We start from the raw sequence: 230686 nt of genomic DNA, 5'->3' as shown, positions 1-230686 counted from the left end.
TATTCGTACCATTTACAATTCCATAAAAAGAAATGGATGCCTGCATACCTTTTTTATACCATTCTTCTGCATCACCTGTTACCCATCCGCGGTTGATGGCCTCTGCTATATTAAAACACATTTCGGCATAGCCAACAATAATAAAATCTTCACCTGTATTTGTTCTGTAATACCGATAACGGTTAATATGGCTTATTTTATAACTAAATGCTTTGCTTTCCATAATATCCTGCGACTCACCTGTTCCTGACGCTACGTAAGCTCTGAAATCCGTTGGCGCCCAACCATTATCGTTTACCAGTTTCCAGGCTGGTTCACAGGTTACCAGTATTCTTGGATCTTTTATATCCGCTGCATTTTTTACGTAGGTCTCAGCCATGTTATAACGCAGGGCATCGAAACCAAAACTTACCGGGTTAGTGGGATAATTGTTTACATTAGCAATGTACCTGTACGCAAGATTATCAACAGCTCCTTCAAACTTTGGAAAGCCGGCCACATTACTCATTATTTCCGCGAACTGTTGTTTAATTTTCAAATCTGCATCGGCTTCCTTTTTGCTAAGGGCTATTAAAATTCTAAGCTTGTAGGCATTGACCAGTTTTCTCCACTTAGAATAATCTCCATTATAGAAGATATCTCCTTTTAACCGTTCAGTTCCTGCCTGCAGCAATCCAAACTCCTTGTTTGCCTCATCCAGCCATTTTAATATTTGTAAAAAGATCTCTTTTTGTGAATCGTATTTCGGTTGCAAATTTCCTTCAGATGCTTTTACAGCTTCGCTCATGGGTACATCCCCCATCATGGAAGTAAGATTATAATAGTAATATGCTTTTAAAAATTTGGCAACAGTATGATAGGGAGTAGAAGTATTCCCGGCAACCTTTTCAGCCTCCTTTTCCATTTGAGCAATATTTTTGAATACATTCACATATACATCAAATGGTCCATTGTACCAGTTATACTGATTATCGCCATAGTACTCAAAGTTGCGGCAGTAAAACTGGTTATATCTTGCTACGGTACCCCAGGGTTCTATTCCCCCAAGACCTTTTGAAATTCCATTTATCAGTACATTAAAAGCTAAATCAGGCGGAACTGAAGTAGGAGTGTTAGGGTTGACCTGGAGTTCTTCAAATCTTTTTTTACAAGATGTTGTCGTTACTAAAGCAACAAGAGACAGTATATAAATTATTTTTTTCATTGCATTAATTCTTTAGTTGTTAGAAAGTAAGATTTACGTTAAATCCAAAACGTCTTGTAGTAGGCGTTTGCAAATCCGATCCCCCTGACTGTGTAAATTGGTCGGGGTCAACATCCTTGTATCTTTCCGGAAAAAAGAGCAATAAGTTGCGGCCTACCAAAGAAATTTCGGCTTTCTTAATAAACGATCCTCCTAACAAAGATCCAGGCAATTGATAGGTCAATGTTACTTCCCGCAGTTTTGCAAATGTTTTGCTGATATTATTAAGTTCCGTGATATTGGCATACCTGCCGGAATAACTTTGAACAGTAGTCACTTTACTGTTTGGTACGATGGTAAGATCCTTCATGTTTGTTATTTCACCTGTAACAGGATCTAACTGAATAGCCGGTCCCTGTAATGTAATTCCGGGAGCAACAAAAGAACCCCCTTTTACATCGTCGGGACGGTATTGCCCCCATAAGCCGGTAGCTGTTTCCAAATGACGCCCTCCCTGCATGGTTTTTTGACGCACATAGTCATGAAAGATACCGCCTGAAATACCGTCAAACTGGAAAGTGAACCTGAAACCTTTATAGGCCAGTGTATTGGTAACGCCCCATGACCAATTTGGATCAGCATGTCCAAAGATTCTTTTTGCTCCACCCTGGCCGGCATCTCTGAAACGCATCAGTACCCCATCGGTGCCATGTACTAGTTGCCCATCAGGTGTTTTAACAAACCCTTCGCCATACAGAAGGTCAACACGGGAGCCATCTTTGCTCCACGCATCTGGCGACGGATGCTTAATCCATACTCTTTTAAAAGTAGACCAGTTTACACCTACATTCCAGGAAAACTCTTTTCCGGAAACAGGTGATCCGGATAAAGCAATTTCCAATCCGGTATTCTTATAGCTTCCGTAATTGGTTCTTATATTATCAAACCCCGATGCCTGTGAAATAATATCTGTCCTGCTGCTCAGTAATTCTGATTTTGATCTGAACGCCGTTACATCCAGGTTCAACCTGTTCTTTAAAAACCGAATATCAAGACCAGCTTCAACTGTCTTTTTATTATCAGCTGTAAGATCAGGGTCTAATAGCCCATTGCTATAAACAGCACCTAATACATTGTTATAAGTTCCGCTGTTTGAAATTGTATACCCCAAAGAAGTAAGATCATAAATACCCATATTAATGGGTGTATAAAACTGCTGACCATAACCCTGACCAGTGCCTATACCGATAGCCGGCTGCCCGATGGTGGCATAAATTCCTGCATTACGACCTTCCGCATACGATCCGCGTAATTTAAGAAAGGAAATAACAGCAGGCAATTTCACATAATCGGAAACTGCAGTAGCTATACCAAATGATGGGTAGAAATAAGAATTGTTATTAATCGGCAACGTACTCGCCTTTTCAAGACGCCCTGTGGCATTTAAGGATAAATATTTGCTGATACCAAAGTCGAACGAATAATAAGCGCTTAAAAAAAGATTTTCCAACGAGACAGAAGCCTGCTTAGCCGGTCGCAATGAATTGGCCAAAGTATATAGGCCCGGAACATTTAAATAGTCTGTACTTGCAAAACTGCCATTATAACGTGCTGTTCTTATATTACCTCCTACAAACCCATCCACACTCAGGAGGTTATTAAAGAAACGGGAGTTATATCTTACCTGCACTTCGTTATTTGCTTCAAAAAAAGATCTTCTGTCTTCGCGATAGTCACCTAATCTTTCATCCCTTCCGTATGCACCAGCGGATACCGGCATTTTTTCCTGGCGGAAAATATCATAGGTTGAAACGCCCGGCCGGTACATAAATTCAAACCCTTTTGCAAATTTCCAATTGAGCGAAACATAACCATAGAGGTCATTTTTATAGTGTGGGCGAAGCCATTCTTTCACCATAAACCAGGGATTATTGTATCGCTGATATTCCGCATAAATCTGCTGGATACCGGCTTTTCCGGGTTGCCAGTAATTCTTCATATCCTCCATGCTCCAATCAGCACCGGCCCAAATGACAACGTTGTAGATCATACTGTTTGGGCCATAGTTTACATCAGGAAAATTGGGTGAATATTGCCTGCTGTAGTTAATATCAGCGGTCAGTTTTATTTTATCACTAAAGTCGTAGCCGGCACTTAGGTTGAAATTGGTGGTGTTCATATCCATATTCGGAACAATTGCCCGTTGGTAGGTATGACCAATACCAAACCGCACATCGTATTTGTCACCACTGGCCGCAATAGATACATGGTTTGAAGAAAGAAGTCCGGTTTGAAGAAATTTTTTCAGGTTATCTTTTCCACGGGCAACCCAGGGAGTTGGTTTTATATTTCCTGTAAATGTCTCACCGTCGCCAAAAGTGGTAGTATAGGTAGCCCCAGGGGTGACTTCTCCATCATATTGCGGCAATAACTGACCGTCAAATCGTGGACCCCATACATCATAATCATTATCGTTTACTCCACCGCCAACTCCATCTTTAAAAGCGTACTTACCTTTCGAACCCGGGCCATACAGATCCTGGTAAATGGGAAATGCCAAAAACCCTTTATCGAACATGGTGCTGGAATTAAATTCAATAGCAAAGCCCCTTTTATCTTTTGATCCTTTTTTTGTGTTAAGCACTATCGCACCGTTGCGGGCCAGACTTCCATACAAAGCCGAAGCTGCTTGTCCTTTTAAGAATGTATAACTCTCAATATCGTCAGGGCTGATATTCCAGGTATCCGTAGTGATTGGAACACCATCGACAACAAAAAGAATATTTCCTTCGCCGCGAAAATTAATCGAAGGCTGACGCAACAGTTCGTTATTGATATTAACGTTCAATCCTGCCACTTTACCCTTCAGGCTATTAATGGGGTTAGGCTCACGGGCCTTAATTAAGTCAGCTGTTTTTACGTCCTGTACAGCATAGGTGATCCTCTTTACTTCTTTTTTTACCCCTAATGCCGTTACGATTACTTCATCCAGATTATGTGCTTCGGCAGTGAGAGCCACAGATCCTGACTCAGTTGCTTTTACCTCACGGATGCCATAGCCCACGTTGCTGATGATGAGCAAATCTTTTTCACCGGCCGGGATGCTAAACTCGCCGTTGTTATCTGTAACGGTTGTGGCATTACTGCCCTTTACCACTACAGTAGCCCCCGGCAATGGTTGTTTATTATCTGAAGCAATTACTTTTCCACTAACGGTCCGCTGGGCCATCGATAACAATGACATCGTGAGCAGGAAAAGAAGGAAATGAATTTTTTTACAGCGGGTCACTAAACGTAGCAGCATAAGGAGAGGTTGATTAGTTTCAGTTTATTGATGCCCGGCGAAATTCAAATTGTAATGTGAACGCAGTCTTATGCAGAGATGAATGAATGATTAAGTAAATGTGAAGGAATAATAAAGACTGCTCCATTACTACTGAATCATAAAATGTTGCGGGAGCATTATTTTAACGTGATTTTTGGATTTTCCTTCATCCGGGGTGGATGATTCGCAGAGAAAAAGCATCAATGGAAAAGTCACAAGGCGTCCGCCGCAGCGGACACTTGGTGCTTTATCTATGAGTGTTACCCATGATTTATTCCTACCGGAACAATTTAGAAAACTGATTATCTGTGAAAAAGACCCAAAACTCATTTATTTTAAACCGGCAAGCCCTTTTTAAGGGTTATTATCAAGTTTTTTTAAGAAAACACTTAAACAGAATTATAGATTCAACTACAAAGAAGGTTGTTGGTAAGAGCTAGCTTCGCTTTCCTATCTACTTATTTTATAAAGGAAGTCCGACCTATGAATCTGCATGCTGTTGTTCAAGAGTTAACAAAGAATATTCTTTGGCAAAAAGAATATCGCGGAAAAAATGTACAAATTTTTAATGAGGTGAATAGCGGACTTCCGATCGTTGCCGAACAGGAAATACTTTCTCAAACACTGAATAGTCTTTTGACATTAGCTTCCAATCATTCCGGGCAATATTATATCAGCGTCAGCGCCAAACTATTCAACAAACTTGTGCTGGTGCAGTTAAGGACAAATATCGATATTGACAACTTCCCGGCTGAGGAGCCCTTCCGGACCATCAATGATATGGCTGGTACGATTGGCGGATGCCTTTATATCAGCAGTGACAGGAAGAATGAAAAAACAATTACGTATACCTATATCAACCGGCCGGGCAAGAAGGGCAAGTCAATTACCAGCAGGAAATTTTATTCTTAAACAGACCTGCCGATAATGTGGTTGTATAAGATCATGAATATTCCCGTATTCATTCACCGGCTTTTGGCAGTGCCAACAAGCAGCCATCCATTTCCTGCTGTGTTTTCAAACTGCTTTGGGCGTTATCTTTTGGGTTTCCTTACTTTTCGAAATTCATTTCCGAATTTTTCATAAAGCGAAGACGGTTTGAGTGGGCTTTGACTGGCCTTTGAGTGGGCTTTGAGTGGGATACGGGATACAAGATGTCCAGTCCTAAAAATGGCTTTAAACAACTTCATTAATTTTTTAGTGACCTGCAAATCCGGCATATATGGCCCGATTGATTTAAAGCAGCATTATTGTTATTCTTTGGCATAAATGGCCAAAGCGGCCGGTTGATTTCTGTTCCCTTTTTCCTGTTTGTATTCTTGTTGTGCAATTGCAAACATCATGATGCGGCTTAAACAGGATGTGCCGAAAACATGCTGATCTTTTTACTTCAATTTTTTTATCATGGCACAACAAAAGGGAATTATCCCATTAAGAGGAACGATTGGCAATATCACCTTTTATAAATCGGGTGATGGATACCTGGCTAGAGAAAAAGGAGGTATCGATGCCAAACGGATCGCTACCGACCCGGCTTTTCAACGGACCCGTGAAAACGGCGCTGAATTTGGCAGGGCTGGTGTAGCGGGAAAAGTGTTACGAACCGCTTTACGCTCTTTATTGCAAAACACAGCAGACAGCAGGATGATCGCCCGACTCACCCGGGAAATGATGAAGGTGATACAGGCTGATGCAGTAAATGTAAGAGGTATGCGTAATGTGATCGATGGTGAAGCTGAACTATTGGAAGGATTTGAGTTTAATGCCAACGGCAAATTGGGTACTACTTTGTTTGCACCGTTTACTGCCGAGATCAACCGGGTGACGGGAGCATTGACAGTTGACATCCCATCTTTTATCCCGGCCAATATGATTGCCGCACCCGGTGGCGCCACACATTTTAAAATTGTATCTGCGGGAGCCAGTATCAATTTTGAAAATGAAACCTACGAGGTAGTCACCAATGCCACCGCGGAACTTCCGTGGAACGCGGCTGCGACAGCAGTAATCAATCTGAATAATGCTTTAACCGCTAACAGCACTCACCCGCTTTTCCTGGCGTTGGGTATCGAGTTTTACCAGCTGGTCAATACAGGGTTGTATCCATTGAAAAATGGCGCATTCAATGCGCTGTCGCTGGTGAAGGTAAACGGAGTGTAAAGGGCCTCCCCTAAATCCCTCTCCAAAGGAGAGGGACTTTTAGAGAGACTATCTTTTCACGATTAAAATTGAAACCGGGTGATTTGTGATCCGTGTCTAAGGAAATTCTCCTGGTTGGAGACTAATGTCATCATTGACAAAAATATAAGCCCTTATGATTACCGATACCATTCAAAAGATCGTTGGACCCGGTTTCATTTTATTATTGTTTTGTTCAGACTCCTGTTGAATCCCATTTATTTTTTAACCATTTCAATCAAACTAATATGAACAAGGTTGCGAAAAGAATGAATAAACCCACGCCAAGGTTTTTCAGAAAGCTCAGAAATATTGGCCTTGGTATGGCGGCTATCAGCACGGGTGTGCTTGCTGCCCCTGTAGCCTTGCCTGCTGTAGTCAGCCAGGTTGCCGGTTATCTTGCTGTAGCGGCGATGGTAGCCAGTACGGTAAGCCAAACCGCCATTAAAAATGAGCGGTACTGATGAATGAGCATTCCTATACCAGGACAGGAACTGTTGGAGGAACTATTACTATTCTACTGGCGAATATCAATAGCGGTGATGTGATTAAAACAGCGGTGCTGGCAGGTATTGGTGCTGTTGTAAGTTTTGTACTCTCGCTTTTGCTGAAGGAACTGGTAAAATGGTGGAGGCGACCGTAACATGGTTTCTTAAAGGTAAGACCCCGTCGAAAGGCGGGGTTCTGTTTTTTATTTTGATATACAGAGCCTTTTAAGCACCTCACTCATGCTTTTTTTCTAAAAATAGCAGGATTTGATGGCTTTTTCAAAGCCACTGCTTAGTCGCAGACTAAGCACAGCATCCTATAATTTATTATTCTTTACTGTTTTGAAGACATGGAAGACTACGGACAGCGGGGAAATTATTTTAGCAGTTTCCGGCCATGAGTAAATAATTCCCCGTTTTGACGGAAGGTTCAATAAAAAATGAGCAATAGAATAAATGGCTGAAAATTTGTTGAATAATCGCCAGTTCAAGAATTATTTGATTCAAACCGAACCGGGCTGATTTCTATCGGCCCTTTTTTCTCTTTATTCCCCAATTGATCGGAAGATTCAAATCAACATCAAAACTCCAAACACATTATGCAGTGCATGGAGTTTCGAGTGTTGTTACCGTGAACATTATTTGCTGGCTGAGCCGTTTTTTGCTGCTTCGATAATGACGTCAGCGACCTTTTGGGGTTGTGAAATATATACGGCATGACTGGCCTTTATCTCGGTAAATTTTGTATTTGATCGTTTGTACATATTACGCTGAATAGCCGGCACGATGCTTTTATCATCTGTTGCTACAATGCCATAAGCCGGTTTGTTTCTCCATGCGGCATTTGTTACCGGGGTAATAAATCCTTTGGCATAAAAGGCTCCCTGGGAGGCATACATAAATTCGGCTTCCTGTTTGCTGAGGTCTGCACAAAAACCTGCATGGTACTTATCCTTGTCGTAGTAAACAATTCCCTTGTCATCCGGAGGCAGTACGCCATTTGCCGGAGCGGGTGGAGCGGTTTGAAACCATTGTAAAGCTGATTCACCGTTATCGGGCTGGAAGGCTGCGATATACACCAAACCTGCAACTTTTGCATGGTTTCCGGCTTCGGTAATAACTGCCCCACCCCATGAATGACCCGCGAGAATGGCTGGCCCGTCCTGTTTGTCCAGCGCCAATTTTGTAGCCGCCACATCATCCTCCAGTGATGTCAATGGATTTTGTACGATTGTAACATTGTAGCCTTTTTTTGTAAGCACGCCGTAAAGTGCTTTGTAACCGGAACCATCGGCGAAGGCCCCGTGTACCAACACAACGTTTTTGACTGTTTGTGCATTTGTGTGAGTTATCATTCCCACTGTTGCTGATAAAGCCATTGCAGTTGCCAATAAACCGCTTTTTAAAGTTTTGTTTTCCATCTTATTTGTTGTTGAAGTTTTTGTTTGAATCAACGACACAAAGATGCTCTTGAAAGCAGGGGCCATTGATGAGCATAATTCCCGTTTAGTTGTAATTATTTCCCTTATTCAGGAACGATTGCGGTATTGCGGAAATCCACTGGTGATAAGCGGGTATGTTTTTTAAAGAAGTTGGAGAAATGCGAGACTTCTTCAAAACCTAATTCAAAAGTTATTTGCTTTACTGTTTTGCCAGTATATGACAATAGCCTTTTCGCCTCGATCAATATTCGTTCCTGGATGACCTGTGAAGGAGTTTTGTGATTATATATAGCAAAAAAATTGGACAGGGTCTTTGGCGATTTGCATAGTTGATTTGCGTAAAAACTTACTGAGTGCTCCGAGCGATAATTGGCTTCCACCAATAAATTAAATTTCCTGATAACGTGCAATTTTTCTTCTTTCAATTTCTTTGCCGGTACATATTCAGATTTTGCCAGCCTTGTTATATAAATGATCAGCCGTTTTAATAAAACGAGCAACATTTCATTTTGAATATTGTCCGTGGTTTTTAATTCTTCAATAAAAATATCCAACAATAAATTCAATCGCTGACGTGCCTGTTCATTGAGCTGTATAAACAAGTGATCGGTACTGCCAAAAAGAAAGCCCACGCAACTTACCTCGCTGTCATGATCAATAATACAATAGAATTCACGGTTAAACTGCCAGGCAATAATATCGGCCGGCCTTTCGAAAAAGAAGGATTGATCGAACAAGAGGGTGAGCAGGGTATTGGAAGGAAAATCATATTCAGTACCATCGATGGTGACTGTTTGCGCCTGGCCTGGATTCCATGCTATGGTAAAATATTTATTGGAACGATCGCGGCTAAAATACAGCCGGTCAAATCCTTCTTCCTCCTTAAAAAGCAATAAATCGCCGCCTGTTTTTTCGTCACGGAGTTTTAGTTTCATTTACCAATATTATTCTGCAATTTACATTTTGGGAAAATAGCAAAAGCCATTAAGCTACTGGCGGGCACTCTGTTCCAAAAGCGTTGTAGGTGCGTAGCCAAAATGTTTTTTAAAAGCATAGGAAAAATGTGAGAGGTTTTCGAAGCCTACTTCATAACAGACATCAATTGGCTTTTTGTGTTTCTCCACAAACTGATAGTGCGCCAATTCTAGCCGCTTTTGGGTGAGCCATCTCTGTGGAGTAGTATTGAATAACTTTTTAAAGTCACGTTTGAAGGTGGTAATGCTTCTTCCGGTTAGGTAGCCAAACTTTTCCATGGGCATATTGAACATGAAGTTCTTTTCCATGTAACCAGCAAGGTCAATTTTGCCAGGCTCTTCGAAGTTTGCCAGCTCATTGTCAATATCTGCATCAATGGCCCGCAGAATGCTGATCGCTTCCGTAATTTTCAGGGAAGCGATATTTTCCGGAAGGTCCTTGATATCAAAATAAGGAATCAATGAAGCCAGGCAACTTTCCAGCAAAGGGTGATTGTTGAAGCAATGTATTTTTTGCGATAACGCTACTTTAGGTTTTAGGTTGAGATCCGCATAAAAACCTCTTAGCCTCGACGTTGACAAGTGCATCACTACTGTTTTATGTGGCAGACCATCTTTGGGATAATTGATAATCGTAGCCAACTGGTTCCTGGGAATCAGGAAAATATCGCCCGCCTTAAACATGTACGTGCCTTCAGCCTGTACAATCTTTGTTTCACCGGAGATAAACCATATCAGCATGTGATGGTCGAACATTATATCCGATTTAAAAAACTTGTCCTCATAGCAGGACAGTTTGATGTCAGGCGTTATATATTTTGCTGTATAATCCACGGTTGATAAAGTTATGAAATGAGCCATTTTTTTCAGATAGAATGACCACCGTCGATCCTGAATTCTGAACCGGTAATAAAAGAAGCCGCCTGGCTGCAGAGATAAGTGATGAGTTTAGCGACTTCCTCGGGGTTACCAAATCTCGACAAAGGAATGCCACTTAAGATATAATCTTGTACTTCCTGCTCAGCCAGACCTGACTTAGCCATAATCTCTGTTGCTACCGGGCCGGGGCTCACTGCGTTTACCCTGATCTTGCGGGGAGCCAGTTCCAAAGCCGCCACTTTCACAATTGCATTGATAGCAGCTTTGCTGGCCGAGTAAACTGATATACTGGGGGCAGGTACGGAGGCTGATGTCGACGACAGTAATACGACCGATGCATTGTCATTTAAAAGCGGAATGAATTTGCCAAGCGTAAAAAAAGCGCCTTTAACATTTACATTCATGATATCATCAAACATCTGTTCCTGCATCAATTCTATCGGTGCAAACTGCGAGATGCCTGCATTGATGAGCAGGATATCAATTTTACCAAATTGCCGGCTCAGGGATGAAACAAGCTTATCAATATCGCTGAGGTTGGCTTGATCGGCTACCATTCCCACTACGTTAATTTCAGAAGTGGCTTTTTCCACTGCTTCTTTTCTTCTTCCGGTAATTACAACCTCAGCTCCCTTTTCCTTCAACTCCTTTGCTGCAGCATAACCGATGCCACTGTTGCCACCGGTAATAACGGCCACCTTTCCTGTTAAACTTACCATGTTAATTGCTTTTAGTTGATTAGTTAATGTTGAAGGTTATTCTAGTCATTTGTTCGCTTAAGATCCATAACCGTTTTGCCTGGATTTCATCTAATGAATAAGGATGCACACCACGGTTGGATGATGGGTCATCATACCGGTGTTCGATATGTCCCCTATCCAGTTCAGCGATATCAGCATCCTCACAATACACACCACTGATTTTATCAAGCATTGGACTGGTTGCACACCATACGGTAGTAGCGGCGCCCTGCGGCACTGTTTTTAAGTTGGCTACCAACTCCGGCAGGATATTGCCTTCCGCATCACACATACCCATTTGCTTAAACAATTCAACGGAGGCTTCGCGTCCTAATTCAGTTCCACCAATGGAGCCGGGGTGTACTGCATAAGCCTTTACGTTGAATGCTCTGGCCCGGTTGGCTAATTCCACGGAGAAGAGATTACTTGCTGTTTTGGACTGACCATAGCCTTGCAGCGTATGATATTCCCTCTGAAGGAAGTTTGGATCTTCGAAATTGAAGGGCGCCATCTGGTGTCCGAAGGAAGAAACGTTTACCACTCTTGCGCCATTGGCTTTTTTCAAAGCTGGCCAGAGCCTTGCCGTCAGATGAAACTGGCCCAGGTAATTAGTAGCTAACTGGGATTCGATACCACGGCTGTCCCTGCGTAAGGGCACCCACATGATGCCTGCATTGTTGATCAATAAATGAAGCGGCCGTCCTGTGGCTAAAAACTTGTATGCAAAACCATCGATGGAGACAGGATCAATCAAGTCCATTTTTTCCACCTCAACATTTGGAATACCCTGCAGGTTTTTCTTTGCCTTCTCCGTGTCTCTTGCGGGCACAATCACCGTTGCGCCTGCGGCAGCGAGTACTTTTGTTGTTTCCAGGCCGATGCCTGCATTGCCACCGGTTACGATGGTAATTTTTCCGGTAAGATCAATGCCTTTGATTACCTCGCTGGCTGTTGATGCTGCGTTGAATCCAGAGCCCAATGGTTTTTGCCATGCACCCTGGTAATTGTTTTGTTCCATATAGAATTTGTTTTTGTTGGAACAAAACTAGATTGCGAACGGAGGGGCGGCTTTGTTTAAAAGACCTTATTTGCTTTGTTTAAAAGATCAGCGAGTTTGATAGTATTTTGTCGCAATTGCATTGCTTTTGCAGCTACCAGGAGAAGAACGAACGGCTCCCAATTTCAAGGCCAGAGAGAATCCGCATTAATCCTGTAAAAAATCTTTTACCAGTTCTTCATGAATGCCGGTGAACAGGCAAAACTCTTTGATGGTGATAAACTCGTGGGAACGCTTGCCTAAAGCTTCTCTTATTTTTTGCAGCAATTTCCGGGCGGTTCGACCACGACGGCCAGTGATGTTCTCGACATCTTTCGGGTAGATGACTACACGGGTGGGCAATGTTTTCATGGCTGTGATTTTTGATGCTACTAATCAGCCTTAGCGGGATTGCCTAATCCGAATTAAAAGAAATCCAAGAATTATTTAGTTGCCTTTGTTGTAAGCAATAAATCAAGTGAGATGAGCCACGACGTGCGGGTGAGGATCATTGCTGCTATTAAAGAGTGCATCAATTTTTTCGTTGGTAAACGGGAAGGTCAATGATGGGTGTAAAAGAATGGCGTTGTTCATAAAGGTATGTTTGGTTAGGATACTCTGCACTAATGTGCAACACTTCGCTTATCTATGAATCCACTTCCTAAGAATCGAACACCCTGCCTGTGAGCCTGAAGCAAGATCAAGTTTACAATAATGCCCGAAAAAGAGTAAGTGATGAGGGAAGTTTTATGTGAACGCAGTAATAGCCGATGTGAAAATAAGGTAAGCCCAGCCTGTTTTGTATAACCGGTTTTTAATTTTAACCCGGCAAACCGACAGCGATGAAACCTTATTTCTATGGCAACGCCTTTGCGTTTTCATTTCCCCGCACCGTTATGTGGCAATGTGATAACGACAGCTCAATTCCCAGCCGGCTATCAGCATATCATTCCCTTTGCCCAGCCAGCCTTTACAACATGTGACCTGGGAGAGTTTTTTATACAATCTATCCATGGGGATGATTACCTGATTGAACTGCGTTCCTTTAACGTAGTGCAAAACGGGTATATAGAATTGATTACCGAAGAACCCAGCGTAAGCCTTGCGATGTTTCTAAAAGGGTATGCCAGACTGCAGTTAGCGGGTAATGTTGAAGTAAACCTGGCCGCAAGAAGTTATACGATGCTTTATCTTCCCAGGGGACAACAAAAGATTGAGCTTATAAAAGGTCATTATGTTTGGTTTTGCGTAGTACCGCCCTGCTACTATTTAATTAATATGGCTGCCGGGCATTCGGCTTTCCAGGAACTGAAAAAATATTTAAAGGAGCAGCGACCCCATGGCCTGGCGCTTTCATCACTATCATTACCCTATAGCATTTTAAAGATCATTAAAAAACTGGGAAAAACATTTAAAAGAGGAGCATCACTTGATTTTGAACTAAGGCGATGTATACTTGAAGCCCTCCATCTCTATCATGATCAATATCTATTGAAAAAGCAGCGGACTATTAATTATGTGACAACACATGATAAGGCCATTGCTGCAAGGGAATATATCTTACAAAACCTGGGGGATGTAAACCTGGGTGGTCTAAATGAAATGGCGAGCCGGTTTTATACTAGTACAAAGCCATTGAATAAGGCTTTTCAATCGCTGACCGGAAAAACAGTGTCGCAGTTTATTGCTGATGAACGAATGATTAAAGCCCATGCTTTACTGATGAAAAATGAAATGCCTGTTTATGAAATTGCAGAGGCTGTTGGTTATTCGGATACTTCGAATTTTATCAGAAGATTTAAAAAGACTTATGGCTATTCACCCCGCCATCTAAAAAATAAAGAGAATAAAAAGTAGCGGTTATCTTTTCACTGCTATCTGTATTAACCATCTACTAATGTCCTGAAATGACCATTTCTACAAGAGTGGTGTAAAGGAACTTTATTTCAGCATTTACAATAAGTAGTGCAGGAATGGAATGATGAAGAAAAGAACCTTTGCCATTGATATTATCAGCGCAGCATTACTGCTTTTGTTTCTTTATACTGCTATCAGCAAGCTGGCTGACCAGGCCAACTTCAAGGATGTACTATCACACTCACCATTGATAAAATTTTTTGCAGGTGTAACTGCATGGGGACTGCCAGCTATTGAAATACTTGTTGCTTTACTGTTATTTCTGCCAGCAACCCGCAAGAAGGGATTGTATGCTGCGCTGGTGCTACTGGTGCTGCTGACACTCTATTTAATCTGCATGATCATTTTTGCGCCATCGCTGCCCTGCAATTGCGGTGGTGTTATTCAACGGCTCTCGTGGACCCAACATATCTTCTTCAATCTATTTTTTATTTTGCTGTCAGTTGCCGGAATTAACTTATCACGGAGAAGATTTAAACCCGAGAGCAGTGCTCCCACATAGTTCCCTTGCGGGAACTTATCAACTATTAATCTTTTCATTCATTTTTTTACGGAGAACAACATTCAATATGTCAGCATATTGATTAATCACTACACCTTATTTTTTTATTCAAAATTCAATTTTATGCGACGTTATATTTTCGGGCTTATCGCTGCCGTGATCGCAGCCGGTGCATCTGCTTTTACCACTCCCAAAAAACCAGTGGACATGTACGTGTTTCAATTCAATGGCAGTGTGAGTGGTGGCTATTCGGTAGCCAATGTAGAAAATGAAGCCAATACGCATTGGCAATACCAGGGAAAAAACCTTAGCCTTTGTGGTGGTCAGGATGAAAAGGCCTGCCGGATAGCCGTTATCGATAGTTATGTAGATAATCCAGCGAGCCCGACGCAGCTGAACAATTTTACGATTGGCGCTACACTGAGCGGATCAACAGCGCATGTCAGTTCAATTACTGATTCGGGCAACAATCAGTACTCCAACCAGCGAGATTAGGAATTGAGAAATAGAGAAGAGGCTGTCTTATTATCACCCTTTCGCAATGTCACCCTTCGGTAAACTCACCCTTCGGCAAGCTCAGGGTGACATTGCCTCGTCAAGCTCATGCTTCGAGCCTTCGTCGGGCTCAGGGTTTGGGCACAGGGTGAAGACAGCCTCTATTTATGCATTAGTTCTGTGGTATCCCGGTCAACTGAATGATGTCGGCCGGAAGCGGTAATGCATAATAGCTGGCGTTTGGCGCCAGTGAATAAACCTGCCCGTTTATTATTCTCTTCAATGTAATATTTGCTGCTTCTTTATTGAGCCGTTTAATGTCCATCCAACGAAGGCCACGACCATGCAATTCTTTTCTGCGTTCTGACAATATAATAGCCAATGCTTCCGGGACACTTGCGGCGGTATACGGCGTATATGGTTCGGTATTTTTCCATCTTGTTTTTAGTAAGGTATTCAGGTCGTTCATTGCTTCATTTATGCTTCCAACACGGGCATGTGCTTCAGCCCTGATTAACCAGACTTCGTCGGTTGCTATACCTGTAAAATAAAAGTATTCATCACCAGTGTAGTTGCCTTTGAATTGCCGGAAGCCACTATTGGGTTTGTAATAGGCTGTTTTTCTCAAATCATGTTCCGGATAACTGTTGTAAAGTGTGGTATCCACTTTTGCATAATAGGGATCATTGATAAAAAAGGTGGCATTCATCTCCGTATAAAAGATCGTTTCCTTATTGAAGCGCTTAAATGGAACAGAGGAGGACAAATCCGGATCAACATCCGTATCGGCATTGAAGTCCATCAGTGTATTTTTTATTTGCAAACAACGATCAGCATAGAGCAAGGCGCTATCGTAAATCCGCATGGACAAATATGCCCGGGACAGTAAGCCGTAGGCGGATGCTTTTGAAGGACGAAATGGATGCGATGGATGATCGGGTAAATGAAGGGCCGCTTGTTTTGCATCGTTGGAGATTCTTTCATAACAATCTTTTACGGATGAGCGGACAGAAGGTATATTGAAGTCAGCATTGAGGCGCAGTACAATACCTAAGTCAGTATTGGCCGTAGTTTCATCAAAGGCTTTGGCGTAGACCCACATGAGCTGCAAAAAATAATAGCTGCGGAAAAATAATGCCGAGCCTTTTATAGTGTTCCATTGATCGGCATTGGATGCAGTCAAAGGGATGTTATCAATCGTTTCGAGACAAAAGTTTGAATTGTAGACCGGTTCGTAAGCAATGGACCAATCGTTTTGAAAATTGTAATCGTTCCGTGACCAGGTATAGATCTGTTGTTTTTCCTGATCAAAATTATTATAGGTTTCATCCAGCAGGAAATAATCGTCCGAAGAAGCCTCACCAAAAGTTGGCGTACGTTTAAGGTTCATACGGAAAGAAAAATCCAACAGGGCCTGTAAATCGGATAATGTAGAAGGCACAGCCAGTTTGCTATCGGGTTTCTCATCTAAGTATTTTTTGCAGGATGTTGTATAAGTAAATACAAACAATATGAGAAAAACGAAACAGGATTTATAGTTGAGCATAGAAAAAATTTTAAGGTTTAGAATTCGGCTTTCAGACCAAAAGCAATTGTTTTTGGCAGCGATACAGTGCCGGGAAAATCGGGATCGATACGATCCTTATTGGCCCGCCAGATAATACCCAGATTGGCCATGTTGACATAGAGGCGGGTGTTTTGCAAAGGCCATTTTTTGGATTTGCCAATAGCGTAACTGAGATCGATGTATTGCAAACGGGCATGATCCCCTTTAATGATATTGATGTCGGCAATAGAGTAAAAGGCATCACGATTACCATTGACAGGATACATGAACGAAGGAACATGGGTGGTTAATTCATCACCGGGTTTTTGCCAGCGATCTGCATACTCTTTGTGACCTGTGCCACTACTTACAAGAGTGCTGTATGACAAAGCCGGTTTGGCAAGCCAATAACCAAACTTGTAACTGATATTGACAGCGAGTTCCAACTGCCGCCAGGAAAAAGTATTGATGAGTGAACCAAAGTAAACCGGGATTGAAGAGCCTTTGTACACGATACCGCTGTTTTGCATGCCTTTCTCCGCAGCTTCAGAAAAGATGGCGTTATAATCTGTGCTGAGCTGGCCGTTTAAAAAACCCTGCGGGTTACCGGCGATATCGAGGCCACCCCAGCGATAAGCGGCGATAGCATAGAGTGGCTTGCCAATAACAGGATTGATATTGCGACCCGTGCTTAAGAGTGTGGTCAAGGATGTGGCAGCGTTATCAAAATACTTTGTGGTTTTGCTGTTGTTATAATTCAATAACAAGGTGGAAGACCATTTAAAGCCTTTATTGAGGTTAATAGCATTCAACAATAAATCGAAACCGGTGCTTCGCATAGATGCGACATTCCGTACAACGGTGTTTTGCTGACCCCAGGCGGTATAATCATAAGGCGCTTTGCCATAGAGATCGGTGGCTTTTTTGATATAGAAATCCAATGAGCCGCTGAGTGTTTTGTTGATGGTATAAAACTCTACCCCAGTGTTCCACTGACCCACCTGCTCCCATCGCAAATGCGGGTTGTTGAGCGTATTGATAGATGCTATAGGCAGGCCGGTGATGAAATCACTACCATAAGAAGCTAATGGCAGGGCCGTGCGGCTGAGATCGAGATTGCCGCTATAGCCGTAAGTGGTGCGTAGCTTGAGAAAAGGCAGCCATTCTAATTTATAGAAAGATTCTTTTGACAGTATCCAGCCCAGGTCTGCTGACCAAAGCGGTTTCCATTTATCGTTTGTTTTAACGCCGAGAATGTTGGAACCGTCTTTTCTTGCGCTGGCGGAAAAGCTGTAGCGATCTTTCCAGGTATAGAAGATGCTGGTGTATACAGACACAAATCTATTGTTGGTATTGGTCATGGTTGAAGCGCCTGCAATGGATTGAAAAGAACCGGTGATGAAGGTTGGATAGCGATTGACAACATCTACGTTGGCAAACGTCAAGGGATCGGCACGATAGCCATAGAATACCGTGCCGTAACTATCGCCGGCAATCTCCCTTGCTTCGGCCCCGGCTATAGCGTTGATGGAATGAGCCGACCAGGCTTTATTGAAATTAAGCTGAGCCCGGATATTCTGGCTTTTGCGATTGGCGGTTGACCTTCGCAGGATATCACCCAGGGGAACGATATACTTTAGTTTGGAGGTACTACGATCAAGCTGGGTAAACAAGTTGATGGTATTGCGGGTGTCGAAGCTCCCAACATCTGCCATGTGCTCAGCATAGCTGGTTTGCTTTTGATACTGGTATTGCAAAGAAAGCGATAACGGATGCGATAGTTTATAATTGATGGCGATAGTAGCCATTAGCTCATCCAGGCGAGTGGTGGACTTATTGTGTTTATAATCATCCAGGGGATAATAATTCCAATCGAGCAACAACCCGGCACCTGCCGTATCAGTATAGGTGGAGCGATATTGTTGGGCCACCGGCAAGGCTGTACCATCCGCTGAAGTATATTGCAGGTATGGAACATAGCGGCCATTGACCCGGCTTACGGTGCTGTAGGAATATTTACCGGATGCGGATTTAGCGGACGTATAATACACGCCCAAATCGAGCTGCAGGTTTTTAACCGGCCGGTAACTGTTGCTGAAACGTGCATTTATTTTTTCGTAACTGCTGTGCAGGTTGTCCATGCTGCGGTCGTAGGAGCCGGCAATAATCCAGGCGAGATTGTCGGAGCCGCCGCGAAGATTGAGGGCATGCTGGCGGATAAGCCCCGTTTCATAAAAATGTTTTTCATATTGCCGGCGGCCATTCTGAGCTTTTAGCGCATTTATTTGCGACGCTGAGTCGGCAGCAGCAATAAGGCCATTTCGCCGTTGCAGAAAAATTTCTACGGCAGGTGTTAAGGCCTGGTATTTTCGATTGATGACGGAATTGAAATACCCTTTGTTAAACAAAAACTCCTCAACGCCGATGTAATCGGTTATATTCATTTCGGGAAGTGCAGCGAGGTCAGGCTTAGCCGTTATGATCAAATCTGAACTCAGCTCTATTTTCATTTTCTGCGTAAAGCGGCTTCTTTTAGTGGTAATAATGATCACACCATTACCGGCCCTGGCACCCCAGATAGCAGAGGCGGCTGCATCTTTTAATACGGTGATGGATTCAATATCGTTGGGATTGATGTTGCTGATGTCGCCTTCGTAAATGAAATTGTCCAGGACAATTAAAGGATCAAGAGGGCCACTGATGGTAGCGAGGCCCCGCACAGTAAGGTTGGTTTTATTAGCAGCGTTGCCATTGCCGTAGCCGGGATTGAAGGCGAGACCGCTGGTGATATTCTCCAATCGTTTTAAAATATTGATGCCATGTTGCTGATTTATCGCTTTGTTGTCAAGCACGGTGACGGCACCATTGGACTCGGTGTTTTTCATTTGCTGGTAGCCGGTGCTGATCACCACTTCGGATAGCTGGCGGATGTTTGGATTCAATGAAACAGCACCTACTGAACCCGGTTTTGTAACAGGAAGCCGGAATACATGATAGCCTATATGAGAGAAAAGCAGGGTGTCGGGAAAATGGTTTAGCGGGATGATGAATTCACCTTTTGCATCCGAAGTGACTGTACTTTGCGAATGGCCTGACTGAATGGTGATGGCTGGTAAGCTGGTACCGGATTCAGCGGACAGCAAACGGCCGGTAACAGTTGCCGTTTTGGTTTGCGCCTGCAGCGCCATTGCAAGCAGCAGGCCTGTACTAATAAAAATTGATTTTGTCATTGCAGTTGTTTTTGTGATGAGGATTGATTGAAGAGAGGGAACTATTGTGTTCCCATTCGTTTGTCGGTTTTCAGGGGCAGGTGTGGCATGACACCGGATACAAGCATGCTGATATTGGCGGTGGTGAACGCCTCACCATCTGTAATGGCTACTATGCGACCGCCAGGAGCGATCCAGACATAGTGTGGCAAAAAGATGTGGGGAAAGTATTTGGCGGCGATGGTGTCTTCCACCACATAAGCGGAACGAAAAGCGGGATGCTTTTTATTCCACCTGTTGAAGAAAGTGGTGATCTTTTCTTTGGTATCACCAGTGCCGGTGAGATTGTTGACGAGAATGATCTTTAGTTTGCCTGGAAAGGCCCGCTGGAGCGAATCGATGGTATTTAGTTTAGCGATGCATGATCCGCACCAGGTGGCCCAGAAGCCGAGAATGACAAACCTGTCATTGAAATGGGATAATTGAATTTTAGAAACGGGGTTGTTGTGTGCATTGGTGAAAAGCAGGTTGGGAACCGTGTCACCGACGGAGAGGGAACGGATGGGTAGTGATTGCTGAGCAAAGATATGGAGGGCAGGCCAAAGGATGGCCAGTAAGCAAGATTTGAGTTTCATTGCTTGTGATTTAAGGCCCCTACCCGTTCCCCACCTCATCCGTCCGCCAGTTGGCGGACACCTTCTCCTGAAGGAGAAGGGAAACGGAAGTGGAATTTGTTGGGAGGGCTTGAGAAGGCCGTTTATTAATGATTGTTGATGCTGCTAACCGAAGTCCGTTGATGAAAAAGAAATGCTACTAACAGAGGACTTAACTCCTAACGAAACATGAGACTCTTCGACCCTTCGTCAGGCTCAGGGCTCAGAGTAAGAGCCTAACCTGCCTATACCGGGTTCTTTGGTTTTACCGCAAAGCGGGTAAGCAATAAGTGTAGTTCATTGTGGATGTAGCGAACTTTCATGCCTTATGGATTTAAGTGGCGCTTTGAAAGTCGTGTAAGGGAGCCAATACTTTTTAAAAAAAAGCGTGGAACTCTTCTTACCGCTACTGAGGCCGTCGGAGGCCAACACGCAGATAAGAGAGCCCACGCCATAGCGTGGGCATTCAACTTATCATCCTGCGTGTTTTGAAATTTCCGACGTTTCAGTAGCAAGACTCAAAGCGAAATGCTTCAAATAATTTTATGAAGTAATCGCAAACTTATTAATACGCTACGAATATAATAAAAAAAAGAACGTGTAGAATAACTGTACCACACCTATTCGATAACTTTCGATGACCTTTTCCGATTGATAAAAGTTTTTCAATGGGAAAGGGACCTAGTCAAGAATTTCTAAAGAAGTTTGGAGAAAATTTAAAAAAAATTAGAGAGGGCGTTGGTATTTCGCAACGTGAATTAGCATCCCTATGTGTAGTAGACCACAGCCATATTTCTAAAATCGAAAGAGGAGAAAAGAATATTACAATTCTGACAGTGTTTGAGCTAGCAAATGCCCTTGGAGTAAAAGCGAAGAAGTTGCTGGATTTTGAAGTTGAGTAAGCAATGTTGGTTTTAGTTGGAATTAAAAATAATAGGTATTAGATTAGCATCTTCATAGGATAAGGTTTAATGGTTAATGGTATTTGATTAGGGCCCCTGGCATATACTTGCTGGGGTTCTTTGTTTGAAGTGCCTTTTAAAAACAACGACGATTAAACTGGACGATGTCAACAAATATGTAGGAGGTAGTGTAAAAGTTTGTGGTAAGGTGTATGGTATCCGCTACTTGAAACAGGAAAAGAATAGCCAACATTTATTATTATTGGTGCTTCTTATCCTAATCAACTATTGACGATAAGGAGCAGGTGGTGGTGAATATGGTATTACAAATAAGGACTCGATAAAATTCGAGTCATAAAGAATTAAATAAGAGAATTTCTTCAGATAATAGTAGTCAAATATGATACTTCCATCGATTCCTGACAGCGTGGCAAAATTTTTCACATATTCTGGAATAATCTTGATTGGATTTGGATATTATGAAAGTATGAACGCTCGCAAGGCGTATACTTCACATGAAGATCGATTAAATGCAGCTATCGATTCACTTAAAATTCAACAGATAATTCGTGAACAGCGAAAGGACGAATTAAAAAAACTGTCTTCTGACTTGGCAAAAATTAATGACGTAAAAGACCCAATTACTGATCATGATTCAATAGTCTATTTTCAAAAGACTTTATCAGGAGCTTCAAAAGAAAAACTAGTAACTGATTCTATAGCACCTAAATGGCAGGACTTTAAAAAGGTTGGATTTGAAATTAAGCTATTAAGTACTAGGCTCGACATTTTAAAGGAAGTCCTTGAAATAGAAGATGATCGTGATACTCAAAGCCAATGGTTTTTCGGTTGCATAGCATTTTTGGGATTAATGATGACGGCTATAGGAATAGCCGGAATGCAAACAAGACAATCGCTAGAGGAAAAGCATATGCTCATTGACATTCGTGATAAAGGAGGCCAATTCAATCATTGTCAAAGCTGTGGCCGAAAATTTAATTCTATGGTAAAACCGGATAAAAATGTACCCGAAACCGTTAATCTCGCGTTTTGTAGTGATTGTTTCAAATCCGGTTCTTTCGTAGAACTAGACATAACTCAAGAGGAATATTTAGCCCGCTGGATTAATGATAATCCTAGCACGTCGAATTCCAAAATAAAGGAATTACGCAAGCATCTATCAAAGCTGGAACGTTGGAATGCGAATAGGTTTGACTAATTTTTTGTATATACAAAACGAATTAGAGCAATGACAGATGTGCTGCCTCGATAAAATGATTTTTAAATCTATAGGTATGGGTATTTATAGTGATTATTTAAACAGCAAAATGAGTTTTGAGGAACTCACTAAAAAACGCAAAGAGCAATTGGCTGCAATTGCCAAAATCAGGGATGATAGAGATATTATTGTGTATGCCAGTGATATTAATAACAAAGCAAATGCCCCGGTAGGTATTGACTTTTCAGATATTCTCCCGTTTCAAGATCAACTATCAAATCTAAAGGGGAAGTCTATCGATGTTATTTTAGAAACACCTGGTGGAATAGCGGAAGCAGTGGAAGATATGGTACGCCTACTTCGTTCACGTTATGATCACATTGGTATCATTATTCCAGGTACTGCCAAAAGTGCTGGTACGATTTTCACAATGGCTGGTGATGAAATTTTGATGGGACCTGCTTCTTCATTAGGTCCCATAGATGCTCAGATTATAATGTCTAATAAAAGATTTTCCGCAGATGCATTCTTGGAAGGATTGGAAAAAATTAAGGAAGATGTTCTAAAAACCGGAAAATTAAATCCTGCCTATATTCCTATTTTACAGAATATTTCACCGGGTGAAATTCAGCATTGTGAGAATGCTCAAAGTTTTTCTAAAACCTTAGTTACTCAATGGCTTTCAAATTATAAGTTTAAGTATTGGGAAACTCATTCATCTACCAGTCAGCCTGTAACTCTACAAGAAAAAGAGACTCGTGCAAAAGAAATTGCAGATAAATTATGCAAGCATTCGGATTGGCTAACGCATGGTAGATCAATTCCAATAACTGAACTAGAAAAAATGGGGCTTAAAATTACAAATTACTCAATAAACCCTCAATTGAATGAAGCAATAACAAGATATTATACTTTGTTAAAAATGTCACTGGAAACATCCAACATTTATAAAATATTTGAGACAACAACGACACAGGTATTAAGATTTGCTGTACCTAATGCACCTTCCCCCTCCGCCAATAATAATCAGCATGCCAATAATGCCATTGTTAATATAGAGTGCCCGTCATGCAAACAGAAATATGAAATGCAATTGCGACTTACTTCTTCAACCCCAGTTGAACCTAGTAAAATTCAATATCCGAAAAATGACAAATTTATTTGCCCAAATTGTAAAATGAATATTAATTTAGCACCATTAAGACTTCAAATTGAATCTCAAACAGGCAAAAAAGTCATCTCTTAATATGGAATCAATAAACCAATTACAAGACGTTGGCCGTTTTGATGTCATATTCGAAAAGTTAGAGGAGGCCAAAAAAGAACAAAATTTAAGTTTTCCAATTGAACTTGATTCAATTTTGGAGATAAACAAAACAATCCTTCTATTTAAAGAATACCAAGAAAGCTTTACAGAATCTTCATATTCTATTTTCACAAGAAGCTAAAGCTTTGTATCTTTTTTTCTTATTAAGTGCTGCCTTTTGTCAAGGGCAAAGAGACATTCTTTTATCTACATTTTTTTCTGCTTGTTAGTTTTTGTAGACTTGTATGTTTTTTCAGTTCTTCATAAAACTGTTTAATTCTATCGGAATTCCCTAACCAATGATCTAATATTTCCTCCTCCCGGCTCTGATGAAGTATCACGCCTGTGAACGATAAGACACCGAACTTATTGAAAGATTCAACACTAAAGTGGAGGAATGTTTCAATTAAAGATAAAACTATTAAAAAACTGCCAAGAAGAAACAAAGTGGTGAACCTTAAATTCGGAAATTGGCTAAAATGTATTTTGCAACTATTTCAACTACAATAAAATTTATTTGTCACAAAAATTAATTGTGTTTTTACCTCCTACCAAACCTTCTAAAGGCCTGAATCGTTTGGTAGAAGCCATAGGCGACAAAGACACGCCCCAAGAAATCCCAAATGTATGACCATGAGTTTAAGGTTAACGATATTTGCTTTGCGAATAAAGTTTCCAATTCAAAAAATCGTATCGGATTCATAAACTTTAGAAAGCTTGGTATAAGTGTAGTATCAATGTTGGGGATATAAAAATGATATTCATCAGTGGAAATCAGCAAAGCACAATAAAATAAAATACCAACAGAGAATGAAAACAATACTCCCTGTATCCAACTTCTACCAAAATTGTTTGAAACCAAGTTTAGCCAAAGATTAATTTTATTAAAGATCTGGGAGAAGTGCCAGTCAGTTTCGTAATAGTGAGCTTCGATTTCGCGTGCACTATATTCTAACGCCCTAATGGTGTCTCCCTGTTTCTGATAAGCGGTAGCCAGCTGCCCAAAGGCCAGTTGAGCTTGTGAATGGTTAACATTATTACCAACTTTTACTTGCTTGGGAAAGTTTGTTTCCGAAAGAAATATCTCTGTAAGTTTACTATTTTCAAAACGCATCACAGCTTTAGAAAAATCACAATAAATGAAGTCTGTTTTTCCCAAATTTGATGATATAATAGAAACGACGCCGTCGCTGGCCATTTTCATTTCGCTTATAGTTAGAACTCCTTCGTTATAAACGTTTCGAAACATAAGCGATTTCGTCTTTACTCCTTTAATATTAACAAAAGAGTCCTTAATATTGGTGTCACTTAATTCCAAAACGGCAATCTCACAATCAAATATCTGAGCGACTCGAAAACTAGAAAGAGGCAGATGAAAAGCATTAAACTTATTACTGCCATCGATTTTTAATTTCGGTGAATCTCCTTTTATGTTCATCAATGATAAATTATCAACATTTGATTCTTCAAATTTTAAAAGGCCGTTAACGACTACTCCTGACATAATCAGTTTGTTCGCCGTTATCTTATTTAAGCTAATCCAATTGGTTACACTAGATCGACCAACATCGATTTTCTCAAATACAACATTTTCAATTATTAGTCTTTGGCATGAAAGTTTATCTAGGTAAAGAAGTTGAGCCTCCTTATTTTGGCCAAGATTTACATTTTGAATTCTAACTTGAACTGCATTACCCGAAAGCTCTATTTTATTACGAACTGAAATGTCATCTAATGTGAAGTCATTTTTTCGATCAATCTCCATCAAATAGCTTCCATTAAATGAACAATCTTTAAAAGATGTATTTTCTACTATTGACTTCACATCCTTGTTGAAAATGCAATTTGCAAAAGAAACAAAACCGGCCATATCTCGCCCGAGTACCGTTACATCAGCCTTAAAAAGGCAAAATTCGAATCTCAAAGAGGATTGTCTGCGATCAGACATAACATTGCCTCCGATCTGTATGGTAAAATTAAAAATTACATTTTTCAATGGTTTTAATGTTTCGCCATTAGCTCGCCTTTGAAGTAATAACTCAAAGTCATCTTTTAACAACTCTATATTTTGGCTATTCATTTTATATTCTCTCTACTTTGAGTTATAAAAATCCTAGTAGCACCTAGAACCTGCAAGTTAAAATATCGCATTACTGACGTTTAAAAATATTCTAAAATTTATGAAAGTAGAAATTCTCTCCTCTAAGACTATGGATTGGGATATGAAGCGCCGTTTCGGGAACGAAGTTTCTTTCGTCCGTTTCGGGCAATGTTTCTGTACTAAGGTATGTGCAAAACAGGTGACATTGAGTTTGCGTAACAGATGTTGGAATAAGATAGTAAAAGACTTCCATTTTCAGAACGCTACCTACATCATTCTTAATTCAATAAAACACCTTCCTGCCTAGGGAGTAATGATCCTCCTGTAATTACACTTATTATTAATGTTAACTAAAAAGGTTCCCTTGTTTAATTTTCACTGGCAAATTTTGAAACTCGAAACTTGTGCAATCTACCATCCTTTATCCCCTGGCTTCTCTTCTATAACAGCATGGCATCGGTGATTTGATTGGAGCGTGGCATATATGCGAAAGGGCTCTTTATTTGAAATTGATGGTCACTTTTATTTAATCCTAAAAGAATGTTTCGCCTGGCACGGCACCACTGTATTAACTTTTGCAGATATTCAGGATTCTACTTATAGTAAACCGTCTATGTTAAGTTGCGACAAGTACGGACTTAATTGGTCTGTGCTTGAGAAGGTTCTTATCCGTTCCGGTACACTATCATCAAGGCGACGAATCATTTCGACATAGAAGGAGTCAATTTGAATCAGGCTGATCTTATAGCCGTCTATTTCTCTATCGCCGATCTTGGTGCCGGTCCAGATAACATCTATCTGTGACATTTCATCTAAAGCGTTAAATTCATACAATATCATTAAGTGAGATTTTACAGCATAAGTAATAACTTTTGCGTATAAAAACAATCCGCTACTTGAATTAATCTCAAACTGAATTACTATGACTTCTACTGAACTTCTGACACGGGTCCTGCTTGCATCTTTTGTTTCTTTTAGTTTGGGGTTTTTATTTGCCAGGAATGGAATCAAGAATGGATATTACCTTGTGAAAAGAATCAGAAATAATAAAGAGGCGGATATGCAATTAAGCAAAAGGCTAAAAAAGATAGAAAGCGAGATTTTCGAATTTGAAAAATAATTATTCATACAGACAACAATGTATTCTTACATTTTCTAAGTTGTCTGGCCAATACCACAACTTTTTTCCCGCTGAAGTCTACCAACATGTTTCCATTCTTTCCACGGATGCACTTGCCATGTGACCGGCGAACGGCATTGCATTCACAACCCTTGAACGAATTGTCTGTTTGTCTATCGCCTTTATAAATGTATTCTCCCAAGTTGTACTCCTTACATGTTAACCATGAATCCATCGTTCAGATAAATAAATATATCTACAACGTTTGTATTCCGACTAAATGCCATTAGAATAACCCCACTTGCTTAATGTCCACTGGCAAATTTTGAAACTCGAAGCGCTGTACTATCTGCTAAGTTTTATCACCCTGGCTTCTTTTCAATAACAGCATAGCATCGGCGATAAACTGGCCGGTAAAGTGTTTGTTGGAATATTCCAGCCAGCCTTTTTCATATTGCCATAGTGTATCCCCGATAATTGAATAGCAATTTATCGTTTCTATGAAAGTATATTTACTAAGTATTAATACGAATTAAAATAGTGATTAACCATTATTTGTCGAAAAAAATGCTTTTTTTTCTGATAATTGCTATTTAATATCATTTAGTTTTATATAACGTTGACCCAATTCCAGGTCTTCCTGCATCGCCATCTTTCTTTTTAGCACTACCTCCACCTCCAATATCCCTTGTAAAAATAAATTATCCGATACAGATGAAACTGAAACGTATAGTTATACCTATTATCCTGTCCGTCATTTCCTTTAAGTCTTACCAGCAGGGGTTTACTTTATTAAAAGATATCAACCCAGGAACGGCCAGCAGCAATGTTTGCTATCTAACTTCCGTAAATAATACCCTTTTTTTTGCAGCTAATGACGGTGGCTGCGGCATGGAGCTCTGGAAAAGTAATGGCACGTCTACTGGCACACTCCTGGTAAAAGATATTCACGTTGGCCCAGCAAGTAGTAGTATAGGATACCTTACTAAAGTAGCCGCATCCGTTTTTTTTGTGGCTAACAACGGAAGTAATGGTACTGAACTCTGGAAAAGTGATGGTAGTGCTGACGGTACTATGATGATTAAGGATATCAGACCAGGTCCGCTTGGAAGTAATCCCTCTGCATTGGCAGCAATGGATGACATTTTATATTTTGCCGCTGATGATGGAGTAAGTGGTGTAGAGTTGTGGCGAAGTGACGGAACGGTGGAAGGGACATTTATAGTAAAGGATATCAATCCATATTCTGGCAGCAGTTATCCTCAATCCTTAGCTGATTTTAATGGGGTTTTATTGTTCGCTGCCGACGACGGGAAAAAAGGGATGGAGCTATGGAAAAGCGATGGAACCGCGGGCGGTACAGAATTAGTAAAAGATATTTGGATCGGTATAAACTCGGGTTATCCTTTTGAAATTACCAATGTAAACGGAATTTCATTTTTTTCGGCAAACAGCGGAACAGCCGGAACAGAACTTTGGAAGAGTGACGGCACTGAGGCCGGTACCGTAATGGTGAAGGATATTTGGAAAGGGTCAGCCCATAGTTATCCATTTGCGTTTAAAAATGTAAACGGGGTATTGTTTTTTTCTGCGAACAACGGGGAAACGGGTACGGAACTTTGGAAAACCGATGGGAGCAGTAAAGGCACTTTATTAGTAAAAGACGTGTGGCCCGGTGCGGAAGACGGAACCACAGGCAATTTTTCCAAATTATTAAATAAACTATTTTTTACGGGGAACGATGGACTCAATGGTTTTAAAACCTGGGAGAGCGATGGCTCTGAATCAGGAACTCATATCTCAAAGAGGGTTGGTAACCCAGGGAACGGAGTTATGCAGGAGTCTGCCGAGACTGCTAACCACATATACGCAGGTATCCGTGAGCCGGAACTTGGCCGTGAGCTTTGGTCAATCGAATATAATTCAGTGCTTCCATTAGAACTTATTGACTTTAAAGTGACGCTTGTATCAAACAATGCAGTGCTAGACTGGGAAACAGGGAATGAAAACAGCACATCACAATTCACAATCGAGCGAAGTTTTAATGGGACTGATTTCCGGCAGGCTGGTGTGCTTGCAACAGCAAACAGCCCTGGTACCCACAAGTATAATTATACAGATGTTAACATAACCGGATTGCCGGCCACAGAAGTTTATTACCGGTTGAAATATATCGGTCAAGCCGGAAGTGACCTTTATTCAAAAATTGTTTCGGTTGCGTTACCAGCCAAAAACAACAGTATTCAGCTTTATCCTAATCCTGCCAGAGGACTTTTAAACCTTGCGATAGCATCGCAACGCAAAGAAATCAGGCATTGGAAAATCATTGATGTTTCCGGGCGGGTCGTTATTCAAGATTCGAGACAGTTAACAACGGGATATAATTTGTTATCACTTAATATAGACAACCTGCTTCCTGGTGTATACTATATTAAATTCAATCCTAATCCGCTTTCGGAAACAATTTGCTTTCTAAAACAATAATTAATCTGAAACGAAATTTGAAAAACCGACATCCGGCTGTCTCCATTTTTGGAGACGGCCTTTTTTTAAATGTTTTGAAAATGATCCAATTTAGACTTTCAAATTTCTGATCCGGGCAATAAGACAGCTAATAATTAACCGCCATCCATTTTATTAAAATACAAATATCCTCGTGCCAACTATTTTACAACCTCAGCGTTTTTATGATAGGTCTACCCCGCCACGCTCATGATCATGCTGGTCATTAAAACCGGGTACAACTGTTTTCCCTTTTAAGTCAATTCTTTTTGTTTTTGAAGTTGTTAATTTTTCAATCGCGGCATTGTTTCCTGTTGCTAAAATTTTATTGCCTTTAATTGCAATTGCCTGAACATACAATTTGCTGGTGTCGGAAGTAAATATTTTTCCATTGATTAAAATGATGTCGGCGGATTGAGCAGATACATTTACTTCAGAGCAGGCAAGCACGAACCGCGGCATAGAAAGATTGCCATTACTATTCAACCCGCTTTTTCTCTTCTTCTGCACCCGTCGTAATGTTTCTGCTCTGTTTCAGCTTTGTGTTACCAAAATTTCGTGAGTAGGTAATCTTGAAAGTCCTTTGTGCGAATTTGAAACGAATGTCGCCCACAACGTTATGCTCCGGGATGTCTGCATAACTTCTGAATTCAAAAATATTAAATACATCATCCACCGAAAAATTGATGGCATCTTTTTCGGACATTTTTTTTCTCAGCCCAAAATCAAGCTTACCCATTGCCCTGTTCACTGCGATACCACGCAAAGACCGTGACAGATAAAACCCGGATAGCTCAATTGAAAAATCTTTCGGCAGGTTAAACCGCTGGCTCATATAAATATTAATGTTTTTATTTTCCAGCCGTACCGGCTCGTTTTTATAAATGGCATTCACCTGTTCCCACAGGCCGGTTATATTATAAAACATGCTCCACCATTTTGAAACAGTTACCGGAATAGAAACGACAGCAGACACCAGCTTTTTATTCTTAAGATTTTCAGCGGTGACGATTGTCTTGTTGGTTACCGAATCAACTGTTGGCTGGAATTCTGCTATGGCATGGTCTTCTTTGGCAAACGCTACCGAAAAGAAATATTTTTTAAAGGAATAACCCAAACTCACCTTATTGGAAATGGCAGGCTGCAAAGCAGGATTGCCGGTCAACACCGAATTTGAACTGGTAAAATAAGTAAAGGGGGCCAGTTGATTGATTTTAGGCCTGTCAATTCTGGCGTTGTAGGAAACTGAGAAGGTATTATTATCATTCACCTTATGCGAAAGAAAAAAACTGGGGAACAGGTTTCCATAATGCCGGTCAACAATATTTTTTGTATCCTGCGTACCGAGATTCGAATTGGTGTACTCATAACGAAGGCCTGTTTTGATACTGATTTTTTCGCTTGCAGTCATATTAAATGAAATGTAGGCAGCGGAATAATTTTCTTTGAGTGTATATACCGCAGAGTAGGAAGGATCTCTCTCCCAGTTATTTTGTACCAGTCTTTCATAACTGATGTCATTGGTAAAAGAAGCGATGGTTCCCTTGATGCCGGCATCCATGCTTATTTTTTTGGAAAGTTTCCTGGAATAATCTGCACCCGCTACCCAAAAATCTATGGGAGTCTTTTTTTTGCTTCTTGCTGTGGAATCATGAATAAAAGCCTCAGCCTTGTCAAAAAATTGGGTATAATAGTTGACAGGCTGGTCATTAATGTAGTGAATATAATCTGCATTCACCTTTAAATCCTGGCCATCCTTAAATGTGTGTTGCAGGTTAAGATTTGCACCATAATTCAACAAGTTATTAATCTCACTGTTGGAACTGGTCCGCAGTGTATCAGGCTGACCGTTTAAATAAGTCGGGTTGTTTCGGCGCTCTCCCTGCCGGAACAACCTGCCGCCACTTGTAATTAAAAGCCCCAATAAGGTGCGGCTGCTTGCCTGGTAATCCAACCCCAACCGGGCATTATAATTCCAGGTGGTATCAACTCTGTCTGTGTTGAAATAATTTTCGGTAATGTTCCCGTTATTGGATACCCGGCTGTATCCATTAAACGGAGTAGGTTTTTTTATTCTTGATAAAGAAATATTCCCGAAAACATTTGTTTTTCCCTTACGGTGATTCATGTTCTGGCTTGCCTGGCCCATCCATCCTTTGCCATAGCCAAGGGTGCCGGATATGGATCCGTTAGTGCCAAAATTGTCATTCTGTTTTAAAACTATATTGATATAACCGGCATTTCCCTGTGCGTCAAAATTCGCTGGCGGTGTTGTAATAAGCTCTATTTTGTCAATGTTTGCTGCGTTCATGCCTTCCAGCATTTGTATCACTGATGAAGCGGGTATGTAATTTAATTTTCCATTGATCATTACATTTACTCCGTCTCTCCCAAGCATGGAGATAACATTATTTTGCCGGTCAACCATAATTCCTGGTGAACGTTCCAAAACTTCGAGGGCGGTATTGCCAGCAGACACAATGCTATTAGCCACATTCACCACGGTGCGGTCTATCTCCTGCACAATAAAGGGGCGAGTGGCCATCACCTTTACTTCACCAAGCTGTTTTACATTTTCTGAAAGATTCAATACAGGAATGGTGACAACAATTTCGTTTTCGCCAACAATTACCGGGGACAGGGAGTAAGCAGTTTGATACCCCGACATTGAAGCTGATAAGAGGTAAGTGCCCGGGCGGATATTTTGAAACTGATAATTCCCGGCTTTATCTGATACTGCGCCTTTTACCAGAGAAGAGTCCCGGCTGTTGAACAGCAACACATTTGCGTTGGAAAGTAACTCACCGTTTGAGCCTGTTACTTTTCCCTGGACCATCTGGCTGTACAAGCCGGAGCTTATAAACAGGCTGATGAACATGAAGATGTAAAGGGTAATGTTTGGAAAAGGATAATTTTTCATAACAAAAGGTTGAATACGTGAAAACAGTAATGTGGCATGGTAGAGTGAGATCATATACGGTCCCGATATAATCCGGGTTGCAAGATTCACCATGAACACAACTCCGAACTGTTCGGCTAAATGTGGTTCATCATTACTTCGGCATTTGTTTCACCGGGTCATACTGTTGTACTTCTTTTACAATAGGAACTACTACTCCTGCAGTCATTAACCACTTCCCGTTTACTTTCACATAAACCAGGGTCTCCAGAATATCATGTGCGTCGTCTTTCTTTCCTTCAAGCGGATGGCGACAAACTTTTTCTCCATTACCGATTCTTTAAATATTGTTTTATGATAGGCCTGGTGTGCATATTGAGACTCCTTTTGCGCTTTCCACCACATACCTACGCCATTCACCCAGTCGATATTTTTTGTGGTGTAGTTTTTCATATCATCATAATTATGATTGTTCCAGCTATATATCATGGCATCAATTTGTTTATTAATGGCTGCCTTATCCTTTGGGCGGTTTTGAGCATGGAGGATTCCACCTATTAATAAGAAAACAGTTGCAGGAACAAACCGAATCGACCCTAAACGGATAAACTTTTTCATTTTAAACTGCTTTAGGTGAGTGAATAATTTTAAACAAACTTCCGGTCAAATCGAAGCGGATAGTGTAACAATCCTTTGAAGACAGTTTATTTTTATGTGGGGGAACGTTTTGGGTGGGCGAAGAAAATCACCAGTTGCAACGAAATACCTGACAGAATCTGCAACTTGAGCCGAAGGACTTTGTTCCAGAATTTATCTCTGCCAAATCCGCTCTTTGCCCGCTAAAACCCAACCTACAATTTATACGGCGCTTTTACATAATAATTAATGGTACCCCCTTCGATAGAAGTAAAGCCTTCTGGATTTACCGGATGGCCGATGTGCCGACCTGTAAAACTTCCACTTGCATTTTGAAATCTGCCGGTTCCGCCGGTAATGGTATGATTAAAAATTGCCAAAAACGTACCGTCTGCTAAGGGAGTGGATGTTCCTGTAAATACCGTATAAAAAGTATCTCCATTAGCCGCATAAAATGTAGAGGCGCCGGTTAATTGAAATGGGGGCGGAGTGGTAAAATTGATAGTAGACTGGATAATAAATTTGCTTTGCCCCAGATGACTAGCCTGCCCTATTCCTGTGATCCTTGCTTGCAGTAACGGCGGAGGGCTCAGAATTTCCCTTGTAGTAGGATAAGATCCTTTAAAGGGAAGCCAATTTCCTCCTTCTGTCACTTTTTGGGTTGCTGAAATTGTTTCAGTCTCCGGTACAATTATCATTTCTTTTTTACATGACAAAAAAAGAAGCTGGAAGGCAAAGCCCCAAAGAAATAATCCTGGTAGTTGATGTTTCATTTTTAAAATGCTTTTAGTGAGTAAATAATTTTAAACAAACTTCGGGGCAAACCGGAGCGGTTTGCAAACCAATCCTGTGAAGGCGGTTTATTTTTACGTGAAGAACCGTTTTGAGTGAGCGAAGAAGATCAGGGAAGCCACAGCTTACAGCCAACCAAATTTTTGCACCAGCCGTTCCTTCTGGTTTTTTGCTACGGGAATATTGATATCTCCCTGCATCACGAGGTAAGCGGCTTCTCCTTTGTGATAGGATTTGATGTGATCAAGGTTGATGAGGTATTGACGATGTACACGCAAAAAATTTCTTACTTCCAATACTTCCTGCACTTCACGCAGTGTTTTACTTAGCAGGTAAGTTTTCCCGTCGGTTAAAACAAGTTTTGTGTAATTCCCTTCCGCTTCACCATAAACCAGGTCTTTCAGTTCTACAAACACAACACCGGTGTGAAAGGGCACCGCTATTTTTTGTGGTGGTTGTTGTCCCTGCAATTGTGATCGCAATAATTCAATTTGTCGCTGATCAATCCGCAGGTGCTTTTCAGCTTTTTTTACAGCCTCCTGCAATTCGGATGTATCCAATGGTTTTACCAGGTAATCAAGAGCGCTGAACCGGAAAGCCTTTAAAGCAAATTCATTATACGCAGTTACAAAAATCAAACTAAAAAATATGTCATTTAACCGATCCAATAATTCAAACCCATTCATTTCCGGCATTTCTACATCGAGAAAAACCAGATCCGGTTTCAGTGAGCGGATCGCCTGCAATCCTTCTACGCTGCTCGTGTATTGCCCAGCTATTTCTACCTGCGGACAATGCATTTTTAACTGTAATGCCAGCAAGCGAATACTGTCGGGTTCATCATCAATCAAGATCGCTTTTAACATCGGTGTAAACTTGAATACTTCAATAAATTTCTAAATCAATATTTCTATAACCACTTCCGTTCCTGCGGCATTCCCTTCCGCATCGGTCAAATCATTCACCTGCACATTAGCATTGGTTTTATATAGGTGATTGATAAGAGCGATGCGTTCTCCTGTCACTTTCATTCCAAATGATTTACCGGCGATAGCTGATTTACTTTTTAACTCAGCAGCCCTGGCCCGGCCGATACCATCGTCTATAATGGTAATTTGCAAACGCTCCGCTTTCAGCTGCGTTATTTTTACATGTACACTTCCTCCTTCTTTTTTGTGCATCAATCCATGCCAGATCGCATTTTCCACATATGGCTGCAGAAGCAACGGTGGTATTTCAACCAGGTCAGTATCGAGAGCCGGATCTGTTTCGATAGTAAAGTTCAATTTATTTTTAAACCGCATGGCTTCCATTTCCATGTATAGGGCTAAGGCTTCCAGTTCATTTTTCAGTGTAACTTTTTCTGAACGGGAATTTTCCAGCACTAAACGAATAAGACGGCTGAACTTGGTAAGATAATCAGCCGCTTTGGCCGATTCGTTATCGGTAGTATAAAGTTTGATTGAATTCAGGCAGTTGAAAATAAAATGCGGATTCATTTGTGCACGGAGCGCCGACATTTCTATTTCTGACAACTTTTGTTCAAAAGACAACTGCAACTGCTCAGCATGTTGTTTTTCCAATTGCAGGCTTTGTTGTTCAATTTCATTTGTACGCTTCGTCAATTCGGTTTCAAGTTGACCGGTATAATTCTGTTGTAAATTATTTTTTTCAACTTCTATCAATTTGTTTCGCTTCGCTAATGCCAATAAAAAACAAAAAAGTTCGGTAAATAAACCTAAGGCCATAAAAATGGGTGGAAAGTTCATGAAAGCCTGAAGCTGTGGTGATAAATCCAGCCTGAGAAAATATCCTTGCAAGGGAGAAACGGCAATGACATAAAAATAGAGAATGATTTCGCCCACAAGCAAATAGATCTTTAGTTTGCTTTTACTCCGGATGGTGGCGATGATCATTAACAAACCCATGAGCACTCCGGGTAGCCCATCTATTAAAAAGTACCAGGCTGTGCTTTTAATTAAAATGCCGGTGAAAAGTTGAACAACCACCATCACCTGCAAGAAGGCGAGGATGAACAGGAGGGGCCGTACCACCCGCCAGATCCCGGGCTGCTCAGCGGGGATGGAAAGGAGCCTGGATAAAAAAAGAACATGCAAAATGCTGAGAATATAAGTAAATGAAAAAGATGTAGGATGACCCAGCCAGGGCAGAAAGGAAGGAACGAAACCCAAATGAAAACGGGGATTGGCTAATTCCATCATCCAGCAAAAAGCAAGCGCCGCATAGAGCGCATAAAATAAAAATGCTTTGTCCCTGTTTAAAATATATTGAAAGAAAGTGTATAGACTCATCAGCAATAAACAACCAATAAGCATCGGCATTAAAAAAAATACCCATTTATTATTTGAATTGTCAGTGAGCAAAGCAGCCTGGTAGGTTTGTGTGGTATGAATAGTGCCCGTAACCGGGTACATCAACACAATGTAATCTGCAATGCGAACAAAATAACGGTGGGTCGTATGAGGTGGAATCACCAAAGGCATTCCGAATATTGTCAATGGGTCTTTTACAGGAGTGCAAAGTCCATTACTTTCAAGATAGGTTAACCTGCCATTTGCTTCGGAATAAAGCGAGGCTACCGCATGAGCCCAGTGAACATACCACAAATGAATAGTATCGGCCGGATGGGTGTTTGTTATTTTGAATTGCAGCCAGACCACCTGGCTTGTCCGTTTCATTTGAAGGATATTGTGATATTTTGCAACTGACGATGATGCAAATGGAATAAATGATTGTTTTATCACTTCGCTTAGTGGCTGGGTAGTATCTCCTGATGGGTTTTCATAAAACAGTGCATAGGGTTCAATGGATATGCCCCGCGCTAATTTGGGTTGGCCATAAAGCTCAAGACTGGCCTTTTGAGCCAGAAGTGGTTGAGTGGCTAAAAAAAACACAAAAATCAGAAAGCTTCTCATTGCAGTTGAAATGCTTTCTTCTAATTTAAGAAATAGAGGAAAATTGTTGGTAATTTTCTTGTGAACGACCGCTTTTAGTTAGTGCAGGTTTTGAATATGCTGATAACTGAAGGAAAACATTTGGTCCTCCATTGTCCGTGTTCATTCAGCAAGATTTATCGAATATTTTAAGCAACGAACTAAGTAGATTTTTCAGCACACATTTTCCTGCAACCTTTAACAATCTAATGTCATTATGGCGATTTCATACTTTGTTGCAATATAAAATGACGCTCAAGTTGTAAAAGATAGAAAGCATATAACTTGAATGTCGAAAAGGTATACTATTCGGAAAAACATAAAAAGAAAGCACATGATTTGCTTCCTTTTTTTACGGCGGAGGATATCGGGGTCGAACCGCCGATTTCTAGCGTGCCACGCTAAATCTCTATTGAAGTCCGCTGAGTTCTTTTGTCATTTTAACGGGCTGGTTTTGGATGCAGCAGCTGACTCTTCCTTTTCTTTTTCCATTGTCGTTAGTTTGAATGAATTTTAAATTCACGTTTTTCAAAACATTTTTGCTATCACACCTGCTATTGCCTGCCAAAAAGGGGTGTCTCTGATATCCCAGATAATTCTATTCAACAACATGAGGCCGAATACCAGTGTAAAGGGGCTGATACGTTTTGTCCGCCACGAATCTACAGCGGCAATTAGCCCTGCAATAATCACAATAATGTTTTTGGATATCTCAATGCTACCGTCACGACTGGCATCGAGCCAGGCCCTCAACGTCCTGGCCAAAGCTGGGCTAATTAATATAAAAGCGGTGCTACACATAAAGCGGCTGTGCAAGGTCGGTTTATGTTTATAAAAAATGGCGAGCAAATACAGTATGGCAAAGAATATGATCAGGGGCACGTCCAGCGCAATCCTTCTTGCAACAAGTGCTATTTGTCCATCCTGTGCTAACTCACGCTGAAGGCTGGAAGAGGTAACCAAATACATTGAGAACAGTATCAGTGGAACCAGTACATAACTCAGGCGACCCGCCAATCGATGCAATTTTATTTTTCCCTTCAAAATAAGAAAGGGTTGCAGCAATAACATAAGCAGCCACCCTATCATCATCATGCCATGAAAGTGTATGACCCAGGTAAAGTGAAAATTGCGACCAGTACGCGTAGTATAGTCAGCAAAACCGGGGAAGTGTCGGATATACGTTTTATAAAATCCGACATGCGCCAACACTAATAAAAGAATGATGCCAATCATGATACGGACGATGGCTCCCCGGGAAATGAGCTGCCCGCTTTGCAATGAAACATTCTTTGGTGTTTCAATTTTTGATTTTTCTGGTTGCATGGTTATTGCCTGCGCTTTTTATGCTTTTATTAATTTGGAAATGCTCTTCATTACTATAACAATATTTTCAAGTTCGGCTCCGGCAATGAACACCGGCGCCGATAAGTAAAACCGGCCAGGGTCACTGCTTCAAATAAGTCAAAGGAGGGCCAACTTTTTCAAAACCGTGTTCTTTCCTGAGATTGTTCCTTTCTTCTTCGGACATATTTTTAGCTTCTCCTTCACTGAGTTTCTTAAAATACTCTTCCATCTTACCGGCAGGCTGATGGCAGATAATGATTTTCGCCTCTCCCTGCCCGATCTTCGCAAAAGTGTGTGGCACCATTCGCGGCCCAAATACCAGATCTCCTGCTTTGGCATTATATGTTTTATCGCCTACTTTGATGAGAAACGTTCCCTGCAATACATACCACCATTCATCTGTATCATAATGTGTATGCAAGATGGGTCCACCTTCTTTTAGACGGGTTGACTCAAAAACATACATACCCCCATCTGTGTCTTTGGTTGATACTTTAGTGTAAAAATTGTCTCCTTCGAAAGGGGAAATGCTTTTATCAAAGCGGTCCTTCCCGGCATCAACCTTGAAGCCTTTGTCATCCCTGGCCCTGGAACCAGGTCTCGCATTTACATAAAAAGGCGCTGCAAGAAAAGAGCCGATGGCAATGCCAAATTTTAAAAATGATTTGCGTTGCATAATGGTTATTTTATTTATGAAGAGGTTTAAAAATTTAATAATAACCTTGATTGTCCTCCCGAATTTGCAGCCTGCTTTTAAAATCAGATGTGATACCTTGATCTTCTCAATGCAAATTATATTCGAAAATAAATTGTGGAAAGAGGCAATGAGAAAGTGGGAGTGTTTATTGAGTAAGTGAGGCTTGAAGTGTTTGTCCCGGCCGCCCTGTTTTAATATCCAATTGCCTGTAAAAAATCAGCTTTTTTTCTTTTAGAGACATCAAGAACATTTCCATTGCGCATTACAACCTGCCCGCCTTCTCCACGGATGTATTTGTCCACAAAAAACTTATTTACAATAGTTGAGTGATGAATGCGAATAAAAATATCCGCAGGCAGCAACTCTTCAAAATCTTTTAACGTACGGCTTACCAAAAACTTTTGGTCAGTAGAAAGATAGATGTTTGAATAATTGTCACTGGCTTCAAGATAAATGATGTTTTCAATATTGATGAATTGAAGCCCATCACTTGTTGGTATTGTCAGCAATTTTGTCTGCTTCTTCTGCAAATGCCCGATCAGGAGATCTAATTGTGAGGATGAGGGAGGTTGTTTTTTCTTTTCTTCTGCCCTGGCAACCGCTCTTTTTAATTCTTCTATTTCAACCGGCTTCACCAGGTAGTCCAGTGCACAACTTCGAATAGCTTTTATGGCATAATGATCATAAGCTGTAACAAAGATGAGCTCAAAATTTTTGTAGGTCAGTTGCTGCAACATTACAAATCCGTTCATTTGAGGCATTTCAACGTCAAGAAAAACAAGATCCGGTTTCAATTCATCAATACTACGAATCCCTTCTTCCGGATTATCGCAGCAGTCAATGATCTGAACTTGTTTGCAATGATTGGAAAGTTTTTCGCTTAACGAGCTAAGATTACTTTCGTCATCATCAATTAACACGGCTTTCAGCATGATTTGATTTTAAGATTTTGAGCCATTTATTCGTATAACAGCTTTTGTTCCCGAAGAAACGCCTTCTTTTTCAAGATCCGTGATCACAAGATCATCGTCAATGCCATTCTGATTATGCAAGTGAATTCGCTCCCGGGTAATAGCAATGCCATATGATTGATGTTCGGGCTTATTTCTTTCTTTAAATTCGGCAGCTTTTTCCCTGCCAATACCATTGTCAATGATTGAGTAAACAATAAATTCATCGCAGAGATTTATTTTCACCTGTAATTGCTTGTTATTTTCTTTTTTATTCAACAAACCATGATGGATCGCATTTTCAAGAAACGGCTGTACGATAAGCGGAGGCACTTTAAAATCGCCATGCAATAAAACCGGCTCCACATTTATCTCATAGTGAAATTTATCATTACACCGAAACTTTTCCATTTCGAGATATAGCTGTATTGTTTCCAAATCCATTTGAAATGGCACAAGGTTATTTTTAGAGCTATCCAATACTGACCGGATCAATTTTGCAAAACGGGCAAGGTAAGACGTTGCCTTGTCTGACTGTTTGGTTTGAATAAGGTTATCAATAGCGCTTAAACAGTTAAAGATAAAATGCGGATTCATTTGTGCCCGCAATGCCTGCATCTCAAGCTCCATGGCTTTTCGTTTTAAGGCTGATCGTTCATGTTTATTGCGAAGCTGCTCATTTTTTCTTCTCAGCATAGTATTTCTGATGATCAGCACGGAGATCAATAGTAAGGCAACGCTGCCGCCAATAAGCAGGTTCTTTAATTGGGCCTGTTTTTGTAATTCTTTTCTGTTTAATGTTAATTGCTGATCGCCCAACTCTTTGTCTTTTTTTAGCAACCTGATTTTATTTTCTGCTTCTGAGGCTGCCAGATAAAGAGCAGTTCTGCCGGCATATAGTGCAGTTTCCATTGAATCTTTGATAGATGCGAACTGTTTGAAATAATGATAGGCACTGTCCGTTTTTTTTAGATGATCATAAATTGATGCAAGCAGTTCATATGTATCTTTCTGAAACTGTTTATTGCCTGCGTGGTAGGCTATTTGATTCAATTCGCCGGCATAACCGAGGGCGGTTTGATAATTTGACTTGCCGAGGTAAGCCTTCGCCACCACTAATAAATTAACCATCAGGGGGAAGACGTCATTGCTTTTTCGCAGCAGTGGAAGCCTGGGTAATACCTGGTCTAATAAAGTATCGTACTGTTTCCTAGCCAACTGCAACTCCGTTGAAAAGCCATACGCATAAGCGCCAAATTTTTTTCTGACAGCGGGGTCCGTTGTATATAAATTAATATCAGCCCTGTATTTCTGCTGGTACCAGGTCACGGAGTCATATTGTTTCAATACCAGGTGAGCATAAGCCATATCCTCTGTATGTGGCCAAATAAAGACAAACGGGCATTTATATTGAAGTGCCTGGTGATAATAATATAATGCTTTGGACGGATCGCTGACCCGGTTAAATGCTCTTCCAATAAAGGCTAATGAAAACGAGATGAGCACCGTGTCATTATACTGCTTTCCAATTTCAACTGCTTCGATCAAATTCCCGAAAGATTTCCAGTATTCCCCGCTTTTTGAATAACTGAAACCGGCAGCTTGTTTGGCCCAACCAAGCAATAATGATTCGTTGGCCGTCGCTGCGTAGGCTATTGCTTTACCTACCGCTTCATTGGCTGCATCATATTTACCTTCTATGGCTAATACAAGGGCCAGGTTATAATAGGCCATAGAAAAAGCTCGGGGATTGGTTTCATTATTTAAAAGCTCAATAGCTTTTCTCGTATCCCGTTCCATTGCATCAGGGTGTCCTAAAAGCCGCCCCTTCACGCCGCCTTCGATGAGCAAAGCTTCTGCCATTCCACCAAGATAGTTAATGGCGGATGCTTTCTGCCGGGCAAGATCTGCATATTTAAGAGCGGAATCGGAATGGATCCAATAATAAAAAAATTGCCAGCCTAATGCGTTCAGGCTATTTACTGCTTCCTTACCATTAAGAAAGCTAAGGTTTTTTCGTATGCTATCTATCTTATGAGTTTGTGTTTGTGCGCTACTGGCAATAAGAACAAAAAAAATAAAAAGCCGGAAACGCATAAGTAAAAGATTTAATTGAGAAGCCCCTATTAAATTTACTTCATTTCTCAAAAACAGGCTTGTAGAAGGAATACACCCGCTCCCCACTGGGCGTAGGCTTTCTAAAATAGTCAATAGTTGATTGAACCATCGTAACTGATGATTTATGCAAACCCGAATCTTCTCATTGTAAGTTATTGACACTAATAAGTTATGGAAAGCGATAATGAGAAGGTGGGAGCGTTTATTGAGTAAGTGAGGTTTGAGGGATTATCTAAGGTAAACAAACCCGGACAGGAGCTATTCTTTTCTTCCACAGATGAACGACAGTTTGCTGGTTGGAAGTAGTGGATGTGATTGCATGCGGAATAATTGCGTCGTGTCGGTCGACACGAAAGCTAAATTAATTTTTTGTTGTTCATTACCATATTGCCAACGGTCTATTATAAGCCGTTCAGCATTGATTCTTTCAAGTATGAGATTATGCAGATATTTACCGGTGTGCCGGAATAGGTGTGTCCGTCTTTAAGTCGACATTGTGATAGACAACTATCTTCCAATCACCTGATTCTTTCTGAAAAACTTGAAGTAGCCGGGTATGGAGGCGTCCTGAGAAATGCTTTGAATATGTATCAGCATCTCCGCTATTCCAGGAAGTTACTTTTTCCTGAAGTATTTCCCGGATTGTTATCGAATCTGAGATATTCTGAGCTTCTATTTACGTCGTTAAGAACATGACCAGCGAGGTCGCCACGGCAATAATTATGTGTTGCATTTTGTATATTTTTTTGTTTGTGAGTGCAGGTAACAAAATCTACGTAACCCTCCCATCAATGCGGGTGATCAATTTAATCCCAAAAGAATGTTTCGCCTGGCACGGCACCCCTCTATTAGCTTTTGCAGACTTGCAGGATTTTTCAGTTCTTCATAAAACCGTTTATTTCTATCGGGGCCCCTTAACCAATTATCTAATATTTCCTGCTGCCCTGCACTGATGACTTTTTCTTGCCTGCGAACAATGAGCCTGGCAATGACCCACAATTCTATGGCATCGGAAGTTTCAAACATAAACTGTTCGGGATTGAATACTTTATTGTCAAACCCTTCGGTGAAATCTCAAACAATTGCATGTTTTCGTCGGATTTACAAATCCATTCATCCAGTTTATCCTTTTGTGCTTTGGTAAGACTGTTTTGTAGATATCCTGGATAAGCCTGGCAACATACATGGGAATGGGTTGGTCATCTTTTTTCATACTAACTTTTTACGCAGATGAAAGAAAACCCAAAACCAATTAAAGTTAAGCATTTCTGATTTTTTATCAGCCGGCAACTGATACCACGGCTATTCACCACTTCACCTGCACTATTGCTGCTTATACGTAATCCATTTTTCCATTGCATTCATTGAAATGATGTTTGGGTTGTAAATGAATGCTGCCAACATGCAGCGAATTAGTAAACTTAAACCTGACGAAAATGAAATCAAATGAACTGCTCTTTTCAAAGCCCATGAACCTGGAAGGGCTGGAGACAAGATTTAAATCGGCGGTATCGAATGTAGCCGGTTTCTTTACAGACAGCTGCTGCCTTGATACGCATCCTCCGCTACCACCGGGTAGCTAATGCTGAACGCAGTTACTTTCCAACAACAGCAGCCCTGCCCGTGGCTGCTGTTCTTTCTGACTTCTTTTTCCCATCACCTATTTCTAATATCATCTTCGATCCTTCGACGCTTCGACCCCTTCGTCAGGCTCAGGGCCTAACCATTTTTTTATGAACCGCACCAAGTATAACCAGGAAAAAAATAAACTCATTAGTTATTACCGGAATGAATTCTCGTTTGAGCATACCGGACGAACGGAGATGCAATTCAATATAGTGAGTGCTTCACTGGGCAATTACCTGCCTGCTATAGATCACGCCCAGCATGAAGCTATCTATAATGATATCTTACTGAATAAAAAACTAAGTATACTGGAACAGTCAGCATGGTTCCTGGCAGATGAACTGCAAACAGAAAACCTGGGTGCCGATACACTGCGGTTGCTAAAGAAAGGCCCCAGTATTGTGTGTACATTTCATACCGGGTCGTACCGGATGATCAACCATTTTTTGGTAAAGCAGCAGGTGCCTTTTACACTCGTGATGGGTAACGCTGTGATTGAAAAAGAAGGGCAACTTTTTTTTGAACTATACCAAAGGCTACAGGGCGCCCGGCCCGATGCGTTGCGGCTACTAAATGCCGAAGACCCGAGAACGGGGTTGCAGATGTTGCGGGAACTGAAAAGTGGAAGAGTGCTGGTGCTGTATATCGACGGCAATACCGGAGCGGGAAGCAACACCCGTGATAATGCTAATCATTGTGTTGTTGATCTGCTGACACAACAAGTGTATGCCCGCAAAGGAATCGCTTACCTGGCACATGCCGCCCAGGTACCGATATTACCGGTAGCCTGCTACCGGACTGAGCGAGGTGCTATATCACTGCGGTTTTTTGATCTTCTTTTTCCCGAAGGAAAAGACCGGCAGCTATTTGCTTCAACCGCTACCCAAAGGATTTATGACCTTATTGCACCTATGATCAGGCAATACCCCGAACAATGGGAAGGCTGGTTGTATATCCACCACATGGCGATGATCCAACCTGTGGCTGATGAAAGTTTCTGTGCTACAATGATGAATGACCGCCGGCTGCATTTCAATCGGGCTTTATTTGGTATATTTAAAGTGAACGATACTCCCTTCCTGATAAGGAAAAAGGATTATTCTTTTTATGAAATAGATCGATCGCTGTATGAGCTATTGAAAGCAGCACCCTCCCGATCTATTTATAAGGCATGTTTTGAAGAGGATCTCTTCAACCAATTGTACAGGTACCGGGTTTTGGTGGACGAGGCGATATGAACAGTAGCGTATAAAACCTAACGTCATGAGTACACTCTTTACCCGGAGCAGGGCTAAATTATGGCCCTTGTTGGTACATGCCAGCGCCTGGATTTTGTATGGCAGCTTTATTCATATTGCCAATTACATCACTAACCCGCATATTAAAATCACCAACACTATTTTTTACCTGCTTCCGCTCTGTTTGACATTCTACCTGAGCCTGTATTGTCTTACGCTTAATAAACGAAAAGGAGTGGCCTGGGGCATTGCTTCGTTTTTTATCGTGTTTATCGCAATGGCATTACTTGGTTATTGCTATCTCTATGTTTTACTGCCTCTATTCGGCGTGGTACTCTATAGTTCCGAGCATTTCATGGATTTTGTAAAGTATGCCGTGCTGGGATATGTGCAGCACTTTTCGTATGCACTGCTTTATTTCTACGTGGTACAAACCTTTAACAAGGAAAGAGAACTGCGCAGGTTGCAGGAAGAAAAGCTACGTAATGAACTGGAAAACGCCCGGCTGAAAGAACAGGAGTTAAGATCGCAACAAGACAAACTTCTACTTGAATATGCTTTTATGCGGGCACAGGTGAACCCACATTTTCTACATAATACACTCAACCTTCTTTTTGTACAGGCAATGGAATACAGCCAGGAACTGGCTGAAAATATCTCGAAGCTGTCGAGAATGATGCACTATTCAATGGAAAGCGTAGAATACGAAACCGACAAGGTACCGGTAAAAAAGGAACTGGATAACCTGCACTTGCTGATCGACATCAACAAAATGCGCTTTGATGACAAGACGGTGCAACTGAACATCGATGGTGACACGGATGGATTGATGCTGCCACCGCTATCGATGATCACTATCGTGGAGAATGCTTTTAAGTATGGCGATCTGAAAGACCCGCAGCACCCCCTGCTGATAAAGGTATTGCTGCGCTACCGGCAGGTTTATTTTTATTGCCGTAATAAAAAGCGAAAAAATAAACCCATGCGATCTTCGGGCAATATCGGTATTTCCAACCTGAGTAAGCGACTGGATGTGGCTTTTAAAGACAAATATGAAATGAATGTACATGATGAAAAAGATTTTTACACGTTTGAACTCACCATAAATAATTAAGTATGATCAAATGCATTATTATCGATGATGAACGACCGGCGATCCGGCTTATTAAAAAATATATTGAACGAATACCGACGCTGCAATTGATTGGTGAAACCACTAACCCGATAACGGGTATCGAAATGGTCAAAACCGAAAAGCCCGACCTGGTATTCCTGGATATACAAATGGATGAAATGAACGGCATCGACGTGATGAAGATCATTGGGAAGGAAGCGCTGGTTATCTTTTGTACCGCTTATTCCGAATTTGCGGTGACGAGCTATGAACTACATGCTATCGACTACCTGATGAAACCTATAGATTTTAACCGGTTTGTAAGAGCCGTGCAACGGGTGGCAGACACCATGGCGGCACGACCTACCCTGTATGAAGATGCCATACCGAATGATTATATTTTTGTGAAAGCGGGACAAAAAGGAAAGATGCTGAAGATCGATATTGACGATATCGACATTGTAGAAGCCAAAAATAACTATGTCGCCTTTCACTGCAATGGCAAGAAAACAATGGCTTACCTGACATTAAAAGAACTGGAAGAGCGGCTGCCGACGAGCCAATTTATGCGGGTGCATAAATCGTATATTGTAGCGTTGAAACAAATCTCGCTCATGGAAAATAATGAACTTGTACTGAAAAAAGGAGGCTTGCGGGTACCGATTGGCGCCAGTTATAAAGAATTGTTTTTGGAACGGATGAAGAGTAAGCTGATGAGTTGATATGAAGATTGAGCAGCCCTTAAGTGTTGTCAACTTTACATAGAATTATCATCCAACTTAATGTTTCGATTTTCTGTAAAATTTAGCTGGTTGGGCTTTAAGTTGGTTAAATACCTCTTAGGTTCATTTCATTGATCAGTGCTGCAATATTTTTTAAACCCAGTTTTTTCATGATATTGTGACGGTGAACTTCAACCGTCCAGCTGCTGATGCCGGTATAGCCGGCGATTTCCTTTGAGGAGAATCCTTTTTTCAAATACTCAATAACGGAGAGTTGCTTGGGTGTGAGGGAGTTTATGGCCATTGTCATATCATCCGGTGTTACCATTTGCCCGACAATATTTTGATTGATTTCCGTACAGGTATATTTTCTCCCATATGCACAGCGGTGATGGCTTCCTTTAACTCTTCGATAGACGAAGTTTTGGTAACATAACCACTTGCTCCGGCTTTCACTACTTTGGTGAGACAGGCCGGCATGTCAAAATAAGAGACGGCAATAACCCGTATTTGGCTGTGGTATTCTTTTATTGACCGGGTAAGCTCGTATCCATCTATTGGTGTCATACTGATATCGAGCAAGACGATGTCCGGATGACATTGGGTTATTAATGACAGCGCATTTGCTGAATTGTTGGTAACCCCGATTACACGGAAACGGCTATCAGCATTCAATATAACTGCCCAGGCATCAGTGATTAATTTATGGTCATCTGCTAAAAAAGAGTGATTGGGTACTTGATGGAGCCTGTGTTCATGGGTATTGGATCATTGGTGGAATATTGTCTAAACGCCGGATATTTCAAAATAATATATTTTTTGTAATTGAATACCTACTTACAAGAACACTCACCTCATTCATGCAGCCAGGTTGGGGAAATCAAAGGTGATAGTGGCGGTATTTTCCGCTTGCTGGTAATGGCAATAGATCCTTTTAATTTTTCTGCCAGCTGTTGCAGCACCAGCATCTGCCCTTATGAATTTGTCAAACTGATGAGAAATTAAAAATGACTGAACGAGCCTATATTAACCGCCATTTGTACCATATTTCATGTATCCATTTTGCTGACCGGTGGTTCAGCAAAAATTTGCAACGATTATTTTCAAAGCAAAAGGACCGAAACATCGGACATTTTTAAAACTATTATATACCCGTTCTATCATATTAATAAATGAAATAAGACAGGATTCCGGTTGCAATTAAAACACCACCGGATATTAATCCGGCATTGTGCTCCCATTTGTGCCAGTTTAATTTTAGCAGACCTTTATAAGCAAACCTGATCCACAAAAGCATTCCGGAAATACTTACTACGGAATACAATAGTGCTATTGTTACCAGTATCCACCAGCCTTTCGTACCGGCCAATAAAAAATAAGCCTCAATTTCAAGACATGGAGAAAGAAACATGGCTAAAACCAAACCAGCAATGATTTTACTTTTTGGCTTACCGGCTACTTTCTGCTTTGCAAATGAAAATGATGATGCACGTAGTGCTGCCTGATAAAATAAAAGCCGATCAGTATTATAATGGATGGTGCAATAATGCGGGTAAAATCCTCAATAGTATGGCTTAACTCAATCCCGATAATCCCAAGCAGGATACCAATGATGACGGTGCTTAAAACGTGAGCCAGACCTGCAATAAGCGTCACCTTTTCAGTCTCGCTTAAATCCCAATTCTCTTTTTCCCGATTGCAAGCACAGGTAACCAGTGACTGGGTATAATTGCATGAAGCAGGTTGATTAAAAAACTTCCTATCAGTATTGAAGCCAAAAACTTTTGTCTTTATCCTGTTTTTCTTCGCGATCTGACACATTAACGAGGGCACAATACTAACATAATTTTCAAGGTGCCGATAATCATGCCAGGTGTTTTGTTTCCCTTGATTTGTCCCTGAATATGCAGTGGTGCTGTAGAGTCGAAATCGCCCATAATATTGTAGTAACCCGTGTAAAAATTTCCTCGCCGGACAAGTGTGCAGATAAAAGTTAAGCCAGAAGTGAAATGGCCGAATATTTGTTTCAGGCATTTATCAGAAACTCAAAGGATAATTGGATTTAACCTGAGCCTTTAACTGCGAACACGTTACCAGAAGAAAGAAATAGTTTCCTGAATGCTAAAAAATTTCAATGAATCCGGTTTGGAAAAAATATATATGATTATAGGGGTAATCAATTAAATGGTTTTAGTGAATATCATAATAGTTGAAAAATTCTTTAAACTTCATATCCATCTCAATCGCAATTAATAATTAAACAAAGTAACTTTCCTGAGGGAATGAAATTTTACGCACAGCATTATCTCCAGTGCTTACCAATGACTCAGTATGCCGCGGATATAAAAGTCTTACCTCTTAAAACAATACGGAAAAAGAGTATTCCGCCAGCGATAAAAATACCGGCCCATCCTGTTGTTTATCCATCCAAAAAACTGAATGAAGCAAGCGTGGCAAATGAAAAGGAAAACCCCCTTCATAAATGGATCATGCCTGGGTAGCCCGATGCATATCCGTCCCGGGCATGATTTTTTTTGGCCATCCCCGACACCAATGTAAGTCCAGTCCTTTATAGATCCCTGTCCCAACCTTTCGAATGCATTTTGACTGAATATAATTTTTAATTTGTAAGTTTAGGTTTTGAGTTCTCCTTATCCAACTGACTGACTCATGAATCAACACTCTTCCTCATACTCATACCTGGCTGTATTAGAATCTATAAAGGATGCTGTAATTGTAAGAGATCTTAGCGGAAAAATATTTTATGTTAATAAAGCGGCAGAAAAACTTTTCGGATATGTTTCAGGAGAGTTAGTAGGTAAGGATGTCGAAACCATCATTCCGCGCATTAAAGCAAATGAAGAAAAAAAATTAGTAGAAACTATTTTATGGGGCGAACAGGTAGACAATTATGAAACCGAAAGAATCGATAAAAATAATAATCTGATTTATGTTTCGGTAAGCTTATCCGCTTTAAAGGATGATGAAGGAAAGATTGTAGGAATTACCAAAGTAATCAGGAATATTACCGAAAAAAAAAGAGCAGAAGGAAAATTTCAGGCATTGCTGGAATCGGCTCCTGACGCCATGGTGATTGTAAATAAATTCGGACAAATTGTATTGATAAATGCTCAAACAGAAAAACTTTTTGGATATGAACGCTCCAACCTTCTTGGCCAGGAAGTGGAAATACTAATTCCGCCGCGTTTTACAAGCAAACATCCGGATCATCGCAAACATTTTTTTACAGACCCCAAGGTCAGGGAGATGGGCGCAGGGCTTGAACTGTACGGCATGCGTAAAGACGGAACAGAATTTCCTGTCGAAATTAGTTTAAGCCCGCTGAAACTTGAAGAAGGAATGTTTGTCTCGGCCGCTATCCGCGATATTACCATTAGAAAAAAAATTGAAGCTAAATTCAGAGGATTGCTCGAATCAGCTCCTGACGCAATGGTAATCGTAAACAAAGAAGGCAATATTCAATTGATAAATGCACAAACAGAAAAACTATTTGCCTATAAAAGAGAAGAAATCATCGGCCAGAAAGTAGAAATACTCATCCCTGATCGTTTCAAAGGAATTCATCCGGGTCACCGTCACAATTTTTTTTCAGCGCCAAGAACACGATCGATGGGCGCTGGCCTTGACCTTTATGGCAGAAAAAAAGATGGAGCTGAATTTCCTGTGGAAATAAGTTTAAGCCCTATCGAAACAGAAGAAGGGCTGCTTGTTTCCGCTGCTATCAGAGATATTTCTGATCAGAAACAGGCGGCCATAGCATTGAAGGAGTATGCTTCCCGCCTTGAAACTTCGAATAAAGAGCTGGAACAATTTGCTTATGTGGCTTCGCATGATTTACAGGAACCGCTCAGAAATATTACAAACTATGTTGGCTTGCTGGAGGAATCAAAAGAAAATCTGAGTGAAGAATCTAATTATTATTTAAGTGTTATAATAAAATCAGCCGGGAGAATGAAAATTCTCATCCGCGAACTCTTAAATTTCTCCAGAATAGGAAGAGACAGATCAATTGAAGCAGTAGACTGCTATAAAGTGATAAATGAAGTTTTAACGGACATGCATTTTAACATTAAAGAAACCCAGGCGCAATTAAAGGTAAATGAGATGCCTGTCATTAATGCCAATAAAATTGAGATAAAGCAGCTATTTCAAAATCTTATCGGCAACGCACTTAAGTTTAAAAAGAAAAATATAAACCCGGAAATTCATGTTCACTGTGAGGAGAAAAACAATGAATGGGAATTTTCGGTTAGTGATAATGGTGTGGGGATTAAAGAAGAATACCTGGAAAAAATATTTTTAATCTTTCAGCGATTACATACTGAGGAACAATACCCCGGAACAGGCATTGGGCTTGCTACCTGCAAAAAGATTGTTGAATTAAATGAAGGCCAAATTTGGGTGAGTTCAAAACCAGGTATCGGCTCTACATTTTATTTTACTATTCCAAAACAATAATCCAATTTTTGTGAAACAGTTGAATTGTATATTATTAATTGACGACAATGTAGATGACAATTATTTTCATTCCCGTGTAATCAGGAACGCCAATGCGGCTCAACATATAAAAACAGCAGAGACAGGAGAGGAAGCACTGGAGTATTTTGAACTTGAAAAGCGGGACCCGGATCAATATCCTCTGCCCGACCTTATATTTCTTGATATTAATATGCCGGGGATGAATGGTTTTGATTTTCTGGAAATAGTTAAAGAAAAAAAGATAATTACAAAAGACAGGCCCGTTATCATTATAATGTTAACAAGTTCTCTAAATCCGGGTGATGAAAAAATGGCAACTAAAAATTATCAAAATGAAATAAAGGCATTCCAAAACAAACCCCTTACCCAGGAAATGTTAACTGAACTTATAGAAAAGTTTTTTTAATTCCCACCCGGGGCGTGTTCCCACTACCCAACCATTTTGATGTGCGGTATATTTTAGGAAAACCCTTGTGACATTTCTTTGCCATTCAGCTCTTTTGTTCTCCATGCTTAAATAAATCACCATCTATTGGTCAAAGCCATTTGTTGTGCAACATCGGGGACGCATCTCTTTCTTTTTCTGAGATAAATTTTGATGAATTGATTATAATGGCTTTGGATTTCTTCAATTCTGATTAACAGGAAAGTAAAAAATAGTAAAGAGATTGTAAAGTCTGGAAACTGATCAGCAAGCAAAGATTTATCGATAAATTTTTCACCTTCTATTGTTATTAACTTGAAAACTGTCTTGTATAAAGCTTACATTAAATTTTCATAATCACCTCCGGGAAGGAAAAATAAATTTAGTTTGCAGTCAAATCCATTGGTAATGATCAGTGAGCTCCCGGTGCTAACACCCACAACACGTTTTTCAAACCGTGCCGAGAATTATGTCAAATACCGTCCCGGCTATCCTAAAGAAATCATTCCTTTTTTAGAACAAACAATTGGCCTGGAGCGAAACCACCGCATAGCAGACATCGGATCAGGTACAGGTTTATTCGCCGAACCACTGCTGCAGCGGGGATATAAAGTCATCTGCATCGAACCCAATGACGAAATGAGAATTGCCGGAGAAGCAAGACTTCAGCACTATCCGCATTTTACCAGCCGCCGGCACAGCTGAGGCAACGGGCTTGCGAAGCCGCAGCATTGATTTGATCACCGTTGCCCAGGCTTTCCATTGGATGGATATTGAAGCTTCAGCGAAGGAATTCCGTCGTATCCTGAAGCCAGGCGGTCACACCGTTCTGGCCTGGAACTTACAAAAAACCGATACTGATTTTCTCCGGTTGTATTTGGATATAAAAGAACGTTATCGCATTGATGATGCTGTCTCCCCGGGAATTGAAGAAAAAAAGATAAAAGGGTTGTTTACTCCGGGAGGTTTTCAAAAAACGATCTTTCCAAATGTCCAATTGTTAAATTTCGATGCCCTGAAAGGTCAATTATTATCATCGTCGTCGTATATACCACTCCCCGGACATCCTTCGTACGAAACGATGATTTCTACCCTGATACAATTATTTATCGCCTGCAATGAAAACGGTTTTATCCGGATGGAATTTGAAACCACCCTATTCTCGGGAACTTTACATTAAGTGAAACTGAATCTATATTTAAAAATTTCCTCGCTCTGGTATCTGTTAAGCATGTATATAACAATTGAGCCAGAAACGAAATGGCCGAATAAAACAATGAGCAAATCTTTGGCAACTCATCATTAGTTGTCCATTTGATACCAGTCATGAATTATACCACGGCCAGTGGTGGAAAATCAATTGGCCGTTTGATTGGCAGGTTGGTCGCCTGGTTCATCCCAAGCAGTATATTTTTCTACTATAGCCTGAATTTTTAATGACAGGCCGGAGGGGCAATTGGTATTGAAGAGGATGTGAGGCGGATCGGCAATAAAACGGTAACATTGGCTGGGCCTTAATTTTTTTCCCTGGATGTTAATGATAAAACGATCCAACTCGGTCAGTTCTGCCTCAATTTTATTCAATGAATCGGGAGTTAATTGTCGGCGCATATTTTACAAAGCGCAAAAGCATGCCATAGTAATTAACATGTTTTCTCTATGGCGATAGCCGTCAAAGTCTAATTCAAATGCCGATGTGAGAAAATTATTCTACAAAAAGTAAAAGCCCCGGTACAGATCAATAATCAAATGTCATCAGGGTTCAGAAAATTTTCTGATACAGGTGGTGTATTTTTAAAAAAGACATCCGGGGGAGTTCCTGAAAACAGCTTAAAATCTTTTATAAAATGCATTTGATCAAAATATCCGCAATGATGTGCTATAGTTGTCCAGTTTTTTTTGTGATCGTTCATTTTTAAAGCAATCGCCCTGTTAAACCGAACGATCCGTGAAAACAATTTTGGTGAAACTCCCACCTGCTCTGTAAACCTGCGTTCAAAAGTTTTCATACTCATATTTGCATCATAAGCCAATTTTTCAATGGATTGGCTGCTGCCATTGCGTACAATACGTTCAGACAGGAATAGAATACTGTTATAAGCATCTTTCGCCTTACTGCGTGATAACAGTCTTGTTAAATACTCTTCACAGCAGGCAATCATTCCGGAAATATGCTTCGCCTCTCTCAATTGCTGATGCAAGCCTTCAAGATCTTTCCGGCAAGTATATTCGTCCTCTTCAATACGATCGGTAAAATGAACAGCAGGCACACCAAAAATGCGGTAAAATCCTGTTGGATTGAAGTAGATAGAAAATATACGAGCTTTACCTTCACTTGTCATCATGCCGGCAAATTGAGACCCGATACCCGTTAACACAATTTCCGATCTCATGCGCTGCTCCTGGAAAATGGAGTTGTCATCCACCGGCTTAATATAGCCGAATTTCTTTTCGGAGAGATTGAAGGAGATCATGAATTCATGTGTCGCAAAGAGCGGCCTGCGAATTTTATTATCAGATGAATCCAATTCCCTATAGGTAAAGCACCGCACATATGGTTGCAATAACAGGCAAGGCATTATTTCCGCAGTATTTACCACCGCAAAATGCTTTTATCCAAATTAGTTCAATTGGGCTGAACCTGAAAGAAAAAATGACGATTTTTTACTATTTATCATGCCCGGATAAAACTAATTTCAAAAAACAATTGCGCTCAATTGCAGTTGTCAATCATGCCCCCGAGGTTTCTGTTCCTGCGATAATCCGAAATCAATATAACCTATTGTAAAGATCAATTTTTAAAGGCTGGTAGTACTGAGTTATTAATTAAACCTAAAAGCGTTGTTTATGAAACGGTCATTGCAAAAATCCGGGCTCCGGCTCATTGCTTTTGTCCTTTTATGTGCATCATTTTTAACCGGCACAGCACAAACTGCAAAGCCTATCAGCAAAATCTATCTCCAGGCAGATGCTGGCGGCGGCACGTATAAAAGTACCGATGCCGGATTTGGCTTAAAAACCATCATTCATAGCAAATGGAGCATGACCTTATCATACAAGGCCGTAGAAATGAAACCTAAAAATTTGCCTTCCGATTATCAACCTGAAACAGGATATGTCTTTTTTATTCCTTATACCTATGAAGTCACCATAGACATGAAAATGATTAATCTTTCAGCCGGTAAGTATTTCAATTTGGGAAAAAATTTTTGGGCAACAACAGAAGGCGGCCTTTCTTATGTCAAAGGTGAAAAAGTAAATTTTGAACGGATCGAACCAGTATCCGGCAATATTATAATCGTCTCAACAACTACATCCAACTATAATAGTACCAAAGAAAATAAATCCACGATAGGAGCCATATTACAGGCTGACATCAATTGGGGTTTCGCTTCCTTTATGGGATTAGGTGCTGGCGTTTATGCCAATATCAATTCTGTTCAGTCGCCGGTTGGCATTCATCTTAAACTACTCATCGGTAAAACGGGCAGGGTAAAAAAGCATAAACGATTAACGCAGAGTTGAAGAAATCATCCCATAAACCAAACCGTTATGAAAAAGTCATTCATACTGGCAACGATTTCATTGATACTTTTCTCCTGTAAGAAAAATATTGAAACTACAGCCAACCAACTTACCGATCTGTCGATTGGCTCCATCGTATCTCCTAATCGTCCTTCACCCACCGTCAACTACCTGTTTTCTTTCCAGGCTACAGGTCCTTTCACCATTTCTCCCGTTTCAGCTACTGTAGTGAAGATTGAACAGGAGATGTCGTTCAACTCTGTCACACCTTTTTCACTGACCGGCGGTATGGTGCAGGGATTCGACGACCTGACGATCCCGACATTTCCCGACCGTTTTTTTAACGGCAGCTTTCGTTTCTTCGGACAGGGCAACGATTCGTTGTTCGCAACAGTAACCGTACAGACAAGTGTTTTTTCAGACCCGATCGATCCTGGCAGCGGAGATTTTTTTGGCAGCGAGGATTTCACCGGAACTTACCAAATCACCGGCGGAACAGGTCACTATCTGAATGCAACAGGAAGTGGTGAATATGCTGCGCATAGTGAGTGGCGGCCACCTGTGAAAGCCGGAACACTTTTCTCGGGATTCACCTCGGTTGCAGGATCGGGAACAATATCAGTGTTGGCAAGGAATGGGCGCCTTTGATGGAAGCACTCCGCCAATATATTCCGGGTAACCATAAAACAAAGCTCTTACTATAGTACGCTGGCATCATAAAATAAATTGTCATGAGAAAAATTACCAGTTTAATCCTGCTTCTTGCTATTGCAACCAGCGCTTTTAGCCAACACGTTGAGCCGGCAACGGTTCAGCCTCGTAGGGATTACCTGCGAAAAAGCAAAACCCAAAAAACATTCGCCTGGATTCTTACCGGCGTTGGCGTTACTGCTGTCACCATTGGGCTGCTGACCCAGGATTATGTAGATGCTTTTACTTCTATTGCGGAAGAAAAGAACAGCTCATCTCCGGCGGTGTATGCAGTAGGAGGCGCCTGCATTGCAGGCGGCATCGTGTTATTTATCGCCTCATCAAAAAATAAGAGAAAGGCAAACGCCATCCATGCCTTTTTCAGAATGGAAAAAATAACTGAACCAAGGATAAGCATTGCAGGCAATACACGGTATCCTGCTTTGGGACTACGGTTGCGATGGCAATAAAACACACTATTGTTCAACCTCACTCAAAAACCATTAACCTTTAAACTAAATCATTATGAAAAAGAATGTCATCCTTTGCCTGGTCGTACTATTAGTTTTTGCTGCCTGTAATAAAGATAAGGATGAGCCTGCTGTGAGCCTTGCGGGCAAATGGACGGTTGATAACACAACAATAAAAGAACATATAAATGGTACAGTCAATACAGACATAGAGCCGGGTAACGGCGCTACCATGGATTTCCAGGATAATGGTCATGTTGTAATTACCTATCCCGGGCTTCCTATAGAATCTTTGGTGTATGTCATTAAGCCGGACTCTAAGGTTGAAATTGACGGCGATATGTTTGAAATAAGAAACCTAAGTAAAGCAACCGTCACACTATACCTGCGGGAGGATTATTCGCCGGGAGAATATGATGAAGTTTTCATCAACCTGAAACGGTAAAATTTCTTTTATGAACAAGACAATCCTTATCGCTCTGATGGCATTCATCCCTTTTACAAATTGTGGAAAAAACAAACCGGATGCTGCGTCTGTGCAGATTAAGGTTGTAGAATCTGTTACGAACTTACTGGTAACCGGAGCCAGCCTGTCTCTTTTCAGGTGCAATTACGGGTGTCCATTTGGTCCAAACGTGTTACTGACAATGATGGAGCATGCCGGGTGTCCTCCGAAATTTACAACGATGCCACTGTGCAGATGAACGTCACAAAGACAAAATAGGCTCCGCCCGGTTGTTCGCAGGTCATTGTTTTCATACTTATCGTTTTTATTTTGAGTACAGCAATAAAGCTACGAAAGCCCCGGACACGATTTCTACTGGTCAATTATTCAACTTTTGGTATCCCCTTTGAAAATGATAGTTGTGCGGGGAAAATTATTTTAGCATTTTGCTGCATTGAGTAAATAATTCCACGCTTTGCCGACAGTGCCTATTAATAATGTGCGGTAAAAAAGTGGCTGAGAATTTGATTTACCCAGTATGTTCAAGAATATTGATTTAAACCGAACCGGGGCTGATTTCTATCAGCCCTTTTCTATCGCCCCGACAATTTATTGGAAGATTCAAATCAACATAAAAGCTCCAAACACATTATGCGGCTCATTAATGCTTTTTGGGAACCCAAACTTCGGTTAAACTCATAGCTTTGCCTGACTTATGCCAGGAAAAATTTTACTGATTGATGATGAAGAGGGATTGCGAAGACTCCTGGGCCGGATCATCGGTTTAGAAGGCTTCCATGTGGACGAAGCGGGAACACTCCGGGCCGGCTTTGACCTGCTCAACAAAAAAGAAATAGATGTTGTGCTTTGCGATGTAAAATTGCCCGATGGCAACGGCGTTGATTTTGTAAAAGAAGTCAAACTAAAATACCCGCTGACTGAAATTATCCTGCTTACCGCTTACGGAAATATCCCGGATGGCGTACAGGCTATTAAGAACGGAGCATTTGATTACATCACCAAGGGAAATGACAATGACCGCATCGTGCCCCTGCTTTACCAGGCGATAGACAAGGTGGCGGCGCAGCGAAAATCCGCTATTAAGATCAAAAACAAGGAAACCTACAACTTTGATGATATCATTGGCCATAGTTCTTTAATAAAGGAGGCCATAGCACTGGCTAAAAAAATTTCGCCTACAGACGCCAATGTTTTGCTTTTGGGAGAAACGGGAACAGGCAAAGAGATTTTTGCCAATGCTATACACAGCAACAGCAAGCGGTTTGGCCAGTCTTTTATTGCTATCAATTGCAGTGCCTTTACAAAAGAACTTTTGGAAGGTGAGCTGTTTGGGCATAAGGCGGGAGCCTATACAGGCGCAACAAAAGATAAAAAAGGACTGATCGAAATAGCCCACCAGGGAACCCTGTTTTTGGATGAAGTTGGTGAGTTAAGCATCGATCTCCAGGCGAAGCTGCTCCGGGTGATTGAAAATGGAGAATTTATCAAGCTGGGAGATGAAAAAACAACGAAGGTCAATGTAAGGATAATAGCCGCAACCAATCGTGACCTGGTTAAACGGATAGAGGAAGGTGAATTCAGGGAAGACCTGTATTACCGCTTAAATGTTTTTGCTATTCAATTACCCGCTTTGCATGACCGCAGCGAGGATATACCCGCATTGGTCAACAATTTTCTTTCCTATTTTGGAAACCGGGAAAATAAACCTGGTTTACGTGCCAATGACGAATCGTTAAAGCTATTGCAACGATACCGGTGGAAAGGCAATGTTCGTGAATTGAGAAATGTAATAGAAAGAGCTACTATCCTTGTTGATGGAAAAGAAGTGCTCCCTGAGCATTTGCCTTATGAGATTCAACGACAAAATGAGCAAACCGCCACTAACCTGACACTGGCAAGTGTTGAAAAGATCCATATTCAAAAAGTGCTGCACTATACCAAAGGCAATAAAACCAAGGCCGCCGAACATTTAGGTATTGGCCTCACTACGCTTTACCGTAAGATGGAAGAATACCATATCACTAAATAATCTCTTTCATTTTGGAAAACGACCCTTTCATTTTGAAAGGCTTTTTTGTTTTCAACTTTCTGGCTCCAGCTTTTCAATTTCCCCGAAACCCGCCCTGCGCCTGGCTTCCCAACTCCCCACCCGGTTCCGGTTTAAACAGGCATGCCATTGGCCCTTTACCCGGCAAATCATAAAACATGGAACCAGCGAAAAAAGAAGAAACCAGGTATGGAGGGCTGCATTTCATCTTTCCGATTGTGTATGTCACCCTGCTGGTAGCTGGTTTATTAACTAGGCATTTCAACGCTTAATTCTACGCCATGAAAAAAAAGCAAAACGAGCAGTTTAGAATTCTTATTTGGGTCATTGTGGTGGCCCTGCTAATGACGGTATTATCGTATTTCCTGTATGTCAAATTCAACATTTAAATAATCAAAATGATGCTAAGTATCCTTTTATTGGTGACGGGGCTGATTGTATTCCGGCTTTTTTTTAAATCCATTGACTGGTTCGAAAAAATTTAATCGCTGTACAAGCTTTTATAAAACACTCCTTTTATGATGATGACCGTATTATTTATTTTATCAATAGCAGTTTTTGGCTACCTGGTTTATGTATTGATCAAACCCGAAAAATTCTGATTCCATGAACAGCGAAATTTTAGGTGTACTAATTATGTTTTTGTCGGCGGTGCTGCTCGCCTACCCGTTAGGCCGGTACATTGCCAAAGTTTTTAAGGGTGAGAGAACCTTCACTGATTTTATGAACCCCTTTGAACGGTTCATTTTTCGCATCAGCGGTATCAATCCCAGCGAGGGCATGAACTGGAAACAGTTTTTAAAAGCAATGCTTACCGTTAATATGCTATGGTTGGTTTACGCTATGCTCCTGCTTATTTTCCAGGATAAGTTGCCGCTGAATCCTGATGGAAATCCCGGGCAGACGCCTGACCTGGCGTTTAATACAGCCATCAGCTTTTTGGTGAATTGCAACCTTCAACACTATTCCGGTGAATCGGGGTTAACTTATTTCACGCAATTGTTTGTGGTCACTTTCCTGCAATTTGTAAGTGCAGCTACCGGAATAGCGGCATTAGTCGCCTTGCTTAATGGTTTCAAAGAAAAAACGACTAATAGCCTTGGTAACTTTTGGAACTACCTGGTAAAATCCGTTACAAGAATTCTTTTACCCCTGTCAATAGTTGTTTCCATAATACTTGCTTTTAATGGTACCCCCACGAGCTATGATGGCAAAGACAGCATCGTCACTTTACAGGGCGACAGCGTGCAGGTATCAAGAGGTCCGGCTGCAGGCATGATTGCCATTAAGCAGTTAGGAACAAATGGGGGTGGCTGGTTTGGCGTAAATTCTGCGCATCCGCTGGAAAATCCGAATTACTTTACCAATATCGTGGAAACCATTTCCATTCTTCTTATCCCGATTGCACTGGTTTTTGCGCTTGGTTTTTATATCAATAAAAAGAAGCTGGCGACAGTGATCTTCGGGGTCATGACGTTTCTCTTTGTGATCTTTTGCAGCATCAATATTTATTATGAAACAAAAGGCAACCCGGCCATTGATAAATTAGGAATAGCACAAACTGCCGGGAGCATGGAGGGAAAAGAGATGAGGTTTGGTGCTGCGGCAACAGCATTCTGGAGCGTTGCCACCACTTCTACTTCCAATGGTTCGGTGAATGGCATGCATGATAGTCTTACTCCCATTTCGGGCGGTGTAGTCATTCTTGATATGATGATCAATGCACTGTATGGTGGAGTTGGCGTCGGCTTATTAAACTATTTCATCTTTGTCATTATCGCCGTATTTATTTCCGGTCTGATGGTTGGACGAACACCGGAATTTATGGGGCATAAAGTGGAAGCCAGGGAAGTGAAGATCGCTGCATTAGTCACGTTGCTTTCCGCATTTCTTATCAAAGGTTTTACAGCACTGGCTGCCTACCTGCTGGTCCATCATCCCGAAATTGGATGGACAGTAAAACCGCCGGCATGGCTGAATAATCCATCTTATCATGGCTTTTCGGAAATGCTGTATGAATACACATCGGCCAATGCCAATAACGGAAGCGGTTTTGAAGGACTGAGCGACAACAATATTTTCTGGAACGTAACAACAGGCGTTGTGCTGCTACTCGGCAGATACTTACCCATCATTGCACCGATTGCCATTGTTGGTTTACTGGCTGATAAAAAATTCATTCCTGAATCGCCGGGAACATTAAAAACAGATTCCACTACGTTCGGGGCCATGACGCTGGTGGTGATCATCATCATAACAGCCTTGTCTTATCTCCCTACGCTGGCCCTGGGACCGCTGGCCGAGTATTTCGCCCTAAATCCCTAAAGGGACTTTAACATCATTAAAAATGAAAACATACATTATCATTTAAGAAATAAATCCTGCTTTCCTGGCAGATGTTTTCCAGGAAAAAATCATGTCTAAAAGAAAACGCAGTATAAAATTATTTGACCCGGCTTTGGTGGGCACGGCCATCAAACAATCTTTTGTAAAATTGAATCCGCGGCTGATGGTGAAGAACCCGGTCATGTTTACGGTTGAGATCGGCACTGCCGTAATGCTGGCGGTTGTATTGTATCAATTTTTAACAGGCGATACCAGCCAGGGCGCCCTATGGTATAATATTGTCATCTTCCTTATCCTGCTCATAACCGTCGTGTTTGCAAATTTTGCTGAAGCATTGGCAGAAGCAAGAGGCAAAGCGCAGGCCGAAAGTCTTCGCAAGACAAGAGAAGACACGCCTGCGAAAAAAGTAAATGTAGCCGGAGAAACGTTTAGCAACCAGGTTCAAACAATTTCTTCTTCGGCATTGCAGCTGGGAGATTATTTTGTTTGTGAAGCCGGGGATATTATCCCGATGGATGGAGAAATTGTGGAGGGGATTGCCACCATAGATGAGTCAGCTATCACCGGTGAATCCGCCCCTGTTATCCGTGAGGCGGGTGGCGATAAATCATCCGTTACCGGCGGCACCAAGGTATTATCCGATCGCATCGTCGTAGAAGTAACAACGCAACCCGGTGAATCATTTTTGGACAAAATGATCGCATTGGTGGAAGGCGCATCGAGACAAAAAACTCCCAATGAAATTGCACTCACCATTTTGCTGGCCGCCTTCACCCTCATCTTCATCATTGTTTGTGTAACACTGAAACCTTTTGCTGATTATGCCAACACGCCGATAACCATCGCCGCATTTATTTCCCTGTTTGTTTGCCTCATTCCTACCACCATCGGCGGCTTGTTGTCTGCTATTGGAATCGCAGGTATGGACAGGGCGTTGCGGGCAAACGTGATTGCAAAAAGTGGTAAAGCTGTTGAAACCGCCGGCGACGTGGATGTGTTGTTATTAGATAAGACCGGTACGATCACGATTGGCAACCGGAAGGCCACTAATTTTTATCCTGCTGAAGGTGTGGATGAAAAAGAATTCATTGAACTATCTGCAATGAGTTCTTTAGCCGATGAAACGCCGGAAGGAAAATCAATTGTTGAACTGGCTGCGCAGAAAGGGATAACCGGAAAACCGGAGACAGGCAGCGTCTCTGTTAAGTTCACTGCCGAAACAAGAAGCAGTGGCGTGAATACTGCTTCCGGAACGAATATCCGCAAAGGTGCATTTGATGCAATACGGGATATGGCGGTCGCGGCCGGTAATACTGTTCCGAAAGAAACCGAAGAAAGAGTAAAAGCCATTTCAGTCAATGGGGGCACTCCGTTGGTTGTTGCGGTAAATGACAGGATAAAAGGAGTAATAGAATTGCAGGATATTATCAAACCCGGTATACAGGAGCGTTTTGAACGGTTGCGCAAGATGGGGGTGAAAACGGTGATGGTGACAGGTGATAATCCCCTCACTGCAAAATACATTGCTGGTATAGCCGGGGTTGATGATTTTATTGCTGAAGCAAAACCAGAAGACAAAATGCATTATATCCGTAAGGAACAAGTGGCAGGAAAGCTGGTAGCCATGATGGGTGATGGAACTAATGATGCTCCGGCACTGGCACAGGCAGATGTTGGCGTAGCCATGAACAGTGGCACCCAGGCTGCTAAAGAGGCGGGAAATATGGTGGACCTGGACAATGACCCCACCAAGCTTATTGAGGTGGTGGAAATAGGAAAACAATTACTGATCACAAGAGGAACGCTGACCACTTTTTCTATTGCCAACGATGTGGCAAAGTATTTTGCAATCGTGCCTGCCTTGTTTATTGCATCTATACCTGCATTGCAGTCGTTAAATATCATGCATCTGAAAAGTCCTGAGTCAGCTATTTTGTCTGCAGTTATTTTCAATGCTATCATTATTCCCCTGTTGATACCCCTCGCATTAAAAGGCGTAGCCTATAAACCAATCGGCGCCTCGGCTTTATTAAGAAGAAACTTATTGATATACGGTTTAGGCGGCATTATAGTTCCGTTCATCGGAATCAAACTGATTGATCTGTTGTTAGGAATATTTATGTAACAATTAAACCCGAATTAGAAATGAAAAAGAATCTTTTGATATCATTGAAACTGACGGTGGTGATGGTTATACTTTGTGCCGTATTGTATTCCCTGCTTATTGCGGCTGTCGGTAGAGCAACACCGGGTGGCGGAAGAGGTGAAACGATTGTAGTGAATGGTAAAGTAGTAGGTTACGCAAACATTGGTCAAAAATTTACCGATGATAAGTATTTCTGGGGGCGGCCTTCCGCGGTTGATTACAATGCTGCAGGCTCTGCGGGTAGCAACAAGGGGCCATCCAATCCTGATTATCTAAAAACTGTGCAGGAAAGGATTGATAGTTTTCTTAAACACAATCCAGGCGTACCAAAAGAAGAGATACCTGCGGAGATGGTAACTGCTTCCGGCAGCGGACTGGATCCGCATATTTCACCGGAATCCGCTTATGTGCAGGTAAAACGTGTTGCCGCTGCTCGTGGTCTGTCAGCAGATAAAGTGAGAACTTTGGTGGAGCAACATATTGAAAAATCAGTTTTTGCTCCTTCCGTAATTAATGTTTTAAAACTAAATGTGGCATTAGACAGCTTGCGATAACAGATAACTTCAAGGATGAAATTTTTGCAAAAGAAAATGGCACAACAAAGAATAATATTCTCAATACATCATCAATTTCCGTTTCATTTTGACCTATGGCCACACAGGAAGCAGATAAATGGTTAGCGAAGGTTCAGCAGGAAAAAAAAGGAAAGCTGAAGATTTACATCGGCATGAGTGCCGGTGTAGGGAAGTCCTATCGCATGCTCCAGGAGGCACACCGGCTTCTGGCCAACGGTGTCAACATTCGTGTTGCGTATATTGAAACACATGGCCGAAAAGAAACAGAAGCATTGATTGAAGGACTACCTGTTATTCCGCGCAGGGAAGTTTTTTATAAGGGCAAGCGGCTGGAGGAATTAGACGTGCAGGCGGTTCTTTTGCTCCATCCTGATGTGGTAATTGTGGATGAGCTGGCGCATTCCAATATTCCAGGAAGTAAAAATGAAAAACGCTGGCAGGATATACTCGATATCCTGGATGCAGGTATTAATGTAATATCAGCCATCAATATCCAGCACATTGAAAGCATTAATGAAGACGTTGAAAAAATAACAGGCATTGAAATTAAAGAAAGAGTTCCTGATAAGATTTTGCAGATAGCGGATGAAGTAGTTAATATTGATTTAACGGCCGACGAGCTTATCACCCGGTTAAAAGAAGGAAAGATATACGATCATGCCAAAGTACAGCAGGCACTCACGAATTTTTTTCAACCGGAAAAAATTTTACAACTCAGGGAATTGGCTTTAAAAGAAGTGGCAGGGCAGGTAGAGAGAAAGGTTGACTATGAAGTAACAATCAAAAAAGACGCCTATCGTCACGAACGTTTCCTGGCTTGCATATCCTCTAACCACGAGACGGCTCAAAAGGTGATCCGGAAAACGGCAAGGTTAGCCTCTTATTATAACAGTCATTGGTATGTGTTATACGTGCAAACTTCAAAGGAGTCTCTTGAAAAGATTCCATTAGCTACCCAACGACATTTAATCCATAATTTTAAGAATGCTACTGAGCTGGGAGGAGAGGTAATTCAGGTAAAAGAAGAAAATGTCGCCAAAGCCATTATTGATATAGTTTTGAAAAAGGGGATCACCACTGTCTGTATTGGCAAGCCTCATTTCAACTTATTCCAGGTCATTTTAAAAACCAATGTATTTAACCAGCTCCTGACAAAATTGTCAAAAAGTGAAACCGATATTGTTATTTTATCATAATGGCCATTAGTGTAAAAAATAAAATCAGATTGGGAACACTGTTTCTCTTTTTATTACTGATATTATTGGGTGGCTTTAGCCTTTATTATCTCGCAAAACTAAAAACGGAATCGAGGAATATTATTAAGGATAATTATGAAACACTTGATTATTGCCATACTATGCAAAGGCAACTGGATGGTATTCGTTTGCATTCTCCGTCGGCGATTCAGGAGTTCGATCTTTATTTAAAAAAACAGGAAGCCAACATTACTGAACCCGGCGAAGGAAAGGCAACAAAAAGTTTACGGGAAGCATTTGACAACCTGGTGGGAGGTGACAGCAGTGAATTAAATTATAACCGCATCGAAAATTCTATCCAGGCCGTTCTCAGTTTGAATATGCAGGCAATAGAAAAGAAAAATAATTATGCCACCAGCTCATCCGAATCAGCAATCGCCACCATTACCGCGATTGCTACTATTGCCTTTATTATCGGGATAAGCTTTGTTTACAATTTTCCGGGGGTTCTTGTTACTCCCATCAAAAAGTTTACAGAAGCCATAAAAGAAATCTCTAAAAAGAACTACCGACACCGCATTCATTTGGAGAGTAAAGACGAATTTGGCCAGCTGGCAGGAGCCTTTAATGACATGACTGAGCGGTTAGAGGATTTTGAGAACAGTAACCTCAATAAACTCATTTTTGAAAAAACAAGAGCTGAAGCGGTCATCAATAGCCTGAAGGATGCGAGTATCGGAATAGACAAGAACAACTCGGTATTATTCGTTAACGAACAGGCTCTTCAATTGCTCGGGCTAAAAAGCGAACAAACTATCGGCAAATCGGTATCGGAGCTAAGCGATAAAAACGACCTTTTCCGGTTCCTGATCACTAATGAAAGCAATGCCCCTTTTAAAATTGTCATGGATGGAAAAGAAAATTATTTTGTCAAGGAACTGATCGAAGTGGGACAGGGAGAAACCAGTAATAAAGTAATCGTTCTGAAAAATATAACCTCCTTTAAGGAATTGGATGTAGCCAAGACTAATTTCATCGCCACCATTTCACACGAACTCAAAACGCCATTGGCTTCTTCAGATTTCAGCCTCAAACTTCTTGAAGATAACCGGGTTGGTACTTTAACAGGCGAGCAGAAGGATTTAATACAGCAAATAAAAAGTGACAACCAGCGAATGCTTAAAATATTAAGCGAATTGCTGAATATGTCGCAGGTAGAAGCGGGCAAAATACAACTCACCATTCAATCCGTTTCACCCAGCCAGGTAATTGAGAGTTCAATCATGGCGGTAAGGTCCACTGCCAAAGAAAAAGAAATAACTATTGAGCAAAATATTGAAAAAGATCTGCCGGATTTCAGGGCTGATGCCGATAAGGTTAGTTGGGTGTTGAATAATTTTCTGACCAACGCCATACGATACTCTCCTTTCGAAGGCACCGTGATAGTTGCTGTTGCAAAAGCAAAAAACCAGCTCTCTTTTGCAGTTACCGATCATGGTCCTGGCATTGACCAGGTCTATATCAACCAGATATTTGAACGCTATTTCCAGATCCCGGGAAGGTCAGATAAAAAAGGCTCCGGAATTGGCCTGGCTATATGCAAGGAGTTTATAGAAGCGATGGGAGGAAAAGTTTGGGTAAAAAGCCAGATTGGAGAGGGTAGCACGTTCGGATTCGACATTCCACTTGGTTTAAACTAATTTACTACAGCGATGGTCTGTCAGTGTAGAAGCCGTTCTTATTTTTTGCAATAATTTCCGGGGCAGTGCGTCCGCAGCTACGGTGATGGCTTCCACAGCTTCACCGATTTTTTTATACAACATACTTATAAACTGTAAAAAATAAGATATGGGCTGACAATACATGAATAATGGTCAGCATCTATTGCAAATAGGTTTCGTAGAATAACGGCTACATAAAAAATGTATTAGCAGCGACATTTTTTTCATGGCAATTGATGGCAACACTACTCCACTATTTTTATTCCTTTGCTGGATGAATTTTATGAAACTACCCTACTGAACTGATGCCAGATTCCAATATTCCCTTCACGCAGGCAACTCTATCCGTATCCCCTATGATTAATAAACCACTCTTCTCTATCGCCATCACTGATAATCATCATTTAATCCGGCAAACACTCTTTCGCATTTTGACCTCGTTTGGGTATGATGTGATCATTGAGGCAGAGCACGGTCAATCATTAATTGAGAAACTCGAAGCAGGTAAATTGCCGGATATCTGCATTATTGATTTAAAAATGCCGTTCCTGGACGGCTATAAAACCACGAGGTATATAAAGCAAAAATGGCCTTTTATTAAGGTGCTGATTTTTTCACTGGAAAATGAGACGCCGAATCAGCAAAAGGCATTCGCCTGCGGGGCTGATGCTTATGTATCAAAGCTTGATGGTCTTGACGTATTAGAAGAAGCATTGGAGAGACTTAAAAGTGGTATATAAAAGTTCTTCTGCTTTCCATTGACCCGCATGTGCTCATGGTCTGCGAAGATCCAATGACCATAAAGTTCTCACCTGGCTGTACTAACGCATCAGCACATCCACCGGTTCATACACCTCCTGAAACGGCCAACCCTGTTTCCATCAATTCTTCGCACAACGGCAGCTAAATCCTTCGGCCTGTTGTAAAGCTGTGCTTGTTGCGTTGTAAACATTATCAAAGGAAGACTTTGTCGCAATGCCTTCGGCAAACGGTTGCGGACACAGAAAATATCGCCGGTCTTAGAATCTCAGTTTTAACCCATAATTGACTACAATCCCATCAAGAGGCGCCCATACTTCCGTGAACTGCGGTGTATTGTATGGTGCAGATTTTAAACTTTCAAAATCCGTTTGTCGCAGATTGGTATAGTTCTCTACATTGCCAAAGAAGGTATAGTTCTTCCATGTGTGTTCGATCACCGCGCCAAATGTCCAGAAGGATCTTGACCTACGCCCATTGGAGAGTGGCTGGCTGCTTTTGAATTCATAGTCCAGCCCGATGCGCCATTTGCCGGGAATGGCATATAAGAGGTCGCCTTTCAAACTATGCCGGGGTGTTAGCGTCAGGCCGGCTTTTGTATTATTGAAATGATTGGTGGCATTGGTATAAGTATAGCCAACAAATAAAACAAAATCATAGAAGCCAAATTTAAAAAAGGTTTCGGCACCGGCACTTTGGGTATAGCCATTTGCATTTACAAAGTTGTAAAAACCGGATGTTGGTGTTGTTTGTTGCAGTATTAGCGGCTTATCCAAATAAGTATAGAAAAACATTTGGTTGAAATGGATAAAATAGTTTTCTCCCAATGTCACTTTATATCCAACGTCAATATTTCCTCCATAAGACTTTTCTGCCTGGGTTGTATTCCTGTCAACAGGCATTACATTCCGGTAGCCCGGCAGCTCCGCTTCCTGGTTAAAAATGCTTGCATTACGATAACCCATGCCGCCGCCGACTCTTGTAGTAAGATTTTTTGTCCACTTAAATAAAGCAGATACTCTTGGCAACACATACCATTTTTCATCAACAACATAATCAGTTCTTAACCCGCTCTCAATAGCCAGTTTGTCCCCCATGTCGAACGTGTAGTTAACAAAAGCACCCAATGTTTTATAATCTTCATTTCTCAGGATGGTGCTTTGCAAAGGTGTTTCATTAAAATCATCAGTATAAAAATTAAGCCCGGCGATAAACATGTTCTTGTCTTTCCTGTTGCTGTAAGTAGCTTCTGAAAACGATGATAACTGTTTGCCGGCAAACCTATATTCACCCAAAGAAAAAGACGGAGTAATGGACAAACTCCGTTTGAAAATATTAAAACTGTTCCTGATCGTTATCGTTTGGCGGATGTCAGGCTTATGATCAAATTTTACTTGCGTTGTAATACGGCTGATGTCATTTACTTCTTTGTAAAAATGATCGGAGGTAATCATTTCGTTGTTGACCAGGTTTACATCACCACCCTGTCTTTTTTCACTTGTAAATGTGGCGCCGGCTGATAACCGGGTACGATCTGTGAAATAAAAAAACAATTTTGGATTGAAGTTATACTTTGTCAGTTGGGGACAATCAGAATATCCGTCTTTGTCCGCATCAAATATTTTGTGAGTATTGCGTTGCGCCAATAATGTAAACCCGATCTTGTCTATTTTCTTACTTACAAAGCTGTTCACATCAAATGCACCGATATGAGAGGCATTCAAATGAATCAATGTTTCTTCTGTAGCCGGTTCTTTTGAAATCAGGTTGATCAAACCGGAAATAGCTCCGCCGCCATATAGCGTGGAGGCTCCACCTTTAATGTATTCAATTTGCCGCAGATCAAGCGGCGGGATTTGCATAATGCTCAATGAACCGCTAAAGCCGCCATATAACGGAAACCCATCTTTCAATATCTGGGTATAACGTCCGTCAAGTCCCTGGATACGGACATTGGCGGTATTACTGGTTGCCGAAGTTTGCTGCACCTGTATGCCCGTACTATGTGTAAGCAAATGGGCCACTTTACTTGGGTCCATAGTGGCGGCCTCATCAATTTCTTCTGTCAACACTTCTACGCGGGTAGGCGTATTGGCAATGCTGCGGTTGCTTCTTGTGCCCTGTACTACCACTTCTTCCAATGCTTCAGCTACCGGGACAAGCAACAATTCGGTGGCGGCAGTATCCAATAAAGGAAAAGTGAAAACAAATTCTTTTGTTTGATAACCTACATGGCTTATTACAATCGCCTGTCTTCCGACGGGCACCCCGGTAATAACTATTTCTCCTGCCCGGTTAGAAACAGCATGCAGCGTATCTCCTTTTAACGAAATGGAAGCTTCATCCAGTACTTCTCTTGTTACACTGTCTTTAATTATTGCCCTGAAGGTATTTTGAGTCCATGCGGCATTGAATACTAATAATGCCAAAACAGGCAATACTATTATTTTCATTTTTTGATTGCTTCTTCAAATTTAGCTCCATATCACCAACAACCGAACCAGGAAGACTTCATTGCTTCGGATACCTCATTAATCCGGTTGTTGGCATCAAACCTGCTTCGTCACACTGGATCAACAGGTATCACCCGGCAACCCGGCAAGACTTATGGATGCATTTGTTGACAAGCTTGACTTGCCAAAGCTTGGCTTTAATCGCACAATACCAAAGGGAGACGGTCGTCCGCCATATGCACCACCGGTGTTGTTAAAGCTATACTTGTATGGCTATTTGAACAAAGTACGCAGCAGCCGCAAATTAGAACAGGAATGTTATCGTAATATCGAACTACGCTGGCTGATGCAGGAGTTGTGTCCCAACTATCACACCATAGCGATGAAGATAGATTATGTCGTTCACCTGTGATTAGGTCAGCCGGGACAAATGTTCATCCGTGTTTATGAAGCTGATGGGATATTCCGTCAGCCCAAATAACGCAAAACTCAATGTTAGCGGTTCGTTGTTTTTTGTTTTCATTTGTTATTTAGTTGTTCTGCCAACCCAATTAGAAGTCCTTCTGTTCCGCGAATGTAGCATAGCCGATATATGTCTTCATATTGAACCACTTCGCCAACAAGTTCAGCACCTTGCTTTGTAAGTCTGGACACCAACTCGTTAATATTGTCAACTCTGAACATAATTCTTAGATACCCAAGAGAATTAACAGGTGCTTTTCGATGGTCAGAAATAGTTGTCGGTGTCAGAAATTTTGAAATCTCAAGACGGCTGTGCCCGTCAGGGGTAACCATCATCGCAACCTCTACGCTCTGATTGCCAAGTCCAGTTACACGACCTGCCCATTCTCCTTCAATCATTGCTCGTCCTTCAAGTTTCAGTCCTATTTCTGTGAAAAAAGAAATTGCATTATCAAGATTTTCTACAACGATACCAACGTTGTTCATTTCAAGTAATTTACTTTTTGTCATATCGTTTAGCGGTTAGTTTTTTACTGTCGTATGGGCTCGTAATAAAGCACGATTGCACCAGAACCAAGAGTTTTTGTTTTTAAAAGTTTAAAAATTGTCCTGTCTTTTATTTTGTCAAACAATGGCAGGCCTTTTCCAACTATGACAGGATGAACACAAAGCTGAAACTCATCAATCAAATTAAGGTTCATTAGCTGAATAATTAAACTCCGACTTCCAACTAAAATGTCTTTGCCCGATTGTTGTTTGAGTTCTGAAACTTCTTCTTCAATAGGTTGATTTGACAATTTAGCACTGTCCCATTCCGTATTTTTCAGCGTATGTGAAAAAACAATTTTGGGTACTTTGTCTATTGCCACTGCAAATTCGTCCATTGATTTTTCTCCTGATGGATTTTTTAGCAGTGTTTGCCAGAATTGCATAAGTTGGTAGGTCGTCCTTCCATATAGAGTTACCCCTGCATTGTCTAACAGTTCAGAGTAATGTTGATGTAATTCTTCGTCCGGAATTCCTGCTGTGTGGTCGCAAAACCCGTCAAGTGTCATATTGATTGCTGCAATTACTTTTCTCATATTTTTAAGTTTATGTCAATTATGCTCGTGGTCGTCCTACAATGACCGCTAACGATCGGGATTTACGAAGTGCCCACGGATGGAGCAGATGCGGGAGCGAAAGCCAGAGGCTTTCAGCGAAGCAGCTGCGAGAATCTGTGGGTACGTGTAAATTTATCGGGGCATTTTGTAAATCCTCATGTTCGCCGCAGGTGACTTGCACAAAGTTCACTACCCGATAAATTTACAAGTAAATCCCGATCGTTCGACCGCAATAGCTTAGGAGAAAAAGACCGGGAGTCCGCAAAGCGGACGAAGGGATTTTTCCTTGTGCGAGGCATTGCGGTCGAACGGGCAGGTATTGCCGAAGTGCAGGAAATAGAATTCCGTCCGCCCCGGAGGACCGCTGCTGAGTAAAGATAAAAAAGATGATGATATGCACATAGCTAAATAGATAAGGTCAAGCTGGATATGCAGCCCAACAGAATTACAAAAGCTGAAACACGGTTTCCGTCAGCCTGCATTTTGGCAATACCAATGTTGTATGTTCGCCCTTCGTTTTGGTAACTTGAATTGAACGTATGTGTCCACTGTGGCAGAGTGTGTCCCGAAAGCGTAGGAACAAGGCGGGCTCTTTTGCAAAGTTGGCTTTTGTGTGTCGGCTTTGTGTGCCTTGCAAATCTGCCCGATTTGGTGAGTTGGCTTATGTGTTGGCATTCTATTGTTGTCATTAGAAAATGAGTCTAAATAGCTACGCCATCGCCTTTGCATACCCCACCGTATCCCTGTACATCTGCGGCGATACATCTGCATTTACTTTGAAGAACCGGCTGAAATAATATTCATCTTCATACCCTAATTCGTAAGCAATTTCTTTCACGGTTTTATTAGTAAGGTAAAGTTCCCGTTTGGCTTCAATGATGATGCGTTCGTTTATTAAACTGCTGATAGTTTTATTAAAATGGTTCTTGGTAATTTTTGCCAGCGCCTTTGGTGTTATGTAAAGCATCTCCGCATAATCTGATGGCGAATGTTTGGTTTTAAAGTTCTCTTCAATGGCATCTTTTAATTTCTGCAGAATGAAGGGTTCTTTATTGTCCTTCATTTCTTCTGCTGCCTGTGTATGCTGCTGTGTTTTTAAACGGGATGCTGTTATCAAAAATATTTTTAAATACGAAACAAGCAATTCATATTGTGCCAGTGCCGGGTTTTGCATTTCAGTTTTTATCTGTTGGCAAAGCATTTCAAAAGTGGCAGCGGAAGGTTGATCCACTGTTACAAATGGCGGCTGATATACATTGTTGTACAATACCCCATTACAGGCTACTTCTTTGTGATGTTTATGGATGCAAAAAAAATCAGAATGAAAATGAATGGCTATTCCTTTCAGCGGTTTATCCATTGTAAACATATACGGCTGGTATGGGGCAAAGGCAAATAAACTTCCGGCTGCAAAATCATACTCAGCAAAATCGGCTTTTATTTTTCCATTGCCCTCTTTCACCCATATCAGTGAAAAATAATTCTGTCGTTGTATATGGTCAAAATGACTGTTGTCTTCAAATTCAAATAGTTTGAATGCAAGATTGCCGTTTTGCGGATTGATTAATGTAAATGTTGACTGATTGAGCATTGTTATCTCTTATATTAAATGAGTTGATAAAAGTTTGATACCCCAATATACCTGTTAGCTGTAAACCCCTCTGCATAAGCGGCATTAATGGGCCTTCCATAAATGCTGTTCATGCTTTTTATCTGGTTAATGAGGCCAAGTATTGAATTTGGTTCATTATCCTTTGGCTCTACAAATTGAGATTTAAATGACAGGATGGCTTCCATTTTTTTATCCATTTGTGCTGTGATGTCTATCACAAAAACGGGGTCAATAAAATAATCCTGTATGTAATGATAAACTGCCTGCGGTCTCCATGCTTCCTGTTCAACACCGTTGTAAAAAGTTTTTTTCTTTTTTAATCCTGATAAAAAAGCTGCATCCGAAACAAGTTTTGCTGCATTGGCATGGTCGGGGTGACGGTCATTTATGGCATTGGCTATAACAATTGCAGGGCGGTATTTTCTTATTGCCTCTATTATCAATAACCTGTTTGCTTCATTATTTTCAATACCACCGTCTGGTAAATTCAATTGCTTCCTTTGGTTAATCCCCATCAATACAGCCGCAGCTTCCGCTTCTTTTTTTCTTTCTTCCACAGTGCCATAGCTGCCCATTTCACCGGCAGTTAAATCAACAACAGCCACAGCTTTCCCCATTTCAATATGCTTAATCAATACACCGGCTGCGGCACACTCCACATCATCCGGATGGGCGCCAAAAGCAAGTATATCAACAGTTGAATCTACAGGCATCAGATATATTTTTTAAACAACACAGAAGCAATATGTCCACCAAAACCAAATGTGTTACTCATGGCATAATTAATTTCTTTTTGCTGTGCGGCACCTAAGGTTAAATTGAATCTGTCATTCCAACCCGGCTCCACTTCATCGGTGTTAATTGTTGGAGGCACTATGTTTTCCTGCACCGCTTTTACAGTAATAATGGCTTCGATGGCACCGGCTGCACCCAATAAATGACCGGTCATTGATTTAGTGCCGCTAATGTTCAAAGTGTTTCTTTCACCAAACACTCTTGCAATTGCTTTCAATTCACTCTCATCACCCAAAGGGGTGGATGTTGCATGTGCATTTACATAATCAACTGCATCCGGTGTAATGCCTGCATCATCTAATGCATCCAGCATTCCAAGATAAGCACCTTCACCTTCAGGATGTGTACCGGTTAAATGGTAAGCATCTGCGGCCATTCCACCACCCACCACTTCTGCAAGTATGTAAGCCCCTCTTGCTAAGGCACTATCTAAACTTTCCACCACCAGTGCCCCGCTTCCTTCACCCATAACAAAACCATCCCGCTTTATATCAAAGGGCCTTGATGCTGCCTGCGGATTTTCATTATGTGTACTCAACGCTTTGGAGGCATTAAATCCACCCACACCGCTTTCATTAATCGCCGCTTCCGAACCACCGGCAATTACAATATCTGCTTTACCCAACCGTATGTAATTAAATGCATCAATAATGGCGGTGGTAGACGATGCACAGGCAGAAATGGTAGAAAAATTCAATCCTCTTAACCCATGACGTATAGAAATGACTCCCGAAGGAATATCAGCAATAATCTTTGGAATAAAATAAGGATTGAACCTCGGGTTTTTATTTCCTTTAAAAAAATCTTCCAACTGGTCCTGGAAAGTTAAAATACCGCCGTTACCCGAACCCCAGATAACGCCAATCTTATTTTTATTAAGTGTTTCAAAATTTAATCCCGCCTGTTTTATGGCTTCCTCAGCAGCAGCAACAGCATACTGTGTAAACAAATCATATTTTCTCGCTTCATTCTTTTCAAAATAAGTTCCGGCATTAAAACCTTTTACTTCTGCAGCAAATTTTGTTTTAAATAAACTGCTGTCAAATTTTGTAATAAAGTCAACACCGCTTTTGCCGGCAACAATATTTTTCCAAAACTCATCCACCGAGTTTCCCAGCGGAGTAATGGCGCCCATTCCTGTTATCACCACCCGTTTTAATTCTTTGGTCATGCTTCCTTTTCTTTTAATCTTTGTTTCAGCTCTTTTACTTCCGCTTGCAATTTAGCTATATGTTTCAGTTGACCTGCAAAAGCTTCTTCAATGTCTTCTACTGTATATCTCGGTGTAATATGCTGCGGACAGTTCCAATCATAAGCTTCCACATGCAGCACCATCATCCGTTCAGGTTTAAATTTATAATCATTTAAATCCAGTAAATCATACAGCTTCGGGTCATCTTTCAGTTCCACAATTTCAGCTTTGGCCAGAATTTTTAACCTTGTTCTCGCTGGGTAATCCACCATTATCATTGCAACATTATTATTGGTGGCAATATTGCCAACAGAAATGTACTGCATGTTACCACGAAAATCTATAAAACCAATCCGTTTATCATCCAGCACTTTTACAAAACCTTTTGGTCCGCCACGGTGCTGTATGTATGGAAAATTATTTTCGCCAATACTCGTCATATAAAAACTGTCCCGCTGCGATATAAAATCAATTTCACTTTCCGTTAACCCATCTACATAAGTCTGTTTTTCCATTCTTGCATAACTTGCACGGCTTCCGTTTTTTTCCTGTAATGCTTTAACAGCATCCGTAAAAGCAATTGTTGCAAAATTTTTTGCCATGTTCTTTTTTTATTGTCCCGGCTTTTTGAATGCCTGCTCTGCTTTCGTTGTATCACTCACTTGTACTGCATCAATGCTGTTCAGCAGAGAAATAGCATTCTTAGTTACGCCTTTTACTGCAGAATTGTTTGCTTCCTGTTGTAAAACAACATCCCACAACGTATCTCCGCATTCATCAGGAAGCACAACCGGCTCATCATCGTAATTTAAAGTTTCTTGTTGCATATAATAATTTATTTGAGTTTTCTGTCTTTCGCATCAATCTCCACATCATTAATGCTTGCATAACGTTTAGCCATATAACCATTCTCATCAAACTCCCAGTTCTCATTTCCATAAGCACGAAACCATTGTCCCGCTGCATTTTGATACTCATACTCAAACCTCACAGCAATGCGGTTGCCGGTATGTGCCCAATATTCTTTTTTCAGTTTATAGTCTAATTCCTTTTCCCATTTACCGGTAAGAAATTGTACAATTTCATCACGGCCATTGATGAACTGGTTACGGTTTCTCCATTCACTAGCTACCGTGTATGCTTTTGAAACCCTCACCGGGTCTTTACTGTTCCAGGCATCTTCGGCCATTTGAATTTTTTGTTTGGAAGTTTCTTCCGTAAACGGAGGAAGCGGATGACGTTGTTCCATGTTTTGATTTTTTATGATAAACATTCCGGGCAAAATAAATTAGCCCTGAAAATTAATTGTGCTATTTCTTTTTCCAGCGATTGCTGTTTGTCTTTAGCATACCACAAATGAAGTTCATTGGCATAAGTGGCAGCAGTAGCCGGGTTAGCTTTTAATTCCTTCACCATCCTTTGTGCAATTGTTGGTCTTGGCCCCCAAATACCGGTTACATTATAATGCTCACCCAATTGAACCAGTTTGGGTATTGACCTTGTTCCATTGGTAAGGTATGCATTCATTAATTCATCGTTTTGGTCACGGTAAACCAATTTCATCTCAATCTTTCCTTCACTTAACTGTGCAATGGCGTTCAATGCAGGCAATGTTTGTGAAGCATCACCACACCAGTGTTCTGTCAAAACCAGCCAGTAAGTTTTATGCTTTAGGTTTTTCACCTGTGCAATAATTTCTGCGGATGGCTTATAAGTTTTCTCCACCCGGTGCATCCTGCGTTGATTCAGGTTGATGTATTCCTTTGTTTTCATGTTTGCATTCAGTGCCAGGTCTTCCGCCATCTGTTGTTTGTATTGATTATAACTGATTCCATTTTCAAGGTAATTTCTATAATCAGCTTTTGTTAATCCTTTCTGTTGTATTGTATTGGTCATTGTGTTTGTTTTACAGTACAAAGGTGCACCCAATTAATGCCATAAAAAATGGAAAATGGACGCAGGGGGATGGACAATTTTCCCTGCTACAGATTTATGTAATAAAAAAGCCGAGAATTGCTCCCGGCTTTTACCTTTACTTTTAACCATGATAATATCTTTCGTTGATGATTTTGCCATCTTTCCAGGTAGTGGATGCCACTTGTTCAATCCTTGCAATATCTTTTCCATTTACCTGTAATACCAAGGCAACATTGTAAAAAGAATGATTGCCATTTACAGCGGCATTACCTACTTCATAAGCGATAAAGCCCGTAACGTTATTGGCAGCCTGGAAAGCAGCGAGTGCAGCTTTTGCATTGGCTTTTCCGCTTATAACCGGGCCGTTGGCTTCCTGTGTTTGCACATCATCGGCAAAATATTTTTCCTGTGCTTCGGCTATCTCGCCTTTTTTAAGCATCTCTAATAAATCGTTGAGAGGAACATTGCTGTTTGTCATTGTATTAATTTTTAATTGTTTGATTATTGTTGACAGTACAAAGGTGCTTCAGTTATGAGCCTTAAAAAATGGAGAGTGAGCGCAAGTGGATGGACGATTTTCCCTGTTATGGACTTGTTTAATAAAAAAGCCGGGTGCAATCCCCGGCTTTGAATTTTTCATTACTGATTATAAATCTTAGTTAAGCACTGCTTCTGTTTCCAAAGCCGGTGCCAAAGGAAAATCAACCGGAATTTTAGTAAGGTTATGCAAATAGTTCATCGCTGTTTTATCACTCACTTGCAGAATGAGGTCAACTAAGTTTTCATTGGTATAACCTTGTGCAAAGAAATCATCAACCAATGCTGCGTCTGCATTGCCACGGTTACGGGTGATACTGGCAGCTAATTTCACCAATGCATTCAGTCTGGGGTTATCAGTTTTTTCACGGCGGATATCCAGCAGTTGTTCGTCTGTAAAACCATTCATTTTACCAATTACGGTGTGGGCACTTTTACAGTATAAACAATTGTTTACTTCGCTTACCACTAAATTAACCGCTTCTTTTTCTTTGTTGCTCAACGTGGTTTTGGCATTTTGATAAGCCAGGTAACGGCCTAATCCATTTTCAGAATAAGCGATAGCGGCATACAAATTCGGAACGAAACCCAGCGCTTTGTTTAAATTATCAAAGATGGTTTGATTAGCAGGTGCTACTTCATTTCTTGAGGGAACTGTGAATTTTTTCATTGTTTTATTTTTTAATTTTTGATGTCGTTATTGACAGCGCAAAGATGATTCGGTATCAACCCTTAAAAAATGGAGGATGAACGCAGATAGATGGATAATTTTCCATATTGAGCCGACTAAAGATATGTTGCTGATATGTTGTACTAATGATGATGGATACTCGTCAGCCGGGGTGGGTGGGTAGTGCGTTGGCATTTTTAGCTTTTGGCAAGGTTGGCATTGTGTCTGGGTTTTGTGTGCCTCGCAAAAAGCTAAAAATAGCGTTGGGCAGCATGGCAAAGTTTTAGGTCTTGCCAAACAGGAACAGTGTGTCCCCATATGGTGACATACAACGATCGGGATTTACGAAGTGCCCACGGATGGAGCAGATGCGGGAGCGAAAGCCAGAGGCTTTCAGCGAAGCAGCTGCGAGAATCTGTGGGTACGTGTAAATTTATCGGGGCATTTTGTAAATCCTTTTGTTCGCCGCAGGTGACTTGCACAAAGTTCACCGCCCGATAAATTTACAAGTAAATCCCGATCGTTCGACCGCAATAGCTTAGGAGAAAAAGACCGGGAGTCCGCAAAGCGGACGAAGGGATTTTTCCTTGTGCGAGGCATTGCGGTCGAACGAGTGTATTTCTGCTAAAATATGCTACCAACAATAGTAAAACAATATTTTCAACACCTTCTTTTTTAAGCCTATTAACAAAAAATGCGCTACTTCCTATTTGTAACGCAAATACAACCCAGGCCAGTTTATATCAACCGGCAATGATCGTTCGGACATTTGGCATACACCCCAATGACAAAACCGGAATAATTCATTATCCAGGTTTTTTTATTGACTCAATTAACAGTTCCATACCTGCTGATAGTTATTTTTTCTGCCAATCGATGCTATGGTAATACCAAATACTGGTTCTGACATATAAACCCTTACGCTTTAATTCAATGATTGCGTACAAGTACCCCGCAGGTTTCCGTAAACAAAATTCTACAGGCAGGCAGGTAATTTCATTACCCGGAAATGACAGCTATGTCTATTTTTTAAGGTGGCGGTTCGTAGTTTCTTTGTACTGCAAGCAAAGCGTTGATCCGTTCCTTACAAAAATCCAATCCATTGAAAACGTTTTGATCCGTACCCTATCGAAAATCCGTGCTGAAGTTTTTGTGGTGATAACAAGGCTTTCAATCACGTGAATAAATAAAGCGGCAATATGCCGCTTTATTTTTTAATTCATCTTGTGATGCCGTTGGCATTACGCTTTATTATCATTTTTTCATTGAACCTCTTTTAATTATTCCTGTGAATGAAGCGCTACCTTATTTCCTTCTGTGTCCTGGAATATCGCCATGTAGCCAATTTCGGGTGTAATCTGTGTTTTAGGGCTTAGTACCGTGCCGCCCATGCCCTCAATTTTTTCAAGTATGGAATCCATGGAAGGGTTGGCGTTTAAATAAATGAGTGGCCCATGCTGACCGGGCTGATGAAACTCTCCCTGCACTAATGCGCCGGACAGCTTGCCGCTGCCCATTGTGTAGGGGAAGAAAGCCATTTGCATTCCCATCATTTCGGATTCTTCCATATGCATACTGAAGGCTGCCTGGTAAAAATGTTTGGCCCGTTGCATATCTGTAACGGGAATCTCAAACCAGTTAAGGCTGTTGGTTGTAGCATCCATAGTAATAAGTTTTAAAGGTGTTTTATACAGAGCAATTTAGAGATTAATTAAAATGAACAAGCAGCGCTGAATTGAATTAACAGAAAGTTCTTGTGATGCTATGAAATGCAATGCGTGCAGCCAAAATTTTCGCTTATCCAAACCCACCCCTTTGGAATCTTTGTTATGCGCAATCACTTCTTCCCCTCGGGCGGAAGGGATGCAGCGTTTATTAAACTGCAAAAGCTAAGAACCTAACGCAGCGAAAATTGGAATGGATCCACTGAAAGCTAATGAAATCATATCAACGCTGACGGTTAATAACCGTATCATTTAATGTTTTTAAAAAAGCGACCATGGCTTTCTTTTCATAAGCGCTTAGCTTCAATCGTTCTTCGGGCAGGGTTTGATGATCTAACCTGAGCCCCCATCCTTTTCCGCCGCCCCTGTCATAAAAGGCTATCACTTCTTCCAGCGTGTTGAATACACCATTGTGCATGTAAGGCGCTGTCAGTTCGATGTTGCGAAGTGTTGGTGTTTTGAAGGCAAAGCGATACAGATCAATCTTGTGATTGTAATATTTTCCCTGATCCGCATCCAGTTGCGGCTGCAGCGTATCGGTAGTGGCAGGTACACCAATTATCTCCGCATCGATCTTTAAGAATTGCGGCGGATTAGTACCATTGAATAAAGGGACGAAATGACAAGTACCGCATTTACCCTTACCCATGAATAAATTGAAGCCGTCAATCTCCACCTGGTTCATCGCCATGTTATTTCCCTGCATATACTGATCAAATCTTGAGTTGAGGGCAATAAGGGAACGTACATAGGCTGCTATGGCATTTTTTATATGATGTTCATTGATCTCTTCTTCCTGATAGGCCTTTTTAAAAAGTTGCTGGTATTCTCCGTCCTCTTTTAAAAACTTCACGGCAGCCGACAGCGATCCATGCATTTCATCTTTATTTGTAATCACCGCTTTGGCCTGGTCTTCGAGATAGGCGACACGGGTATCATAAAACAGTGCAGGTTGCAAGGCTGCATTCAACAGCGTGGGTGTATTTCTTCGGAGTGAAGCCAAACCATTCAATGCCTTATTGGTTTTTAACCCATCCGTAAAAGCCTTATCAGGCTGGTGACAGGAGGCACAGCTCCTGCTTCGATTCACCGACAGTACCCGATCATAAAAAAGTTTTTCACCCAGCGCTATTTTCACCGCCGAAGAAGCAGAGGCGGCATCGGGGGTATAAAAATCGGGATTAAAAATACCTGCGGCGAATAAATGCCCGGCACCGGCCTTCAACAACCGGGGCTCATTGAATACCGGGATATCCAATTCGTTTTGCAGGGCCAATATATTTTCCGCTAACGGGTCGAGGTACCGGGTTATTAACTGCATACGGTCAAGCGCAATAAAATCGTGCTGTGCAGCCAGGTATTTTTGTGTTGCCTGCAACAAGCTATCTATAGTTTGCGAGGTTTTATTTTTTTGCAGGTACGATGACAGGTAAAATTGTATTCCCTTAACGGAAGCAGCCGCTTCGTTGATGCTGTTTTGGGCAATGGGAGAATCAAAACCTGAAATACCAAGGGTGATGATGCGGAACAACTGTAAACGTAAAGCATCAAAAACATGCGCATCGGTGGTTTCTAAATTAAGCGCCGCTTTCTGTAAACGGGAAATATTGGAACGAAGCAATGCGATTTGCTGCAGCAATTCTTTGTTTGAACTGCTGTCATAGACGGGAAATAAAAATTCTTCGATCACCTGGAAGCCTTCCGGTTCGATAGTGATCGCTTTATTTTCAGGTTCTACTTCCTGTAAGGCAGGGCCATTGATAAACCTGGCAGTATACGGCTGATAGTATTCTGCCAGCCATTCTATTTGTTTATAGGCATATTTTGCCTTGTAAAACTGCTGTTGAAGGTCAGTGACAGCAACGTTCTTCTTCGTCAAAGCTATAAGCGTATCAACCTGCTTTAGCAGCGCTTCGATATCACCCTGGTAAGCGGCGACCACCTGTTCCGCTTTTGTTTCTTTTTTTGAATGGAAACAAGCGGCCCATATTAAAATTAAACAGGCTAAACAACTGATGGCAATAACCCATGTTTTTTTCATATGTTATTCGCTATTGTTTTTTTGCTATATGGAATCTTGCCTATCGGCAGACAGGTTCGCCAAATAATCATCTTGGTTGGTGATAAGCACTTCATGGCTCATTTCATTGCTAAAAAAGAAAAATTCCCCGGACCCTGAAGCCCGGGGAAAATCAATAGAAATTAGTTTTTATTTGGGCAAGCCCTGTAAAATAACGATTTGGCTTCCCTGTTTTTCGCTGGCTCTTTTGGAACCGCCATCCACACCGGCAAATTTTGCATCGGTCCATGAATGGGGCTGGATGCACAGTATAAATGTATTGGGCAGATGTACCAGGTCAGAAATATCCACCAGGGCACCATATTCCCAGCTTCCTTTTTTCGAAACGCCATTGACATTATATTTGGCTGCGTCGGCTTCATTTCTGCGATGATCCAGTTCAAAAACTTTTTTCAATTCACCCGTTGCTATGCTGAACTGATAAACGTAGGCGTCATGCTCCTCGGAGCCATAGGTATTAGAGTCTTCCTGGATGTAAACATAGTTTTCCGTAACCATGATATTGTCCGGGTTTTGAAAATCCTTTGCGATGCCATTATTGTCATCACCATCGAGTATGCAGGTCAATTTTCCTTTGAGGGGATCGGAAGGGTCCAACTCCAGCTTGTATACACGGCCCATGACGGTGCGGGATAAATCGGTATTAACGCCGGAGGGATCCTGGCCTGTAACGTTGAAATAAATTTCCCTGCTATTTCCTTTGCCTTTGCGATAGTCAATATCTTCTACCCGGCCAAACTTGATAGCTTGCAAGGGATCGACCAAAGCCTGTATCTGGGTACCGGTTAGGGTTTTGTGATTTTCAATTTTTACAAACTCCACCCCGTAGGTAGTTCCTACCGTCATGGCTGTTTCTTTTTGTACGCCATCTACCCTTTTCAACATGTATTGACTTCCGTTTTCCAGATCACCCGTGATATCTGATTTATACATTGCCAGCTGTCCGCCACTTGCGTCTGAGGCATCTTCGCCGGTGATGATAATGGTTTTACCAGGATAAGCATGTTTGCTTAATGGTACTGCATTTTCAGCACTCCATTTACCCAATCCCGGCAAACCTTTTGCGACATTGGGGCTCAAACTTGTGGCAAAGGGATCAATGCCATGAATCATTGCTTCCGAATTACTTTCACCGGCAGAAAGATAAAGGGGACCAAAACCATTTTCCTGCGGAGTTGCCATCGTACCCGAGCAGAGGCGCCAGGTACCGCCATCCGAGTTTAATGCATACTCACCACGAAGTGGTTTTAAATTCTTATCTAAAAAGAGCCTTGCAACAGAATAATTGTCTTCGTTGTTCACCATCATAATATATCCATCACCATCAGGATTTTTTACCAATCCTGCGCCGTCAGCCGAGCCGGCAAAACGAAAGCCTGTAAATTCATCATCGCTGCTGATGAGGCTGTAAATATTCACCGCTTCAAAACCCGGCATTTTTTTGATTAATGCAGGTGTTACCGAATAATTCTGAAGCCTCGATGCTTTTAGGGCTGCCAGTGCGTTAGCTTTTTCAGCAGTATCAGTTACTTGTTCTTCTTCTGAAGTTGCTTTTAAACTTTTGGAACAGGAATCAGCAAGCATGACTGTGGCAACAGCCATGGCGCAAATCGACAAAGGTTTGATGAGTTTTATCATTACAGAAACGTTTTAATGTATCAAAGGTGAAAGGTGGGAGTTAGCAAATCGTTACGCAGATATGAAGGGATTGTGAAGAAAAGGAAGAATGCATTCTTATATGCCTGGGCATAAAAAAACCACCCCGGGCTGCTTGCTCCCCGGGATGGTAACTGCATGAGAAATTGCTTACAATGGACAACTGCTAATCCATCTGTAGCCTGGAACGACGTTGTTGAAAGAACTGGTGCAAAGATGCCCGCCCACTGTTACAACAGGGTTATCACAAGGTTATTAATGCATTAACTCCCCTGATAAACTACATCCAGGTGATGGCGATGACCATAGGCAAGTTTTTGCCTGACCGGAAAAATTTAATATTACCTTATTGTTAAGTTTTCTATCTTTAAAGAGATAAGGTTCCTTTGAAAATTGCTGCCCTCATATTATCCCTTGCGCTGCTAAGCGGTGTTTTCGCCCCGCCAGCATTTACCCAAAGTCATCACAGCCCGGTGCGTTTTGATTTTTATGGCGATACTATTGCATTTGATTTTGATCCGGCAACAAGAGTGGAGTTTAACGGACCGCTTTCTGCGGATAACATCCAATCTTTTTACGAGGCTATCAGCAAAACCAATTACCAACCCATCGTATCTGCCCTGCTGAACTATAAAGAAGAATATAAGCCCGACGACTGGTTGTTTTATCAACTGATCCGGAAGACTGCGCAACAAATAAGCCCCAAGGCGGAGAATTATGAACGTTATACCCTGTATAAATGGTTCTTTTTATCCAAATCGGGCTATGACGCCACGCTGGCCATTTCAGCCAACCGCATTCTTTTTTATGTGCAGAGTGATGAGAACATTTATAATATTCCGTTCCGGGTGTGTGATGGCAAACAGTATGTCTGCCTGAACTATCATGACTATGGGAGCATCGACTTCGACAAAGAAAAATTCACCGGGTTAGCCGTTAAAAGGTCCGAAGCACAGAAAGCCTTTTCGTATAAAGTGACCAGTTTACCCGGGTTTACCGCTGCTGACTATGAAGAAAAAGATATTTCCTTCAATTACTATCAAACCAATTATCATTTCAAAGTAAAGCTGAATCCGCAGGTAAAAACCATTTTTGCTAATTACCCGGTGGTTGATTATGCCTCGTATTTCAATATACCGTTAAGCCAGGAAACCTATCGTTCGCTGATCCCTTCGCTGAAGAAAAATATAAAGGGAATGAATACCCGCAATGGCGTTGACTACCTGATGCGTTTTACCCGTTATGCCTTCCTGTTTGAAAAAGACGCAGATGCTTTTGGTAAAGAAAAAAGAATGTCGCCGGAAGAAACTTTACTGTATGGTCAAAGCGATTGTGAAGACCGGGCCGCTTTGTTTTTTTACCTGGTAAAAGAAATTTATAACCTGCCGATGATTGTGCTGGCTTATCCCAAGCATGTGACGATTGCCGTAAAATTCGATAAGCCTATCGGCCATGCGATTGTTTATAACGGCAGCAAGTATTCTGTCTGCGAACCTACGCCGCAACGGGACGATCTGCAGGTGGGACAATTATTGCCCGACCTGAAAAAGAGCTCCTATGAAGTGGTGTATGCCTATAATCCCCAAAACCACTAAAGGAGGGCAAGAGCTAAGCAATTTGTGGTTTTGAATAATATTTATTCCGCAGCCAGAATGCCACATTGACCAATGCAATCAGAGCAGGCACTTCCACCAGGGGGCCTATTACCCCGGCAAATGCCTGGCCACTGTTAATACCAAATACACCAATGGCAACTGCGATGGCTAATTCAAAATTGTTGCCAGCCGCTGTAAATGCAATTGAAGTATTTGTTGAATAATCAGCCCCCATTTTTTTACCAATAATGAAGCTCACCAGGAACATGATGACAAAATAAATTACCAATGGTATGGCAATGCGAAGTACATCAAAGGGTATCTGCACGATCAATTCGCCTTTCAGGCTAAACATTACGATGATGGTAAACAGTAAAGCAATTAAAGTTATTGGGGAAACAAAAGGAATGAATTTTGTTTGATACCATTCTTCGCCTTTGATTTTTATCAGGATGTATCTTGTGAAAAAACCCGCAACGAAGGGAATACCTAAATAAATAGCCACACTCTCTGCTATCTGCCCAATAGTTATGTCTACGACTGAACCTGTGAAGCCAAATAAAGGCGGAAGTACAGTAATAAATACATATGCATAGACACCAAACATCAACACCTGGAAAATACTGTTTAATGCCACCAGGCCTGCGGCATATTCCCTGCTCCCCTCAGCCAATTCATTCCACACAATTACCATAGCAATACAGCGAGCCAGGCCAATCAGTATAAGACCTATCATGTATTCGGGATAACCTTTCAAAAATGTAATGGCGAGAACAAACATAAGGACGGGACCAATAATCCAGTTGAGCAACAGAGATACACCTAATACTTTAGTATTTTTAAATACTTCCTTTAGTTTATCATACCTGACCTTGGTAAAAGGCGGATACATCATCAGGATCAGACCAATGGCCAGTGGAATATTGGTCGTACCACTCGAAAACGAATTAATAAAAGCTGAACTGGATGGAAAGAAATAGCCAATTCCCACTCCTATTGCCATTGCGAGGAAAATCCACAGTGTAAGGTATCGATCTAAGAAACCTAATTTCTTTCTTTCGTGTGCCGGTGCACAATTGTTCGCACTCATACGCTGGATTATTTATCAGTAAGTTTTGAAAAAAGGTATAAGCATTCCATGGCTATCTGGTTGCTCCGCTCAGTATACTTTTCATCCTGGAGTATAGTATTGTCAAATGCTTTTGGGTCGTTGTAAGTTGTTCCGATACGAAGCTGAGAGCCTGGAATAAAAGGACAGTTTTCTTCTGCCTCCGAGCATGTCATTATAGCTGCGAAATCCTGGGAGGGATTGCCGGGATGGTTATATACTTTAGAAAAGCAGGTGACAAATTCAGTTTCAGAAAAATATACTTCGTAAACAGGATTGTTGCTTTCATCAGTTTTCTTTACATCGAAGCCTGTTGCACGCAATGCCTTAATTGCATTTGGATTAAAGGCAGTGGCTTCTGTACCACCGGAAAATGTTTGTATGTTTTCAATGCCGTAATACGCTGCTGCAACCGCTGCCCACACCTGGCCGAAATGACTCCGGCGGGAATTATGTGTACATACATAAACAAGCTTACTGGGCTCATTATTTGTCGCCTTGCTTTTGATGAAGGCAGCAATTTTTTCCAAAAGTATTTTCCGTTCTGCGGGTATTTCCCTGAAATTTTTAGCCAATGCATCACAACGTTCTTTAATGGAAAGAAACATATTTTATTTTTTAATTAAACTAAAAGGCAAATATATTTATTGGTTTATTGCATTATTACGATCAATGAACATAAAAAAAAATCAACAACAATTATCCTTTGCTTTGTAGGCAACAAAGAAAGTCTCGAATTCTTTTTTTACCTGTTGCCATACTTTTTCATCAATACAATAGCTCACGCTTGTGCCCTCGACACAGCCTTTTATTATGCCGATGTTTTTTAATTCTTTTAAGTGCTGGGAAATGGTGGCCTGTGCCAATCCTAGTTCCTCTACCAGGTCACCACAGATACAAGCTTGTGTTTTAACCAAATGCTGAATGATAGCAATCCGAGCCGGGTGGGCCAGGGCTTTAAGCATGGTAGCCAATTTATTTTGCCTGGCCGTAAATATTTCCGTTTTTGTAATGCCCATTGCATCGCAATATTACGATGCATAAAAATGATACCCAAATTAAAAGTTCTCTAACCATTCGCTGTCTGAAGAAATCAACGTGGCTGAACAAATTGTTACCAGATCTTAGAAGAGTTCCTAAGATGTAGTCTATACCTATAATTCCAAAGATCAGCGGGAACCCGATTAGTTTACTGCCGCTTTTGGTTCTACTGCTTTTTCTTGCAACCCGTTCAATAAGTTTTTTACTTCATCACTCATTTTTACAAAATACTTATTGCCTGTTTTGATAAAGAAAAGTGTCATGCATTCTTTGGTGCGGGTAAAGTAAGCGATATAGACTGCATCCCCTTTACCATAGTAATAGATCTTTCCCTGGGTAGCGCAGGTGTCATTTGCCGTAATTATTTCCCCGTTTATATCGGCAGCAATTAAAGACAGGGAAGTTTTGTCAAACAATTTGGTCATGCTGAAAAAACGCGGATTGCCGGGTTTGTGATAATACATAATTGCTGCGCTGTCGCAGGAGGTTAATTCCGGCAACAAGTTCTTTTGAGCCGGCTCTTTACAAGACAGGATCAGCAAGGATATGAGAGCAAAGACGGCTATCGTAATTCTAAACATGCTTTTTTATTCTATTCACAAATTTCTAAAAAAGAACGTCCTGAAAAATATCCAGGACGTTCGTGAATTATAAAGAGATCACTTATTTTTTATTAATAGCTGGCATTCTGCGGATCCCAGTTGGTCCAGCCAGAAGTCCAGTTGGTAGTTCCCATTGCACCGCGATAAGTGGGCTTTTCAAAAAAGCTGTTCATACCATCATAGTTGGAGCCAGCTAATGCAGGCGAACCCGTTTTAGGAAGAAAGTTTGGCGAGGTAGAATAAAAAGGATTTTCCAGCTGAATATCTTCAGCGTTGGTATAGGTTATACAGCCTTCGCTTTCCGCCTTACTCTTAATACCCTCATCTGTAAGAATGGTAGGTTTAACAGTTGGAGAGCCATTTGAAAGAACGATTAAATATGGTTTTGTTACCGCGTGTACCAGGTTGTTTTTGAATTCGGAAATGTTATCTACGTAAGCCTGGGCCGTACCGTCTGACTCAAGACCGAAACCACCTTTCTGATAACCCATTAAAATTGAGTTTCTCAATACAAACTGTACTCGTCTTCTCCAACGGTTAGCTATGTTATGATTGGTAGCTGTCCCTGTTGCATTGTTAGGTCCAACAAAGGTAAAGTTGCTCAACTGCGGACGTGTATTTGGTGTAGCTGTGGTTCCGGAAGCATCGTTGTCAGCTTCAATTCCATTGCCTGCGTCACCGGCATCAACAAAATCAGGCTTTCTCATGGAGATGCCAAACTGGATCTTACCGGTATAACCAAAGTCGAAATCGAAATCATCATCGGCTGTGGCTAATGCGATCAGGTTTTTGGCATTTACTGTACCACCGAAAAACTCGTATGCATCATCATTGCCAAATGACACCTGTACGTTTTCAATGATAGTACCAGCGCCTACTCCACCTAATGTTAAGCCGTTGATCTCAGAACCGGGTTCAGCGGCAATACCAGCAAACTCGATACGAACAAAACGAAGAATACCGCTTTCATCATTGGGATCGGTGCCGCCATATTTACGACCCACACCACCTTCGATAGTAGGTGCAGGATCCAGGGGACGATTGGTTGGCGCCTTACCCAACAGGATGATGCCGCCCCAGTCGCCGGGAGCTCTTTGCCCTGCAGGCTTACCGCTGGTGAAAACGATTGGGTTGGCAGCTTTACCATCTGCAATCAGCTTGCCGCCTCTTTCGATAATCAAAGCTCCTTTTTCCGTAATGTCGCTTTTAATAACAGACCCTGCCTCAATGGTCAATGTAGCTCCTTCCGTAACGTACACATAACCTTTCAGTGTATATGTTCCTTTTGCCAAAAAACGGCTGGATGAAATGGTTCCGGAAATTGTATTGTCTGTACCCGGATCTACCGGAGTGGTTGTTCCGTCGTCGTCAAACTTCACCTTTACACAAGAGGTAACACTGAGGATGGACACGAGAGCCAGTGTACCAAAAAGGATCTTCTTCATATTCGTTTTGTTTTATTTTTGTGGTTGTTGTTAGATTTATTTTTTACTGCCCAAATTAAAGTCGTAGGTAAGGCCCACCGTGATAGTAGAACCGGGCTTATAGGAATTGAACAAGCGGTCGGTTCCGTCTGAAAATGCTTTTTTCTTATCGACATTCTCATAGAAATAGAAAGCCGGGTTTAACAGATCGGCCCAGGTAATTTTAACCTCGCCTTTTTTATTAAATACTTTTTTCGCCAGTTGGAAATCGACCTGGTTGCGGGGACGTTCGTAGATATCCGGGAAACCCAAATCATTGATACCTACCAGTGCCAGGCGTTGTCCTACCCTGTTGTAGAGTAGTGAACCGTTCCAGATCGTGTTTTTACTGTTATATTGTAAACCGGCATTGACCAGGTAAGGAGACTGGCCCTGCAAGGGACGATTCGAAGTGGTAGTACCTGTTGCCCCTGTAGAAGCCAGGGTTACTTTTGAATAGATATAAGTGAGGTTTGCAAAAATGTTGAAGGCGTCGAGATGCTGGCTGATAAAATCCAGGCCTTTTCTTACTTCAAACTCAGCTCCTACAGTGTAGGCACTATTAGCATTGGCGTATTCATAGTTGCGTCTGTCCAATACGCTTGAGGGATTCAAACGTAATTCGATCGGATCATCAAAGTGTTTATAAAAACCACCAATGGTAATTGCTTCGCCACCTTTGGGATACCATTCATAACGGATATCGCCGTTGAGAATGGCGCTTCTTTTCAGATCCGGGTTACCATTCACGGCATAGTTCACTTCATAGTCAAAGAAGGAGAAGGGTGCTATTTCCCTGAACTCGGGTCGGGCTACCGTACGGCTGCCGGAAAGGCGAATGCTTTGTTTGGTGGTTGGAGAAAATGTGAAGTTGAAAGAAGGCAATACATCCCATTTCTCTGTTTCTACTACCACACGTTTTGCACTTACATCTTTTGTGGTCAGAAATTGCTGGAAGTTTTCTACTCTTACACCCCATACCAAACGGAACATATCGCCGAACTTGTTGTCAAACATTCCATACATCCCATTATTAGCGGATGCTGCAAAATATTTATCCTGGTTATTCGTGAAGTCAAGGATCTTGAAACCATCCATGCCCATATTTTCAGCTGCGAAGATCTGATCGTAAGGCAACAGGTTTTTGGATGCATCAAATTGTGATGCATTGGCTGGTTCGTAGCGGAAGATGCGGCTTTTGAAATCACGAACCCTAATGAGGGTTGAACCACCGACCTTCAGCGTTTGCTTATCGCTTCCCAGCGTAAAAGGAATAGAGAGGCTTCCATTAGCACCATAACTAAAATCTTTTAACTCGCTGAAGAAACGGCGGGTGTCATCATCATTTTGCTCAAAAGGATCTGTTGTACCTTTTGACCGGAAATAAGCGGATGTCCTGAGATCAGGTTGTGATTTAGAATTATATGCAAAGTTGCCGTTCCACCTGAGACGAATACCATTATTTGTCAATTGGTGTTCCCCTTCTAACTGGCCGCTGTACAGGGAACGCTGATTCAAAACAGAAGAACGAAATTCGATATCCTGCAGGCGGTCATTGCTCACACCCCTTCTTGTATAATAATTATCTTCTAAGAGCTGGTTGAATAAATTTTTGAACGAGATCTTGTGGCGGCCTTTTACATAGGTAAAGTTTGCCAAAGCTCCTACATTAACGCTGTATTTATTTTGTTCGTCATTCAATTGTACCAACAACTCCCCATCGTCCTGGTGCAATTCCCTCGCTACATTGTACTTAAGCATGCTGTTGCGGTACTGCAAGGAAAGAATGGTTCCAAACGTACCGCCATTTTTTGTTCTTGCACTATTACCCCAGGTAAGACTATAGGATTGCGTAGGCAGAGCCGTTGATTTTTTCTCCGCATATCCGGTATTGCTAAACAGCTTGCTTAATTCAATTTGCTGCTGCACACCGGCAGTGCTTGCACCCAGTGAACGATAAGCCTGTGCCGTTTTTGGAAAGCCTTTTGGCAATGCACGATCACCGTTGTCAAAGCCCATCCAATCCGTACTGTTGCGTTCGTTACTGATAAAATCTTTAAAAGCTGATTGAGTGTTGAAGCCAAAACTTACGCCGACACTCAGGAAATTTTTTGTGGGGACATCTTTTGTATTGATTTGCACCAACCCACCGGCAAACTCACCGGTTAAATCAGGAGATGCTGTTTTATTAATGATGATATTATCAATCAGTGCAGAAGGGATCACATCAAAGGAGAATGCTTTTTTATCAGGCTCTGTGCTGGGGAATTGTGCGTTATTGATGATCGCTGCATTGTACCGGTCGCTCAAACCACGAATGATCACAAACCTGTTGTCCTGGATACTCGCACCACTCACTCTTTTCAAAACCTCACCGGTATTTTTATCCGGTGTTCTTCTGATAAAATCAGAAGCCAAACCGCTTGATAAGGCGATATTATTTTTCTGGAAGCTTAATAAGGCGGCGGTATTTTCCTGGCGGCGGGAAGTAGCTTTTACTACAACTCCTTCGATGTTTTTTGCAGCAATTTCAAGAACAATGTTCAACTCATTGTCCAGGCCAGCTCCGACTTCAATATCATTTACCAGTTTACTGACATAACCAATCGCCGAAAATTCCAGTTCGTATTTTTTATTGGCTGTAAGTGATAAAGAATAGCGACCCTCTACATCGGAAGTGGTTCCACCCTGTGCACCTACTATTTTAATGGATACGCCTGCAACGGGTTCGTTCTTGCCGTTAACAACCTTTCCGGTCAATTTTGTTTGTGCATTAGCAACAGAAAAAAGTACAATAAAGAGAGCAGCCAGTTGTAGCCTTAAACGCATATCAGTAATTTGCTGCAAAGGTGTACTTGTAGTATTACCGCTACGTTACCCGCCGGTTAAAGAATTGTGACCTCAATGTTACCAAAATGTTACCAACCGCCTTACATGGCTGTAAACAAACACTTATGCGGCCAGCCTGTGTTATCTTTTGATTAATACCGGCGAGATATTAAAAATTAATACTATTGAAAACCCCATGTCGGTCGGTACTATACCAAGTAGTATGAATTGGGGTTAATGCCTAAATGGCATAAGAAAGGCATTAGAAAATTTTAAAACCTGAAGTGGATACGGGTGGTAAAAATATTGTCTTTCAGATCCTGGGTGTATCCGGCCAGTTGCGTGGTTTCATTTTTCACGATATCATAATAAAATACCAGTTTGATGTTATCATTGATATGATGAAGAAAGCCGAGGCCGAGGGTCGAAAATTTAATATCGGCCGGGGTAAGGTTGGTTCCGCCTTTGCCCAGATCATCACCGGCCACATCGGTATTAGGATCATACCAATCGTACTTTACAATCAGCTGATTGTTTTTGTCAACGATATTTTGAAGGAACAACAGGAAGGCGCCATCAAAATTTCTTTTATAGGTAGGAAGCGGCAAGCCGTTTAATGAAGGTGTGTCCCCCGGATTTACCGTTGTAGTAGCAGTACCGGGCTGGTGGCCCGCCCAGTATTCAGCCCTAAACTCCGTTTCACCCCAGCCATGTTTGTAAACCGCCTGGATGTCGGCGCCATAATAACGTCGTGGTGCTTTCCCTCCGAGATTGGATGGAGTTGAATCCACTTTAAAATACTTCTCACCATTTGGCAGCGAACTTATTTCGTATTCATATTTCGAACCGTTTCTCCAGCCACCATATAAAAGCGAAAGACCACCACTAATATTCCAGGGTCCCCGCTTTACCGGTTTGAGTGTAAGCCTGCTGATAAAATCTTTATAGCTGTCAAAATCTGTTCGGCCCGACAATCCCTGGCCATTAAAGACACCGGCATCCAGTTTTATGAGCTTATTTTTTGCTTCCCGCCTGAGGGGCTCATAGGTAACCATGGCGCCAAGGTCCCGTTCGGAAGGCATGAGTATCTGCGACATCCTGCCCCGCTCGGGCGCCTCCCTGAACGTTGACGATAAATTAACCTCGTAACCAAAGGGACGTGCAAACATACCCGCCGTCATCGAAAAATTATTTTTTTTGGCCTCATAGATCTTTACAAACATATCCCGCAGGCCAATGGCTCTTTCTGTAGCATCTACCTGGAACGTAAATAATGCTTTGGGATAGTGATCGTCGGTAGCCAGAAAATAGTCGATCTTGACCCTGGCCCGCCTTAGCATAAAACGATTGTTGGAGTAGGGCGCAAAATCGCCGCCATTGTATGATCCGGCTCCTTTGCTTTCGGCCACCTGGAATTGCGGTTGAATATAACCGGTAATACGCAAATTTTCGAAACGTTTCAATACGGGCCTGAGGGTATCCCGCACAAATAACAAGGAGTCAAAGTCTGCCAAATAACGCTGGGAAAAACCATGAATGCTGGCTAAAAAAACAAAAACCAGTAAACCAGAATATCTTAACACCTTGTTTATCATTTCTTAATATTAAAGTAACATTCAATTATTGTGGGGCGCAAGGTACAACTGAAGCATATAAAAGAATTGTTACCTCACTGTTATGTAATTATTATCTCTATATTAAATAATCATTAACTCTGCTTCATTAATCGTTCTATCAAAGGTCAAGCCGGTAATTTCGCAACCAATTTAAAAGCATATTATGGGGCTCAATTCATTCCTGAAAATATTTACACCCAAGAATAAAATCTTCTTCGAGTTGTTTGAAAAAATGGCTGAAAATGGCGCTACCATGGCCTCCAAGTTAAAAGACGTGGTGGCGGAACCCGACTTCGATAAAAGAGCATCACTAATCACCCGGATAGAAGACTTGGAACATGCCAATGATGAGCTCACCCATAATGTATTTACTGAGTTGGGCCGCAATTTTATTACTCCGTTCGACCGGGAGGATATTCACTACCTCGCTACATCCCTGGATGATGTAGCCGATTATATTTACGCTTCTGCGAAAAAAATCAATTTCTACCGTGTCAACCCCAATGATATGGGAATGCAGAAAATGGCGGAACTGATTGAACAGGGAGCCTTGCAGGTGCGGAATGCGGTGCTGGAACTGAGAGACATGAAAAACATGCGCAAAATCACCGAGGCATTGGTAAAGGTGAATAGTATTGAGAACCAGGCAGACGATGTTTTTGACATGAGTATTGAAAGACTCTTTGCCACAGAACCGGATGCGAAAGAAGTGATCAAAAAAAGGGAGATCTACCAGGTGATGGAAATCGCCACCGATAAATGTGAAGATGCCAGCAACGTGATAGAGTCAATCATTATTAAATACTCGTAATAATTTGAAAATTTGAAAATGTGGCAATTTGAAAATTGATCGCATTGCAGAACGTCCATTTTCAAATTTTCAAATCAGTTTATTTTCAAATTAATATATGACCACATTCCTCGTTATCATCATAGCCCTGGCACTGATCTTTGATTTTATAAATGGTTTTCACGATGCTGCCAATTCTATCGCCACTGTTGTTTCTACTAAAGTATTGACGCCTTTCCAGGCAGTAGTATGGGCCGCTGTTTTCAATTTCGCCGCCTTTTTCATCTTTAAAGATCATGGTGTAGCAGATACGGTGGCCAAAACAGTGAGATCAGACGAGATACTGAAAACTGAAATGATGGTAGTAATCTTCTCCGGTTTGATTGCTGCTATTGGCTGGAACCTATTGACATGGTGGTTAGGCATTCCCTCTTCTTCATCGCATACATTGATCGGCGGATTTGCGGGAGCAGCTGTTGCCAGTGCGGGTTTTAGTGCTGTGAATTCAGCTGTAGTGCTTAAAACAGCAGCATTTATTTTATTGGCACCCCTGGTCGGAATGATCATGGCCTTTGTTATTTCACTTTGGTTTATTCATTCTTTCAAGAAGGGCCTGGCACCCAAAATTCTCTCCATTATTGTATTGTTGGGCGTTGGTATATTTTTATATTATAACATTGAAACCAATGTTGACAAAATCAGCAAAGCCACCCATTACAATTCATACGTGAACCAGGTAATCTTTTATTCCAAAAATTTCAAATGGATATTGCTGGCCTTTATCCTGGTGATCATGGCTTGCTTTACATTTTTCCTTAGCACATTGAATGCACACCGGGCAAATGCCTGGTTCAAGCGGCTGCAATTGGTTTCTTCCGCCGCTTTTAGCATTGGTCACGGAGGTAACGATGCGCAAAAAGTAATGGGGATCATCACCGCGGCATTGATTGCCAGCGGAAGTATTTCTGACTTTCACCAAATGCCGGTTTGGGTACCCCTGGCATGTTATACAGCCATAGCCGCCGGAACGATGAGTGGTGGCTGGAAAATTGTAAAAACAATGGGCACCCGGATCACCAAAGTAACCCCTTTTGAAGGGGTCGCGGCAGAAACCGCCGGTGCCATTACACTATTTGTTACCGAAGCTTTGAAAATCCCCGTCAGTACCACGCATACCATCACCGGCTCCATTATTGGTGTAGGCGCCACCAAGCGACTATCGGCAGTAAGATGGGGTGTGACGGTAAACCTTCTTTGGGCCTGGATATTGACCATTCCGGTGAGCGGAGCCCTGGCCGCACTGGTCTATTTCCTCGTTAACCTGTTTATTTAAATCGATTGTCTTTTTTTTCTCTTTCTGAATTGATTCATATTCATCATTTTTGCGTGCAGAAAAAAAGACACTTAAAATATGGCTACCATACTTGTAACCGGCGGATGTGGTTATATCGGCTCACACACCATCGTTGATCTTATTGATAATGGATTTGATGTAATCTCCGTAGACAACAACAGCCGGTCAAACCCGGCCATGTTTGAAGGTGTAGAAAAGATAACCGGTAAAAAGGTAAAAAATTACAAAGTTGATCTCTGCAATTTTGATGACACTTTTGCCATCTTCCAGGAAAATAATGATATCGAAGGCATCATTCATTTTGCTGCTTACAAGGCTGTAGGCGAGTCGGTGGAAAAGCCACTGCTATATTTTGAAAATAACCTGACCTCGCTGATCAATTTATTGAAATGTGTGCAGGAATTTAAAATACCCTATTTCGTTTTTTCTTCCTCCTGTACGGTGTATGGCAATCCTGATCACATACCTGTCACCGAAGAAACACAACCCAAGCCAGCCGAATCACCCTACGGTTATACCAAGCAAATGGGTGAGCAGATCATCAGCGAGTTTGCAAAAAGCGTAGACGTGCAGTGTATCCTGCTTCGCTATTTCAATCCTGTAGGCGCACATCCTTCCAATTTTATCGGTGAGATGCCTATTGGCCGGCCACAAAACCTGGTGCCCGCCATCACGCAAACAGCTATTGGCAAATTGCCCAAGATGACGGTGTATGGCAATGACTATGATACCCGGGATGGGTCCTGCATCCGTGATTTTATCCACGTAAGCGATATCGCCAATGCTCACACCCTTTCGATTCAATATCTGCAGGAAAAAAGGAACGAAAAGCCTTGCGAAGTATTTAATCTTGGAACAGGGAATGGCGTTACTGTTTTGGAAGCCATTCAATCATTTGAAAAAGTAAGCGGGGTAAAATTAAATTACGAAATAGGACCACGCCGTCCGGGTGATGTAATCGCTATTTATGCCAACAATGACTTAGCCAAAACAAAACTGAAGTGGGATCCTAAATTCTCTTTGGATGAAATGATGGCAACTGCGTGGAAATGGGAGCAACGCCTGAAAGCGGATGCAACTATTTTTGGTAGTCAGCAAAACGAGTTGAATTAACCTAAAAAAGCAGCCGGTAAAGCTGCTTTTTTCTTTAAACATTTTAGGAGAGTTACTGACTTGTTTCTCTTTTATACTGGCGGTAGGTACGCCCCTGTTCTACCCGGCCTGATTTGCGGTCGCCAGCCCGGCCGATTGTATAACCTACACCGGCTCCGGCAGCACCACCAATGATAGCGCCACGGGCACGTTTATTTTTATCAAGAATTGCCCCGGTTGCAGCACCAGCCACTCCGCCAATAATGGCTCCCTTAGCAGCTTTGCTCAAACCTTGCGGCTTTTCGGGGGCTTTGGCTGAATTAGATGTTGCGGAACTATAACTTTCGGACTGGGTGGCCTGTGCAGCGGCAGCTCTTTCTGCTGCTTGCTTTTTCTCAGCTTCAACCTTTGCAATGCTGTCAGTGATCGCTACTCTGCGAAGACTATCCTGAAGAGCAGTTTCCGATGCTGTCTCCGTTCTACTTTTACAGGAAGCGATTATCCCAACAAAGGCAAGAGAATAAATTAATTTTTTCATCATCAATTTTTTAAATCTACAATAAGCCCAAATAGGCATTTTATGGGGCGATTATTCAAGAAAAGGGCCAAAATTAAATTCACCGGTTAAAATTGAACATATTCGGCAGCTTTAACTGGTTATTACGAGAAAACGTTCGTTAAAAATTTGGAATTATACTCAGCTACGAAAAAAGGTATGCAGAAAATATATATCAAGTCGCTTTTTGCCATAGCGGTTTAAACCTGCTTTGCCTTACATTTGCCAAGCTAAAAAAAAATTATGCTTTTAAAAGATATTCAATCGACCGGTAATAAGGATACACGCAGTGGTTTTGGAGATGGTATTGTAGAAGCCGGCCGTAAAAATTCAAACGTCGTAGCACTTACAGCCGATCTTGCCGGTTCATTAAAATTGAATCAATTCATTAAAGAATTTCCGGAACGTTTTATACAGGTTGGTATTGCCGAGGCGAATATGATTGGCATTGGAGCGGGTTTAACTATCGGCGGTAAAATTCCCTTTACTACCACCTTTGCCAACTTTTCTACAGGTCGTGTATATGATCAAATACGCCAGTCTGTGGCTTATAGCGGAAAGAATGTAAAAATTTGTGCTTCTCATGCCGGTCTTACATTAGGTGAAGACGGCGCTACACACCAGATCCTGGAAGATATTGGACTGATGAAAATGTTGCCGGGCATGACAGTGATCGTTCCCTGCGATTATGCACAAACAAAAGCAGCTACCCAAGCGATAGCCGAATATGAAGGCCCCGTTTATCTTCGTTTTGGCCGCCCGGTATGGCCCATTTTTACTAAAGAAGAAGATTTTAAAATTGGTAAAGCACAATATTTTTCAGAAGGAACTGATGTAAGCATTTTTGCCTGCGGACATATGGTTTGGCTGGCTATTCAAGCTGGAGCTATTTTACAGGAAAAGGGTATCAGCGTTGAAGTGATCAATATTCACACCATCAAACCACTGGATGAAGAAGCTGTGATCAAATCGATCAGCAAAACAAAATGTGCCGTTACCGCTGAAGAGCATAATATTATTGGTGGCCTCGGAGATGCCATTGCACAATGTGCGGCGAAAAATCTTCCTATACCCATTGAATATGTAGGTACAAAAGATACATTTGGCGAAAGCGGAAAACCGACAGACCTGTTAAAAAAATATGGACTTGATGTACCGGATATTGTAGCGGCAGCAGAAAAAGCAATAGCCAGGAAAAAGAATTAATAACGGCATTTAAAAATTGCATAAGCAGGTTCATTTCCAACGTGAACCTGCTTTTATTATTTTAAAAGTATATTCGTTTAAACATTTTAACCAGATATCCGTCAAACCAACACCAAAGTCAATAACATGTCGCTAACCGCACCAGATACTGAGTTATTAATTCAGTTTCGTGACCCTGTTACGAAAGAAAGAGCTTTTACCACCATTATAAAGAAGTACCAGGAAAAATTGTACTGGCATATTCGCCGGATGGTGGTAGACCATGACGACGCCAACGATGTATTGCAGAATGTGTTTATACGTGTGTGGAAGGGATTGGAGAATTTCAGGGAAGACAGCCAGTTGTACACCTGGCTATATCGAATCGCTACCAATGAATGCCTGACCTTTTTGGAACAGCAAAAAAGGCGAACAGCTGTAAGTCTTAGTGATGTGGAGAATGGGCTGAGTGAAAAAATAAAGGCCGACCAGCATTTCGATGCCAATAAACTGGAATGGAAACTGCAATTGGGCATGCAGCAGTTACCTGAAAAACAAAGAATTGTATTCCAGTTGCGCTATTATGATGAAATGCCGTACGAAGAGATGAGTAAGGTTTTGGAAACCAGCGAAGGAGCTTTAAAAGCCAGTTATCACCATGCGGTCAAAAAAATTGAAGAATATATCAAAAATCATTAAACCTAATTGCGCAAATAGCGTCTCAGTACTATCGCAATGGCACAAAAAGCTACCATATTAAATGAGCTGAAAGAGCTGAACAGTAGCCTGGCTGACGCTGGCTTGCTGCCGGCTTATAGCGTTCCGGCCGGATATTTTGAAGCTTTTCCCGGTGAAGTAATGAGGAGAATAAAAGCTCTTGATGCAGCTGACGATCCCATGGAAGAGTTGGCAGCCTTATCTCCTTTATTGAGCGGACTTTCTAAAAAAATGCCTCATGCTGTTCCGGCAGGGTATTTTGAATCGCTGAGTAAATCATTGGAACAAAATATTGAAACGGCAGAGAATGCAGCACTGGAGTTAGAAACTATTTCTCCATTGCTGAGCGAACTAAAATATAAATCAACCTATACGGTACCCCAAGAGTATTTTGAAAATTTTCCCGAAGCAATGGTTAAAAAGGTAACCGGCAGGGAAACTAAGGTTGTCGGTATGGGTGGACGGAAGTGGTTTCGGTATGCGGCTGCAGCCGTAATGATTGGTTTTTTGGCAACGACAGGACTTTTATTTTTCAATAAGCAAGATACTGCAACACCTACTTCACAGGATTTGGTAAAGAAGATGATGAAAAAGGTTAGCACAGATGAAATCAATAGTTTTATCGAATCCAGCATAGAAACTGCCGTGGTGGCCCAGGTACCCACCACCAATGAAGTAAAGAGTTTGATGAAAGATGTTTCCGATAAAGAGATACAGGATTTTTTAACCGATACCCAATCAGCTGAGCCGGATAATGGCGATGATGATCTAATATTGAATTAAGATGAAAACTTTTTTACTCATAGTAAGTTTATTCTTTGTTACCGGCACCAGTCTTTTTGCGCAGGACGATGACAACGATGGTAATGAAAAGATTCGTGACCGGATGAATGAATACATTCAGAAGCGGCTGAATCTTTCCAATGATGAAGCAAAAAAATTCACACCGATCTTTTTACAATATTTCAAAGAGTGGCGTCAAACGCTGCGGGACAACAAAGGAGACAGGTTGGTATTGCAACAAAAGATCGTAGACCTGCGATTGCGGTACCGCACCCAATTTCGTGAGATACTGGGAGAGCAAAGGGGTAACCAGGTATTTGGTCACCAGGAAAAATTTATAAAGGAATTGCGGGATCTCCGGCGGGACAGGCTTGGCGACAAGCCGTTAAAGCGGGGGTTATAAACTTATATAGCGAAGTTTTTCGACTTTGGTGTTTTTAATAGGTTAGCAAGGCCGGTTCTTTTCAGAATCGGCCATTTTATGAAAACTTGTGTATAGGATGTTTCACATCATGATAAAAAAGGAAGGTCCATTTTTCCGCAGCTCCCTGTTCCCACCACTGTCTTCGCAGCTCCATCGCTTTTTTTCCATCAAAATCATACTTTGCCACATAGCGATGCTTCATTTGTTGTAATTGCGGCGCATCATCGGCACCAAAGAAAATAAGCTCATCATTTTCTCTTATCCAAAACACCTGGTGAAACGGCGAATGTGCTCCCGTGATTTTGTACTCAATATAATCATCTATTTTTCCTTCACTGTGATGCAACCATTCAACCCGGCCACAGGTTTGCAACACTTTCAATTCATCAGGAATAAATGATGGCAATCCTTTTTCCATTGCAAAGTCCAACTCCCTTTTTTGTACATAATACGTAGCATTTGGAAAACAAGTGATGCTCCGGTTCCTATCCTCAGCGATACCGCCCGCATGATCCTTATGTAAATGACTCATCAACACCTTAGTGATATCAGAAGGATTAATGCCAGCATTGGCCAAATTCTTATGTATTTGCATTTGACCGTCAGCATTGGAGAACCCAAGGCCGGTATCGAGCAGTAAAATGTCTTTGCCCGTAATGACGACAAATGGTTGCACTTCTACCAACAGGCTGCCGGTTGGCCGCCCCTGCAAATCCTCTGTTTGTTTATCGAAAGGAACAAACAGTTTTGTTTTATCTATCGTGAATGTGCCTTCTGAAAGCGGAAGTATTGTCATAGAGAGTTAAAAGGTCGTAAAATTAGATTTATTCCAAACTGGTTGTAGTTTTAATTCCTAAATTAATAAAGTAAATTTGTAACAAACATGAGTTTTCTATGGCAATCTCAACAATAGACAAAGAATTGATAAAGTATTTTGCCCAAATGGATGAACCGCAGAAGAAATCACTCCTTGAAATGATAAAAACATTTTTAGCATCGGGTCATGAAGTAATGGAAAGCGTTAGTGTTGAGCAGTACAAGCGGGAATTAGATGAAGCAATGGAGCGGATCAGCAAAGGACAATTTACCACATTGGAAGAACTGGAAAAGGAAATGCAAACATGGTAAAAGCCAGCGGAGGGTTGTAATCGAGAATGAAGCAAAACTTCAACTCCGCAAGACCTATAACTATATTAAAAGGGACTCTTTACAAAATGCAGAAAAAGTAAGGAGCAAGATACTAGCTTCAATAAAAGAGCTTATTAAAAATGCAAAAAGGCATCCCGCCGATAAATATCGGGTGCATAAAGACATTTCATACAGGGCTTATGAAATATATAAATACAGAATTACCTATCAGTTTTCCAACACCCAAAGAGTGATTCGTGTCCGTCATTCCAAAATGAATCCGTTAGAATATTAAGAATTTCATCATCCTCCTGCAGATATTAATTATCCCACTTATGCATCTATAATCGGTTTGCATGAGATATGTTATCCGGACAGGATAGAAAGATTCAATCATCCATTATCGCAATACCATCTGCCGGTCAGCATCCAGCCTGATCAAAATAAAAAGAAGTATGGTAAAAGTAAGCAGCGATGTACCTCCATAGCTGATGAAAGGAAGCGGAATACCGATTACCGGGGCCAGGCCAATCGTCATGGCCACATTGATACCGATATGAAAAAAGAAAACAGCAGCCACTCCGTATGCATAGCAGCGACTGAAAACACTGCGTTGTCTTTCTGCAATAGTGATCATCCGGAATAATAGAAAAAGATAAATACCGAGTAAAACAAAACTGCCGACAAAACCAAAACCCTCACCAATGGTATCAAAAATAAAATCAGTGCGTTGTTCCGGTACAAATCCATACCTGGTTTGTGTTCCTTTTAATAGTCCTTTGCCGGCGAGGCCACCACTACCAATTGCTATTTTCGATTGCTTTACATTATAGTCAGCCGTATTGACCGCCTTTTTCCCCGGAGCAACGGACTCTCCTTTCATATACTCTTCCGGTACATCCCGGCCAATAGTGCTATAAATTCTCTCCACCTGGTGTTTGGCCAAAACATTTTTAAAAATCAATGGAACACCAAATCGTTGTATGCCCACACATATCACCCAAAGCACTGCGATTTTAATCAGCACAGATTTGTCTTTTTTTACCTGCCTGCGCATCAGGTAAACCATTAACAAGGCAATACCGGTGAGAATAAGAGCCAGCGTATTTTTTTCCAGCAACAGGGTGGCAACTACCAAAGCAGCTACTGCAAATCCAATGATAAGAACCGCGGAAGGAAGACCTTCACGATACATAACCAAAAAAAACGCAAAAAACACGAGGGCAAGACCCGTTTCTTTTTGCAGTATGGTCAATAAAGCCGGCACAAGCGCAATAGCTGCAGCAATTAATTGTGATCTTGTCTTGCTGAAATCTGTTTCCGGCCTTGATAAATATTTGGCCAATGCCAGGGCTACGCAAATCTTACAAAATTCGGCGGGCTGAAACTGAAAGCCGCCAAAGCGAATAATCGATTCCGTTCCCTTCACTTTCGAGTGAAACGGAAATACCAAGAGCAATAACAATATACCTGCAGCATACCAAAGGTTAGCAGTAGCCGGAAAGAATTTACTATCGGTAAGCAAAATAAAAAGACCAAGGACCATAGCAACACCAAAAAAATACAGTTGCTTACTGTAGTCAGTCTTATAACCAATAAAACTTTGAAATATGGGATCGCCTTCCTTGTAGGTAGCGCCGAATATCGCCATGATGCCAATACTCACCAGCAACAGGTATATCCAGACAATGCTCCAATCGATTCCTTTTGATATAGCGGGATTATTCTGCCTCATGAAGTGATGAAGAAATAGGATCTTGGTTTATACAATAGTTTTTCATTGGTTAAGACGGCAACAGCCGATGCGAAATCGGTTGCCTTTGAAGGCTCTTCTTTTTTGTCCAAAGGCAGCTTATTCAAATTGAGCTTTACATATTTTTTGATATAGGAACTGTCTTTTGTCATTTGGAACCATTTGCGGGCACGGATAGAGTCTTCTTTGTACTGCAGGCGTTTTAAATGCTTAGGCATTTTGTTCGTAGTAGACACCCGTTCATAATCCGCCTTGCTTTCTTTAGTTAATGTATCATTTAAATATTTTTCGATCATGACCCTTGCAATTGGTCCACCCCAGGTACCACCATACCCTGCATTTTCAACTACGACTGCTATAGCAATTTTTGGATCTTCCTTCGGAGCAAATGCCACAAACATGGCATTGTCTTCCAATTTTATCCGCTGGCCATCGAGTATTGCATATTTTTCAGCCGTACCTGTTTTGGCACAAATATTTATACCGGGTATCCTCACACTCCTGGCCGTACCCTGGGTTACCACCGCCTCCATTCCATCCATCACTGCATTAAAAGCATCATCAGAGATATGGGTCAGCACTTCATGTTTGACCCTGTACTTGTTCATCAATGCCGTGTCTGCTTCTGTTTCGCCATCTATTTTCCGCACAAAATGTGGTGTATAATAATAACCCCTGTTAGCGATGATACACATGGCATTTGCCAATTGCAAAGGAGTCGCTCCCATTTTATCTTGTCCGATACCTAACGTAAGATTGGTACATGAACTCCAGCTTCCCCTATACTCTTTGTTATAAACTGAGGTATCCGGTATAAAACCCTTGTCCTCGCTTGGAAGGTCAACGCCTAATTTCGTGCCCAATCCAAAGGCATTCATGTACTCTTTCCACTTCATATAGCCATTTTTCACATTGCCATACTTAGGATTATCCGCCTCCATCCTGTATAAATGAGTGAAATATGAGTTGCAGGAATAAGCGATCGCTGAACGCAAATTAGCAGAATGGCCACCGCCAGAGTGCAAGCATGCAGGCTTACCACTACTACAACCTGTATATCTTCCAAAACATGGATAGCCAAAGGATGGTGTTATTAACCCCTCATCCAGGGCCACTAATGCTCCCAGTGGTTTAAAAGTAGAACCTGGTTCGTAACGACCCTGTATAGCCCTGTTCAATAAAGGACCTGCTACATCCAACACCAGGCGGGAGTAATTTTTGTTTTTATCGGGACCCGTTAAATCGTTTGGATTGAAAATGGGACCAGAAGCCATCGCTAATATGCCGCCTGTTTTAGGCTCGATGGCCACAACTGCACCTACTTTGTCTGTCATCATTTTTTCCGCTATTTCCTGCAGTTCAATATCCAGGTAGGTTTGCAATCCCCGGCCGGCAATAGCAGCTGTATCAAAAATTCCATTTTCATAACTTCCTACCAGGCGGTTGTGATTGTCTTTTATCAAATGCTGAACACCCCGCTGACCCATCAATACTTTTTCATAAGTGGCTTCCAATCCATTTTTACCCATGTAATCCCCCATTCGATAAAAATCGCCGGAACGTTCGATGTCATTGGCTGAAACTTCGTTAATATAACCCAGCATTTGTGCAGCGACATTATAAGGATACACCCGTATCGGTCGCTCTACCAATGCAAAGCCCGGAAAGCGCCAGCTGTTTTCTTCAAATCTTGCCTGCATTTGCGGTGTAAGTAACGCCTGGAACACGGAAGGCCTAACAGCTTTATTCTTAAAAATAGCATCCCGTATTCTACGGTTAAATTCCGCTGTGTCAATCGCCATCAGGCGGCAAAAAGAAGTAGTATCAAAATTCTTTACCTCCGCCGGTGTAACCATCAGGTCAAACATAATAGCATTGTTCAGAATAGCTTTTCCTTTCCTGTCATAAATGATCCCTCTCTCCGGGTAAACGATTTTTGGAAAAACAGCATTATCCATCGCCAGCTTGCTGTACTTACCTGACATTACCTGGAGATTGAATAATTGCGCTATTATGATAAGAAAAGCCAGCAGGAATATTAAACGAATGATACGGCTTCTTGATTGGTTAAACACAGACATGGCGTACGTACAAATATAAACGGGAGAGAAAAATACAATACAAAGTACGAACTACAAACGCCTGTTTCCAAATGTTTGCAGTATAATATTTTCTTTTAAGAAAGAGCTGGCGGGTAAATTTTCACTTTTTTAACATTGTAATGAAAATTTGCTTTCACCACAATGTTTTTACCGGAGCTTAAATGTAAATATCCAGGAAAATTTTCCAGGGAATTTTGACCAATTCAAAGTGGACAACGCTGGCAAGATTTGAGCTATGCCGTGTTGGTGCGGAACTTCATTCTTCTGGGAAAAAGCAACTCTGTTGTAATGATGAGCAACATGCTGATCGCGGTAGTGGCAACTACTTTGATCAGGAAATGCAAAAACGAACCAAAAGATAACCACTCTAATAAGGTCAGGTACCCATGATGAAATATGGTTAATACCAATGCATACACGAGGTAAGGTGTCCAACCCATAGCTCTTGGTGAAGGCTCACGATAATTAAATTCAGTTGGGTCTTTTGGTGTAAGAATATTGATGACAAAGGGACGGAAATAAGCCACTAAAACACAAGCGGCGGCGTGAAGACCCGGCGTCATAGTGAAAAAGTCCAACGCCATACCAGTCATAAAGCCGATGGTCAGCAGTCCAATTCTTGAAATGCTAAACGGCAACCATAACAGGAATAGAAAATAAATGTAGGGCACAATAAACTGGTGAAGATGCGGAACTTTATTCAGCACATACACCTGTACCAATATAAAGATGGCAAAGCGGATGATATTGCGTAAAAGATCACTCACCGGTTTATTCGTTTAGGGTCTTCAATTTTTTTCTTTGTTTCAGCATTCAGTTGTGTTTGTTCTGCTTCCTGGATATTTTCCACCACCATTACCTGTTGCAGGTTTTGAAAATTAGCGGCGGTTTTTATCTTTAATACATAAAAATTGGTAGAGGGGTCGGGAATGATTTCCGCGACTGTTCCAACCAAATGACCCGGAGGAAAGCTCAGGGAATAATTACCCGTCAGGATCGTGTCACCTTTTACCAATGAATCACTTTTGGGAATACTACTTAAAGTCAGGTAGCGGGGATCTTTTCCATCCCAGGATAATGTGCCTGAACTGTTGGATTTTTTTACCAGGACATTCACCTTATTCTGCACATGCAGCAGACTCATCACCTGGCTGAAGTTCGGGCTAACATTTACTACCTGACCTACCAGGCCGCCATCTGAACTAAATACACCCATATTATCGCGGACTCCCTGGTTGTAACCACGGTTGATCTGCACATAATTTTTTTCACTATTCACGGTGTTATACATCACCTGCGCATCTCTCCATGCATAATGACGAAAGTTGCCCAATGTATCATAAGGAATCGTGTCCTTTATTATGTTGGCAGATGTATCGAGTTTGCTGAAGTTACCAGGCAGAAGGTTCATCAGCGAGTCGTTCATTTTTAACAACCGCCTGTTCTCTTCCTTCATTTTAAAAAAATCCTCCAGCGTATTGTAACGGGAGTTGAACCAGCCGGTGGCTTCATTGGCGACGCCTAAACCTTTTGCCTTGTGAAAGCGATTATAGGTAAACAAAAACCATAAGGCTATTCCCTGCAGAACAAGGAAGACGAAGAGGGTAAAAAAACGTCGAATGAAAAGAAATATATTACGCAACTGCTAAAGTTTGAGGTCAGACGTCAGATGTCGGACACCAGAAGTCAACCATTCATTCATTTACTTTTTCCGGCTTCCGTTCTCCAACTTCATTCTTAGTGTTATCTCATTACAAATGGATACCTGTCGTAGTGCTTTAAAGCAATACCCGTACCACGAACCACACTTTTCAGCGGATCGTCGGCTACATGCACCGGAAGTTTGATTTTTTGGCTTAATCTTTTGTCAAGACCTCTTAACAAGGCACCGCCACCTGTCAGATACAGGCCGCGGCGGTAGATATCGCCGGCTAATTCGGGAGGTGTTTGTTCCAGTGCTTTTAAGATTGCTTCTTCTATTTTAAAGATACTTTTATCCAAGGCTTCAGCTATTTCCTGGTAGCTAACCATAATTTGCTTAGGAATACCTGTAACCAGGTCACGTCCATTAACAGGAATATCATCCGGCGGATTATCGAGGTCTTTCATCGCCGAGCCTACCTGTATTTTGATCTGCTCTGCTGTACGTTCACCAATTAATAAGCTATGATAACGGCGAAGAGCCTCCATAATGTCTGCAGTAAATTCATCACCGGCAATGCGGATTGACTGGTCACAAACAATACCCGCCAAAGCAATGACAGTAATACCGGTAGTACCACCACCAATGTCGATGATCATGTTACCGACCGGTTCCTCTACATCGATGCCAATACCCAGGGCAGCAGCCATCGGTTCATGTAAGAGATAAACCTCTTTGGCTCCGGCTTGCTCAGCACTATCTCTTACGGCACGTTTTTCAACTTCAGTGATGGAAGAGGGAATACAAATCATCATTCTCCAACTGGGGGGAAATAATGGCTTTTTGGGATAAACGAGTTTTATCAGTTCCCTGATCATCAACTCAGCTGCATTGAAATCAGCAATTACACCATCCTTTAGCGGACGAACTGTACGGATGCTTTCATGGGTTTTTTCATGCATCATCAAGGCTCTTTTGCCTACCGCCAATACATCCTTGGGATTATTTCTGTTTAGGGCCACAATGCTCGGCTCATTCACTACCACTTCATCATTATGTATAATCAGGGTATTAGCAGTACCCAGGTCCATTGCTATTTCTTGTGTAAACCAGTTGAAAAGTCCCATTCTATATTATTGGATTAAATGTGTGCAAAGTTGTAGGAATAATTCGAATTATCAAAGCGAAGCCTTTACAGGCAAGATTTCCCCGGCGAACACAAAATTAAGTGACGGTATTCATTTGCACAGTATAATCTGTCGGCAGTGGCTTTTCAAAAATTCTTACTGATAAGTAACGGGTTTTATCCGATTCTATTATAACGGACTTTACTTTTTTATTGCATCAATTTTACGCAGGTCTTGAGAGTATACTTACGCTAACCACCTGATTTCTTCAACTTTGGCATAAAAATCGCATCTCCCTTTTTGAGGCATCATATTTAATTTCTTCCACTAAAATCAATGTATGAGAAAAATCGGGTTCTTATTATTCGCAGTATTTTTTACAGTAGCGGTTCAGGCACAAAGTCGCAGTACAAACAGCACTTCCTACAAAACAGCGTTGGGAGTGAAAGTGTGGGACGGTGGCGGTATCTCTTTAAAACATTTTTTTAACTCACAGAATGCCGGTGAGTTGATTGGCTATTTCTGGCGTCACGGTTTCCGACTGACAGGTTTATATGAAATTCATGGCCCTATTTCGGGGGCACCGGGATTAAAATGGTATATCGGACCAGGTTTGCACATCGGAACTTATAATGATCATCACTATCATCGCCATGATGATCACTGGCATGACAGTCACGCAAGTGTAGGCATCGATGGCGTGCTTGGTCTTGACTATAAAATCAACAGGGCTCCGATAAACCTATCATTGGATTGGCAACCTTCATTTGAATTCGCCGATGGCCATGGCTTTTACGGCAGTTGGGGAGGCTTAGGAATCCGTTACACTTTCTAACATATATCGTCGATTTATCAGCAAGAAGAAAAGGTGAACAGCCAAGGCGGTCACCTTTTTTATTTTGTATAAAGTGGTGACAAAATTACACTGCTACAAAACCTAGTCTTTTTTCGACAGCGGGAGGTAATGCCGGTAATTTCCTTCTTTCAATCAAAAAACTATTGAGCTGGGCTATTTCGCGAAAAATATAATGTTTATCGGCCGCCCCCTTTAAATAATCTTTACCGGTACTGCCACCAGTACCAATACGTGTACCAATCATCCGGTGCACCATATTCATATGCCGGTAACGCCAGGAACTGAGTTGTTCATCTATCTCCAGCAAACTATTGAGCAGTTGAAAAGGTAATTGCAGCATCGGATAGCCACGATATAACATAATAAAAAGTGCAGCACGGTTTGCAGCGGGCGACAGAGATTGTTGCCCGTTACCTCCTGAGCTTGTCGAAGGAGCTGGTTGCCGGGCGTCTGACAAAAAGATGTCATCAAAAAATTGCAGGTTATTTTTTTCAACCTCCGCCAAGCTGTTTTCAAATTGATAACGATACTCTGTCCAAAAAGGATGAGGCCCCCTCCTAAACTCCTCCGCCGGTTGGCGGAGAGGAACAACACCCGGTGTGGTGGGGAACCCTTTCCAATTTTCCTGCTCTTTAAAAAAAGGCATCCGCTCCAGCCAGCCATTTAACAATTGTAGCAGCGATACCTCTCCTTCTGCTTTTTTGATTAATTGCACATGCTCGGCCCGCAATTGAGATGTATAGTATTCTTTGCCGTGACGGTGTTCAAACTTAAGTCCCAGCTTTGCCTCCAGCTCTTTGAATTGCCAGCTTTGAAAACCCGAGGCAGGTCTGAGCATATCCCGAAAGTCAAGAAAATCCATTGGCGTCATGGTTTCCATGATATCAATCTGGTGAACTAGTACCCGTAAAATGGTAACGCAACGATTGAGGCGATGAACAATAGTTTGCAGTTCCGGTGAATTATCATTCAGTGAGGGCTTTGAAAAAATTGCTACGATGGAATCTACCTCGTGATGAAGTTGTTTAAACCAAAGTTCATAGGCCTGGTGGATAACGATAAACAACATTTCATCATGTGCGGGCAGCTGTTGTTTGTCGCTTTCAGGAAACTGCGCATTCAAAATTTTGTCCAGCTGTAAATAATCGTGGTAATGAACCTCAGATGGCATAGCACGGTTTTAATATAAGAAATTCAAAAGCTGGCTTGCTTACTCTTCCTCTGTATTCGCAGGTGGAATAAATTCATACCCGATATCACCGCGATAATATTGGCCTTCAAACCTTATATATTCCATCACGTCCAGCGAAGTATTAACGGCTTCTTCAATAGACGATCCATAGGAAGTAACGCAAAAAACCCTTCCGCCATTACTTACAATTTTTCCATCCTGTTCTTTGGTCCCCGCATGAAAAATCATAGATTGTTTTCCGTAGTTGTCACCGAGTCCTGTTATTTCAAATCCCTTTTCAAAAGGACCGGGATAACCTTTGCTTACCGCCATCACAGTTGCCGCGGCCCGTTTGTCAGCCTGGATATTGACGAGGTGTAACTCTTTATTCGATGCTGCCACGCAAAGTCCTACCAGATCATTTTCCAACCTTGGCATCACCACTTCTGTTTCAGGATCACCCATCCGGCAATTATACTCTATGACATAAGGTTCGCCATCAACACTGATCAAGCCGAAAAAGATAAAACCAGTGTATTCGATACCTTCCTGGCTCAATCCATTCACCGTAGGTTTAATGATCTTCTCTTCTACTTTGTGCATAAAGCCGGGAGTAGCAAACGGCACCGGGCTTACGGCGCCCATGCCACCCGTCATTAAGCCCTTGTCCCCTTCTCCAATACGCTTATAGTCCTTTGCCTCGGGTAAGATCAAATAGTTCTTACCATCGGTCAAAACAAAAACACTGAGTTCAATACCTGTCAAAAATTCTTCGACCACCACTTTCTTACTTGCTTCTCCAAATTTGGAACGTTGTATCATCAACTCAAACTCAGCCACAGCTTCGATATGAGTTTGACAAATAACAACACCTTTACCGGCAGCTAAACCATCGGCCTTGAGCACAACCGGCATGGGGTGTTGCTCCAGGTATTTTATTCCATCTTCATAATTATCCAGCGTAAATTCTTTGTAAGCGGCGGTAGGAATATTATGTCGCTGCATAAAGGCTTTTGCAAATGCTTTACTTCCTTCCAGCTGTGCACCCTTTTTTGACGGACCAACGAAATGAATGTCCTTCAACTCTTCATTTGCTTTGAAATAATCATACAAGCCATTGACCAACGGTTCTTCGGGACCTACTATTATGATCTCAATCTTTTCGTACAGGCAGAATTTGGCGATAGTATCAAAATCGTTGAGGTCAAGATTGACGTTCACGCCAAACTTGGCCGTGCCGGGGTTGCCCGGTGCTATAAAAAGAGGATTGGTCCAGACGCTTTGGCTCAATTTCCAGGCGAGAGCATTCTCCCTGCCCCCGGAGCCCAGTAATAAGATACGCATACAAAAGAATGGTTTTCCAGTTTACAAGTTTACAGTTCACGAGTTCTATAAGCAGCGCTTGTTCATTTATTGAACTTGTAAACTTCTGAACGAATGAACTTATTTGGATTTGCGAATATCGGGACTTTGTTAAAGATACCCTCAAAAATTTGCGGGTGACCATTTTTATGTATTTTGGCCGCTATTAGCTTAAACTTTTTGCTTATATAACGAAAAAGTCATTCTATGAGTCAACCTGTAGAAACGGGTAAACATCCCAAGGGTCTCTATGTTCTTTTTGCGACCGAAATGTGGGAGCGATTTAATTTTTATGGAATGCGGGCCATCCTGGTATTGTTTATGACGAAGGCCCTTCTTTTTAATGACGTATTTGCCTCTAACCTTTATGGTAGTTATATTGGATTGATCTATCTGACTCCCCTGATCGGTGGTTATGTAGCCGATCGTTATTGGGGAAACAAGCGATCCATTTTTGCGGGGGGTATCATCATGATGATCGGGGAACTATTTCTTTTCTTCTGTGGCACATTTTATAATTCAAATTCTTCTTTATCGACTTTCCTGTTCTTTGGTGGATTGGGATTAATGATAGCAGGTAATGGGTTTTTCAAACCGAATATATCTTCGCTGGTTGGTCAATTATATCCTGCCGGCGATACACGCAAAGATGCGGCCTATACGATATTTTATATGGGCATCAATGTGGGTGGAGCTTTGGGGCCACTCGCCTGCGGACTTGTTGGCGATACAGGAAACCCGACCGATTTTAAATGGGCCTTCCTGGTGGGAGCGGTTGCCATGCTGCTGAGCTTGTTGGTTCAAAAATTATATCATGATAAATACGTTCGGGATCCGGAGGGAAAGATCCTGGGCCAAACACCTTCGTATGGGGTCGATGAGATTTCAGGAAAAAGTGCTGTTCAAAGCGGCAAAGCCCCATCACGAAAATGGCTTGATCCGGTTTATATGATCATTGGTTTACTCATTTTCTCCGGTATCATGATCAGCGCCATGTACCTGGATGCATATTATAGCTATCTTTCTTACCTGCTTGCAGGTGCATCCTTATTCATTGCAATCTTTATTCTTTCTGATAAGACCCTGACCAAAGATGATAAACAACGGATCTGGGTCATATTCATCGTTTGTTTCTTCGTTATCTTTTTCTGGGCAGCCTATGAACAGACAGGTGCATCCCTGGTTTTTTTCGCAGACCGGCAGACAGATTTGACAATCGGTTCCTATACCATGCCTGCTTCTTATTTTCAATCCTTCAATTCCATATTCATTATTTTATTCGCACTTCCATTAGCCTGGATATGGGTAAAGATGGGCAAGAAACAACCTTCCACGCCTACCAAAATGGCCATGGGACTTGCAGGACTCGCATTGGGCTATTGGTGGATTGCCAGAGGAGTACAGAATGTTGATCCCGCAGAAAAAGTAAGCATGATCTGGCTAACAGGTATGTATGCATTGCATACGCTGGGAGAACTTTGCCTCTCCCCGATCGGGCTATCATTGGTGAATAAACTTTCGCCATTGAAATTCGCTTCCTTGTTAATGGCCGTCTGGTTCCTGGCCACCGCCGCAGGTAATAAACTGGCAGGTGTCATGAGTGCCTTATATCCCGAAGGAGGGAAGACCACAGTATTCCTGGGTTATAAAATGGATAATCTTTACGATTTCTTTATGCTTTTTGTTTTTATGTCCGGCATTGCCGCTATTGTTCTGTTCCTGCTTTCAAAAAGGCTTCAAAAAATGATGCATGGAATAACATAAAAACCATTTATCCCTGAAAACTGATGTAAATAAGATATCAGCCTTTTACTATTTGTAGTTCCTGGTTTATCGTCGTTAAAATATTTTGCCATGTGGAAGAAACATCCCAAAGCCCTGCCCTTTCTTTTCTTTTCTGAAATGTGGGAACGTTTCGGTTACTACCTGATGATTGGCATATTTACGCTTTACCTGAAAGATGTAAAAGCTGGTTATGGTATGACAGAAGCCGAATCAGCCGACTTGTACGGAACTTTTATCGCCCTGGTGTTTTTCACTCCCTTCCTGGGTGGACTGCTGGCTGATCGTTACCTGGGTTACAGCAAGTCGATTATTATGGGCGGCCTGATGATGGCGTTGGGTTATTGCCTCATGTCCATACACAATCTTGTTATCCTCTATATTTCCATGACACTGGTGATAGTAGGCAACGGATTTTTTAAGCCTAATATATCGACGTTGTTGGGCAATGTTTATTCCACTCCCACTCACAAGACTCAAAAAGACGAAGGCTACAATATTTTTTACATGGGCATCAATATTGGCGCCTTTATCTGCAACTTCATCAGCGCTGTATTGTATATCAAATATGGATGGGGTTCGGCCTTTTTTGCTGCCGGTATTGGCATGTTCATAGGCGTCGGAGTTTATATCGCCGGCTTAAAGCATTACCGTATGTACGATGTAAAGAAAGGGATGCGGGAAGGCGATATGCCCTTTGGCCGTATTGTGTTGCTGATATTGGTTCCATCTATTATTGCCGGGGTGATTGGTTGGCTGATTCCGGGTTCGCTTTTCGGCTCTGATTCAACGGATGCATTCATTTTTGCCTGCCTTCCCGTTGTTTATTTTTATACTTCCATCTATGTAAAAGCAGATAGAGATGAAAAAAGACCGATTGCCGCATTGCTTGCGATTTTTGTTGTAGTGATTTTATTCTGGGCCGTATTCAAACAAAATGGTTCTGCGCTTAATACCTGGGCCGACCGCTATACCAATCGTGAGGTTACTGGTACTGCACAAAAGGTTTTTGATAATCTCATTCTGGCACAATCCGTCTCTTATCAAAGAGATTCGGTACCGGTATATGATGAGCAATTCAGGTTGCAAAAAGTAGATGGCAAAGCCATAAAAGAAATCAACTACCCGGCTTATTTCAAAAACATTCCGAAAAAGCAGCTTCCGCAAGAAGGAGAAAAGGTAAGTCTTTGGGCAACTAACCTCAGCCAGTCCATCAATCCGGGCTGGGTTATTTTGCTGACGCCGCTGATCATTGCTTTTTTTGCCTGGCTGCGGAGAAAAGGAAAGGAGCCTTCTACAGCTACCAAAATTGCGTTTGGCTTATTCATCTCAGCGCTGTCCGCCCTGGTAATGGTTGGAGCCGTATACGCCAGCTCCAATGGGGAAACTAAAGCCAGCCCATTATGGCTCATCGTCAGCTATGGAGTAATTACAATAGGTGAGTTATTGTTAAGCCCAATGGGCCTTTCCATTGTTTCCAAATTAAGCCCTTTACGAATCAGCTCATTGATGATGGGTGGCTGGTTTGTATCTACTTCAATTGGTAACAAGCTTTCGGGTGTGCTGGCAACCATGTGGGATAATTATGATCATAAAAGCAATTATTTCCTGTTGAACTTCCTGTTGCTACTGGCTGCGGCGGTCGCCTGTTTCCTGATGCTTCGCTGGTTGAACAGGGTGATGAAGGAAAAGGGGGTGAGCTAGCAGTAAACAAAATAACAGCCCTCATCACCGATGACGATAAATTAATGCAGCTATACCCAAGTTGTTTTCCCATTGAGGCAAAAGAAAATACTTAGTATAGAAAAAATCTTTGGGGTTTTCGCAGATGCGTGCAGTTAAAGGTTATTTTCATGTCACAACTGCACTTATGAAAAAACAATTATATTCTGCTGCTCTCTGTCACCGCCTATCCCTGGCCGGTTCCTGCAAAAAATAAAATCAAAATTCCGTTTATCAATTGCGCCTGAAATCTATTTCCCAGCCCAGTTTCACAGCACTCACTAAAAACTTGGTAAGTTGAGACATTGACAATATAAATCTTGGTTATTTTTCAACATCAAAATTTTTTTATATGAAATCTATATACTTAACGGTAGTTGTATCCTTCTTAGTTTTAACTGTTTTAAGCTCCGGCTCATGCAATAAGCCTCCTTTTAAGCCTGACTACGAGAATGTCGGGGGATATGTAATAGGCAAAGAAAATTGCAATACGGACGAAACGCAGGATTACTGGCTGCTTGATTTTACAGTTTACCCAAATTCACCACAGCTAGGTGATACTCTTACATTAAATGGGATAACCTATACAAATGTTTTAAAGTTAAAAGGGCTTGACCAAAGACTGAAACAGATTGGCATGAGAGTTTCGATTGACTATAGAACCATAACCCCAAGTAAAATAACGACCACCGGCTGTACAGTGACATTCCCCGTAACATACTCATTAAAAGAAATTTTTATTATTCATCAGGGAGAAATCCGTTAAAACATTAAGTATGATAAAAAAACTACCAATTCTACTTTTTTTATTGATTACTATTTCGGCAAGAGGCCAGATAATCCGAATTGCAACATCTCCTTCAGCTATATCAAGCCAGATACCCGGATATAGTCAGGTAACATCTATTAACACAAAAACATATAACTATACGCGTCTACCCCAACAACGCCCCCAACGCCTGTTGATGAAGATTCAACAACAGAGGATGATAAACTCTACCGCTATGCTGACAATATTACCGTAAGCATCACTAATGCCGATGGGAACATTACAAGCACTTCTGTAGGTAAAGTATGGACATTAAGAATTAGTATCCCTAACGCACTGAATGTGGGTTTTGTTTTTAATCAATTCAATCTTTCAGCAACCGCTGAAATGTACATTTTCAATGAATCAAGAACGGTTCTGGACAGCGCAATAAAAAATCACATTTCACTAATTACTCCCAAGTTGGAATTTTTCCAATAACATTCATAGAACGGAGCCAGCCTTCAGCAGTGGCCTTCACCGACACAAGGATTAAACTCACTAAACACATTAATTTTATCACCATTAACAATAAGTGGCTCTGACTTTGTCGGATGTCCGGCGCCAGATATTCCTTTCTCCGTTCCCAATCTTTTGGGATGCACGTATACGTGGACTCATTCTGCAAACATTTTGCTGGTAAGCGGTCAAAATACTCCGACTGCCGTTTTTAGAAATATAAGCACCTTACAAATGGATGCAGGTTGGGTGCGGGTTACCATAAATGATTCAAAAGGTAGAAATAGAACAGTAACTGCCACAAGAAATGTACAACTGGTTTCTCAAACCCCAACACCTGGCCTGATAACATGGACATGGAACCTTCCGCCAAACAGGGTTCTGCTTGATGTAGAAGATGTGCCGGGAGCTACTTCTTACCGATGGTATTTGGATGGTGTTTTAAAAGCGACAACGACCAGCTCTTCTTATCAATTGCCGATGAGCGGGAACGTAAGCTGCGGCAACTTTTACTATTTTGGAGTCAGGGCTGTTGGGGCTTGTGGTGTATCTCCTGAATCATATATCGGTGCAACTATGTTTCCTTGTGATTTTGCTTATACAGTTTCGCCCAATCCAGGTTCGGATAATATCAGGATTGAATCAAATGACGAGGTAGCCAAATTGAACAATAAAAAACCGGCGGAAATCCAGGAGATAGAACTATATGATAAAATGGGTGTTATCAAACACAAACAAAAATTTCCCAAAGGCCAGGCTATAACAACTATTTCCGTGGCGGCATTACCCAATGATGTGTACACGCTGAGAATATTCGACGGGCAGGAATGGCAGTCATGCAAGATTGTTGTTCAGCATTGAGCGGGTTAATTCATTCTGAAACGGAGCAACGGAATTTGTTGCTCCGTTTTTTTAACAGAAACCAGGTTGGACGTCGAAATAATCTCTTGTCTTTTAAATTGTTCCCCCGTCCTCTCAGCTAAACCGACAAGGAGGAAATATAAGCCCATGCTTGTAATTCACATTATTAAAAACAAAAGAGTCCCGATGATCGGGACTCTTTTCCGCTAAGCAGTTAGTGTGGCGGATACAAAACCAACTAATTAAGACATCAGTTAAAAGCAGTCAACGTGAAATTAAAATAATCAGGGTACTACGATAAAGAGACAAGGGAAGGCTTTGTTCTGCTGCACAAATCCGCAAAATTTTTTTTAAAAAAATAAAAGAGGGGCATTCACCCGAATCGGAATGCCCCTTTTTTTTAATTAAATAAATCATTTACAATAACAATAGGCAGTAGAATAAATTTAAATATTTACATCCGCCAATACCCGTTCCGGAGCCGGCTTCAATTTGCCCATCCATACTTTTTTGCCCTGCAGCCTGCGAACCAGGAACATTATTCCAACAAAAATGAAGAATAAAGGCCCCAAAAATCCAAGCAGTGCGATGAACCGGGTGCCATAAAACCTCTCCATAGGTCTCTTCAATCTTTCAGCAATCAGGTACATACTCGGTACCATCATCAGGGTAAGGAAGAAGGAGAAGATCAACCCAAATATGATCGTCCAGCTTAATGGTCCCCAGAACACCACGCTATCACCACCAAAGAAAATATTGGGACTCAAATGCTGGAACATACCGGCAAAGTCAATATTAAATCCGACCGCCAGCGGCAACAAACCAAGGATGGTAGCCACGGCAGTCAGCAATACCGGGATGATCCTGATTTTACCGGCCTGTATAGCGGCTTCCCTTGTCCGCATGCCACGACCACGCAGCTCATCGGTAAACTCGATCAGCAGGATCCCGTTTTTGATAACAATGCCCGCTAAACCAACCACACCGACCAGCACCATGATGGTAGCAATGGTCATACCGGTAACAGCATAGCCTATCAAGACGCCGATCACTGAGAAGAAGATTTCGGTAACAACGATAAAGGGTTTACTCATCGAGTTGAATTGCAATACAAGAATCAAAAAGATCAGCCCCACGGCAATCATGAAAGCTGTTCCAAGGAAGGCATTGGTTTCCGCTTCCTGCTCACTTTGTCCGCTCTGGCGAATAGTAACATCAGCCGGAATTTTAACCTTGCTCTTAAAATCGTCAATCTTCGCTTTTAACGCTGCATTGATGGGAGTCACCATGGTCGGATCCAGCACATTGCTTTGTAACTGGATAGTACGTTTCACATTTTTTCTTTTTACACCACCGGTGGTGTTGGTATAATCAACACTGGCTACGGCACTAAGCGGCAAGGCTTTTACCTGCATGGTGTTCATATCAAAGAAAGTGATCCGCATGTTCATCAGGTCGGTCACGTTGTTGCGCAATAGTTCCTTATAGCGAACCTGTATTTTGTATTCATCCTCGCCGTCTTTTATCTTACTCACTTCCCTTCCGAATATGGCTGCCCTTATCTCACCTCCTAACTGGCCTGTGTAAACGCCTTCCATCATTGCTTTTTCACGATCGACGTTTATCGTGATCTCGGGGTTATTCAAATCAACATCGGGTTGAAGATTTTCAACGCCTTCAACACGGTTGGTGTCTAAATAATTATACAACTGTGTAGCTACTGAAGCGATGTTTTCAAAATTATCACCGACCACCTCGATATTTACAGGAGGGTCAGTGGGAGGTCCGCCATCTTCCTGGGTCACTTCAATACTGGCACCCGGTATACCTTTCATCGCTTCCCGGATCGAGTCTTTAAACGGCATCGTGCTCTTGCCATGTCTTTTTTCAAATTCCACAAACGATACCTGGATACGACCGAGATTGGACTGCACACTTCGATTATTATCCCTTGGATTATTGGCACTTACCGCCACATTGGAAATAACACTTTCCACGATGCTGCCTTCAGCACCGGGTTTTTCTTTTTCCAACACTTTCAACACTCTTTTCTCCAGGATTCTTGTAACACTATCTGTATGTTTCACATCGGTACCAACGGGCAGTTTTAAATATACATACACGAAATTGGGATCACCGCTCGGGAAAAAGGTTTGTTTATTTCCCCTTGCCATCAACATCATTAAAGCAACAATGAACACGGCAAACAGGGAAACAAAGGCCCAAACCGGACGTTTGCCCTGTAACACCCACCGCAATAATTTTTCGTACCGATTCATCAAACCCGGCAACGCTTTTTGCTGGAAGGCGTGAATCCAGTCATTCAACAAATAGGAGTTGAATACCATCAGGATGGCCATTAACAGCAAAAAGTTCGCGGTGCCATGGAAACCGGGCAAATGCAAAAGAACTCCTGCAATTAAAAAAGTAAGGAACCATTTATTTCTGAATACCGCTTTCTTTGGCTTTTCATACTCCTTCCCTTCCGGCTTCATAAAGCTTACTGCGAATACCGGGTTGAAAATAAATGCTACGATCAATGAAGCTGCCAGGGTGAGAATAAGCATCGTTGGCAGGTAGATCATAAATTTTCCGATCAACCCTTTCCAAAACAACAACGGAAAGAATGGCGCCAATGTGGTAGCAGTACCTGCCAGCACCGGGATAAATACCTCGCCGGCTGCTTCTTTGGCACTTCGCACTACGGGTACTTTACCATTGTTGTAAATCCGGTGCGTATTTTCAATCACCACGATGGCATCATCCACAATAATACCTAAACCAAACAGCAAGGCGAATAACACAATGAAGTTGAGGGTAACACTGGTACCAATAATTCCGTCGGCGATTGGTAAAAACAGGAAGGCAACAAACACACTTAACGGAACGCTCAATGCCACAAAGAAGGCGTTGGTAACACCCATAAAGAACATCAGGATGAGCAGCACCAGGATAAAGCCGATGATGATTGTATTGATTAGTTCATTAAAAGAAGTTTTTGTTTGCTTGCTTTGATCACCTGTGATCACTACTTTCAAATCCCTCGGCAGGTCTTCCTTTTCCTGCATATCCACCACTGCTGCTTTAATCTTATCGGCTGCGTTGATCAGGTTTTCTCCCGCCCTTTTTACGATGTTAAGTGTAACCACATTTTTGCCATCCAACCGCGCATAACTGTCTTTCTCTTTTATCGTGTCTTTTATTTCAGCAAAATCTCTCAGGTAAACGGAAGCTCCCTGCGCACTACTTCTTACCACGATATTTTTCAGGTCTTCGGCACTGTTAAACTGTCCTTTTACTTTCAATGTTCGGCGCATCGTACCTGTCTCGATCAAACCACCGGTGATGTCCATATTTTCCCGGGCAATGGCATTTTCAATATCAGTAAAACTGATTCTCGATACAGCCATCTTACCCGGATCTACATTTACCTGTATCTCCCGTTCCGGTGCACCTACTATTTCAGCTCTTGTTATTTCGCTCAATTCTTCAAAGCGGTCCTGCATTTTATCGGCATACTCTTTCAGTTTGATCCCATCATAGTCACCACTCACGTTCACAAACATGATCGGTATTTCACTAAAGGCAAATTCCTGCACATCTGGCTCCTGTGTGAGATCAGTTGGCAGGTCAGCTCTTGCTTTGTCGATCGCATCTTTTACTTTTTGCTTTGCCAGGTCCGTTTTTACATCCGTATCGAACTCCACCACTATCAAACTATAATCTGCCTGCGAAGTGCTTTGAATTTTATTGACCTTGGCTCCGCTAATTCCTTTCAATTCTTTTTCAATCGGCCGTGTAACAAGGTTCTCGATATCTTTTGGTGAATTACCTACATACACCGTTGCGACAGAAATCGTAGGCACAACAATATCCGGGAACTGTTCCTTCGGCATACTGTTGAATTTAATCAGGCCATAAATGGAAATAATAATGGCAATAACATAGATCGCAGTCTTGTTATCAACAGCCCAGCTGGTTGGTCCAAACTGTTTAAACTTTTTTGTAACTCCTTCTACAATTTTCATGTGAGAATATTTTAATCGTCAATTGATTTTGATACGGCCCCATTTTCCTTCTCTTTCCCCGATAGGGAAAGAGCGGTGCTGTATATCTTTACTACTCTTCATAACTACCACATCATCTGTACATCTCTATTCAGCATTTTCGGAGAGCATTATTTTATCGGCCCCTTCGAAAAGCTTGGGCTGGGCCTTTGCAAGTCTTCCGCTGCGGCGGAGAGATTTAGAGGGGGCCGGTTATTGGGCGTTTACAGCCTGCCCATCATACACTGTTTGATAACCTTCTGTTATAATGATATCACCACCTGCTAAACCACTTTTTATTTCCATTAAGCCATTATATGCTTCACCAACTATTACCACTTTTTTTCTTGCCACTACCTTATTACCTGACTTCTCAGCTACATATACATACTTCCCTTTTTCATCTGATTGCACCACGTTTACTGGCACGGTTACAGCTGCTTTAGCTTCGTAGTCGCGGATCTTCATGGTGGCAAGTTGATTAGGTTTCAGGATGGGGTCAGCTGGTAATTTTGCTTCTACCGTAAACGATCGGGTTGTAGGATTAACAGCCGCACCTACCACATTGATTGTTGACTTGTAAGCTGGCTTCCCAGATTCAGGCACCACTACTTCTACCACATCACCCTTCTTGATTCTTGATGCATAATTCTCAGGCACATCCGTTACCATTTTTATACTGCCATTGTTGACAATTTTTATTTGCCCTACTCTTGGATCAGCCGCCGTTTGTGGTGAAAAAAACTCACCCACTTTTACATTTACCTCATCTACCACTCCGCTGATCTGTGCAGTAACATTTGTTTGACTCAACTGTTCCTGTGCTGAACGCACCTGCGCTTCAGCTGCGTTCAACTGGCTTTGCAATGCATCTGCTTCGGCTTTGGCATTGATTACATTCAACTCGGTGCCGATATTTTGTTTCCAAAGATTTTGATAGCGTTCATAAATTGTTTGCGCCTGTGATAACCTGGCTTTTAAAACTCCGGCTTGCTGCTGAGCGGCCACTACTCCCTGCCTGGCCAATGCATCATCCAGTTTTAAAAGAGTTTGTCCTTTACTTACCCTGCTACCCGCTTTTACATACACCGCTTTAATGACTCCTCCCATTCCGGCAGGTGATACATACGCTACATTGTCCGCATCGATCTTACCCTGCAGTTCGATGAAGTGAGTAAAATCCTGGCTCCGTATCGTATCAACAGATACAAGTTTTTGCACCTGTACCGATGATGGATCTGCTTTAGCCAGTTGTTCTTCTACCTGGCGTATCTGCAGGTCCAGCCCGCTTTTTTCTTTTTTTAATTTTTCCAGCTTTGCCTTCAAATCGCCGATTTCAGCCTTCTCTTTGGTACTGCTGCCACAGGCGACAAGGAGCAGCATGACCGTAGCGGCCATGGTTATGTTTAATATCTTTTGCATACTATTTATTTTATAGGTCATTGTTTTGGTTTTTAAAGTTTACCCGTTGCTTTCAGGAAATCAGTTTTTGCAATGATGGCATCATACAGGGCGTTGATATAATTAGTTTGTGCGGCTTTCAGATCTGTTTGAGCATTGGTAATTTCAATTTGCGATCCTGTTCCCGCTTCATATTTTTTTTGCGTTTGCTCATACACTCTTTCTGCCAATGCCATATTATCTTTTTGAAAGTCCAGCGTAGAAATAGCCGAACGAAAATTATTTTTTGCACTGGCCACTTCACTGTCAATAGAAAGTTTTAAAGCGTCGATCTGGTTCTCTGTTTTCTGCAATTCAATTTGCGCCTGCTGGATCTTTGACCGGGTAGCAAATCCATTGAAGATCGGGATAGATAAATTCAGACTCACCGATGAGATACCATACCAGGGCCCTTTATTCGTAAAATTGAACTTATCCCGTTGAGCGTTTTTTGCATAGTTTCCATTCAGCGACAGAGTTGGTACCTGGCTTAGTTTGTATCTTTTTATATTATACTCATTCAGTTTTTTTCCAAGTTCTGCAAACTGGTATTCCTTCCGGTCTTCGTATTTATACCTACTTGCTTCCAGCAAGCCATCCCTGATCTGGTCGTAGCCAAGCGTATCTGTTAAAACCAATTCGTCCATAACTGGCATACCTAACAATACTTTCAATCCGTAATAGCCATTAGAAACCGTATTCAGCACCTTCACTTTTTCAGATTCCAAATTGGTTAGCTGCACAGTTATTTTATCTATATCTAATTTTTCAGCAAACCCATTTTCATACATGACCTTTGTATTATGCTGCAATTTTTTTAGGCGCTCTATATTGGCATCCAGTAATTCTATCTGGGTTTTACTCACTACCAACTGGTAATACACTTTGTGTATATTGGTTTTTATCATTTCTTCTGTTACCTCCAAATTTTTTCTCTTCCAATCCAGCGTGGTAGAACGGGCCTGTAAACCAACAAACACCTGGCCATCAAAAAGTATCTGGCTCAGGCTGATGCCAGCCATTGCGCTGTATTTTGTTCCAAACTGTGCCGCAATAAACCCAAAGTCAGACGGCATCTGTATAGGACCATTGTTCCCCTTCACTCCTTCATCTATTAATACCTGGTAAGTAGCTGGTGAAATAAAATTGGGTATTACCTGTGTAGCTACATTTGGATTGTAGCTTGTATTAACGTTTGCATTGATATGCGGATAGGCATTGGCTGTCACTTCCCTGTTTACCTGCTGTTGAAGCTTTACATCAAGCAAAGCATTCTTTACCTGTACATTATTCTTATTAGCATAATCAACAGCCTGTTGCAGCGAAAACTCATATCGCCTTGCTGTTACACTGTCGCTATTTGCAGGGAACGTTGTTTGTGCCACCACAACAGCCGGAAATAAAGCCATTGCTATCAGCCAAACCGATCGATTACTTTTTGCTCTCTTCATGGTTAAGATTTTTTTGTCGTTGTTGCTGGTATTTCTGAATCAGTTTATGTCCTTTAATAGTGGCCAGCCCGTATATAAAATGCTGAATGATTTCTTCGGATGTAGAAGCGAGCCTGTATTTGCCGGGGGGAAAGACGGTGACATTAAAAGGTATCATCAGCGACTCCAGCCTGAACTTACACATCACATCTTTGTTTATCTCAGGGCGATACAGTTCCTCGTCTACTCCCCATTCCAGGTTTTTACGAATCATTTCCGCCAAAAACTTGTCCTTATACTCTTTAAACCGTTGGTAAGCCCGGTGATGAAATTTCTCCAAATCATATAAAACCATCGGGTTCATATTGCTTAACTCATCGGCGATGTGCTCCATAGTCAGGAAAATTTCATGAACGGCATCCTTTGCATTTATACGACAGTTAACACATTCATTTTCTATCTCATTGATATGACTGTGTATTACAGCATCTACCAACTCGTCTTTGTCGACAAAATATTGGTACAATGTTTTCTTGGACATTCCCAGGTGATTGGCTATATCATCCATTGATATCGACCGGATCCCAAACTGCAGGAAGAGCTCCTGCGCCTTTACCAGTATTCGTTCTTTAGGTTCCATTAACACTCACAATTGAGGGGCAAAACTATGGAAACTTTTTTCGTTGCCAAAGTTTCCATCTCGTTTTTTTGCCCCTTATAACAATTATTTCACCTTTCAAACAGGCGTTCGCTTTCATCTGATTATTTTTTATTGTTTAATTAGGTCAGATGGAACGCCTCTAAACATACCTGTGCGTTAAAGACTAACATAGGCGTTTCACTATCTTTGTCACAAAACTCACTGTCTATGAGTCAAGGGTCCGGCACTGCAGGCCGTTCACGAATCAAAAAAATTTTCGGTTTTTTTATACAGGGTATTATTATTCTTGCACCAATCGCGATCACCGCTTATGCTTTGTATTGGTTGTTTGATAAAGTGGATAGCATCTTAAGACCTTATCTGAATATCCCCGGTTTAGGCTTTGTTATTATCGTTGTCTTCATCATATTGGTAGGATGGATCAGCTCTAATTTTTTAATGGGAAGTTTTATCAGCTTTTTTGATCAATGGATGGAACGAACCCCAGTCATTAAGTTTATTTATTCTTCTACCAAGGATTTTTTTGAAGCGTTTGCCGGTGATAAAAAGCGATTTAGCAAGGCCGTACTGGCTAATGTTTTTTCTACCGATGTATGGATCATTGGCTTTTTAACCGATGAGGAAATGCAAAAATTTGAAATGGGTGCCGATAAAGTAGCCGTTTACGTTCCACAGGCCTACAATTTTGCGGGACAATTATATATCTTACCCAAAGAAAAAGTCCGGAAGATCGATACCATCACCTCGGGTGAAGCAATGAAATACGCAGTCACCGGTGGTGTGGTTGATTTGGATGCGGAAAGAGTTCAATCTTAAAGAAAAGCATAAGGGTTACACATTAAGAGTTTGCAATGAAAAAAATTGTTGCGCTGACTTTTATTCTATTGATTGCTCACAAAAGCTTTTGCTGGGGTTTTTATGCGCATCGAAAAATCAACCAGTACGCGGTCTTTCTCCTACCGCCGGGGATGATGATTCTTTACAAGCCCTATATCGGTTTTCTGGAAGAACATGCTGTTGATCCCGATAAAAGAAGATATGCCATACCGGAAGAAGGACCCCGTCACTATATCGACATCGATCAGTATGGTGTTTATCCTTATGACTCATTGCCCCGAAAATGGAGCGACGCGGTTGCTAAATACTCCGAAGACACATTGAATATGCATGGTATCGTACCCTGGTGGTTGCAAACCATGCTATACCGGCTCACCGATGCGTTTAAAGAAAAAAACCAGGCAAAGATCTTAAAGCTGTCAGCCGAAATAGGACATTATATTGCCGATTCACACGTACCACTACACGCCAGCAGCAATCACAATGGCCAGTACACCGATCAAAAAGGTATTCATGGTTTTTGGGAAAGCCGGATACCCGAACTGATGGCCGAAAAAGATTGGGATTTTTTCATTGGCAAAGCGGAGTACGTAAAAAATCCCGCTGATTTTATTTGGGCAAGAGTACTGGAAAGTGCGGCGGCTGCGGACACCGTTTTAAAATTCGAAAAAGAGCTGTCACTCGCCTTTCCCGCCGATCAGCGATATGCCTTTGAGGATCGCAATGGACAAATCATTCGTCAATACTCCTCTGCTTATGCCAAAGCCTACAATGATAAACTCAAAGGCATGGTGGAACGACGAATGCAACAATCCATTTTTGCGGTCGCATCCTTTTGGTACACAGCATGGGTGAATGCCGGCCAGCCCGATCTCACCAAACTAACTAACAAAAGTTTTTCTGAAGCTGAACTCAAGGAATTTGAAGCCCTCAATAATGCATGGAGAAACAGTTCCTTAAAGGGACGGGAACATGAATAGTTTCCCGTTACCGGTTGCTGGTTGCCCGGTTGTTATCAAAAAATCAATGAAATTTTTGTTACTGACAAATCTACGATACATTTTTCTTTACTGGTAACGGGAAACAGGCAACCGGTAACTATCTTTGCGCCTCATTTAAATCAGCTTAAATATGGTTGAATCTGTGAAATCTGTGATCCATAATTTCAATGCCGGGCCATCTGTTCTTCCCAAAGAAGTGTTTGAAGAAGCCAGCCGTTCGATTCTTGACTTTAATAATAGTGGTCTTTCCATTTTAGAAATTGGTCACCGTACTCCCTTATTTGAAGCGGTGATGGAGGAAGCACGGTCTTTAGTAAGAGAATTGATGCAATTGGATTCCGATCACGAGGTTTTATTTCTGCATGGCGGCGCCACCACGCAGTTTATGCAAATACCCATGAACCTGCTGAATGAAAATGATATCGCGGTATATACAGAGACAGGAACCTGGGCGGGCAAAGCTATTAAAGAAGCAAAATTGTTTGGTCATGTAGAAATCGGTGGTTCATCCAAAGACACTAACTACACTACTATTCCAAAAAACTTAACCGTAGCTCAAACCGCCAGCTATTTACATATCACTACCAACGAAACAATTGCAGGAACACAGTGGCATAACATTCCCTATGACCGGGGAATACCATTGGTTGCCGATATGAGCAGCGACATACTTAGCCGCCAGCTTGATTTCAATAAGTTTGATCTCATTTATGCCGGTGCGCAAAAAAATATGGGGGCTGCTGGTGTGAACCTGGTGGTGGTGAATAAAAACATCCTGGGAAAAGTTGATCGCAAAATTCCTTCCATACTGGATTACCGCAATCATATTAAAGAAGCGAGCATGCTGAATACACCACCTGTGTTTGCAGTATATGTTGCAATGCTAACCCTGCGTTGGTTGAAAAATATGGGCGGAGTAGCCGCAATTGAAAAATTAAATGATGCAAAAGCAAAATTGTTTTACGATACACTGGATAGCCTGCCGCTTTTTAAAGGGCCCGTTGCCAAAGAAGACAGAAGTAAAATGAATGCTGTATTTATTATGGGCGATGCGGCATTGGAGAAAGAATTTTTGGAACTCTGCAAAAAAGAAGGCATGTACGGTGTAAAAGGGCACCGCAGTGTCGGAGGTTTCCGTGTGTCCATGTACAATGCGTTAACGATTGACAGCGTAATTGCAGTTACCGATTTAATGAAAGACTTTGCAAACAGAAAAGGATAACATTTAAAAGATACTTAAAACTAAATGGCACAGATAAAACCGTTCAAGGCACTAAGACCCAAACAAGACATCGCTGAAAAACTGGCGTCCCGCCCTTATGATGTATTGAATAGCGTAGAAGCAAAAGAAGAAGCGAATGGGAACCCTGTTTCTTTTTTACATATTACCAAAGCCGAAATTGACCTGCCCGATGGGACAGGCCTCCATAGCCAGGCCGTATATGATAAAGCAAAGGAAAACCTGCAGCAGTTTCAACAAAAGGGAATTGTTTTCAGCGAAGAAAAACCCTGCTATTATATCTATCAGCTGATCATGAATGGCCGCAGCCAAACAGGTTTGGTATGTGTGTCGTCCGTTGATGATTATTTCAATGATGTGATCAAAAAACATGAATTTACCCGCCCTGAAAAAGAAAAGGATCGGATCGATCATATGAAAACGATTGGTGCGCAAACCGGTAATGTTTTCCTGGCCTATAACAATGTGCATGAAATCGATACCATCATTTACAACTGGAAAAATTCGCAGCAGCCTGTTTATGATTTTACGGCAACAGATGGCATTCGCCACAGTGTTTGGATAATTGATGATGTGGCTAAGGTTGACGAGATCACCCGTTTATTTGCGGAGAAGGTGCCCGCTACATATATAGCTGACGGGCATCATCGTGCTGCTTCTGCCGCTAAAGTAAGTACAGCCTTGCCGGGAAATGAAGCGGCGAAATATTTTTTGACCACCATCTTTCCCGCCAGTGAGTTAGCCATCTTAGATTATAACCGACTGGTAAAAGATCTGAATGGCATGGATGCCGATGATTTCATTAGTGCATTACAGGATGATTTCACCATTACGCAAAGTGCGGAACCTGTAAAACCGGCTCAACTACATGAGTTCGGCATGTATTTGGATAAACAGTGGTACATCCTTACGTCCCGCAAAGACACCTATTCAGAAGATCCCATTGGCGTATTGGATGTAACTATTTTATCTAATAATATTTTAGATAAATTATTGGACATAAAAGACCAGCGAACTGATAAGCGGATTGATTTTGTTGGTGGAATAAGGGGCTTAAAAGAATTGGAAAAAAGAGTAGACAGTGGTGAAATGAGAGTTGCATTCAGTCTCTATCCCGTTACGATCCGGCAGTTGTTTGATATTGCTGATAGTGGTAATGTAATGCCGCCCAAAAGCACTTGGTTTGAACCAAAGCTGAGAGATGGGTTATTGACTCATACCCTGAAACCCTAAATCCCTGAAGGGACTTACGAAGAGTCTGGTTCTCCGAAGTTTTCCTATGAATTTTAAATTGTTAATCTTAGGATGAGGCTGTGCCACTGTTGGCAATTTCTTTACTTTGCAGATTGGGTCATAAATAATAACAAAATGAAGAAAATAGTTTCTGTACTTATTCTTTCCCTTTCCATAGGATTCGCTTTTGCGCAGACAGAAGATGTCAAAACTTTACATGAGACAGCAAAAACATTTATGCGATCCGGCGATTTTGATAATGCCATCATTGTTTTAACCCGTGCATTGCAACAGCATAAAAACAACCTCGAATTGCAGAAGGACCTGGTGATGAGCTATTACCTCAAAAGAGATTATAGCAAAGCATTGGAGAAGGTGAAAACACTGGTTGACCGGGATGATGCCGACGTGGTTTGCTTTCAATTGGCAGGCAATGTGTACAAAGCTTTGGAAGAAGTAAAAGAGTGTGATAAGGTTTATAAGAAAGGATTGAGAAAATTCCCCAAAAGCGGGCCGTTATACAGCGAATATGGTGAGTTACTTTTTGCCGCTAAAGATTATTCCGCCATCAACCAATGGGAAAAAGGTATACAGGCTGATCCTTCCTACAGCGGCAACTATTACAATGCGGCACTGTATTACTCCTATACAAAAGATAAAGTATGGAGCCTGATCTATGGCGAGATCTATGTAAACATGGAAAGCCTGTCTGAAAGAGGACTGGCGATGAAAGCACTATTATTAAAAGCATACAAAGAAAAATTGTTTGCTGAAGCTGACCTGATGAAGGGTGAAGAAAAAAATAAAAGTGAGTTCGCCAAAGCTTTTTTACAAACCATGAGTAAGCAGTCATCGCTTGCCAATAAAGGTATTACTACTGAAACGCTGACTATGATCCGCACCCGTTTTATTTTGGACTGGTACCAAAATAATGCGACCAAATTTCCACTCCGTCTTTTTGATTACCAGCAACAGCTATTGAAAGCAGGATTGTTTGAAGCATATAATCAATGGCTGTTTGGTGCTTCCGAAAACCTGGCTGCCTATGATGCCTGGTCAAAAACACATACCGATCAATACGAAGCGTTCAACCAATTTCAGCGAAACAGAATTTTCAAAATGCCTGCGGGACAATATTACCAGGTGAACTAGTGAATAGTGAGTCAATGTCGTTTGTTTAAGTTCTTTTTATTGAACATTGAAAATTGAGCGTTGAGCATTGAACATTTTATTCCTGCTAAAGAAATGTTCAATTTTCAATTCTGGTTTCCTCAAGTAAACGACATTGAGTGAATAGTAGTATTTTATCGGCTGTCATTTAAACTAACCACTCCCTTTATAAACCAAGGCCCTGATCTTCCTGAGTTCAGGGCTTTTTTATGATATTTAGACTAATTTGTTTATTTTAATAACAGTTTTTAACTGTGGAAACTGATTATCCTTTAATGATTGCACTATGAACGAACCCCGGAGACTATTTGATTGCCTCGCCTGGCATTTAGAGAGGCAGCCACTGGATGTGATGCTCGCTGGTAAAGAGAGCGGACAATGGAAAAAATATGGCACCAAAGAAGTAGCAGGTATTGTGAATAACCTGAGCGCAGGTTTATTAAGCTTGGGCATTTCATCCAACGATATGACGGTAGAAGGTCGTGACAAAGTAGCTATACTTTGTAAAAACCGGCCCGAGTGGCTGATGCTTGACCTGGCCGTGCAACAGATAGGTGCTATCCTTGTTCCAATTTATCCTACGATCAATGTAAATGAACTGGAGTTTATCTTAAAAGATGCACAGGTAAAAATTGCTTTTGTCAATGATGAGGACCTTTTTTTAAAAGTACTGAGCCTGAAAGACCGGATTCCCAGCCTGCGGGAAATTTATACGTTTGAACATGCCCCCAATGCAAAATACTGGAAGGAAGTAACCGATAGAGCCACACCTGAGTTGATCGATCAAATAAAACCCATTTCGGAAAAAATAGCTTATGAAGATGTAGCGACCATCTTATATACCTCGGGCACTACAGGCACGCCCAAAGGTGTAATGTTGAGTCACCGAAATATTTTATCCAATGTCCTTGCCTGCCTGCCCTGCTTTCCGCCGGGTGAAAATATGAAGGCGTTAAGTTTTTTGCCGTTGAATCACATTTTTGAAAAAATGGTAAGCTACCTCTATATGTTCCGGGGTACTTCCATTTACTATGCAGAAAGTTTGGAAACCATTGGCGACAACCTGAAAGAAGTGAAACCTGATATGTTCACCACCGTTCCCCGCTTATTGGAAAAAGTGTATGACAAGATCATGCAGAAAGGAAATGAGCTGACAGGTGTGAAGAAAAAATTATTTTTTTGGGCGCATGGTCTTGCCGAAAAATTTGAGATCAATACCAACCAGGGCTTTTGGTACACTATGCAACTCAAACTGGCCAACAAACTTATTTTTAGCAAATGGCGGGAAGCGTTGGGTAATAATATCCGCTGCATCATTACGGGCGGGGCAGCGTGCCAGGTTCGGCTCATCCGGATCTTTACCGCTGCAAATATTGTGATCATGGAAGGTTATGGCCTCACGGAAACATCACCTGTGATTTCCGTCAACCGCTTCCAGGAAAAAGACAGGATGTTTGGTACCACAGGCCCCTTGATTGATGGCATTGAAGTAAAGATTGCTGAAGATGGAGAAATACTTTGTAAAGGGCCTAATATTATGGTGGGTTACTACAAACGGCCTGATCTCACTGCCGAAGTAATAACAGATGACTGGTTTCATACAGGCGACATTGGCATGTTAGTCAATGAGAAGTATTTGAAGATAACTGATCGCAAAAAAGAATTGTTTAAGACAAGCGGTGGCAAATACGTAGCCCCGTTATCGATTGAAAATAAACTGAAAGAATCACCTTTTATCGAGCAGGTGATGGTAGTAGGGCCGGAAAGAAAATTTGTGGGGGCACTCATCATTCCCTCTTTCCCCAACCTGCGTGAATGGGCCCGCCATAACAATATCCCGGATGCCAGCAATGAAGAATTGCTGCGCAATGATAAAGTACAAACCCTGTATAAAGACATCATTGAATCTTTCAACAAATACTTCAACCATGTGGAGCAGATAAAAAAATTTGAATTGCTGCCCAATGAATGGAGTATTGACACCGGGGAAATGACACCCAAACTATCAATGAAGCGAAAAGTGATCTCGGAGAAATATAAAGATGCTATTGAAAGAATTTATGTGTAAAGCAAGCGGAGCCAGTCTCCGCTTTTTTATTTAACTTATAGCAGTTCAAATTGCTTAATGTGTTAAACCTGGCATCATGAAACCTTCCGTTATCAATTCTTTCGATGAATATCTCCGGCAACAGACTGCAAGCGTTGAAGACAAGGCGAATTTGACGGATCTCCAGTTGAATGAATTTCGCAGGAAATATATTGAGCAATTACTGCAGGAAGAACTAGGCGAGTTAACCGAGGTAGAAAATTCAGTAATTAAAGCTGTCGGACATAAAACTATCCTTGCCAGCAGTCTTCAATTAAAAAAAGATAAAAAATTAACGGCAGGTGAAAAACTGGCCGACCAGGTTGCGTCTTTTGGCGGCAGCTGGACCTTCATTATTATTTTCTTCAGCTTTTTGTTGACATGGATTGCCGTAAATATCTGGTGGTTTCGCAACAGGGGTTTTGACCCCTACCCCTTTATTCTACTCAATCTTATTTTATCCTGTATTGCGGCTATCCAGGCACCCATCATTATGATGAGCCAAAACCGGCAGGAGGCCAAGGACCGTAAAAGAGCTGAGCATGATTATAAAGTGAACCTAAAGGCAGAGGTGGAAATCCGCCTGCTCCACGAAAAAATTGACCATATGCTCCTCCATCAAAATAAGCGGTTGCTTGAAATTCAAAAAGTTCAGATAGAAATGATGGAGCATATCAGTAAAATGATCCACGACAAGGGATAACGGCGCTGATTTTAGCTTATTCGCCCGCTCGTAATAGCTGCCAGTTTGTCCAATAACCAACAATTGGAACAGGACTTGTTAGTGCCTACCTGATTTTTTCAAAACACTTTCAGACTATGACACAAGAAAAAGGCTCTATCTCGATACACACCGAGAATATATTCCCGATCATTAAAAAATTCCTGTATTCGGACCACGAAATATTTCTTCGTGAGCTGGTTTCCAACGCTGTGGATGCATCGCAAAAAATAAAAAGACTATCCTCCCTTGGCCAGTACAAGGGAGAGTTGGGCGATCTGCAGGTGGAAATAGCGTTTGAAAAAGAAAAGAAAACGATCACCATCAGTGATAACGGCCTGGGTATGACAGCCGACGAGATCAAAAAATATATCAACCAGATCGCTTTTTCCGGCGCCGAAGAATTTGTTGAGAAATTCAAGGAAGCCAAAGACGCCAATGAGCTGATCGGCAAGTTTGGAATGGGCTTTTATTCGGCCTTTATGGTGGCAGAAAAAGTGGAAATACAAACCCTTTCTTACCAGGAAGGTGCTGAGCCGGCCTGCTGGGTATGTGATGGTACCACCGAATTTGAACTGACTGAAGGGAGCCGGACCAAACGGGGCACCGATGTCATTCTGCATATCAATAGCGAATCGGAAGAGTTTTTGGATAAATATAAGCTGGAAGGTATTTTAAAAAAATACTGTTCTTTCCTGCCCGTCCCGATAAAATTTGGTACCAAAACCAATTCAGAGCCTGATGGGCAAGATGCAGAAGGCAAACCAAAATATAAATCGGTTGAGGTAGATAATATCATTAATAACACCCACCCTATCTGGACCAAGTCACCATCAGAGTTAAAAGACGAGGACTATCTTGATTTTTATAAAGAGCTTTATCCGTTTTCGGATGATCCTTTGTTCTGGATTCATTTGAACGTGGATTATCCCTTTCACTTGACGGGTGTGCTTTACTTCCCAAAAGTGAAAAAAGAAATAGAATTAAAGCCGAACAAAATAAAGCTGTTCTCCCGCCAGGTATTTATCACTGATGAAGTAAAAGATATTGTGCCCGAATTTTTGATGCTGTTGCATGGTGTGATCGACTCACCTGATATTCCATTGAACGTATCACGCAGTTTTTTACAGGCCGACAGCAATGTAAAAAAGATCAATACCTATATCACTAAAAAAGTGGCGGATAAACTCGCCGACCTCTTCAAAAAAGACCGTAAAGTGTATGAAGAGAAATGGGAAGATATTGGGCTGTTTGTGAAATACGGCATGATTACCGAAGAGAAATTCTATGAGAAAGCAAAAAACTTTGCGCTGCTCACCAATACCAAAAAAGAGTATTATACGCTGGACGAGTATAAGGAAAAGGTAAAGCCATTGCAAACCGATAAGGATGAAAATATTGTTTACCTGTACACAACTGATCCCGCCAAACAGGATGCCTTTATTCAATCAGCCGAAGCAAAAAGCTATGATGTCTTGTTGATGAACTCTCCGCTCGACAATCATTTCATCAGCCAGGTCGAACATAAACTGGAAAAAACGCAGATCAAACGAGTCGATTCCGATACTATCGATGCCTTGATTAAAAAAGACGACAGCATTGCTTCTATACTGACGGAGGAACAAACAACAGCAGTAAAATCGGTGTTTGAAAAAAATATTCAAAAGCCGGGCATGTCGGTGTCGGTTGAAAGCCTTAGCCCAAATGAATTGCCGGTGACAGTAACCATGGATGAATTTATGCGCCGGATGAAAGATATGGCGCAGATGGGTGGTGGCATGGGTTTCTATGGATCAATGCCGGACAGTTATAAAGTAACCGTGAATGGCAATCACCCGCTTATTAACAAGATAGCACAGGCCGAAAACGAGGAAGAAAAAAATCGTATGGCGAAGCAGGCGCTCGACCTGGCTCTTCTTTCACAAGGTATGTTGAGCGGCGCAGAACTGACTGAGTTTGTAAAAAGGAGTGTGGAGCTGATTTAGGAAACCCCTAAATCCCCTAAAGGGGACTTGCTGATACACAGCCCAGCTCTTCGGAGATTCTTACAATTGGCTGACGCATTTATCAGGAGAGTAATATTTGAATCCGTGAACACAATTTATAAAGGGAGAATCGCAATGGTTATCCCTTTCTTTTTCAGTAAAAGACTTCCAGGTAATATAAAATTTTTCGATTTAAGTTATCCGCCGCGGAGGAGACAGGGGGTTATAATGACACGCCTCTCTTCCACGGTATAAAATCATCCTGGTTTAACAGCACCGCTTTGGGAATTACTTCACCACTGGCGGCTTTAATACAATATTCCAAAATGTCTTCTCCCATTTCCTCAATGGTTTTTTCTCCCTCAATGATGGGGCCTGTATTGATGTCGATGATATCGGCCATGCGTTTCGCCAGCGATGAATTCGTAGCCACTTTAATAGTTGGACAAATCGGATTGCCGGTTGGTGTGCCTAATCCGGTTGTAAATAAGATCAGCGTTGCGCCAGCCGCTGTTTTACCTGTTGTGGCCTCCACGTCATTGCCCGGCGTACAAACAAGATTGAGACCAGGCTTAGTAGCCGGTTCAGTATAATCCAGCACATCTTCAACCGGTGAAGTGCCTCCTTTTTTTGCAGCGCCTGTGCTTTTAATAGCATCGGTAATCAGGCCATCTTTGATATTACCCGGCGATGGATTCATATGAAAACCAGAGCCAACCTTATGCGCCGCTTCATTATATGTTTCCATTAAATGCATGAACTTCCGGGCCGTTCCTTCCTCTTTGGTCCTATCAATCAGGTCCTGTTCGGCCCCGCACAATTCCGGAAACTCAGCCAGCAAAACCTTCCCGCCCAGTGCTACTAACAGATCACTGCAATAACCAACAGCAGGATTAGCGGAAATACCACTAAAGCCATCGCTGCCACCGCATTTCACACCAACCGTCAGTTTATCAAGCGTTGCAGGCTTTCGTTCCATCTTGTTGGCTTCAATCAATCCCGCAAACGTTTTTCGAATAGCATCTGCAATCAGTTGTTCTTCGCTTTGCGATTGCTGTTGTTCAAAAATTAAAAGCGGCTTGTCAAAATTTGGATCTCGCCTTTTTACATCCTCCAAAAATTGCTTCACCTGTAAGTGCTGACAGCCTAAACTCAATAAGGTAATACCCGCTACATTGGGATGATCAGCATAAGCCGCCAATAAATTGCTCAGCACAGCCGCATCCTGCCGTGTTCCACCACAACCACCCTGGTGATTTAAGAATTTAATACCATCAATATTTTTAAAAACCCTGTCCTGCCTGTTTACAGCAGGTGTAAAGCTTACATTATTGATGTCCTCTCCTTTTTTATAAGCTTCCAAAAGATGATGTGAATACTGCTTGTATTTATCAGTAACATTATAGCCTAACTCATTGTGCAACGCTTCACGTATAACATCCAGGTTCCTGTTTTCACAAAAAACCGTTGGGATAAAAAGCCAGTAATTGGCCGTCCCTACTCTTCCATCACCACGATGATATCCCTTGAAGGTTCTGCCTTTAAATTTTGAAACATCGGGCGCCTGCCATCGATAATGAAAAGACCGATATGCAAACGGATCAGCAGCATGTTTGGTGTTGTCCGTATTCATGCGGCTTCCTTTTGCAACATCGAACTGAATTTTTCCGACTAACACGCCATACATGATGACCTTGTCACCAGTATGCATATCCTGCATAAAAAACTTATGCTTGGCGCCGATATCTTCCTGTAAAACGTATTCCGCTCCCTCGTACAAAATGTTTTCGCCCTTTGCCAGGTCTTGCAAGGCAACCAACACATTGTCGTTGGGATGAATTTTTAAAACTCTTGGTTTCATCCGTATATTTTTATTTGATTTTGGCTGGATGGAACTTACCATGATAATCCGCCGCGGCGGACCCCTATGTGATATAATGAAAATTTTACCATGGACGTTTCATCAAAAAATATTTTTGTATGTACCTGACTTTATCACGCAACACTCACTACTAACTGTTGGCCAAAGCCCTGTCAAGATGTACATAGCCACCGTCAACATGAATAATCTGGCCGGTAGTATGGCTTGACCGTTCGCTTAAAAGAAAAGCCACCATGTTGGCAATCTCCTCAGCTGTTGTCATCCTGTTCTCCAGGGGAATTTTAGAGGTGATCTCTCTTAATTTTTCTTCAGGGTTGGGCAATGTTTTGATCCACTTATCATACAGTGGTGTGTAGCATTCGGCTACTACTACTGCATTCACCCGAATGCCGTATTTTAATAGTTCAACAGCCCACTCTCTTGTTAATGCATTCCGTCCTCCATTAGCAGCAGCATAGGCCGAGGTATTACCCTGTCCTGTTTCTGCAGTCTTCGAACTAATATTGACAATTGAGCCTTTTGATTTTTTTAATTCCGGCAAAGCGTGATGCACTACCAGGTAGTAGTGAACAAGATTACTATGAAGACTTTGCATAAATCTTTCGTAGTTGCCGTTCTCCAATCCTACTCCATCATTTACCCCTGCATTGTTTACCACTCCATCAATCCTTCCAAATTGCCTTACGACTTCCTGTACGGCCTTTTCACATTCCTGCGGAATGGAAAGTTCGGCAGTGACTTCGTAGGCCACTCCTCCCTCTTCTACGATACGGTCTATAGCATCCAGGTTATCTTTTTCACTGCGCCCGATAATAACAGGAATGGCTCCTTCTTTCGCTAATGCTTTTACAATGCCTTCACCAATACCCTTGGCGCCACCCGTTACGATAATGATCTTGTCTTTTAAATCTAATTCCATGTATCAATTTTTACAGATTATAAAACTGTATAGCATTTTTAGCAAATACTTTTTCCTTGTCTTCAGACTTATAATCTTCCATATATTTTAGCAATAAGCTTTTCCATTGCACGTACATGCCCGAAACCAATATCACGGGCCAATCGCTTCCAAACATTAATCTGTCAACTCCAAAACATTCAAACACTGTATCGAGATAAGGATAAAAATCTCCCGGGCTCCACTGCTTCCATTTGGCTTCCGTAAATAATCCCGACAATTTGCAATAAACATGTTGGTTAGCCGCTATCTCTTTCATCAAAGCGGCCCATTCGTCTATTTTTTTGGTGGCTATTTCCGGTTTGGCGCAATGATCGATGACCAGTTTCTGATCAGGAAACTTTGCTACAAATTCGACCGCTGCTTTCAATTGGCGCGGATAGATCAATACATCATACGTGTAATTGTAAGGTTGCAGGGCTTTTACGCCTTTTTGAAAAGCAGGCCTTAATAAAAAATCATCAGGTTCCCCCTGCACTATATGTCTCCAGCCTTTAATGCTTTTATACTGGGAAAAATATTGAAGCCTTTCTTCAACCTTTTCATTTTGCAGATCTACCCATCCCACTACCCCTTTGATGATCGGGTGTGTTTTGGCCAGCTCCACCAAAAAATGTGTTTCCAATTCAGATTGATCGGCCTGGACAGCAACACATCCATTGACTCCATTCCGGTTCAAGGTGCCCGCAATCGTTTCCGGCAGGTAATCCTGTTGGAGGGTTTTCATATTGTCCATCCATGTATCCCTTACCTTATTGTATTTCCAAAAATGCACATGGGTATCGATAATGCCCTGCAAGGAAGGATTGTCATTTTCGTCTATGTTGATTTGATCACTCATGACTTTTGATAGGCTATACAGGTTTGTTTCGATTTTCCTAATCCATCAATCCCCAGTTCTACAACATCCCCCGGCTTGAGGTAGATCTGTGGATTAAATCCTAAGCCAACGCCAGCCGGTGTTCCGGTGGAGATAACATCGCCGGGCAACAACGTCATAAACTGGCTGACATAGGATACCAGGAAAGGAATTTTAAAAATGAAATTGGCCGTGGTTCCGTCCTGCATCATTTTATCATTTACTTTCAACCAAAGTCTCAAAGCATCTACATTTTCAACTTCATCTTTCGTTACCAGCCAGGGGCCCAACGGCGCAAATGTGTCACAACCTTTCCCCTTATCCCATGTACCATTTCTTTCCAGCTGAAATTCTCTTTCGCTTACATCATTGTGCAGACAGTAACCGGCTACATAATCCATGGCTTCCGACTCATCAACATAACTTGCTTTTTTGCTGATAACAATTGCCAGTTCAACTTCCCAGTCTGTTTTCACTGAATTTCTTGGAATAACAATATTGTCAAAAGGCCCGGTTAGCGATGTGGTTGACTTCATAAAAATGACCGGCTCCGGCGGAATAGCAGCCCCGGTTTCGTTTGCATGATCTGCATAGTTCAGACCGATGCAAACAATCTTGGACGGCCTTGCCACCGGCGAACCCAACCTGATATGAGACGGCACTTTTCGCAACATGCTTTTGTTCTGTTCTACCATCCACGCCAGGTGCGGAAGCCCGCCATTGGCAAAAAAACGTTCATCATAGTCCTGTATAAAACCCGACACATCGAAATGTTCATCATTAATGCACACACCTGGTTTTTCATTGCCAACTTCGCCAAATCTTATTAGTTTCATAAGCCCCCTCCCGACCCCCCCTTAGGGGAGGCCATCCTGGCACAAACCCCTATAGAAGAAATGTCTTTTTTAAATTTTTTATTAGTTAATAAATGATTTTAACATCACACATTTTTTGCATTCTTAATTCACAACTCATCATTCACAGTATGCCTAATTATTCAATTTTATAAATCCGCCATCAATCGGGTAATCACAGCCTGTAATGAACGATGCTTCGTCGCTGCATAAATACAAAACGAGATAAGCAATCTCATCCGGGTTTGCCATTCGTCCTATGGGCTGTGTTTTAGACAACTTATCAAACATTTCCTGTTCTTTTCCCGGATAATTTTTTGCCAAAAACCCATCCACAAACGGTGTATGCACACGGGCAGGTGAAATGCAATTACACCGGATTTTATAATTGATATAATCTTTCGCTGTTGACAGTGTCATTCCAACAACAGCTCCTTTTGTCATTGAGTAAGCAAACCGATCGGGAATGCCAACCGCCGAAGCCACCGATGCAAGGTTAACAATAGCACCGCCCTTTTCTTTCATCAGCGGCACGGTGGAATGTAAAAGATTATACACTCCTTTTACATTGATATTGAAAAGACGGGTGATATCCTGCTCGCTGGTATTTTCTACATTGCCTATATGCGCTACACCGGCATTGTTGACAAGAATGTCGATGCTGTTTGTTTGGGTATGTATTGTGGCTACAATATTTTTTACCTGTTGTCGATCACTCACATCGCACTTAAAGGCATGGGCAGCTCCTGCTATTGCGCTAATTTCTCCAACCACATTATCAGCACCCGCCTCATCATAGTCGAGGATAAAAACTTTTGCTCCCTGCTTCGCAAATAATTTAGCTATCGCTCTTCCGATGCCACTACCGCCCCCGGTAACAATGGCTGTTTTGTTCTTTAAATCAAACATAATCTGAGATCATTTAGTTGACCGCCAGGTCAAAAATTTTGTTCATCAAAACCCATTTTTCACCGGGCTTTGCGCCGGGTATGGCTTGCTGGTGTTTCCACATCAGCGTCTCCCACTCCTGCACCTTCGGGTTAGCCGCATCCGCCGCTCCTTTATTGGCAAAATTAAATTCATCTGTCGCCTCTATGATCATAATTAGCCGGTTGGTGAAGCGATAAATTTCCATCTGCACAATGCCGGCATCGGTAATACTTTTTTTGATTTCCGGCCACACATCCTTATGGTATTTTTCATATTCCGCGATGAGTTTTTCATCATTCACCAAATCAAGAGCTAAACAATAACGTTTCATTTGTTTATTTTTTTAATGCCTGATGTGATGAATCTGCCCGCCACTCATTGCATAATCCTATTTATTCATTTAAACTAATATAAAACCTCAACGGCTTTTTCACTATGTTTATATCCTTTGAGCCCAAAGAATAACACCACAGCAAAACAAATTAATGGCACAACGTAACCGTATTGAATGTTATCGGTCTTGTCGGCAATAAATCCGAGTAATGGCGGTAAGGCTGCGCCTCCTACGATGGCCATTATGATGAGACTTGATCCCGATTTGGTATCCGCTCCCAGGTCCTGAATCCCCAATGCAAAAATGGTCGGGAACATAATCGACATAAAAAATGAAATGCCAATGACAGCGTACAACGTTATTATTCCAGAACCGAAAATCGTAACCAAAGACAGCAACATACAAATCACAGAATAGATCGCCAGCAATTTAGGCGGCTCAATAAATTTCATCAGAAAGGTCCCCGCAAATCTTCCGACCATAAATGCCAGGCCGGCTGCACCCGAATAGTAGGAAGCTTCTTTTTCATTTACACCAGCCGCTTTGGTGGCGAATAGAATAAGAAAGCTAAGTATACAAACCTGCGCTCCCACATAAAAAAACTGAGCGACAACCGCCCATGTCAGATGCTTGTGTCTGAAAGCATGGAAAAAACCATCTTTTTCTTTTTCATCTGCTTCTTTTATATCAGGCAGTCTGGTAAAATAAAAAATTGCCGCTACCACCAATATCGCAATTCCCAGAATGATGTAAGGAAGTTTTACCGTTGATGTTTCTGCCAGCAAATAAGTATTACGGGCCTGTTCGGACATGGCAGCCACCTCAGCATCGCTTAAAGGATTATCGGCAAGTATGAAATGCCCGCCTGCAATCGGTGCCAGGAAAGCAGCCAACCCATTAAAAGATTGAGCGAAATTCAATCGCTGTGTAGAAGTTTCGGGCGGACCCAAAATGGTTGCGTAGGGGTTAGCAGCTGTCTCCAAAATGGTTAAACCGCATGCAACTATAAACAAGGCTCCAAGGAAAAAAGCATACTTCATGGTATTAGCTGCGGGAACGAATAAGAAACACCCAACAGCAAAAAACGCCAGGCCGATGAGAATACCCGTTTTATAGCCATATTTTTTCATAATGAGCCCCGCAGGAATAGCCATTAAAAAATAAGCGATAAAAACTGCTGAATCTACAAGCGATGCCTGTAAGGTATTTAAACTAAAAGCCCTTCTGAGATGTGGAATCAATATAGGATCAAGATTGTGAACAAATCCCCAGAAGAAAAACAAGCTCGTTACCAGGATAAAAGGAAAAAGATACTTTTTGTTTTGATTCATATGTTGGACAACGTTTGGCGTTTCATTAAACCGAAAAGATATATGATTTTATCAGATCAGCGCTTAAAACAGAAGTAAAAAAGCGCCTTAGGTTAATTTTAATGAATAGATAGCCAAATAAATACATAATTTTTCTCAGTCCCGGCCGGTAGAACCTCTCTTGTCGGCAATAATTTCTACACTTAGCGAACCCTTATTGGCACATCTATTGACATAACAGGGATAGCTAACCTTTATTAAATGATATTCCGTATTCATTTATAAATTCTTAGCGGATAGACGGTTCACACCAATGTCAATTTTTGTAAAAACTGAAAAATTAAAACCAATGAAAAAAACACTCTTAGTCTCAACAACCGTAGCCTTGATAGCTTTAAGTAGTTGTAAGGATCAAACCAAATCCGCCTATTATGATTTAAACAAGGGCGAATCAGTGGAATTGGTAAAAGATGAAAAAACCGGGCAACTGGTAGATGCTGAAACAAAGGAACCCGTTTACATTTATGTGAATAAGGAAACCAATGATACCATACTCGGTTCAACAGGCCAGGTGATCAACGGACAGGTGATAGAATCTGACGGTAAATACACCTATGCGGAAATAAAAGTGGAGCAAGATGGCGAATACAAAATAAAAGCGGACGACTATAAAGAGAAAATGGAGAAAGATGGTGATCTAAAGATCAAGGATGGTGACTCAAAGACAAAAACAGATGGTGAAACCGGCGAAGTGAAGCATAAATAATATTGAATATTTAAAAAGAAATGCCCGCAGACAGCGGGCTTTTTTTCATTTTACCTGAAGTTAATCTCTGCTCTTACATGAATATTGTTTCCTTCCCTCGTAATGCCATAACTGCCGCATAGTGTAACCCTGTTAAGCGGCATGATGATAATACCGGCGCCATAGCCGTTATGCCATTGATTAGATTTTTCTCCCGGCATCCACACTCTGCCTATATCATGAAATCCAAAAAGACCAACACTACCACTGTAGAAAAAGCTTTTGACACCTGTCAGCCATCTTAACTCTACGTTATTATAAGCTATTCCTTTCCCATAAAAACGTTCCCGCTGATAGCCCCTTACTTCTGTTTGTCCACTTATCCTGTTTAAATGATAAAAATCGGGATCGCCAAACACCGTTCCGCCACCTGCCCGTAATGCCAGGGTGAATTTTTTACTTAGCGGAACAAATGCTACTGCCCAGGAGTTGATTTTAGCAAAGGTAGATCCCGTATCGCTGAGGTTGCGAAGAAAACCTCCCGCTACATTCATCATTACACCATGGGTAGGATAAATAGATCCGTTAGTTTGATCATAATTATAAACAGCTTCCACTCCTGCAAATTGTTTACGGGTAAAAATAGATGGATCAATAAAGTCATGCTCGCCGATATAATGTGTCGCAGTTTTATCATACTTTATCGATTGATATACCAGCGACACTTCTGCATGATGAATACGTTCAATATTTCGTTCAAGACCAATAGCACCATACACACGTTGGCTAAATGTCCGGTAATAATTTCTCGTTTTATTAGCGAAAATGGTATTATTGCCGGTACCGAAATAGTTCTCTATTGCCGGATCATCCAGCCTTAGCTTTACCACCATATCCGATTTTCCAAATGCTCTCCCGAATCGCCCTACATAAGCTATATTAAAGGCTGTCCGCAGAAAGCCATACAATGCATTGATCGAATGACTGGTTTGGTATTCGGGCTTCTTCCATGGTTTGGAAGTATAGGTAAACCCTGCACTAACTTTTATGCCTGTTCTTGGAAAAAGGTCCAACGGATCTTCATTGAAGACCCTATAGGCTACAGGCGTAAGAAGAGGAAGTATAGAAACATCCAGTTTTTTTCGCCATGCGGTGTCGTACTCATATTTTTTGCCGCGGTAAAATCTTACTCCATGTGCATCGTTAACAGGCCTTATAATAGAATCTTTTCCTGTCGGATCGATTACCCTCACTTTTACCCTGCTTCTTTCATTGCCGGTTACCTGGATGATGTCTTCTTTTTTTAAACTATAAATTCTTAGTTCTTTTGTTTCCCTTGCATTGAAGGTGCGGGAGTAATAAGGTTGTTCAGCTTTTTCACCTTCTTTGTTTATCTTAAACACTTCCACAGCCACATCATTGCCGGGCAGCGTATTGATTTGAATAAATTCTATTTTATCAGAACCATGAATGGTCACTTCTTTTGCGAGATAATCATAGTATTCGTTCGCATATTTTTCCAGGTCATCCCTGCGGGATTTTAGTTTGACAATTATTTCTCTTCCCGAAATAGCAAACAACTCCGGTGGCATGCGGCGAATACTGTTTTCAATCAATTGGTCTGTCAGCACCTGTTGTAAATACCTTGCCTGTTCAATCCAGGTTTCTCTTTTCAACTCGTTTGAAAAAAGTTTGTCTAATGGCCGACCGGGAAAATTCCATGCGCCCACATTTTTAATTGAGGGGCCAAAGCCCTGCACTTGTCGAAACATCGGTAATGAACCTGCAATATCGGGCAATAGTCCATCAATTTTTGTATACGCCTGGTCTCTGTCTCTTGGTACGGGTCTGTAAATAGTTTGCTTACCTTCTTCAAACTCCGCCCAACGCCAATTATCCGGGTGCCGTCCCCAATCACCGATAAACATATCAAAAAGCCTTGCTCTTACAAAAAGTATTGGGTCTACACGGTTGTCGTTGTCTTCAAATGTTTCTTCGATCATCTTTTCACTACCCACCACATTTTTGCTGTGGCCAAAATTGGGCGCATCCTGCTGATTTTCGTCGGGCCGTTCTTCAAACAAATACAGTTGATCGCCATACTCATCATTGAATTCACTCAATGAGTTTTGTTTCGGCACAAAAAAGATCTCCGGCACTGTATGATAAATACCTGCCGCCTCTATCATCGGCGTAATGGTATAGGCGGCATAGGGATGTCCAAATGAAGCCTGGTCTTTTGCGATACGACTGATAAAGGTGACATGAAGATTATCACGTAAGCCCTTTCCAAAATCCTTGTTGACACTGCGGAGTACATATTCCTTACCATTTTTATCTTTCAACCGCAATGATTTTGATTGCCTGCCACCGCCTTCCTTAACCGGAACCAGGCCACCCCGGACTGTGTCGAGGTAAAAATTTTCCACACGGATGGGCGTACTCCACTCTTTCCGATAATGACTTCCCCAAAAAAAATTGTGAAAACCTGAGCGTTTATACTCTTTACCGGGAACAACAACCGTAGTCCCTTTCACAGTTGGTGAATCTGTTACGATAAATGTTTGGGATTTCAGCACATTTTGCAGCCCTAACACAAAGATTATAATACAAATTGTGTCTTTAACCTTAAAATAAACCAGTTTCCCCATAAAAAAGTAAATAATTGAACGAAGCGGCCAACCTAAAATTGCCCAGTATCACAACCGTTCATTATTACTTATGCAACAATGATACCTTAGATTTTAAGGGCATATAATTGCACAGATTCGTCCACACCCTTTAGTGAAATCTGTCCTAAATCCTCTCCCTGCCATGATTTCAAAATGCCCGTATCAAAATATTCTTTGGAAACGACGAATTTTTGATTGAGATCATTGCAGGCACTACGGATACGGGCGGCGATATTCATAGCTTCACCACTGATCGCAATATCTTTTTTTATGACACCGATTTCTCCAATGGTTACATCGCCTGCGTGAAGCCCTACTCTGAACTCCGGGATTACACCATACTCCCTTTTAAAATAGTCGGACTTGCGTTGGATCGCCTTTCTTGATTCGATGACTGCATTAACAGATTGCAAAATGTTTCTTCTCCTGTAAGGCCAGGTCACCACCATTTCATCACCGACATACTGGTAAATCATACCGTTGTACTGGAGTACCGCTTTTGAAACATAGTAGATGAAATCTTTGATGAAAAGAAAATATTTTTCATGACCCAGCGTTTCGGAGATAGGAGTAGAATCTTTGAGGTCAAGAAACATGATTATTCTTTTTTCATTTCTTGGTTTTAAATATTTACCTGTTACTATTTCCCAAAAAACTCCCGGCGAATATTTCTGATCGATCTCTACAAGGATCAATGCAGACAGCAGCATTATCAGCCAAAACAAAAGACTCTCAGTCATCAACCGGGTATAAAAAAAATAATCGAGAAACTGTGTGGCTGTTTCCTGGTAACTGAGGCCCTTAATAAGCAGGTAATGGAGAAAAAAAAGAAGTATGGTGGCCGCAGAAGCAATAATCAATAAAATGGTTCCTTTGATCAGCCACCCCGCCAGCAATGAGAAATTTCTGAAAACATGTTTTAGCCCACGCAACATCAATCCTGATATAATAAAGCTTACGATCAACGTAAAACTAAAGCGGAGAACATAAGCCCAAAAGGTGGTTTCATGATATGCATAGTCAATATTGGTTCCGGAAGTAATATTTCGATAATAGAGAATAAGATCAATCACTGTCCAGGCAACACTTATTACAACAATTCGCCGAAGGCGATATCTCGCTACCCGCGATGAAAGTTGTAAAGTGCTTTGTAACCAGCTCATGAGCGACTTTTTAGATACCTGTATATTTTCTCCTGCGGGCCCGGTTGTCCTGCCTGTTGCAGATCGTTCGTTTTAAACGATCGCAACTCATCATCAAGTGACACGGCTTTTACCGTATCACTCCATTGTATCCCGAAATAACTAATAAGATCATCCTTTAATACACTATCAGGTATTGGTATACAAACCTCGATGCGGTGTTGCAGGTTTCTTGTCATCCAGTCAGCAGAACCGATGTAAATTTTTGTATCGTCACCTGTTCCAAAAATGAATATCCGGCTATGTTCCAAAAACCTGTCAATAATTCGCTTGACCTGGATAGTTTCACTCAAATTTTTTCTGCCCGGAACGATGCAACAAATACCTCTCACCAACAGGTGTACATCCACTCCTGCTTTGGCAGCTTTGTACAGCAGGTCGATCATGTACGTATCTTCAAGGTTATTTACTTTGATCCTTATCAGAGCTTCTTTGCCTTTTGCTTTTCTTTTTATTTGTTCATTGATTTCTTTTTCAAAAGCATTGACCATATTGTATTGCGACACCAACAGGTGATGAAACTCCCCGGACGCATTTTTTTGTGGGCCTTTTTCTTCCCCCAGGATATTAAAGAGATGTGACAGATCCTTAATGACTTCCTGCCGGGTAGTAAACAGAGCATGATCGGTATAAAACCGTGCCGTGGTTTCATTGAAATTGCCGGTTCCTATATAGCCATACCCGTTTACACCACCGGCTGTTTTTCTTTTTACCAAAGCAATTTTTGAATGCACTTTTATTCCGGGTATGCTGTAAATGATCTTTACGCCTGCATCCACCATAGCCTTGCTCCACTTGATATTGTTGGCTTCATCAAACCTGGCTTTCAGCTCTACAAACACTTGCACCTTTTTTTTATTCTTTGCGGCGCTGATCAAAGCATTTACAATATGCGACTCGGCTGCTACCCGGTATAAGGTGACAGATATAGATTGAACATCGGGATCAATGGCCGCCTGGTTGAAGAAGGCCAGCACAGGATTATAACTCTCATACGGAAAGTGTAGAAGCAGGTCTTTAACTTCTATTTGCCTGAAAATATCGCCACAGTATTCAAGCCCGATAGGTTTTAAAAAGGACCATGAAGCATATTCCAGGTCTTTTCTCTTTACCGGCAATGAAGACAGGTCGCTTAAATTATGATAGCGGCCACCCTCATACAAATCGTCTTGTTTTAATCCTGTCAACTCTGCCAAAAACTTCTGAACGCTTAATGGCATGCCCGGTTCATACAAAAGCCGGGTTGGGCTGCCCAGTTCTCTTTTGACCAGTTGCTTTTCAATTTTTTTCAGGATATCTTTTTCAAAACCTTCTTCATCAAGATAAAGCTCGGAATCACGGGTTATCTTGAAACTGTAACAGTTATGGATAGTAAAGCCCGGGAAAATGCAATTTAAATTTTCACGGATTATATCATCGAGAAAAACGATATGCTGTTCGTTTCCCTCCGCCTCCAGCTGAACAAACCGGGGCAATTTATCAGCAGGAATATTAATGACAGCATGCGACAGAGCATCCCGTCCTTCTTTTTTCAGCAGTACAAAAAAATAGATCTTATTATTTCCCGGGAAAAAGTCCTGTTGAAAGGATTCGATAAAAACGGGTTGAATGAAAGCGAGAATTCTGGAAAAAAATAATTCCCGGATTTGCGAAACGTAGCCTGACGGCAAAGAACGATTATAGTATAAAAATATTCCATTTGCTTCCAGCTCCGGCAATATTTGCCCGTTTACAATACCGCCATATTCTTCCAATTGCGTCGAAATAATTTCCTGGACTCTTTCATAAAGCTTTTTATCAACTGAAGGATCAATCTTATGGAGTGTCTTAGTTTTTAGCTGCGAATACAAAGAAATAATAGGGTAACGAACCCGGAAAAATTCGTCCATATTGCTGGAAAAAATGGACAAGAACTTTACCCGTTCCAGCAGCGGTACTGATGTGTCAGCAGCTTCCTGCAACACCCGGTGATTAAACCCTAACCAGCTAATATCCCTGTTGTGATACATAGAGTACGGCTTTGTTTAAAATGGAGATCCGCTACCCTCGATTATTGTCGTAGACGGAGCGGCCGGATTGAGAATAATGGCAATGATAAAAGCGAAAGCTGACACAATAATACCAACCATAAACACGCCATAAGCAAGCCTTACCAGCCGGTATTTTCTGCCTAACACTTTACCGAGGTAATAAATATCATCTACCAGTACGCCATATAGATAATTATGATCTTTCATCATGGTGCTCATGCCCCAGCGATACTCTTCCAGCTCACTTTTAAAAAAATTACCAAAAAACAACAAATTGGCTTTCTTATTGACAATATCTTCTCTTGTAAAATTTCCATTCGTGATCTTGGGCCTGGTAGCCAGGATGGAAATGACGATCGTTACGAGTGAACTGGCCAGGAATATCATGGTAGGGATCGCTAAATGTTTGTCCACTTCAATTTTTCTGATCAATACCGATAAAATCACTGATATAATAATAGCATTTACACTGATCAAAATATTGGCCTTATTATCGGCCATTTCACTAAGGCGCATATGGTTTTCGGAAGTCAGCCGCAGCATGGTTTGAATACCTTTGGTAATAAATCCGCTTTGCCTGGGCATGTTATCTTTTTTCTTATCCTTTTTGTCTCCTTGGGGAAAAATTGTATCACCTGTATTAAGCTCGCTCTTTTCTTCTATTTTTCTTTTCAGGTTTTCAATGTTTGCCTGTTTTTCTTTATCCAGCAGGTCTTTGCAATAAGAAGTATAAAATTTATGCGCTTCCAAAATCATCAATGTATTTTTTCTCCAATCCGCCGTTTCTGAGGCCATTTTTCTCAGCATCATTTCTTTCTTTAATAGCTTATCATTTTTTTTAAACTGGGGTGTGCCAAAATGATAGGTGTCTGCATCTTTCATGATTTCCTGCACCAGGCTTCGTGGCTCGGTGCTCAGTTTTGTTGCAAGAATGGTTTGCTCTATATCACCGGTATAATCGCTGTATTCTGCTTTATCGGCCATCCATTCCTTCATCATCTCCACACTTTTTAATTCATGATCTGCCGGAGGTGAAAAGAGATGACCAATATCATGGAACCAGGCGGCCATATTCAATACAAGTATATCTTTATCCGTCAACTCGTAGTGGGCGGCAATTTCATTTGCCCTGGCTACTATCTCTTTTGCATGCTCAAGATTATGATACAACAGGTTTTCGTGTGGCACTGAATCATAAATGGCTGTCACCTTTTCTTCGGCTTGCTTTACAATTTGTCGGTCATTATTTTTCATTTCTGCCTTCATTTTTTAATTGATAAAAACGATATGTTCTCCAGGCAATGCACTCCTAAAACGTCAAATTAAATTTAGATCCCAGTGAGAAATTCAATACCCTCTCCTCTTTTGAATAGCCGGCGGTAAAAGAAAGGATTACTACATTAAAGGGATTGTAATAAAATCCACCTCCCGCCACATAATGCCAGCGTTTACTATCCTCGCCCTTGTACCAAACCCGGCCAACATCATTAAATGCTACAAGGCCCACTTGCCCGGGAAAGATATAAGATCTGCTGTCAAACAATTTAATGCGCAATTCCAGGCTGCCATAGGCCATTGAATGACCGGCAAAACGATTTTTCCGGAAACCACGCAGTACATTGTTTTGTCCTAATGTCAATGCCTGGAAATATTCAATATCCTTGTTAAAGATATGTCCCGCACCAGCCTTGATAACACCTACTACCCTTGCCGGAATTTTAAGACTTGCGTAGATCACCATATCCGATTCGATCTTGTTTACGTCCTCGCTGTTTTTATTCAGCGGGTGCAGGTAAGTCAATTTATTAACGAAACGAATGCCTCTGGTCGGAAAAAGCTCATCATTCAAATTGTCTAATATGATAGCTGCTTTGAAGCCTGCATAGGTTTTTACATTATACACTTCAGCGGAATCCAATCCCACAGCTTCCGGTTTACCCAGGATATAATCCTCATTGTTTTCATAACGGTTCCAATAATGGAAAACTGTAGGTCCTGCAATAAGACTTAGCTTGTTAAAATAAGTTTTCCGGAACAGCAGGTCTGCAGCAACAAATTTGTAACGGACACGATAGAATTTTTTGGGTAATGATTTGTCCCTGACGGTGCTATTGCCAAAGCCAAAGAAATTATCCAATACCGGGTTGCTCACCTGCGCAGCACCAAGTATATCCAAAGTACCTAATGCCTGTATCTTTTCGTAATTGTATTTTACCTGGAACGCCTTTCTTGTAAGGGCAACTAAAGCCATCAGCTTATTCTCACTGGCAAAAGGTGTTTTCCTGAAACCATAATTACGAAACCAAAAACCGGTTCCGACTAAAAGCCCATCATCGCCATTAAGGCCTAACAGCAACCGGGGAAAACGGCGGAAAGGATAATTAAAGTGCTTGATCCGGAATTCATTGATGTTGGGATCATCATTGATATACTTCTTCGTACCGCGTACCGCTGAAAGAAAATTACTGTCTATGGTATTATCGTACACAAATGTTTTGAGCCGGCTTTTTATGAAAAAAGAATCATTGCCACGTCCACCGATCATCCTGATACGCATCGTGGAGTGCAGATTGCTGTCTACTTCAAATTTGTCTTCGCCATTAAAACCATACAGCCTGATTTCTCTTGTTACTTTTTGATCAAAGATCCGTTGATACATCACAAAATTTGTATCTGCCTGCTTGCGATAGGAGAAGACAGTAAGTTTTATACTATCGTTTACCGCACTCAGGGTAAATTTTTCGTTTTCATTGCTACCCAATATATCCACCTCCTGGGATAAAAATTTATAATATTTTAATGATCGCTCCTTTAGCAATTTTTTCCGGCTTATTAATTTGTCAACAAGCTTCTTTCCGCTGATCGCATATATTTCAGGTGGCATTTTATGTATGGCCTGGTTAATCTTTTGATCTGTGAGTTTGGCTGTAAAATCCGTCACCACCTTTTTCCAGGTATTTTCATCGATATTGTTCAGGAAAATCCTGTCAAAATCTTTTGCTACCGTATTCAGGTGATTGATGTCGGGGATCTTGTATTGCAATCCCTTCAAAAAAGGAAGCCGGCGTCTCGCCGCATATTTGACTATAAGACCATCTGAATAAAAAAAGGCCTGGTCCCTGTCACGTGGAATAGGTATATATAATTTACCCTGGCCCGTGTCACGGGTGGCCCATCTCCATTGATCAAAATGACGATCCCAATCGGCGATCAGCATATCCAATAGTCTTGCCCGCAACACGGCTTGCTGGTCTACCGTATGATCATTATCCTCCCGCATTTTATTAAACAACTGCAGCGAACTCTTGCTATCGCCTTTCTCATAGGCATCTTTTCTTTCCAGCAAGCAAATTTTGTTGGCAAAAAGAGGCTTGTAATAACCCAATGAAGGATCGTCGGGCACAAAGAAAAATTCAGGAGCTGATACTAAAATACCGGTTGTATCTGCTAAGGTTGGAACGGCGAGCGGCGCATAAGGATGCGCTGCCGAGATCATATCCTGTATAATATTGGAGGCAAAACTTTGCCGGAAGTTTTCCGGTATTGCTTTTTCAGGGTCTTTGTCAATGGTCCGCAATGTCCACTCTACTCCTTTTTTGTCTATTAATTTCAACGACTTTGTTTGTTTGCCACCCCCTACACCATCGATTTTAAACCCTCCTTTTTCTTTATTAATATTAAAAACTTTAAATAAAACTCTTGTCGACCATTCTTTCCTGTAATTGTTGCCATTAAAGACCTTTTGTGCCAACTTGGGATTTTTATATTGCTCGCTGGCAGGCGACTGCACAAAATCGCTGTAAACATAGGTCGCAGTAGTGACGGAATCGTTATTAGGTAAAGGAGGTAGTTTACTATAATCAAGAATCCGGTTTGAATAGGCCAGCTTAATAGAATCAACATGCTGCTTATCTACCGTATAAAAATTGGCTCTTACATTTTTGTTTTTTAATACATCCAGTGTAACAAAGCCAAGTGAACGGGCTATGAATTCAGCTTTTCGTCCCGGCGACACCCGCTGCGTTTTACAGCCACTTCCACTAACGATATAATTATAGCTGCTATCTTTTAAAAATTGCAAAGCATGCTCATGCCCGGCCACCATGATCACATGCGGATGGTTTTTTACCGTTGCCATGATGCGGTTGATCATATTAGTATAAGCCGGATGTTTGATGTCCTGTGGCGTACCAAAAATGCTGCGGGCAATCGGATAAGCCGAACCTAGTACAGGTAGTGGGATGTACAGGTTTGATCTCATTTCTGTAAAAGGAAACACATGTTGTTTGAATGTAAAATATCCGCCGTGTGGTCCATTGCTCTTGAAGGGATGGTGCGTAGCCAGTAAAACAAGCTTTTTATAATTCTTATTCAGGATATCTTCCAATTCGCCGATCACTTCGTCTTCAGTTTTGAATTCGCAATCTGATTCAATACCTGGTTTATCATTTGAATGTATCCACCACTGGCTGTCCATAATCACCAGGACGACATCATCCGATATATCAACTTCCACCGGCCCGGGACATCCTCCTTTTGGATAAAATTCAACCTTACCATCTCCATACTGGTCAACGTATAATTGCTGGCGAACAATGGCCTCATAACCTCTTACACCGCCATTTTCCCAGTCATGATTACCGGGAATCATATAGGCTTTTGCCTGTGTACCTTTTATCAGGTTGATTTGGGAATCCAGCGCAGCTTTTATATCGGAATAACGATTGAACGTTTCACTGGGCAAACCGGCATCATACAGGTTATCACCCAGGTAAACCAGGACAGTTTTCTTATCCAGTTTTACTGTTTTTTTTATGGCATCTAATACGGAAGCTTGTCCTTTTACCAGTGCACCTGCATCACCCACTAGTATCACCCTTGTCTTCACAGAGTCTGCCTGGGAGTTTGCAGACAGAAAACTTATAACCAAAGCACATGCTAACCCTAAATATCTCATCCCCTTTTGTTTTGATAAGTGAAAAAAAGTATGTCGGCGACGCCTACATCTGCAGCTTCATTCGAAATAATCAGGTCGCCTGCCGGTGTAAAAGTCAAACCCTCGGGCTGCTTGAATATGCCGGGATCAATCTTATAAGCCTGTTTGAATTGGCCATTAGTATCAGCCACCACCAGCAGTTTGTTTATCGCTGATATGATAAACAGCTCTCCTGTCTTTGGATTAATGGATGCTGCTGAAGGCTTGAAGCGGATTTTTTCTTCACCAATCGCAGCCGCAATTTTTGTGACATCAATCCGGAACGATGAATCACTGTATTGACCTGAATGCGGATCAAATGAAAAAGTGGTCAGCGATTTTTTCTTGTCCAACTCGCAATCTTTGCAAATGAGGATCATCTTTTGCTTTACCGGGTCATAATAAAGTATTTCAAATTCACTTACACTCTGTCCCGACTTATCAAAATAAAACTGCTGGACATTGACTGTGTTTTGTTCGGAGAAGGTCAACCGCATGATATTACCGTTGCTTTGCAACACGTAAAAGATGCTATCCAGCAAAACCACATCTTCAAAATCGGCGCCTGGCGAAAACTTCCATCGTTGTATTTCCCTGCCTCTTTTTTTTATTTTATATAACCACCCCTTCTCATCATTGATAGCAAATATGGAACTGTCAACAGGATAGTATGCAACACCGGAAATCTCGTCCAGTTCAAGCGGCAATTTTACCTGGATAGTGGTCTTCATATTATAACCCGGCGGACTTTTTACAATCGTCGGTTGGGTATCGGAACTGCATTGAATGAACAGGAAAGATAAAGTCATTCCAATACCTGTTATGTTTCTATAACAATCATGCATAATAATCCTATTGCCTTATTCCAAATCTTCTGCCATTATAGAAAAATTCGCAAAACATGGTCGTGGCTGAGATATTCTTGTTGGTTTCAGTCCTTAAACAAACCTGGTGTGCAAAATTTTCTACACTAAAGTTAAGCCGTCTTCTGACCCGGATATTATTTATAATGAATAACTTAAAAAAGCGATGTTCGGAGGGAAAAAACCTAACCTTATACTTAGAATTTCTTTAATTTTTTTAGAACAGAACTTGCCTGCCTGCTGGCAGGCGCCAATGTTAAGCTAATGATGATTTTCGCTGACCTTACCAGTATTATCAGCATTCTACTTTTAAAATTTAGAACATAGGAGCTTCTTAGATCGTAATAAAAATGGAGCGACGTTTTGCCTGAATAATATTTTTTGTCCGGTGCCCTTTGCCAGTAATGTCCTCTACCAATAACACATCACCGGCACCAAACTGGCGGATATCGCCCAATGATGTTTCGATCTGAATTTGTCCATCGAGCAGGATGATGTATTGTCGTTGCGGCGCGGTATGAAAATCGTAATCGTAGCCGGGCAAGACTTCACGAAAAATGATATTCTTTGCCGGATAATGATCCGATAACAAGCCAATATCGCCGGCATCCTTCAATGGTATTTGCAGGTCTTCAAAATGACTGTCGCCGTTTTCATCGCTGTAGATCCTTACTACATTAAACATCGTTGATTAATTAATTTTTAAAGATGACTTTATTGGCTGTTTCTATTTCGTCCTGGTTAATGGTGTGGCCCATGTTCCCGTATATTTTTTCTGTTACATTGGCGCCCATTGATTTCAGAATGTTCGTGGTGGCGTACACTCTTTCAACCGGCACATGTGGATCGGGATTGCTGCTGCCGATAAAAATGGGTGTGCCATTAAAATGTCCTTTATAGTTCTCGTGATAGATCTTATCACCGATCAAACCACCGGTAAATGCGGCTACACCTCCATAGCGATTAGCATTTCTCGTCACAAACTCCAGTGTCAAACAAGCCCCTTGGGAAAAACCAGCGAAAAAAATATTTTCAGCCAGAATGTTTTTGCTATATAAATCATCCAACAATTCTTTCAACAAGTCAAGTGCTGAAGAAAGCCATGGTTCATTTTCTTTTGGTGGTGCCAGGAAAGAATAAGGATACCAGGTATGATTGGTGGCTTGCGGCGCCAGTAAACTGAAATCTTTTACATTCAAATAACCGGCGATGGATAAAATATCCTCCGCACTTGCGCCCCTGCCATGCAACATGATCAAAACCTTGTTACCCTCTTCCAATTTCTTCCCTGCCGAAATAATATTCTTTGTGTGCATATTTATTTATAATTATCAATCTGTATGCTTACTCCAGATATCAGCATATTCATCCGGGTGTCGTTTAAACTGTGCATTGACAAAAGGACAAAGCGGTACTACCTTCAAATCATTTTTCCTTGCATAATCAACCATCGTTTCCAATAACTTTTTGGCAAAGCCTTTTCCCTCCAGTTTTGGTGACACTTCCGTGTGATACACGGTTAATTTATTACCGGCAATACTGATTTCCATTTCTCCCAATTGTTCATCCCCATCAACAATGTAAAAACCGCCATGGCTTTTTTCGTTCAGCTTTAATTGAATTTCTTCCATACTATCTATTTTATTAATGAAGAACAGGTAAAACTTCTTCTATCTGTTTGCGGCTGGGCTCATATTGTGCCGGCAACTTAAGATGTGTTCCTAATTCATTGACTGCTTCATCCACCGCAAATCCCGGATTATCGGTAGCAATTTCAAATAATACACCACCAGGTTCACGGAAGTACAATGAATAAAAATAATTGCGGTCTATTTTCTCCGTAATGTTGAGACCGGCGCTCAAAACTTTTTCCCGAAAGTTCATCAATACATCCTCATCCTTTACACGGAATGCTACATGATGATTGGTACCTGCTGCATTCAATCCTGGTTGCCCTTCCTTCAACTCTTCGAGATCTACAAAATTAGCCGTGCCGATAGCATCTGTAACAAAGCGAAAGCGATTTCCCTCCTGGCCAAATTGAGTATAACCAAATATGTCGGTCAACACCCTGGCGGTTCTGTCAATACTTTTTAATGAAAGAACCACACTATGAAAACCCTTTGCCGCTGCACCTTCGTTCACTTCCTTAGTAACCCAGGGCTTGCGGGTATCTTCTTTTGTTGGCTCGATTAAGTTGATGAGTAAGCCATCGGGATCGGCGAATTGCAAATATTTTTCACCAAATCTTTCAGCAATCTCCCCGTGTGTTATTTTAAACTCGTCAAATCTTTTTTTCCAAAAGTTCAGGCTATTGTCAGGTATGGAGTAACCAATTTCTGTTGCCATACCTGTGCCTATACGACCCGGCCTGGCCCCTTCCCAGGGGAAAAAGGTAAGAATAGAACCCGGAGTACCCACTTCATCGCCATAGTAAAAATGATACGTACCGGGATCATCAAAATTGACCGTTTTCTTCACCAGCCTGGCTCCGAATATTTTGGTATAAAACTCATAGTTCCGTTGTGCATCGCCTGCGATAGCCGTGATGTGGTGCAGACCCAATATTCTATTTTCCATAGTAGTATCTTTTATTTTTTAAATTTTAAAACTGAAACCGGGACAAATTTCCGGATAATAAAAATTACCGGGAATAGTTATATGGCGGATATTGTTGTATAAAATATGGTACCCCCTGCGGAGCTAAATAGTAACTTTGTAAATAATGTATTTTTCCCGGGCGTTTTTGACCATAATCATTACCCTATCTAATCAGAATCATAGCACAGGCCTGCTGTCCTTCATAGTTTTAAAAAATCGATTCACCCCCGATTCAAGCCATAAAAACACAAGGCCATGAAAAAATTTATAGCTGCCTTTGATGGTCTCCGGTTTTCAGAAAGCGTAATGGAATATGCTATTCTTCTCGCCAAACAAAGTAGTGCACACCTGGTTGGTGTTTTCCTGGATGATTATTTACGTCATAGTTATAAGATTTATGACCTGGTAACGAAAGAAGGTACTCCCGAGGTCAAACAAAAAAAACTGGAAGAAAAAGACAAAGCAACCCGGGCTGCCGCTGTCAGCCGGTTTGAAAATGCCTGTCGCCAGGCCGGGATGAACTATTCGGTGCATCATGACCGTGACACGGCTATATACGAATTATTACATGAAAGCATATATGCTGACCTGTTAATCGTCAACAGCAGCGAAACCTTAACGGCTTATACCGAAAAAATTCCCAGTGAGTTTATCCGTGACCTGCTTTCACATGTGCAATGCCCGGTTTTAATCGTACCCCAAAAGTTTAAACCTATTGAGAAACTCATCCTGCTTTATGACGGTGAACCTACATCGGTATATGCCATCAAAATGTTCAGCTATATGCTGCCTTCTTTAAAACAAACACCAACCGAGGTCATTTCGGCAAAAAGCGGGAATCAAACCCGTATCGTGCCGGATAAAAAATTGATGAAGGAGTTTATGAAGCGCCACTTTCCCCATGCTGCCTATTCTGTTTTCAAAGGCTTGCCCGAAACAGCAATCGTAAATTATTTGAAAAAGCAAAAAGGAAATCCCCTGGTGATCCTGGGTGCTTACCGGCGAAGTACCGTCTCCCGCTGGTTCAGGGCAAGCATGGCTGATGTGTTGATGAGAGACCTGAAACTCCCGCTATTTATTGCGCATAACAAATAGCCATATAAAATAATTTTTATGACCCCGAGCATGATAATGTTTTATCACACAGTGGAATGATTATTTGCGGGGTTTCCCGCTCAAAGCGGGACCAAAAACCTGTCTGCCGACAGGCAGGCAATAAAAAATAAACAGATGAAAACGATTATCGCCCCAACCGATTTTTCAGCCAATTCATTGAACGCTGTTAATTATGCCGCTGATATGGCCAATAGGCTGGACGCCCACTTAACCCTATTCCACGTATATACCATTCCTACACCGGCTATAGCTACCGAGGTATCCATACCGAGCTATGATATGGAAGCATTGGCTACAACGGCTGATGCAGATATACAAAAGCTAAAAGAAACCCTGCTAAGCCGCCTGAATGACCGGGTGATCATTCACACCGAAATAAGACCCGGCTATGTGATAAACGAATTGACAGCTTATGCAGACTCGGTAAAACCATTTGCTGTGGTAATGGGCGCAGAAACTACCAGTGCCTTTGAACGATTGTTGTTTGGCGGTAAGACAATAGCAGCTGTTAAAGATTTGCCCTGGCCATTGATCATTGTGCCACCAACAGCGAAGTTTACCAATATCCGCAAAGTAGGGTTGGCCTGTGATTTCAGGGAAGTAGTAGATTCTGTAAGAGTGCAGGAAATAAAAGAACTGGTGAAAGAATTCAACGCTGAATTGCATATACTACATGTAAGCGACAAGCCACAGGGCACGTTTAGTGCGGAAACAGTAGAAGAATCAGGCCTGTTACAGGAAATGCTGGACGACCTGCATCCGCAATACGATTTTCTGAACGCACCGGAGGTTGAAAAAGGTGTGGCTGATTTTGCAGAAGAAAACAAGCTTGACCTGCTGATAATAATTCCCAAAAGGCATAGTCTCTTTAGTAAAATATTCCATCACAGTCATTCCAAACAATTAGTGCTGCATACACAGGTACCCGTAATGTCACTACATGAATAACCGGCCAGGGCCTGTCAAAATGGAAAATTGCTCAAACTGTTACTAACGGCGGGGATCAATACTTCACCGGGATGAGGCTTAGCTGAGTCTTTTACACTCATCTGGACCGATATGTAAGTTGTTTCCCGCTATTTTTATTCTTGCATGGCAGAATCGAAATTAAAGGTCTCTTTCCTCTGTCGTTTCTCATCCGGGTGCCTGACATCAGTCATTTTTCAACGTTAGCGGAAAAGGTAACTTTTAAGATATAATTTTTTTATGAAATCGAAACCATCCGGGATCAATGCTTCGTGGCATGAAAAACATCCGATGCCAAACAATCCTTCTGTGCAACAACGTATTGACTGGCATCTTGAGCATTATAAAAATTGCGGCTGCCGGGATATACCAGGAAAGCTGAAAGAAGAAATGAAGAAGTTAAAAATAGAAATACCTGCATTATGAAAGGGTTAGAGGATACAACCTATTTGCTGATGTATAGCATTTCAAACGCTGTGGCGTTGTTGCTACTATGGGCGGCATGGAAGCGATCACGACTAGCCAGGCTATTATTCTTTTTATTATTTGGATGGGCAAGTTGGGCAAACTGGACTACTGCCCTTTACAATCCACAGTTTTATATTGAGTATGCTGATCTTACTTTTCTGAAGGTATACAAACAATTCATTCATGGATGGTTTAGCAACCATATTACGGAAGCTGTAGGTTTCATAGCCACTTGCCAGGCATTAATTGCTGTTTCTATGCTGCTGAAAGGATGGATTTTAAAAACAGGTGCCATTGGCGCTATTGTTTTCCTGCTTGCTATTGCACCATTAGGTGTGGGTTCGGCTTTTCCTTTTTCATTCATTGCCTCTGCTGCTTTGTATTTTATTCTCCGTAACCGCGAAAATGATTATTTGTGGATTAATAATAATTCAAAAGCTATATGGCAATAGCCCGCCAGCGATGGAAAAGAAGATTTCTTCGAACTGTAATAACTTTTTTAGTTATCATAGTTATATACAATTTGCTTATTCTTCCGTGGCTGTTGCGATGGGGATCCACGAAAGAAGAGTTTAGCCGCAGGTTGCCCGGCGATGAACTGGTCGCAAACAAAGAGTATAAGAATACATTAGCGGTTACAGTAAATGCTCCACCTTCCAGGATCTGGCCATGGGTTGTACAAATGGGCGTACATAAAGCCGGTTTCTACTCCTATACATGGATGGAAAATATGTTTGGCTGCAAACTTCGCAATGCTGACCGCATTCATCCTGAATGGCAGGACACAAAACCCGGCTACTACGAAGGCGTTTGCCAGGCTGCGGAAAAAAAGAATATGCCCGGATGGATCGTAACAATTATTGAACCCAATAAAGCATTTGTATGGAAAGGAAAAGATGCGGAGTGGATGATGGGTGTATATATTGATTCAATAAATGCCAATGCTTCAAGAATCATTACAAGGCAACAATTCGAAATGCCCAAAAGCTGGAGTTTTAAGTGGATGCTGGAAAAAGTTTGGTTCAGTTGGGCACATTGCATTATGCAAAAGGGAATGATAACCGGCATTAAGCAAAGAGTGGAAAAAAATTTTTAAAAAAATTTCAGGCAAAAAATATTTTTTGAAATTATTCTTGCGCCTGATAGTTATTTACGGGTTGATTCATCTTTTTGGCTTTGTTAAAGCATTTAATATTGTCGCAGAAAATAGCATACGCCCTGTAGCCTTAGGAAGAAAAAATTATTTGTTTGCCGGCTCTCACGAAACAGCGCAATGCAGTGCCATTCGATTCATTACCCGGAACATGCAAACTGCACAGCATAAATCCCTTTATCCGGCTACCAGCAGACGCTTAACTGAGTCTTTTAAAATAAAAGGTGAACAGGCGAAATACCGCCCTGATAAATTGGTAAGAGATCCACCGAACAAATTGAATGAAAATATTTTTTGTGCGGCTGTGATATTCGGTTGTAATGGGGATGCACTCTTCGCTAATAATTTTTTCCAACTTTTGTCGCACTTCTTTTGCAAAACCGGCATGATGCACATCGAGGTTTAGTTCGATACTGGCATAAGCACTGATATCATTAATGTTGTAGGAGCCAATGGTCATCCATTTATCATCACACACGGCCAGTTTACCATGCAGTACATTCTGCTGGTATTCGTATAACTCAACACCTTTCCGGAGCAACCAATCGTATAGCCATCGTTCAGCATGCTTGGCCAGCATGACATCGGAAGAGCCGGCAGCGATCACCTTTACACTGACGCCGCGTTTAATTGCCTGTACAATATTTCGACGGATTACTTTGCCGGGCAAAAAATAGCTGCAGAGAATGATGATGCCAGATTCAGCATTGTGCAGCATTTGAAGATAGGTTTTTGACACCTGGTTTTTTCCTCTCACCCAATCATTACGCCGCATCACAATTTCCACATCACCATTTGCTGCCGGCAGATTGGCCGGTCTTTCGCAAGGAGTCTTCGCCATTTTGGATGGGTACCCGTACCAGGTTTTCCAGCAAAGCAGGCAAAGCTCCCTGGCTATATCGCCTTCCGCATAGAGGGCAAAATCCAGCCAGGCTTTTTTATCGGGAAAATCATTATACCGGTCGGCAATATTAATGCCGCCAACCATGGCATATTTTGCATCCACCACCACCAGTTTATGATGCATTCGCCGCCCAAAATAAAAACGGCGACTTTTAAAAATGGGTTCAAAAAACCGGAAATGGATGCCTGCCTCTTTTAATTCACCGATAAACCTGCGGTGCAATGCCTGCGAAGCATAACCATCTGTCAGGAGGTACACCTGCACGTTTCGCTGGCTGGCCTTCTTCAGTGCATTTGCTACCAACACACCCGTTTCGTCATCATTAAAAATATAAGTCTGCAAATGGATGCTGTCGACAGCCTGCCCGATCAATTGCAGCAACAAATCAAAATACTCTTTTCCGCCACTAATCAACCGCATTGGCGTAGTAGCTGAAGACTTTGTCTCTTGCGAACCTGGTAATATCGTCACGTTGGCCGGCAATGGTGGATACTTCGATTTGTAAAAAATGAATAAAAAACTTGCCTTAAAATTACTACATAGATAGTTCTTTCACCAGCTTAATTCGTGGCGGGTATATTCCAAATTCTTGCTTTTGATGTTTTGCCCTTATGTGATCTATGTTTTATTGCGGTTCAAATTTTTTTCACCCAGGGCCCAATAGAAGCATAGCATTACACCCCGAAGATTAAATAACACATTGAAAATTTGAGGTGGCCTTCCCGGCAGAAATGATGATAAAATATGATAATAGTCAGCAAACCTGGCAACTGCATGTTTTACGAAATAATCAGCCTGGGATTTTATCCGGCATTAAATTGTTGAAAGCAAAATAGCCCCTAGTGTGCAAGCTCCGGATGTCTTCCTTCTTTATCCAGCACAGCCACAATCTGGTCATAATACATTTTTGCCCGTTCCGCTGTACTGCCAATACAAATGACACCTAATTTGCCAAACTGGGACAGGGCGCCGATCAGGTGAAAAATTACTCCTTCCTGGTGAGTACCGTCATAGTTCAAATCGTTCATCATGGCAATATCAATCAGGTCATGTGGCGTAAGCCCGATATAGCGTTCGCTTTTTAGATTATCAGAACTAAAATAATAGCGAACCTGTCCGCTGGCGGTATAATACAAACCTTTTTCGGGATCGTAGGCGCCATCGGTTAAGAATTGCAGCATCAGTAGCGGATGCGTGGTGCCGCCTTTACGCAGGTTGATCTCGATAGCGTAATGTTTCCATTCATCACCTTCCTGCACAGAAATAAAATCAACGGCAAATCGTCCCAGCACACCTCTTTCCTGTAAAGCCTCCGCCACTTTTTTCCCCATGCGACCGATGGCAACAGCATAAGCCGGCTGCGCCGGAAAATAAGCCCCGAGAAATACCTGACCGCTTTCACCACCCAGCAGCTGATCATGCGTAGATGCCACCCGGCAAACGCCATCGGGATCAATGCGACATTGTACCGAAGGAGATTCTTTTATATTTCCTTCTACAAACGCTTCAACAATACCACCCATCTCCCGGAACTTACTAAAGAAAGCATCACAAGTCAGATCATCGGCCACCATTTTCAGGCGATTGGTCAATTGCTCTTTTATCCATTGTTTCCAATCGGATTGCTCCCCTGCATTTTCAAAAGAAAAAATGCCATTGCCTTCCCCGGAAAAGCCATCATTTATTTTCACCACCGCTTTTCGAAGGCCAGGGTTTTGCGATTTTAAAGCAGCCAATGCATCGATGATATCTTCCAGCGAGTACAAGTCTTCAAACCCAGCCGGCATTGGCAAGCCGCATTCCCTGAAAATCTTACGGCTGTTGCTTTTGCTGCCCAGGCTCAGCAGGTCAGGGTCGCAGCCAAAAATGGGAATATTCAATCGCACGGCGAGGCTGCGTTCATGATGTGTAACGTTAAAGCAAGCCATGTGTGCCGCATGACCTTCCGGGATACTTTTTTTTATTCGCTCGATCAACCGCGGCCGTTCAAGAATTTTTTCAGTCAGTGATTTAGATGACGCATCATAACAACTCAATAAGGTAAGTCGTTGCAACGCATGATAACCGGTGATGCCCGGAAGCAAATGCAAATAATAGTCGATAATAGCGGGATCGATAGTAGTGCTGGTGACATACACGACATGTGTGCGGGGCATACGCAACAGCATCAGCAGGCAGAGCAATCGTTCTTCGTAATGCACCACTCCTTTTACTTTCGACAGAATTTCCTGGTCGAGGGTAAGCGAGGGAATAATGATCACTGTTTTCGGCGCCAGCTTATCGGGGAATGCTTTTTCAAACTGGTCTTTGAATTGCTCCTGTATTTTTTTAAACAAGAGGGCTTCTTGTGCGGAGCCGGGTTCGGGCACCGAAATGGTCAGTCCATTTGTTTCGGGCACAGCAAACAGGGTGGCGGTTGACTCTTCTTGCATAAATATTTTTTTTCTTTTTACACCAGTACGAACGAGTAAATAACAGGAAGTAATCAACAGGGTGGAATTGGAATTAAAGCTACAAAATAGGTGGGAGAGTTTTTATGAACCTGTTGCGGCGCAATAAAGATGATTTTTATTGTTCCCTGTGAAAATCAAGGTTTTTAAATCTCGTGGAGGTCAAAGATATACGATGGATAATTGTATTTATTAAATGTAGTCCCGACAGGAATCGAACCTGTATCAAAAGTTTAGGAAACTTCTATTCTATCCATTGAACTACGGGACCTAATCTTCAGCAAGCTTCAGACAGGGCGGCAAAAATAATATATTTCAGGTCAATTGCGGCAGTCAATTCCTGCTAACATTTACTGCACTAATTGTTCTATCTTTCCCGCCCAAATAAACAGGCATATGAAAAAGCAATTTCTAATATATACCCTGGCATTCATGGCATTTTTTTATACCCCGGCCGACTTGGCAGCACAATCCGGAAAACCCAAAGCCCGTCTCAATCATATCGCCATTTATGTGGTGGACCTGCAGGTAAGCACGGCATTTTACCGGGATATTATCGGACTGGATACTATTCCCGAACCGTTTCATGATGGCAAACATACCTGGTTCAGCATCGGGCCGTTAAGCCATTTGCATGTCATCAGCGGCGCTGCGGCCCCCTCGGTACATAATAAAAATGCACATCTCTGTTTTTCCGTGGCTTCGGTGGATGATTTTACAAAAATTCTCGCCAAACACAATATTGAATATGAGGACTGGGCCGGGCAGAAAAAAAGCATTCAGACGCGGGTAGATGGCGTAAAACAGATCTGGTTCAAGGACCCGGACGGTTACTGGATCGAGATCAATGATGCCAAAGAATGATCCCCCGGGGACATTTATAAATTGAACCCTGCCTCCTATCTTCGCCGCCTTAATTAAAAAAGCATGACGGGCATTGACGGCGTTGCACTACAAAAAGTGATCATTCATAAAATAGGAAATCCCAGCCGGGGTGAAGAGCTGCAACTTTCTGATAAACTACTCACGATTGACGATGAAATAGTCACCCGGCTGCTGACCAGCTATTTCTTAAAACCATTTAATGAAAATGAGCTGTACCAGTTCACCCATCTCAGCGATCTTTCTCTCAACGAAGTCTATACCTATATAAGCCGGTTATTTGAAAATCCGGAAAGCTTTGTGGAACAGTCGGCTCTGCTGGCACAATTCCTTTACAGCAAATCCACCCACAGCAAGGTAAAGGAAGGCGAATTGTACGTGGCCCTGTTTGACGAAGTGCCATTTGAAAAAGAAACCATGCAGGCTATCGGCATTTTCAAATCAGAAACCAAAGAGACATTTTTGAAACTTTTCCCGCGGGAAAAAGATTGGGAACTGACGCAGGAAGAAGGCATCAATATCAACAAGCTGGATAAAGGTTGCCTGGTGTTTAAAACTGATACCGCTGAGGGTTTCAAAGTATGCGTAGTTGATAACACCAACAAACAACAGGATGCGCAATACTGGGTCACTGATTTTTTACAGGTAAGTCCTGTTTCAGACAGCTATCATCATACCGACAAATACCTGAGCCTTTGCAAAAGTTTTGTCACCAATGAGTACGCTGAAAAATTCGAGGTTAGCAAAAGCGACCAACTGGAACTGCTGAACCGCTCGATGGATTATTTCAAAACCAAAGAGCAGTTTAACCTGCAGGAATTTACCGAAGAAGTGATCCATCACCCCGAAGTGGTAAACACGTTTATGGATTACAAGCGCAACTTCGAAGCCTCCCGCCAATTTGAGATCGAAGATGAATTTGATATTCACCTCGCCGCCGTCAAAAAACAACAACGGGTTTTTAAAAGCGTTTTAAAACTGGATAAGAATTTTCATATTTATATTCATGGCCGTCGTGACCTGATCGAAAAAGGTGTGGATGAAATGACGGGGAAGAAGTATTATAAGATCTACTACGAAGAAGAGAGCTAGAGAGTTGGGAGTCTGCAGTCTGGAGTATTGAGACGAGGACAAAAGAGAAAACGAAAAAGTAAAATTCTACAAGCTCAACAAAGTTTCCGGCTTCAGGGAGAACTCCAAACTATCGACTCCTGACTACCGACTCCCGACTATCGACTCCTGGCTCAGAACTCCCAACCATTCTCATTTCTCTCTTTCCCGGCAGTCCATTACCTTTGCCGCCTTAACCAAAAAAGATGAAGTTTTATAATTTATTGATAAAGTACCGCCTCTGGATTGGCCTTGGTCTTGGAGTGTTGGGCGGTTACGTCAATTATGCTGCCGGCTTCTGGCCTGCATTTCCGCTCTACTTTATCGGCCTCATCCTGATTTTAGGTCATTTTTTCTTCGGGCCGCTGCGCCTGATCCAGTCGCATATGGAAAGTGGTGATATGGACGGTGCTGAAAAAGTGTTGAACTCCATTCAATTCCCCAATTTGCTGTATAAACCCATCCGTTCTGTTTATTATACGCTGAAAGGCAATATCGCCATGATGAAACAGGACTTTGACGGCGCCGAAAAGATGATGAAGAAAGGACTTGACCTGGGTATGCCCATGAAAGAAGCAGAAGGCGCCAGCCTGCTGCAAATGGGAATGCTGGCCATGCAGAAAAATGATTTGAGACAAGCGGAGAGTTATATCCGTTCCGCTATTCGTAAAGGTTTACCGGATAAAGAAAATGAAGCGGCTGCTTATTTACAAATGTGCAGCATCATGATGAACAAAAGAGAGTTTCGGGCCGCCAAGGATTTTTTCCGTAAAACAAAGGCCCTGAAACCTACCACGCCGCAGATCGTTGACCAGATCAAACAAATTGAAAAATATATCTCAAGAATGCCGGGCTAAGAGATCAGGAGAGAAATAGTTAAAAGAGGATGACCGATTTTCGGCATCCTCTTTTTATTTGGTGCCATTTGAAACCTTCTCTGTTTCGCCAAAAAAAGAGACAATCCGCCAATTGGCGGACCGTCTCTTTATCTCTTTTTCTCTTTGTAACTCTTAGCTTAGTTCAGCTTTTCGAAATGAGCATCCAGTCTTTTGGCTTTTTTGTAATAGTCAAGAATCAATACCTGGCCTTGTTTGCCCGGCATTACCGAAGACCTGGTAGCATCGGTCTTGGTATTGATCTTATCGGTTGTAATTTTTCCTTCGTTGTAGCTGATGGAATTAAATGTACCGCCCTTGTAATCCTTACCTCTTACATAGTCGCTGTAGCAAATGGTAAACGAAGTGTTTTCTTTATTGATTTGTGAGTAAGCATAATCAAACTCTCCGTAAGTATATTTCAGCAGCTTACCGATCATTGGCGTGCTGACAAATTCCATTCCGCCGGGCAGCTCCTGCGTATTAGCATTCTTGTCATAGATTTTCGCATCCTTTACATTAAAATCCTTATCAAAACGTATCAACACCATATCGGTAACCTTTGCTTTCACTGTACTAATTCCGGAGCTTCTTCCCATGGATAATACTTTCGAAGCAATTCCCAATGCACTGGCCACTTTCTTATAACCCTCACCGACCGCAAAAACGTTTCCATCGGCTGTTTGAAAGATATTATGCAGGTACATAAACCCGATTTCATCTATTTTTCCTTTGGCTGTCACATTCAAATGCTTGCCCAGGTCAAGATCCCAGGAACAATATTTTTCACTGGTGATGGTACCTTTTTCATCAATCCCTAAAAAGGCAAAGCCAAGTGACTTATCTTTTATCACGTTACCGTTGGGATTGAAGTACTCGCCGAATAACACGGCCCTTCCATCACTCAGCAAGGACATACTTGCAGGATAAAACTTGTATTTGCCTTCATCTGTCGATTTTTCAAACACCTGCTTGCCGTTCTCCAGGCTTAATCCTACAATAGAAGATTCCGGCTTACTATCCATCAGGCTGCCAAATTTCAGCACTTCAAAATACACGACACCATTATTACAACCGAGGTAATCACCAATGAATTTTTTGCCCCCCATTGTTGGCGTATAGGTCCATTGTTTTCTTTTTTCTGTTGAAAAAAAATCTACCTGGAAGGTATAGTCTTTGTCTTCGCGGCTTGGCATATTGGAGATGAAACCTTTGCCTTCGATCGGATACAGGCCTTTGTAGTTATGCTCATCATCATCATTAGCCAGGTAGCTCATCTCCAAATACCGCTCCTCTTTTTTGGTGAGCTGGCGGTTGTAAGTGTACTTCTTTTTTCCATCGGCGCCATACACCTGGTATTCGAAGGTTCTTGCATCGTCATTATAAATTAAGAAGATGATATCAGTGCCGTTGAAAGATGACTCCAGCACGGTGACATGTTTTGAATCCTGGAACTTAATGTCCTTCAGCTTCGTCAGGTTGTTATCAGTGATCTGCAAAGTGTATTCATTCGTTTTTCTGTCAATTTTATCGCTGACATAAAAAAAATAATATCCCTTTACTTCACTGCCTTCTTTGATGGCGTCGGAATTGCGGAGATGTACTTTGTGCACATTCTCAATCGAAAGTTTTTGGGCTTTCAGGTTCATGACAGCCAGCAAAAGTCCGGCCGCTAATACGAGTCTTCTCATTTGTTGTTGTTTGGTTATAGATTTATTTTTACTTTATAAAATTTTGCGTCTTTCTCATTTCCTCTTCAAAGTCTTTGTCAGTTTTCATTTGCGAAGCATATTGTTTACAAAAATGAGAGCTAAGGCTGGCTATCTCATCCAGTCGCAACCGGTCAAGCATCCGCAGCAACAGGTTATACTCCTCCCTGTAAGCTTTGTTTTCTGTGTCAATGGTTGAACCAAGCTTGTGTTCTTTTTGATTTTCGTACAGGGTGTTGAGGCTTCTTGCTACCGAATAAATGGCCAGCCCGTTATTTTCCTGCGACTGCAATAACAGCAAGCTGTAGTATAAATTACGGCTCAGTTTCTTGTCCCGGTGACATTGCTCTGTCATCTCATAAAAAAAATCCTTCTTTAGTTTGTTGAACAAGGTTTCATTGACAAGAAATTTCTGTCCGCCGGCATGAGCCGCTAATGAATCACTGAGTAATGCAATACGCTTAGAACAATCAGGATGCGTTTTTAGTGAATCCCTTTCTTTTTGCGTATCCGTCGTCTTGCTATCATCCAACTGGCTAAAAATAGAGGACTGTTTCTGTATCCATTTTTTTTTGAATGGGTAATCAGGAAAATTAAAAATCTGCTGCAGATCGAGTGGTTTATGGATTAACGAGTCATCCACTTTATCCAATAACTCAAGACATGATTTTATTGCTCCGCAATCATAGCCTGTTTTTTTCATAAAGCTAAAGGCCAGTTTATCGGCCGCAGCTTCATTTTCACGGCTGTGCCGGCGGCTGCTGAAGGCAAACGATTTTGACAACTCTTCCAGTTGCTTGTTGACGCCGAATTCGGTTTTAGATAGTCGCTTGAGTTCTTTTTGAAAAGCTTCGCTGTTGACTGTTTCAACATATTTCCTGATCGCCAGCTGCGTATGTTGCAGGTAATAATGTGCCAGCTCGTGGCAAAGGACAAACACCAATTCAGCTTCGCTGTCTAAAAAAATCAACAAGCCGGCATTGATCGCTATGGTGCCATCTCCCATGCTATAAGCATTGGGCCAATAATCCCGGGAAAAAATGATGCGGGCATCTGTACCCTTTAATTCAGGATTGACAGTAATTATTTTTTGTACAATGGATTGTAAATACTGGTGTTCAACAGGGGATGTAACTGAACGGTCGCTTTGCCATAATGAAGCTATTTCCTTAAACTGCTCTTCATAAATTTTTTTATAATCGGCAGCATGCTCTTTTTGAAGACTGTTTAAAGATTCCGTCTTCTTTTTAGCCGATTGTTCGTAATAACTATTCTTTAAAATTTTATCATCCTGCTGAAACGAATAGCTGGTGTTTAACTGCGCGGATGAGATCAGCGACTGGAAAAAAAGGATAAGAAGAAAAATCGCAGCTTTGCCGGAGGACATGGTGGTTTGTTTAAAAAGGCGGAAGGCTCAAATATATACCAGGAGCTGGATAAATCAAAGCTGTACCAGCAGCGGATCAAAAGAAAAATTATTTGCCCGGTAAACACAATACATTCTGTTTTTTTATAACCTATTCTTTATTATCAAATAATTATCTTGTATCTCATTTCAAAATACAATGAATGATGAAAAAAATCCTTTTTTTCTTAATGGCTTATAGTTGCTTCGCCGCTAATTCACAACCGGGCAGTGGTGATATCGCTTTGATTCCTCAACCGGTGTCTCTCGTAAAACAAACAGGTTCTTTTGTTTTACCTGATCAACTAACAGTTTACGTGGGCAAAAATCCTGAAGTAAAAAGATTAGGAAACCGGCTTGCTGAAAGGATCACCCTGGTGACAGGTCGCAAAGTTGAAGTAAGTGAAAATGAAAACTCATCATCAACGGGAATCAACCTGGTTCTATCTGCAGGCAAGTCGATACCAAAGGAAGGTTATACATTGGATGTAAAAACAACACATGTAGTATTGGAAGCGGCAGAGCCTGCCGGCTTATTTTATGGATTGCAAACATTGTTTCAATTATTGCCAAAAGAAATTGAAAGCACAAAAAGAGTGCAGAAAGAAAAATGGGAAATTCCGGCCGTACAGATCACAGATCATCCACGCTTTGGCTGGCGTGGTTTGATGCTGGATGTATCCCGTCATTTTTTTACTAAGGAACAGGTAAAGCAGTTCATCGATGATATGGTGAAATATAAATTCAACCTGCTGCACTGGCATCTTACGGACGACCAGGGATGGCGTATTGAAATAAAAAGTTTGCCCAGGCTTACATCAGTCGGCGCATGGAGAGTGGATAAGACGGGAAGGTTTAATACGTTCTCCAAGCCTGAACCCAATGAGCCGAAAACCTATGGAGGTTTTTATACACATGAAGACATCAAAGAGATCGTTCAATATGCAAAAGATCGTTTTGTAGACATTCTTCCGGAAGTGGATGTTCCCGGTCATAGTTTGGCTGCCATCGCAGCGTATCCCGAATTGACAACCTGCACACCGGGTAAGTATGAAGTTAATTCCGGTGAACCATTTATGGTTTGGCCTCCCGGTGGTCATTTTTATGGGTTGATCGATAATGCGCTTTGCCCGGCCAATGAAAAAGTATATGGATTTATGGATAAAATATTTACAGAAGTAGCACAGCTATTTCCATTTGAATACATCCATATGGGCGGTGACGAAACGGCCCGCAATTTTTGGGAAAAGAGTGAACCCATCAAAGCACTGATGAAAAAAGAAAAACTGAAAAACCTGGATGAAGTACAAAGCTATTTTGTAAAAAGAATGGGAAAGATCATCGAATCAAAAGGAAAGAAAATGATCGGCTGGGATGAAATATTACAGGGTGGTTTGGCTCCCGGTGCTGCAGTAATGAGCTGGCGGGGTGCACAGGGCGGTGTGGAAGCTGCCAAGCTGGGTCATGAAGTGGTGATGAGCCCTAATGATTTTGTCTACATCGACCTGATGCAGGGTGATGCCATTATCGAACCACCGGTTTATTCATCGATACGTTTAAAGAAAACCTACCAGTTTGAACCTATCCCTGAAGGTGCTAATCCTGCCTTGATAAAAGGAGGACAAGCTAACTTATGGACGGAACAGGTATATAATATGCGCCATGCGCAATATATGACCTGGCCCAGGGCCTTTGCAGTAAGCGAGATCTTATGGTCACCCAAAACAGTAAGAAACTGGAATGGCTTTGTATCAAGAGTAGAAAAACATTTTGAACGCTTTGATGAATCACAAACAAAATATGCACCCAGCATGTACGACCCCATTTTTGAGGTCAGCAAAAAAGACCCCAACACGGTGATCGTAAAAATGAGCACCGAAGTAGAAGGCCTGGATATCCATTATAGTTTTGACAATTCATTCCCCGACCAGTTTTATCCAAAATACATTGCGCCACTTACTGTTCCCAAAGATGCCGGCGCCATGAAGGTGATTACCTACCGGAATGGCAAAGCGATCGGCAGGATGATCGTAATGCCGAGAGAGGAATTAAACAAAAGGGCGAAGATCAAATAAGTAATTGGCATAAGTTAGATCGGAACACATTTTGAAAATAACAGAATGGATGCGGCAGTTATTCAATATAAAGGGAGTGACAATGGAACTAAAAATAATTAAAACAAAAAAGCAATACCAGCAGTATCTCGACTGGGTGGATGAACTTTTTGACAAAAAGGTGAAACCTAATACTCCAGCGGGAGAAAAATTACAGGTAGCATTATTGCTGATAAAACAATATGAGGATGCGCATTACCCTGTTCCGGTTCCGGATCCGATCGCGGTCATTAAGCTAAAGATGCTTGAAAAAGGGCTAAAAAATAAAGACCTGGTAGGAAAAGTTGGCACGAAGGGATATGTTTCCGCTCTTTTAAACAAACAGAAACCCCTGACTTTGGAATTAGCCAAACTTTTTCATCGTGAACTGAATATTCCGGCTGAAGTTTTACTGTCATAAAAACAAAATTTGACGTTAGCGTAATGCTGATAAGAAATGAATAAAACGGGTGAAGATCAAATAGTAGCAAAATTTTAAATGGAAGGGAGATAATCGATCTCCTTTTTTTATGGCTGCCAGTGCCCTGATCACCTGTAAATTTGCAGGATGGCTTTTTAAGCCGGTTTATCAAAATTTTATCATGTCGCTGAATAAAGAAAGACTGGAGAAAAAGTTTGCAGAAGAATTTGCAAAGCTGAATGAACAACAAAAGTTAGCAGTCGAAACGATTGAAGGACCTGTGATGGTTATCGCTGGACCCGGCACCGGTAAAACACAAATACTGGCAAGCCGCATTGGTAAAATATTATTGGAAACCGATGCACTGCCGGAAAATATTCTTTGCCTTACCTATACCGATGCTGGCGTGGTGGCTATGCGAAAAAGATTGCTGCAGTTTATCGGGCCGGATGCATATAAAGTAAATATTTATACGTTCCATGCTTTTTGCAATGATGTGATCCAGGAAAATCTTTCTTTATTTGAAAAAACAGCATTGGACCCTATTTCGGAACTGGAACGAATCGAATTGTTCAAACAGTTGATTGATTCCTTCCCCAAGAATCACCCGCTCAAACGCTACCGGGGTGATGTATATTTCGAGATCAATAACCTGCAATCTCTTTTCAGTACGATGAAGCGGGAAGGCTGGACGCCTGGCTTCGTCAACGCAAGCATTGATAAATATCTGGCCGATATTCTCACCCGGGATGAGTTTGTTTATAAAAGAAAATACAAGGAGTTTCAACCCGGCGATCTGAAAAAAGATAAGATCGAAGAACAAAAAGAAAAGATGGAAAAATTGCGGGCGGCGGTGAATGAGTTTGATGGCTTCCAGCAAATGATGCGCAAAAAGAATCGTTACGATTTTGATGATATGATCAACTGGGTGATCAAGGCTTTTGAAGAAAACAAGAACCTGCTTGCTAACTACCAGGAAAAATATCAATACATTTTGGTAGATGAGTTCCAGGACACCAGCGGCACGCAAAACCGGATTGTTGAATTACTGATTAATTATTGGGATAAGCCCAACGTATTTGTTGTAGGCGATGATGACCAAAGCATTTATCGTTTCCAGGGTGCTAACGTAGAAAACATGATTGGGTTTGCCGATAGTTATAAGGATAGTCTTTTAACGGTGGTGCTCACCAATAACTACCGCTCTACACAGCCCATCCTCGACATCTCCAAAACGTTGATTGGCCGTAACCAGGAACGACTGGTAAAACAATTGCCCGGATTGAGTAAAGACCTGCTTTCATCCAATCTTCGTATCAATCATTTCACACATCCGCCGGTCATTCGTGAGTACGAAAACCAGCAGCAGGAAATGATTGCTATTACCCTGCAATTACAAGAACTGGTGCAAAATGGGATACCGCCCGGAAAAATAGGCGTCATCTATAAAGAAAATAAATATGGAGAAGAACTGACAAAATATTGCCAGTTGCTGAACATTCCTGTCTATAGTAAACGCAAGCTGAACATTCTTGAAATTCCATTAGCACAAAAACTAATCTTATTACTCCGCTATCTCGCGGCAGAACATGATATACCCTATGGCGGCGATGAAATGCTTTTTGAAATTTTACATTTTGACTGGTTTACAATCCCCGCCATTGAAGTTGCCAAGCTGAGCATTGAAGTGGCTGATAAAAAATTTGGTGAAAAGAAAACGTCGATGCGCCAGCTATTGACGGAAAAGTTCAACACACCGCCAAAAGATCTTTTCAGCGTATCCGTACATGAAGGGTTGAAAAATGCCAGTCTTGTAATCGAGCAATTAATAAGGGAAGTACCGAACGTAACGCTGCAGGTTCTTTTCGAAAAGATCATTCGTCAAGCCGGCGTGCTGGCCCAGATCATGCAGAGCAAGGATAAGCTATGGTTGATGCAGGTACTTACAGGTTTATTTGATTTTATAAAAGAAGAAACACATCGCCAGCCACTGCTCAGCCTGCAACAATTGGTTGATATCATCGACCTGATGGAAAGAGAAAATATCGCTTTACCGTTAACCCAGGTAAGTGGTAGTGATAAAGGCGTCAATCTGTTGACAGCACACGGATCGAAAGGTCTCGAGTTTGAATATGTATTCTTTGCAGGCTGCAACGCCTCATCATGGGAAAAGAAACGCAAGCCCGGTGGCGGCTATAGTTTACCCGATACCATGTTTAGCTCCCAGCCACAGAGCAGAGACGAAGAGGAATTGCGTCGCCTCTTTTACGTAGCATTAACCAGAGCGGAACAACATCTTTTCATTTCCTTCAGCAAATACAAAAACGATGGTAAAGAGTTAGAGCCGTCGATGTTTATTGCTGAAATCCAGGATTTGCACCCCGAATTAAAAACAGAGCATATAACACTTAACGATGAAGATATTTTCACTTTCTCCTCCCTGCAATTCAAAGAGACGGCACCGGAAATTGAAAGATTGGAAAAAGAGTTTATAGAACGATTGTTGGAAAAATTTTCGATGAACGTTACGGCGCTCAACAATTATTTAAAATGCCCGCTGGAGTTTTATTTTAAAAATCTTGTCCGCATTCCTTCTCCTAAAAACGAAGCGACCGAATTTGGTTCTTCGGTTCACTATGCGCTGGAACAATTGTTTCGTAAAATGCAGGAAAACGGCAAAGAGCAATTTCCTTCCAGGCTGGAGTTTATCAATGACTTTGAATGGTACATGCATCGCCACCGCGAAAGTTTTACAGCCGAACAGTTTGCCAGGCGCTTGGAATATGGCCATGAGGTGTTGACCAACTACTACGATAAATACATTCATCAATTTAATAAGATCGTAGCGATCGAAAGAAATATCCGGAATGTAGTAGTAAAAGACGTACCGCTGAAAGGGAAACTGGATAAGCTTGAGTTTGATGGCAAGCAAGTGGTTGTGGTTGACTATAAAACCGGTGATCCTGAAAAAGCCATTCCAAAATTAAAAGGACCGCATGATAAAGAACCTAATGGCGGTGATTATTGGCGGCAAGCCGTTTTTTACAAGATTCTTGTCGACAATTATTCGGGAAAAGACTGGAAAGTGATAAGCACCGAATTTGATTTTATCGAACCCGATAAAAAGAAAAACTATCGCAAAGAAAAAGTGTTGATCACTCCTGCTGATATCACCACCGTCACAGAACAAATCAGCTCGACCTGGAAAAAAATACAGGCCCACGATTTTTACACCGGCTGTGGCAAAGAAGATTGCCACTGGTGCAATTTTGTTAAAACAAATAACCTGGCCATTGCCCTGCACGAAGAAGAAGAGCAGAACCATGATTTATAGGATTTAACGGATTTTGAGGATATGTTTGATTCCAAACCGCTTAAGTTTGCATCCTGATTTATGAAGAAGCCAAGCCTGATAAAAATATTTTTTCCTTTTATCCTGTCAATCCTTTTCATCCCACAAATCCTGGTTCAGACAGGCTGCGCTACCATCATCCCACCCGAAGGTGGACCAAAAGATAGTCTCCCACCTGTTTTACGACGGGCCGATCCGCTGGATTCAAGCCTCAATTTTTCCGACAATAAGATTACCCTTGTTTTTGATGAATATGTCAATGCAGATAATTACCAGCAGGAACTGATCGTCTCTCCCATTCCCGGTAATACACCAACTGTTACCCGTAAGTTGAATACTGTTACAGTAAAACTGCGGGATACCCTTCAACCCAACACTACCTACTCCATCAATTTCGGTAACACCATTAAAGACGTGAATGAATCCAATGTGTTGAAAAACTTCACCTATATTTTTTCAACCGGATCCTATTTTGATTCATTAGAACTTGCGGGCAATGTGGTACTGGCCGAAACCGGGGAACTTGATACGACACTGACAGTGATGTTGCATACCAGCAATATCGATTCAGCGGTGATAAAAGAAAAACCAAGATATATTACCCGGTTGGACAACCGCGGTAACTTTCGTTTTAAAAATCTTCCTCCCGACACTTTTTATGTGTATGCGTTGAAGGATGAAGGTGGGAGCTATAGATACCTGAACCCTGCGCAATTATTTGCCTTTGCTGATTCAGCCGTCATTACAGGTGAAAGCGCCAGGCCCGTCACATTATATGCCTATGCCGGAAAGGAAACGGAAAAGACAAAATCACCTCCCGTGGGATCAGGAGGTAAAAAATCAACCGAAAAACGTTTGAAATTTTCCACCAACCTGGCTGGTCCCTCGCAGGATCTGTTGGAAAAATTCATCTTTACATTTGAAACACCATTAAAAATTTTTGATTCAACAAAAGTTCATTTTACAAGAGATAGCTCTTACACCCCTATAACGGATTATAGTTGGGAAAAAGATAGCACCATGAAAGTGGTCAGACTGAATTACAACTGGACGGAGAATGTTTCTTACCATTTGATACTGGAAAAAGATTTTGCAACTGATACGTTGGGTCAACAATTGCTGAAAGCGGATACCATCGATTTCAAGACAAAACAAAACAGGGACTATGGCAAATTGACCTTGCGCCTGCGCAACCTGGATCTTTCCAAAAATCCCGTCCTGTTATTTGTGCAAAGTGGTGCTATCAAAAAATCATTTCCCCTGGCTTCGGCAACATTTAGTCAAAGCATTTTTGTGCCCGGTGAGTACAGCCTGCGCATTTTAAATGATGATAATAAAAATGGCGTATGGGATGCCGGTAAGTTTTTTGGTGAAAGAAAACAACCTGAACTGGTAAAGCCTATTTCCCGGACGATCAATGTCAGACCCGGTTTGGATAATTCGTTTGATATCAATGTGACGGCACCGCCGGCAGAGCCAGGGACTAATCCCAATCCCAACAGGGACAGACCCAATAGCAACCGACCCAATACGACCAGGCCGCCTAATCAAAGATTTTAAATACCATCAATCAGCCTTAAGCTTTTCACTGATTCATGTAATTTTGACTCATGCAATTTTCGTCTTCGTTATTGGAAAATGCCGTTAATGAGTTTGCCAAACTTCCCGGTATTGGAAAGAAAACCGCTTTGCGTTTGGTATTGCACCTGCTCAAACAAAGCGTCAGCGATGTAGAACATTTTGGTGAAACGATTGCCAAAATGCGCAGCGAAATAAAATTTTGTAACCGTTGTTTCAATGTGGCTGATGGAGACATCTGCTCTATTTGCGCCAACTCGATGCGCAAGCAGGAGATTATTTGCGTAGTAGAATCGATTCGTGATGTAATTGCTATTGAAAGCACCCAACAATTTAACGGCACCTATCATGTGTTGGGGGGAGTTATTTCACCACTGGATGGTATTGGTCCCGACCAGTTGCATATTGAATCCCTTGTTCAACGTGTGCAAAAGGAAAAAACCGAAGAACTCATTTTTGCGCTCAATCCCAACATACAAGGCGATACCACGATCTATTATATTCAAAAAAAACTGCAACCATTTTCTGTTCGTATCACTACCATTGCCAGGGGAATTGCCTTTGGTGGCGAATTGGAATATGCGGATGAACTCACCTTAGGCAGAAGCCTGCAAAACAGGATGCCGGTTGAAAAATATGTAAATCACTAAAGGAATTCATGCTCCTCCTCCATGTTTGCCAAGCCCTTAACCGGCGTTTTTTTTATTAGCGATACTGTAGTAGATTTGCACCGCACAGGTGGATTTGTTTATTGTACGGCCTGTATAAACAACTGAACTAATAAACGCCAAGAAACTCTCCCTTTTTAGTTTCCCAACGTTTTAACAGTTCAAAAATTATTGATTTAGCCAGCGTCAGTAATGCTATGGGGCATTTGTTGCGTCCGCCGAGGCGGATCGCTGATGAGCAGTTTAGGAGCAACCAATTTTATCAAATCCTGGGTAATAATAACCAGGAATTAAAAACAGTTTGTATGAGCATCAGACAAGAACTGGAAAAACGTATCCTCATCATCGACGGAGCGATGGGGACTATGATTCAAAAACATAAGCCGACTGAAGCAACTTATCGGGGTGAACGTTTCAAAGACTGGCGACTCGACGTAAAGAACAACAGTGATATTTTAAATCTTACGCAGCCACAGATCATTGAAGACATTCACAAGCAATACCTCGATGCCGGCGCTGATATTATTGAAACCAATACGTTTGCTGCCACCCGCATTGCACAGGCAGATTTCGAACTGGAGCCTTACGCTTTTGAAATGAATGTGGAAGGGGCAAAAATTGCCAGGAAGGCTGCGGATGAATATACCGCTAAAGATCCTTCAAAGCCTCGTTTTGTAGCAGGGGCTATCGGGCCATTGAATAAAACATTATCCCTTTCGCCGGATGTAAATAACCCCGGCTACCGGGCCGTTACCTTCGATGAAGTGGTGGATTCCTATTATGAGCAGGTGAAAGGCTTAGAGGAAGGAGGTGTGGATGCATTGCTGATCGAAACCATTTTCGATACGTTAAATGCAAAAGCCGCCATCTTCGCTATCAAAAAATATTTCAGGGACGCCAAAAAATCTGAATTGCCCGTGATGATCAGCGGTACCATCACTGATGCATCCGGCAGAACATTGAGTGGCCAGACGCTGGAAGCATTTTATACTTCTATCATGCACGCCAGGCCATTGAGTGTTGGATTGAACTGCGCTTTAGGAGCCCGGGAAATGCGTCCGCATATTGAAGAGTTATCACAGATAGCTTCCTGTTATGTATCTGCTTATCCCAATGCCGGCTTACCCAATGCAATGGGAGAATATGATGAACAACCGGAGCAAACAGCACATTTCCTGGAAGATTGGGCGAAGGAAGGCTTTGTGAATATCGTTGGCGGTTGCTGTGGCACCACGCCGGATCATATTCGTCATATTGCGGAGCATGTAAAGACTATACAGCCGAGACAGTTGCCGGTAGTGGAAAGGGAACTTCTCTGATTCAAAGTCACAAACTATGACCTTGAATTTTGATATCACAAATTGCGATATCAAAACTTTTAGATACAATTAATTATGCCGACATCATGCCGTTAAATCAACCTGTAAAAGTTTTCACTGATGGTGAGATTGTAGAAAAGATCTACGTCATTCGTGGGCAGAAAGTAATGCTGGACAGGGATTTGGCAGAAATGTATAATGTCGCTACAGGACGTCTAAATGAGCAGGTAAGAAGAAATATTCAGCGTTTTCCGGAAGATTTTATGTTTCAACTAACCCATGAGGAATACAACTCTTTAAGATCGCAAATTGCGATCTTAAAGAAAGGAAGGGGAAAACATGTTAAATTTTTGCCTTTAGCTTTTACTGAACAAGGCGTAGCCATGCTTTCAAGTGTGCTGCGTTCCGAAGTAGCCATTCAAGTCAATATTCAAATTATCCGTGTTTATACAAAAATGAAGCAAGCCCTGCTTGACAATAAGGAATTATGGCGAAAAGTAGAAAAGATTGAACAGGCTATTTTAAAGAAGGACGAAGAAGTACAAGCCATTTTCAAACTATTAAAAACCTTATTGGTAAAAGAAGAAAAGCCAAGACAAATAATTGGCTTCAAAGTGTCCTCAAAAAAATAATATGTCAGAAAGAACAATCATAAAACCATACTTACGCCTTTCAGGATTAGAGCCATTGGTGGTAAGGCCGGAAACCAATTTTGTCAACGTCGGTGAACGAACCAATGTAACGGGATCCAAAAAATTTGCCCGCCTCATCAAGGAGAATAAATACGAAGAAGCATTGAGTGTTGCCCGCCAGCAGGTGGAGAACGGTGCCCAGGTGTTGGATGTAAACATGGACGATGCACTGCTGGACGGTGTACAGGCCATGACCACTTTTATTAACCTCGTTCAAAGCGAACCGGATATTGCCAAGATCCCCATCATGCTGGATAGTTCCAAATTCGAAATCATCGAAGCAGGGCTGAAATGCGTACAGGGGAAATGTATTGTGAACTCCATCTCCATGAAAGAAGGAGAGGAAAAATTCATTCAGCAAGCTATCATTTGTCAAAGCTATGGCGCATCCGTAATCGTGATGGCGTTTGATGAACAGGGGCAAGCCGATACAAAAGACCGGAAAGTACAAATTTGTCACCGAGCCTATAAAATTTTGACAGAGCAGGTAGGATATGATCCGCAGGATATCATTTTCGACCCCAACATCTTTGCCATTGCAACGGGTCTCGAGGAACATAATAACTACGGTGTTGATTTTATCGAAGCAACAAGAGAAATAAAAAAACTGATGCCGCTGACAAAAGTGAGTGGCGGTGTCAGCAATCTCTCCTTCTCCTTCCGCGGCAATGATCATGTGCGGGAGGCGATGCATTCTGTGTTCCTGTTACATGCCATCAAAGCGGGTATGGATATGGGTATCGTCAATGCCGGACAGCTAGTGGTATATGATGAAATAGAACCACAGCTCAGGCAATTATGTGAAGATGTGATCCTCAACAGGAATAATGATAATAATGAAGCCACGGAGAAGCTGATTGCTTTTGCTGAAACAGTAAAGGCCAAAGGAAAAGAAACTGTGAAAGATGAAAGCTGGCGGACGACTTCTGTTGAAGAACGTTTGAAACACTCTTTGGTTAACGGCGTCACCGACTATATTGATATTGATACCGAAGAAGCCAGACAGAAATATCCCAAGCCACTGGATGTAATCGAGGGTCCGCTGATGGCCGGGATGAATGTAGTGGGTGACCTGTTTGGCGCCGGTAAAATGTTTTTACCACAAGTAGTGAAGAGTGCCAGGGTGATGAAAAAAAGTGTCGCCATCCTGACTCCTTATATCGAAGCTGAAAAAGAGGAACGCCGCCAGGCTCATATTGCAGCGGGAACAGTTAACGAAGAAGGTGCTGGTGCTGCCAAAATTTTACTGGCAACTGTCAAGGGCGATGTTCATGATATCGGTAAAAATATTGTCGGCGTCGTATTAGGTTGCAATGGCTACGATGTAATTGATCTGGGCGTAATGGTTCCCACCGACAAGATTTTAGATACAGCCATTAAAGAAAATGCGGATATTATTGGCTTAAGCGGATTGATCACTCCTTCATTAGATGAAATGGTGCATGTGGCCCATGAAATGAAGCGCAGGGGAATGAAACAACCTTTATTGATCGGGGGGGCGACAACATCAAGAATGCATACTGCCGTAAAAATCGCTCCGCAATATGATAATGGCGTAGTGCATGTGCTGGACGCTTCAAGAAGTGTAACTGTTACCGGGTCACTGTTAAATGCTGAACAAAAAAATGATTTTTTAAGTTCCGTAAGTACTGAATATACCAAGCTAAAAGAAGATTTTGCCAATAAGAAAACAACCAAGCAATATCTTTCTTTTGCCGATGCCCAAAAAAATCCGGCCAGGATCGAATGGGAAAATTATACACCTCCTGTCCCAACCTTTACCGGGACAAAGATCTTTGATGGCTATGACTTGAGTGAAATTCGAAAATATATTGACTGGCAACCGTTCTTTATTGCGTGGGAAATGCATGGTAAGTTTCCCCAGATATTAAGCGATGAAGTGGTAGGTAAAGAGGCTACCAAATTGTATAATGACGCCAACGCATTAATCGATAAAATTATCGCGGAAAAATGGCTGACGCCAAAAGGCGTGATCGGGTTCTGGCCGGCAAGTGGTGTTGGAGCAGATACTATAGAAGTGAAAAGTGAAAAGTCAGAAGTGAAATTGGAGTCTTTACGTCAGCAGATTAAAAAAGCAGCGAATCAACCCAATTTGTCTTTATCCGATTTTATTGCACCACGGGAAACAGGAAAGAAAGATCATATTGGCGCTTTCTCAGTTACTATGCAGGGTATAGAGCCGTATATCAAAAAATTCGAAGCCGCACATGACGATTATAATAAGATCATGATGCAGGCACTGACGGATCGTTTTGCTGAAGCATTTGCCGAACTGTTGCATGAAAAAGTGAGAAAAGAATATTGGGGATATCAAAAGGAAGAAGAACTCACCAACGAGCAATTGATAAAAGAAGAATATGTTGGCATCCGACCTGCGCCTGGTTATCCTGCCTGCCCTGATCATACTGAAAAATATAAACTCTTTCAGTTGCTGGGTGGCGAAGAAGCTACAGGCATTCATCTAACCGAATCATTAGCTATGTACCCGGCGGCATCAGTTTGTGGCTGGTATTTTAGTCACCCGCAAAGCCAATATTTCGGTGTAGGTAAAATTCAACGTGACCAGTTTGAGGATTATGTAAAAAGAAAAGGATTATCGACCGAAGAAATGGAAAGATGGTTACGGCCGATATTAGAATAAAATGAGCTGCCTCAAAAGCTTAATAATTTCACGCAGAGAACGCAAAGTGAAAAGCGACGCAAAGAAGGATGAATAGGTCTCAAATCGTTGCGTTCTTTGCTTTCTTAGCTGTCTTTGCGAGAAAAAACTTTTGAGACAGCCTTTTTTGAAACAGTCTTGCTACTACACAATATTTAATTCTTTTAGTCGCTCCATTAGCTGATGCGGTGAATGAAAATGTATACTTGCTATTCCCATTTCCTCCGCAGCTTTTACATTTCTCAGGTTATCATCAATAAACAAAGCGCTGGAACGATTGACATGGTAGCGGTCCAGTAAACGCTGATAAAATTCAGGAAATGGTTTCCTGGTCTTCTCTTCCCCACTCACTACCCGGCCATCAAACCAATGAAGAAAGCTATACCGCACCAGGGCAATATCAAAAAGGCCTGCTTGCCAATTCGTCAATGCATAGATTTTATAGCTCCCGCTTTCCTTTAATTGCCGGAATATCTCTACCGTACCAGGGATAGAAGATTTCAGCATGTCTGTCCAGCGGCCATAATAATCACGGATAGGAGACTCCCATTCAGGGAATTGCTGCACCAGCATTTGTGTAGCCTCAACGATTGAACGACCTGCATCCTGTTCCTCGTTCCAGTCATTGGTACAAATATTTTTAAAAAAATAATCCCGCTTTTCCCCGGACTCAAAATAGTTTTCATCAAAAACATATCGCGGATTCCAGTCTATCAGTACTCCACCCAGGTCAAAAATGATGGTATTAATATTTGCAATTGATGCAATAAAAATTTATGTAAAAAAATCGGTCTCACCTCTTCTCCAATAATACCCAGGCCCGTTTTCTTCGCATCACCTTATAATTGGTGGTGATATAATGCCGGATATGATCCATGGCCTCATCAAAGTCATCGGTGATCAATACAAGGCTCATATCCTCTTTTGAAATGGTACCTTTTGCCGCCATATCGTTCATTGCTTCCATCATCTCTTTATAATACTCTTTACCAAATAATACAATGGGGAACTGTGTCAATGTCTTTGTCTGTACCAATGTCAGCGTTTCAAAAAATTCATCCATGGTTCCAAACCCACCGGGCATAATGATAAAGGCATAGGAGTATTTTATCAGCAATACTTTTCGGATAAAGAAATGCTCAAAGGTTACTGACTTATGCAGATAGGGGTTGCTTTGTTGTTCAAATGGTAATTGTATGTTGCACCCCACTGATTGTCCGCCATTTTCAAAAGCTCCCCTGTTAGCGGCTTCCATAATCCCGGGGCCGCCACCCGTCATGGTAGTAAACCCTAACTGCGCAATTCTTTTCCCTAACTCAACTGCTTGTTGATAGTACGGATGATCCTCTTTAAACCGGGCCGATCCGAATACAGTAATACAGGGTCCGACAAAATGCAGCGTTCGAAAACCTTTTATAAATTGTTTGAAAACTTTGAAGGCAAATAATAATTCATAGCCACGGCTTTTAGGGCCTTCCAGGTAGACATGTTCTTTCGCCGGAATGATTCTTTTTACTTTCTCCATTATTCATCTCTTTGTGCGATTAAAAATAAAACATTTCAACACAGCAGCTACTACTTTGACAAGATTGAGCAATTTTGATATGCAGCAAAATATACTGTACTTTGAAACAATTAAAACATATCAGCTTCATGCGCATCATTAGTTATAATTTGAATGGAATCAGGTCAGCTATCAATAAAGGCTTTATCGATTGGTTAAAGACGGATCCGGCTGATATTATTTGTATCCAGGAAACCAAAGCCGCCAAGGAAAATGTGGATCATGCCATTTTTAATTCGCTGGGCTACGAGGATTATTGGTTCAGTGCACAGAAAAAAGGATACAGCGGTGTAGCTGTATTTACAAAAATAAAACCCACCGGAATTGAATATGGAACAGGCCATACGGTAAGCGATGACGAAGGAAGAGTGATACAATTGGATTTTGGCGACATTCGTTTGATCAATGCCTATTTTCCTTCCGGGACCAGTGGTGATGAAAGGCAAAGTTTTAAATATGTCTGGCTTGATGAGTTCTACGTATATCTCAACCATCTAAAAAAGAAATATCCCAAACTGATTGTGTGCGGAGATTACAATATTGCGCATAAAGAAATTGATATACATGACCCCAAAGGAAATAAAAAATCATCTGGTTTTTTGCCGGAAGAAAGGGAATGGATGACAACGTTCTTTAACAACGGCTGGATTGATACGTTCCGGGAATTTCATCCGGAACCACACCGCTATAGCTGGTGGAGCCAGCGGTTCCCGACAGTCCGGCTTAATAATAAGGGTTGGCGGATCGATTATATAAATGTTACAGATCCGCTAAAAAAGAATTTGCAGGATGCGGAAATTTACCCGGATGTAAAACATTCTGATCATTGTCCGGTTTATCTCGAATTAGTTCCATAATCGCATTTATCAAAAAGGAATGGGCAGTAAAAATTATTTACATGGAGGAGCATACTAATTTACAAAATGATGCAGGTGAGGTTGCCATTATTTATAATGTAACGACAAAAGTAGATCATCGTATAGCGCAGCAATGGCTCAAATGGATAAAAGAAGAACATATCCCCGGCATTATTGCTACCGGTTGTTTTACACATGCAACTGTCCTTCGCCTGATGGAGGTTGATGAGACGGAGGGCCCCACTTATGCGATACAATATCATGCCGCGGGTAAGGCCTTTTATAATCGTTATATACAAAACTTTGCTGAAAAAATGAGAACAAAAGCAACCACTAAGTGGGGCGATGCTTTTATTGCATTTAACTCTGTTTTAGAAGTTGTGAATTGAGTGTGTAAAACATTAATTCTTTGTTTTTACAAATTCAAAAACTATTGTATATTCCTCTCAAACCCACACTCCGCCTGCATTTCAGGCGATCTTTTTGAAACCTTTGCTGGCAAAGGATTTCAGCACCCACAGGTAAAATTACCGCACAAAAATACGATAGCAAAAATCCTTTAAAATCCTTATCCCGTGCGGGTTCGGGCACTATATTCGTTATTGGTAAAAAGAGCAAATATTTTTTTGCTGCTATCAAAAACCGTATAAATTTGCCTCGTTACTAAATCATTAAAAACAAGATTATGAACAAAGCTGAATTGATCGCAAAAATTTCTGACGATGCTGAGATTACAAAAACTCAGGCAAACGCTGCTTTAGATTCTTTTATTGAAGCAGTTACCAAAACTTTGAAAGGTGGTGGTAAAGTTACACTGGTAGGCTTCGGTACTTTTTCCGTATCTAAAAGAGCTGCACGTAACGGTCGCAACCCCCAAACCGGCGCTGTTATCAAAATCAAAGCCCGTAAAGTGGCAAAATTCAAAGCAGGTAAAGAATTGGCTGCAAAAATGTAATCCAACCATTACAGTATTAAAAGCTCCGGAGCTTTACCAGTTCCGGAGCTTTTTAATTTTTAAACAACATACCTTCGCATTTAAACAAAAAAGATAATTATGGGCAGAGGAGATAAAAAAACCGCAAAAGGAAAACGTTTCAAAGGTTCTTTTGGCAAAACACGTCCGGCTAAAGTTGCACCAGCAAAAAAAGCAGCCGCTAAAAAGAAAGCTTAAGGAAGACACAAGGTGTAAGGAACAAGATTCAAGATAGAGGTACGAAGCAAAAAATCGTACCTCTTTTTTCTCTTGTATGGCAGGCCAGGCTATTAAGGAGCCAGCCTTGCTGTTTTCCATTCCCCGTTTTCCTGCAATGAGTATTCTATCCTGTCATGCAGGCGTGAAGGCCGTCCCTGCCAAAATTCAATAATAACGGGCTTTACCAGGTACCCACCCCAGTTTGCCGGTCGTTCAATTGTATTATTGCCGGTCTTCTTTTCAAATTCATCATATCTTTTTTCGAGCCATTCCCTGTTTTCTATCACGGCGCTTTGAGGCGATATGCTGGCTCCCAACTGGCTTGCAACCGGTCGTAAATGAAAATATTCGTCACTTTCTTTTTCGCCTACTTTTTCAACAAGGCCTGTGATCCTTATTTGCCTTTCCAGTTCTTTCCAAAAAAACACCAGGCAGGCCTTGGGATTTTCCAATAGTTGTTTGCCTTTGTAGCTATCATAGTTGGTAAAAAACATAAAGCCTTCTTCCGAAAAGCCTTTTAACAACACAATCCTGGCAGACGGGACACCATCTGCCGAAGCGGTTGCAAGCGTCATAGCATTTATCTCATCAATACCGGCATCGATAGCTTCCTGCCACCACGTATCAAACTGGCGGATAGGATTACTATCAATGGAGTCTTCTGTCAATGTTTTTTGCGAGTAAGTCTTTCTTATTCCGGCAATATCCTGTTGCATATCGATCATTTAAGCAGCAAAGTTAACTGCTTTATAAAAGTGGTAACATAACAAAAGCCCCTGGCGGAGCTTTATACAATATGATTTTAATCAGTAAAAATTATAATCCCCTGTTACGCATCAACTGATCTCTTTCTTCGGATACCATGTTCAGCATACTTTCCAATTCCCCTACACGCCGCAATTGGCTTTCCAGTTTTTTGTTAGTGTCTGATACGACCTGCAGGTCATTGTTTAGTTCTTCCAGGTAGCTGGCTCTTTTTTGCAACTGTTGTTTCTGAAAGTTTGCGTCTCTCAACTTATCTTCCAGTTCTATCAGCTGCGTGTGCAATTGCTGGTTTTCCATCGACAGTGCATTAGCCTTGAACTTAGACTCTTCAAAATCTTTGCTCATTTTGGTATGCAATTCTTTCAGATCTTCAAATTCAAGGTTCATCATTTTAGCAGCTGTCAGCTGCGATTCCATTTTTTGAATTTTACCCTGCAGGATATTAAACTCCTGGTAAGTATTGTCGAGCATGGATTTCATTTCAGAGGTCAGCTGCTCCTTTTGCCGTATTTGATTGATTTCTTTTTCCTTTTCGGAGAGTTGTGCCCGCATGCTACCGACCTGCGCTGACAGTTCTTCATTGCTTTTCAGGATCTCCCGCTGCAACTCTTCTTTCTCTTTTATCACATCAATATTTCCCAACAGCTGGTTGATTTTTTGATTCTGTTCCATCAGGCTATTTTGCGCTTCCCGCAACTGGTCGAGATAATCGATGCCCACCACCCTTTCTTTTTCTGCCGGCAAGGTAGCAGTAACAGGAGTTGCGAGTTTTTGCATATTGGCCATTTCAATTTCCAGGGCTCTTTTCTCCCGGTGTATTTCCTGCGCTTCGGTTGAATAGATCCTGGCATTTTCTTCCGCTTCTGCCAATTGTTGCCTGAGTTCAGCTAATTCCCTGTCTTTTGCTTCGGTATCATTCAGGTATTTCAGCTTCCACTCATCCTGCAGGGGATTACCTTTTTCCATTTCCCGGGTGGTAGCTTTAAGACTTCTATTACTGGCAATAAAGAAATGTATGGTGATGCCTAAAATGATCGCTCCAAAAAGCAACAACACAATTTCAAGAACAGAAAGGGTAAGAGTGACGGCGGCCAACATATTCTGAAATAAATTAATTCCGGAAACTAAAAAAAATTAACCAGACGCTGGCTAATTGTTTTTCACAAGAGTGGGAAAGATTACACAAGATAATAGCTATCCTGAAAAATAAAAGCCCCGGGTGAAAAATCTTGAAATTTTGTTCCCGGCTATTGACAAAAACTGCCGTGAGACGCAGGTTTAGCCTTTTACCAGCGTACCTACCTTTTCGCCGGTGACCACCCGCCTGAGGTTACCCTCTTTGTTCATGTCAAAAACGATAATGGGGAGGTTATTTTCCATGCAAAGAGTAAAAGCGGTCATATCCATCACCCGCAAATTTTTGCTCAGGCATTCCTGGAAGGTAATGCTGTCATATTTAGTCGCGGAAGAGTCTTTTTCCGGGTCGGCGGTATAGATACCATCTACCCGGGTGCCTTTCAGGATAACGTCTGCCTTTATTTCGATGGCCCTCAGGGAACCAGCAGTGTCAGTAGTAAAATAAGGATTACCTGTACCTGCCCCGAAAATAACTACACGGCCTTTCTCCACGTGGCGGATAGCCCGGCGGCGGATATAGGGTTCAGCTATTTGCTCCATCTTGATGGCACTCTGTAGTCTTGTGTACACCCCTATTTTTTCCAGCCCTGCCTGCAAAGCCATACCGTTGATTACGGTAGCCAGCATTCCCATATAATCGCCATGTGCCCTTTCAATTCCGGTCTCCGCTTCGTTCATTCCCCGGTAAATATTACCTCCCCCGATAACGATCGCCACCTGCACACCCAGTTCTGTTATTTCTTTTATGTCCTGGGCATATTGGGAGATCACGGTTGTATCCATTCCAAAATTCTTATCACCCATCAAAGATTCACCGGACAATTTCAGCAGAATTCGTTTATACTTAGGCAGCATGGATTATATTTTTGCGCCTGCCTGACGGTAGGCAGGCTGCGAAGATAGGGAAACAGACTTTTTTATCGGACAGGTTTTATTGAGATAGCCAGTCGTTGACTAAAACGGAACATTTGTCGCATGCTGATGCTTCCCTGTCTGCATGGGAAGTTCCTTCCAAGCCGAGTGTTCGTTAAAAAGACTTCGCAGCCGATGTCTGCCTGGTGGCTCTGTGCGGCAGCCTGCGACTCGGCGTCAACCGGGGACAATTTTGCATTTATTTCATTTCAATCCAAATGCAGCAAGCAGATCATTATCCACAACAGGATTGTTACGGGCGTTAAGTACGTTCGCTAACCAGTGAGAGATTAGCTGATAAAAGAAAAGCACCCGCTCCGAGTGCTTTTCCGGTTTATACTGTGAGTGTCCCTATTGAATCAGTTTGGCGATTTCAGGAAGCGGCAATGTATTCGCCATCGCCAGTATTTCAGTATCCGTACAATCATCTACTGTAAAAGTGATCAAAGCACTACCCAGCGGTACTTGTAAATCGTAATCATATTTGTCATCGGCACTGCCAGGTCTTCTCTCAAGTCTTGCTTTATAACCATGCACTTTTACGGTCTTACTGTTTTCATCTTTCATCATTCCGCCAAGCAATGGTGCATTCAAAATGGAATTCAACATAGCTACCATTGGCGAATTACTGATAATCGACAGGTCGGCTTTTTTGGTAAACTTTCCATAGCTGCGATGGATAGTCGCCCCGACAAACCCCACGTTGGAGGATACATTGTCATCTTTTGTATTAACAGCCAGGGAGTCCATTTTTGTTGGTAACAGCTTTAATACTTCTTTCCCGATAATAATATCAATTTCCTGCATCGCCTGTTGCAAAGCAAAATGTGTTTCTTCCAACTTACCGGCGTTATAAGCCGACTTTGCTGTAGCCATGTCTTTTGCAAAATCCTGTGCGATGGAAGAAGCCGCCAAACAAACACAGGCTAATAATATGCTGAGATGTTTCATAATAATTTCTTTTAGTGGTTAATTATTTTTCGCCAAGCATTTTTTTAATACCATCGATATCAAATGCATTGGCAGCAGCCATTACTTCCTGCTCATTGGCGAAATTGATGCACTCCCAAACAATCAATGAGGTCTGACCCATTTGCATCATTAAGGTATACCCTTTGCTATCCTCGTATTGGATGACGGCTTTATTTCCTTTTACTTTTACCTGTTTTATATTTTGTTTTTCTGCATTAGCCTCCACCATGCCGGCATTCGCAAAATACATACTGATAAAAGGCGAGTACACACTATTATTGCCAATGGTGATGGTGAGTTGTTTATCATCCTTCCGGTATACCCGCTGAATCGTCATATTGTTCCAGCCCCATTGCGTACTCATTACTTTATCCTGCGTAGTATCGGCAGGAACGGATACGACCGTAAGGGGTAATGATTTTAAGACCTGTCGTCCCAATTGAATTTCGACACCCATTAATGCCTGTTGAAGAGAATAGCGGGCATCACTGTAATTTTTTGCACCGTGTGCTGTTTCGGCTTCTGTCATCTGCGCTTTCACATCCGGTGGTTCTGTGTTTGTCAAACCACCACCACCTTTATTGGTTGGCTTGCCACTGGAGTTGTTGTTGCTGTTGTCGTTTGATGGGGAATCGGAGGGAAGACCAGTTTTCTTTTCTACTTCTTTGTCTACAGATTTATCTACGGCTTTATTTACTTTGTCTTTGAGCTTTTTTAAAAGCCCTTGTGCCGGGACGGCTGGGGACAGCGCAAGCCCCGCCACCAGGCAGAGGAGGTATGCTGACTTTTTCATAACAATAGTTTTTGGTTTGAAATGGCATACCAAATGTAAGTAGATATACCTATAGCTCAATACTACTTTTAGGTAAGAAAGCTAAATCCTGCCCGATATTTTTTCTGTTTATAAAAATCGGGTAACAATCATTTTAATTTGAAGATTTCGGTGCCGGCCAGTAAAAAACAACCCAGTCCATAATCTTCAAAATCGGGTGTCTTATCATAGCCGACCGGCTGGCCATCTTTTGGTTCTTTACCCGTTCCCTGTACATAGCCCAACTTACCGTCGGGATGCACCGCTTCTTTTGTCATCGCGTTCCAGGCCTTCGTGATAACAGGCAGGTAGGTTTTTTTATCCAGCACGCCGTTATTAATTCCCCATGCCATTCCATATGTAAATAAAGAAGTACCACTGACTTCTTTCCCGCCAAAATGATTGGGGTCATGAAGACTTACATTCCAGTAACCATCTTCCCGCTGAATAGCAGGCAAAGCTGATAATAAGTCTTTAAAATCCTGCAGGTACTCGTTATAGTGCGAATCTGTTTTTGGCAATGCCTCCAATGTTTTGGCAAGTGCAGCCACTACCCAACCATTGCCGCGACTCCAATAGCAATCTTCACCGTTGGGTTCTTTATAGGGTGGCACAAAATCTTTATCCCGCCACCAAAGTTTATCGGCGGCGTTATACAAACCATTGCCGCCGTGTTTGTATTTGGTAAAAGCATACATCTCATACATCCTGTTGAAATAACTGGTATCGTTGTACAGGTTTCCCAGCTTCACAAAAACCGGCATGGCCATTTGCAGTGCATCGATCCAGTTCCAGTCATCGACCTTGCTGGTCAACTTCATGGAGTCGATAGAAGCCTTAATATCTCTTACTCTTTCGGGATGCTGCTTGTTGTCCAGCAAATACATATCGATATAGGTTTGACCGCAGCATTGATTATCGGCATTCCTTGTTTTGACACCACCACGCAAACCCCATTTGTGTTTCTCACCCCATTGCAATGCATAATCATAATAGGCCTTTTGTTTGTCAATAGCATATAAGGCCATCAGCCCTTCGTAATACACAGCCCTGGTCCAAATATTGGAGGGTCTTTCAATATTGGTGAAAATAGGTTTGCCGGCATCCGGCCATTTATCCATGAAATATTGGTTGGTCAGACGTAATACTTTAATGATCTTCTTTTTTGAAGGAAGTTTTTGTGCTTCAGCCTGTAAAAGAAGTGCGGATACAACCAGCAACAAAAGAAATTTTTTCATCAGGCAATTAGTTTATTTTATCCGGCAAAATTTTTAGTGTAAATATTTCTTCAGCTTTCCCGGCTTCAATTCTCTCAGAGCAGTTATCACAATTTCAGCATTCAGCTCTGCCCCTTCTATATTGGTATGTGTATGATCAGCGGGGAAGAAACTCTTTACTTTATCGGCTCCCAGTTCTTCATATCTTAACGCCACCAGCTCATTCAGGTCAATGAAAAAAGCTTTTTCCTGCTCAGCTATTTCTTTGGCCCATTTAGCATAGCTGTCTGACGAACGGGTTACTTTACCATCTTTCCAGTTGTCACGGGGAACAGGCGAACACACAATGGCAATAGCTCCTTTTGCTTTTGCGTCACGGATATATTTTCGCATATACCAGCCATAGGTATAAACAGTCTCCTGTTTTTTTAGAATAGGATTATAAATATCTTTCGACTCATCACCAATTCCCCGGATAGTTCCTCTTGCACGGGCGGTGTCATCCAGTGGTCCTGCATCATTGTGACCAAACTGCATGATCACATAATCACCCTTTTTTAATGTCTGTAAAATTTTGTCCCAACGACCTTCGGTAATAAATGTGCGGCTGCTTCTCCCGCCAATAGCGTGGTTTCGGACACTGATCCGGTTGGTATCAAAATATCCCGCTATAAAACTTCCCCATCCCCACTGCTGATTTTTACCGGTGCCATCCCCATTCCTGACTGTTGAATCGCCAATAATATAAATCACAGGTTTCCCGTTCTTCCATACTACGAAGGAAGAAAGCAGCAGGGAAAGGCATGCTATAAAAACGAGTTTAAGTTTCATTGGCTGACTATAAAATGTTTTGACCATACAAAAATTGAGTGTTGAATAGGGAATAACTCTTCTTTCTAAATGATTATCGCTAGCCCTTCAATCGTTCTTCATGTTCGATTCCCTGGGGTTGTGATGTTTTTTTCTCTTCTTTTTTCCTGATATCCAATTTTAAATTATTGAACTTCCACCCCTCTGTCATTTCCATAGTTCCGATCACATCAGCCAAAATAATGCTATTGGAAAAAATAAAGTTTTTCAGTGTTGATTGTTCCAATCCTGCTGCAACAAATGCATTCCTGGCATGTGTGGCTTTAATATTGCTGATATAAAAATCTTTTGCTTGGGGAATTCCTTTGGATGCCGGTGTTACTTTTTGCAACATCGCTTTCCAATGTGCGGGCACGGAATCATAATTATAGCCCTTGGGAAGTTCGGAATAGCTATAGGCGGGATACCAGTTTAAATTAAACTGGAACACGTTATTCACTGAATCGAGAACGGAGTTGAGAAAATAAATGTCTTCTATAACTCCGCCACGAGTGGTTGCTGATTTCAGCCGCAGACCGTTGTCGGTGTTCTTAGCATAAAGATCCGTTGCGAGTATATGACGGATGCTGCCGCTTGTTTCACTGCCTAATGTCACCAGGCCCGCACCCCGCCTTGCAATACTTTTACGAATGACTACATACTCAGTTGGCTTATTCACCCGGAGGCCATCCCAGTCCCTGCCGGATTTCAAACAAAAATTATCATCGTTGCAATCAATATCGCAGTTTTCAATCAGCACCCAGCTTGAAGAATCTACATCGATACCGTCTGTACTGGGCCCGCTGCCATCTTCATTGTTTTTGATAATAATTCCATCTACGGTGAGATATTTCGAATACAGTAATTGCACTGTCCAGAAACCGGCGTTTTTAAAGGTGAGATTCTTGATGGTGATATCCGACGAATTTTGAACCAGCAGTGTACGAACTCTTTTTGCATCATAATCCACGATCCACCGGAGCCCCTTTGCATCATACTCTTTCCGCATGGCCCAATATTTATCCCAGCAAAATTTTCCCCTCGCATTGATAATGCCTTTGCCGGTAATGGCGACGTTCTTAGCATCGACAATATTGATCAATGCTGCCGGCCAGCTGGTTTCAATACCCGCAATCCGGCTTTCCATTTCGGGGTAATCGGTGAAGTTTTGCGAGCCCAGCAGCAAAACGCCTTTATCGATATTCAGTTGCACATTGCTTTTGATAAACAGCGCACCTGTTACATAGGTTCCCGGTTTGAAGTTCACCACGCCGCCACCTTTGGCGGCACAATCATCTATCGCCTTTTGAATATAAATGGTATTGATTGTGGTGCTGTCACTCTTTGCACCATAGTCATTGACATAAAATATTTTTTTAGATGCGGGAAATGATCTTGCACCCACTCTATTGACCCATGCCGGCATTTTAAACTGGGTAAATGCGAACAAGCTGGAAAAAATAAAAACCGGCAAAAGGATAATTCGTAACATGTTGATTTTTGGAACTGGTGATAATTATTAATGCGGGACTATGGTAGTTTCCCGAAAAGTTTTATTTCCCTGACCAGGGATATTGACATAAAATAAGGGAGGAGACACTATATAATTGACAAGCATTCTACGGCAATTTTAAGTGGGATGAAATTAGCTATTTCGCATTGTCCGTCCGTCCTGAAGTATCCTGATTAGGTTTTTGAATGAATGTGATAGAGTCGACCTTATCGACTTTGAAAGGGTCTCACGAACGATAAACATTAAGACTTTTCCTTTTACATTGTCAGGCCATGTGTGCCTTGCAAATGTGCTTACATCTGTGTGATGGCTAATTTTTATCTAATAATTCCTTTAGTTTCTTCTTCAATATTTTTTTGTCTGGCAGATATAGTTGATATTTTGAAACGAAAATTTTATTTGTTATTCCCCTGATGGCGTACTCCACCGTTACATCGTCTTTATATTTTGAAAGGATGATGCCGATAGGCGGATTGTCGCCATCAACATTTTGTTCGGTCTCAAAATAATTCAGGTAAAGATTCATCTGTCCGATATCGCTATGCTCTACCGATTTTATTTTAAGGTCAATTAGTACAAAGCATTTTAAAATCCGGTGATAGAAAACAAGGTCAACCCGGTAATGTTTGTTGTTAAGCGTAATGCGGAATTGCCTGGCAATAAAGGCAAAGCCTTGCCTAATTCAAGAATGAACTTTTGAAGGTTGTCAATAATTTTCTGTTCAAGGTGTTTTTCTGAATAGCTGTGATGGTCTGGATGTTTAGAAACTCCAGCACATAAGGATCTTTGGCAACATCAGTATCGGCTTCAATAATCTGTCCTTTGGCAGCCAACTTCATTACACTCTTTGTGTTTTTGCTTAACGCTATGCGTTCAAATAAAGCAGCGTCCATCTGGCGGCGAAGTTCTCGTACCGACCAGCCTTCTTGTATTGCAGTTTGCTGGTAAAAACTGATTTCCATTTCATCAGTACATTTCAGCAACTCGTAGTAGTGCGACCAGCTTAATTGGTCTGACACTGTCAGTCCAATTGCTTTTGCAGACTTCTTGTTTTTTTGGTGTGACATTGTCACACCAGATTTGCCAAACGCCTGGTAAATCTTAAACCGTAAAAAGAATAAACGCATATAAGTGAGCTGACTGCGGCTAAACCCTTTTCCTAAATCTCTTGTCAGTTCCTTTGAAATGTCAAGCAGCATATTCCTTACCGAAGTTTCATCATATTGCTCGGAATGCTCCTTAGCAACAATCAATCTGCCTACATTCCAGTAGGTAATCAGCAGTTCGGTATTGATGTTTCTGACAACATTATGTCTTGCCTGTTCAACCAGTTGCCTGATTTCTTTTAATAGGTCGTTATATTTAGGCTTGGATACTTTCACAGTTGACAAATATAGATAAGTGATTATTGCTTCTCAAAATATACCTCAGGGTAATATCATTTTTATTTCTTTTTTACGCCGGGGCTGGTGTTTCTTCTCACCAACCCCACTTGTTGTAGTAAGTGGCTTAACTGATCTGTGTTATTTATATATAGCCCAGCAATTCGTCAAGTGTTCCGGTTCAATCATCAAAGAGTTGAAAAATCATTTTTATTCTTATCATACCTTACTGAATAAAGCTATAAACATATTTATCATGAAACGTTTATTTTGGATGCAGCATCCTATCATCCTGATGGTTTTGTTTTTAACCTGCAACGGCCGTCAGATCCCGGGAAACATCAACCAGGACAAAAATTGTATCAACCTCGAACCTGGCCAAAAAGGATTTATACAATTGGCAAAAAAAGATGAGCCTGGTGAACCGTTGGTGATTCATGGAAAGGTTATTGACCGAAAGGCCAATCAGCCTGTCAGGGATGCTTCCCTTTTTCTTTATCAAACCGATTCCTCGGGAATCTACAATGCTTCAGGCGGCCCGGACGATCAGGCGAGGATCAGAGGAACTGTACATACCAATGAAAGCGGTTGCTTCAGGATAAAGACCATCTTACCCGGCGATTATCCCGGACAAAAAAACAGCAGACATTTACACTATGTTATCAATGCAAAAGGATTTAAAGAAATAAAGAGCATTCTTTTTTTTAAAGGGTTTACGACCCCCAACATCACTGGCCAGGGACCATTTTCAATACTGGATATTAAAAAGGAAAAAAATGGCGCCTGGATTGGATCAATCGATATAAATATGGAGCAGGCTGATAGCGCAACCCGATAAGATCCCGAAAGTAGCAATGTAAACTACAGTTCCCGCCCGGAGTCCATCGCCCTGCTTGTGTATAGCGGACTCCGGACTTTGCAGTAATTTCTTCTTTACTCTTCGCATTGGCACATCATAAAGACATTAAATTAAAATATCCGTTACTCAACCGCCCAATGTCCCATGGCCCACTCACCGATCCGGCACGGAGACTTGGACATGAACGAAACGGGAGGAGGCCTGGGCAAGTAACAGTATGTCATACCATCCGCCTAATATTCTTTATTAGCTTGTTGTCTGATGTCCATTCGTTTACTTTTTAGTGTAACCCTATTTCAGGACGAGACAAACAAAAAGCTGAGAATTTGTTCGTCGCCCGCCATATGCACCAATGTTAGGGGTATGGGTTTTCAAAGTCCAAATCTCTCTGGCAAATAATGAGTATCGACGCCTTCACCATAGTGAACATCTCTGTTTTCACGTTCGGTCATAAAGTCTTTTAATCCGTGATATGGATGATTTTCCTTTTTCTCTTCGATTTTATACTCAACTTTAAATGTTTTCCAACTAAAGTCCATGTCAGGACCAGAAGTTAAAAGAAGTTTTCCTTCCTCTTCTCTATATTTTGGAGATATATATTTTCTAATTTTTTCAATCATAAGGTTTGCTGCTCTTGTCATCTCCAATACAAGGTCTTCTACGAGAGAAACGTGATAGTCAAACCTTTTTAATAACTGATTATATAGTTCTGGATTCCATTCTCTGATTTTATAAAATTTTCTCGTTCGAATAGTTCTGTCTTCATCCGTCTCTTCTGCGCGGGCAATAGCATCTTCGTCTGCATATTCATGAAATACTTTGAGGAAATCGTTTAAAACGTTCTTCAAATTGAAGATTGCAATTTCTAAGTCTTCATACCTTTTTGGCCAGAATCTTGAAACAATAAAATCTGGTATCTTTTGAAGTTCTTTCAGCTTTAGATAACCAACTGACGGCTGTCCATGGCTTATCAAAGAAGATGTCCAATTATTCCAATTGTCAAAGTCAAACATTTTTACAATCGTGTCAATATTAGATGCATAGCTTAACTCGTCTTTTTCTTTTTCCTTGTCAATATGCAAACTTGCTTTTACCCATTCTTCATGTTGTTTCTTTATTTCCTTAAGTTTTTCAACTGTATAAAAGTTTGGTTGGTCGTCAACTATCTTATGATGTTTTCTACATAGCAAGATAAGGTTATCATATTTGTCCCTTTCGTCTGGTGTCAATTCGGAAATGCCTCTTGGCCCATCTTCGCTTCTGGCCACAATGTGTGCTTCGTCACCAATGATAGATTCATCATCAGTTTCAGTTTCATCTGCAATCAAGTCATGGTGACAGTCCGGCATAGCACATTTATTTCCAGAACGGCCCCATAATAGCTTATGTGTTTTTAGAAGGATGCTCATAAGATTATCGCCAACTCATAAATTTATGCCCTCCCTTCCATCAAAGCAAGAAAAACGACTTTTGATTTTCAAAGAGATAACATTGTCCATTTTTATTGTTAAGGCGTAAATACAATTTTGCTAGCTTAATAACCCGCCCATTCATTTTAATAAAATCTCCAATTCATTCCTACTGATCCGCAGCACCGTTCCATGCCGGATGCCCTTTGGCATTTGTATTTGTTCTGAAATATCATTCCAGTTGACAAGATCTTTGGAAGCAACGGCACCATACCGGTGATCCATGTATTTATCAAAATAAACGATCCACTGGTCATTGATGCGAACAGCCGTCGGTCCCTCGGCCCAATAATTACCAGTGATGGGTGTAGCAGGTTTGTCATAACCCCCGGTCAGTTTGGAGCTCGTGGCGATACGGATATTTTTTTGCGGCGGATATCTTGTTTCATCTTTCAGGAACATCACAAACTTTTTTCCCACAGGTACAATGCTCGCATCAATTACATTAAAGCCCTGGTCGTATAGCAATTTTGTTCTACTGAAACGCCTGAAATCTTTCGTGGTCACATAGTAGAGCCGGTGGTTGTATTTGTCATCACCTGCCGTATCACCCGCCGCAAAACGGCCGGGTATAGTCGTGGCCCAATAGATCATGTACTGCTTTTTCTTTGCATCATAAGTGATCTCCGGCGCCCAGCAATTTCTCGCCGAATCTTCCTGCGCCATTACCGGGATGAACTGTTGCTCACTCCAGCGGATAAGATCCGGCGAAGAAGCGTAACCAATGCCTTTATCATTCCAGCTCACGGTCCATACCATGTGAAACAATCCATCCGCTCCACGGATGATGCAGGGGTCCCGCATCAGTTTATCTTTTGCTACCGTGGGTTTTAAAAATGAACTGTCATTTTTCAGCGCTGTCCATTTCAGTCCATCATAACTATATGCCAGGTGCAGACCATCTTCGCCATTGTTTTTGAAATAAGAAAACAAATAGACATCATCAGGCTGCTGCGCCATTGCCTGCAGTGAAAGCATTGTAATAAATCCAAAAAGCCATTTCATCATTTTTATATTTTATTGAAGTTTTTCAATCTCGTCCCATACCCGCCGCACAACCGGGATTCCCCGAGCTTTATTCTTTTCTCTTGTTTGCAGCACTCTTTCGCCCGGGTAACTGATGGAAGTTTTGTTGTCCTGCGGCAGGGATTGTTTGTAATCGTCAAGAATATTTTTAATTAAATCCGGAATAGCCGAATGATTGGGCAATACCGAAATCTTAATGGTGACAAATACCTGCGATAATCCATACTCAACTTCCCGCTGGCTGACGGCATGTGTTGCTGAGCCACCTGAAAGAATGGTAGCCAATATGTCTAACAGCAGGGATAATCCGGCGCCTTTCCAATAACCTACTGGTACCGGCCGCCTTGACTCGAGTATAGCCGCCGGATCATTGGTAATATTTCCGTTTTTATCAAACCCACCATATACCGCTAATTTTTCGCTCTTCATCGCTGACAGCTCCATGGCGCCAAATGAATATTGCGACATCGCCATGTCCAACACGATCGCTTCCTCCTGGTAAGGTATTGCTATCACCAGTGGATTATTGCCCAGCCTTGCATCCATGGCGCCCCATGCCGGCATATTGGCAATGGTGTTGGTCCAGCCAATAAATACATATCCTGCCTTCGCCGCCTGCCAACCATACGTTCCGCCACGCATCCAGTGATTGGTATTAGCCAGCGATACGCAACCAATGCCGTTTTCATCGGCCAGTCTCATGGATTGATGGGTCGCAAATATGGCATTCGTGATACCGGGCGCCAGGTTACCATCCCATTGCTCAATGCCCCCAAACTTATGCCTGCATTGCGGAGAGGCGTCTTTTTTCACAAAGCCTTTTTGCACATATTCGATAAACCGGGCAAACCGATTTACACCATGTGTATACACCCCGTCTACACTATTGCTTGTAAATACTGTTGCAATTTCACGAGCCCTGCCGGCTTCAAACTTATTTTTCAGCAATATTTTTTCGAAGCAAGCATGCATGGCTTCAGCCTGCACCATGATAATATTGGATGAATCACTCATACAAGGATTTGAGCTGGAAAGATAAATTATTGCTGCAAGGTAACAGCCATCAGTACGGCCCCCTTCCGACTTCCCCCCTTAGGGGAAGCCTCCAACCCACAGACACCGATATCCGAAATTTCATTATTAACATTGAATGACTTCTTTAGGGAGCTAAGTAATCACAACTGCATATTCGACCTAAGTCTCCCCTTTTCCTTCGACTTCGCTCAGGACGGGACAGGGGTTTAAAACATCTTCTTCAACCCTTCCCATCTCACTTTCCATGTTTTTGGAAAGCCGGTATTGATTTCTTTATCTGCATCCGCACCTGTACACATCAATGCTACTGCACTTAACACTCCGCCATTTCCGGGCAGGTAAATCGTTAAACGATCATCCTGGTAATTATGTCCGTTGATTAAATAAGTGTTCGTTCTTACCGGCATCAATAAAGCATTCACCGCTTCTTCGGGCATGTGCAGGCGGGCAGCGGTCATGGCCATCAGCGGATAATCCCAACCCCATGTTTCGTTCCAGTTCCATTTTTGCAACACGGTGTGATACGTATTTTTCATCACCACTGTATCCAAACCATTTGCAGCAGGAATGGTACTGTACGCTCCCAACACAGCCGGGTGATCCGTTAAATATTTTGATCCTGTTTCATAACAATCGGGTGTACTTTCTGCCGCGAGATAAACACCATTGACCTGCGGGAGCGGTGCGAGGTTTTTGATGATCTCATCCCATCTCTTTTCTCTTGGCAAACCTGCACGTATTCTCCATTGTTGCGCCACTTCCAGTGCCCAACTCCAGTACGATAATTCATAAGTTGGGTTGAATGTGCTTACTGCATCAAAACATTCCTGTGCCGGGATCAATCCTTTACCAAGATTATATTTTTTTGTTTGCTGATTATAAGTTGGAAACGATGCCATGAAATCTGCCGTAGCAAACAACAGGTCTTTGTATTTAGTGACCGTTTCTTTCGTTGGCTTACTTCGGTACAGCAACTCAGCCATGTAAATAAAATGCGGTTGTTGCCAGATGAGGAATGCACCAACCGACGAGGGTGCTTCGTCACCATTATTATCCGTCATCTTCTGCCAGCGCAATCCATCAAAGCCTTGTCGTTTGGCAATCAGCCTTGCTTTTTCAGCAACAGTAAAATACCAGTCGAGACTTTTTTCCATCAGCTCCGGCCGGCCCCATTGTGCAAAATGTACGGCGTGCCACCAATGCATTTCCAGATGAGGTTTTCCATACCAGCTATTATAGGTTAAGCCTGTTTCCTGCGGTGGATATGCTGAAGCGCAATTCACTTTGGTGAGGTACTGCGATAACACCACTCTTCTTTCCAATTCAAATGCACGTTGATCATTGACGGCGGAGAAATCTACTGCACCGCCGCTAAGCCAGAATTTTTTCCATGCTTCACTGCTTGCTTTGCTCATAGTTTTAAAACCCGTCAGCACCGAAAGCTCTTTTTTTCCTTCAAACAAACAAGTCAGCTCATAACTGTTACCCTTTAGATTTTCGGGTGTGATCAAAAAATAATGTTTGCTTTTTTCTTTGAACAAAGATTTGTCCGACCAATAAAGACTTGTCTTATATTTGAAATCATCCAATGTCCTTTCAATGAAAACACTGTTATGTCCTGGTTTTGCTACAGAAGAATGTGCTTCTTCTTTCATCCAGTAATTACCCACATCTTTGAACTGGCCGTTTGGATAAGGAAACTTTACCCTGATGCTGATCCGTTTCTCTTTCAGCAATGGCGATTCAATTTTGAATGTCACTGCATCTTCATGTGGACTGCAAACAGTTTTTATTTCCACCGGCATATCTTCAACTGTAAAGGAACTGCTGATGATACCTGTCCACAAGTCCAGTTGCTGATTGATGTTTTCAATATCTTTTGCTGTTGCAACTGACCCATCTTTTTTGACAATCTCCATTCCAATATTACCCAACTGCAAACGATGTGGATTCACACGAAAATATTCAACCGCTTTCCTACATCGTTCCGGTTCTTTTAACTGAACAGTGTAAGAAATTTTTCTTCCTTCAAGGTCGTACATCTTCTGTGCTTCTTCTACCTTCAGGTTCTCCGTATTGGCAAAGCTGTGCCAGCCCCATACCGATTGTGTGCCCAGCGGCACACCATTGGCATACGCATCGGGAAAGCTTTGCATGCCTGTTGCATCAACCGTAAAAGCGAAGTTGCCATTGCCCACAGTGAGTGAAGAAAGCGAATCGATCTTATTCACTTTTACATTGTGGCGTTTCACCACTGCCTCACGGTTGATGGGTTGTGATTGAACCACAAAGGCAGAGAGACACAGAGCTGTAATAAAGAGAAAAGAAGTTTTAAAATACATTCATTAGAGTGTTATAAGGAGCCATCAAGTTTATAATGCCACTTTCAGTTGAACAGTTATTGGCTCATCCCTGTCGCACACTACCTCACCATTCAAATACTTCAATTCAGCTAACTGTATCACACTTCGTTTATCATCAAATGATCCTCTGGCTGCAGGATTTACTTTACTCCTGCCGGGATGTGTGAAGTAATACACAAAAGCACGGCCACCATTCACCACTACATCACAATGTCCGCCAATAGCCTGGTCATCCTTTCCTTTGCCGGGATTTTCAAGAATACGTGTCGATTGTTTTTTCCAGGTTAATAAATCATCCGAAGAATATACCTCCATTCCTTTCCATGCATCTACAATCATAAAATACTGCTGCTGCCAGTAAAATACTTTTGGTCCTTCACCCCTTGTATCAATCGCTTTTCCTTTATCTACCCAGTTGTATAAATCTCTACTGTCGGCATAGTAAATACTCTTGCCATCTTTCTCATTGTTGTACCACATCCGCCACAACGTGTCATTCACTCTGTAAACAGAGGCATCAATTACCTTTTCATTCACCAGTTTAAGCGTTGATTGATAATCCCAGTTACGCAAATCCTTACTCGTTAAGTGCACAATCACTCTCGGATGGTTCCAGTCTTTAAATGTGCCGGGCACATACGTTAGATACATGTGATACGTGCCGTTGTGTTCAATTACATCAGGCGCCCAATGTGTATAACCGGCATCGGGCCGGTAATTGATATTGGCTGTATCAACATATTTCCATTTTACACCATCCTTACTCTCTGCGATACCAATTCTTGTTCCGTGTACCCATTGCACAGTTGAGTCTTCTATCGAGGCACGACGGTTGGTGTACAGCATCCACCATTTCTTTTTGGCTTTGTTGTAAATGATGACGGGATCGGCAGCGCCATGATATACCGGATCATCATACAATGGTTTGGGCGCACTGTTTTTTTGTGCTGAAGCTTCATAAAAAAACAGTACAATAAAGACAGGCAGGATATATTTTAAATTCATACTCATTATTTCAACGGAATAACTGTTACCGGCCCCAGCAAACCCGAAGGCAAGGGCTTCCACGCTGATGCATCAAACAAACCGTTCTTTACGTTTTCTTTTTTGCGTGCAGGCATGTTGGTGTTGTAAAATATTTTCCAGGGAAGATTATTACGATCCATGTATGAAATACGATTCGCCATCAAGTTCGCAACAATTATTTCCAGTTTATTATTTGGCTGAAAAGCAGAAGCAGGTATTACACACTGAAATGTTGGCCCGATCAACGTAGCAATCTTTTTCCCATTTAAAATTACTTCAGCGGTTTCATGTACTTTGCCGAGATCAAGCAGGTATGCGGATGATGTACCCGATGGCTTATTGAAATTAATAGAATACCCCGCAGTGCCGGAAAAATCTGAATATTCACTTGTATCAAGATCTGACCAGGAGTATAATTCATTGGTAATGATTTTTGTAGGAATCACCGGCCCTCCGTTTAAAAACTCAATAGTCCATTCTCCTGTTATAGATTGTGGTTCTCCAGCCGCAACCAAATAAGGAAATATTGCACCTGTCTTTTTAACATCGTATGACTGAATAATAACAGACTCATAAGGCAGTAATTGCAGCAACACTTCTGTTTCACCTTTATCATTCTTTCTCCGTTTTGCCAATCCGTTTTTACCTGTCATAGGATTAAACAAAGCAATAGAAACCGGTTTTTCATTCAATGTTATCCAGTCACTAAAAGAAGAATTAGTCTGGTTATTAATAAAGGAAGCCCTTCCATCTATATTCTTCCGCCGCAATACAGATAGCCCCTTTTCAGCATAACTTTCTTTTCTTGCTTTTACCCGACCAAGCAAAATATCCAGATCATCGCTGACAATAAACCTGCCTTTGCCTATTGCTGCCTTTTTCAAAGCACCCTTTTGTACAAAATTAAAACGGCTCTCTACCGGGTAAAACTCTATCCACTCTGATCTTTTTATTGCATTACCCGGAGCATTTATAGGTGATTGTTTATAAAAAAGAATAGTGGCGCCCCTTTTGGTCAGTTCGAGAAGCTTCTGAAGCGATTTGGGAGGAACCAATTTAGCTGCAGGCAATAAAATAGTTTTATAACTATTCCCGCCAGTTACTATTTTATTTTCTGAAACAGTAAAATTCTGAAGTTGCCTGTCTGAGAAAAAATCAAACCCATATCCTTTCTCCAACATCCATTTCGATACATGTTCAAAATCGGTGTTCTCAAAATTTTTTTCCATGCCGTCAAAATGTTGCAGTAATGCATTGCCGGGTTCTGAATAACGGTCAGCAATAGGATAATACAACAACACATCGTTATCCGGTTTACCTTTCTGCAAAAAACTCTGTACTCTTGTGATGTAAGCGTTCAATGCATGAAAATCTTTCCACTGAGGATTGGCAGGTTGAAAATGTACGGCGGCATAAAACAACCAACCCGGCCATGCTGCCTCTTTTGGTGAATAAGCTGTACCGTGATAAAAAATATGATTCACTCCGCCAAGAAAATAAAGATCGATAGCCTTCTTCACATCACCCCATGATGAAAGAAAGTGTTCATTGAGCCAGGTAGCAGCTTCAGCCGATACTAATTTTTTTCCGCTTACATTGGCAGCAGAAGTGGCAAACTTGAAGCGAAGTATATCGTTGCCTTCCGTTTCAGGAATATCTACTACGCTATACAAATCCAGTGTATTGCCCGGTGAACCATGAGATTGATTGCGTACTATTTTATTCTTTCCTGCCGCCCAGTTCTTCCAGGCAATGGTAAAATGTTCCAGCAATAATTCATCAATCACAGAGCGGTAATCGTAAATAACACGGCTATTTTTGTCTGCACTATCTTTTCCAAACAATGCCGGCAAATGATCTTCTAATGCATAGCCTTTTCTTTTTTTGAATTCAGTTAATAAATTTTCAGTCCAGTTCGCTTGTCCTTTTGCATCATCCACTTCATATGAATCATTAAAGAAAGAACGCAGATAAGAAATATCATATCCTTTAAATGCTTCATCAAATTTTTTAAAATAATTTTTTGCTGCTATTGAGGAAAAATGATCAATGGCATAACCTTCACCGCCGGGAGCAGCTCTTTCCACCATTTTGCCGTGCAAGCCTTCAAACAATGCATACAATGTCCAGTGACTGTTTGCTGATGGCGCTACCCAATTTAGCTTTCCATTTGCATCTACCGAGTTCGCTAAATCGAGAGGTGGTTTCCCTTCTGCATAAGCCATCAATTTTTTCAATGGCAGCTTTCCGGGATATTGTATTTGATCCAATGCCAGCGATTGCAAATTTTTATTTGTATAAACAGGTTTGAGAATTGTATCTATTGCTGCAGGTTTATTATTTGCTGTTCTTACCAATGCTTCTTGTTTGTACTCAATGGATTCTTTTAATTGTTCGCCCGTATTAACCGTATAAATTTTATAATAAATCGTTTTGCTGACATTATTATCTTTTACCCACGGCCCGCCAAAAGGCCAGCCGGTTCCATTGGCAAGGTCAACACCGATTCCTAACCGTTTGGCTTCTTTCAATGTATGTTCCAGCATCTGCATCCATTGAGGCGATAAAAAATTGATGAATTGTTTTTCATAACCTTCCACTCCGTAGATAGGCGTGAGTTCAACACCACCTAGTCCTGCTTTTTGGTATTGCTCTAAATTCCATGTAAGATCAGCTTTGTTCACAGCGCTTCCTTCCCACCACCAACGTGTCCATGGTTTGGTTGTATTGGTTACCGATGGCCAGGCTAGTTGTGCTTTTACGGAAATGCATTGCATTGAAATCAACCATACATAAATGACTTGCCGCAATCTTGTGTATTTAAAATTCATCTATCGCTAATATTTTATAACCTGAGATACAATGCGTACCTACGGCACGCTAAAAAAATTATTTTGATTTTTTCTACCCGTCTGTTGCCCTGATGGGACAATCATTTTGCTACCCACCTGTTGTCCCTACGGGACAAATCATTCAATTTTGACCTTTCTAATTTTTTCTACTAATATCTTGTCCCTACGGAACAATCATTCACTCTGCACTTTTCACTTTTGACTTCTGACTTCTGACTTTTCTTCCACTCATAATTCCGCCGCATAGACGTTCTCTATGCCTTCAAAGTTTGCACGAAAAATTACCCACTTGCCATCGGGACTGAAATGTACATTCGGTTCCAGCTTGTAATTATGATGTTTCATATTCACCAGCCGGGTTGAAACAAAATGATCTCCCTCCGGTTTGAATAAATAAATCCACCGGCCGTCCTTCGCTTTTGCTACCTGGCCGGGATCTCCGCCATCACCACAAAATAGCTTATCATCTATGCTGCTGTTAAAATGAATGCTCCACTCATCCCGTTGTAACTGATATTTTATTTTTTGTCCCGTTTTTATGTTATGCCCCTCTACAAAAAACACCTGGCCGCGGGGTTGCTGCAAATCATACCAGATGGTTTTACCATCGGCACTGATCCACTCATGCCCGGCAATTTCCATATCCATCATGCGTTGGTGAATCTGCGTCACCTGTTTTGTGCTAATATCAATTGTCCAGATCCGGTTTACTTTATGCCAGGGACCTTCGTGGCAAAACATCAGCAGCCTGGGATCAGTCGTAGAAAATTGAACATGATTAAGCCATGCACTGTCGGTAAATAATTTTTGCAGCTTACCGGTTTTGATATCGATTGTAAACAATGTCCGTGGCAGCTTGGCTTCATAAATCAAATTAAAATAACTGCTCTTGTTCGGGTTGTTCTTCAGTATCTCCTTTTCTTTTTCACTCGCCTTAGCGCCTGCCAACAAGGTTCCGTCTGCATTCACCGTGGTAATACCTGCTTTAAAATCATTGGGAAAAACATAGATGAGTTTGGTCTCTTTCGTCTTCGCGTTTACGCTATATACTGAGTCTTTGATTTGGTAATAAACAATACCTGCTTTGTTATCAACGATCTCACCATTCATCGGTGATACATGATTGGTCAATTGCTCCGACTTCAATGTGTTCAGATTAAGTAAATGAATTTGCCGGTTGGGGGAAACAACACTGGAGATTTCCTGTTTGGCAACACTATCTACATTATTCCTGTTGCTGCTATAAAACACCATGGAGTTACCAATGAAAGGATTGTTGTGGAAATAAAAGCTGAGATTACTTTTTCCCTCCAATCGTGTTAAACGGATCACTTTGTGTTTCGTGTCTTTATCGATCCATTCATCGGGCATTTTCTGCCCCCCGGTTTCCATAACCGGCTGGGCTGTCGACTCAATACTCAAGCAAACCGATACCAGAATACTTTTGCCTATAAAAAATTGTCTCAACATTTTATTCTGTTTATGATATCATCAGTCTATCAATCCAATTTCAATAAGGTTGTAACGGATTTTGTATCCGTTTACTGTAAAAAAATTAATACTTATACTTTCGAAGAAATTTTAACCGGCTACTTACCTGTTTTATCCACTCCCTCGCCATCAGTTCATGCGCCGGCACAGTAGGATGTATACCGTCCCATATCCAGTATTCAGCAGGCATTCTTTTTATCGCCTTATCAAATACAGCCGGGAAATCAACCAGTACAGTGTTGAATTCTTTGGCCAGCTTTTTTGTGCGCACCGTTAATCGCTCAACAGTATTATGATATTTATCCCAGTCCTCTTTCACTTTGCCTACCGGGTACACAAAAGGAAGGCAAAGCACAAACAAAGTATCATGATTTTGCTGTTTGCTCTGTAAAAGAATATTTCGATAACCAGTTTCAAACTGATCAATAATTGTTTCCTTCACCTCAGGTTCTTTTATCATGACGGATGCATCGTTGATCCCAATTAATACACTCAGCACATCGGGCTTAATATCCAGCGTATCCGTTTGCCATCGTGCTTCAAGGTCAGTAATACGATTGCCACTAATTCCGCGGTTATAAAAAACAGGATTAGATTCTGCGAAATCAGCACCTATCCTACTTGCAATTGAAAATGCATAACCATGACCCATGATATGATTTGGATCTTTGTTTCGACCACGGTTACCGTCGGTAATGGAATCGCCCTGGAATAAGAAAACCAGACCTTTATCTTCAACCAATTCTCCAGCAACACTGCTTGCCATCACCGACGCCGGATGCAACACTGATGCCGCACCTGCCAGCGCAGAAACTTTTAAAAATGATCTTCTTGATGTTTTTTTATCCATGATTTTTCAGAACGATGGCATCAATTATTACCACCCCGTTTTGAAGTTGCAACTAAAACACTCATCATTTATTCTTTTATTATTTTGACAATTGCAATGAACTGTCGTTGATAATAAATTTGAAATTAGTCAGCAGTTGGTAAATTTCTGCACCAGCTAAAATGACCGGTCCATAGCCATGAGCGGCGTATACATTGACGGGGCGATAATAATAAAAAGCCGGATCAAACGCCATTCCTGTTCCTACACAAGTACCTTCCACCTGACCCTGTGCATTAACTTTTGTTGACACGGCGTTCCATGCAAGAATCGCTGTAGGGGCATAAGTCATGGCATCGAGCCAGCCTTTGTTGATGGCATGTGCAATGCAATAAGCGTAGATAGCTGTAGCCGAAGTTTCCAGGTAAGAATCATTTCTGTCAAGTAGCTGGTGCCAGAAGCCCGTTCCATTTTGATAGCCCATCAATCCATTAACATGGTCTTTCAATTGCTTTAACACAAAACCTCTTCCCGGGTGATTTTCCGGCAGTACATCCAGCAACTCGGTTTTTGTCATCAGGGCCCAGCCATTGGCTCTCGCCCATCTGAATTCAGGATGCTTCGCCATGCTTTCGACCCAGCCATGCATATACAACCCTTTTTCCTTATTGAACATTCGCTGTACAAATTGTCTTACCTGTCTGACAGCATCATCAAAATATTTTGTGTCTCCTGTGAGCTTGCCCATTTGTGCCATCGCCGGCACTCCCATATACAAATCATCAAGCCACAAGGTATTGGCTTGTGGACGCATTCTTGCCAGTGTCCCATCTTTTAGCCGGTATTCTTTGGTGAATACATAATTAATATAGTTATCAATCAGCGGACGGAGATTGCTGTTCAATCCGCTTCGCTGAGCTTTGATCATGGATGCACAAACAGCACCGGCATCATCCAAGGCGTGGGGATCTATTGGCTGGGACAACAATTTCTTCTTACGGATATAATCAATACCGAATTTTTGTTTTACTGCAGGTATCCATTTGGCCAGGAAGTCAAATCTTGTTTTTACATAATCGGCATAACGCTGATCCTTCGTGGTTTCAAATGCCCGCTGAAAAGCGGAATAGGTTACACCCCATTCATAGCTGGTCAGCCGGAAGTCACCTGTCTTTACAATGGTATTGGTGTCTAATTGGGTGGTTTCGTTTACAGCTTCACCTGTTTTTTGATTGATCATGGCTGCAGGTGTAACCGCATCGAGGTAGTCGTAAACTCTATCCAGCACCGCCTTTACTTTTTCTTTTGAAGGAGCTCCATAAGGAACGGGATAGTCTGGTTGCAAGGCATGCAATGGAGCATTTACATCTGTTTGCTTTTGCTGCGCATTGCTGCTGAAAAAGGACAATAGGGATAAAGAAAAAACTGCTGTCAAATTTTTAAATAGAAGGTCACTTCGTTGTGTCATCCGTGTATTTTTTATTGTTTTTTGGTCCCGCTTTGAGCGGGAAACCTCGCAAATAATCATTCTCCTGTGTGAGAAAAATTAATCATGCTCGGTTTCATGGCAAACCAATTTAATTTTTTGGCACCAAATCATCGTTTGGTAGAACGAAAATAGCGGCAAAATTCGTAGCCGCCATTTTCAAAAACTGCCTGCTTATGTATGAGAAAGATTAATACCCCGGATTTTGCATTGCTTGTTTTTCTGCTCCTGTTAAGGCTGCTCCACCAGCCTGTATGCCATCAAGGAATGTTTGAGGTATTGGCCTTAGCAAATGGCGATCCTGAATGTTAGGAGCCGCATCAGGATTAAATGCTTTGGCACGAGCCACCAATGTTTTAGTACGGGACAGATCTTGCCAACGCAAATATTCACCGGCAAGCTCACGGGCCCGTTCATTCAATAAAAAGCACAATGCCCTGTCGTAAGGAGAAGATAAGGCGAGTGTACTGATAATATATTCATCTCCTGCCGGTAAAGTTGCCATATCAGTAACTGCTAAGCTGGCTGAAGCATCTGTTGTAACCGGAATATTATTTGACTCATAATAGGAATTCTCCGGAAAAAAAGAAGGAGGTATGGTTTGAGGAGCACTGCTGGGAGCAGCTCCACCATCATAATAAGCCGAACGGCTTTCGCCGCTTACAAATTGCGCCCTTGTTCTTAATGGGTTGATATAAGGTAATGCATCATTATAAGAACCCGTACCCATATTTGCCAAACGGATCTTTGCTTCCGCAGCAATCAAATAAGTTTCAGCCGAACGGGCCAGTGTAATATCCCGAAGGCCTCTTACATCGTTGAACCCAGCAGTACGGGAACCATCCATAAACTTGCTTAACGATGGAAATTTGCGGGTATCGTTCCATCCTCCGTCGGCCGTAACGCCAGTCTTATATGCCACATACACATGAGGTATAGTTTTACCGGTTGCGCCATATACCACCGAATTGTTTAGCACATTTGCAGAAAACCGGGTATCACCGGGTTGATTGATAACATACATTATTCCTAAATCTCCTTTCACATAAGGAGCCGTTGGCGCATTAGCATTAACCTTATGTTTTGTCCTGAAGCTTTTCCAAAACCTTGAATCATTTTGCATGTCGTAAATGCGATACATGTAAAAATTAGGACACAGCCGGCTGAAAGGACGATCGCCACTTAGGTCCCGCTGCATTTGCGCAATATCCTCATAGCGGGAAACATAGTATAAATGCTGTGTATTTTGACCACTTGCGGTTAAATCTGAAGTAAACTGCGCTGATAAAATTATTTCTTTCAGGTTTTCATTGGCGCCGTTGGGAGCGGTATATCTCCATAGATCGCCAAAGTTTGGCGCCAGTGGATGATTAGCAATAACGGAATCGCACAAAGGCACGATAGCAGCCAAGTCGGCAGCTTTGGTGGTAGAATTCCAGGAATCATTTATTTCACTGGCACGACTTAGATATGCTTTGGCTAAATAATGCCCTGCTGCGTCTTTGGTTATTTTGGCAGGAGAACCCGTATTACTCAAAAGTCCATATGCTTTGGTAAGATCATCAATAATCAGTGCAAATATGTCTTTTGGTTCGGCACGGGTAAACTCTAAATCCGGAGTGGTACTGGGCGTGGTTTTTAAAGGTACTGCCCCATACTGGCTTACTAACCTTAAGTAATTATAGGCCCGCAAAAAATAGCCTTCGCCTAACGCAGTTTTTTTAATAGCATCAGCAGGAGAAGTGCTGGCCGTTGCGTTTTCAATTATCAGGTTGGCATGGCCGATTCCTATATATAAATTATCCCATTGGGCGTTTGCTGCTACTGTATTCCCATTATTAGGTGTAATAAAAGGGCCAAAAGTATTTCCATAAGAGTTATACATACCATTTGAAGGGTCGCCGCCTACGCGGAATTCATCCACACCGTAGCACATATTAGAGAATGCCATTTCCCCATTGAATGGAGTGGCAAATACCTGGTGATAGGCTCCATTAACCAATTGCTGGATACCGGCATCCGTTTTATAAAATTCCAAATCTCTTGAAGTTTTCAATTCTTCATCTAAGAATTTCTTCTTACATGAAATGGTAACCAATACCATTAACAGGATCACTATGGTTATATTTAAGAATTTATTTTTCATTTTGTCAAAATTTAATGAAGTTAAAACCCGGCATTGATACCAAATGTATATCCACGGTTAGAGAACGTTGAAACTGCATCCATATCCATGAATTCAATTTGAGAATATATCATACCTGGATTGGTAGCCTGGAAGTAAACCCGCAGGCTCGACATGTGCATTGCCTTTGTAATTCTATTGGGTACATTGTAAGCAGCTGAAATATTCCTGATTTTCAAAAACGATGCTTTCAGGTATCCTAATGAAGGGGAATATGCATCGCCGGAGCCTACAGAATAAAAGGGTTTTTGGTACTCTGCATTTTGGTTATTTTCTGTCCAGTAGTTAATCCGCCGCTGGTTTCCACGGGCCGTTTGGGACTCTCCGCCCTGATTGAACCAATAGTTTAAGCGGCCGTAGATGAACACTGACAACTCGAAGCCCTTGTACGTAAAACTATTTGTCATACCCACTATCCAGCGGGGTCTTGTGTGACCGATAACTACCCTGTCATTGTTAGCATCAATTTTATTATCACCGTTCTGGTCAATAGGTCTTACCTGGCCCGGAGTAAAGTTGTTGCCGTTTTGACCAAACTTGGATAACAATGCTGTATCAGCATACTGCCACATACTATTGGAGGCAAAGCCATAGATAACCCGAATTGGTCCGCCAGGAAAAAGGTTGTTAAGAACGTCAGGGCCTTTCCCCGTTGCCCCTTCAACAAGCTTGTCTTTTTGCCAGCTTGCATTCAGGTTGGTTGTCCATTGAAAGTTTTTAGTGGTTGTGTTAATTGTATTGATATTAATATCAACACCTTTATTAGTAGTTTGCCCAAGATTGGTATTCGTTCTAAGGAATCCTGTTACCGTAGGCAGTTGTTGCAGAAATAATAAATCGTTTGTTCTTGAAGTATAAACATCAATTGCCCCCGAAACTCTGTTTTTTAATATACCGAAATCAATACCCGCATTGTACTGGGTTGTTTTCTCCCATTTTAAATTTGGATTTCCAAGGTCAGTAGTTGGAAGAGAGGCTGCATTTACACTGCCGCCGTTCGGATAGAAATAAGGTTCACCAAAAGTTAATGTTTTATAGGGATCAATAGAAGAGTTACCTGTAACGCCCACACCAATGCGGAATTTTAAATCGTTCACAAACGAAACATTTTGCATAAATTTCTCACGACTTACACGCCATGCTAGCGCAGCACTGGGGAACATGTCACCCTTATATCCTTCACCGAGCTGCGAAGCAGCATCGTGTCGCACAGATACAGTTAGCAAATACTTATCATCAAACCCATAGTTGAGACGGGCCATATAGCTTCTTAATTGGGTTTCAGTTAGTGGAGTAACCCGGTTAATAGTAAGGTTGGTGGATGGAAGCACCCTGTTGTTCAGTTCATACCACTTTTGACTGGCGAAAGGAACAGCAGTACCAACTATTCTGTTTACAGGGTTAGCAACATACTTGGTAGCACTTTGCAGTAATGTAAGGCCAAAGCTGTGTCGCTTGATCTCTTTGTCATAGTAAATAAGGTTATCAAGTGTCCATGAGTAAGTTTTAGCTTCCTGCAACGAGGCGCCATTAATACCACTGCTTGCGGCGGACTGACCATCGATATAAACACCATTGGTATAATTTGAAAAGTCGGGGCCAAAGTTGAAACGGTATTTTAATCCTTTCAAGAAGGGATGAATTTTACCAAAATCCATTTGGGCGTACATGCTACCAAATGCACGAAGTGTTACCCGCTGATCTTGAGTATATTTCTCCTCATCCACTACGGTTTTAATAGCCACATCACCACCGGGATATATAATTCTGTTACCTGCAGAATCATAGGGCACAGCCCATTTGAAAAGGCCTCTTGCAGAATTATAAATGCTATTTGCAGGCGTACCTACAAATGAACCAATTATTAAATTTGACTGACCAAATTCCTGGGTGCCGTGGGTAGCAGTTACATTTAACCCCATATTAAACCATTCGGTAGCCTGTATATCCACACTGGCTTTACCAGAATATCTTGTAAACTTTTGGCCAATAGAAGTTCCCTTATTATTCAAATATCCAAATGAAGCATATGCCTTTATATTTTTTGTTCCGCCACTAACGCTGATGGTGTTGTCTGTGGTAAGTCCGGTTTGAGATACCAGCCCCGTCCAATCGGTGTTGCCCACTTTTGAGCCATCCCATGTACCTGTTGCCCAGCCCTGCGCAATATTTTTCCAGGCAGTCGGGTCAGAAGTAGCCAGAAAAATATCACGGTCGTTGGCGATAGTTGGCGCATCACCTCGTGGACGGCCTACCGGATTACTGTAGTAAACAGCCCAGCGGCGAAAATCAATGTATTCAGAAGCAGACATGATAGGCGCCCAGTCTTTAACGGTTTCAAACGTAGCCGAGTTATAAAGATTCACTTGCACTTTGCCCGACTTTCCTTGCTTGGTAGTAACAATTACAACACCATTCGCTCCTCTTGAACCATAGATGGCCGTAGCAGATGCATCTTTCAGCACATCTATACTTTCAATATCGTTAGGATTAAGGTATTCGATACCGCCAGTGGCCAAAGGAATATTATCAACTACATAAAGAGGTTCATTGGTGGCATTTACGGAGCGTTCACCACGAATTCTGATACTACCAACCGTGCCAGGTCGCTCATTAGAGGTAATATCCACACCAGCTACCTTACCCTGCATGGCCTGTAGCGCATTGTCAACCGGCCTTGACCTGATATCCTTTTGGTTAATGCCGGCAACAGAGCCGGTTACATCTTTCTTTTTAACCGTTGCGTAGCCAATCACAACAACATCCTCCAACGATGCAGTAGTGTTTGCCAGTGAAATGTTCACTATTGATTTATTATTAATGCCAACTTCCTGTTCGGCAAATCCAACTGATGTGATCACCAGTGTTGAACTGCCTGATGGCGCCGTCAATGAATAAGAGCCGTCAGTATTAGTCGCCGTGGCTAAGGCAGTGCCTTTTACCTGTACCGTTGTTCCCGGCACTGGCTTCCCGGTTTCATCGGTTATTTTGCCGGTTACTTTAAAGTTGTTTTGGGAAAAAGAATACTGTGCAGTCAGTAATAGAAGCAGAATGATGCACACATTCCGCTGCACGATGCGCTTTTTTTTCATATAGCAGTTTTAAAAGGACAAATGCAATTCATGCTAAATTTATCATCGTCCCGTAGCAGAATTGTCCTGAACCGTCCTGTTAAGCTGAAAGAATCTACGCAATCGTTCCCGGAACTTTTTGTATATAGTCGACGGAAATGATGTTTATTTTTTTAATGATTCAACTTAACAAGCAATAAATTTTAATCGAAACCCTGCTTAAATATTGTCGTCTTGTTAAGTTGGTTGCTATGGGTTGTCGCTTGTCGTAAGCTGGAAATAATTGTACCTTTCGTTCATTAAAGTAAATACTCAGATCAATAGTTATACTTCGTTTACTTTTATATTGCCATGAAAAAGAATGACCTGTTCAAATGCTTTGTTATCGACTATTACGCTGCTACTCCAAAATATCTGCAACTCGCCAATTCTGTTATAAAAGCTATCAGCGAAAAGAAAATCGGCAAAGATGATATTCTTCCCTCCATCAATGAGCTGAGCTTTGAATTTGAAATATCAAGGGACACGGCGGAAAAAGGTTATAAGCATCTGAAGAATTTAGGTATACTGGGCTCCGTTCCGGGAAAAGGATACTTTATCAAATCAACAGAAATCAATCAGCCACTCAAGATCTTTTTACTTTTTAATAAACTCAGTGCGCATAAAAAGATCATTTATGATGCTTTTGCCAATGCCCTCGGTGGAATGGCTTCTATTGATTTTTACATCTATAATAATGACTTCGCTCTTTTCAAGCGGCTGATACAAAACAATAAGAATGATTATACGCATTATGTCATCATACCACACTTTTTGGAAGGTGGAGAAAATGCTTACGAAACCATCAACATGATTCCGAAAGATAAACTGGTACTGCTGGACAAACTTGTTCCCCGGGTAGATGGCAAGTATGCGGCCGTGTATGAAAACTTTGAACGGGATATTTATAATGCATTGGAACAATCACTTGACAGGCTAAGTAAGTATCACACTATTAAAATAATTTTTCCGGCCTATACTTACCACCCGGGTGAAATACTCTCGGGTTTCTATCGCTTTTGCGATCAATATGCTTTTACTTATAAGGTTGTTCACGAAATAAGAACAGAACTCATAAAAGAAGGAGAAGTATTTATTACACTGATGGAAGACGATCTCGTTGTATTGATTGAAAAAATACTGGCGACAACCATGAAGGTGGGAAAAGATATCGGCGTGATCTCTTATAATGAAACGCCCCTGAAAAAAATAATACTGGATGGCATTACCACCATCTCGACCGACTTTCAACTGATGGGCGAAAAGACAGCACAAATGATTTTAGAAAATTCGAGAGAACATTTTGAAGTGCCATTTAAGATCACTTTACGACCTTCTCTATAATTCTATTTAGTCTCCTTACCTGCTTCATATAAAATGTGAGATCCATCAGTTAGGATACATAGCTTTTAGCACCTTTGTTTTCGATGCATTTTAATAAAGTTGCGGGCAGTTGCAATACATGGCCTAAAAACTATCGCTCCGCTTAAATCATTCTAACGGCGGCTCAACATATTTCTCATTGAGTGGCTGCAGGTGATGACGCATGATCTGGCGGGCACAGGTGTTCCATCTCAGGATGGCATCGTCATTACCCGCTGGCCGAATAGCTTCCGCCTTCTCATAAAACTCCATGGCTTCGTTCAGCCATTCATACACCGCAAACTGCCCACCACTGATTCTGTTTAAAATGGCCATACCTTCCCGTTCGCTGATAATACCGGAATAATAAAGTCTTTCGTATTCGCTTTGAAGACGAGGCAGGAGCTGTTGCGCCCGCTTCACATCACCCGACGAAGAAGTGTTGAATTGATCAGTAATGGCCAACAACAAAATGATAATGGCTTTGGCATTATTGGGGTCCACTTCAAGAATGTCAAGGCAAATGCTTTCAGCCAGGTCAGGTTCATCGAGCAGCCGGTATCGCTCCGCTTTTTCGAGGGCCGCCGGAATGCTGTCCCTGGAGATGTTTTTTAGTTGAAACATGATTGGTCATTTTAATTATTTGAAAAATATAAAGTTTCTTGCGGTGACGCCTGGTCTTTCACAGCGATCGCTGCGGGAAATACAAATTCAAAACCCGGAATAATCCTTTAAAAAATTTCTCGCGGCGGCGCAACCCGGGTCAGACAGTTTTCTTCGACCGGAACATCCGGAAGAATCTTTTCAAAGGATCATAAAATCTATCGGCAACCCGTTCTTTCAGCGGAATGATAGCATTGTCAGTAATTGTAATGTCTTCGGGGCAAACCGATGTACAGCACTTGGTAATATTGCAATAGCCAATGCCGCCTGCTTTTTTTAAATCTTCCAGGCGGTCTTCCACATCAAGCGGATGCATTTCCAGTGCCGCAGTATATACTAAAAGCCGGGGACCCATAAATTCATCATGGAGCTGATGCTCACGCAGCACATGACATACATCCTGGCATAAAAAACATTCTATGCATTTGCGGAATTCCTGCACCCGGTCAATATCTGATTGTGCCATTCGCCAGGTACCGTCTTCCGCATCAGGTGGCCTTGGTTTGAATTTTTTTATTTTCTTCTTTACTATAAAATTCCATGAAACATCGGTGACCAGATCTTTAATCAATGGAAACGTCTTCATGGGCTGCAGCAATACCGGCTTATCAAGGGGAAGATCGCTGAGCCGGGTCATGCACATAAGTTTAGGCAGGCCATTAATTTCCGCCGAGCAAGAGCCACATTTGCCGGCTTTACAATTCCAGCGCACCGCCAGATCATTAACCTGTTCCGCCTGTACCTGGTGCACGGCATCGAGCACCACCATGCCTTCAGCAACTTCAGTAGAATAAGTTTCAAATTTTCCGCCGGAAGCATCACCCCGCCATATTTGAAAGGTTGCTGTTGCCATACGAAAAGTTTATGGTCTATGGTTTATAGTTTATGGTTCTTTAATTCGAATCCCCTTATTTGTCTGATAATTTCTATCAAAAGAGCTTAAACTTTTACTGCTTATCTATAAACCCAAGCACTATTTTATTAAACTCAGCCGGATTCTCATATTCCAATCCATGCGAAGTGTTTGCAAGTGTTGCCACTTCCTTATTGCTCAGGCAGCGATTCAGTTCATCTATCATTAATGAAAAAACTATAGGCGATTTATCACCTTTCAATAATAAAACCGGGGTCTTTATTTTTTTAACATCATCGCATCCAACCGGCGGAAAATTATCTTTACCGAGCAAAACACCTTTTACTTCATGAAAATTGGCCATCATAATATCACGATCCTTTTGCGGAAGCTTGTTATAATATAAACTATCACCCATTACACCGTTGACAAGTCCTTTAACCCCTTCTTCATTATTATTGTTTTTAAATGCTTCCACAACAGGCACGAAAGCTTTTGTAATAAAGTTATTAAGAATAGTATCGCCACCCGGTACCTGCTGCATCAGTGATGAAATAAATGGCTCGCCCAATATGAGGCTACTCACAAGTTTCGGGTGATCCATAGTGGTCAATAAGGCAATATCGGCGCCGTAAGAATGTCCATACAGGTTCGCCGGCCCGAGTTTCAATGCCTTTAAAAGTTCAGCAAGGTCGCTGGCATGAGAAACAGCTGATAACCTGGCCGAGTCATTTATCGTTTGTTGATTAGGATAAGCAAAGCGGCGGCTATAAGCAATTACCCGGTGGCTTTTGGTGAATTCCTCCATTTGTTTCCCGAAAGTGCGGTAATCTCCCACTGCACCATGAACAAACACCACAGGATCACCCTTCCCAACGTCAATGTAATGAATGCTGTCGCCATTAATAAAAATGCTTTTGACTTCAGGAGCCGCAGCAGCTTCGATTTGTGTTGTCTTACCAGTATCGCTATTATTGCATGATCCCAAACAAAACAGTAGCGGCAAGAAGATCAGCGGGAAAAAATTCCTTTTCATAATGATTATTTTAACCTGGTTTATAAAAAATTTGATTTGGGTTTTCAGCCAGGTACCTGATTCTTTCCGCTTATACTGTTATTTCATTTCCCGAATGATTTTGTTTAAGATAAACTGATCTCTAAGAGTTTAAAGCCTAAGCTTCTTTATACAAAAGTCCCTGTTTATTATCAGCAGTCTTCTACCTGAAATTTTAAATATTATTCCGATTTTCGACTTTCACTTCTGACTTTTCACTTACTTCATTTCCTCAATTATCTGTTTCAGATCGGCACGAACTTCACGCAGTGGTTCCCGCTTCACCTTCATCTGTCCATCTTCTCCTTTCAAAATAATAAGATTGCATTGGCCGGTTTGCTCATCTTTTTCCGGGTAATCTTCACGAAAATGTGCGCCGCGACTTTCCTTTCTTTCAATAGCCGCCCGGGTAATGGCTTCCGAAACAGTCAATAAATTTTGCAGATCCAATGCAGTGTGCCATCCGTTATTATATTCCCTGTTTCCAATCACTTTCACTTTATTGGAGCGTCGCCACAGCTTTTTCAATTCTTCCATTGCTGTCAATAGTTCCTCTTCTTTACGAACAATGCCGACAAGATCCTGCATCATTCCCTGCAGATCATATTGCACCTGGAAAGGATTGTCTCCTTCCGTTCGTGCAAATGGTTCCAGCACCCTCCTAACAATCGCTGCTATTTCATGTTCATCAATAATAATGGTCTGTCCATTTTCTTTGGCAAATAGTGCCGCGAATTCACCGGCACGTTTTCCAAAAACCAACAGGTCGGAAAGTGAATTACCTCCAAGCCGGTTCGCACCATGTAAACCAGCGGCAGCTTCACCTGCAGCAAAAAGACCCGGTACTGTTGACATTTGTGTATCGGCATCCACCCGAATACCACCCATCATGTAATGAGTGGTAGGCCCTACTTCCATCGCTTCTTTGGTAATATCTATATCGGCCAGCTTTTTAAACTGGTGATACATGCTGGGCAATTTTTTCTTGATATGTTCCGCGGCATTGGGAAGTTTCTTTTTGATCCAGGAAATATCAAGAAATACTCCGTTGTGAGGACTACCCCTTCCTTCTTTTATTTCACGAACAATACAACGTGCTACATGATCCCGGGTCAGCAATTCAGGTGGCCGCCTTGCAGCCCGATCGCCTTGTGTATATTTCCAGCCTTCTTCTTCGTTGTCTGCCGTTTGGCTGAGATATAATTCCGGGATTTCATCAAACATAAACCGCTTATTCTCCTTGTTAAGCAAAATTCCTCCTTCGCCCCGAACTCCTTCCGTTACCAGGATGCCCCTGACACTGGGAGGCCATACCATACCGGTGGGATGAAATTGTACAAACTCCATATCCATCAATTCCGCACCTGCATGATATGCCAATGCATGACCATCGCCAGTATATTCCCAACTATTGCTCGTGATTTTAAAAGCCCTGCCAATACCACCGGTAGCCACTACAATTGCTTTGGCCCGAAATAATTTAAACTGTCCTTTTTCCCGGTCGTATCCAAAAGCACCCGCCACCCGTTCACCATTTTTCAGCAATGTTATAATGGTAAATTCCATGTGAACGGCAATGTCCTGGTGAATACCATGATCCTGTAGTGTTCGGATCATTTCCAATCCTGTGCGGTCGCCTACATGTGCAAGGCGGGGATATTTATGACCGCCGAAATTACGTTGTAAAATGCGGCCGTCTTTTGTTCTGTCGAATAGTGCACCCCATGCCTCCAATTCCCGCACACGGTCAGGAGCTTCTTTGGCGTGCAGTTCTGCCATTCGCCAATCGTTAAGGTATTGTCCTCCCCGCATCGTGTCCGCAAAATGTACTTTCCAGTTATCCCGTTCATCTACATTGGACAAGGCTGCTGCAATTCCTCCTTCGGCCATTACCGTATGAGCCTTACCCAACAAGGATTTGCAGATCAAACCAACGGAAACGCCATTAGCAGCAGCCTCTATAGCAGCTCGAAGACCAGCGCCACCCGCTCCAATAACAAGCACATCGTAATTGTATGTATCGAATGATGGCATGCACAAGGTTTTTATTGACCAGGGGGCCGGGATTTCTTCTCGGCCTCACCTCCCTTCCTCCTCTCCAAAAGAGAGGCGGCGGCACTGCAACTCTTTAATTAACTTCATATCTACCACATCAACTATATATCTCTACTCACCACATTCGGAAAGCATTTACTTTCATGCATATCCAAAAAGCGGGGGCTGTGCTTTGGTGGCTTCCCCTACCGGGGGAAGTCGGAAGGAGGCTGCATGGGCTGTGTTTAGCAAGTCCTTCCGCCTATTGGCGGAGAGGATTTAGGTGGGGCCGGTTTTACACTATTCTCCAATCACTCCACACCCCCATCGAACACAAACGAACATAGATATCTGAAAACGCAACCCAGAACAAACTCATCCAGCCCCATATCATATGCTTCCGGTTGAAACAACTTACACACCAATATGCTTTACGTCGAACAGGCGCTCCGGAAAGACGATCCATAAATCCACCTACCACGTGGCGCAAAGAATGACAACCGAATGTATATCCGCCCAGAAAAACCACATTGATGGCTAACACCAATGTGCCTGCTCCAATGCCAAATGTTTTTTCACCTGTACCAGGAGTTGTAAACCACAATGCCTTCCAAACATCATAAGAAAGAAAAAGCAAAAAGAATAAAGCGATATAAAGAAAATACCTGTGTACATTTTGTATGATCAATGGAAAAGAATTTTCACCGCGATACGTTCTCCGTGGCTCGGTGACGGTGCATGCAGGAGGATCAGCCCAAAATGCTTTGTAGTAAGCTCCACGGTAATAATAACAGGTTAACCGAAACAACCCCGGCGCCCATAATATCAGCAGTGCAGGGGACCATGGTAATATCTGCGGCCACCAGCGGGGCTTCGCACCGAACCAGCTATGTGGTGAATCACCAAAAAGTTCCGGCGAATAAAGAGGTGATAGATAAGACCCGAATGAATAATGCTCACCCTGGAATGCGGCCCATGTAGCATAGATGACGAAAGCGGAGAGACAGACAAAGACAATCAATGGTCGCAACCACCAACCATCTTTCCGATTGGTGTGACCAAAACCCTGGTGTTTACCTGTTAAGTTTATTTCAGCCATAACACTGTGTGTTATTAAGGACAAAATCTTAACACCCAACTTGTCAATGAATAAGAGAAGTACGCAAAATCTGTTCTCTAAGGTAATTCAAAAAATGCTGAGATACAGAAGAAAAAAATTGCTACCCAATAAACTACAGACCGCGATTAAGGGCTGCTCCGCTGGTTTGATTTTCCATTAGCGACCAAACTAAAAAAGCGTCCCATATTGAGACGCTTTTAATATAAGATTGCCTTATTATTTTATCCCAGGGCTACTCTTTTGAATTCTGTGACTTTCACATCGCCAGATTCTTTCAGGTAGTCAGCAACCGATTTACCGGCATCTTTTACAAATGCTTGCGCTGTGAGTGTTTGCTCTTTAAAGAAAGCACCCAATTTACCTTCGGCGATCTTTGACAACATTTCTTCCGGTTTGCCTGCCATCTTTGGATCTTCTTTCATTACATCCATGATGATGGCTTTTTCACGGGCCACTACATCAGCAGGAACGCTGGCCGCATCAACAGCTACAGGATTCAGTGCTGCGATCTGCATAGCGATATCTTTACCTACTTCAGCAGCTTCTTTACTTAAACCAACCAACACACCAATACGATAAGCACCGTGTATATAAGAAGCAACATAAGGAGCTTCTACTCTTTCATATTTAGTGATGCCAATTTTTTCGCCAATTGAAGCCAGCTTATCGTTGATAAGATCAGCAATCTTAGCACCATTTACTGTTGCCTCATTTAACTGTTCAACCGTTTTAATATTGTTGGCTATAGCTGTATCAGCGATGCTTTGAACCAACGCTATAAAATCAGCATTTTTAGAAACGAAGTCAGTCTCGCAACTTACACAAACCACGATACCTGTTTTGTTATCAGCAGTAGTTTGTGCGATAACAACACCTTCTTTTGCTTCACGGTCACTTCTTTTAGCCGCTACTTTCTGGCCTTGCTTACGCAACCAGTCGATAGCTGCTTCAAAATCACCATTTGTTTCAGTCAAAGCCTTACGGCAATCCATCATACCAGCACCAGTGGCCTGGCGTAGTTTATTTATATCTGCTGCACTAATAGTTACTGTGCTCATAATATTGAAGTTTGAAGTCGGATGTAAGAAGTCGGAAAGATCACTCACATCCAGTTAAACATTTTAATTGATAATAGCCATACCCATTCAGTCATCTGAATTCAGACTTCTGACTTCCTGCTCTTTTATCTTCTGCCGCCGCCAGGACCACGCCCACCGGGTGTACCACCACCACTTGTACGACGTCTTTGACCACCGGCTGCTCCGCCACCAGCACCAGGACCACGGCCACCGCCACGACCACCACGGCCACGACCACCTTCAGCTTGTGCTTCCGCTTCTAAACGGGCTGCTCTTTTTTCTGCATCATCATCTACTGTATCTTCTGTATCCTCGTCTTTTGCAGCCTGGCGTTCTGCTAATCCTTCTGCAATAGCAGCAGTAAGATAGTTTGCAAGAATAGCGATAGACTTTGTCGCATCATCATTACCGGGGATAGCAAAATCAACTTTATTAGGATCGCAGTTTGTATCAACGATACCAAAAGTGGTAATACCTAAACGTTTTGCTTCAGCCAAAGCGATATGCTCATGACCAATGTCAACGATAAACAAAGCAGCAGGCACACGACCCAATTGAGCGATACCACCTAACACTTTATCCATTTTATCACGGTCACGGCTCAAGGTCAAACGCTCTTTTTTGGTGATGCTGTCAAAAGAACCATCGCCCAGCATTTTTTCAATGCTCTGCATTTTCTTAACGCTTTTACGAACCGTGTTGAAGTTGGTCAACATACCACCCAACCAACGCTCAGTAACGAAAGGCATGTTTACTTTTTTAGCACATTCGCTAACAATGTCTTTCGCTTGTTTTTTTGTACCAACAAAAAGTATTTTTTTACCGCTGCGTGCAATCTGCTTCATAGCAGCCGCAGTTTCCTGCAGGCACTCAACCGTTTTATTCAGGTCAATGATATGGATACCTTTCTTTTCAGCAAAGATGTAAGGTAACATCTTGGGGTTCCACTTCTTTTTCAGGTGACCAAAGTGTACACCGGCGTCAAGAAGTTGCTGTTGCAGTGAAGTGTTATTTTCCATTTTCTATTGTTATAATATTTTGAATAATGAGATGATACGGGACACGAGTTTCGGGATTCGGGATAAAAATTCCATCCCGCATCTCGCAACCCCAACCATTAACGTTTGCTGAACTGGTAGCTTCTTCTCGCTTTTTTATGACCAAATTTCTTACGTTCAACAGAACGTGGGTCACGTTTCAACAAGCCAGCTGCCTTTAAAGCAGGACGAAAATCAGGGTTCAGTTCAACCAACACACGGGAAATACCCAGCATTGCTGCTTCAGCCTGGCCTTTCACACCACCACCATCAGCATTGATCTTTACATCAAACTTGCCAACAGCATCGATAGTTTTAAAAGGACGCTCCACCTGGTTTTGCAAATACACCAGTGAAAAATATTGTTTGTAATCTTTGTCGTTTACAGTGATGGTACCGTTTCCTTTGGTAATAAATACCCTGGTCACTGCTTCTTTACGACGTCCAACACCTGTTGTTTGCTTTTCCATTATTTGTTATTTGGTCCCAGCTTTTACCGGGAGAGATTTTAGATTTAAGAATTAAAACTTCAGCTCTTTAGGTTGTTGTGCAACATGCGGATGTTCGGCACCGGCATATACAAACAGTTTTTTGTACATCTGGCGACCCAACCTGTTTTTAGGAAGCATTCCTTTTACCGCTCTTTCAATCACCACTTCTGGTCTGCGGTTGATGAGGTTTCTTGCTACTTCTTCTTTACGACCGCCTGGATAACCACTGAAAGTGTCATATACTTTCTGATCCAGTTTGTTACCGGTTAGTACAACTTTCTCGCAGTTGATCACGATGATATAGTCACCTGTGTCAACATGGGGGGTGTAAGAAGCTTTGTTTTTACCGCGTAGGATAGCGGCAATCTTTGCACACATACGTCCTACGGTTTGATTAGTACCGTCTACAACATACCAGTTACGTTGCACGGTAGCCGCATTCGCATGCTTGGTAGTGAAATGTAATTTGCTCATTCTTGAATCTTTGCACTGCGATCAAATCACAGCAGGTTTTAAAATTACCACCGGGCCATCCCCCGGCAGCACCCCTAGCTAATGCTATTTTTTGGGGGTGCGAAGATAGGCCCGACCAACTCAATTTTCCAAGAAAAGGCAAAGGTATTTTAAACCGAACCTTTGTAATAAATTGATTTACAGTAAAAATTTTGACTGGCAAGAATCATAATTAGGGAAAGTTGGCAGTTTGCCAACTTTTTATTTAGATTTGATCTGATATTAATTTCAGGCGGAAAGGAAAATGATTTGTCTCCAAAGGTCTTTAATGAATTAAACAACCGACTGGCATGATAATTTTCTATTTGGAGAAATTAAATGATTTCGCAAAAGGACATGCCAATTCAAGAAAAAGCCTGGCAACCTGGAAAGCAACAACGGAGGAAGCGATATGGAAAAACAAACAAGACGTGTTAAGAGATTTTCCAAAAGCAAAAATGATCTCCAATAACAGGGCCAGGTTTGAAATAGTTCACAATACCTACAGGCTGATAGCTTTAATAGATTATGATGACCAGATAGTTGAAGTAAGATTTATAGGAACACACAGTGAATACGAGCGGATTGATCCTTCAATCATATAAAATACAATTTTATGAAGCAGTGGTTTTTAATAGAGACAAAGTCTGATTATCAAAAAGCGACTGAGCGGTATGAAGAAATAAAAAATGCAAAAAAAGGATCTGAAGAGCATAAAGAAAAAATGCTTCTAGTTCTTTTAGTAAACGAATATGAACAAAAACAATGGAGTGTTCCCGAAGTTGACCCCATTGAAATGATCAAGATTCGCATGGAAGATTTTGGCTATACGGCTTCCGACCTTGCCAAAGAATATGGTGATAAGGGGACAATCAGTAAAGTTCTAAATTATAAGCAGCCTCTTTCATTGAATATGATCCGCATCTTCAGCAAAATGCTTCGCATTCCTGCTGATGCGTTGACAAAAGAATATAAGTTGCAGTCGTAATTATAGTTTTTCTACAACGATGCGGCTGGCACTCATATAAGTAATGATCACTTTTATTTTATCGCCAGGTTTATACTCTTCAGAACTTTTTTGCTGAATTTTTGCCTGTATTTTATCTCCGAACAGGTTGAGATAAATGCCATAAGAAGAAACCTTAACTACCGCCGCTTCTATTTCCTTTTTGTTCTTAAAATATTCCTCTGCCTTTCGGTATTCAGGAATAAAACTATGAGAGAAGAGTTCGGCTGCAATATTCGGCTTATCGATATTTATTAATTTAAAATTGATGGTCTCATTAACGGCGGACTCCACCGGAGGTTTCTCCCATTTGGACAATTTAAGCGGAAAAAAAATATAGCTATCTCTTTCTTTCACATACATCTCCCCATCCACTATTTTAAAATAACCGGCAAACCGATTTTCTATAAGAGCTTTATTGATTAATTTTTCCAGGGCGGTATTATAAAGAAACTTTAGGTTATAGGCTATCATCTTATCCCCCCTGTCGGACAATTTGACCTGGAAATTCACCTCATCACCCACCCGGAAAACGTGTTTTCTTTTATTGCCTTTCGCTGTTATCGCATCTATTTTACCATTTATCGATTTCCTTTTTCCATTGGCTACATAATCAATGGCAGCGTATTGCTGGTCGTGATGAATAAATGAAATCGTTCCTTTATATACTGTTTCGTCCATGAAATTAAAATTATTGCTCCTGCCCTACAGGTTTGAATCAGCAGTCAAAGGTACTGGCTAGATTGTTCTTAAACCCTTTACTTTTATGAGTAATTGGAGCAAGCCTTTTATATTTATGTTTAAAAAAATCATATGTCAACTCACCTGCTCGGCCGCTCTGTTTTTGGCGATCCAAAAAATGCAGGCAACCTGCTTACACTGGAAGAAGCGCATCGGCTATTGGAAGAATGGGTGCCTAATGAGCGATTGCGCCTTCATATGAAACAGGTGGCCGCAGTGATGAAAGCCTGGGCCATTGAAAAAGAAAATGCTGATGCTACGACAGCTTTGAAATGGGAACTGGCTGGCTTACTGCATGACGCAGACTGGGAGAAATACCCGGATGATCATTGCCGCATCATCATCGAAGAACTGGAGCGCAGAAATATTGATCCTGACGTCATTCATTGTATCGCTTCACATGGACCGGATTATTTTGGCGTGGAGCCAGTCAACAACATGGATAAAATGATCTATGCCATCGATGAATTATCAGGATTTATTCATGCCGCGGCGTTAATAAGACCAAACCTGTACGAGGGGATGGAAGTGAAAAGCATTTTGAAAAAACTAAAAACACCTTCATTTGCCGCACAGGTGAACCGCGATGATATCAACGATGCCATATCCCGGATCAATATTTCATTGGAAGAATTGATCGGTTTTATCATCCGGCATCAAAAGGAAATAAAATAAGTTTGGCCGCAAACGATTGCAGGTAAAAACAAGGATTTGCTGTATTTTCAATACGGATTCCGGGCTATTTTTCAAGAAATATCTGCGAGCTTCACAAACCGATTGCGTATGCTGTCCAACAAGCCACTGCTCTCCTTTTGGCAAATCATCAACATGAACTTTGGTTTTTTTGGCTTGCAATACAGTTTTGGTTTGCAGCAAGCTAACATGAGCCCGATTTATTCTTACCTGGGAGCAGAAGAAAGCAAGTTGCCATTGCTATGGTTGGCAGGTCCCATGACAGGACTGATCGTTCAGCCGATCATCGGCGCCATGAGTGATAAAACGATTACCCGCTATGGCCGGCGTACACCGTATTTTTTGATTGGCGCTGTGTTTTGCAGCCTGGCTTTATTTTTTATGCCATTCAGCAGCACGGTGTGGATGGCTGCAAGCATTCTATGGATATTGGACGCTGCCAATAATATCACCCAGGAACCCTACCGGGCTTTTGTCAGTGATAAGCTGGATAAGAGCCAGCATTCCATTGGATTTTTAACGCAAAGTGCATTTACGGGGCTGGGACAGACGCTATCTTACCTGACACCTTTTTTACTGATCAACTTATTAGCGATTGCTGAAAATGATAAAATAGGAAGACTGCCTACCACCACCGTAATTGCCTTTATCATCGGCTCTGTAGTTTCCATCGGTTCCATTCTATGGACATTGAGAACGACCAAAGAAATACCACTGACCGAACAGGAAAAAGAAAAAATCCGTCAATCACCCGCCGGTATCGGCGGCACTTTTAAAGAGATTTATATGGCATTTAAAGAAATGCCCTTGACCATGAAGCTGATGGGGCCAATGATGCTTTTTAGCTGGTATGCCATGTTTATCTATTGGCAGTATATCGCTAAATGCTTGTCAAAGTCACTATACGATACCGTCGATCCTGCCAATCCGCTTTTCAGAAAAGCCGAATTATGGGTTGGGCCCTTGGGCGCCTTTTATAATGGTGTCGCCTTTCTTTCGGCTTTTTGGCTCGCATCTCTTGCCAAAAAATACGGCCCGAAATACATTCATATGATCTGTTTGTTTTTAGCAGGTGTCGGCTTATTAAGTATTCCTTACATACAGGATAAAAATTTATTATTCATACCAATGATTGGCATGGGACTTTCATGGGCCAGTATGATGGGGAATCCGTATATCATGTTGGCAGGAAGCATTCCTCCCGAACGAACAGGTGTGTACATGGGCATATTCAACATGTTTATTGTAATACCCATGTTGCTCGAGACATTTACCATACCGCTTTATTATAAATCATGGTTGGGAAATAATCCTGTCAATGCGATTATTCTGGCAGGTATCCTTTTGATATTGGCTTCGGTATCCGTGTTTTTTGTAAAAACCAGTAAAAGAGTTGAAGGAACAGTGGATGAAATAGTGCACGGCATGATTCACTAATGCATCACCTAA

At 41.7% G+C, this 230686-nt stretch carries 203 protein-coding genes, 1 tRNA gene and 2 pseudogenes (1 of these 206 only partly in view); 84 read left to right on the top strand and 122 right to left on the bottom strand.

Going from position 1 to position 230686, the window contains the following annotated elements; translation table 11 throughout:
* Both ACFEL9_RS14190 and ACFEL9_RS14185 read right to left on the bottom strand, forming a co-directional pair.
* Nucleotides 1–1204: the 5' portion of a SusD/RagB family nutrient-binding outer membrane lipoprotein gene (locus tag ACFEL9_RS14190; RefSeq protein WP_385891146.1), read on the bottom strand. It extends 374 nt beyond the left edge of the window; the window shows 1204 of its 1578 coding nt (coding positions 1–1204); it begins with the start codon at nt 1202–1204; its stop codon lies off the left edge, out of view.
* Between the two features lie 19 nt (nt 1205–1223).
* Nucleotides 1224–4487, bottom strand: a complete 3264-nt coding sequence (locus tag ACFEL9_RS14185; protein ID WP_385891143.1) for a SusC/RagA family TonB-linked outer membrane protein — start codon at nt 4485–4487, stop codon at nt 1224–1226.
* Between the two features lie 504 nt (nt 4488–4991).
* On the opposite strand from ACFEL9_RS14185, the gene ACFEL9_RS14180 reads away from it, so the two are divergent.
* The 4 genes from ACFEL9_RS14180 to ACFEL9_RS14165 all read left to right on the top strand — a co-directional run bounded on the left by ACFEL9_RS14180 (nt 4992) and on the right by ACFEL9_RS14165 (nt 7329).
* Nucleotides 4992–5420, top strand: a complete 429-nt coding sequence (locus tag ACFEL9_RS14180) for a hypothetical protein (RefSeq protein ID WP_385891141.1) — start codon at nt 4992–4994, stop codon at nt 5418–5420.
* Nucleotides 5421–5912: 492 nt separating this feature from the next.
* Nucleotides 5913–6668, top strand: a complete 756-nt coding sequence (locus ACFEL9_RS14175; protein WP_385891138.1) for a hypothetical protein — start codon at nt 5913–5915, stop codon at nt 6666–6668.
* Between the two features lie 266 nt (nt 6669–6934).
* Nucleotides 6935–7150, top strand: a complete 216-nt coding sequence (locus ACFEL9_RS14170; protein WP_385891135.1) for a hypothetical protein — start codon at nt 6935–6937, stop codon at nt 7148–7150.
* Nucleotides 7150–7329 carry a hypothetical protein gene (locus tag ACFEL9_RS14165; RefSeq protein ID WP_385891132.1) on the top strand — a complete coding sequence of 60 codons (180 nt, stop codon included), beginning with the start codon at nt 7150–7152 and terminating at the stop codon, nt 7327–7329. The genes ACFEL9_RS14170 and ACFEL9_RS14165 overlap by 1 nt, the downstream gene beginning before the upstream one ends.
* A 483-nt stretch (nt 7330–7812) precedes the next feature.
* Here the strand turns inward: ACFEL9_RS14165 and ACFEL9_RS14160 are convergent, their stop codons facing one another.
* From ACFEL9_RS14160 to ACFEL9_RS14135, 6 genes are all read right to left on the bottom strand, one after another.
* A complete protein-coding gene (locus ACFEL9_RS14160; protein ID WP_385891130.1) occupies nt 7813–8595 on the bottom strand; it encodes an alpha/beta hydrolase in 783 nt (260 codons plus the stop codon).
* Between the two features lie 104 nt (nt 8596–8699).
* The gene (locus tag ACFEL9_RS14155) at nt 8700–9551 is read right to left on the bottom strand and encodes an AraC family transcriptional regulator (protein WP_385891128.1); all 852 of its coding nucleotides are present in this window, start codon (nt 9549–9551) and stop codon (nt 8700–8702) included.
* Nucleotides 9552–9605: 54 nt separating this feature from the next.
* Nucleotides 9606–10451, bottom strand: coding sequence for a helix-turn-helix domain-containing protein (locus tag ACFEL9_RS14150; protein WP_385891125.1), 846 nt, complete (start codon nt 10449–10451; stop codon nt 9606–9608).
* Nucleotides 10452–10456: 5 nt separating this feature from the next.
* Nucleotides 10457–11188 carry an SDR family NAD(P)-dependent oxidoreductase gene (locus tag ACFEL9_RS14145; protein ID WP_385891122.1) on the bottom strand — a complete coding sequence of 244 codons (732 nt, stop codon included), beginning with the start codon at nt 11186–11188 and terminating at the stop codon, nt 10457–10459.
* Nucleotides 11189–11207: 19 nt separating this feature from the next.
* Nucleotides 11208–12227 carry an SDR family NAD(P)-dependent oxidoreductase gene (locus ACFEL9_RS14140; protein WP_385891119.1) on the bottom strand — a complete coding sequence of 340 codons (1020 nt, stop codon included), beginning with the start codon at nt 12225–12227 and terminating at the stop codon, nt 11208–11210.
* Nucleotides 12228–12413: 186 nt separating this feature from the next.
* The gene (locus ACFEL9_RS14135; protein ID WP_385891117.1) at nt 12414–12617 is read right to left on the bottom strand and encodes a hypothetical protein; all 204 of its coding nucleotides are present in this window, start codon (nt 12615–12617) and stop codon (nt 12414–12416) included.
* A 486-nt stretch (nt 12618–13103) separates the two neighbouring features.
* Here ACFEL9_RS14135 and ACFEL9_RS14130 point away from each other — a divergent pair, with 486 nt between their 5' ends.
* The 3 genes from ACFEL9_RS14130 (at nt 13104) to ACFEL9_RS14120 (ending at nt 15159) form a co-directional block, all read left to right on the top strand.
* Nucleotides 13104–14102, top strand: coding sequence for a helix-turn-helix transcriptional regulator (locus ACFEL9_RS14130; protein ID WP_385891114.1), 999 nt, complete (start codon nt 13104–13106; stop codon nt 14100–14102).
* A gap of 121 nt (nt 14103–14223) precedes the next feature.
* Nucleotides 14224–14664 (top strand): MauE/DoxX family redox-associated membrane protein, encoded by a 441-nt coding sequence (locus tag ACFEL9_RS14125; RefSeq protein ID WP_385891111.1) that lies wholly within the window; start codon nt 14224–14226, stop codon nt 14662–14664.
* Between the two features lie 123 nt (nt 14665–14787).
* A complete protein-coding gene (locus ACFEL9_RS14120) occupies nt 14788–15159 on the top strand; it encodes a hypothetical protein (protein ID WP_385891108.1) in 372 nt (123 codons plus the stop codon).
* A gap of 172 nt (nt 15160–15331) precedes the next feature.
* Here ACFEL9_RS14120 and ACFEL9_RS14115 read toward each other — a convergent pair whose 3' ends face one another.
* From ACFEL9_RS14115 to ACFEL9_RS14105, 3 genes are read right to left on the bottom strand one after another with little or no spacing between them, the layout of a single operon-like run.
* Entirely contained in the window at nt 15332–16705 is a 1374-nt protein-coding gene (locus ACFEL9_RS14115) for a RagB/SusD family nutrient uptake outer membrane protein (protein ID WP_385891106.1), read from the bottom strand.
* A gap of 17 nt (nt 16706–16722) precedes the next feature.
* Nucleotides 16723–19935, bottom strand: coding sequence for a SusC/RagA family TonB-linked outer membrane protein (locus ACFEL9_RS14110; protein WP_385891104.1), 3213 nt, complete (start codon nt 19933–19935; stop codon nt 16723–16725).
* Nucleotides 19936–19976: 41 nt separating this feature from the next.
* On the bottom strand, nt 19977–20549 hold the full coding sequence (locus tag ACFEL9_RS14105; protein ID WP_385891103.1) for a TlpA family protein disulfide reductase: 573 nt from the start codon (nt 20547–20549) through the stop codon (nt 19977–19979).
* A 686-nt stretch (nt 20550–21235) separates the two neighbouring features.
* Here ACFEL9_RS14105 and ACFEL9_RS14100 point away from each other — a divergent pair.
* The 4 genes from ACFEL9_RS14100 (at nt 21236) to ACFEL9_RS14085 (ending at nt 24136) form a co-directional block, all read left to right on the top strand.
* Nucleotides 21236–21469 (top strand): helix-turn-helix domain-containing protein, encoded by a 234-nt coding sequence (locus ACFEL9_RS14100; RefSeq protein ID WP_385891100.1) that lies wholly within the window; start codon nt 21236–21238, stop codon nt 21467–21469.
* 400 nt (nt 21470–21869) lie between these two features.
* Complete coding sequence (locus tag ACFEL9_RS14095; RefSeq protein ID WP_385891097.1) at nt 21870–22688, top strand: zinc ribbon domain-containing protein; 819 nt, start codon at nt 21870–21872, stop codon at nt 22686–22688.
* Nucleotides 22689–22764: 76 nt separating this feature from the next.
* Complete coding sequence (locus ACFEL9_RS14090) at nt 22765–23934, top strand: SDH family Clp fold serine proteinase (protein ID WP_385891094.1); 1170 nt, start codon at nt 22765–22767, stop codon at nt 23932–23934.
* Nucleotide 23935: 1 nt separating this feature from the next.
* Nucleotides 23936–24136, top strand: coding sequence for a hypothetical protein (locus ACFEL9_RS14085; protein WP_385891092.1), 201 nt, complete (start codon nt 23936–23938; stop codon nt 24134–24136).
* A gap of 399 nt (nt 24137–24535) precedes the next feature.
* Here the strand turns inward: ACFEL9_RS14085 and ACFEL9_RS14080 are convergent, their stop codons facing one another.
* A complete protein-coding gene (locus tag ACFEL9_RS14080) occupies nt 24536–26074 on the bottom strand; it encodes a hypothetical protein (RefSeq protein ID WP_385891090.1) in 1539 nt (512 codons plus the stop codon).
* Between the two features lie 618 nt (nt 26075–26692).
* Nucleotides 26693–26902, bottom strand: a complete 210-nt coding sequence (locus ACFEL9_RS14075) for a hypothetical protein (RefSeq protein WP_385891087.1) — start codon at nt 26900–26902, stop codon at nt 26693–26695.
* Between the two features lie 1027 nt (nt 26903–27929).
* On the opposite strand from ACFEL9_RS14075, the gene ACFEL9_RS14070 reads away from it, so the two are divergent.
* The gene (locus tag ACFEL9_RS14070) at nt 27930–29699 is read left to right on the top strand and encodes an ELWxxDGT repeat protein (RefSeq protein WP_385891085.1); all 1770 of its coding nucleotides are present in this window, start codon (nt 27930–27932) and stop codon (nt 29697–29699) included.
* 201 nt (nt 29700–29900) lie between these two features.
* Here ACFEL9_RS14070 and ACFEL9_RS14065 read toward each other — a convergent pair whose 3' ends face one another.
* From ACFEL9_RS14065 to ACFEL9_RS14015, 11 genes are all read right to left on the bottom strand, one after another.
* Nucleotides 29901–30227 carry a hypothetical protein gene (locus ACFEL9_RS14065; RefSeq protein WP_385891082.1) on the bottom strand — a complete coding sequence of 109 codons (327 nt, stop codon included), beginning with the start codon at nt 30225–30227 and terminating at the stop codon, nt 29901–29903.
* Nucleotides 30196–32637, bottom strand: coding sequence for a TonB-dependent receptor domain-containing protein (locus ACFEL9_RS14060; RefSeq protein ID WP_385891080.1), 2442 nt, complete (start codon nt 32635–32637; stop codon nt 30196–30198). The genes ACFEL9_RS14065 and ACFEL9_RS14060 overlap by 32 nt, the downstream gene beginning before the upstream one ends.
* Nucleotides 32638–32865: 228 nt before the next feature.
* Nucleotides 32866–33234: a nuclear transport factor 2 family protein gene (locus tag ACFEL9_RS14055; protein ID WP_385891077.1), complete on the bottom strand. Its 369-nt coding sequence runs from the start codon at nt 33232–33234 to the stop codon at nt 32866–32868.
* Nucleotides 33235–33467: 233 nt separating this feature from the next.
* Nucleotides 33468–34025, bottom strand: coding sequence for a hypothetical protein (locus tag ACFEL9_RS14050; RefSeq protein ID WP_385891074.1), 558 nt, complete (start codon nt 34023–34025; stop codon nt 33468–33470).
* Between the two features lie 144 nt (nt 34026–34169).
* Nucleotides 34170–34910 (bottom strand): LytR/AlgR family response regulator transcription factor, encoded by a 741-nt coding sequence (locus ACFEL9_RS14045; RefSeq protein ID WP_385891072.1) that lies wholly within the window; start codon nt 34908–34910, stop codon nt 34170–34172.
* A gap of 30 nt (nt 34911–34940) precedes the next feature.
* Nucleotides 34941–36980 carry a sensor histidine kinase gene (locus ACFEL9_RS14040; protein WP_385891069.1) on the bottom strand — a complete coding sequence of 680 codons (2040 nt, stop codon included), beginning with the start codon at nt 36978–36980 and terminating at the stop codon, nt 34941–34943.
* Between the two features lie 546 nt (nt 36981–37526).
* Nucleotides 37527–38324: a hypothetical protein gene (locus tag ACFEL9_RS14035; RefSeq protein WP_385891067.1), complete on the bottom strand. Its 798-nt coding sequence runs from the start codon at nt 38322–38324 to the stop codon at nt 37527–37529.
* Nucleotides 38325–38445: 121 nt separating this feature from the next.
* Nucleotides 38446–39021 (bottom strand): cupin domain-containing protein, encoded by a 576-nt coding sequence (locus tag ACFEL9_RS14030; RefSeq protein WP_385891064.1) that lies wholly within the window; start codon nt 39019–39021, stop codon nt 38446–38448.
* Nucleotides 39022–39233: 212 nt separating this feature from the next.
* Nucleotides 39234–39974 (bottom strand): LytR/AlgR family response regulator transcription factor, encoded by a 741-nt coding sequence (locus ACFEL9_RS14025; RefSeq protein ID WP_385891061.1) that lies wholly within the window; start codon nt 39972–39974, stop codon nt 39234–39236.
* 9 nt (nt 39975–39983) lie between these two features.
* The gene (locus tag ACFEL9_RS14020; RefSeq protein ID WP_385891059.1) at nt 39984–42089 is read right to left on the bottom strand and encodes a histidine kinase; all 2106 of its coding nucleotides are present in this window, start codon (nt 42087–42089) and stop codon (nt 39984–39986) included.
* Nucleotides 42090–42911: 822 nt separating this feature from the next.
* Nucleotides 42912–43136: a hypothetical protein gene (locus tag ACFEL9_RS14015; RefSeq protein WP_385891057.1), complete on the bottom strand. Its 225-nt coding sequence runs from the start codon at nt 43134–43136 to the stop codon at nt 42912–42914.
* Nucleotides 43137–43546: 410 nt separating this feature from the next.
* Between ACFEL9_RS14015 and ACFEL9_RS14010 the strand changes: the two genes are divergently transcribed.
* From ACFEL9_RS14010 to ACFEL9_RS13995, 4 genes are all read left to right on the top strand, one after another.
* Nucleotides 43547–43693: a hypothetical protein gene (locus ACFEL9_RS14010; RefSeq protein ID WP_385891055.1), complete on the top strand. Its 147-nt coding sequence runs from the start codon at nt 43547–43549 to the stop codon at nt 43691–43693.
* Nucleotides 43694–43843: 150 nt separating this feature from the next.
* The gene (locus ACFEL9_RS14005) at nt 43844–44974 is read left to right on the top strand and encodes an LpxL/LpxP family acyltransferase (protein WP_385891052.1); all 1131 of its coding nucleotides are present in this window, start codon (nt 43844–43846) and stop codon (nt 44972–44974) included.
* 25 nt (nt 44975–44999) lie between these two features.
* Nucleotides 45000–46088 (top strand): sensor histidine kinase, encoded by a 1089-nt coding sequence (locus ACFEL9_RS14000; RefSeq protein ID WP_385891051.1) that lies wholly within the window; start codon nt 45000–45002, stop codon nt 46086–46088.
* 2 nt (nt 46089–46090) lie between these two features.
* A complete protein-coding gene (locus ACFEL9_RS13995; protein WP_385891048.1) occupies nt 46091–46810 on the top strand; it encodes a LytR/AlgR family response regulator transcription factor in 720 nt (239 codons plus the stop codon).
* A gap of 106 nt (nt 46811–46916) precedes the next feature.
* On the opposite strand, the gene ACFEL9_RS13990 is transcribed toward ACFEL9_RS13995, so the two are convergent.
* The 4 genes and pseudogenes from ACFEL9_RS13990 to ACFEL9_RS13975 form a co-directional block, all read right to left on the bottom strand.
* Complete coding sequence (locus ACFEL9_RS13990; RefSeq protein ID WP_385891046.1) at nt 46917–47120, bottom strand: LuxR C-terminal-related transcriptional regulator; 204 nt, start codon at nt 47118–47120, stop codon at nt 46917–46919.
* Between the two features lie 11 nt (nt 47121–47131).
* A pseudogene (locus ACFEL9_RS13985) lies at nt 47132–47518 on the bottom strand (response regulator); the annotation flags it as partial.
* Between the two features lie 457 nt (nt 47519–47975).
* Entirely contained in the window at nt 47976–48233 is a 258-nt protein-coding gene (locus tag ACFEL9_RS13980) for a hypothetical protein (protein WP_385891044.1), read from the bottom strand.
* Between the two features lie 32 nt (nt 48234–48265).
* A complete protein-coding gene (locus ACFEL9_RS13975; RefSeq protein WP_385891042.1) occupies nt 48266–48631 on the bottom strand; it encodes a hypothetical protein in 366 nt (121 codons plus the stop codon).
* A gap of 849 nt (nt 48632–49480) precedes the next feature.
* On the opposite strand from ACFEL9_RS13975, the gene ACFEL9_RS13970 reads away from it, so the two are divergent.
* The 4 genes from ACFEL9_RS13970 to ACFEL9_RS13955 all read left to right on the top strand — a co-directional run bounded on the left by ACFEL9_RS13970 (nt 49481) and on the right by ACFEL9_RS13955 (nt 52914).
* Entirely contained in the window at nt 49481–51289 is a 1809-nt protein-coding gene (locus ACFEL9_RS13970) for a PAS domain S-box protein (RefSeq protein WP_385891039.1), read from the top strand.
* A gap of 10 nt (nt 51290–51299) precedes the next feature.
* On the top strand, nt 51300–51716 hold the full coding sequence (locus tag ACFEL9_RS13965) for a response regulator (protein WP_385891036.1): 417 nt from the start codon (nt 51300–51302) through the stop codon (nt 51714–51716).
* A gap of 426 nt (nt 51717–52142) precedes the next feature.
* Nucleotides 52143–52439, top strand: a complete 297-nt coding sequence (locus ACFEL9_RS13960) for a class I SAM-dependent methyltransferase (RefSeq protein WP_385891034.1) — start codon at nt 52143–52145, stop codon at nt 52437–52439.
* Nucleotides 52381–52914, top strand: coding sequence for a class I SAM-dependent methyltransferase (locus ACFEL9_RS13955; RefSeq protein WP_385891031.1), 534 nt, complete (start codon nt 52381–52383; stop codon nt 52912–52914). The genes ACFEL9_RS13960 and ACFEL9_RS13955 overlap by 59 nt, the downstream gene beginning before the upstream one ends.
* A 176-nt stretch (nt 52915–53090) precedes the next feature.
* On the opposite strand, the gene ACFEL9_RS13950 is transcribed toward ACFEL9_RS13955, so the two are convergent.
* Together ACFEL9_RS13950 and ACFEL9_RS13945 are read right to left on the bottom strand one after the other, a co-directional pair.
* Nucleotides 53091–53345: a hypothetical protein gene (locus ACFEL9_RS13950; RefSeq protein WP_385891029.1), complete on the bottom strand. Its 255-nt coding sequence runs from the start codon at nt 53343–53345 to the stop codon at nt 53091–53093.
* Between the two features lie 134 nt (nt 53346–53479).
* A complete protein-coding gene (locus ACFEL9_RS13945) occupies nt 53480–54313 on the bottom strand; it encodes a helix-turn-helix domain-containing protein (RefSeq protein ID WP_385891026.1) in 834 nt (277 codons plus the stop codon).
* 268 nt (nt 54314–54581) lie between these two features.
* Here ACFEL9_RS13945 and ACFEL9_RS13940 point away from each other — a divergent pair, with 268 nt between their 5' ends.
* From ACFEL9_RS13940 to ACFEL9_RS13920, 5 genes are all read left to right on the top strand, one after another.
* Nucleotides 54582–55259: a hypothetical protein gene (locus ACFEL9_RS13940; protein WP_385891024.1), complete on the top strand. Its 678-nt coding sequence runs from the start codon at nt 54582–54584 to the stop codon at nt 55257–55259.
* A 27-nt stretch (nt 55260–55286) separates the two neighbouring features.
* Nucleotides 55287–55907: a hypothetical protein gene (locus tag ACFEL9_RS13935; protein ID WP_385891023.1), complete on the top strand. Its 621-nt coding sequence runs from the start codon at nt 55287–55289 to the stop codon at nt 55905–55907.
* A gap of 83 nt (nt 55908–55990) precedes the next feature.
* A complete protein-coding gene (locus tag ACFEL9_RS13930; protein ID WP_385891021.1) occupies nt 55991–56419 on the top strand; it encodes a hypothetical protein in 429 nt (142 codons plus the stop codon).
* A 55-nt stretch (nt 56420–56474) separates the two neighbouring features.
* Complete coding sequence (locus ACFEL9_RS13925) at nt 56475–56864, top strand: hypothetical protein (protein WP_385891019.1); 390 nt, start codon at nt 56475–56477, stop codon at nt 56862–56864.
* A gap of 715 nt (nt 56865–57579) precedes the next feature.
* Nucleotides 57580–58914 (top strand): sigma-54-dependent transcriptional regulator, encoded by a 1335-nt coding sequence (locus ACFEL9_RS13920; RefSeq protein ID WP_385891016.1) that lies wholly within the window; start codon nt 57580–57582, stop codon nt 58912–58914.
* Nucleotides 58915–58987: 73 nt separating this feature from the next.
* Here the strand turns inward: ACFEL9_RS13920 and ACFEL9_RS13915 are convergent, their stop codons facing one another.
* Complete coding sequence (locus tag ACFEL9_RS13915; protein WP_385891014.1) at nt 58988–59140, bottom strand: hypothetical protein; 153 nt, start codon at nt 59138–59140, stop codon at nt 58988–58990.
* Nucleotides 59141–59450: 310 nt separating this feature from the next.
* On the opposite strand from ACFEL9_RS13915, the gene kdpF reads away from it, so the two are divergent.
* The 6 genes from kdpF (at nt 59451) to ACFEL9_RS13885 (ending at nt 66895) form a co-directional block, all read left to right on the top strand.
* The gene (kdpF, locus tag ACFEL9_RS13910; protein ID WP_385891500.1) at nt 59451–59534 is read left to right on the top strand and encodes a K(+)-transporting ATPase subunit F; all 84 of its coding nucleotides are present in this window, start codon (nt 59451–59453) and stop codon (nt 59532–59534) included.
* Between the two features lie 4 nt (nt 59535–59538).
* A complete protein-coding gene (gene kdpA, locus ACFEL9_RS13905; RefSeq protein WP_385891011.1) occupies nt 59539–61257 on the top strand; it encodes a potassium-transporting ATPase subunit KdpA in 1719 nt (572 codons plus the stop codon).
* Between the two features lie 91 nt (nt 61258–61348).
* Nucleotides 61349–63403, top strand: coding sequence for a potassium-transporting ATPase subunit KdpB (kdpB, locus tag ACFEL9_RS13900; protein WP_385891008.1), 2055 nt, complete (start codon nt 61349–61351; stop codon nt 63401–63403).
* Between the two features lie 20 nt (nt 63404–63423).
* On the top strand, nt 63424–63978 hold the full coding sequence (locus tag ACFEL9_RS13895) for a K(+)-transporting ATPase subunit C (RefSeq protein WP_385891006.1): 555 nt from the start codon (nt 63424–63426) through the stop codon (nt 63976–63978).
* Nucleotides 63979–64073: 95 nt separating this feature from the next.
* Nucleotides 64074–65195, top strand: a complete 1122-nt coding sequence (locus ACFEL9_RS13890) for a sensor protein KdpD (RefSeq protein ID WP_385891004.1) — start codon at nt 64074–64076, stop codon at nt 65193–65195.
* A 29-nt stretch (nt 65196–65224) separates the two neighbouring features.
* The gene (locus ACFEL9_RS13885; protein WP_385891001.1) at nt 65225–66895 is read left to right on the top strand and encodes a sensor histidine kinase; all 1671 of its coding nucleotides are present in this window, start codon (nt 65225–65227) and stop codon (nt 66893–66895) included.
* Here the strand turns inward: ACFEL9_RS13885 and ACFEL9_RS13880 are convergent.
* Nucleotides 66887–67018, bottom strand: coding sequence for a hypothetical protein (locus tag ACFEL9_RS13880; RefSeq protein ID WP_385890999.1), 132 nt, complete (start codon nt 67016–67018; stop codon nt 66887–66889). The two genes, ACFEL9_RS13885 and ACFEL9_RS13880, sit on opposite strands and share 9 nt — an antisense overlap.
* A gap of 203 nt (nt 67019–67221) precedes the next feature.
* Between ACFEL9_RS13880 and ACFEL9_RS13875 the strand changes: the two genes are divergently transcribed.
* Nucleotides 67222–67656: a response regulator gene (locus ACFEL9_RS13875; protein WP_385890996.1), complete on the top strand. Its 435-nt coding sequence runs from the start codon at nt 67222–67224 to the stop codon at nt 67654–67656.
* A 279-nt stretch (nt 67657–67935) separates the two neighbouring features.
* Here the strand turns inward: ACFEL9_RS13875 and ACFEL9_RS13870 are convergent, their stop codons facing one another.
* Nucleotides 67936–70128: a TonB-dependent receptor gene (locus ACFEL9_RS13870; RefSeq protein ID WP_385890994.1), complete on the bottom strand. Its 2193-nt coding sequence runs from the start codon at nt 70126–70128 to the stop codon at nt 67936–67938.
* A 115-nt stretch (nt 70129–70243) separates the two neighbouring features.
* On the opposite strand from ACFEL9_RS13870, the gene ACFEL9_RS13865 reads away from it, so the two are divergent.
* Nucleotides 70244–70540 (top strand): transposase, encoded by a 297-nt coding sequence (locus ACFEL9_RS13865; protein ID WP_512701509.1) that lies wholly within the window; start codon nt 70244–70246, stop codon nt 70538–70540.
* 107 nt (nt 70541–70647) lie between these two features.
* Here ACFEL9_RS13865 and ACFEL9_RS13860 read toward each other — a convergent pair whose 3' ends face one another.
* The 14 genes from ACFEL9_RS13860 to ACFEL9_RS13795 form a co-directional block, all read right to left on the bottom strand.
* A complete protein-coding gene (locus ACFEL9_RS13860; RefSeq protein WP_385890990.1) occupies nt 70648–71100 on the bottom strand; it encodes a VOC family protein in 453 nt (150 codons plus the stop codon).
* 20 nt (nt 71101–71120) lie between these two features.
* The gene (locus ACFEL9_RS13855) at nt 71121–71672 is read right to left on the bottom strand and encodes a dihydrofolate reductase family protein (protein ID WP_385890988.1); all 552 of its coding nucleotides are present in this window, start codon (nt 71670–71672) and stop codon (nt 71121–71123) included.
* A gap of 730 nt (nt 71673–72402) precedes the next feature.
* Complete coding sequence (locus tag ACFEL9_RS13850) at nt 72403–73284, bottom strand: helix-turn-helix domain-containing protein (RefSeq protein ID WP_385890986.1); 882 nt, start codon at nt 73282–73284, stop codon at nt 72403–72405.
* Nucleotides 73285–73298: 14 nt separating this feature from the next.
* Entirely contained in the window at nt 73299–74018 is a 720-nt protein-coding gene (gene bshB1, locus ACFEL9_RS13845; protein WP_385890983.1) for a bacillithiol biosynthesis deacetylase BshB1, read from the bottom strand.
* Nucleotides 74018–75271 (bottom strand): beta-ketoacyl-ACP synthase II, encoded by a 1254-nt coding sequence (gene fabF, locus ACFEL9_RS13840; RefSeq protein ID WP_385890981.1) that lies wholly within the window; start codon nt 75269–75271, stop codon nt 74018–74020. Before fabF ends, bshB1 begins: the two co-directional genes overlap by 1 nt.
* Nucleotides 75268–75894, bottom strand: a complete 627-nt coding sequence (locus ACFEL9_RS13835) for a pyridoxamine 5'-phosphate oxidase family protein (protein WP_385890978.1) — start codon at nt 75892–75894, stop codon at nt 75268–75270. The genes fabF and ACFEL9_RS13835 overlap by 4 nt, the downstream gene beginning before the upstream one ends.
* 9 nt (nt 75895–75903) lie before the next feature.
* A complete protein-coding gene (locus ACFEL9_RS13830) occupies nt 75904–76119 on the bottom strand; it encodes a hypothetical protein (RefSeq protein WP_385890975.1) in 216 nt (71 codons plus the stop codon).
* Between the two features lie 8 nt (nt 76120–76127).
* Nucleotides 76128–76541, bottom strand: coding sequence for a DUF1348 family protein (locus ACFEL9_RS13825; RefSeq protein ID WP_385890972.1), 414 nt, complete (start codon nt 76539–76541; stop codon nt 76128–76130).
* 11 nt (nt 76542–76552) lie between these two features.
* Complete coding sequence (locus tag ACFEL9_RS13820) at nt 76553–77188, bottom strand: thioredoxin family protein (RefSeq protein ID WP_385890969.1); 636 nt, start codon at nt 77186–77188, stop codon at nt 76553–76555.
* 142 nt (nt 77189–77330) lie between these two features.
* Nucleotides 77331–77687: a SnoaL-like domain-containing protein gene (locus ACFEL9_RS13815; RefSeq protein WP_385890966.1), complete on the bottom strand. Its 357-nt coding sequence runs from the start codon at nt 77685–77687 to the stop codon at nt 77331–77333.
* A 177-nt stretch (nt 77688–77864) separates the two neighbouring features.
* Nucleotides 77865–78416, bottom strand: coding sequence for a carboxymuconolactone decarboxylase family protein (locus ACFEL9_RS13810; protein ID WP_385890963.1), 552 nt, complete (start codon nt 78414–78416; stop codon nt 77865–77867).
* A 1280-nt stretch (nt 78417–79696) separates the two neighbouring features.
* Nucleotides 79697–80080, bottom strand: a complete 384-nt coding sequence (locus tag ACFEL9_RS13805) for a VOC family protein (protein ID WP_385890961.1) — start codon at nt 80078–80080, stop codon at nt 79697–79699.
* A gap of 283 nt (nt 80081–80363) precedes the next feature.
* The gene (locus ACFEL9_RS13800) at nt 80364–82181 is read right to left on the bottom strand and encodes a cytochrome c peroxidase (RefSeq protein ID WP_385890959.1); all 1818 of its coding nucleotides are present in this window, start codon (nt 82179–82181) and stop codon (nt 80364–80366) included.
* Between the two features lie 168 nt (nt 82182–82349).
* Entirely contained in the window at nt 82350–83858 is a 1509-nt protein-coding gene (locus tag ACFEL9_RS13795) for a PhoX family protein (protein WP_385890957.1), read from the bottom strand.
* Between the two features lie 404 nt (nt 83859–84262).
* Between ACFEL9_RS13795 and ACFEL9_RS13790 the strand changes: the two genes are divergently transcribed.
* Complete coding sequence (locus tag ACFEL9_RS13790) at nt 84263–85471, top strand: hypothetical protein (RefSeq protein ID WP_385890955.1); 1209 nt, start codon at nt 84263–84265, stop codon at nt 85469–85471.
* Between the two features lie 13 nt (nt 85472–85484).
* Here the strand turns inward: ACFEL9_RS13790 and arsB are convergent, their stop codons facing one another.
* The 7 genes from arsB to ACFEL9_RS13755 form a co-directional block, all read right to left on the bottom strand.
* Nucleotides 85485–86561 carry an ACR3 family arsenite efflux transporter gene (gene arsB / locus ACFEL9_RS13785; protein ID WP_385890953.1) on the bottom strand — a complete coding sequence of 359 codons (1077 nt, stop codon included), beginning with the start codon at nt 86559–86561 and terminating at the stop codon, nt 85485–85487.
* 8 nt (nt 86562–86569) lie between these two features.
* Nucleotides 86570–87187 (bottom strand): arsenate-mycothiol transferase ArsC, encoded by a 618-nt coding sequence (locus ACFEL9_RS13780; protein WP_385890950.1) that lies wholly within the window; start codon nt 87185–87187, stop codon nt 86570–86572.
* An 81-nt stretch (nt 87188–87268) separates the two neighbouring features.
* Nucleotides 87269–87598 carry an ArsR/SmtB family transcription factor gene (locus ACFEL9_RS13775; protein ID WP_385890948.1) on the bottom strand — a complete coding sequence of 110 codons (330 nt, stop codon included), beginning with the start codon at nt 87596–87598 and terminating at the stop codon, nt 87269–87271.
* A gap of 165 nt (nt 87599–87763) precedes the next feature.
* Nucleotides 87764–88201 carry a hypothetical protein gene (locus ACFEL9_RS13770; RefSeq protein ID WP_385890945.1) on the bottom strand — a complete coding sequence of 146 codons (438 nt, stop codon included), beginning with the start codon at nt 88199–88201 and terminating at the stop codon, nt 87764–87766.
* Between the two features lie 92 nt (nt 88202–88293).
* Entirely contained in the window at nt 88294–89667 is a 1374-nt protein-coding gene (locus tag ACFEL9_RS13765; protein ID WP_385890943.1) for a beta-helix domain-containing protein, read from the bottom strand.
* Between the two features lie 36 nt (nt 89668–89703).
* Nucleotides 89704–92514: a TonB-dependent receptor gene (locus ACFEL9_RS13760; RefSeq protein WP_385890941.1), complete on the bottom strand. Its 2811-nt coding sequence runs from the start codon at nt 92512–92514 to the stop codon at nt 89704–89706.
* A 272-nt stretch (nt 92515–92786) separates the two neighbouring features.
* Nucleotides 92787–94109: a putative porin gene (locus ACFEL9_RS13755; protein WP_385890939.1), complete on the bottom strand. Its 1323-nt coding sequence runs from the start codon at nt 94107–94109 to the stop codon at nt 92787–92789.
* 184 nt (nt 94110–94293) lie between these two features.
* Here ACFEL9_RS13755 and ACFEL9_RS13750 point away from each other — a divergent pair, with 184 nt between their 5' ends.
* The 3 genes from ACFEL9_RS13750 to galE all read left to right on the top strand — a co-directional run bounded on the left by ACFEL9_RS13750 (nt 94294) and on the right by galE (nt 97387).
* Entirely contained in the window at nt 94294–94941 is a 648-nt protein-coding gene (locus ACFEL9_RS13750; protein ID WP_385890936.1) for a DUF47 domain-containing protein, read from the top strand.
* Nucleotides 94942–95038: 97 nt separating this feature from the next.
* Entirely contained in the window at nt 95039–96253 is a 1215-nt protein-coding gene (locus ACFEL9_RS13745; RefSeq protein ID WP_385890933.1) for an inorganic phosphate transporter, read from the top strand.
* Between the two features lie 78 nt (nt 96254–96331).
* Complete coding sequence (gene galE, locus ACFEL9_RS13740; RefSeq protein ID WP_385890930.1) at nt 96332–97387, top strand: UDP-glucose 4-epimerase GalE; 1056 nt, start codon at nt 96332–96334, stop codon at nt 97385–97387.
* A gap of 52 nt (nt 97388–97439) precedes the next feature.
* Here the strand turns inward: galE and ACFEL9_RS13735 are convergent, their stop codons facing one another.
* On the bottom strand, nt 97440–97904 hold the full coding sequence (locus ACFEL9_RS13735; RefSeq protein ID WP_385890929.1) for a YMGG-like glycine zipper-containing protein: 465 nt from the start codon (nt 97902–97904) through the stop codon (nt 97440–97442).
* A 261-nt stretch (nt 97905–98165) separates the two neighbouring features.
* Between ACFEL9_RS13735 and ACFEL9_RS13730 the strand changes: the two genes are divergently transcribed.
* From ACFEL9_RS13730 to ACFEL9_RS13715, 4 genes are all read left to right on the top strand, one after another.
* Entirely contained in the window at nt 98166–99128 is a 963-nt protein-coding gene (locus tag ACFEL9_RS13730) for a transketolase family protein (RefSeq protein ID WP_385890928.1), read from the top strand.
* A 126-nt stretch (nt 99129–99254) separates the two neighbouring features.
* The gene (locus ACFEL9_RS13725) at nt 99255–99806 is read left to right on the top strand and encodes an RNA polymerase sigma factor (protein WP_385890926.1); all 552 of its coding nucleotides are present in this window, start codon (nt 99255–99257) and stop codon (nt 99804–99806) included.
* Between the two features lie 36 nt (nt 99807–99842).
* Complete coding sequence (locus ACFEL9_RS13720; RefSeq protein WP_385890924.1) at nt 99843–100607, top strand: hypothetical protein; 765 nt, start codon at nt 99843–99845, stop codon at nt 100605–100607.
* Nucleotide 100608: 1 nt separating this feature from the next.
* Nucleotides 100609–101010 (top strand): hypothetical protein, encoded by a 402-nt coding sequence (locus ACFEL9_RS13715; RefSeq protein WP_385890921.1) that lies wholly within the window; start codon nt 100609–100611, stop codon nt 101008–101010.
* Between the two features lie 76 nt (nt 101011–101086).
* Here ACFEL9_RS13715 and ACFEL9_RS13710 read toward each other — a convergent pair whose 3' ends face one another.
* Entirely contained in the window at nt 101087–101827 is a 741-nt protein-coding gene (locus tag ACFEL9_RS13710; RefSeq protein ID WP_385890920.1) for an MBL fold metallo-hydrolase, read from the bottom strand.
* A gap of 98 nt (nt 101828–101925) precedes the next feature.
* Here ACFEL9_RS13710 and ACFEL9_RS13705 point away from each other — a divergent pair, with 98 nt between their 5' ends.
* Entirely contained in the window at nt 101926–102159 is a 234-nt protein-coding gene (locus tag ACFEL9_RS13705) for a hypothetical protein (protein ID WP_385890917.1), read from the top strand.
* The gene (locus ACFEL9_RS13700) at nt 102083–102454 is read left to right on the top strand and encodes a type II toxin-antitoxin system RelE/ParE family toxin (RefSeq protein WP_385890914.1); all 372 of its coding nucleotides are present in this window, start codon (nt 102083–102085) and stop codon (nt 102452–102454) included. The genes ACFEL9_RS13705 and ACFEL9_RS13700 overlap by 77 nt, the downstream gene beginning before the upstream one ends.
* A 105-nt stretch (nt 102455–102559) precedes the next feature.
* Here the strand turns inward: ACFEL9_RS13700 and rodA are convergent, their stop codons facing one another.
* The 5 genes from rodA to ACFEL9_RS13675 form a co-directional block, all read right to left on the bottom strand.
* Complete coding sequence (gene rodA / locus ACFEL9_RS13695; RefSeq protein WP_385890912.1) at nt 102560–103894, bottom strand: rod shape-determining protein RodA; 1335 nt, start codon at nt 103892–103894, stop codon at nt 102560–102562.
* A complete protein-coding gene (gene mrdA / locus ACFEL9_RS13690) occupies nt 103891–105993 on the bottom strand; it encodes a penicillin-binding protein 2 (RefSeq protein WP_385890909.1) in 2103 nt (700 codons plus the stop codon). The genes rodA and mrdA overlap by 4 nt, the downstream gene beginning before the upstream one ends.
* A gap of 254 nt (nt 105994–106247) precedes the next feature.
* Nucleotides 106248–106781 (bottom strand): rod shape-determining protein MreD, encoded by a 534-nt coding sequence (locus ACFEL9_RS13685; protein ID WP_385890907.1) that lies wholly within the window; start codon nt 106779–106781, stop codon nt 106248–106250.
* A complete protein-coding gene (gene mreC, locus ACFEL9_RS13680; RefSeq protein WP_385890904.1) occupies nt 106778–107656 on the bottom strand; it encodes a rod shape-determining protein MreC in 879 nt (292 codons plus the stop codon). Before mreC ends, ACFEL9_RS13685 begins: the two co-directional genes overlap by 4 nt.
* Nucleotides 107657–107757: 101 nt before the next feature.
* On the bottom strand, nt 107758–108783 hold the full coding sequence (locus tag ACFEL9_RS13675) for a rod shape-determining protein (protein WP_276504952.1): 1026 nt from the start codon (nt 108781–108783) through the stop codon (nt 107758–107760).
* A 340-nt stretch (nt 108784–109123) separates the two neighbouring features.
* On the opposite strand from ACFEL9_RS13675, the gene ACFEL9_RS13670 reads away from it, so the two are divergent.
* The gene (locus ACFEL9_RS13670) at nt 109124–109618 is read left to right on the top strand and encodes a hypothetical protein (protein WP_385890900.1); all 495 of its coding nucleotides are present in this window, start codon (nt 109124–109126) and stop codon (nt 109616–109618) included.
* Between the two features lie 85 nt (nt 109619–109703).
* Here ACFEL9_RS13670 and ACFEL9_RS13665 read toward each other — a convergent pair whose 3' ends face one another.
* A complete protein-coding gene (locus tag ACFEL9_RS13665) occupies nt 109704–110810 on the bottom strand; it encodes a tryptophan 2,3-dioxygenase (RefSeq protein WP_385890899.1) in 1107 nt (368 codons plus the stop codon).
* A gap of 39 nt (nt 110811–110849) precedes the next feature.
* Entirely contained in the window at nt 110850–112154 is a 1305-nt protein-coding gene (purD, locus tag ACFEL9_RS13660; RefSeq protein WP_385890896.1) for a phosphoribosylamine--glycine ligase, read from the bottom strand.
* A gap of 225 nt (nt 112155–112379) precedes the next feature.
* Here purD and ACFEL9_RS13655 point away from each other — a divergent pair, with 225 nt between their 5' ends.
* From ACFEL9_RS13655 to ACFEL9_RS13640, 4 genes are all read left to right on the top strand, one after another.
* Nucleotides 112380–113936: a peptide MFS transporter gene (locus ACFEL9_RS13655; protein WP_385890894.1), complete on the top strand. Its 1557-nt coding sequence runs from the start codon at nt 112380–112382 to the stop codon at nt 113934–113936.
* A 90-nt stretch (nt 113937–114026) separates the two neighbouring features.
* Nucleotides 114027–115658 (top strand): peptide MFS transporter, encoded by a 1632-nt coding sequence (locus ACFEL9_RS13650; RefSeq protein ID WP_385890892.1) that lies wholly within the window; start codon nt 114027–114029, stop codon nt 115656–115658.
* Between the two features lie 370 nt (nt 115659–116028).
* Nucleotides 116029–116442, top strand: a complete 414-nt coding sequence (locus tag ACFEL9_RS13645) for a hypothetical protein (RefSeq protein WP_385890890.1) — start codon at nt 116029–116031, stop codon at nt 116440–116442.
* A 555-nt stretch (nt 116443–116997) separates the two neighbouring features.
* On the top strand, nt 116998–117804 hold the full coding sequence (locus ACFEL9_RS13640; protein WP_385891497.1) for a PKD-like domain-containing protein: 807 nt from the start codon (nt 116998–117000) through the stop codon (nt 117802–117804).
* Nucleotides 117805–118250: 446 nt separating this feature from the next.
* On the opposite strand, the gene ACFEL9_RS13635 is transcribed toward ACFEL9_RS13640, so the two are convergent.
* The 4 genes from ACFEL9_RS13635 to ACFEL9_RS13620 form a co-directional block, all read right to left on the bottom strand.
* Nucleotides 118251–121832 carry an efflux RND transporter permease subunit gene (locus tag ACFEL9_RS13635; protein ID WP_385890887.1) on the bottom strand — a complete coding sequence of 1194 codons (3582 nt, stop codon included), beginning with the start codon at nt 121830–121832 and terminating at the stop codon, nt 118251–118253.
* Nucleotides 121833–122063: 231 nt separating this feature from the next.
* Complete coding sequence (locus ACFEL9_RS13630; RefSeq protein WP_385890885.1) at nt 122064–123272, bottom strand: efflux RND transporter periplasmic adaptor subunit; 1209 nt, start codon at nt 123270–123272, stop codon at nt 122064–122066.
* A 32-nt stretch (nt 123273–123304) separates the two neighbouring features.
* Nucleotides 123305–124741, bottom strand: a complete 1437-nt coding sequence (locus tag ACFEL9_RS13625) for a TolC family protein (RefSeq protein ID WP_385890882.1) — start codon at nt 124739–124741, stop codon at nt 123305–123307.
* On the bottom strand, nt 124722–125360 hold the full coding sequence (locus tag ACFEL9_RS13620) for a TetR/AcrR family transcriptional regulator (protein ID WP_385890880.1): 639 nt from the start codon (nt 125358–125360) through the stop codon (nt 124722–124724). The genes ACFEL9_RS13625 and ACFEL9_RS13620 overlap by 20 nt, the downstream gene beginning before the upstream one ends.
* 228 nt (nt 125361–125588) lie before the next feature.
* Between ACFEL9_RS13620 and ACFEL9_RS13615 the strand changes: the two genes are divergently transcribed.
* From ACFEL9_RS13615 to htpG, 8 genes are all read left to right on the top strand, one after another.
* A complete protein-coding gene (locus tag ACFEL9_RS13615; RefSeq protein ID WP_385890877.1) occupies nt 125589–126197 on the top strand; it encodes a DUF502 domain-containing protein in 609 nt (202 codons plus the stop codon).
* 35 nt (nt 126198–126232) lie between these two features.
* Nucleotides 126233–127198, top strand: coding sequence for a zinc dependent phospholipase C family protein (locus tag ACFEL9_RS13610; protein WP_385890874.1), 966 nt, complete (start codon nt 126233–126235; stop codon nt 127196–127198).
* Between the two features lie 163 nt (nt 127199–127361).
* Nucleotides 127362–128441 carry a 3-phosphoserine/phosphohydroxythreonine transaminase gene (gene serC / locus ACFEL9_RS13605; RefSeq protein WP_385890873.1) on the top strand — a complete coding sequence of 360 codons (1080 nt, stop codon included), beginning with the start codon at nt 127362–127364 and terminating at the stop codon, nt 128439–128441.
* A 24-nt stretch (nt 128442–128465) separates the two neighbouring features.
* A complete protein-coding gene (locus ACFEL9_RS13600) occupies nt 128466–129692 on the top strand; it encodes a DUF1015 domain-containing protein (protein ID WP_385890871.1) in 1227 nt (408 codons plus the stop codon).
* 135 nt (nt 129693–129827) lie between these two features.
* The gene (locus ACFEL9_RS13595; RefSeq protein ID WP_385890869.1) at nt 129828–130844 is read left to right on the top strand and encodes a tetratricopeptide repeat protein; all 1017 of its coding nucleotides are present in this window, start codon (nt 129828–129830) and stop codon (nt 130842–130844) included.
* A gap of 304 nt (nt 130845–131148) precedes the next feature.
* On the top strand, nt 131149–132930 hold the full coding sequence (locus ACFEL9_RS13590; protein ID WP_385890866.1) for an AMP-dependent synthetase/ligase: 1782 nt from the start codon (nt 131149–131151) through the stop codon (nt 132928–132930).
* A 76-nt stretch (nt 132931–133006) separates the two neighbouring features.
* Nucleotides 133007–133651, top strand: a complete 645-nt coding sequence (locus ACFEL9_RS13585; RefSeq protein ID WP_385890864.1) for a DUF1003 domain-containing protein — start codon at nt 133007–133009, stop codon at nt 133649–133651.
* A gap of 116 nt (nt 133652–133767) precedes the next feature.
* Nucleotides 133768–135654, top strand: a complete 1887-nt coding sequence (gene htpG / locus ACFEL9_RS13580) for a molecular chaperone HtpG (protein ID WP_385890862.1) — start codon at nt 133768–133770, stop codon at nt 135652–135654.
* Between the two features lie 223 nt (nt 135655–135877).
* Here the strand turns inward: htpG and ACFEL9_RS13575 are convergent, their stop codons facing one another.
* The 7 genes from ACFEL9_RS13575 to fucP form a co-directional block, all read right to left on the bottom strand.
* The gene (locus ACFEL9_RS13575) at nt 135878–137515 is read right to left on the bottom strand and encodes a UxaA family hydrolase (protein WP_385890859.1); all 1638 of its coding nucleotides are present in this window, start codon (nt 137513–137515) and stop codon (nt 135878–135880) included.
* Between the two features lie 151 nt (nt 137516–137666).
* A complete protein-coding gene (locus ACFEL9_RS13570) occupies nt 137667–138455 on the bottom strand; it encodes an L-fucose dehydrogenase (RefSeq protein WP_385890857.1) in 789 nt (262 codons plus the stop codon).
* 10 nt (nt 138456–138465) lie between these two features.
* Nucleotides 138466–139335 (bottom strand): amidohydrolase family protein, encoded by an 870-nt coding sequence (locus ACFEL9_RS13565; RefSeq protein ID WP_385890854.1) that lies wholly within the window; start codon nt 139333–139335, stop codon nt 138466–138468.
* Entirely contained in the window at nt 139332–140189 is an 858-nt protein-coding gene (locus tag ACFEL9_RS13560; RefSeq protein WP_385890853.1) for a fumarylacetoacetate hydrolase family protein, read from the bottom strand. The genes ACFEL9_RS13565 and ACFEL9_RS13560 overlap by 4 nt, the downstream gene beginning before the upstream one ends.
* Nucleotides 140190–140342: 153 nt before the next feature.
* On the bottom strand, nt 140343–141116 hold the full coding sequence (locus ACFEL9_RS13555; protein WP_385890850.1) for an SDR family NAD(P)-dependent oxidoreductase: 774 nt from the start codon (nt 141114–141116) through the stop codon (nt 140343–140345).
* A 13-nt stretch (nt 141117–141129) separates the two neighbouring features.
* Nucleotides 141130–141468 carry an L-rhamnose mutarotase gene (locus ACFEL9_RS13550; protein WP_385890848.1) on the bottom strand — a complete coding sequence of 113 codons (339 nt, stop codon included), beginning with the start codon at nt 141466–141468 and terminating at the stop codon, nt 141130–141132.
* A gap of 74 nt (nt 141469–141542) precedes the next feature.
* The gene (gene fucP / locus ACFEL9_RS13545) at nt 141543–142802 is read right to left on the bottom strand and encodes an L-fucose:H+ symporter permease (protein WP_385890845.1); all 1260 of its coding nucleotides are present in this window, start codon (nt 142800–142802) and stop codon (nt 141543–141545) included.
* Between the two features lie 328 nt (nt 142803–143130).
* Here fucP and ACFEL9_RS13540 point away from each other — a divergent pair, with 328 nt between their 5' ends.
* The gene (locus ACFEL9_RS13540; RefSeq protein ID WP_385890843.1) at nt 143131–143547 is read left to right on the top strand and encodes a hypothetical protein; all 417 of its coding nucleotides are present in this window, start codon (nt 143131–143133) and stop codon (nt 143545–143547) included.
* 50 nt (nt 143548–143597) lie between these two features.
* On the opposite strand, the gene ACFEL9_RS13535 is transcribed toward ACFEL9_RS13540, so the two are convergent.
* The 10 genes from ACFEL9_RS13535 to ACFEL9_RS13490 all read right to left on the bottom strand — a co-directional run bounded on the left by ACFEL9_RS13535 (nt 143598) and on the right by ACFEL9_RS13490 (nt 157848).
* Nucleotides 143598–146105, bottom strand: a complete 2508-nt coding sequence (locus ACFEL9_RS13535) for a BamA/TamA family outer membrane protein (RefSeq protein WP_385890841.1) — start codon at nt 146103–146105, stop codon at nt 143598–143600.
* 158 nt (nt 146106–146263) lie between these two features.
* A complete protein-coding gene (locus ACFEL9_RS13530) occupies nt 146264–147361 on the bottom strand; it encodes an adenylate/guanylate cyclase domain-containing protein (protein WP_385890839.1) in 1098 nt (365 codons plus the stop codon).
* Nucleotides 147358–149409, bottom strand: a complete 2052-nt coding sequence (ppk1, locus tag ACFEL9_RS13525) for a polyphosphate kinase 1 (protein ID WP_385890836.1) — start codon at nt 149407–149409, stop codon at nt 147358–147360. Before ppk1 ends, ACFEL9_RS13530 begins: the two co-directional genes overlap by 4 nt.
* A 15-nt stretch (nt 149410–149424) precedes the next feature.
* Nucleotides 149425–150684 carry a Pycsar system effector family protein gene (locus ACFEL9_RS13520; RefSeq protein WP_385890833.1) on the bottom strand — a complete coding sequence of 420 codons (1260 nt, stop codon included), beginning with the start codon at nt 150682–150684 and terminating at the stop codon, nt 149425–149427.
* A 55-nt stretch (nt 150685–150739) separates the two neighbouring features.
* Nucleotides 150740–154387 carry a BamA/TamA family outer membrane protein gene (locus ACFEL9_RS13515; RefSeq protein ID WP_385890831.1) on the bottom strand — a complete coding sequence of 1216 codons (3648 nt, stop codon included), beginning with the start codon at nt 154385–154387 and terminating at the stop codon, nt 150740–150742.
* A complete protein-coding gene (locus ACFEL9_RS13510) occupies nt 154384–155214 on the bottom strand; it encodes an SdiA-regulated domain-containing protein (RefSeq protein WP_385890828.1) in 831 nt (276 codons plus the stop codon). Before ACFEL9_RS13510 ends, ACFEL9_RS13515 begins: the two co-directional genes overlap by 4 nt.
* 388 nt (nt 155215–155602) lie before the next feature.
* The gene (locus tag ACFEL9_RS13505) at nt 155603–155953 is read right to left on the bottom strand and encodes a cupin domain-containing protein (protein ID WP_385890826.1); all 351 of its coding nucleotides are present in this window, start codon (nt 155951–155953) and stop codon (nt 155603–155605) included.
* A 10-nt stretch (nt 155954–155963) separates the two neighbouring features.
* Nucleotides 155964–156584, bottom strand: a complete 621-nt coding sequence (locus ACFEL9_RS13500) for an alpha/beta hydrolase (protein WP_385890824.1) — start codon at nt 156582–156584, stop codon at nt 155964–155966.
* A 15-nt stretch (nt 156585–156599) separates the two neighbouring features.
* Nucleotides 156600–156899: a GNAT family N-acetyltransferase gene (locus tag ACFEL9_RS13495; protein WP_385890822.1), complete on the bottom strand. Its 300-nt coding sequence runs from the start codon at nt 156897–156899 to the stop codon at nt 156600–156602.
* Nucleotides 156900–156912: 13 nt separating this feature from the next.
* Nucleotides 156913–157848, bottom strand: coding sequence for a ring-cleaving dioxygenase (locus ACFEL9_RS13490; RefSeq protein WP_385890820.1), 936 nt, complete (start codon nt 157846–157848; stop codon nt 156913–156915).
* Nucleotides 157849–158124: 276 nt separating this feature from the next.
* Between ACFEL9_RS13490 and ACFEL9_RS13485 the strand changes: the two genes are divergently transcribed.
* The 6 genes and pseudogenes from ACFEL9_RS13485 to ACFEL9_RS13460 all read left to right on the top strand — a co-directional run.
* Complete coding sequence (locus ACFEL9_RS13485; RefSeq protein ID WP_385890817.1) at nt 158125–158964, top strand: universal stress protein; 840 nt, start codon at nt 158125–158127, stop codon at nt 158962–158964.
* Nucleotides 158965–159099: 135 nt separating this feature from the next.
* Nucleotides 159100–159933 (top strand): universal stress protein, encoded by an 834-nt coding sequence (locus tag ACFEL9_RS13480; RefSeq protein WP_385890814.1) that lies wholly within the window; start codon nt 159100–159102, stop codon nt 159931–159933.
* A gap of 258 nt (nt 159934–160191) precedes the next feature.
* Nucleotides 160192–160377 (top strand): hypothetical protein, encoded by a 186-nt coding sequence (locus ACFEL9_RS13475; protein ID WP_385890811.1) that lies wholly within the window; start codon nt 160192–160194, stop codon nt 160375–160377.
* Nucleotides 160374–160871 (top strand): hypothetical protein, encoded by a 498-nt coding sequence (locus tag ACFEL9_RS13470; RefSeq protein WP_385890808.1) that lies wholly within the window; start codon nt 160374–160376, stop codon nt 160869–160871. The genes ACFEL9_RS13475 and ACFEL9_RS13470 overlap by 4 nt, the downstream gene beginning before the upstream one ends.
* Nucleotides 160862–161515, top strand: a complete 654-nt coding sequence (locus tag ACFEL9_RS13465) for a hypothetical protein (protein ID WP_385890807.1) — start codon at nt 160862–160864, stop codon at nt 161513–161515. The genes ACFEL9_RS13470 and ACFEL9_RS13465 overlap by 10 nt, the downstream gene beginning before the upstream one ends.
* Nucleotides 161516–161615: 100 nt before the next feature.
* Nucleotides 161616–161748 (top strand): annotated as a pseudogene (locus ACFEL9_RS13460) (IS66 family transposase); the annotation flags it as partial.
* Nucleotides 161749–161771: 23 nt separating this feature from the next.
* Here the strand turns inward: ACFEL9_RS13460 and ACFEL9_RS13455 are convergent.
* The 3 genes from ACFEL9_RS13455 to ACFEL9_RS13445 form a co-directional block, all read right to left on the bottom strand.
* Nucleotides 161772–162947 (bottom strand): phospholipase D-like domain-containing protein, encoded by a 1176-nt coding sequence (locus tag ACFEL9_RS13455; RefSeq protein ID WP_385890805.1) that lies wholly within the window; start codon nt 162945–162947, stop codon nt 161772–161774.
* A gap of 368 nt (nt 162948–163315) precedes the next feature.
* Nucleotides 163316–164908, bottom strand: a complete 1593-nt coding sequence (locus ACFEL9_RS13450) for a peptide ligase PGM1-related protein (RefSeq protein WP_385890803.1) — start codon at nt 164906–164908, stop codon at nt 163316–163318.
* Between the two features lie 217 nt (nt 164909–165125).
* A tRNA-Arg gene (locus tag ACFEL9_RS13445) sits at nt 165126–165197 on the bottom strand.
* A 125-nt stretch (nt 165198–165322) separates the two neighbouring features.
* Between ACFEL9_RS13445 and ACFEL9_RS13440 the strand changes: the two genes are divergently transcribed.
* The 3 genes from ACFEL9_RS13440 (at nt 165323) to ACFEL9_RS13430 (ending at nt 167775) form a co-directional block, all read left to right on the top strand.
* Complete coding sequence (locus ACFEL9_RS13440; RefSeq protein ID WP_385890800.1) at nt 165323–165790, top strand: VOC family protein; 468 nt, start codon at nt 165323–165325, stop codon at nt 165788–165790.
* Nucleotides 165791–165853: 63 nt separating this feature from the next.
* The gene (locus ACFEL9_RS13435; protein WP_385890797.1) at nt 165854–166900 is read left to right on the top strand and encodes a nucleoid-associated protein; all 1047 of its coding nucleotides are present in this window, start codon (nt 165854–165856) and stop codon (nt 166898–166900) included.
* Nucleotides 166901–167124: 224 nt separating this feature from the next.
* Nucleotides 167125–167775 carry a tetratricopeptide repeat protein gene (locus ACFEL9_RS13430; protein ID WP_276504745.1) on the top strand — a complete coding sequence of 217 codons (651 nt, stop codon included), beginning with the start codon at nt 167125–167127 and terminating at the stop codon, nt 167773–167775.
* A gap of 158 nt (nt 167776–167933) precedes the next feature.
* Here the strand turns inward: ACFEL9_RS13430 and ACFEL9_RS13425 are convergent, their stop codons facing one another.
* Together ACFEL9_RS13425 and ACFEL9_RS13420 are read right to left on the bottom strand one after the other, a co-directional pair.
* Nucleotides 167934–169484, bottom strand: a complete 1551-nt coding sequence (locus tag ACFEL9_RS13425; RefSeq protein ID WP_385890795.1) for a DUF6770 family protein — start codon at nt 169482–169484, stop codon at nt 167934–167936.
* 28 nt (nt 169485–169512) lie between these two features.
* Nucleotides 169513–170889, bottom strand: a complete 1377-nt coding sequence (locus ACFEL9_RS13420; protein ID WP_385890793.1) for a M48 family metallopeptidase — start codon at nt 170887–170889, stop codon at nt 169513–169515.
* A gap of 182 nt (nt 170890–171071) precedes the next feature.
* Between ACFEL9_RS13420 and ACFEL9_RS13415 the strand changes: the two genes are divergently transcribed.
* The 8 genes from ACFEL9_RS13415 to metH all read left to right on the top strand — a co-directional run bounded on the left by ACFEL9_RS13415 (nt 171072) and on the right by metH (nt 183692).
* The gene (locus tag ACFEL9_RS13415; protein ID WP_385890790.1) at nt 171072–172982 is read left to right on the top strand and encodes a beta-N-acetylhexosaminidase; all 1911 of its coding nucleotides are present in this window, start codon (nt 171072–171074) and stop codon (nt 172980–172982) included.
* 49 nt (nt 172983–173031) lie between these two features.
* The gene (locus ACFEL9_RS13410) at nt 173032–173421 is read left to right on the top strand and encodes a helix-turn-helix domain-containing protein (protein WP_385890787.1); all 390 of its coding nucleotides are present in this window, start codon (nt 173032–173034) and stop codon (nt 173419–173421) included.
* Nucleotides 173422–173530: 109 nt separating this feature from the next.
* Nucleotides 173531–176755 carry an ATP-dependent helicase gene (locus ACFEL9_RS13405; protein WP_385890786.1) on the top strand — a complete coding sequence of 1075 codons (3225 nt, stop codon included), beginning with the start codon at nt 173531–173533 and terminating at the stop codon, nt 176753–176755.
* Nucleotides 176756–176815: 60 nt separating this feature from the next.
* Nucleotides 176816–178333: an Ig-like domain-containing domain gene (locus ACFEL9_RS13400; protein WP_385890784.1), complete on the top strand. Its 1518-nt coding sequence runs from the start codon at nt 176816–176818 to the stop codon at nt 178331–178333.
* Nucleotides 178334–178383: 50 nt separating this feature from the next.
* Entirely contained in the window at nt 178384–179001 is a 618-nt protein-coding gene (gene recR, locus ACFEL9_RS13395; protein ID WP_385890782.1) for a recombination mediator RecR, read from the top strand.
* Nucleotides 179002–179324: 323 nt separating this feature from the next.
* Nucleotides 179325–180338: a homocysteine S-methyltransferase family protein gene (locus ACFEL9_RS13390; RefSeq protein WP_385890780.1), complete on the top strand. Its 1014-nt coding sequence runs from the start codon at nt 179325–179327 to the stop codon at nt 180336–180338.
* 86 nt (nt 180339–180424) lie between these two features.
* Nucleotides 180425–180970 (top strand): ORF6N domain-containing protein, encoded by a 546-nt coding sequence (locus ACFEL9_RS13385; RefSeq protein WP_385890778.1) that lies wholly within the window; start codon nt 180425–180427, stop codon nt 180968–180970.
* 1 nt (nt 180971) lies between these two features.
* Entirely contained in the window at nt 180972–183692 is a 2721-nt protein-coding gene (gene metH / locus ACFEL9_RS13380; protein ID WP_385890777.1) for a methionine synthase, read from the top strand.
* A gap of 162 nt (nt 183693–183854) precedes the next feature.
* On the opposite strand, the gene ACFEL9_RS13375 is transcribed toward metH, so the two are convergent.
* On the bottom strand, nt 183855–184448 hold the full coding sequence (locus tag ACFEL9_RS13375; protein WP_385891496.1) for an HAD family hydrolase: 594 nt from the start codon (nt 184446–184448) through the stop codon (nt 183855–183857).
* Nucleotides 184449–184503: 55 nt separating this feature from the next.
* On the bottom strand, nt 184504–185235 hold the full coding sequence (locus ACFEL9_RS13370; RefSeq protein WP_385890774.1) for an LOG family protein: 732 nt from the start codon (nt 185233–185235) through the stop codon (nt 184504–184506).
* A gap of 101 nt (nt 185236–185336) precedes the next feature.
* Here ACFEL9_RS13370 and ACFEL9_RS13365 point away from each other — a divergent pair, with 101 nt between their 5' ends.
* The 4 genes from ACFEL9_RS13365 (at nt 185337) to ACFEL9_RS13350 (ending at nt 187302) form a co-directional block, all read left to right on the top strand.
* Nucleotides 185337–186131 (top strand): exodeoxyribonuclease III, encoded by a 795-nt coding sequence (locus tag ACFEL9_RS13365; RefSeq protein ID WP_385890771.1) that lies wholly within the window; start codon nt 185337–185339, stop codon nt 186129–186131.
* A gap of 41 nt (nt 186132–186172) precedes the next feature.
* Nucleotides 186173–186520: a DUF4286 family protein gene (locus ACFEL9_RS13360; protein WP_385890768.1), complete on the top strand. Its 348-nt coding sequence runs from the start codon at nt 186173–186175 to the stop codon at nt 186518–186520.
* A gap of 296 nt (nt 186521–186816) precedes the next feature.
* On the top strand, nt 186817–187086 hold the full coding sequence (locus ACFEL9_RS13355; RefSeq protein ID WP_276503767.1) for an HU family DNA-binding protein: 270 nt from the start codon (nt 186817–186819) through the stop codon (nt 187084–187086).
* Between the two features lie 99 nt (nt 187087–187185).
* Entirely contained in the window at nt 187186–187302 is a 117-nt protein-coding gene (locus tag ACFEL9_RS13350) for a 30S ribosomal protein THX (RefSeq protein WP_276503768.1), read from the top strand.
* A gap of 92 nt (nt 187303–187394) precedes the next feature.
* Here the strand turns inward: ACFEL9_RS13350 and pdxH are convergent, their stop codons facing one another.
* The 10 genes from pdxH to ACFEL9_RS13300 form a co-directional block, all read right to left on the bottom strand.
* On the bottom strand, nt 187395–188039 hold the full coding sequence (gene pdxH / locus ACFEL9_RS13345) for a pyridoxamine 5'-phosphate oxidase (RefSeq protein WP_385890764.1): 645 nt from the start codon (nt 188037–188039) through the stop codon (nt 187395–187397).
* Between the two features lie 100 nt (nt 188040–188139).
* A complete protein-coding gene (locus ACFEL9_RS13340) occupies nt 188140–189186 on the bottom strand; it encodes a coiled-coil domain-containing protein (protein WP_385890762.1) in 1047 nt (348 codons plus the stop codon).
* 180 nt (nt 189187–189366) lie between these two features.
* Nucleotides 189367–190080: a UMP kinase gene (pyrH, locus tag ACFEL9_RS13335; RefSeq protein ID WP_385890759.1), complete on the bottom strand. Its 714-nt coding sequence runs from the start codon at nt 190078–190080 to the stop codon at nt 189367–189369.
* A gap of 408 nt (nt 190081–190488) precedes the next feature.
* Complete coding sequence (locus tag ACFEL9_RS13330; RefSeq protein WP_385890756.1) at nt 190489–191088, bottom strand: hypothetical protein; 600 nt, start codon at nt 191086–191088, stop codon at nt 190489–190491.
* 22 nt (nt 191089–191110) lie between these two features.
* Nucleotides 191111–191902, bottom strand: a complete 792-nt coding sequence (locus ACFEL9_RS13325; protein ID WP_385890753.1) for a hypothetical protein — start codon at nt 191900–191902, stop codon at nt 191111–191113.
* Between the two features lie 128 nt (nt 191903–192030).
* On the bottom strand, nt 192031–193158 hold the full coding sequence (locus ACFEL9_RS13320; RefSeq protein WP_385890750.1) for a glycoside hydrolase family 88/105 protein: 1128 nt from the start codon (nt 193156–193158) through the stop codon (nt 192031–192033).
* 33 nt (nt 193159–193191) lie between these two features.
* Complete coding sequence (locus tag ACFEL9_RS13315; protein WP_385890749.1) at nt 193192–193968, bottom strand: rhamnogalacturonan acetylesterase; 777 nt, start codon at nt 193966–193968, stop codon at nt 193192–193194.
* Between the two features lie 79 nt (nt 193969–194047).
* Nucleotides 194048–195478: a glycoside hydrolase family 28 protein gene (locus ACFEL9_RS13310; RefSeq protein ID WP_385890746.1), complete on the bottom strand. Its 1431-nt coding sequence runs from the start codon at nt 195476–195478 to the stop codon at nt 194048–194050.
* A gap of 331 nt (nt 195479–195809) precedes the next feature.
* The gene (locus ACFEL9_RS13305) at nt 195810–196142 is read right to left on the bottom strand and encodes a PDDEXK nuclease domain-containing protein (protein ID WP_385891494.1); all 333 of its coding nucleotides are present in this window, start codon (nt 196140–196142) and stop codon (nt 195810–195812) included.
* Between the two features lie 34 nt (nt 196143–196176).
* The gene (locus ACFEL9_RS13300) at nt 196177–196881 is read right to left on the bottom strand and encodes a DUF1016 N-terminal domain-containing protein (RefSeq protein WP_385890743.1); all 705 of its coding nucleotides are present in this window, start codon (nt 196879–196881) and stop codon (nt 196177–196179) included.
* A gap of 256 nt (nt 196882–197137) precedes the next feature.
* Between ACFEL9_RS13300 and ACFEL9_RS13295 the strand changes: the two genes are divergently transcribed.
* Entirely contained in the window at nt 197138–197719 is a 582-nt protein-coding gene (locus tag ACFEL9_RS13295; RefSeq protein WP_385890740.1) for a dioxygenase family protein, read from the top strand.
* A gap of 392 nt (nt 197720–198111) precedes the next feature.
* Here the strand turns inward: ACFEL9_RS13295 and ACFEL9_RS13290 are convergent, their stop codons facing one another.
* The 11 genes from ACFEL9_RS13290 to ACFEL9_RS13240 form a co-directional block, all read right to left on the bottom strand.
* Nucleotides 198112–199149 carry an HNH endonuclease gene (locus ACFEL9_RS13290; protein ID WP_385890737.1) on the bottom strand — a complete coding sequence of 346 codons (1038 nt, stop codon included), beginning with the start codon at nt 199147–199149 and terminating at the stop codon, nt 198112–198114.
* Between the two features lie 141 nt (nt 199150–199290).
* A complete protein-coding gene (locus tag ACFEL9_RS13285) occupies nt 199291–200217 on the bottom strand; it encodes a glycoside hydrolase family 43 protein (RefSeq protein ID WP_385890735.1) in 927 nt (308 codons plus the stop codon).
* A gap of 9 nt (nt 200218–200226) precedes the next feature.
* Complete coding sequence (yiaK, locus tag ACFEL9_RS13280) at nt 200227–201249, bottom strand: 3-dehydro-L-gulonate 2-dehydrogenase (RefSeq protein ID WP_385890732.1); 1023 nt, start codon at nt 201247–201249, stop codon at nt 200227–200229.
* 227 nt (nt 201250–201476) lie between these two features.
* Entirely contained in the window at nt 201477–203612 is a 2136-nt protein-coding gene (locus ACFEL9_RS13275) for a hypothetical protein (protein ID WP_385890730.1), read from the bottom strand.
* 30 nt (nt 203613–203642) lie between these two features.
* Entirely contained in the window at nt 203643–204644 is a 1002-nt protein-coding gene (locus ACFEL9_RS13270; RefSeq protein ID WP_385890728.1) for a family 43 glycosylhydrolase, read from the bottom strand.
* Complete coding sequence (locus ACFEL9_RS13265) at nt 204644–207469, bottom strand: glycosyl hydrolase (RefSeq protein ID WP_385890725.1); 2826 nt, start codon at nt 207467–207469, stop codon at nt 204644–204646. The genes ACFEL9_RS13270 and ACFEL9_RS13265 overlap by 1 nt, the downstream gene beginning before the upstream one ends.
* A 270-nt stretch (nt 207470–207739) precedes the next feature.
* Nucleotides 207740–208981 (bottom strand): oligogalacturonate lyase family protein, encoded by a 1242-nt coding sequence (locus ACFEL9_RS13260; RefSeq protein ID WP_385890722.1) that lies wholly within the window; start codon nt 208979–208981, stop codon nt 207740–207742.
* Between the two features lie 85 nt (nt 208982–209066).
* Nucleotides 209067–209852: an SGNH/GDSL hydrolase family protein gene (locus ACFEL9_RS13255; RefSeq protein WP_385890720.1), complete on the bottom strand. Its 786-nt coding sequence runs from the start codon at nt 209850–209852 to the stop codon at nt 209067–209069.
* Nucleotides 209853–209931: 79 nt separating this feature from the next.
* The gene (locus ACFEL9_RS13250; RefSeq protein ID WP_385890717.1) at nt 209932–211299 is read right to left on the bottom strand and encodes a glycoside hydrolase family 88/105 protein; all 1368 of its coding nucleotides are present in this window, start codon (nt 211297–211299) and stop codon (nt 209932–209934) included.
* A gap of 208 nt (nt 211300–211507) precedes the next feature.
* Nucleotides 211508–213463, bottom strand: a complete 1956-nt coding sequence (locus ACFEL9_RS13245; RefSeq protein WP_385890714.1) for a RagB/SusD family nutrient uptake outer membrane protein — start codon at nt 213461–213463, stop codon at nt 211508–211510.
* A 20-nt stretch (nt 213464–213483) separates the two neighbouring features.
* Complete coding sequence (locus tag ACFEL9_RS13240) at nt 213484–216594, bottom strand: SusC/RagA family TonB-linked outer membrane protein (RefSeq protein ID WP_385890711.1); 3111 nt, start codon at nt 216592–216594, stop codon at nt 213484–213486.
* A gap of 330 nt (nt 216595–216924) precedes the next feature.
* Here ACFEL9_RS13240 and ACFEL9_RS13235 point away from each other — a divergent pair, with 330 nt between their 5' ends.
* Nucleotides 216925–217956: a GntR family transcriptional regulator gene (locus ACFEL9_RS13235; RefSeq protein WP_385890708.1), complete on the top strand. Its 1032-nt coding sequence runs from the start codon at nt 216925–216927 to the stop codon at nt 217954–217956.
* Nucleotides 217957–218103: 147 nt separating this feature from the next.
* On the opposite strand, the gene ACFEL9_RS13230 is transcribed toward ACFEL9_RS13235, so the two are convergent.
* The 9 genes from ACFEL9_RS13230 to rplM all read right to left on the bottom strand — a co-directional run bounded on the left by ACFEL9_RS13230 (nt 218104) and on the right by rplM (nt 226779).
* Nucleotides 218104–218598, bottom strand: coding sequence for a hypothetical protein (locus ACFEL9_RS13230; protein ID WP_385890705.1), 495 nt, complete (start codon nt 218596–218598; stop codon nt 218104–218106).
* A 139-nt stretch (nt 218599–218737) separates the two neighbouring features.
* Entirely contained in the window at nt 218738–219490 is a 753-nt protein-coding gene (locus ACFEL9_RS13225; protein ID WP_385890703.1) for a succinate dehydrogenase/fumarate reductase iron-sulfur subunit, read from the bottom strand.
* Nucleotides 219491–219584: 94 nt separating this feature from the next.
* On the bottom strand, nt 219585–220526 hold the full coding sequence (locus ACFEL9_RS13220) for an alpha/beta fold hydrolase (protein WP_385890700.1): 942 nt from the start codon (nt 220524–220526) through the stop codon (nt 219585–219587).
* A gap of 237 nt (nt 220527–220763) precedes the next feature.
* Nucleotides 220764–222578 (bottom strand): fumarate reductase/succinate dehydrogenase flavoprotein subunit, encoded by a 1815-nt coding sequence (locus ACFEL9_RS13215; protein WP_385890697.1) that lies wholly within the window; start codon nt 222576–222578, stop codon nt 220764–220766.
* A gap of 295 nt (nt 222579–222873) precedes the next feature.
* Entirely contained in the window at nt 222874–223677 is an 804-nt protein-coding gene (sdhC, locus tag ACFEL9_RS13210) for a succinate dehydrogenase subunit SdhC (protein ID WP_385890695.1), read from the bottom strand.
* A gap of 242 nt (nt 223678–223919) precedes the next feature.
* Nucleotides 223920–224756 (bottom strand): translation elongation factor Ts, encoded by an 837-nt coding sequence (gene tsf / locus ACFEL9_RS13205; protein WP_385890692.1) that lies wholly within the window; start codon nt 224754–224756, stop codon nt 223920–223922.
* A 125-nt stretch (nt 224757–224881) separates the two neighbouring features.
* Nucleotides 224882–225796 (bottom strand): 30S ribosomal protein S2, encoded by a 915-nt coding sequence (gene rpsB, locus ACFEL9_RS13200; RefSeq protein WP_385890690.1) that lies wholly within the window; start codon nt 225794–225796, stop codon nt 224882–224884.
* 98 nt (nt 225797–225894) lie between these two features.
* On the bottom strand, nt 225895–226284 hold the full coding sequence (gene rpsI, locus ACFEL9_RS13195) for a 30S ribosomal protein S9 (protein WP_385890688.1): 390 nt from the start codon (nt 226282–226284) through the stop codon (nt 225895–225897).
* 51 nt (nt 226285–226335) lie between these two features.
* A complete protein-coding gene (gene rplM, locus ACFEL9_RS13190; RefSeq protein WP_276503802.1) occupies nt 226336–226779 on the bottom strand; it encodes a 50S ribosomal protein L13 in 444 nt (147 codons plus the stop codon).
* A gap of 329 nt (nt 226780–227108) precedes the next feature.
* Here rplM and ACFEL9_RS13185 point away from each other — a divergent pair, with 329 nt between their 5' ends.
* Both ACFEL9_RS13185 and ACFEL9_RS13180 read left to right on the top strand, forming a co-directional pair.
* Nucleotides 227109–227402, top strand: coding sequence for a type II toxin-antitoxin system HigB family toxin (locus ACFEL9_RS13185; RefSeq protein ID WP_385890685.1), 294 nt, complete (start codon nt 227109–227111; stop codon nt 227400–227402).
* 11 nt (nt 227403–227413) lie between these two features.
* Nucleotides 227414–227785 (top strand): helix-turn-helix domain-containing protein, encoded by a 372-nt coding sequence (locus ACFEL9_RS13180; protein ID WP_385890683.1) that lies wholly within the window; start codon nt 227414–227416, stop codon nt 227783–227785.
* Here the strand turns inward: ACFEL9_RS13180 and ACFEL9_RS13175 are convergent, their stop codons facing one another.
* A complete protein-coding gene (locus ACFEL9_RS13175) occupies nt 227786–228484 on the bottom strand; it encodes a hypothetical protein (RefSeq protein ID WP_385890680.1) in 699 nt (232 codons plus the stop codon).
* A gap of 132 nt (nt 228485–228616) precedes the next feature.
* On the opposite strand from ACFEL9_RS13175, the gene ACFEL9_RS13170 reads away from it, so the two are divergent.
* Both ACFEL9_RS13170 and ACFEL9_RS13165 read left to right on the top strand, forming a co-directional pair.
* The gene (locus tag ACFEL9_RS13170) at nt 228617–229219 is read left to right on the top strand and encodes a hydrolase (RefSeq protein WP_385890678.1); all 603 of its coding nucleotides are present in this window, start codon (nt 228617–228619) and stop codon (nt 229217–229219) included.
* Between the two features lie 108 nt (nt 229220–229327).
* A complete protein-coding gene (locus ACFEL9_RS13165) occupies nt 229328–230674 on the top strand; it encodes an MFS transporter (RefSeq protein WP_385890675.1) in 1347 nt (448 codons plus the stop codon).
* Nucleotides 230675–230686: the final 12 nt, after the last annotated feature.

The organism is Terrimonas alba (assembly GCF_042434975.1).
In the GTDB taxonomy this organism is placed as follows: Bacteria; Bacteroidota; Bacteroidia; order Chitinophagales; family Chitinophagaceae; genus Terrimonas_B; species Terrimonas_B alba.
This window is presented reverse-complemented; position numbering and strand designations above follow the sequence as displayed.

What these genes read in the sequence shown, in the direction of transcription:
- ACFEL9_RS14060 (WP_385891080.1), bottom strand. Translation starts at nt 32,637, where the DNA reads ATGAAAAATTATCCTTTTCCAAACATTACCCTTTACATCTTCATGTTC.
- ACFEL9_RS14040 (WP_385891069.1), bottom strand. Translation starts at nt 36,980, where the DNA reads ATGAGAAGCTTTCTGATTTTTGTGTTTTTTTTAGCCACTCAACCACTT.
- ACFEL9_RS13675 (WP_276504952.1), bottom strand. Translation starts at nt 108,783, where the DNA reads ATGGGACTTTTCAACTGGTTTACACAAGAAATAGCAATGGACCTGGGT.
- ACFEL9_RS13730 (WP_385890928.1), top strand. Translation starts at nt 98,166, where the DNA reads ATGCTTTTAAAAGATATTCAATCGACCGGTAATAAGGATACACGCAGT.
- ACFEL9_RS14150 (WP_385891125.1), bottom strand. Translation starts at nt 10,451, where the DNA reads ATGGCTCATTTCATAACTTTATCAACCGTGGATTATACAGCAAAATAT.
- htpG (WP_385890862.1), top strand. Translation starts at nt 133,768, where the DNA reads ATGACACAAGAAAAAGGCTCTATCTCGATACACACCGAGAATATATTC.
- rodA (WP_385890912.1), bottom strand. Translation starts at nt 103,894, where the DNA reads ATGAGGCAGAATAATCCCGCTATATCAAAAGGAATCGATTGGAGCATT.
- mrdA (WP_385890909.1), bottom strand. Translation starts at nt 105,993, where the DNA reads ATGTCTGTGTTTAACCAATCAAGAAGCCGTATCATTCGTTTAATATTC.
- ACFEL9_RS14050 (WP_385891074.1), bottom strand. Translation starts at nt 34,025, where the DNA reads ATGAAACATCAACTACCAGGATTATTTCTTTGGGGCTTTGCCTTCCAG.
- sdhC (WP_385890695.1), bottom strand. Translation starts at nt 223,677, where the DNA reads ATGGCTGAAATAAACTTAACAGGTAAACACCAGGGTTTTGGTCACACC.
- ACFEL9_RS13225 (WP_385890703.1), bottom strand. Translation starts at nt 219,490, where the DNA reads ATGGCAACAGCAACCTTTCAAATATGGCGGGGTGATGCTTCCGGCGGA.
- ACFEL9_RS13575 (WP_385890859.1), bottom strand. Translation starts at nt 137,515, where the DNA reads ATGAAACCAAGAGTTTTAAAAATTCATCCCAACGACAATGTGTTGGTT.
- rplM (WP_276503802.1), bottom strand. Translation starts at nt 226,779, where the DNA reads ATGAGCAAATTACATTTCACTACCAAGCATGCGAATGCGGCTACCGTG.
- pyrH (WP_385890759.1), bottom strand. Translation starts at nt 190,080, where the DNA reads ATGCTGCCTAAGTATAAACGAATTCTGCTGAAATTGTCCGGTGAATCT.
- ACFEL9_RS13530 (WP_385890839.1), bottom strand. Translation starts at nt 147,361, where the DNA reads ATGAGCTGGTTACAAAGCACTTTACAACTTTCATCGCGGGTAGCGAGA.
- ACFEL9_RS13815 (WP_385890966.1), bottom strand. Translation starts at nt 77,687, where the DNA reads ATGACAAACAGCAATGTTCCTCTCAACGATTTATTAGAGATGCTTAAA.
- ACFEL9_RS13960 (WP_385891034.1), top strand. Translation starts at nt 52,143, where the DNA reads ATGATCAGTGAGCTCCCGGTGCTAACACCCACAACACGTTTTTCAAAC.
- ACFEL9_RS13355 (WP_276503767.1), top strand. Translation starts at nt 186,817, where the DNA reads ATGAACAAAGCTGAATTGATCGCAAAAATTTCTGACGATGCTGAGATT.
- ACFEL9_RS13540 (WP_385890843.1), top strand. Translation starts at nt 143,131, where the DNA reads ATGAAAAAAACACTCTTAGTCTCAACAACCGTAGCCTTGATAGCTTTA.
- ACFEL9_RS13515 (WP_385890831.1), bottom strand. Translation starts at nt 154,387, where the DNA reads ATGAGATATTTAGGGTTAGCATGTGCTTTGGTTATAAGTTTTCTGTCT.
- ACFEL9_RS13350 (WP_276503768.1), top strand. Translation starts at nt 187,186, where the DNA reads ATGGGCAGAGGAGATAAAAAAACCGCAAAAGGAAAACGTTTCAAAGGT.
- ACFEL9_RS14135 (WP_385891117.1), bottom strand. Translation starts at nt 12,617, where the DNA reads ATGAAAACATTGCCCACCCGTGTAGTCATCTACCCGAAAGATGTCGAG.
- ACFEL9_RS13595 (WP_385890869.1), top strand. Translation starts at nt 129,828, where the DNA reads ATGAAGAAAATAGTTTCTGTACTTATTCTTTCCCTTTCCATAGGATTC.
- recR (WP_385890782.1), top strand. Translation starts at nt 178,384, where the DNA reads ATGCAATTTTCGTCTTCGTTATTGGAAAATGCCGTTAATGAGTTTGCC.
- ACFEL9_RS14130 (WP_385891114.1), top strand. Translation starts at nt 13,104, where the DNA reads ATGGCAACGCCTTTGCGTTTTCATTTCCCCGCACCGTTATGTGGCAAT.
- pdxH (WP_385890764.1), bottom strand. Translation starts at nt 188,039, where the DNA reads ATGCAACAGGATATTGCCGGAATAAGAAAGACTTACTCGCAAAAAACA.
- ACFEL9_RS13295 (WP_385890740.1), top strand. Translation starts at nt 197,138, where the DNA reads ATGAAACGTTTATTTTGGATGCAGCATCCTATCATCCTGATGGTTTTG.
- galE (WP_385890930.1), top strand. Translation starts at nt 96,332, where the DNA reads ATGGCTACCATACTTGTAACCGGCGGATGTGGTTATATCGGCTCACAC.
- ACFEL9_RS13920 (WP_385891016.1), top strand. Translation starts at nt 57,580, where the DNA reads ATGCCAGGAAAAATTTTACTGATTGATGATGAAGAGGGATTGCGAAGA.
- ACFEL9_RS13570 (WP_385890857.1), bottom strand. Translation starts at nt 138,455, where the DNA reads ATGGAATTAGATTTAAAAGACAAGATCATTATCGTAACGGGTGGCGCC.
- tsf (WP_385890692.1), bottom strand. Translation starts at nt 224,756, where the DNA reads ATGAGCACAGTAACTATTAGTGCAGCAGATATAAATAAACTACGCCAG.
- ACFEL9_RS14155 (WP_385891128.1), bottom strand. Translation starts at nt 9,551, where the DNA reads ATGAAACTAAAACTCCGTGACGAAAAAACAGGCGGCGATTTATTGCTT.
- ACFEL9_RS13830 (WP_385890975.1), bottom strand. Translation starts at nt 76,119, where the DNA reads ATGCAACAAGAAACTTTAAATTACGATGATGAGCCGGTTGTGCTTCCT.
- ACFEL9_RS14105 (WP_385891103.1), bottom strand. Translation starts at nt 20,549, where the DNA reads ATGAAACTCAAATCTTGCTTACTGGCCATCCTTTGGCCTGCCCTCCAT.
- ACFEL9_RS13850 (WP_385890986.1), bottom strand. Translation starts at nt 73,284, where the DNA reads ATGCTCAATCAGTCAACATTTACATTAATCAATCCGCAAAACGGCAAT.
- ACFEL9_RS14160 (WP_385891130.1), bottom strand. Translation starts at nt 8,595, where the DNA reads ATGGAAAACAAAACTTTAAAAAGCGGTTTATTGGCAACTGCAATGGCT.
- metH (WP_385890777.1), top strand. Translation starts at nt 180,972, where the DNA reads ATGTCAGAAAGAACAATCATAAAACCATACTTACGCCTTTCAGGATTA.
- ACFEL9_RS14005 (WP_385891052.1), top strand. Translation starts at nt 43,844, where the DNA reads ATGAACCGCACCAAGTATAACCAGGAAAAAAATAAACTCATTAGTTAT.
- ACFEL9_RS13810 (WP_385890963.1), bottom strand. Translation starts at nt 78,416, where the DNA reads ATGAAAAAATTCACAGTTCCCTCAAGAAATGAAGTAGCACCTGCTAAT.
- ACFEL9_RS13995 (WP_385891048.1), top strand. Translation starts at nt 46,091, where the DNA reads ATGATCAAATGCATTATTATCGATGATGAACGACCGGCGATCCGGCTT.
- ACFEL9_RS13670 (WP_385890900.1), top strand. Translation starts at nt 109,124, where the DNA reads ATGAGAAAAATCGGGTTCTTATTATTCGCAGTATTTTTTACAGTAGCG.
- ACFEL9_RS13430 (WP_276504745.1), top strand. Translation starts at nt 167,125, where the DNA reads ATGAAGTTTTATAATTTATTGATAAAGTACCGCCTCTGGATTGGCCTT.
- ACFEL9_RS13635 (WP_385890887.1), bottom strand. Translation starts at nt 121,832, where the DNA reads ATGAAAATTGTAGAAGGAGTTACAAAAAAGTTTAAACAGTTTGGACCA.
- ACFEL9_RS14100 (WP_385891100.1), top strand. Translation starts at nt 21,236, where the DNA reads ATGGGAAAGGGACCTAGTCAAGAATTTCTAAAGAAGTTTGGAGAAAAT.
- ACFEL9_RS13750 (WP_385890936.1), top strand. Translation starts at nt 94,294, where the DNA reads ATGGGGCTCAATTCATTCCTGAAAATATTTACACCCAAGAATAAAATC.
- ACFEL9_RS13165 (WP_385890675.1), top strand. Translation starts at nt 229,328, where the DNA reads ATGCTGTCCAACAAGCCACTGCTCTCCTTTTGGCAAATCATCAACATG.
- ACFEL9_RS14115 (WP_385891106.1), bottom strand. Translation starts at nt 16,705, where the DNA reads ATGCTCAACTATAAATCCTGTTTCGTTTTTCTCATATTGTTTGTATTT.
- ACFEL9_RS13940 (WP_385891024.1), top strand. Translation starts at nt 54,582, where the DNA reads ATGAAACGGTCATTGCAAAAATCCGGGCTCCGGCTCATTGCTTTTGTC.
- ACFEL9_RS13270 (WP_385890728.1), bottom strand. Translation starts at nt 204,644, where the DNA reads ATGAGTATGAATTTAAAATATATCCTGCCTGTCTTTATTGTACTGTTT.
- ACFEL9_RS13895 (WP_385891006.1), top strand. Translation starts at nt 63,424, where the DNA reads ATGAAAAAGAATCTTTTGATATCATTGAAACTGACGGTGGTGATGGTT.
- ACFEL9_RS13495 (WP_385890822.1), bottom strand. Translation starts at nt 156,899, where the DNA reads ATGGAAGAAATTCAATTAAAGCTGAACGAAAAAAGCCATGGCGGTTTT.
- ACFEL9_RS14015 (WP_385891057.1), bottom strand. Translation starts at nt 43,136, where the DNA reads ATGTTTGAAACTTCCGATGCCATAGAATTGTGGGTCATTGCCAGGCTC.
- ACFEL9_RS13665 (WP_385890899.1), bottom strand. Translation starts at nt 110,810, where the DNA reads ATGCCATCTGAGGTTCATTACCACGATTATTTACAGCTGGACAAAATT.
- ACFEL9_RS13480 (WP_385890814.1), top strand. Translation starts at nt 159,100, where the DNA reads ATGAAAACGATTATCGCCCCAACCGATTTTTCAGCCAATTCATTGAAC.
- ACFEL9_RS13435 (WP_385890797.1), top strand. Translation starts at nt 165,854, where the DNA reads ATGACGGGCATTGACGGCGTTGCACTACAAAAAGTGATCATTCATAAA.
- ACFEL9_RS13870 (WP_385890994.1), bottom strand. Translation starts at nt 70,128, where the DNA reads ATGAAAATAATAGTATTGCCTGTTTTGGCATTATTAGTATTCAATGCC.
- yiaK (WP_385890732.1), bottom strand. Translation starts at nt 201,249, where the DNA reads ATGAGTGATTCATCCAATATTATCATGGTGCAGGCTGAAGCCATGCAT.
- ACFEL9_RS13925 (WP_385891019.1), top strand. Translation starts at nt 56,475, where the DNA reads ATGAAAAAGAATGTCATCCTTTGCCTGGTCGTACTATTAGTTTTTGCT.
- ACFEL9_RS13405 (WP_385890786.1), top strand. Translation starts at nt 173,531, where the DNA reads ATGGCTGCCAGTGCCCTGATCACCTGTAAATTTGCAGGATGGCTTTTT.
- ACFEL9_RS13875 (WP_385890996.1), top strand. Translation starts at nt 67,222, where the DNA reads ATGCCAGATTCCAATATTCCCTTCACGCAGGCAACTCTATCCGTATCC.
- ACFEL9_RS13500 (WP_385890824.1), bottom strand. Translation starts at nt 156,584, where the DNA reads ATGCACACAAAGAATATTATTTCGGCAGGGAAGAAATTGGAAGAGGGT.
- ACFEL9_RS13615 (WP_385890877.1), top strand. Translation starts at nt 125,589, where the DNA reads ATGAGTCAAGGGTCCGGCACTGCAGGCCGTTCACGAATCAAAAAAATT.
- ACFEL9_RS13770 (WP_385890945.1), bottom strand. Translation starts at nt 88,201, where the DNA reads ATGTTTAGAATTACGATAGCCGTCTTTGCTCTCATATCCTTGCTGATC.
- ACFEL9_RS14070 (WP_385891085.1), top strand. Translation starts at nt 27,930, where the DNA reads ATGAAACTGAAACGTATAGTTATACCTATTATCCTGTCCGTCATTTCC.
- ACFEL9_RS13440 (WP_385890800.1), top strand. Translation starts at nt 165,323, where the DNA reads ATGAAAAAGCAATTTCTAATATATACCCTGGCATTCATGGCATTTTTT.
- ACFEL9_RS13945 (WP_385891026.1), bottom strand. Translation starts at nt 54,313, where the DNA reads ATGCCTTGCCTGTTATTGCAACCATATGTGCGGTGCTTTACCTATAGG.
- ACFEL9_RS14080 (WP_385891090.1), bottom strand. Translation starts at nt 26,074, where the DNA reads ATGAATAGCCAAAATATAGAGTTGTTAAAAGATGACTTTGAGTTATTA.
- ACFEL9_RS14140 (WP_385891119.1), bottom strand. Translation starts at nt 12,227, where the DNA reads ATGGAACAAAACAATTACCAGGGTGCATGGCAAAAACCATTGGGCTCT.
- ACFEL9_RS14180 (WP_385891141.1), top strand. Translation starts at nt 4,992, where the DNA reads ATGAATCTGCATGCTGTTGTTCAAGAGTTAACAAAGAATATTCTTTGG.
- ACFEL9_RS14085 (WP_385891092.1), top strand. Translation starts at nt 23,936, where the DNA reads ATGGAATCAATAAACCAATTACAAGACGTTGGCCGTTTTGATGTCATA.
- ACFEL9_RS14075 (WP_385891087.1), bottom strand. Translation starts at nt 26,902, where the DNA reads ATGTCACAGATAGATGTTATCTGGACCGGCACCAAGATCGGCGATAGA.
- ACFEL9_RS13170 (WP_385890678.1), top strand. Translation starts at nt 228,617, where the DNA reads ATGTCAACTCACCTGCTCGGCCGCTCTGTTTTTGGCGATCCAAAAAAT.
- ACFEL9_RS13745 (WP_385890933.1), top strand. Translation starts at nt 95,039, where the DNA reads ATGACCACATTCCTCGTTATCATCATAGCCCTGGCACTGATCTTTGAT.
- ACFEL9_RS14035 (WP_385891067.1), bottom strand. Translation starts at nt 38,324, where the DNA reads ATGCAACCAGAAAAATCAAAAATTGAAACACCAAAGAATGTTTCATTG.
- ACFEL9_RS13510 (WP_385890828.1), bottom strand. Translation starts at nt 155,214, where the DNA reads ATGACTTTATCTTTCCTGTTCATTCAATGCAGTTCCGATACCCAACCG.
- ACFEL9_RS13915 (WP_385891014.1), bottom strand. Translation starts at nt 59,140, where the DNA reads ATGAAATGCAGCCCTCCATACCTGGTTTCTTCTTTTTTCGCTGGTTCC.
- ACFEL9_RS13930 (WP_385891021.1), top strand. Translation starts at nt 55,991, where the DNA reads ATGAGAAAAATTACCAGTTTAATCCTGCTTCTTGCTATTGCAACCAGC.
- ACFEL9_RS13310 (WP_385890746.1), bottom strand. Translation starts at nt 195,478, where the DNA reads ATGTTACGAATTATCCTTTTGCCGGTTTTTATTTTTTCCAGCTTGTTC.
- ACFEL9_RS13220 (WP_385890700.1), bottom strand. Translation starts at nt 220,526, where the DNA reads ATGAAAAGGAATTTTTTCCCGCTGATCTTCTTGCCGCTACTGTTTTGT.
- ACFEL9_RS13655 (WP_385890894.1), top strand. Translation starts at nt 112,380, where the DNA reads ATGAGTCAACCTGTAGAAACGGGTAAACATCCCAAGGGTCTCTATGTT.
- ACFEL9_RS13555 (WP_385890850.1), bottom strand. Translation starts at nt 141,116, where the DNA reads ATGTTTGATTTAAAGAACAAAACAGCCATTGTTACCGGGGGCGGTAGT.
- ACFEL9_RS13340 (WP_385890762.1), bottom strand. Translation starts at nt 189,186, where the DNA reads ATGTTGGCCGCCGTCACTCTTACCCTTTCTGTTCTTGAAATTGTGTTG.
- ACFEL9_RS13950 (WP_385891029.1), bottom strand. Translation starts at nt 53,345, where the DNA reads ATGCGCCGACAATTAACTCCCGATTCATTGAATAAAATTGAGGCAGAA.
- ACFEL9_RS13970 (WP_385891039.1), top strand. Translation starts at nt 49,481, where the DNA reads ATGAATCAACACTCTTCCTCATACTCATACCTGGCTGTATTAGAATCT.
- ACFEL9_RS14170 (WP_385891135.1), top strand. Translation starts at nt 6,935, where the DNA reads ATGAACAAGGTTGCGAAAAGAATGAATAAACCCACGCCAAGGTTTTTC.
- ACFEL9_RS14175 (WP_385891138.1), top strand. Translation starts at nt 5,913, where the DNA reads ATGGCACAACAAAAGGGAATTATCCCATTAAGAGGAACGATTGGCAAT.
- ACFEL9_RS13590 (WP_385890866.1), top strand. Translation starts at nt 131,149, where the DNA reads ATGAACGAACCCCGGAGACTATTTGATTGCCTCGCCTGGCATTTAGAG.
- ACFEL9_RS13855 (WP_385890988.1), bottom strand. Translation starts at nt 71,672, where the DNA reads ATGAGAAAAGTAATTGCAGCAATCAATATGACACTTGACGGGTTTTGC.
- ACFEL9_RS14165 (WP_385891132.1), top strand. Translation starts at nt 7,150, where the DNA reads ATGAATGAGCATTCCTATACCAGGACAGGAACTGTTGGAGGAACTATT.
- ACFEL9_RS13705 (WP_385890917.1), top strand. Translation starts at nt 101,926, where the DNA reads ATGGCAATCTCAACAATAGACAAAGAATTGATAAAGTATTTTGCCCAA.
- ACFEL9_RS13890 (WP_385891004.1), top strand. Translation starts at nt 64,074, where the DNA reads ATGGCCACACAGGAAGCAGATAAATGGTTAGCGAAGGTTCAGCAGGAA.
- ACFEL9_RS13175 (WP_385890680.1), bottom strand. Translation starts at nt 228,484, where the DNA reads ATGGACGAAACAGTATATAAAGGAACGATTTCATTTATTCATCACGAC.
- ACFEL9_RS13505 (WP_385890826.1), bottom strand. Translation starts at nt 155,953, where the DNA reads ATGTTTAATGTAGTAAGGATCTACAGCGATGAAAACGGCGACAGTCAT.
- ACFEL9_RS13185 (WP_385890685.1), top strand. Translation starts at nt 227,109, where the DNA reads ATGATAATTTTCTATTTGGAGAAATTAAATGATTTCGCAAAAGGACAT.
- ACFEL9_RS14145 (WP_385891122.1), bottom strand. Translation starts at nt 11,188, where the DNA reads ATGGTAAGTTTAACAGGAAAGGTGGCCGTTATTACCGGTGGCAACAGT.
- ACFEL9_RS13260 (WP_385890722.1), bottom strand. Translation starts at nt 208,981, where the DNA reads ATGTTGAGACAATTTTTTATAGGCAAAAGTATTCTGGTATCGGTTTGC.
- ACFEL9_RS13765 (WP_385890943.1), bottom strand. Translation starts at nt 89,667, where the DNA reads ATGAAGAAGATCCTTTTTGGTACACTGGCTCTCGTGTCCATCCTCAGT.
- ACFEL9_RS13560 (WP_385890853.1), bottom strand. Translation starts at nt 140,189, where the DNA reads ATGAAACTAATAAGATTTGGCGAAGTTGGCAATGAAAAACCAGGTGTG.
- ACFEL9_RS13475 (WP_385890811.1), top strand. Translation starts at nt 160,192, where the DNA reads ATGAAATCGAAACCATCCGGGATCAATGCTTCGTGGCATGAAAAACAT.
- ACFEL9_RS13315 (WP_385890749.1), bottom strand. Translation starts at nt 193,968, where the DNA reads ATGAAACTTAAACTCGTTTTTATAGCATGCCTTTCCCTGCTGCTTTCT.
- ACFEL9_RS14025 (WP_385891061.1), bottom strand. Translation starts at nt 39,974, where the DNA reads ATGCTGAAAGCCGTGTTAATTGATGATGACGAAAGTAATCTTAGCTCG.
- ACFEL9_RS13250 (WP_385890717.1), bottom strand. Translation starts at nt 211,299, where the DNA reads ATGACACAACGAAGTGACCTTCTATTTAAAAATTTGACAGCAGTTTTT.
- ACFEL9_RS13490 (WP_385890820.1), bottom strand. Translation starts at nt 157,848, where the DNA reads ATGGAAAATAGAATATTGGGTCTGCACCACATCACGGCTATCGCAGGC.
- ACFEL9_RS13645 (WP_385890890.1), top strand. Translation starts at nt 116,029, where the DNA reads ATGAAATCTATATACTTAACGGTAGTTGTATCCTTCTTAGTTTTAACT.
- ACFEL9_RS13715 (WP_385890921.1), top strand. Translation starts at nt 100,609, where the DNA reads ATGAAAACTTTTTTACTCATAGTAAGTTTATTCTTTGTTACCGGCACC.
- ACFEL9_RS13625 (WP_385890882.1), bottom strand. Translation starts at nt 124,741, where the DNA reads ATGAAGAGAGCAAAAAGTAATCGATCGGTTTGGCTGATAGCAATGGCT.
- ACFEL9_RS13780 (WP_385890950.1), bottom strand. Translation starts at nt 87,187, where the DNA reads ATGTTTCTTTCCATTAAAGAACGTTGTGATGCATTGGCTAAAAATTTC.
- ACFEL9_RS13450 (WP_385890803.1), bottom strand. Translation starts at nt 164,908, where the DNA reads ATGCAAGAAGAGTCAACCGCCACCCTGTTTGCTGTGCCCGAAACAAAT.
- ACFEL9_RS13880 (WP_385890999.1), bottom strand. Translation starts at nt 67,018, where the DNA reads ATGTTGTATAAAAAAATCGGTGAAGCTGTGGAAGCCATCACCGTAGCT.
- ACFEL9_RS13290 (WP_385890737.1), bottom strand. Translation starts at nt 199,149, where the DNA reads ATGAGCATCCTTCTAAAAACACATAAGCTATTATGGGGCCGTTCTGGA.
- rpsI (WP_385890688.1), bottom strand. Translation starts at nt 226,284, where the DNA reads ATGGAAAAGCAAACAACAGGTGTTGGACGTCGTAAAGAAGCAGTGACC.
- ACFEL9_RS14020 (WP_385891059.1), bottom strand. Translation starts at nt 42,089, where the DNA reads ATGCGTTTCCGGCTTTTTATTTTTTTTGTTCTTATTGCCAGTAGCGCA.
- ACFEL9_RS13240 (WP_385890711.1), bottom strand. Translation starts at nt 216,594, where the DNA reads ATGAAAAAAAAGCGCATCGTGCAGCGGAATGTGTGCATCATTCTGCTT.
- ACFEL9_RS13610 (WP_385890874.1), top strand. Translation starts at nt 126,233, where the DNA reads ATGAAAAAAATTGTTGCGCTGACTTTTATTCTATTGATTGCTCACAAA.
- ACFEL9_RS13700 (WP_385890914.1), top strand. Translation starts at nt 102,083, where the DNA reads ATGAAGCAATGGAGCGGATCAGCAAAGGACAATTTACCACATTGGAAG.
- ACFEL9_RS13275 (WP_385890730.1), bottom strand. Translation starts at nt 203,612, where the DNA reads ATGTATTTTAAAACTTCTTTTCTCTTTATTACAGCTCTGTGTCTCTCT.
- ACFEL9_RS13755 (WP_385890939.1), bottom strand. Translation starts at nt 94,109, where the DNA reads ATGATAAACAAGGTGTTAAGATATTCTGGTTTACTGGTTTTTGTTTTT.
- ACFEL9_RS13825 (WP_385890972.1), bottom strand. Translation starts at nt 76,541, where the DNA reads ATGGAACAACGTCATCCGCTTCCTCCGTTTACGGAAGAAACTTCCAAA.
- ACFEL9_RS13415 (WP_385890790.1), top strand. Translation starts at nt 171,072, where the DNA reads ATGATGAAAAAAATCCTTTTTTTCTTAATGGCTTATAGTTGCTTCGCC.
- ACFEL9_RS13425 (WP_385890795.1), bottom strand. Translation starts at nt 169,484, where the DNA reads ATGAGAAGACTCGTATTAGCGGCCGGACTTTTGCTGGCTGTCATGAAC.
- ACFEL9_RS13600 (WP_385890871.1), top strand. Translation starts at nt 128,466, where the DNA reads ATGGCACAGATAAAACCGTTCAAGGCACTAAGACCCAAACAAGACATC.
- ACFEL9_RS13585 (WP_385890864.1), top strand. Translation starts at nt 133,007, where the DNA reads ATGAAACCTTCCGTTATCAATTCTTTCGATGAATATCTCCGGCAACAG.
- ACFEL9_RS13470 (WP_385890808.1), top strand. Translation starts at nt 160,374, where the DNA reads ATGAAAGGGTTAGAGGATACAACCTATTTGCTGATGTATAGCATTTCA.
- ACFEL9_RS13420 (WP_385890793.1), bottom strand. Translation starts at nt 170,889, where the DNA reads ATGTCCTCCGGCAAAGCTGCGATTTTTCTTCTTATCCTTTTTTTCCAG.
- bshB1 (WP_385890983.1), bottom strand. Translation starts at nt 74,018, where the DNA reads ATGCCTGTAGATTCAACTGTTGATATACTTGCTTTTGGCGCCCATCCG.
- fabF (WP_385890981.1), bottom strand. Translation starts at nt 75,271, where the DNA reads ATGACCAAAGAATTAAAACGGGTGGTGATAACAGGAATGGGCGCCATT.
- ACFEL9_RS14000 (WP_385891051.1), top strand. Translation starts at nt 45,000, where the DNA reads ATGAGTACACTCTTTACCCGGAGCAGGGCTAAATTATGGCCCTTGTTG.
- ACFEL9_RS13800 (WP_385890959.1), bottom strand. Translation starts at nt 82,181, where the DNA reads ATGAAAAAAACATGGGTTATTGCCATCAGTTGTTTAGCCTGTTTAATT.
- arsB (WP_385890953.1), bottom strand. Translation starts at nt 86,561, where the DNA reads ATGAGTGCGAACAATTGTGCACCGGCACACGAAAGAAAGAAATTAGGT.
- ACFEL9_RS13330 (WP_385890756.1), bottom strand. Translation starts at nt 191,088, where the DNA reads ATGAAACATCTCAGCATATTATTAGCCTGTGTTTGTTTGGCGGCTTCT.
- ACFEL9_RS13385 (WP_385890778.1), top strand. Translation starts at nt 180,425, where the DNA reads ATGCCGTTAAATCAACCTGTAAAAGTTTTCACTGATGGTGAGATTGTA.
- ACFEL9_RS13565 (WP_385890854.1), bottom strand. Translation starts at nt 139,335, where the DNA reads ATGAGTGATCAAATCAACATAGACGAAAATGACAATCCTTCCTTGCAG.
- ACFEL9_RS14125 (WP_385891111.1), top strand. Translation starts at nt 14,224, where the DNA reads ATGATGAAGAAAAGAACCTTTGCCATTGATATTATCAGCGCAGCATTA.
- ACFEL9_RS13245 (WP_385890714.1), bottom strand. Translation starts at nt 213,463, where the DNA reads ATGAAAAATAAATTCTTAAATATAACCATAGTGATCCTGTTAATGGTA.
- ACFEL9_RS13775 (WP_385890948.1), bottom strand. Translation starts at nt 87,598, where the DNA reads ATGGGCATTACAAAAACGGAAATATTTACGGCCAGGCAAAATAAATTG.
- ACFEL9_RS13725 (WP_385890926.1), top strand. Translation starts at nt 99,255, where the DNA reads ATGTCGCTAACCGCACCAGATACTGAGTTATTAATTCAGTTTCGTGAC.
- kdpB (WP_385891008.1), top strand. Translation starts at nt 61,349, where the DNA reads ATGTCTAAAAGAAAACGCAGTATAAAATTATTTGACCCGGCTTTGGTG.
- ACFEL9_RS13630 (WP_385890885.1), bottom strand. Translation starts at nt 123,272, where the DNA reads ATGCAAAAGATATTAAACATAACCATGGCCGCTACGGTCATGCTGCTC.
- ACFEL9_RS13230 (WP_385890705.1), bottom strand. Translation starts at nt 218,598, where the DNA reads ATGTTTCAACTAAAAAACATCTCCAGGGACAGCATTCCGGCGGCCCTC.
- ACFEL9_RS14090 (WP_385891094.1), top strand. Translation starts at nt 22,765, where the DNA reads ATGGGTATTTATAGTGATTATTTAAACAGCAAAATGAGTTTTGAGGAA.
- ACFEL9_RS13370 (WP_385890774.1), bottom strand. Translation starts at nt 185,235, where the DNA reads ATGGAGAAAGTAAAAAGAATCATTCCGGCGAAAGAACATGTCTACCTG.
- rpsB (WP_385890690.1), bottom strand. Translation starts at nt 225,796, where the DNA reads ATGGAAAATAACACTTCACTGCAACAGCAACTTCTTGACGCCGGTGTA.
- ACFEL9_RS13860 (WP_385890990.1), bottom strand. Translation starts at nt 71,100, where the DNA reads ATGACAAAAAGTAAATTACTTGAAATGAACAACGTTGGTATCGTTGTA.
- ACFEL9_RS13180 (WP_385890683.1), top strand. Translation starts at nt 227,414, where the DNA reads ATGAAGCAGTGGTTTTTAATAGAGACAAAGTCTGATTATCAAAAAGCG.
- fucP (WP_385890845.1), bottom strand. Translation starts at nt 142,802, where the DNA reads ATGAATCAAAACAAAAAGTATCTTTTTCCTTTTATCCTGGTAACGAGC.
- purD (WP_385890896.1), bottom strand. Translation starts at nt 112,154, where the DNA reads ATGCGTATCTTATTACTGGGCTCCGGGGGCAGGGAGAATGCTCTCGCC.
- ACFEL9_RS13820 (WP_385890969.1), bottom strand. Translation starts at nt 77,188, where the DNA reads ATGACCAATACAATACAACAGAAAGGATTAACAAAAGCTGATTATAGA.
- ACFEL9_RS13735 (WP_385890929.1), bottom strand. Translation starts at nt 97,904, where the DNA reads ATGAAAAAATTAATTTATTCTCTTGCCTTTGTTGGGATAATCGCTTCC.
- ACFEL9_RS14110 (WP_385891104.1), bottom strand. Translation starts at nt 19,935, where the DNA reads ATGACAAAATCAATTTTTATTAGTACAGGCCTGCTGCTTGCAATGGCG.
- ACFEL9_RS13215 (WP_385890697.1), bottom strand. Translation starts at nt 222,578, where the DNA reads ATGCCATCATTCGATACATACAATTACGATGTGCTTGTTATTGGAGCG.
- ACFEL9_RS13990 (WP_385891046.1), bottom strand. Translation starts at nt 47,120, where the DNA reads ATGACAATGGCCATAAACTCCCTCACACCCAAGCAACTCTCCGTTATT.
- ACFEL9_RS13235 (WP_385890708.1), top strand. Translation starts at nt 216,925, where the DNA reads ATGAAAAAGAATGACCTGTTCAAATGCTTTGTTATCGACTATTACGCT.
- ACFEL9_RS13710 (WP_385890920.1), bottom strand. Translation starts at nt 101,827, where the DNA reads ATGACAATACTTCCGCTTTCAGAAGGCACATTCACGATAGATAAAACA.
- kdpF (WP_385891500.1), top strand. Translation starts at nt 59,451, where the DNA reads ATGATGATGACCGTATTATTTATTTTATCAATAGCAGTTTTTGGCTAC.
- ACFEL9_RS13650 (WP_385890892.1), top strand. Translation starts at nt 114,027, where the DNA reads ATGTGGAAGAAACATCCCAAAGCCCTGCCCTTTCTTTTCTTTTCTGAA.
- ACFEL9_RS14055 (WP_385891077.1), bottom strand. Translation starts at nt 33,234, where the DNA reads ATGAAAAAGTTTATCCGTTTAGGGTCGATTCGGTTTGTTCCTGCAACT.
- ACFEL9_RS14045 (WP_385891072.1), bottom strand. Translation starts at nt 34,910, where the DNA reads ATGTTAAAAGCGATCTTGATTGATGATGAACCCGACAGTATTCGCTTG.
- ACFEL9_RS13360 (WP_385890768.1), top strand. Translation starts at nt 186,173, where the DNA reads ATGGAGGAGCATACTAATTTACAAAATGATGCAGGTGAGGTTGCCATT.
- ACFEL9_RS13520 (WP_385890833.1), bottom strand. Translation starts at nt 150,684, where the DNA reads ATGAAAAATAATGACCGACAAATTGTAAAGCAAGCCGAAGAAAAGGTG.
- ACFEL9_RS13285 (WP_385890735.1), bottom strand. Translation starts at nt 200,217, where the DNA reads ATGATGAAATGGCTTTTTGGATTTATTACAATGCTTTCACTGCAGGCA.
- ppk1 (WP_385890836.1), bottom strand. Translation starts at nt 149,409, where the DNA reads ATGTATCACAACAGGGATATTAGCTGGTTAGGGTTTAATCACCGGGTG.
- ACFEL9_RS13410 (WP_385890787.1), top strand. Translation starts at nt 173,032, where the DNA reads ATGCGGCAGTTATTCAATATAAAGGGAGTGACAATGGAACTAAAAATA.
- ACFEL9_RS14185 (WP_385891143.1), bottom strand. Translation starts at nt 4,487, where the DNA reads ATGCTGCTACGTTTAGTGACCCGCTGTAAAAAAATTCATTTCCTTCTT.
- ACFEL9_RS13720 (WP_385890924.1), top strand. Translation starts at nt 99,843, where the DNA reads ATGGCACAAAAAGCTACCATATTAAATGAGCTGAAAGAGCTGAACAGT.
- ACFEL9_RS13465 (WP_385890807.1), top strand. Translation starts at nt 160,862, where the DNA reads ATGGCAATAGCCCGCCAGCGATGGAAAAGAAGATTTCTTCGAACTGTA.
- kdpA (WP_385891011.1), top strand. Translation starts at nt 59,539, where the DNA reads ATGAACAGCGAAATTTTAGGTGTACTAATTATGTTTTTGTCGGCGGTG.
- ACFEL9_RS14010 (WP_385891055.1), top strand. Translation starts at nt 43,547, where the DNA reads ATGAAATCAAATGAACTGCTCTTTTCAAAGCCCATGAACCTGGAAGGG.
- ACFEL9_RS13485 (WP_385890817.1), top strand. Translation starts at nt 158,125, where the DNA reads ATGAAAAAATTTATAGCTGCCTTTGATGGTCTCCGGTTTTCAGAAAGC.
- ACFEL9_RS13795 (WP_385890957.1), bottom strand. Translation starts at nt 83,858, where the DNA reads ATGATAAAACTCATCAAACCTTTGTCGATTTGCGCCATGGCTGTTGCC.
- ACFEL9_RS14095 (WP_385891097.1), top strand. Translation starts at nt 21,870, where the DNA reads ATGATACTTCCATCGATTCCTGACAGCGTGGCAAAATTTTTCACATAT.
- ACFEL9_RS13255 (WP_385890720.1), bottom strand. Translation starts at nt 209,852, where the DNA reads ATGGATAAAAAAACATCAAGAAGATCATTTTTAAAAGTTTCTGCGCTG.
- ACFEL9_RS13390 (WP_385890780.1), top strand. Translation starts at nt 179,325, where the DNA reads ATGAGCATCAGACAAGAACTGGAAAAACGTATCCTCATCATCGACGGA.
- ACFEL9_RS14030 (WP_385891064.1), bottom strand. Translation starts at nt 39,021, where the DNA reads ATGCAACGCAAATCATTTTTAAAATTTGGCATTGCCATCGGCTCTTTT.
- ACFEL9_RS13320 (WP_385890750.1), bottom strand. Translation starts at nt 193,158, where the DNA reads ATGAAAAAATTTCTTTTGTTGCTGGTTGTATCCGCACTTCTTTTACAG.
- ACFEL9_RS13325 (WP_385890753.1), bottom strand. Translation starts at nt 191,902, where the DNA reads ATGAAAAAGTCAGCATACCTCCTCTGCCTGGTGGCGGGGCTTGCGCTG.
- ACFEL9_RS13835 (WP_385890978.1), bottom strand. Translation starts at nt 75,894, where the DNA reads ATGGCAAAAAATTTTGCAACAATTGCTTTTACGGATGCTGTTAAAGCA.
- ACFEL9_RS13620 (WP_385890880.1), bottom strand. Translation starts at nt 125,360, where the DNA reads ATGGAACCTAAAGAACGAATACTGGTAAAGGCGCAGGAGCTCTTCCTG.
- ACFEL9_RS13760 (WP_385890941.1), bottom strand. Translation starts at nt 92,514, where the DNA reads ATGCGTTTAAGGCTACAACTGGCTGCTCTCTTTATTGTACTTTTTTCT.
- ACFEL9_RS13400 (WP_385890784.1), top strand. Translation starts at nt 176,816, where the DNA reads ATGAAGAAGCCAAGCCTGATAAAAATATTTTTTCCTTTTATCCTGTCA.
- ACFEL9_RS14120 (WP_385891108.1), top strand. Translation starts at nt 14,788, where the DNA reads ATGCGACGTTATATTTTCGGGCTTATCGCTGCCGTGATCGCAGCCGGT.
- ACFEL9_RS13935 (WP_385891023.1), top strand. Translation starts at nt 55,287, where the DNA reads ATGAAAAAGTCATTCATACTGGCAACGATTTCATTGATACTTTTCTCC.
- ACFEL9_RS13975 (WP_385891042.1), bottom strand. Translation starts at nt 48,631, where the DNA reads ATGTGTCAGATCGCGAAGAAAAACAGGATAAAGACAAAAGTTTTTGGC.
- ACFEL9_RS13805 (WP_385890961.1), bottom strand. Translation starts at nt 80,080, where the DNA reads ATGGATGCTACAACCAACAGCCTTAACTGGTTTGAGATTCCCGTTACA.
- ACFEL9_RS13550 (WP_385890848.1), bottom strand. Translation starts at nt 141,468, where the DNA reads ATGAAACGTTATTGTTTAGCTCTTGATTTGGTGAATGATGAAAAACTC.